The following is a 195,694-nucleotide window of genomic DNA, read 5'->3' on the forward strand; positions in this document are numbered from 1 at the left end:
GACCAAGCTCGAAAAGCCCGGAAGCCTGCAGAGACCCCGGACCAAACTCGCGGTCAGGACCAACTCGCTTTGAGCCTTGTTACAGAGCAGACCACCTCATCGGGGCGGATCGTTCGGAACGAACGTGGTGCTGATCGGCGGAGTCTTCGCCATCCTTCTCGGCAAATGAGGCAGTCCCGCCACCTTGGCCGAGCTACTACTCTAGGACTGCGTCCTCGATGCGCTACTCCGCTTCATCGTCCCTCGGACGGCTGGGCGCAAAACAGCATCTACATGGCCAACCTGCGCCCCAAGACCCAGCTCGCCAGCGCCATGCTCATGGTTCATCGGAGGCGCAGCGCTGGAACGGTGGGCGGCATCAAGGTCACCGCCTTCTCCATTCCAGGCTCCGTCGTCTGGGCCGAGATCCCGGGGCCTTCGGATGTCAGGGTGATCAGTTGTCGCATCAGCCCTGGGACGCACCGCTAAGCCCTCGCGGTCGTCCTGCTCGCCGCAGACCTCGTGAGGCGCTTGACGCTTGACCTGCTGTCACTCATATTTTGCTCCTTGGCCCGAGTCCTCTGCGGAGTGGTTGTGGCTTCGCCGCCGTGGACCTGTCGACCGGGGTTGCCCCGATCTCCTGCCCTTGGGACGGGTCAGGCTGATCGGGCTGATGCATGTAGGCCGAGTGGCCGCTATCACCACAGCCCCGGGACCCGCAGGTCCGTCTATGCCGCGATCCGGAGGAGCGTAGGACTGCTGGGTAACTTTCTTGTCCCGATCATCGGCAACGTGATGTAATCGGTCTTGGCCATTCCGGTGGCACGACAACCAAGTCGCCGGCCCAATCGGAACACGCTGTGCTCCGCATCGACGAGAATGCCACGCCAGTGCAGTCTTGGAACAACCCGCTCGCCCATGTCGCCCAGGTGGACGATCCTCAATCAGCAATCCTGATAAAGTTGGGCGTGCACGAGTACCAGCAAGTGGTGGTCGGCATCGACCGCAAGCACAGCGTGCCTGACCTTTAGGCCAAGGCGATCATCCAAAATCACGGCCGGACCCCGGAACGGACGAACACAGATCAGGTCGTCTTCCCCGGCGCGACCATGGGGGAACGGGTCGCCCATCTCGTAGCAGACTGGATGATGGACTACGTGGGGTTCGAGACGGCTTCGCGATCGTCACGACGCGGGAAGCCGTCGGTCGCACGCTCGCCGAATCCACTCTGCGAACACATTCTGGATCACCATCGTCGGCGTGAAGCGGCCCGGTATCGACTTCGCTTACCACCGTCCCTAGCGTTGATCCCAAAAGGCGTCCTACTCCAAATCTCAGGGGCAACCAAAGCCGTGGCGCAGTTCGCCGCTATAAGCGAGGCGAGCGGCCCTGCCTTCGCTGACGCCGACTGGCTGGCACAGGACGCGGCCCTGCCCTTCTACGGCATCGACCCTGTGCTCGGGACTCCATGCCTCGGCCGGAGGCGGTAGCGCCCCGGGGGAAAGCCGAAAGAAGGACGCCTCAGGCGGGCTGGAGATTGGCCAACGGCGCCTCGATGGTGCAGACGAGCCCGCCTGCGCGGAAGTCCAGCAGGACCGGCCCGCCCAGTTCGGCCGACAGACCCCTCTGGATGAGCCGGGACCCGAATCCCGTCCGGGCGGGCGGCGCGACGGCCGTTCCTCCCCGCTCCTCCCAGGAGAGCCGGAACAGCGGCTCCGAGCCGGCCGAGACGGTCCAGCCCAGCGAGACCCGTCCCGCCGGGCTGGCGAGCGATCCATACTTGGTGGCGTTGGTGGCCAATTCGTGCAGCGCCAAGGTCAGGTTGACCGCTGCTTGCGGTCGCAGCCGCAGGTCCGGACCCGACAGATCGAAGCGCCCCAGGCGGTCGAAGGGGTCCAGCGCTGTTTCGACCAAGCTTTGCAGCCTAGCCGCTTCCCAGCTCTCGCGGGTGAGAAGGTCGTGGGCGCCGGCCAGCGCGAGGAGACGTCCCTCGAAGGCGGCCCGCGCGTTCGCCGGCACGTCGGGGCCGCGCAGGGATTGGCTCGCGATGGACTGGACCACGGCCAAGGTGTTCTTCACCCGGTGGTTCAGCTCGTGAATCAGGAGCTCACGCTGGCGCTCCTCGGCCTTGCGGCAGGTGATGTCGGAGAAGGCCACCGCAAGGCCGCTGCCCTCCTTGGGCGCGACCCTCATCTCGATGACCCGGTCCGGGAAGCTGACCGAGGGCGCCTCGAAGGTGACGGGCACGCCGGTGGCCATGACGCGCTGCTGGTTCTGGTCGAAGATCGAGCCCACATGGGCCGGGAAGGCCTCCCAGATCACCAAGCCCAGCACCTCGTCGCGGCGACGACCGAAATAGCGCTCGGCCGCTCGGTTGAAGACGGTGATGCGCCAGTTCCTGTCGACCGCATAGAAGCAGTCCGACACGCTGTCGAGCACGGCGCGCAGATGACGCTCTCGCTGGACGAGGAGGTCGGCCTGGCGCCGGCTTTCGGTGATGTCCTGCACAAGGGCGAAGAAGCCCGCCACCTGCCCGTCCCGGTCCAGATGAGGCACATAGTGCGCGCGGAAATCGTGCAGCTCTCCGCCGGCATGCGGCACCTGGGACTCGTAGGAGGTGGACCGGCCCGCAAGAACAGCCTCGATATGCGGCTGGGCGTCGGCGAAGGCTTCGGGACCGATGACCTCGGGGAGGAAGCGTCCCTTGATGTCGTCGCGCCGACGTCCGAACGCCTCCTCGTAAGCCCGGTTCACGAAGCGGTAGCGCAGGTCGCGGCCCACTTCGGAGATGAAGACGGGCAGCGCGTCGGTGACGACCTCCAGCCGGCGATCCGCGGCGCCTCGGACCGTCGCAGCCTCCGCCTCGATGCGGGTCCGAAGCTCGGCCTCCTGCGCGGCCGCCCGGCCCGCATGGCGCGCAGCCAGCACCAGGACGGCGCACGCCGCCGCATGGACGGCGAGTCCCGTCCACAGCGGCCCGCTTCCCGGCCCGAACAGCGCGGGCGCCGGATGCCAGGCCACGGCCAGCACGGCCGAGAGCGCCGCGCCGAGAAGGGCCGAGGTGGTGCCCACCAGAGCGGCCAGGACCGCAACGGCGGGCAGGAACGCCGCAAAGGCCGGACCGGCCTCGGCCGCGAACGGGAGAAGAAGGGTCAGGACGGGTAGCACGACCGCGGCAGCGTAACCCAGGAGGGTCAAGCCCTGCGCCTGCGGAGGCCGGTCGGACGACGAGGCGAGGTCGCGGGTCAGGCTACGCATGACGTGGAGATGTCTCCTGGGACCGCGAAGGCATCGGGACGGCCCCCAGATTAATCTTGGCAGGTCCGGCAGCCGACTTCCAGCGTCCGACGAGGCCGCAGACGATCTGCCGTCGCATTCAGCCGCCGCGCGACGATTCTGCACAAGACATGAGGGCCCAGCGCCATGGGTCGGCGGACGGGTCCGGCCAGCGCAGCGGCCCTCTGGCAGCGCGCGGCATCGCAGCCTAGCTGAAGGTGTCCCGCAGGAGTCGCCCATGACCGCTCCCCTCGTCATCTTCGGCCACCACGACACGGCCACCGTCGCGCAGATGGAGACCTGCCTTGCCACGGGGTCGGCCGCCACGGGGGTGCTCTGCGCCGACGGGCACCTCGGCTACAACCATCCGATCGGCGGCGTGGTGGGCTACGAGGACCACGTCTCGATCAGCGGCGTGGGCTACGACATCGCCTGCGGCAACAAGGCCGTCCGCCTCGACATGCGCGCCAGCGAGATCGAGCCACGGGTCGACACGATCCTGCAGGACATCGCGCGCAATGTCAGCTTCGGCCTGGGTCGCGCGAACGCGGCGCGCGTGGAGCACCCTCTGTTCGAGTCGGATCTATGGCAGGCAGCGGGCGTCGCGGACCTCAAGGGGATGGCACAGGGACAGCTGGGCACCGTGGGCGGCGGCAACCACTACGTGGACCTGTTCCGCGACGACGAGGGCTGGGTCTGGATCGGCGTGCATTTCGGGTCGCGCGGCCTGGGCCACAGGATCACGACCAAGTACCTGCAGGCTGCCAGCGCCTCCGGAGACATGCTGGCCCCGCCCGCGCTTCTTTCCACGGACACGGCGGCGGGCCAAGGCTATCTTGCCGGAATCGAACTGGGCGGCCTCTATGCCTATGCAGGTCGCGACTGGGTGACCGAGAGGGTGAGGCGCCTCATCGGAGGAACGGTCACCGACGAGGTCCACAACCACCACAACTACGTCTGGAGAGAACGGCATGGCGACCGGGACCTCTGGGTCGTGCGCAAGGGCGCGACGCCGGCCTTCCCCGGCCAGCGCGGCTTCGTGGGCGGCAGCATGGGCGACGACGCCGTGATCCTGCGGGGCGTCGAGTCGCCCCGAAGCCGGACCGCTCTCTACTCCACTGTTCATGGCGCAGGACGCGTCATGTCGCGCAGCGAGGCCAAGGGCAAGCGGGACCGCAAGTCGGGCCGCGTGATCCGCCCGCCGGCCGTGGACGCGGACGAGATGCGCGCCTGGCTTTCGCGCAAGGGCGTGCGCGTCCTGGGCGGCGACCTCGACGAGGCTCCGCAGGCCTATCGCCGCCTTCCCGAGGTCCTGGCCGAGCACGCCGGCACGGTGGAGATCGAGCGCGTCCTTCACCCCATGGGGGTGGTGATGGCCGGTCCGGGCGACGTCGACCCCTACAAGGATTGAGGCGGCGCCCCGGCCAGGAGCACCTCGCAAGAGCCGAGCACCACCTCCTCGGGCAGCGGCTTGGTGGCCCGCGCGGCCCAGAGCGGATCGCGCGCGGCTTCCATCTCGGCGACGCCCAGGATCGCCCCGATGGCGAAGGGCGGCACCAGCGCGACCGGCGCCAGGGTCGCGTTGGCGAGGACCGCCCCCTCGTCCCAGGCCAGCCCGCGCAGCCCCGGCACGGGATCGACCTCCACGACACGGTCGAGAGCCGCATGGAGGCTCGCCAGGGCATGGAACAGCGGCCGCGCCTCGCCATCCGATCCGACGAGCCCGAACGGCCCGGCCGGCGCCGCGAGTGCGACGGCCTCGGCGCCCGCTCCCGCCGCGGCGGCGCAGGCAGCCACGGCATAAGCCGCAGCGATCAGGCCCTTCTGACGGGGGTCGATGCCATTCGCACGGTCGCCGGGCGGGGGTCGGAGCCCGATCGAGACCAGCCCCAGCCGCAGCGCCCGCGCGCCTGCGGCCGAGCGCGCGTCGGCAAAGACCTGCGGCAGGACCTCCAAGGCTTCCAGCACCGCTGCCTCGCCCGCCCCCGGCCCTACCGCCGAGGCCCCCAGCGTCACGTAATGCCCCGGCGCCTCCGCCGACGGAACCCGGTCTCCCGCGAAGTTCGTCAGGGCGCCGATCCCCACCCGCGCCTCGGGAAAGGCGGCCGCCACCGCTTCGGCGCAGGCCTGGAGTGAAGGTCCGCCCCCCGGCCGGCCATGGAGCTGCGCCTCGGGCAAGGCCGCGACGTGCCGTGGGAACAGCCCCATCCGCGCGAGCCGCAAGGCAAGGGCGTCGAGCGTGGACCCGCAGTCCGTACCCTCGGGCAGGACCACCTCAAGGTCGAGCAGCCCCCCTTCGGCCAGCGTTCGGCAGGCGTCCTCCAGCGTGGCCTCGTCCTCGTCCGTGGCGCGCAGCCGCAGCAGCAGGCCCCGCGCCGGAAAGGGCCCGCCGGGGCGCAGCCAGCCCGGCTCGGCCGCGAGCAGCAGGTCGGGCATCCGCGTGGCCTGCGGCGTCTCGGGCGCGGTGGCTGCCTCGCCCAGACGCAGGATGGGGGTCCCGGTCATGTGGGCCGCTCGAGGATAAGGGTGGGGATGCTCACGCCGCTTCTCCTTCGCCGCCAGCATAGGGCCCGCTGCCGCGGCGCGGCAAGCCGGCTCAGAGCCAGCCGCGCCACTTGAAGTAGGCCCAGCTCAGGACGCCCGACAGGACCATCAGGACCAAGGCCAGAGGATATCCGTAGCGCCAGTCGAGCTCGGGCATGTTGTGGAAGTTCATGCCGTAGACCGTGCCGATCAGAGTGGGCGGCAGGAACAGCGTCGCCACGACCGACACGATTCGCACCGTCTGGTTCTGGCTCAGGTTCACCATCCCGAGCGTGGTGTCGGTCGCGAGCCCCACCCGCCCCGACAGGAAGTCCACGTGGACCTCCAGCGCCTGCATGTCGCGCATCAGCGTCTTCACGAAGGTCTTGAGCCCGTGCTCGTTCTGCTCGGCCCGCCAGAGCCCGAAGACGGACAACATCCGCTCCATGGTCAGGAGTCCCAGCCGCACGCGCGCGAGCACCTCGCCCTCGCGGCCCACGGCCCGCAGGGCCTCCTCCAGCTCGGCCGAGGTCAGCGGCTCGCTCGACCCCGCGTAGACGCGCGCGGCGATGGCGTCGAGCGACCGGCCCGCCGCCTCCAGAAGGTCGGCGAAGCGCGACACGATCTCCTCCACTAGTCCCAGGAACAGCCGCAGATGCGTCCCGCAGCCGGTCGAGGAACGGTCGGCGCGGGCGGGGAAGGTGTCGAAGGGCCTCGGGGCGTGGTGGCGCACCGTCACGAGGCGGTCGGGCGTCAGGATGAAGGTGACGGGACCCGAGAGCTGCTTGCCGTCGGGGCTGTGGCCCGGAAGGATCACCGTCATGAAGTCGGCCCCGTCCTCGCGGTAGAGGCGATTCGAAATCTCGATCTCCTCCATGTCCGCGAGCGTGGGGATCTCGATTCCGAGCTCGGCCCGGATGCGACTCGCCTGCTCGGGCTGGGGGCGGTAGAGGTCGATCCAGATGGCCTCCTGCAGGTCGGCCGACGGCAGCATCCGTTCAAGGCGACGATCCGCGAGGCGGTAAGGGATGAGCATGGGCGCGGGCTCCGGGCGCGGGGGCCGGACCTCCATAGCGGGCGGCGGGGAGCGGTTCCACCCCACGGCGGAAACGGCGGGGCGCGCGCCTACTCGGCTGCGGCCCGGCGCTCCTCGGCCCAGGCCCAGGGACGGGTGTAGGCGCCCAGAGCGCGCACGACCTCCTCGTCGGCCACCGTCCCGGTTCGGCGGACCTGCGCCACGAGACCCAGGCGGCGGTCCTCGACCACCTCGGCCACCTCGGCCGCCACGTCGGCCCCGGCCAGGGCCTCGTTGTAGACGCGCTGGATGGCGCGCTTGCGCAGGTCGGGCTTGAAGATCTTGCCCACGGCGGTCTTGGGCAACTCGGGCAGGATCTCCACGTGCTTGGGGATGGCGGCGCGCTCGCGCACGTGGGCGCGGGCGTGCTCCAGAAGTTCCGCCTCGGTGACGGCGGCGCCCTGGATCAGCTCGACATAGGCGCAGGGCACCTCGCCCGCATGGGCGTCGGGCTGACCGATGGCGCCGGCGATGGCCACGGCCGGATGGCCGCAGAGCGCCTCCTCGATCTCGGCGGGGTCAATATTGTGGCCACCGCGGATGATGATGTCCTTGGCGCGTCCCGTGATCCAGACATAGCCGTCCGGGTCCCGTCGCCCGAGGTCGCCCGTTCGCAGCCAGGTGGGCGTGCCTTCCTCGTCGGGGTAGAAGAGCGCGCCGTTCTTGTCGGTTTCGGTATAGGTGTGCCCGCCCCAGACGCCGGGACTGGCCACGCAGATCTCGCCCACCACGTCGGTCTCGCAGTCCATCTGAGTATGCGGGTCGATGATGCGGACCCGCGTATAGGGGAAGGGCACGCCGATGGAGCCGATCTTCTTCTCGCCCTGCGGCGGGTTGATCGACACGAGGCAGGTGGCCTCGGTCAGCCCATAGCCTTCGCAGATCGTGACGCCGGCTGCCGCCTCGAAGCGGCGATAGAGTTCGACCGGCAGGGGCGCCGAGCCGCAGAAGGCGAGTTGCAGCGAGGAGATGTCGGCGTTCACCGGGCGCTGCATCAGCGCCGAGATGGCCGTGGGGACGGTGATGAGGAAGGTGACACGATAGCGCTCGATCAGCTTCCAGAAGTTGTCGAAGACTCCTTCGCCGCGGTAGCCCTGAGGAGTGGGCAGGACGATGTGCGCACCCGAGGCGATGGAGGCCCCCATGCAGACCACCGCCGCGAAGACGTGGAACATCGGCAGCGGGCAGATCATGGTGTCGTTCTCGGTGAACAGGAGCTTGTTCGCCACCCAGCCGTTGTAGATGAGCCCCCGGTAGCGGTGCTGCGCGAGCTTGGGGAGGCCCGTGGTCCCCCCGGTGTGGAAATAGGCTGCCACCCGGTCGCGCCCGCCGTCCTGGAACTGCAGCGCCTTGGGCTGGCGCGACATCTCCTTGTGGAAGTCGAGCACCTGCGCCTGATGGCGCACCGGGTTCTTCGGCCGGATCAGCGGCACGATCAGCCGCTTGACTCCGGTGAGATAGCGCAGGAGGTCCACCTCCAGCACGGTCTGGATGTTGGGCGCGAGCGCCACGGCGGCGGCGGCCTTCTGCGCCACCTCGGATTTCGGGAAGGCGCGCAGCGTCACCAGCACCTTGGCGTTGGTCTCGCGCAGGATGCCGGCGATCTGTTCGGCGTCGAGGAGCGGGTTGATCGGGTTCACGATTCCCGCCACCTGCCCGCCCAGATAGGTCGTGACCACCTCGGTGCAGTTGGGCAGAAGATAGGCCACCACGTCCCCCTCGCCCACGCCGAGGCTGCGGAAGAGGTTCGCCGCCTGCGCCACGCGGTCCTGAAGCTGCGCCCAGGTCAGCGTTTCGGCCGACGCCTTGGGGTCGGACAGGAGCTGGAAGCTTACGGCCGGGCGGTTCGGCACGCGCGCCGCGGTGCGGCCCAGGATGCCCCAGGTGGTGCGGGGCAGGTCGCGGTCGTCCCAGGGCCCCTCGGCCTCGATGGCGGCGCTGTCGGCGGGACCGGCGAAGCCCATGCGCGTTTCCTCCCCAGGATGGCGGGCCGCCGTGGGCCGGCGATCCCTTGACCTTAGCACTAGAATGGAAACGGGAGGTTAACCACGCAACCCCGACGCGGGGTCATTCCGCCGCCGCAAGCCCTTCGGTGAACTGGAGCCGCGCGAGCCGCGCGTAGAGCCCGCCCTGCGCCACCAGCGCGTCATGCGTCCCCTCGGCCACGACGCGCCCTTCGTCCAGCACGATGATCCGGTCGGCCCGCTTCACGGTCGCCAGCCGGTGCGCCACGATGATGGTGGTGCGCGTCCGCGCCAGATGCTCCACCGCCTCCTGCACCGCGCGCTCGCTTTCCGCGTCAAGAGCCGAGGTCGCCTCGTCCAAGAGCAGCAGCGGCGCGTCGCGCAGGATGGCGCGGGCTATGGCGATGCGCTGCTTCTGCCCGCCGGACAGCATCACTCCGCGCTCGCCCACATAGGTGTCGTAGCCGTCGGGCAGCTTCGACAGGAAGTCGTGCGCGGCCGAGGCGCGGGCAGCGGCCTCGACCTCGGCGTCCGTGGCCTCGGGACGGCCGAAGCGGATGTTGGCACGGGCCGTGTCGGCGAAGATCACCGGGTCCTGCGGCACCAGCGCGATCTGACGGCGCAGGTCGGCGCGCGCCAGGTCGCGCAGGGCGACGCCGCCCACCGCCACGCGGCCCTCCTGCGGATCCCAGAACCGCTGGAGAAGCTGGATGACCGTGGTCTTGCCCGAGCCCGAGGGACCCACCAGCGCCACGGTCTCGCCCGGCCGCACGGTCAGGTCCACGGCGCGAAGCGCGCTGCGGTCGGGGCGCGTGGGGTAATGGAAGGTCACGCCCTCGAAGCGGATGTCCGCCATGGCCAAGCTGGGCGCGGGCACCGGAGCCACAGGGTCGCGCACCGTGTCGGCGAGCGTCAGCAGCTCGACCAGCCGCTCGGTGGCGCCGGCGGCGCGCTGGACCTCGCTCCAGACCTCGGTGAGCGCGCCCGCCGCGCCCGCCACCATCACCGCGTAGATGATGAACTGCACGAGTTGGCCCACCGACATCGCGCCCGCGTCCACGTCGCGCGCGCCCACCCACAGGACGCCCACCACGCCCGAGAAGATCAGGAAGATGACGATGGCCGTCATCACCGCCCGCACGCCGATCCGCGCGCGGGCGGAATCGAAGCTCCTCTCGGTTAGGTCGCGGAAGCGCGCGCGCACCGGACCCTCGGCCGTGAAGGCCTGCACGGTCTGCGAGGAAAGGAGCGACTCGGAGGCCGCCCCCGAGGAGGCCGCGATCCAGTCCTGGTTCTCGCGCGACAAGGTCCGCAGCCGCCGTCCCAGCACCACGATGGGCACGATGATGGCCGGCACGATCAGCAGCACGAGCCCCGTGAGCTTGGCCGAGGTCCAGAGCAGGAGCGCGATGCCCCCGACCAGGATCAGGAAGTTCCGCAGCGCCACCGAGACCGAGGAGCCCAGCACCGACAGGATGAGCGTCGTGTCGGTGGTGATGCGGGACAGGACCTCGCCGGTCATGAGCCTTTCGTAGACGGCCGGGCTCATGGCGATCATGCGGTCGAAGACGGCGGTGCGGATGTCGGCCACGACCCGTTCGCCCAGCCGGGTCACGAGGTAGTAGCGCAGCGCCGTCCCTGCCGCGAGCAGCAGGACGATCCCGATGGCCGCGCCGAAGTACTGGTCCAGAACCTGCGTCTCGGCCACGCCGAAGTGGTCCACGATACGCCGCGCCGCGATGGGCAGGACCAGCGACACCCCCGCCGTCAGCACCAGCGCGGCGAAGGCCAGGATCATCAGCCCGGAATAGGGCCGCAGGAAGGGCCAGAGCGCGACTAGCGCGCCCACGCGGCGGGAGGAGGGACGGTCCTCGGTGGAGGAACGGGGGGCTCGGGCCATGCGGTGCGGTCTCCTGGTCGGGGTGGGGATAGCGGCGCCCCGCCCGCGCGGCAAGGCTGGACCCCTGCGGCCCAAGGTCCTAACCTTTTGCGCGGGGAGGAACGCCATGGCCCGACGCCCGCTCGACGACGCGCCCGAGGTCGAGGTCCTGTCGCGGTCCGAACTGCGCGCCTGGCTGGCCGCGAACCACCGCCAGCCCGGCGGGGTGTGGCTGGTGACGCACAAGCGGTCTGGGGGCGACCGCTATCTGCCTTACGAGGACATCGTGCAGGAATGCCTCGCCCATGGCTGGATCGACTCGCTGGCGCGCGCCAGGGACGAGCATCGCTCGATGCTGTGGATCAGCCCCCGCAAGCCCGGCTCGAACTGGAGCCGCGTGAACAAGGCCCATGTGGAGCGGCTGGAGGCCCAAGACCTGATGGCCGAGGCTGGCCGCGCCGCCGTGGAGCGGGCCAAGGCCGACGGGACCTGGACCGCGCTCGACGGCGTGGAGGCGCTGGACGTGCCGCCCGACCTCGCGGCGGCGCTGGAGGGGGACCTGCGCGTCGTCTGGGACGGCTGGCCGCGCTCGGTGAGGCGGGGCGCCCTGGAGATCCTGCTGAACGCGAAGCGGCCTGCCACGCGGGCGGCCAAGGTCGCGGCCATCGCGGAGGCGGCGACGAAGGGCGAGCGCCCGTTCCAGTGGGGCCGTGCCTAGCTGCCCGCCAGCACGGGCAGATCGACCGTGGTTTCCCCGCCGCCGGTGTTGAAGGTGACGGTCACCTCCTCGCCCACCGCCTGCGCGTCGAGGATGGCGAGGAGGTCGTCCAGCGACTCGACCGCCTGCCCGTCCACCTCTGTCACCACGTGGCCCGGCCGGATGCGCCCGTCGCGCAGGAACTCGGCCGGGGTCACTCCGGCCTGCTCGGCCGCCGAGCCGCGCGGCACGTCGAGCACGATCGCTCCCGCCAGCCCCTGCCGATTGATGGCCGCGTTCAGGCGCGCGTCGAACAGGAGCCCCAGCGTGGGCGGGACGTAGCGCCCCGTGCGGATCAGCTCGGGCACGACGCGGCCCACGGTGGCGGCAGGCACCGCGAAGCCGATCCCCGCGCTGCCCCCCGAGGGCGAGTAGATCGCCGTGTTGACCCCGATGATCCGCCCCGCGCTGTCGAGGAGCGGCCCGCCCGAGTTGCCCGGATTGATGGCGGCGTCCGTCTGGATCAGTCCCCGGATCGTGCGCCCGTCTTCGCCCGGCAGTTCCCGGTCCAGCGCCGAGACGATCCCCGTGGTCAGCGTCCAGTCGAGCCCGAAGGGGTTGCCGATGGCCAGGACGAAGGCACCCACCTCGGGCGGCTCGGGCGGGGCGAGCGTGAGCGGCGCCGGCAGGCCCTCATCCTCGATGCGCAGCACCGCGAGGTCGTGGCTGGCGTCACGCCCCACGAGTCGCGCGGGCAGCACCCGCCCGTCAGCGAGCGTCACCGTCGCGGCCGTCGCGCCCTCGATCACGTGGGCGTTGGTGACGACGTGACCCTCGCCGTCCCAGATGAAGCCCGAGCCCGTGCCCAGCGGCACCTCGGAGGAGACGCGCCCGAAGAGGTCGCGCCGCGCGGCCGAGGTCGAGATCGCCACCACGCTGTCGCGCGCGGACCGGAACAGAGCGATGGTGGCCGCCTCGTCCGAGCCCTCGGGCGCCACCGAGAGCTGCGCCGGGGCCACGGCGGCGACCGGGGCCGCAGCCTCGCGCGCGGGCAGCCAGCCCGAGACGCCGATCCCGAGCCCGACCCCCAGGCCGACGAGGAGCGCCACCATCGCCCCCAGGATCACGGATCGGATCACGCGCACCTCCCATCGTCGCGCGCAGCCGGCCGGCCCTCTGGAAGGGGGCTTGACCCGCGCCATGTTGCCCCGTGCAAACTAGACATCGCCCCGGCGGGCTCAAGTCGGTCCGCCCCTGTCGCTTCAGGAGACCTGCCTTGCTTCGATCCTTCGTCCTCGCCCTGACCCTGGCCGCCCCGGTCGCCGCCTCGGCGCAGTCCTGCGGCAACGATGCGGGGGGCTTCGAGGCCTGGAAGCAGCAGTTCGCGCAGGTCGCCGCGGCGAACGGGGTGGGCGAGCGGGGCCTGTCGGCGCTGTCGAACGCCAGCTACGCCACCCGTACCATCCAGGCCGACCGCAACCAGAAGAGCTTCCGCTACCCGCTCGACGAGTTCCTTCGCCTGCGCGGCGCCGATGCCATCGTGTCCCAAGGCCAGCGGATGCTGGAGCGCGACCGCCCCTTCTACGACTCGATTGAGGCCGCCTATGGCGTGCCGGCCGGCATCCTGATCGCCATCCACGGGATGGAGACGGGCTTCGGAAACTTCATGGGTGACGCCAACGTCATCTCGGCCATCACCACGCTGGCCTACGACTGCCGGCGGGGGCCGCAGTTCTTCCAGGAACACGCGCTCGCCGCGCTCCTGCTCGTGGACCGGGGCGCGATCTCGCCCGAGTCCGTGGGCGCCATGCACGGCGAGCTGGGGCACACCCAGTTCCTGCCGGCCAACATCCTGCGCTACGGGCAGGACGGCAACGGCGATGGAGTGGTGGACCTGACGCGGCTGGAGGACGCCCTGGCCTCGACCGCCAACTTCCTGCGCGGCCATGGCTGGCAGCCGGGCGCGGGCTACCAGGAAGGCGAGCCCAACTTCGCGGTGCTGGGCCAGTGGAACGCCGCCACCGTCTACCAGCAGGCGCTCGCCATCATGGGGCCGCAGATCGAGCCCGGCGCCTGATCCGACGGGAACCGTGCTGGCCCCGCGGCCTTGTGCCCCCTGGGGCCGCTGATCCGGCGGCCCCGCCAGCACGAACGGAACGGAGGCCACCATGAACCGCAGCCGACTCTTCGCCATCCTTGCGGGGGTGGTCGTGATCGCGGCCCTCATCTTCATCTTCCTGGGCACGGGCGGACCCGAGCAGATGGAGCCGGGCCTGGGCGACCCCGTGGCCGAGGACGCCACCTCCACCGCACCGGCCGGCACCGGCGACACCCCGGCCAGCACCGAGACGCCGGAGGCGGCCGAGGGAGAGGCCGACGACGCGATCACCGCGAACGACTGAGCCCCCGACCTTGCGAGCGGCCCGCCCGCTCGATATCCCGTGATCGCCCCAGGGACGGAGGAACACAATGACGGCCAGGGAACTCGTCGAGGCCTATTACGCGGCCTTCAACCGCGACGACGCCGAGGGGATGCTCGCCTGCCTTTCCGAGGACGTGGCGCACCACGTCAACCAGGGCGGCATCCGCGAAGGGCGCGAGACCTTCCGCGCCTTCCTCGCCCACATGGACCGCTGCTACGAGGAGCGGCTGGAGGACGTGGTGGTAATGGCCTCGGACGACGGCACCCGCGCCGCGGCCGAGTTCACCGTCCACGGCCTCTACAAGGCCACCGACGAGGGCCTGCCGCCGGCGCGCGGCCAGACCTACGTCCTCCCCGCCGGCGCCTTCTTCGCGATCCGCGACGGCAAGATCGCCCGCGTGACGACCTATTACAACCTCGCGGACTGGACCGCGCAGGTCGGCGCATGACCCTGCGCATCGCGCCCCTGTCGCGCGAGGAACTGGCCGCCCGCCTGCCGGACCTCGCGCGGCTGCGCATCGCGGTCTTCGCCGACTGGCCATATCTTTATGACGGCGACGAGGCCTACGAGGCGCGCTACCTGCAAGCCTACCTCGACAGCCCCGATTCCATCGTCGTCGGCGCCTTCGACGGTGAACGGCTGGTCGGCGCGGCCACCGGCACGCCGATGGAGGATCACGCCGAGGAATTCGCGCAGGCGCTCGCCGGCCGGGACCTGCCGCTCCGGGACATCTTCTACTGCGCGGAATCGGTGCTCCTGCCCGCCTACCGGGGCCGGGGCGTCGGCCACCGCTTCTTCGACCTGCGCGAGGAGCACGCCCGGCGCCTCGACCGCCACTGGTCGGTCTTCTGCGCCGTGGTACGCCCGCAGGACCACCCCGCCCGTCCGCCCGGCTACTGGCCGCTCGACGGCTTCTGGGCGGCCCGCGGCTACGCCCCGCTGCCCGGCGCCGTGGCCCGCTTCCGCTGGCGCGACCACGGCGAGGCCGGGGACAGCGAGAAGCCGCTCCAGGTCTGGATCCGGGACCTCGCCGCGACTGCCTGAGGGCGGGTTTTCCCGCCTGTCCCGCCGGGGCCGGAAATGGCACCAAGGTCCGGCGCCCGGACCTTCAGGAGAGACAATGCCCCTGCCCCGCCTCGCCGTCTCCGCCCTGGCCCTCCTCGCCGCCGAACCTGCGCTCGCGCAGGAGGCTCCCGTCCGCGCCGTCACCCTCTTCGAGGCGGGCCTCGCCGAGATCACGCGCGAGACGGGCGCGGCGCGCGAGATCACGCTGTCGGTTCCGCTCCGGGACGTGAACGACATTCTCAAGTCGCTCCTCGTGCGCGGGCGGGGCATCGAAGGCGCGCGGCTCGCGCTCGACGGGGCGACGCCGGTCGAGGACGCCTTCGCCTCGCTCCCCTTCCCGCCCGCGGCCGCCACCAACCTGGAGATGCTGCTCGAAACCGTCCCCGGCCTGCGCCTGCGCGTCTCGGACCGCGCCTATCCGCAGGGGCAGGAGGGCACGCTGATGGGGTTCATGGAGGACTGCGACGACCAGGGCTGCGAGACGGTCCTGTCTCTCCTGGGCGACGACGGCGTCGTGACCTTCCATCCGCTGACGGGCGACTACCGCATCGCGATCCTCGACCCCGAGATCGTGGCCGCCCTGGGCCAGGGCCTTCGGGCGCTGCGGTCCGAGGCCTCGGGGACCGTGCGGGAGATCGCGGTCGAGATCGAAGGCGAGGCGGTCGCGGACGGCGCGATCAGCTACGTCATCGCCGCACCCGCCTGGAAGACCTCCTACCGCGCGCTGACGGGCGAGGGCGGCACGGTGGACCTCCAGGCCTGGGCGGTGATCGAGAACGCGACCGGCGAGCCCTGGGACGACGTGGCGCTCACGCTCTCGTCCGGCTCGCCCCGGACGCTGACGGCCGACCTCCACGGCCGCGACTGGCGCTACCGCGAGACCGTCGAAACGGACGAAGCCGTCGCCTTCGAGCCGGTCACCGTGGTGGAGCCCGAGGCGCCGCGCGCCTCCTTGGGCATGGGGGCCGATGTCGCCGAGTCCTTCGCCGCCCCCGCGCCCGCGCCCGTCACGGCCAGCGCCGCGCAAGAGGAAGGCGTGCTCGACTCGCGCTTCCGCTTCCCCGATCCCGTGGACCTCGCGGCGGGCGAGATGGCCTCCCTGCCCTTCCTGACCGGCTCGCTCGACGCGCGGCACCTGTCGCTCTACGAGGGCCGGCTCCAGACCCGGACCGGCAATCCCGACCTTGTGCTGGAGGTGACGAACGACCTCGACGTGCGCCTGCCCGCCGGGATCATGACCGTCTCGGACGAGGCCGGGGGCTACGTGGGCGACGCGGACTTCCCGCTCGTGGGCCCGGGCGAGACGCGCGCCGTGCCCTTCGGCCTCGACCGCAGCCTGCGCGTCGAGGAGACGGTGGGCTTCGCCTCCCGCCGGACCTCGGTCCGCGCCGCCGAGGGCGTGCTGCGCGTGACCGTCGAGGATGTGCGGGACGCAACCTATGCCGTCACCTCGCCCGGCGGCGAGGCGCACGGACTGGTCATCGACCATCCCCTCACCCCGGACTGGACAGCGACCGTGGTCGAAGGACCAAAGGGGATCGAGCGGCAGGACGAGGCGGGGCGGCGGTTCCTGCGCGCCACTCTGACCGTCCCCGCGCAGGGCGCCGCGCGGCTCGTCGTCCGCGACGTACATCCCTACGAGCAGGTGCTGGTGCTGGGCGACCTCCCCGAGGACGAGCTGCTCGTCTGGGCCGCCGAGGCCAGCGACGCGGCCACCCGCGCCTATCTGGAGGAGGCCGCCGCCCTCATGCGAGCCGCGAGCCGGTCGCGGGACGCCCTGGACGACGCCGAGCGGGCGCACGCGGACCTCGCGGACGAGCAGGCCCGCGTCCGGCAGAACCTCGGGGCGGTGCCCAGCCCCTCCGAGGCCCACGACCGCTACCTGGCCGACCTCCTGGCGATCGAGGACCGCTTGGCCGCGGCCACCGACGTCCGCGCTGCCCGGCGGGAAGATCTGGCGACGGCCCAGGCGGCGCTCGCCGCGCACCTGGGCGAGGGCTGACGGTGGTCAGGGCATCCGCGTCGGGTCGCTGAGCGGGGCCGCCAGCTCGCGCGCGACGCGGGCCCCGTCGCGCTCGGTCCCCTGCACCTCGCGCTCGACCATCCGGCGCACGGCCGGCGGTCCGTCCCCGCGATGAAGGCCACGCAGCCGCTGGAAGGCCGCCGCGTCCTCCTTCGTGGGCCGGTTGTTGAGCCGCACGTAGTCGTGCCAGGTCGCCGCCTCGTACCGCTCGACCCAGAGCCCGGGATCGGCGAGGTCGCGCAGAAGCATCCAGTTGTGCGCCCCGTCGCGGCGGCGCGTGCGGCGCCGCTCGGCCATGGCGTCCAGGAACGCGGCCTCGTCGGCCTCGGCGATCCGCCACTCGACGGCGACTACGACGGGCCCCGTGCGCCCGTCCACCGGAACCGCCGTGGGCGGGGCGGTCCACTGGCGCAGCGGCCCCAGGTCCCGCCCCTCGGCATCCGCCAGCGGCAGCACGAGCCCGATCGCCGCGCAGGCCGCCAGCACCGCCCCGGCCCCCATCAGGGCCGCCGGGACGGCGACGTTCTCGGCCACCGTGCCCCAGAGCCAGCTCCCCCCCGCCATGCCGCCGAAGGCCGCCATCTGGTAGAGCGCGAGGCTCCGCGCCACGACCCAGCGCGGCGTAGACATCTGCACCGTGACGTTGAAGCTCGACAGCGCCAGCACCCAGCCCGCCCCGGCGAAGGGCAGGGCCCCGAGCGTGAGCGGCAGGCTCCGGCTCAGCCCCACGACCGCCGCCGCGAGCGCGAAGACGAGCGCCGCGACCCGCACCAGCCCCTCGGTCGAGAGCCGCGCCCGCAGCGCCGTGCTGGCCAGCGCGCCGCCCACCGCCCCCGCCCCGAAGGCCCCGAGCAGGAGGCCGAAAGTCAGCGGCCCCCCGCCCACCTGCTCGCGCGCGACGAGAGGCATGAGCGCCGAGACCGCGCTGGCCCCCACTCCGAAGACGACGGCGCGCAGGAGGACCACCCGCAGCGCGGGCGAGAGCGCGACGTAGCGCAGCCCCGTCAGCATCGCCGCGCCCAAGGACTCGCGCGGGAGAGTCTGGGCTGGCACCTCGGGTCGCCAGCGCAGCAGGACGAGGATCAACCCTAGGTAGCTCACCGCGTTGACGGCGAAGGCCGCCGCCGCCCCGGCCGCCGCGACCACCGCGCCGCCCAGCGCCGGCCCCAGCGCGCGGGCGATGTTGAAGCCCATGCTGTTGAGCGCCACGGCCGCCGGCAGGTCCGTGCGCGGCACCATGTCGCCCACGGAGGCCTGCCACGCGGGCCCGTTCATCGCCGTTCCGCAGCCGATCAGGAAGGTGAACAGCAGCAGCAGCCAGGGCGAGATCCAGCCCGCCCAAGTGACGAGAGCCAGCGCCACCGACACCGCCAGCATGAAGCCCTGCGCCGCCAGCATCACCCGCCGCCGGTCCATGCTGTCGGCGACCGCCCCGGCCACCAGCGCGAGCAGCATGATGGGCAGCGTCACCGAGGCCTGCACCAGCGCCACCATGGCCTCCGAAGGCGCGATGGAGGTCATCATCCAGGACGCGCCCACAGACTGGATCAGCCCGCCGAAGTTCGAGGCAAGGCTCGCGATCCAGATCGCCCGGAACACGGGATGGGCGAGCGGCCCCAGCGCGCTGCGCCGCTCGGGCGCCGTCTCAGCCATGGCCTTGTCCCCCCGCCGCGCCGGACGCGCGATCTCCGTGCCGGGCGCCCCGCCCGCGCTCCCCTGGTGTGGTGTCCGTCATGCTGTCCCGCGATCTAGGCGCGCGGGCGCGGAAGTCAGTCCCTGCCTGCATGGCGGACCTGCCGGAACACAGCCGGACGGGCCGCGTTTCGGCCAACGCGCGCCACCCCCGGCCCAGACAATGGAGACCTTCCATGCGCAAGCTCTTCGGTTCCGTCGCCGTCGCGGCAACCCTGGCCCTCGGCGCCCAGGCCCAGGAGGCCGAGCCCCTCCGCGTCGGCATGTCGGGGGGCTACTACCCCTTCACCTTCGTCGAGCAGGACCAGCTCCAGGGCTTCGAGGTGGACGTGATGAACGCCGTGGGAGAGCGGATCGGCCGCCCCGTCGAATTCGTCACCATGTCCTTCTCGGGCCTGATCGGCGCGCTCGAATCGGGCCGCATCGACACGGTCGCGAACCAGATCACCATCACGCCCGAACGCGAGGCGGCCTTCCTCTTCAGCCAGCCCTACGTGATCGACGGCGCGCAGGTGGTCACCCAAGCCGAGAACACGGAGGTCAATGGCGTCGAGGACCTGCGCGGCCAGTCGGTCGCCGTGAACCTCGGCTCGAACTTCGAGCAGCTCCTGCGCGAGCTGCCCTATGCCTCCGAGATCGACATCCGCACCTACGAGAGCAACATCGAGCAGGACACGGCCCTGGGCCGCGTCGACGCCTTCGTCATGGACCGCGTCTCCTCGGCGGTGGTGATCCGCGACAGCGGCCTGCCGCTGCGGCTCGCGGGCGAGCCGTTCAGCGAGATCCGCAATGCCCTGCCCTTCCGCGACGACGAGGAGGGCCAGGCGCTGCGCGACGAGGTGGACGCGGCGCTGACGACCCTGCTCGAGGACGGAACGCTCAGCGGGATCTCCGAGAAATGGCTGGGCCTCGACGTGACCCCGGCGGCCGCCGAAGCCGCTGCGCCCGAAGCCGCCGAGGCCCAAGCGACGGACACGGCGCCGGCCGAGGCCGCCGCTCCGGCGGCCGAGTGACCTCATGGGGGCGCTCGACCTGGACTACATGCTGGGTCTCGTGCCCGTCCTCCTGCGCTACCTGCCGCTGACGCTGGGCATGGCGGCGGCGGCCATGGTGCTGGCGCTGATCCTCGCGGTGATCCTGGCGGTGGTGCGCGTGCTGCGCCTGCCGCTGCTCGATCCGCTGGTGCAGCTCTTCGTCAGCTTCTTTCGGGGCACGCCGCTCCTCGTGCAGCTCTTCCTCTTCTACTACGGCCTGCCGCAGCTCGTCCCCGCCTTCGCCGCCATCACCGGCGTGCAGGCGGCGATCGCGGGCCTCACGCTCCACTTCGCGGCCTACATGGCCGAATCCCTGCGCGGCGCGATCCTGGGCGTGGACCGCAGCCAGTGGGAGGCGACGCAGGCCATCGGCATGACGCAGGGCCAGGCGCTGCGGCGCATCATCCTGCCGCAGGCCGCGCGCATCGCGGCGCCCTCGCTCCTCAACTCGTTCATCGACATGATCAAGGGCACCTCGCTCGCCTTCACGCTGGGCGTGACCGAGATGATGGGCGCCGCGCAGAAGGAGGCCGCCGGCAGCTTCCGCTACTTCGAAGCCTTCCTCCTCGTGGCTGTCATCTACTGGGTCGTGACCGAGGCGCTGGCCGCGCTCCAGCGCCGGCTGGAGATCCGCCTCAACCGGGCCTTCGCGCGATGATCGAGATCCGGGGCCTCACCAAGCGCTTCGGGTCGCTCCCGGTGCTGTCGGGCATCGACCTCGACATCGCGCCGGGCGAGCGCATCGTGGTCATCGGCCCCTCGGGCACCGGCAAGTCCACGCTCCTGCGCTGCATCAACTTCCTCGACCGCCCCGACGCGGGCACGATCCGCATCGGCGATCTTCAGGTGGACGCAGCAAAGGCGAGCCGGGCCGAGATCCTGGCCCTGCGCCGCCGCACCGGCTTCGTGTTCCAGACCTACGCGCTCTTCGCCAACCGCACGGCGCAGGGCAACATCGCCGAGGCGCTGCTCACCGTCCGCCGCCTGCCCCGCGCCGAGGCCCTGGCCCGCGCCGACGCGATCCTCCGGGACATCGGCCTGTCGGACAAGGCCGACGCCTATCCCGCCGCGCTGTCGGGCGGGCAGCAGCAGCGGGTGGGGATCGGCCGGGCGCTCGCGCTCGATGCGCCCCTCCTCCTCTTCGACGAGCCCACCTCGGCGCTCGACCCCGAATGGGTGGGCGAGGTGCTGGACCTCATGCGCCGCATCGCCGAGGCGCGCCAGACCATGCTGATCGTGACCCACGAGATGCAGTTCGCCCGAGAGATCGCCGACCGCGTCCTGTTCATGGAAGGAGGCCGCATCGTCGAGCAGGGCCCGCCCTCCCGGATCTTCGACGCTCCCCAGGACCCCCGCACGCGCGAGTTCCTTCGCCGCGTGCGCTAGGACGCTGCGGAAATCGCGGATCGCGTCTAGTCCATAGGTCGCATGTAGCCATCGGGAGTGGTAGCCTAGGCTGGCGCCACAGGGGCTGTCCCTGAGAGCACGGCGACCCGGCAGACCGGGCGCCAACGGAGGAGAGATCGAATGGCCTGGAAGACCCCGACCGTCGTCGAAGTGCCCGTGGGCATGGAAATCAACATGTACGCCTGCGCGAAGCAGAAATGACTCCGGGCCTGCCGCGACGGATCGCCTGATGCCGCAAGTCATCGTCCTGGGCGTCGCGGCAGGCGGCGGCGTGCCGCAGTGGAACTGCAACTGCGGAATCTGCCAGCAGGCGCGCCGCGACCCCTCGCTCCAGAGCGGGCAGGCCTCGCTCGCCGTCAGCGCCGACGGGCGGCACTGGTTCCTCGTGAACGCCTCGCCCGACCTGCGCGCCCAGGTCGTCGCCACGCCCGCGCTGCATCCCGACCCCGTTCATCTGCGCCACACGCCCATCGCCGGGGTGATCCTCACCAACGCCGAGGTGGACGCCGTGGCGGGGCTGCTGTCGATGCGCGAGGGCTCGCCCTTCGGGATCTGGGCACCGCCCAAGGTGCTCGACACGCTGGCCGCCAACCCGATCTTCGGCGTGCTGCCCCCCGACCGGGTGCCGCGCCGCGCGCTGGACATGGATGCGCCTATCGAGCTTCCCCTGCCCGACGGCACCCCCTCGGGCCTTTCCGTCGAGGCCTTCGACGTGCCCGGCAAGGTGGCCTGGTATCTCGAAGGACAGGCCGAGGCGGGCGGCGACACGGTCGGCCTCACCTTTCGCGCCGGCGGCCGCACGGTCCATGTCGTGACCGCCTGCGCCCAGGTGACGCCCGGACTGGCCGAGCGGCTGCGCGGCGCCGACACGGTGTTCTTCGACGGCACGCTCTGGACCGACGACGAGATGATCCGCGCGGGCCTGGGCGCCAAGACCGGCCAGCGCATGGGCCACGTCTCCATGTCCGGCCCCGACGGCTCCATCGCCGCTCTCGCTTCGCTTGATGTCGGCCGCAAGGTCTTCGTCCACGTCAACAACTCGAACCCGGTCCTGCGGCCGGGCTCGCCCGAGCGGCAGGCCGCCGAGGCCGCCGGCTGGACCATCCCCCAGGCAGGGAGCGCCTTCCCATGACCCACCAAACGCCCATCCTGGCCGAGCCCGACGAGCCGCTCGACAGCGCCGACGCGATGGAACGGCGGCTGCGCTGGATCGGAGCCACGCGCTACCATTCGCTGCACCCGTTCCACCGGCTCCTGCACGGGGGCCAGCTGACCAAGGGGCAAGTGCAGGCCTGGGCGCTCAACCGCTACTATTACCAAAGCTCCATCCCCATAAAGGACGCCGTGGTCCTGTCGCGCTTCCGCGACCGCCAGCTCCGGCTCGAATGGCGCCACCGGATCGAGGACCACGACGGCCACTTCGACACCGAAGGCGGCATCGAGCGCTGGCTGAAGCTCACCGACGGCCTGGGCCTCGACCGCGACTACGTGGAGTCCACCAAGGGCATCCTCGCCGCCACCCGCTTCGCCGTGGACGCCTATGTTCACTTCGTCCGCGACCGCACGCCCCTGGAGGCCATCGCCTCCTCGCTGACCGAGCTCTTCGCGCCCTCGCTCCACGAGGAGCGGATCTCGGGGATGCTCAAGCACTACGACTTCATCGACCCCTCGATCATGACCTACTTCCAGCGCCGGCTCGACCAGGCGCCGCGCGACGCCGACTTCGCCCTGCGTTATGTGCGCGAGCACGCCCGCACCCCCGAGGAGCGTCAGGCGGTCTGCGACGCGCTCACCTTCAAGACCGACTGCCTCTGGGTGCAGCAGGACGCGCTCTACCACGCCTACGTGAACGGCCACGTGCCGCCGGGCGCCTTCCGCCCGGAGCAGCCCTGATGCGCCCCACGGTCGCGGCCGACTCCGTGCCGCGCCTGCCGCGGCACGTGAAGCTGCGCCACGACAAGGCGCGCGACCGCTGGCTGATCCTGGTGCCCGAGCGGGTGCTGGTTCCCGACGACACCGCCGTGGCCGTGCTGTCCCGCGTCGATGGCGCCCGCAGCGTGCGCGACATCGCCACCGACCTCGCCCAGACCTACCAGGCCCCCGTCGACGTGATCCTGGCCGACAGCGTCGCGCTGCTCCAGGACCTTGCCGACAAGGGCTTTCTCGCCGTCACGGAGGCCCCCCATGCCTGAGGACCACGCCGCCGACATCCAGCTCGTGACCCGCGCGGGCGAGGAGCAAGCCCGCCCCTACGGCCTGCCGCTCGCCGTGCTGGCCGAGATCACGCACCGCTGCCCGCTCCAGTGCCCCTACTGCTCCAACCCGCTGGCCATGGAGCCCGCCGCGAACGAGCTCTCCACCGCCGACTGGCTGCGGGTCATCGACGAGCTGGCCGATCTGGGCGTCCTGCAGATCCACTTCTCGGGGGGAGAGCCTACGGCCCGCCGCGACCTCGTCCAGATGGTCTCGCGCGCGACGGAGGTGGGGCTCTACACTAATCTCATCACCTCGGCCGTGGGCCTCACGCGCGACAAGCTGTCGGCGCTGGCCGACGCCGGGCTCTGCCACGTTCAGATCAGCGTGCAGGGGGCCGAGCCCGCCTTGGCCGACCGCGTGGGCGGCTACAAGGGCGGCCATGCCCGCAAGCTGGAGGCCGCGCGCTGGACGCGCGAGTTGGACCTGCCGCTCACCGTTAACGCGGTGATGCACCGCCAGAACCTCCTCCAACTTCCCCAGATCATCGACATGGCGGTGGAAATGGGCGCGTCGCGGCTGGAGGTCGCCAATGTTCAGTACTATGGCTGGGCGCTCAAGAACCGCCGCGCCCTGATGCCAAGCCCCGCGCAGGTCGAGGCTTGCACCGCGACCGTCGAGGCCGCCCGCGCCCGCCTGCACGGCGTCATGGAGATCGACTACGTCATCCCCGACTACTACGCCGAACGCCCCAAGCAGTGCATGGGCGGCTGGGGCCGGCAGTTCTTCAACATCTCGCCTTCCGGCAAGGTCCTGCCCTGCCACGCGGCCGAGACGATCACCGGGCTCGACTTCGACTCGGTGCGCGACCGGACGCTCGCCTGGATCTGGGACAACTCCCCGGCCCTCAACGCCTATCGCGGCACCGCCTGGATGCCCGAGCCCTGCCGTTCCTGCGAATGGAAGGAGGCCGACTTCGGCGGCTGCCGCTGCCAGGCCTTCGCGCTGACGGGCTCGGCGGGCAACACCGACCCGGCCTGCGCCCGATCGCCCCTGCACGCCCGAGTCTTCGCCCTGGCCGAATCCGAGGCCGAAGCCGACCACACCCGCTTCATCTACCGCAATCTCTCGGGCGGGACCGAGGAGGCCGGGCCCGCCTGATGGAGGGCGAGGCGGGCTTCCACCTCGACGTGGGCGACGGGCACCAGGTCTGGGTCCGGCCCTGGGGCGAGCCCGGGGGCCATCCGGTCCTGTTCCTGCACGGGGGGCCCGGCAGCGGCTGCAACCCCAGCCAGCAGCGCCTCTTCGACCCCGCGCGCCACCGGGTCGCCTTCGTGGACCAGCGTGGCGCGGGTCGCAGCCTTCCGCCCCGTGCGCGCCACGCCAACACCACGGCGCATCTGCTGGCCGACCTCGAACGGGTGCGCGAGCATCTGGGGGTCGAGCGCTGGCTCGTCGTGGGCGGCTCCTGGGGCGCGACGCTGGCGCTCGCCTATGCCCAGGCGCATCCCGAGCGCGTCACGGGCCTCGTCCTGCGCGCCACCTTCCTCGGCACGCGGGCCGAGCTCGACTGGGCCTTCGGCACCGGCCTCTCGACCTTCCATCCCGTGCTCTTCGACGAGCTGCTGGCCGTCCTGCCGCCCGACGAACGCGCCGATCCCCTGCCCGCCCTCTGGGCGCGCATCCTCGACACCGACCCGCAGGTCCATGTCCCAGCGGCCCTCGCCTGGTTCCACGTCGAACGGGCGCTCTCCGAACTCGTCCCGCCCCGGACCTCGCTGCCCTCCCCGCTCGACGGCCCCCTTCCCGCGACGCCCTTCATGGAGGCGCACTACTTCCAGCACGGCTGCTTCCTGCCCGAAGGCGCGCTCCTCGACGGCGCCAGCCGGATGGGGGATCTACCGGGAATTCTCGTGCAGGCTCGCTACGACCTCCTCTGCCCGCCCGTGACCGCCCACCGGGTCGCCGCGCGCTGGCCCGGGGCGCGGGTCGTCACCGTCGAGGCTGCCGGCCATTCCGCCACCCACCCCGAGGTCGAGGCCGCGGTGCGCGAGGCCGTCGCCGCCCTCACGCCAGGCTGAGGAACCCGGGCCGCTCGGCCAGCGCCGCCTCCAGCGCCGCCCGCGAGCCCAACACCGCCACGGGTCCTTCGGGCAAGCCTGCGTCGAGCGCGTCGGCCAGTTCGTGCAGGTCGCGAAGCTCCGCCCCCAGCACCTCCTCCAGCTCCGCCTGCCGCCGCTCGTCGGTCCAGCCGGTCCCTTCGCGCTGAAGGACCTCCAGCATCAGCGCCTCGGCTGGCATCGGCCGGTCAAGCGCCGCCACTGCTCCGATCCGACAGCGCTCCAGAAGCGAATCGGAAGCTTCCCGCCGCAACCAGCCCCCGCTCTCGGCCATGGCGTCGAGCGTGCCCAGCAGATGCGGGTCCCGCGCCGTCAGCAGGCTCGCCACCCCGGTCGCGGCGTCCAGCACCGCCGTCGCCCCATAGGCACCCCCGGCGACGCGCAGCCGATCCCAGAGCCATCCCGTCGCCAGCGCCCGCATGCCCACCGCCGTTGCCCCTGACACCTCCAGCCCCGCCGCGCGCAGGTCGGCCGCCCGACCCACCGCCTGCACCGGCGAGGCGACGACGTGCCCCTCGCGACACGGCCCCGGCACGGGCACCACACCCAAAGCACCTTGGGCTGGGTCCGCGACAGCGATGGCCGACAGCAGCGCCTTTGCCAAAGACAGGTCTTCCGTCCCTGTCAGGCCCACTGTCAGGCGGGCCGGCGCGCGCAGATGCCGGAGCAGCTCGCTCAGGTCCGCTGCGAGCGCCTCCTCGTCGTCCCCGAGGCCGCGCAGGACCGCCAGTTGCCCCAGCCCGTCCAGCCGGTCGGCCATGGCCCCTGCCGGCCCGCTCCCCGCCCGCAGGCGCAGGTCCACGACCTGATGCCCCGCCCCGAGCAGCCGCGCCTCCTGCCGGGCAATCTCCTCTGCGACGAGCCTCGGCAAGGCTCCCGATTCCGGGGGGCGCTCCACCACCATCTCTGCCATGCGGGAGGCCAACTCGCCCGCCCGCTCCGCTAGCGCCTTGCCCCGCAGGGTCAGGCCCGCCGCGGCCCCATGCGGCCCGGACCGGCTCCAGACGGCGAAGGACAGCCCGTCGCCCGACCCACCCCCGGTCAGCCAGCGGCCCAGAAAAGGCGTGAGACCCAAAAGCCGGGGCGGCAGCCGCCCCAGATCCAGCGACAGGTCGAGACGCACGACCCTCGGCTCGCCCAGATCCAGGCACAGCACCGCCCCCTCCCGCACCACCGGCACCCGAGCAACCTCGCGGGGCAGATCCGCGCGGGACAGCATGGGCAGGCCCGGCCCCGCCCCATCCGGCGCCGTCCCGGCCTGCACCGTCGCCTGCCGAATCGGCCGCCTCCGTCCGTCCACCGACAGCCGCGCCGCCAGATCCGCCAGCCACCCCGCGTCCCCGGCGTCGGACATCGCGGGCCGCAGAATGGTCACGCGACTCGGGTTCTCCAGCAGGACCCCCCGCACAAGATCGCGGAACGGCCCCGGCCCGCCCTCCAGCCGCGCCCGCAGCGCGGCGAGCGCCGGCCCGTGATCCAGCAATTCCAGCGGATCACCCCCGTGCCGCCAGCCGTTCAGGACACGCTCCAGGACCACCAGCCCACGGGGGCGCGGCCCGTCGGCGCTCTCCCGCAGCGCCAAGTCCAGCCGGTCGCAGGCGCGCGACAGCCGGCCGCCCGGCACTCCGTCCCGCACGACCCTGTCCAATGCTTCCAACACGACCGCCTCCAGCCGCCCGGCCCGCTCGGCGGTCGTCTCCCGCACTCCGACCCGGAACAGCGTCCGGCGGAAGGGCTCCAGCACCGGGGCGCCCCAAAGGCAAAGCCCCGCCTCCCGCAGCGCCTCGGCCAGCGGGGCGCCCGGCATCTCCACCAGCGCCAAGGCCAGCAGCGCCGGATCGAGCGGCCCCATCCCCTCCGGCAGACGCCAGCCCAGCGCGGCCTGGACGGGGGCCTCGGGCACGGCCCACGGCTTCGGGCAGGGCTCATGCACCTCCGAGGCGATCTCGATCGGCGGCGCCGGCGCCCGCCGCCCGAATCCCGCCAGATGCCGGTCGACGCCGTCCAGCCGCGCCACCACGTCCCCGTCGCCCCACAGGAAGATCCGCGCGTTCGACGGGTAGTAATGCCCCCGGTGGAACCGCACGAGCGCCCGATGGGTCAGGTCGGGGATGCGCTCCGGCCGTCCGCCATGGGACCGCGCGTAGACCGTCCCCGGCAGCAGCGCCGCCCGCAACTCCTCGGCCAAGGCATTGACCGGCGCCGCATAATGCCCCCGCATTTCATTCAGGACGATCCCGCCCAGCCGAGCCTCGCCCCCCGGCCCCCCTGGCACGATATTCCAGGCCTCCTCCTCGAAATGCTCGTGCCGCAGCAGCGGCCGCAGCACCGCATCCAGCGTCACGTCCACGAGGTTACGCAGGTCGGCCGCGCTCTGGCTCGCCAGATGAAAGGTCGTCCGGTCCGGCCCCGTAGTGGCGTTCAGGTAGGTCTGCATCGACCCCTGCAAGAGCCCCGCGAAGGGCCGCGCCAGCGGAAACCCCTGCGAGCCGCGGAACACGAGATGCTCCAACACATGCGCCACGCCCGTGTCGTCCCCGGGCAATGTGGCGAAGGTGATGGCGAAGACGTTGTTGCGGTCCGCGTTCTCCACGGCGGCGATCTCGGCCCCGGTCCGGCGGTGCACGAAGCGCCAGCCTGTCCCGCCGAGGTCCTGCAGGTCCCGTCGGCCCGTGCACGCAAAGGACGAATGGTCAGGCAGCCTCGGGCCTCCCCCTCAGGACTCGCCCCTACCCTGCCAGAGGACGGGGCCGCCGGCACCCCTGCCTTGGTCGGGGTCGGACTGGTGCCCGCGACAGGAGTCGAACCTGCACGCCCTCACGGACAAGCGATTTTAAGTCGCCGGTGTCTACCGTTCCACCACGCGGGCCCGCTGCCCTCCTACCGGCTCCGCGTCTCGGGCGAAAGGGTCAGGGCCCCTCCTCCTTCACCGTCTCCATCGCCACGTAGGTCGAGGTCGCCGACACGAAGGGCAGCGTCGAGATGCGCTCGGCCAGCATGGCGCGATAGGCGGGCATCCCGCTCGTGCGCACCTTCAGGAGATAGTCGAAGCTTCCCGCGATCATGTGGCAGGCCTCGATCTCGGGCGTGTCCCGCACGGCGGCGTTGAAGCGGGCCAGCGCCGTCTCGCGCGTGTCCGACAACTTCACCTCGACGAAGGCCACGTGGTCGCGCCCCATCGTGGCCGGGTCGATCAGCGCACGATAGCCCCGGATCACGCCCCGCGCCTCCAACCGCCGCAGCCGCGCCTGCACGGGCGACTTGGACAGGCCCACGCGGCTCGCCAGGTCCGCGATGCTGATGCGCCCTTCCGTGGCCACCACGTCGAGGATCTTGCGGTCGAACGAGTCGAGAGCAGGACGTTCGCTCATCCGGAGCAATCCTTAAAAGTCCGTTGCACTTCCGAACGCTCCCATAGCGGGCGCAACACCCGCAGGCGATGCCTTATATTGAGTGGGACGCCTGCTTCGGGACCCCTCGCCATGACCCACCACGCCCCGCTCTCCGTGCCTGACCTCGCCGCCCTGCGCGCCGAGATCGACAACGGCACCCTCGCGCCCGAAGGCCCGCTCCTCGACCGGCTCAAGGCGCAGGCGGCGCTGTCGCCCGCCGACCGCGCCGCCATCGGAACCCGCGCGGCCGACCTCGTGCGCCAGATCCGCGCGCAGGGAAGTCCGGGCCTCATGGAGGTCTTCCTCGCCGAATACGGCCTTTCGACCGACGAAGGCGTGGCGCTCATGTGCCTGGCCGAGGCGCTGCTGCGCGTCCCCGACGCCCCCACCATCGACGCGCTCATCGAGGACAAGATCGCCCCCGCCGAATGGGGCAAGCACCTGGGCCACTCCGCCTCCTCCCTCGTGAACGCCTCCACCTGGGCGCTGATGCTGACGGGCAAGGTTCTGGACGACGCGCCTCCGGGCGTCGCGGGCCGCCTGCGCTCGGCCGTGCGCCGCCTGGGCGAGCCCGTCATCCGCGCCGCCGTGGGCCGCGCCATGAAGGAGATGGGCCGCCAGTTCGTGCTGGGCGAGACCATCGACGCCGCCCGCGCCCGCGCCGCCGCGCAGGAGGCCAAGGGCGTCACCTACTCCTACGACATGCTGGGCGAGGCCGCGCGCACCGAAGCCGACGCCCGTGCCTATCACCTGTCCTACTCGCGCGCGATCAGCGCCATCGCGCAGGATTGCACGCGCGGCTCCGTCGCCGCGAATCCCGGCATCTCGGTCAAGCTCTCCGCTCTCCACCCCCGCTACGAGGAAGCGCAGCGTGATCGCGTGATGGAGGAACTGGTTCCCCGCCTGGGCTCGCTGTGCCATCTCGCCAAGGCCGCCGGCATGGGCCTCAACATCGACGCGGAAGAAGCCGACCGCCTGTCGCTCTCGCTCGACGTGATCGAGGCCGTTCTGGGCGACCCGGGCCTCAAGGGCTGGGACGGCTTCGGCGTGGTGGTGCAGGCCTATGGCCGCCGCGCAGGCGACGTGATCGACTGGCTCCACGCACTGGCCCGGCGCCTCGACCGCCGCATCATGGTGCGACTTGTGAAGGGTGCCTATTGGGACGCGGAAATCAAACGCGCACAGGTCGAGGGACTTTCGGACTTCCCCGTCTTCACCTCCAAGAGCTCGACGGACGTGAGCTATGTCGCCAACGCGCGCAGGCTCCTGCTCCTCACGGACCGTATCTATCCGCAGTTCGCCACCCACAACGCTCACACCGTCGCCGCCATCCTGCACATGGCCCGCGACATGGGCATTGCCGCGTCCTCCTACGAGTTCCAGCGCCTGCACGGCATGGGCGAGGCGCTGCACGACATCAACCGCGCCGCCGAAGGCACCGGCCTGCGCATCTACGCCCCCGTGGGTGCGCATCGCGACCTCCTCGCCTACCTCGTCCGCCGGCTCCTGGAGAACGGCGCGAACTCCTCCTTCGTGAACCAGATCGTCAACGCGCAGGTCCCGCCCGAGGAGGTGGTCCGCGACCCCTTCGACGTGGTGCCCACCCGCCGCGTCCCGACCGGGGCCGAGCTGTTCCGGCCCGCGCGGCCCAACTCGCGCGGACGCGACCTCTCAGACCGTCCGACGCTCGCGCTTTTGGAGGAGGCCCGCGCTCCTTTCCGCGACGCGACCTGGGACGCCGCGCCGCTCCTCGCCGCGGGCGAGGCGACCGGCCCCGTCCGCGACCTGCATGAGCCCGCCACGGGCCGTCGCGTGGGCACCGTGCAAGAAGCTGACGCAGCTACCGTCGCCCGCGCCATCAAGGCCACGCGTCCTTGGAAAGCTCCTCTCGCCGAGCGCGCCGCGATCCTGAACCGCGCCGCCGACCTCTTCGAGGCGAACGAGGGCGAGGTGCTGGCTCTCCTCGCCCGCGAGGCCGGCAAGACGATGAACGACGGCATCGGTGAGCTTCGCGAGGCCGTGGACTTCCTGCGCTACTACGCCTCGCAGGCACAGGGCCCCGAGGGCAACGGCCGTTGGGCGTGCGTCAGCCCTTGGAACTTCCCGCTCGCCATCTTCACCGGCCAGGTCGCGGCGGCGCTCGTGATGGGCAACGCGGTGCTGGCCAAGCCCGCCCCGCAGACGCCGCTTATCGCCTTCCGCGCCGTGCAGTGGCTCCACGAGGCGGGCGTCCCGCGAGAGGCGCTCCAGCTCCTCCCTGGCGGGGCCGAGACCGGCGCGGCGCTGACCTCGGACCCGCGCCTGTCGGGAGTGGCCTTCACCGGCTCCACCGCCACCGCCCAGCGCATCCGGCAGGCGATGGCCCAGGGCCCGGCGGGCCGACCGCTCATCGCCGAGACCGGCGGCATCAACGCCATGGTCGTGGACTCCACCGCGCTCCCGGAACAGGCGGTGCGGGACATCATCACCTCCGCCTTCCGCTCCGCCGGCCAGCGCTGCTCGGCGCTGCGCTGCCTCTACCTGCAGGAGGAGGTGGCCGAGCCCATCCTCCACATGCTCAAGGGCGCCATGGCCGAGCTGCGCCCCGGCAATCCATGGGACCTAGCGACCGACCTTGGCCCCGTCATCGACGCACAGGCCCGCGACGGCATCCAAGGCCACATCCAGAAGGCCCGCGCCGAAGGCCGCGTGATCGCCGAAATCCCCGTGCCTTCGTCGGGAATCTTTGTCGCGCCGACCGTCATCAAGGTGGCCAGCATCGCGGACATCGAGCGCGAGGTCTTCGGCCCCGTTCTCCACGTGGCGACCTACAAGGCCGCCGACCTCGACCGCGTGCTGGACTCGGTGAACGCGACCGGCATGGGCCTGACCTTCGGCTTCCATTCCCGCATCGACGACCGCGTGCAGCGGATCGTGGAGCGGGTCCACGCGGGCAACCTCTACATCAACCGCAACCAGATCGGTGCGGTGGTGGGCAGCCAGCCCTTCGGGGGCGAGGGCCTGTCGGGCACCGGCCCCAAGGCGGGCGGCCCGAGCTACCTCCCCCGCTTCGGTGCGCTGGTCCGGGAGGCATCGAACGGCACCTGGACCTCGGCCGAGGGCCCCACCGCCCTTGCCGCCCGTCTGCGCGAGGCCGCCACGATGACCCTGCCCGCCCCGCCCCCCAAGGACATGCCCGGCCCCACGGGCGAGTCGAACCGCCTGAGCCAGCAGGCCCGCGCTCCCTTCCTCTGCCTGGGTCCCGGCTCCGAGGCCGCCCAGGCACAGGCCGAAGCCATCCGCGCCCTCGGCGGCCGGGCCGTCGCGGCGCAAGGCGCGGTCGACCCCGGAGCCCTCACCCGACTCGCCCCCCTGGGCGGCGCCGTCTGGTGGGGGGACGAGGCAGCAGCCCAAGCCATCGAACAGGCGCTCGCCGCCCGCGACGGTGCGCTCCTGCCGCTCCTCACCGGCCACCCCGAGGCCGGGCAGGTGCTCCACGAGCGCCACGTCTGCATCGACACCACGGCCGCCGGCGGCAACGCGACGCTGCTGGCCGGGACCGCGGCCGGCTCGGGCCTGTGAGAAAAGGAAACGGGGGCACTTCAGCCCCCGCATCTCCCAACCGAGGGCTCGCGCTTCGGGGTCGCCTTACAGCTCCTCGCGTCCTGCGACGTGCCGCATGGCTTCCCCGATCTCGCGCACCAGCGTCCCAGCCATGCTCCGCATCCCCAGGACCTCGTAGGCCTGCGGCCCCGTCCGCAGCAGCGTTGCGCTCATGTGGTTGAGCAGCGTCCGCGCTGTCGCCCCTTCCGGGAAGGCCACGTCCCGCAGGTCGAGCGGCACCAGCCGCGCCAGCACGTCGCGCGCGGCCAGGCCCTCCAGTGCCACGGCCACGATCCCGTCGCCCTGCTCCACCACGGCAGCGAGCCCCGACAGATCAGGCGGCACCCCTCCGACCAGCAGCGCCCGCCCCGGCCCGGCCCAAAGGAGCCGCACATCATCCGCCGACACGACCCGGTCCGGCGCGGGAAGAGCGACGCCCAGCTTCTCGGCCAACGCCCCGGCCCGTCCGGCAAAGGGCGCGATGGACCAGACCGGCCCCAGGACGACCTCCGACAGCGTCGCGCCCCCGACCGAGAGCGGCAGCCCCAGCCCCTGCGCGGGACTCGCCTCCAGCAGCCTAACCACGCATCCGCCCTCCCTCGGGGTCGAGGAACACCGGCTCCGTTACCTCGACCAGCGTCTCCACGGCCCGCATCGCGTCCACGAGCCGCACCACTTCGCCGTGCCGCGCCCGGCCGCCTTTCAGGAACCCAAGCCCCAGCGCCGTCTCGAAGGTTGGCGACCAGCAGGCCGAGGTGACGTAGCCCTGCCCGTTCTCGCGCATCGCCGCCGCGTCGCGCCCGTAGAGATGCGCCCCGGCGGTGATCTGCCCTGTCCGCACCAAGGGCCGGAGCCCCACGAGCTGCTCGCGGTTCTCGTCCAGAAGCCCCGGCCGGCGGGACGAGGCCCAGCCCACGCAGTCCTTTCCCTTGGCGACCATCCGCTCCATCCCGATGTCGAAGGCCGTGGTCCGCCCGTGGATCTCGGCATGGGTGATGAACCCCTTCTCGATCCGCAGAACATTGAGCGCCTCGAGCCCATAGGCCCCGCCGCCCAAGCTTTCGGCCTGCGCGACCAGCAGCCGCCAGAGCGAGGCGCCGTAGCGCGCCGGCACGGCGATCTCATAGGCCCGCTCGCCCGAGAAGCTGATGCGGAACACGCGCCCCGGCACGCCCAGCACGGCGGCCTCCGCGCAACCCATGTAGGGGAGCCGCTCGTCTGACAGGTCCGCCTCCACGACGGCCTGCACCATCTCGCGCGACCAAGGCCCGGCGATCGATACCTGCGCCCACTGCTCCGTCACAGACACGCATTGCACGTCGAAATCGGGCCGCAGCACCTGCGCCACGAAGTCGAGATGCCGCATAACCTGCGCGGCCGCGGCCGTCGTGGTGGTCACGACGTAGTGCTGAAGCCCCAGCCGCGCGCAGGTGCCGTCGTCCATGACGAAGCCATCCTCGCGCAGCATGAGCCCGTAGCGCACCTTCCCCACCGGCAGCGTCGACATCGTGTTGGAGTAGACGAAATCGAGGAAGGCCGCCGCGTCCGGCCCCTGCACGTCGATCTTGCCCAGCGTGGAAACGTCGCAGACACCCACGCTGTGTCGGACCATCGCCACCTCGCGGTCGCAGGCCTGCCGCCAACTCAGCTCCCCCGGCCGGGGGAAGTACGACGGCCGATACCAGAGCCCCGCCTCGATCATCGGCGCACCGCGCTGCAGGGCCGCCTGATGCGAGGTGGTCAGCCGCTGCGGCGCGAAGCCCACCCCCTGCCCTCCCGCGCCCATGGCCGAGATCGACACGGGCGTATAGGGCGGGCGGAACGTCGTCGTCCCGGTGGAGGCGACGGGGCTGCCCAGAGCCTCAGCCAGCACGGCCAAGGCCGGCACGTTTGACGTTTTACCCTGGTCCGTTGCCATCCCCAGCGTCGTGTAGCGCTTCATGTGCTCCACGCTTTGGAACCCTTCCTGCGCCGACAGCCGGATGTCCTTGACAGTGACATCGTTCTGGAAGTCCACGAACTGCCGACCGCCCGACGCCAGAACGAAGGGCCCGACCGTGCCGGCTTCGCCCTCAGCCTCCGGCACCTCCACCGGCGGCACCGCAAGCCCCAGCGCCTCCAGCGATTCGCCCGCCGCCCGCAGACCGTCGCGCAGGCACCCGGCGGTCGAAAAGACCCCGTTCGCCGCCCCGCACGCCACCAGCCCCGGCACGGCCCCCTCGCGCGGCAGGAAAGCTTGCAGCCGCTCGTCCCAGGCCGGCTTGCCGCCCAGATGGCAGGTCAGGTGCACCGCGGGCGACCAGCCGCCCGAGACCGCGAGACCGTCCACCTCGAACTCGCGCCGCCCCCCGACGCCCTCGACGGTGACCGCCGCAAGCCCGAGCCGCCCTCGCGTCCCGACCACCCGCGCGCCGGTCATCACGGGGAAGCCCGCCTCCTCGATCCGTGCCTCGCCGCGCGTGTCGATCAGGGCCGCGACCTTCAGCCCCGCCGCCGCGAGGTCCCGCGCCGTGCGGTGTGCGTCGTCGTTGTTGCCGTAGACGGCGATGCGCGGCCCCGGAACCACGCCCCAGCGGTTGAGGTAGGTCCGCACCGATCCCGCCAGCATCACGCCTGGCCGGTCGTTGTCGGGGAAGGCCAGCGGCCGCTCGATGGCTCCAGCCGCCAGCACCGCCCGCTTCGCCACGATGCGCCAGAAGCACTCGACGGGCCGATGCGCCACGGGGGCGCGATGTAGGCCCACCCGCTCCAGAGCCCCATAGGTGCCGCCGTCGTAAGCGCCCGTCACGGTCGTTCGCGGCAGGAGCCGGACGTTGGGCATCTCGCGCAGTTCGGCGACCACGCCGTCGGCCCACAGATGCGGGGCGCGCCCCTCGACCGGATCGACCTCCGCCAGGAGCCGCCCACCCATCCGCGCCCCCTCGTCCGCGAGGATTACGTCCGCGCCCGCCCGCGCCGCCACCAGCGCCGCCATCAGCCCTGCCGGCCCCGCCCCGATCACAAGGAGGTCGCAGTGGGCCCAGGCCTTCTCGAACGGCGCATCGTCCGCGTGCCCCGAGAGCCGCCCGAGCCCCGCCGCTCGCCGGATGACAGGCTCGTAGAGGCGTTCCCACAAGGTGCGGGGCCACATGAAGGTCTTGTAATAGAACCCCGCCCCCAGGAACGGGTCGAGCAGATCATTCACGCCCATCGCGTCAATGGCGAGCGAAGGCCAGGCGTTCTGGCTGCGGGCGCTCATCCCGTCCCAGATCTCCTGCACCGTGGCGCGGGTGTTGGGCACGCCTTCCACCGTCACGAGCGCGTTGGGCTCCTCGCTCCCCGCGCTCAGCACGCCCCGGGGGCGATGATACTTGAAAGACCGCGCGACCAGCCGCACCCCCTCGCCCATCAGCGCCGAGGCCAGCGTGTCGCCGTCCCGCCCCGCATGGCCTTTTCCGTCAAAGGTGAAGGGCACCAGCCGGGCATCCTGCGTGAGTCCCCTGCCCGGAACCCTCATCGCGCCGCCTCCCGGGCGAGCGTCACGCCGTGGACGGCGTGCGTGACCGTGTCCCTTTCCACCACCACCCAGGCGCCGCAGGGGTCGTGGTGCCAGATCTCGTGCAGCCGTCCCGCCGGGTTGTCGCGCAGGTGCACGTAGTCGTGCCACGCCAGGGGCCCGGCGTCGCGCCCGGGCCGGCGCAGCGAGGTGTCGTCCCCCTGCACCGTGAACTCGCGGCGATCCCTATCGCCGCAGAACGGACAGGCGACCCTCATGCGCACACCCCCCTCAACTTGGTCCAAATACGCATTCCGACCCTGGCCCCCCGCGCGCCTAGTGCAGCGAATGCTGCGCGCCCGTCCCTTCCTCGTCCATGATCCCGCGGCCCGTGGCGAAGCGGTCCAGCCTGAACCGCGCCGCGACCGCGTGCGGCTGCCCCGTCGCCATCAGGTGCGCCATGCACCATCCCGATGCCGGCACCGCCTTGAAGCCCCCGTAGTTCCAGCCGCAGTTCAGGAACAGCCCGTCGATGTGGGTCCGGTCGATGATGGGGGAGCCGTCCGGGCTCATGTCCATGATCCCGCCCCAGGACCGCAGCACCCGCGCACGCCCGATCATCGGCATCAGCGTCATGCCGGCCTCCATGACGTGCTCGACCATCGGCAGGTTGCCTCGCGCGGCGTAGCTCGCGTAGAAGTCGAGGTCGCCGCCGAAGACAAGCCCGCCCTTGTCCGACTGCGAGATGTAGAAGTGCCCCATGCCGAAGCTGATGACGTGATGGATCACCGGCTTCAGCCCCTCGGTCACGAAGGCCTGCAGGATGTGGCTCTCGATGGGCAGGCGCATCCCGGCCATGGCGGCGACCTGGCTCGACCGCCCGGCGACCACGATTCCCACCTTGGGCGCCCGGATAGGCCCCCGCGTGGTCTGCACGCCGACGACGCGGCTGCCTTCGACGTCGATCCCCGTGACCTCGCAGTTCTGGATCAGGTCCACGCCCCGCCGGTCCGCGCCCCGGGCATAGCCCCAGGCCACCGCGTCGTGCCGCGCCGTGCCGCCTCGCGGATGCAGGAGCCCCCCGTGAATGGGAAACCGCGCGTTGTCGAAGTCGAGATAGGGCAGATGCTCCCGCACCCCCTCGCGGTCCAGCAGGATCGCGTCGTCCCCTTGCGCCGCCATCGCGTTGCCGCGCCGCACGAAGGCGTCCCGCTGCCCGTCCGAATGGAACAGGTTGATGAGCCCGCGCTGCGAATGCATGACGTTGTAGTTGAGTTCCGCCTCCAGCCCTTCCCATAGCTTGAGGGAGTGCGAGTAGAATTCGGAGTTCCCCGGCAGGAAGTAGTTGGCCCGCACGATGGTCGTGTTGCGCCCGACGTTGCCGCCACCGAGATACCCCTTCTCCAGCACCGCGACGTTGGTGATGCCGTGATTGCGCGCGAGATAGTAGGCGGTCGAAAGCCCGTGCCCGCCGCCGCCGATCACGATCGCGTCGTAGTCGGGCCTAGGCACTGGGTCGCGCCAAGCCCGCGTCCAGCCCGCGTTCCCCCGCAGCCCCTCGCGGATCAGGCGTAATCCCGAATAGCGCATCGACTGCCCCCCTCTGCGGTTCGTTTGACCCGACCCTCCCGTCAAAGGCAACGCCCGGACCGACAGGCCCGGGCACCCTGATGTCGCATCCGGCTTCCTCAGCGGGCGAGTCGGAAGGTCACCAACTCTGGCGTGGCGCCCGGCGGGGGCGGACAGGGCACGAAATCGCCGTTGCTCGTCCCGTCGATTGCGCCGCCCGAAATGATCGAGACGCCTCGTCCCGAATTGTCCTTTGCGCCGAACTGGGCAGCGAAGTGGACCGGGCCCAGGGTTCGAATCGTCCCACCCCGGAAGGTCAGCTTCGCGGCCGCCTTCACGCCGCCGCGGGTCAGCAGCATGGCCCCGCCATTCCCGTCGCAGTCCCCGTCCTGCCCGATCTCCGGGCCGCTGTTCCCGCCCCCGCTCATGTGGAAGGCGCTATCGCTTTCGTTCGTAGAATAGACGATGACGTCCTCGAGGTTCACGTCGCCATCGAGGTTCACCTCGCAGTCGGTGACAAGGACGACGCCCCGAAACGTGGTCGCGCCTCCACCGGCCGACATTTTGATGCCCCCGCCACTGCCGCCGCCGCCGCCGTTGCCGCCGCCGCCGTTGCTGCCGCCGCCGTTGCTGCCACTGCCGTTGCTGCCGCCGCCGTTGCTGGCACTGCCGCTGTCGCTGGCACCGCTGCCATTGTTGCCGTTGCCGCCACTATTGCCGCTGCCGTTACCGGCAGAAGGCGTCGCGTCCTCCTTGCCGGTGTCCTTTTCGTTCTTGGCGAAGCGCTTGCCCCGCGCGGTGGGGGACTCGGAGCCTGCCTTCAGGGCTGGTTCCGCCCCGCGCCCCAGCGATCCGGTGCTCTCGGCCCCCGTGCTGGCGCCGCAGGAGACGTGGTAAATCCTGCCCGGCGAGAGGTCCGCCGGCGTGAGGGAGGACGAAGTGATCGTCTCGATCACGCTGGAGGTGATGAAGGACGGGTCTGAACCACCGAGGATCTCCTGAACGTCGCCGTAAAGGTCTTGGGCCGTCTCCACGCTGGTCCCAGTCCGTCTCAACGGGTTCAGCAGCTCGTCGAGATCATAGGAGGCGTTGCGGCGCGCATCCCAGAGGCCGGGATTGTGCTTGTCCCAGTCCGACTTGGTGTCGCCGCCGCCCGAGGGGTTCATGCGCGAGATGTCGGGCATGGCGAAAATGGCCCCCTCCTCGACCTCGTTGCCGTGCCGGACCTGCACGACGTCATCGGAATAGAAGCAAAAGTCCGCCGCAACCTTGTTGTTCGACCGGACCTCGACCTCGCCCATCGCGAAGATGCCCTGCAGTTCGGCGCAGGGGTCGCCGATGGCGGTGAACACTGATTCGGCCCGCACGTCCATCTCGCGCACGCCCACGATGCGGAACAGGAAGGTCGCCACCGGATTGCCCGAGCTCTGCGCGCGCTCGACGCGGACCCGCACGGCGTCGGTGCTGTCGACGACGGGCGTGAAGGCCGCCGTGGCCGCGTCGTAGGTACCGAAGGTGATGTCGGAGGCATCGATGACGCCGCCGAAGGTCTCAGGCGGCAGCGAATGCCGCAGGATCGCGATGGCGCGCTGCTTGGCCTGGGACTCGCTCAGATCCTCTTGCCACCGCGTGTAGAGCGCGGCGTGGGCGGCGGCGTCGGAGGCGGCCTGCAACTGCGCACGGGCGGCGTAGACATGCGTCACGTCCAGCGCGACCGCCCCAATGGCGCAGCAGGTGGCGAAGGTGAACAGGCCGTAGATCGCCATGCTGCCCTGTTCGTCGCGGGCGAAGCGGCGCAGCCGGTCGGACAGGAGGCGGCGCAAGGATGCCATCGGCGTCACTCCACGTAATGCTGGGCGCTGAGATTGATGGTCCAGTTGGCCGGCACGCCCAGCGAGTTGAAGCGCACGACGTCCCGCACCGGAATCGCCATGTCGGTCTGCACCAGCATCCCGTCCTGCACGAGTTGCGTGCGCACCGTCGCCCCCGGGCTGAAGCTGCGGAAGCGTTCCTTGATCCAAGCGGCCACGTCGTCGGTGTCCTCCAGGCGCTGCGTCGAGTAGGCGCGGTTGGCGTCCTGGATGATGCGGAAGGCCTGGGCCTTGGCGAAGAAAGCCAGCGAGGCGTCGGCGATCAGCAGCATGAGCCAGAAGATCACGGGGAACCACAGCACCGTCTCGATGGTGACGGAGCCCTCCTCCTCCCGCGCGAAGCGCCTGAGGAACCTGCACGGACGTGAACGCATCAGCGGCTCTCCTTGTCACCCCGGCCCGAGGGCAGTTTGCACTCCCCGTGGTTTCCGCCGAATTAATGCCGAGGAAATGGACAATCGTGCGGCGGCGGCATGAAGCTTCGGCGGCTCCATGCGGCCGAAAGCGGCTCGCCGGCGCCTCCCAAAAGGCGCTGGGGCGCTGGCGCGACCTTCGTGGCCGATGACCACCAAGGACCTGATGCCGCCGCGCAAGGGGCCGACACGGCGTCGCGCCCCGGGATCGGCTGATCGGCTAGAGCACGAGGCGGGCGTAGGGGACCGAGATGTTCAGCTCCATCCCACGGCCGCCGCACGAGGCCATGACCATATTGGCCGTCCCGGAGATCTCCCCCGCGGACACGATGGAGATCCCCCTGACCCCATTGCCGTTCGCGGTGAAGTTTACATCCTTCAAGGTGATGAACTGCCCGCCGTAGATCCCCATGTCGGACGCGAACTTGATCCCGCCCATGGTCAGGACCTGAGAGCCGCCGCCCGGGGCGCAGACGTCCGACGGCGTATATTCTCCGATGCGCGCGCCGTTGCTCGCGTTGACCGAGTCCGCCTGGGTGTTCGTCGTGGCCAGGATGGAGCTTTCAACCGACGTGCCCGAACCCAGGCTGATCTGGCAATCGGTCACGATGACGACGTTCCGGAGCTTGAGGGCCCCGTTCTTGCCGATGTCGAGGGTCTGGTTGGACGAGCATCCGAAGTAGGTGTAGACGCCCGAGTCCAGCGCCTTGGTGATCTGCCGGCTGGGCAGGGACGTCGGCGTGCGATTGGTCGTGATCGCGGGATTGATGAACTTGGCCTCGCCTTTCCGGAGGCTCTGGATGATCTCGGGCAGACGGGTCAGCAGCGGCAGGGCGTACTGGTCGGCGCCGAGCGCTTCGGGCAGGCACTCGTTGCCGCTCTGATAGCCGATGTTGCTCAGCCGCGGCGCCGTGATCCTTACCGATCCGCATCCCGAGGCGCGTCGAGGGAAGAACCCGTTCGACCCGATGTCGATGACCCCGTTGGAGTGCATGCAGAAGCCGGGCAGGAACTCGTTGTTCGACGTGATGTCGACGCTGACGTTGGACACGAAGCCTTCGATGAGGCAGGCCTTGTTCTCGCCCATCACAACCGCGACGCGGGTGGCGTCGAAGCTCTCCAGGCCCACCAGCGTCAGGAACGAGGTGCTGACCGCGTTCAGGCTCGACTCCGACTGGCGCACCGTGACGCGCACGGCGCCCGAGGCCCCTGCCTGCGGCGTGAAGGTCTGCGTTTCGGGATCCCAGTTGCCCCAGACCACGTCCGACGCGGCCAGGGCGCGACCGAACCGGGAAGGAGGCATGTTCGCCTGCGCGCTGCTCACCGCCGCGGCGGTCGACACCCGCTCCGAGGCGAAGCCGCGGGCCAGCATCGCCGCAAAGGCCGCGCTGTCGGCGGCGGCCTGCATCTGCACGGCCCGCGCCTGCAGGCGCGATGTATCGATGGCCAGGCCTGCCATCACCATGAGCGTGACGGTCATGAACAGGCCCAGGAAGGTCATGCCGCCGTCCTCGGAACGGAGGAAGCAGCGCAGGCCGGAGGGACGCTTCATCTCAGAACTCCCGGATCTGCTGGGCCGAGACGGTCACTCTCAGCCACGACGTGTTGGGCAGCATGCGGAACGGGCTCAGGTCCGTGGCCGGCATGTCGACGGTGCTCGTGATGGTCCGGGTGGCGCAGTTGACCTTCGCGGTGCTCGTCGCCCTGGGGCTGATTCCGCTGATCGCCGAGACGATGTAGGCCTGCGTGGCCGTGGCATCCGCGGTCTGCCCCGGATTGCAGACCATGGTGCCGTCCAGGCGGCCCAGCGCATAGCCCCGGTTCGCGTCCTGCACGATCCGCATGACCTTGGTCTGTGCGGTCGTGATCAGCGTCACCTGGACGCTGAGCACCAGGACCATGAAGAACAGGGGAATCCAGAGCACGGCCTCGATCGAGGCCGATCCCGATTCGTCCCGGGCAAAGGCCCTGAAACGGCGGGTCAACTGAGCGAACACGAGTCATCCTCCTCGGGACCGGGCTGGGCCGCCATTGAGGCCCTTCGGTGTCGAGGTTTCAGCATGACTACGGAAAATGGCATTTCTTCGGCGCGAGACGGGCGAGCCGACCCCGCGCCGCCTGCTAAAGGCCTTTGGCGCGATAGCTTTCGGCCACGCGCCCGATGGCGACCACATAGGCGGCGGTGCGCAGGTCCCCGAGCTCGGGCCGGCTGTGCCAGACCTCGCGCATGGACTGGTAGGCGGTGCGCATCGTGTCGTCGAGGCCCGAGCGCACCAGCGTCAGCTCGTCCGCTCCGCGCATGTACTGGCGCTTGAAGTCGGGGTTCAGCGTCCAGCCCAGCCCCTGGTCCTCGGACAACCGCTCCAGCTCCCGCACGAGCAGCATGTGCTCGGCCTCCTCGGCGCGCCGTTGCATCCGGCCGAAGCGGATGTGGCTGAGGTTCTTGACCCACTCGAAGTAGCTCACCGTCACGCCGCCCGCGTTGGCGTACATGTCGGGGATGACCACCGTGCCCTTGTCGCGCAGGATCTCGTCGGCGCCGGCGGTGACGGGGCCGTTGGCGGCTTCGATCACCAGGGGCGCGCGGATGCGCCCGGCGTTGCCCTTGTGGATCACCCCCTCCAGCGCGGCGGGGATGAGGATGTCGCACTCGGCCTCCAGGAGCGCCGCGCCCTCGGCGTGGAACTTGGTGCCCGGCGCGCCCTCCAGCGTCCCGTTCTTCATCATCCACTGCTTGGCCTGCTCGACGTCGATGCCCGTGTCGCACGAGATGGCGCCGTCGCGCTCGACGATGCCGACGACCAGCGCCCCGTCCTCCTCGGACAGGAACTTGGCGGCATGGTAGCCCACGTTACCCAGGCCCTGCACCACGACCCGCTTGCCCTCCAGGCCGCCCGACAGCCGGGCGCGGGCCACGTCCTCGGGGTGGCGGAAGAACTCGCGCAGCGCGTACTGGATGCCGCGTCCCGTGGCCTCCACCCGGCCGTGGATGCCACCCGAGGAGAGCGGCTTGCCGGTCACGCAGGCATTCGCGTTGATGTCGGTCGTGGCCATCCGCCGGTACTGGTCGGCGATCCAGGCCATCTCGCGCTCGCCGGTGCCCATGTCGGGGGCAGGCACGTTCTGCGCCGGGTGGATGAGGTCGCGCTTCACCAGCTCGTAGGTGAAGCGGCGGGTGATCTGCTCCAGTTCGTGAACGTCCCAGGCGCGGGGATCGATGCGAAGCCCTCCCTTCGATCCGCCGAAGGGCACCTCCACCAGCGCGCATTTGTAGGTCATGAGCGCGGCGAGCGCCTCGACCTCGTCCTGGTCGACGGCCATGGCGTAGCGGATGCCGCCCTTCACGGGCTCCATGTGCTCGGAATGGACGCTGCGGTAGCCGGTGAAGGTGTGGATCGCGCCGCGCAGCCGCACGCCGAAGCGCACCGTGTAGGTGGCGTTGCAGACCCGGATCTTCTCCTCGAGCCCCGGCGAGAGGTCCATGAAGCGAACCGCGCGCGTGAACATGAGATCCACCGAGTCGCGGAAGCTGGGCTCGGCGGCAGGCATGGCGGCGTCCTTCACGGGGCTCTCCTCGGCTGTCCTCCGACCTGTTGTAGCGCGTGATTCGTTAAAATCCCGTGCAGGCCACGCCAGCGTTTCGGAGTCTCGCCCATTCGAAAGATAGTTGCCTCATCGTTCGTGGAAATTCGCCATTATGGCTAATTTATGGCTTTCCTTAGATGTTTTCGTCAGGATCAAGGTAGGCCCGGTTGCGTCGCAGGACTCGGGCCCGTCACCCGGAGATCCTCATGCGCCACGCCGCCCGACACCTGACCGCCTGCCTCCGCGACGAAGACGGAGCCGTCTCGATGCCCTGGCTCTATGCCGGCCTTCTCGTCCTCGCCCTCGGCGCCATCGCCGGCGAGACCGACCACTCGTGGGAACGGGTGGGCTACGGCAACCTGGGGCCGCTCAGCTTCTGGCTCCCCTGACGCATGTTAAGATATTGGTAATCCTAATTTAACCCGCCCTTAGGCGGCGGGACCCATTCCTGAGGGCAGGCGGGCGCACAGGCCCGCGACTCGAAGGATGACGCCCATGCTCCCGCTCCCCCCCGCCCTCCTTGACGAGGACGGCTCCGCCCATGGCCCCGCCGTGCTCCTCCTCACGCTTCTGGCGGTCCTGCTCGCCCAGTCCACGACCGCCCAGGTGCAGGGCTTCATGGATCGCGCCTGGGACCGGATGGAGGAGCAGCTCGTCCATCTTCCCCCGCCCGCGGGTTTCGCCGGCCAGCGACCCGGCCTATGATCGGGCGATGCGCTCCCTCCTGCCTCTCCTCCTCTTGGCCGCCTGCGCCGAGTTCCCCGTGCTGGACGCCCGCATTCCCGCGGCCGAGCGCGCGGCGCCCCCGCCGCCCCTCGTGCCCCTGGACGGGGTCCTGGCGCAGGCCGAGGCGGTGCCCCCTTCGGCCCCCGCGGGCGACCTCGCCGCCCGCGCCCAGGCGGTCTCGGCCCGCGCGTCGGCCCTGCCCGCGCCGGCCGCCTCCAACGCGCGGCTCGCCGACCTCGCCGTCCGCGCCCAGGCGCTGCGCGAGGGAGGCCTTTCGGAGGCGGAGCGCGCCCGCCTGGGTGCCTCCGGCCCTTCGTTGCCATGACGAAACGGACGGGGTAACGCTCCCGCGCGTTTCCCGTCCGAAAGGTGTCCTCCCATGACCGCTCCCCTCCGCATCGGCATCGCCGGCCTCGGCACCGTGGGGGCGGGGGTGGTCCGCATCCTCCAGACGCACCGCGACCTTGTGGCCGCCCGCGCGGGGCGTCCCATCGAGATCGTCGCCGTCTCGGCCCGCGACCGGGGCCGCGACCGGGGCGTGCCGCTCGACGCCTATGCCTGGGAGGCCGACCCCGTGGCGCTCGCCCGCCGCCCGGACCTCGACGTCTTCGTGGAGCTGATGGGCGGCCACGAGGGCGCGGCCAAGGACGCGATCGAAGCCGCGCTGACCCAGGGCCGCGACGTGGTGACGGCCAACAAGGCGCTCCTCGCCCACCATGGCCAGGCGTTCGCGCGGACGGCCGAAGCCTCGGGCCGTGTCCTGCGCTTCGAGGCCGCCGTCGCGGGCGGCATCCCCGTCATCAAGGCCCTGACCGAGGGGCTCGCGGGCAACCAGATGACCCGCGTCATGGGCGTGATGAACGGCACCTGCAACTACATCCTGACCCGGATGGAATCGGCGGGCCTTCCTTATTCCGAAGTCTTCGAGGAAGCCCGCGCCCTGGGCTACCTCGAGGCCGACCCCCGGCTCGACGTGGACGGCATCGACGCGGGCCACAAGCTGTCGCTCCTCGCGGCCATCGCCTTCGGCACGCAGGTCGCCTTCGACGCCGTGGAGCTGGAAGGCATCGGCTCGGTGACGATCGAGGACATCCGCCATGCCGCCGACATGGGCTTCCGGATCAAGCTTCTGGGCGTCGCGCAGATGACCGGCCGGGGGCTGGAGCAGCGGATGCAGCCCTGCCTCGTGCCGGCGACCTCGCCGCTGGGGCAGCTTCAGGGCGGCACCAACATGGTGGTGCTGGAAGGCGACGCCGTGGGCCAGGTCGTCCTGCGCGGCCCCGGCGCGGGGGCTGGCCCCACGGCCAGCGCCGTGCTGTCGGACCTCGTGGACATCGCGCGGGGCAATCGCCTGCCGACCTTCGGCCAGCCCGCCGCGACGCTGCGGCAGGCGCGGCCCGCCAAGGCGGCGGTCCCGGCGCCCTACTACCTGCGGCTCCAGCTCGTGGACAAGCCGGGCGCGCTGGCCAAGGTCGCGCGCGTCCTGGGCGATTCCGGCATCTCCATCGACCGAATGCGGCAGTACGGGCACGAAGACGCGACCGCCCCCGTCCTGATCGTCACCCACAAGACGACCCGCGCCGCGCTCGACGAGGCGATGGCCGCCTTCCCCGAAACCGGCGTGCTGGCGGGCGATCCGGTGGCGCTGCGCATCGAGCAGGTCTGAAGGCTTCAGCCGTCTTTGAGTCGCGCGACCTCGGCCTCCAGCTCGGCGATGCGCGACTCCAGCCGCTCCATCGCCGGGGCGATCTCCTCGGCGGTCCAGCGCGGGACGATCCCCTGCGGGCAGTTCCAGTCGAAGGCCCCGACGGCGATCACCAGCACCCGCTCGACCCGCGCGCGCCAGCGCGGGTCTTCCACGGCCGCCATCACCTCGGCCACTTCGTCGGGCTCGCCCACCCGCACCCGGCCCAGAAGCTTGAGCCTCGCGCGCCGCGGATAGTCGACGGCGAACAGCGCCACGCGGTCGTCGCCGGCGAAATTGCCCAGCGAGATGTACTGCCGGTTCCCCCGGAGGTCGGCAAAGGCGATGCGGTCCGGCCCCAGCACGCGCAGGAACCCCGGCGGCCCACCCCGGTGCTGGACATAGGGCCAGCCCGAGGCTCCCACGCTGGCGATATAGACACTGTCGCGCTGGCGCAGGAAGGCGATCTCCTCCGGGCCCAGCCGGTCCGGCTCCTCGATCTCACCTGCCTCCGGCACGCCCAGCGCGGCCGGGCTGCGCTCGCGCGCCTGCGCCGCCCGGACCTCCGGAGTGAAGAGCAGCGCCTGATAGCGTCGCGTCATGGTCGACCTCCCCCTGTCATCCTGCCCCATCCAGGCCCCCGCGCAGCCCCGACCTTGGCATGATCCGGCCCGTTAGCGCTCCCAGTCCTTCACGCGGGCGCGACCGCAGGCTACCCCTGCGCGCGACCCGATCCCAGAAGGACCCTTCCATGGCCGACCAGCCCGAATTCCACGACCGCATGCTGTCCCTGGGCCTCGCCCGGGTCTCCGAGGCCGCCGCCATCGCCTGCGCCGACCACATCGGCCGGGGCAACGAGAAGGCCGCCGACCAGGCCGCCGTCGACGGGATGCGCCGCCAGCTCAACATGCTCGACATCAAGGGCGTCGTCGTGATCGGCGAGGGCGAGCGCGACGAGGCGCCGATGCTCTACATCGGCGAGGAGGTGGGCACCGGCCAGGGCCCCGCCGTGGACATCGCGCTCGACCCGCTGGAGGGGACCACGCTCACCGCCCGCGACATGCCCAATGCGCTCGCCGTGGTCGCCATGGCCCCGCGCGGCACGCTCCTGCACGCCCCCGACGTGTACATGGAGAAGCTCGCCGTTGGGCCGGGCTACAAGCGCGGCGTGGTCACGCTCACCATGACCCCGTCCGAACGCGTCTCGGCGCTCGCATCCTCCAAGGGCGTCTCGACCCGCGACATCACCGTCTGCATCCTCGACCGGGAGCGTCACGCCGAGATGATCGCCGAGGTGCGCTCCACGGGCGCCAAGGTGCGGCTGATCACCGACGGCGACGTGGCGGGCGTCATGCACTGCGCCGAGCCGCGCACCGGCATCGACATGTACATGGGCTCGGGCGGCGCGCCCGAGGGAGTGCTGGCGGCGGCGGCGCTCAAGTGCATGGGCGGGCAGATCTACGGCAAGCTCCTGTTCCGCAACGACGACGAGAAGGCGCGGGCGACCAAGGCCGGCATCACCAACTTCGACCGCGTCTACACCCGCGACGACATGGTAACGGGCGACGTGATCTTCGCGGCGACCGGCGTGACGGACGGCTCGCTCCTCACGGGGATCAAGCGCACGCCCGAATCGATCACCGTGGAAACGGTGCTGATGCGCTCCAAGACCGGGTCGGTCCGCCGGATGAGCTACACCAACCCGATCCGCTGAGGGCTGGCGTGGCCGGGGGGCGCCGCCCCCCGCGCGTGCCGCGCTGCCCCCGGGATATTTGGGACCGAAGGAAGCAGTAATCCTTTCTTAATCTCGTTGTGCCAAGGTGGGCGCGCGGTACAGGCGGGGACGCCGATGACCGCACCGAAGGAAGGGCCGCTCCCGTCTCCAGGGCGAGGAGCGACCTGATCCGTGCCTTCCGTCGGTTCCAAACAACCCGGGGAAGTCGCCATCGGCGACGGGGGGTAGCGCCCCTCCTGCGACGGCTCACCGCCAGGGCACCCGTCACCGGCCCCTTGCCATCGATGGCACAGCCGGGCGACACCTCCCCCATGCCCGCCTTCCTCGACGTTTCCGATTCGCTCACCGGCCGCCGCTGGATCGGCCCCAGCCTCGAGGAGGACCGCCTGGCCGAGGCCATGGCCCGCGACGCCCGCCTCGACCGGGCCGTGGCCCTCACCCTCGTGCGGCGCGGCGTCGGGCCCGACCAGGCCCAGGGCTTCCTCGACCCCAAGCTCCGCGACCTGCTGCCCGACCCGCTCACGCTGCGCGACATGGCCCTGGCCGCGGACCGTCTCCTCCAGGCCGTTGACCGGCGCGAGCGCGTGGCCATCTTCGCCGACTACGACGTGGACGGCGGCGCCTCGGCGGCGCTCCTCCTCGTCTGGCTGCGCCACTTCGGCCTGCGCGCCACGCTCTACATCCCCGACCGCATCGAGGAGGGCTATGGGCCCAACGAGCCCGCCATGGCCCGCCTTGCCAGCGCCCACGACCTGATCCTCTGCGTCGACTGCGGCACGCTCTCGCACGGGCCGATCGACGCGGCGGCAGGCTGCGACGTAGTCGTGCTAGACCACCACCTGGGGGGCGAGACGCTGCCCGCCTGCCTCGCCGTGGTGAATCCCAACCGGCAGGACGAAACGGGCGACCTCGGCCACCTCTGCGCGGCCGGCGTCGTCTTCCTCCTCCTCGTCGAGGCCAACCGCCGCCTCAAGGCGGACGGCCGGCAGGGCCCCGACCTCATGGCGCTCCTCGATCTCGTGGCTTTGGCCACGGTGGCCGACGTGGCCCCGCTCACCGGCGTCAACCGCGCGCTCGTGCGACAGGGCCTCGTCGTCATGGGCCAGCGCAAGCGCCCCGGAATCGCCGCGCTCTCCGACATCGCGGGCCTCAGCACCGCGCCCACCTGCCACCACCTGGGCTATGTTCTGGGGCCCCGCGTCAACGCCGGGGGCCGCGTGGGCAAGGCCGACCTCGGCGCCCGCCTCCTCGCCACCGACGACCCGCACGAGGCGCAGGCCTTGGCCGAACTCCTTCACGCCCACAATGCCGAGCGGCGCGAGATCGAGGCCGGCGTCCAGGCCGCCGCCCTCGCCCAGGCCGAGTCGCGCGCCGATGGTCCCCTCGCCTGGGCCGCGGGCGAGGGCTGGCATCCCGGCGTCGTCGGCATCGTTGCCGCGCGCCTCAAGGAAGCGCTGAACCGTCCCTCCGTGGTGATCGCGCTCGATGGCGGCATCGGCAAGGGCTCGGCCCGCTCCGTGCCCGGCGTGGACATCGGCGCCGCGATCCAGCGCGTGGCCGCCGAAGGGCTCCTGCTGCGCGGCGGCGGCCACCGCATGGCCGCGGGCCTTACGGTCGAGCAGGACAAGCTCGCCCCCGCGATGGCGCGGTTGGCCGAACTCCTCGCGCGCCAGGGCGCCGGCGCCACCGGCCCGCGCGACCTGTCGCTGGACGGGCTGCTGATGCCCAAGGCCGCGCAGCCCCCCCTCGTCGAGACCATCGAGCGCGCGGGCCCCTTCGGCGCGGCCGCCCCTTCGCCGCGCTTCGCCTTCTCGGACCTTGCGGTCTCCATGCAGCGCATCGTCGGCAACGGGCATCTCAAGCTGGCCTTCACCGACGGGATGGGCGGGCGGCTCGATGCCATCGCCTTCGGCGCGGCCGAGGGTCCGCTGGCCAAGCTCCATCCCGGCGCGGGGCGCTTCCACGTCGCCGGAAGGCTCGAGATCAACACGTGGCAGGGCCGCCGCAACGTCCAGCTTCTCCTTGAGGACGCGGCCCCCGCCGGGCGGCGCTGACGCAAGGAAAGCGCGCGGGGCCCCTTGCCCTCCCCCGCGCCTTTGTCTAGAGAGCCCCTACCTGCCGCGGCCCGTTCGTCTATCGGTTAGGACACCAGGTTTTCAACCTGGGAAGAGGGGTTCGACTCCCCTACGGGCTGCCAGTAATCTCATGACACAGGCCGAAATGGCACGCACCGCAGCATTGATTGCGTAACCGCTTGGCAATCGTCGCACAGGTGTGGTCCAAACGGATCGAGGCCCCGCCTGACGCCCGTGTCGGGATCTGGCCGCCCGAGGCAGTCAAACGAGAACGCGAGCAGAATGGCTTTCTTCCGGATCTACGACGCGGCCGGCGTCGGCCTGAACAGTGACATCGAATCGATCTTTCCGTCCGGCGACGACTTCGACGTCACCGGCATGGACTACGACCTGCTGTCGGACGACCGCGCCCGATTCAGCGGCATGCTGGACAACGGCCTGTCGTTCCGGGCCATCGTGTCGGATATCCGCGCCGAGCCGGCCCTGCGCTCGATGGATTTCCTGAGCAACGGCGCGATGGTCATGACTCTGTCGCAGCTCCGGATACCGGTCGACGACGACTCCGGGTTCGATCGCATCCTCGCCGGCGCGGACGAGATGATCGGCAACCGCTACGCCGACGTGCTCGAAGGCGAAGGCGGCAACGACATCCTGCGGGGCGGTGGCGGCAACGACCGGCTGCGCGGCGGGGACGGCAACGACCTGCTTCAGGGCGGCGCGGGGGCGGACAAGCTCAACGGCGGCGTCGGAAAGGACCGCCTCGACGTGGGCCTCGACGCCCAGGCGGACACCATCGTCTTCTCCGGCGCCCGGCACAGCGCCGTGGGACGGGGCCGCGACGTCGTGGTGAACTTCGACAGAGGCGAGGACCACGTCGATCTGCGCGCCCTCGACGCCCGCAGCGACACCTTGGGCGACGACGCCTTTCTCTGGGGCGGCCAGACCCGGGCCGACCGCAGCCTCTGGTGGGTCGCGACCGACAGCGGCGTGATCCTCAAGGGCGACCTGGGCGGCGACGGCGACAGTCGGGCCGACTTCGAGATCATGCTCAACGGCATCGACGCGCTCTCGAAGGGCGACATCCTTCTCTGACGCCTCGGGCGGCGCGACTCTTCCGCCACGTCGCCCCGGCGCGGTCCCTCCGAGGCCCCTTGCCCTCCTCCGCGCCTTTGTCTAGAGAGCCTCCACCTGCCGCGGCCCGTTCGTCTATCGGTTAGGACACCAGGTTTTCAACCTGGGAAGAGGGGTTCGACTCCCCTACGGGCTGCCAGGCTTTCCGCGAGACATCTTCTTTGCCGCAGGCTGCCGGATCGCGTCCAGCGATCGGGCGTCGGACTGCTCGCCCAGCCGGCCCACAAGGAGCAGAGGGATCGGCCGGGGCCGGAAGACCAGTCCAAGGGCAGGGCGCACAGGGGCCAGCAGGGCACCTTCGAATCGATGGGGCGGACGGGCTGCTCCTTGGATGGCAGGGCGCAAGTTGCAAGCCGCTCAAGATATCTCCATGCGGCCCAGCCTCCGGGCGGCCTGCCCACGCCGATGGCAGCGTGGCCCGCTCCGCTTGCCCTTTTGGTCGGCTTTTCCGGCCTCCCCTTGCGCGTCCCTTCCGCGCGCCTGATCTCTCGATGGCAAGGGGGGGGGGCGACTGGCGCCCCGCCAAGGGTCGCCCAGCAGGGGACGGACAGGCATGAAGCTGTTTCAACGCACCGGAGCCCTCGGCGGCGACGACGCCGCGACGGGCCACAGCTACGGCGCCCGCGGCGGCGGCCTGCGGCGTCCGCCCGTCGCCCCGCCCGAGCCGGACGCCGCCTGGGCGCCCAGGCCGGAGGTCGCCCCTTCTCCCGATCCGGTCCACGCCGCTGCGCCCGACCACGCCCCGGACCCGGCGCAGGCCATGGCCGACCGGCTGCCCGAGCTTGCGGACCTGCCGGGCCTCGTTTCCGCCTGCCTCGCGGACCGCGACAGCGGCCTGCCGCTCGGCGCGCTGGGTGACCGGCTCGACCCCGAGGCTGTCGCCGCCAGCGCGGCCCAGACCCTGCGCACCGCTCTCCGCGTGGCCGAAGGGCTCGACACCGACGACCGGCCCGAGGAGATCCTGGCGACCTTCGGCAGCCAGATCCACCTCTTGCGCCCGCTCGATGCCGCGCCCGGGGTGCTGCTGCACCTGGTGCTCGACCGGGCGCGGACGAACCTCGGCATGGTCCGGCTACGCCTGCGCGCCCTCGACCCCTCCGCCTGAGGCCAGGGGCCCGAATGCGCGTCGCGGTGATCGGAACCGGCCCGACCGGGCGTCTCGCGGCGCTCGAACTGGCCGAGGCCGGGCACCACGTGGACCTCTTCCCCGGCGATTCCGCGCCGCCTGCCGCGCTGGGCCAGATCCATCTGGGCTTCGCCGGCCCATCGGGCAGCGAGGTGCGAGCCCTGCCCGCCGCCGCCGCGCTCGGCCCCCTGCTGGACCGCTGGCTCGGGCCCGGCTTCCTCGACCGCCACGGCGCGACCGGCTGTTTCCTCTACCTCCTGCCGCCCGATGGTCCCGCACCCGAGACGGTCCGCGCCCGCTTCGCCGCCGTATCGCGCGCCGCCGCCGACCTTTCGCTCCCCGTCGAGCTGCGTGGCTGGCGCGAGCTCACCGCACCCGAGCGCGACCGCCTGCCCCTCGGCCCGACGGTCGCCGCCTTCGCCACGCGCGAGGGCGCCTTCGACCCCGGTGCGCTCGACCTCGCCCTGGCCGAGGCGACCGCCTCCGCTCCGCGCCTGCAGCGGCGTCCCGACGCCGTCACCGCCATCTCCATCGATCCTCGGGGCCTGCGCGTCGTCACAACCGAAGGGGACGCCCTGTACGACGCTGTCCTCCACCTGCGCCCTGTCGCGCCCGGCCTCGCGTGGCACGGCCTCGAAGCCCGCAGCCCCCGGATCGGCGCGGCCCTGCCCACGCTCCGCATCCTGGGGCTCGGGGGATCGGTCGCCTTCCCCGGCACGGCCCGGCTCGCCGCCCCGTCCGAGGCGCTCCTCCTCCTCCGCGACCGTCTCGCCCCCGACGCGACCTGGGCTCCCCTGCCCGGCCCCCTCGCCGCCGACGGCCCCGAGGGTGGCCGCCTTCGCTCGCGCGGGGCTTACCACGAGGTCGAGGAGGGCGCTCCCTCGCTCTCGGCCTGGGCCGCCCACCGGGCCTGCGCGCGTATCCTGGGCGACGGAGACGCATAAACTTCCGTTGGAAAACAGACTGTTTCCTTGGGGTCACGGGGTCCGACCCCGAACCCGGCCCGGTCGGAGCACGTTGGGGACGGGCCAAGGCGGGATGATCCCCGCCGACACAAACGGAGCCTTTCATGAGCAAGCGTACCCTTCCCGCCCTCGCGGCGGCCGCCCTTCTCGTGGCCTCGCCCGCCCTCGCCCAGGTCGCGGCGACCGCCGCCACCGACCTCAACCTCCGCTCCGGCCCCGGGCCCGAGCAGGAGATCGTGGGTGTCATCCCGGCGGGCGGCGCGGTCACCGTCGAAGGCTGCATGGACGCCGCGAACTGGTGCCGGGTGGACCACGAGGGCACCCTCGGCTGGGCCTACGGCGACTACCTGACGACGACCCTGGCCGACCAGCCCGACCCCGTGCCGCTCTACGAGAACCGCGGCACGCTGGAGGTCGCGACCGTGACCTACGAGGGCGGCGAGGACGAGGCCGCGGGCGCGGGTGCCATCGGCGGGGCGGCGCTAGGTGCGGCGCTGGTCGGCGGGCCGGCGGCGCTGGTGGCAGGCGCGGCCCTGGGTGCGGTGACCGGCGCGGCCATCGCCCCCGAGGACACGGCCGTCACCTATGTCCGCGAGAACCCGCCCGAGCCGGTGTATCTCGACGGCGAGGTGATCGTCGGCGCGGGCATCCCCGAGGGCGTGGAACTCACCCCCGTCCCCGAGACCGACTACGGCGCGCTCACGGTGAACGGCGTGCCGGTGCTGGTGAACGCCGACCGCCAGATCGTCTACATCCTGCGCTGAGGCGCGACATCCTGCGCCCAGACGCGTCGGGGGCCCTCCGGGGCCCCCGTTCACATCGCGTCGCGGTAGAGCGCGAGCGTATTCGCCAGCGTCATCGGAAGGGGGTTGCCGCCCGCGCTCGGGTCCTCGACAGCCTGCGCCGCGAGGTCCGGCAGCCGCGCCTCCTCGACGCCCATCGCCGCGAGGCCTTCAGGGAAGCCGAACATCCCGTTCAGTTCCTCCACGCGCGCGAGGAACCCGTCGAAGCCCCCCGCGATCCCCAGATAGGCCGCCGCCTGTCCCAGCCTGCCCTCGACGGCCGGCCGGTTGAAGCACAGCACGGCGGGCATGACCACCGCGTTCGTGGTCCCGTGGTGCGTGTCGTAGTTCGCCCCCACCGGATGCGACAGCGCGTGGACCGCGCCCAGCCCCTTCTGGAAGGCCACCGCCCCCATCGATCCCGCCGCCAGCATCTGCGCCCGCGCCTCGAGGTCGCCGCCGTCCCGGAACGCCCGCGGCAGGAACTCGTGGACGAGCCGCATCCCCTCCAGCGCGATCCCCGCGCTCATGGGGTGGAAGAAGGGCGAGCAATAGGCCTCCAGGCAATGCGCGAAGGCGTCCATCCCCGTCCCGGCGGTCAGTTTGGGCGGCAGCCCCATCGTCAGCTCGGGATCGCTCACCACCACGCGCGGCAGCACCTTGGGGTGGAAGATGATCTTCTTCACATGCGACTGCGAGTTGGTGATGACGCTCGCGCGCCCGACCTCGGACCCCGTCCCGGCCGTGGTCGGCACCGCCACGATGGGCGCGATGCCCTCCGCGTCCGCGCGGGTCCACCAGTCGCCGATGTCCTCGAAGTCCCAGAGCGGGCGCGTCTGCCCCGCCATGAAGGCGACCATCTTGCCCAGGTCGATCCCGGACCCGCCGCCGAAGGCCACGACCCCGTCATGCCCGCCCTCGCGATAGGCCCGCAGCCCGTCGTCGAGGTTGCGGTCCGTGGGGTTCGGGTCCACCTCCGCGAAGATCGCGCGCCCCAGCCCCGCCTGCTCCAGCAGGTCGAGTGCCGTCTCGGTGATCGCCATGCCTTTCAGCCCGCGGTCGGTGACGAGGAGCGGCCGCCGGATGCCCGCCTCGGCGCAGGCCTGCGCGAGTTCCCGGATGCGCCCCGCGCCGAAGAGGACGCGGGTGGGATAGGACCAGTTGGCCGTGAGGTTCATGCCGTCACCATCTCGGGGCCTCAGCCCTTCGCCTTGCGGAAGTGGTAGGAGCGCGCGCGCGTCACGCTGTGGAAGCCGAGCTGCGACAGCGCCGTGCCGCGCCCGGTGTCCTTGGTCCCCGTCCAGGTCAGCGCCGGGTCGAGGTAGTCCGCCCGGTTCATGAACACGGTCCCCGTGTCGATCAGCCGCCCCAGCCGCGCCGCCCGCTCCGCGTCCTGCGTCCAGAGCGAGGCGGTGAGCCCGTAGGGCGAATCGTTCATGAGCGCGATCGCCTCCTCGTCCCCGCTCACCGGCATGATGCCGACCACGGGGCCGAAGCTTTCCTCGCGCATCACGCGCATGGAATGGTCCACGTTCACCAGGATCTGGGGGGCCAGATAGGTCCCGCCGTCATCTTCGGGGAAGGCGCCCTTCCCGACCAGCGGTGTCGCTCCGGCGGCGATGGCCTCCTGCGTCTGCGCCCGCACGGTATCGGCAAAGCGCCGGTTCGCCATCGGTCCGATGGAGGTGCTCACCTCCAGCGGATCGCCCAGGCGAAGCTGCGAGGTCCAGGCCACCGCCCGGTCGACGAAGCCCTCATACAGGCTCCGGTGCACATAGATCCGCTCGATCCCGCAGCAGCACTGGCCCGCGTTGAACATCGCCCCGTCCATGAGCACGTCCACCGCCCAGTCGAGGTCCGCGTCCTCCATGACGTAGCCCGGGTCCTTGCCGCCCAGTTCCAGCCCCAGCGGCGTGAAGGTCCCGGCCGCCGCCCGCTCAATGGCCGCGCCACCGGCGACCGAACCCGTGAAGTTCACGAAGCCGAACGACCGCGCCTTGATGAGTCCTTCCGTCCCCGCGTGGTCCAGCACGACGTTCTGGAACACGCCCTCCGGCAGCACGCCGTCGAAGGCCTCCTGCCACCGCTCACCCACCAGCAGCGTCTGCGACGCCGACTTGTGGACCACGGCGTTCCCCGCGATCAGCGCCGGAACGATGGTGTTGCAGGACGTCAGATACGGGTAGTTCCAAGGCGCGATGACGAAGACGACGCCGACCGGGGCCCGCTCGATGCGCCGCTCGAAGCGCTCGCTCTCCTCGGCCACCATGGGCGCGAGCGCCTGCGCCGCGATCCCGCTCATGTAGGCGGTGCGCTCGTTGAGGCCCCCGAACTCGCCGCCGTAACGCACGGGCCGGCCCATCTGCCACGCGAGTTCCTCGACGATGCGGTCCTTGTCCCCATTCAGCCGCCGCACGCCCTCCTGCACCAGCGCAATGCGCTCCTCCAGGGGCCGGGCGGCCCATTCGACCTGCGCCATCTTTGCGCGGGCGACGACGGCCAGCGCCGCCTCGGGGGTCAGCGCCGAGCGTTCGGCATAGACCTCGCCGTTCACCGGCGAGACGCATCGGATGGTGCTCGTCATCTCAGTCCCTCGCAGCACGGGCGGCCCGGCGCGGGCCCTGTTCCCTTCGATCTATCATTTCCGGTCTGGCGGCGGCCAGTGGCCCCGCCCCCGTCACAGCCGCTCGAAGCCGCGGAGGCGCTCGACATCCGTCACCAGCCGGTCGGACTCGGCGATCTCCCACCGTGCGGCATGGACGTAGTGGTCCACCACGTCGTCGCCCATCGCGGAGCGCAGCATCCCGGAGGCGTTCAGCGCCACCGCCGCGTCGCGCAGGGTCCGGGGGACCTCGCGCACGTCCTGGGCGGCGTACATGTCGCCCGTCATCTCGGGTTCCAGCTCCATCCCCTTCTCGATCCCGTCGAGCCCCGCCGCGAGCTGCGCCGCGAGCGCCAGATACGGGTTCAGGTCCGCGCCGCCCACCCGGCACTCGACGCGCACGGCCTTGGTGTCCTCGCCCACGACGCGGTAGCCTGCGGTGCGGTTATCCCGGCTCCAGACCGCCTTGGTCGGCGCAAAGAGCCCCACGGTGAAGCGCTTGTAGCTGTTGACGTTGGGCGCAAGGAAATAGGTCACGTCCGCCGCATGGGCCAGAAGTCCCGCGAGATAGCTGCGCATGAGCGCGCTCATCCCGTGGGGGGCGCCCGGATCATGGAAGGCGTTCCGGCCGTCCTTCCACAGCGACTGGTGGATGTGCGACGACGACCCCGCACGGTTCGTGTCGTACTTCGCCATGAAGGTGACCGACCGCCCCTGCTGCTGCGCGATCTCCTTCGTCACCATCTTCACGATGGAATGGGTGTCGGCGGCATCGATCGCATCCGAATAACGGATGTTGATCTCCTCCTGCCCCGCCTCGGCCTCGCCCTTGGTGTTCTCGACCGGGATGCCGGCAGCAAAGAGCACATTGCGCAGCGGCCGCATCACCGCCTCTTCCTTGGAGGTGCCGAAGATGCCGTAGTCGTTGTTGTAGCGCACGACCGGTGTCATCCGGCGGTAGCCGGAATCCCAAAGCTGCTCGAACGACTCCTCGAACAGGAAGAACTCCAGCTCCGTCGCCATCATCGGCTCCAGCCCCAGGGCCCGCGCCCGCTCGACCTGCCGCCGCAGCACGTGGCGCGGCGCGTGGGCGACAGGCACCCCGTGGTGGTCGAGGAAGTCCGCCATCACCATCGCCGTCCCCGGCAGCCAGGGCGCGCGGCGCAGCGTCGTCAGATCCGGCTTGTGGATGTAGTCGCCGTAGCCCTTCTCCCAAGAGGCCGACCTGTAGCCCGGCACCGTCCACATCTCGGCATCGAGCGCGAGGAGATAGTTGCACCCATGCGTTCCCTCGTGCCCCGCCGTCAGGAAATGCTGGGCGTGGAAGCGCTTGCCCATCAGCCGCCCCTGCATGTCGCAGACACAGGTCAGCACGGTGTCGATCTCCCCCGACGCGACGGCGTCGCGCAGGGTCTCCAGGGTCAGGTTGGCGGGCATTCGAGGATCGGACCTTCCGGGGGCGGCGGCGGCCCGGCGGCGGCACCGCCGGGCGCGGGTTTCAGTGAGCGATCATGACGTGGCGCACGGCGGTGTAGTCCTCCAGCGCATAGAGCGACATGTCCTTGCCATAGCCCGACTGCTTCAGGCCGCCATGCGGCATCTCGTTGACCAGCATGAAGTGCGTGTTGATCCAGGTGCAGCCGTACTGGAGCCGCGCCGCCACCTGCATGGCCTGTCCCACGTCGCGCGTCCACACGCTCGACGCCAGCCCATAGGGCGAGTCGTTGGCCCAGGCGATGGCCTGCTCCGCCTCCTCGAAGCGGGTGACGCTCACCACTGGCCCGAAGACCTCGCGCTGCACGATCTCGTCCTCCTGCTTCGCCCCGGCGATGACGGTGGGCCTGTAGTAGAAGCCCGGCCCCTCGGGCATCTCGCCGCCCGTCACGATCTCCATGTGCCCCTGCTCGCTGGCGCGGCTCACGAAGCTCGCCACCCGGTCGCGCTGGCGGAGCGAGATGAGCGGCGGCATCTCGTTCACGGTGTCGTCCTGCGCCCCGAAGGTGATCGAGGCCGCGGCGCCGGCCAGTTCGGCCACCAGCCGATCGTGGATCTTGGGCGCGGCATAGACCCGGCAGGCCGCCGTGCAGTCCTGCCCGGCGTTGTAGAAGGAGAACGCCCGCAGGCCCTGCACCACGCGGTCGAGGTCCGCGTCGTCGAAGACGATCACGGGCGCCTTGCCGCCCAGCTCCAGATGCGTGCGCTTCACCGTCTTGCTGGCCGCTTGCAGCACCTTCTTGCCCGTCGCCACGTCGCCGGTGATCGACACCATGTTCACGTCCGCGTGGTTGATGAGCGCGTTGCCCACCGTGCCGCCCTGCCCCGTGACGATGTTCACGACGCCCTCGGGCAGGATGTCCGCCAGCACCTTGGCCATCTTCAGCGCCGTCAGCGGCGTCTGCTCGCTGGGCTTCATCACGACGCAGTTGCCGCCCGCCAGCGCCGGGGCGAGCTTCCACGCCATCATCATCAGCGGATAGTTCCAGGGCGCGATCGAAGCCACGACCCCGATGGAATCGCGCCGGATCATGGAGGTGTGCCCCTCCATGTACTCCCCCGCCAGCGCCCCGTGCATGTTCCGCGCCGCCCCTGCGAAGAAGCGGTAGCAGTCCACGATGGCGGGAATCTCGTCGTTCAGGGCCGCGTTGATCGGCTTCCCGGTGTTCATCGACTCAAGCCGCGCGAACTCCTCGGCCTCCGCCTCGATCCGGTCGGCGATCTTCAGCAGCAGGTTGGACCTCTGCGCGGGCGTGGTCCGCGACCAGGTGCGGAACGCGGCCCGCGCCGCCGCCACCGCGCGGTCGATCTGGTCCGGCCCGGCCTCGGGCAGCTTCAGGATCGTCTCGCCCGTCCGGGGATTGAGGATCGTCTCCTCGCCTTCGGTCCCCGCCTCGAAGGCCGACCCGATCAGCATCTGGGTGTCGAACTGCAACGTCATGGGAATCTCCTCATTTCCCGCTGCCCGCCACGGTGTCCGTTCCGCGGGTCAGGTAATAGGCGCCAAGGATCGGCAGGAAGGTGACGAGCACGACGACCATCGCCACCACGTTGGTCACGGGCCGCTCGCGCGGGCGCACCAGCTCCTCGAGCATCCAGATCGGCAGCGTCTGCTGCTGCCCGGCGGTGAAGGTGGTGACGATCACCTCGTCGAAGCTCAGGGCGAAGGCCAGCATCCCGCCCGCCAGCAGCGCCGTCGCGATGTTGGGCAGGATGACGAAGCGTAACGTCTGCCAGTAGGTCGCGCCCAGGTCCATGCTGGCCTCGATCAGGTTCCCCGACACTCGCCGGAAGCGCGCGACCGCGTTGTTGTAGACCACCACGATGCAGAAGGTCGCGTGCCCCAGCACGATGGTCCAGAAGCTGAACGGGATGTCGGCCAGGTTGAACGCGCTCCGCAGCGAGATCCCGGTGATGATCCCCGGAAGGGCGATGGGCAGCACGACCAGCAGCGACACGACCTCGCGCCCGAAGAACCGCGTGCGCGCCACGGCGGCCGCGCAGAGCGTCCCCAGCACCAGCGCCACGACGGTCGAGATCGCGGCCACCCGCAGCGACAGCCCCAGCGCCGCCCAGATGTCCGGCCGCTCCCAGGCCGCTCCGAACCAGCGCAGCGTCAGCCCCGGCGGCGGCCAGGTGAAGGACGAATCCTCCGTGCTGAACGCATAGACGAAGATCAGGAGGATCGGCAGGTGCAGGAACAGAAGCCCCGCCCCCGCCGCGACCTTGAGCCATAGGGGGGCCTCAGAGCGCATCGAAGGCCCCCATCCGCCGGGCGACGTACAGGTAGACCCCCATGATGAGGATCGGCACGACCGCGAAGGCCGCCGCCAGCGGGATGTTCCCCGCCGTCCCCTGGTACTGGTAGACCGCGAGCCCGATGAACCGCGCGCTTGTCCCGATAATCTGCGGGATGATGTAGTCGCCCAAGGTCAGGCTGAACGTGAAGATCGACCCCGCCACCACCCCCGGCAGCGCCAGTGGCCAGAGCACCGTGCGGAACGTCTGCGCCGGCGTCGCGCCCAGGTCCCCCGCCGCCTCGACCAGCGAGGGCGGCACCCGCTCCAGCGCCGCCTGAATCGGCAGGATCATGAAGGGCAGCCACACATAGACGAAGACGAGGAAGGTGCCCGTGGGGCTCACCGACAGCGAGTTCCCCCCGATCCCCGGCACGGCCAGGAAGGCGTTGAGCAGCCACCCGAGCCCCACGGACTCGAACCCCCAGCCCACGATCCCCTCCTTCGCGAGGATCAGCTTCCAGGCGTAGACCTTGACGAGGTAGCTCGACCACAGGGGCAGCATGATCCCGAGGTAGAACACAGCCTTCCAGCGCCCCCGCGCGTAGCGCGCGGCGTAATAGGCTATCGGAAAGGCGATCGCGACGCTGGCCACCGTCACCGCCGCCGCCATCGCCACCGTGCGCCAGATGATGTCGAGATTGGCGGGCCGCAGCAGCTCGCCATAGGTCCGCAGAGTCAGCGTCCGGTCGATCCGCCCCGAGAACTCGTCGATGGAGAAGAACGACTGCGCCAGCAGCGCGAAGAGGCTGCCCAGGTAGACGACCCCCAGCCACAGCAGCGGTGGCCCCAGCAGCAGTGCCAGAAGCACCCGCGGCCGGCGCCAGAGCGCGTCCGACAGCCGCCCGCCCGGCCCCTCGCGCGCGGGGCGCGGCGGCGTCTCGGCCAGCGCGGTCATGCCGCGCCCATCACGTGCAGCGCGGCGGGCTCCCAGGTCAGCCCCACGCGGGCGCCGGGCTGCGGCACGGGCTCGCCGCCCGGCAGCAGCACGGCGATGTCGGCACGGTCCTCGGGCGCGGGTCCCGTTCCCAGGTCCACCACCAGCCGCGTCGAGGCTCCCAAGTAGCGCGCACCCTGCACCGTTCCGATGATCGGCGCCCCCTCGGGCGGGCGAAGCCGCAGCGCCTCGGGGCGCAGGCTCGCCCATTTCGGCGGCCCGCCGAACAGCGCCGTCAGCGCGGGCGGCAGCACGTTGGAGCTCCCCACGAAATCCGCCACGAAGCGTGTGCGGGGGCGTCCGTAGACCTCGGCCGGGGTCCCCACCTGCTGGATGCGCCCCTCGTTGAACACGGCCACGCGGTCGGCCATCGACAGCGCCTCGCCCTGGTCATGGGTCACGAAGACGAAGGTGATCCCCACCTTGCGCTGGAGCGCCTTCAGCTCGTCCTGCATCTGCTCGCGCAGCTTGAGGTCCAGCGCCCCCAGCGGCTCGTCCAGAAGCAGCACGCGCGGCCGGTTCACCAGGGCGCGGGCCAGCGCCACCCGCTGCCGCTGCCCGCCCGACAGCTCGGACGGGCGGCGGCTCCCGTAGCCCGGCAGCGCCATCATCGCCAGCGCCTCCTCGGCCCGTCGTCGCCGCTCGGCCTTGGGCACCCCGGCGATCATCAGCCCGTAGGCCACGTTGTCCACGACGCTCAGGTGCGGGAACAGCGCATAGTCCTGAAACACCGTGTTCACCGCCCGCCGGTACGGCGGCAGGCCCGCGACGCTCTCCCCGAACAGCCGGATGTCCCCGGCCGTGGGCGTCTCGAATCCCGCGATCAGCCGCAGGCAGGTGGTCTTCCCCGACCCCGAGGGCCCCAGCATGGCGAAGAACTCGCCCTCGGCGATGTCGAGGTCCACGCCGTCCACGGCCCGGACTTCCCCGAAGTGGCGCGACACGCCGCGAAAGCTGACAGCAGGGTTCATCACTTGCCTCATGTCGCGGGGCCCGCACCCCGCCCTTCGGGGCGGCCGGACGGCCGCCCGCAGTCCGTCCGCACAGGATCGTGACCCGCCCCCAGCGAGGCGGGCCGCGCCTTGCCGCCATTTCGGTGCCAGACTAGATCGCCGGCCATTGTGTACGCATGGTCAACGATCACCGGGAGCCCGAAAGGGCCTCCCGGGCCTCGTCACCGCCCGCCGATCACGCCGATGTAGTCACTCACCCAGCGGTAGTAGGGCACGCAGGCGTCCTCCCCTTGGCTGCAATCCGCGACGGGCGTCTGCCAGAACCGGATCTTGTCGAAGTCGTCGAAGCCGTTCTGCGTGCAGATCTCGGGCGTCAGCATCCCGCGCCCGTCCGTGCAGGCCGCGGGCACCGAGGGATTGGCCCCGAACCACACCGCGAGGTCCGACTGGAGGTTCGAGGACAGCTGGTGCTCGAACCACATATAGGCGCAGTTCGGGTGCTCGCTGTCCACGTGCAGCATGGTCGTGTCGGCCCAGCCCGTCGCCCCTTCCTCGGGGATCGTGCTGGCCACCGGCGCGCCCCCGGCCTTGAGCAGGTTCACCTGGAACGGCCAGGACCCGCTCGCCACGACGCCCTCGTTCTTGAAGTCGTCGATCTGGATGAAGGCGTCGTGCCAGTAGCGCCCCACGAGCTGCCGCTGCCCGCGCAGCAGCTCCAGCGCGGCGTTGTACTGCTCCTCGTTGAGCTCGTAGGGCGAGGTGATCCCCAGCTCGGGCTGGTGGTGCATCAGGTACTGCGCGGCGTCGGCGATGTGGATGGGCCCGTCATAGGCCTGCACCCGCCCGGCGTTCGACTGCCCGTCGGGAAGCTGCTGCTCCTCGAAGACCACGTTCCACGAAGTCGGCGGCTCCTGGAAGACCTCGGTGTTGTACATCAGGACGTTGGGCCCCCACATGTAGGGCACGCCGTAATGCACGCCGTCCACCGTGTACCAGGGCGCGTCCTGCAGGCGCGGGTCGATCTGGTCCCAGGACGGGATCAGGTCCGTGTTGATGGGCTGCACCCGCTCCCCGGCGATCAGCCGCAGGCTCGCGTCGCCCGAGGCGGTCACGAGGTCGAAGCCCCCCTCGTTCATCAGCGCCACCATCTCGTCCGAGGTGTTGGCGGTCTTGACCGTGACCATGCAGCCGGTCTTTTCCTCGAACTCCGTCACCCAGTCAAAGGCCGGATCGGTCTCGCCCCGCTCGACGTAGCCGGCCCAGGCGACGATCGACAGCGCGCCCTCGCCTTCCCCGATCTCGGTCATCTGCGCCTGCGCGGCGGTCGCCGCGAGCATCGACAGGCAGGCCAGGGCGGAAGCACCCCGCTTCAGCATGGTCATCGTCGTCTCCCTGTTGTGGCGGCCCGGCGCAAAGGTCCCGGCCCGCTCGGCTTTTGGCCAGAGAGTGCCGCGCCCCGCGACGTTTCGCAAATTCAATCGGGAGAATGGACCTATCGGAGTTTCCGAAACCTTAACGCCCCGCCATCCCGGCCCGTCGCCGCGCCGAGAGCCCGTCATGCCCGCCCAGCGGCTGCTGCGGCGCATCGGTCCAGCGCCGCTCCTCCGGCCCCGGCCGGTCAGGGTGCAGGGGATAGATGACCCGGTTGGCTGGCTTGGACGCCTCGCCCACCACCAGCAGGCGCACCTCCTCCTCCGTGTCGTTCAGGAAGGTGTGCGCCACCCCCGTCCCCGCCGGCAGGCCCACGGCATCGCCCGGCCGCAGCCGGTGCAGCACCCCGTCGAGCCAGACGTCCGGCGTGCCTTCCAGCACGAAGACGAACTCCTCCTCGTCGCTCTCGGCGTGGGGAAACGAGGTCCGCCGCCCCGGCGGCAGCCGCTCGTGGTGGATGCCGATCCGCGTGAGCCCCAGCCGCCGCCCGAGCGGCGCGCCGATGCTCATCAGCTCGTCGTCGCCCGGGTAATGCGACTCGTCGGGCTCCTCCATCTCGGTCCAGTGGGCGATGCAGCCGGGTCGCGCGTCGGTCATGGCGGGTCCTCCCCCGCGCGTTCTAGCCCGCCGTGCCGCCGCGTCAGCGCCCCCGCTGCCCCTGGCTCAGCGCGATGAAGTCGTGCGCCGCCGCGCTCAGCGGCGCGCCCCGCCGCCACACGATCCCCACCTGCACGACGGGCAGCGCGCCGCCCACGTCGCGGCTCTCGATCCGGTCGCCCTCCAGGGACCAGGGCCGGTAGATCAGGTCCGGCAGCAGCGCCACCCCCGCCCCCGTGGCGACAAGGCTCCGCACCGCCTCCACGCTGCGGGTGCGGAAGGCCACGCGCGGGCGCGGGGACAGCGCCGACAGCATCCGCCCCGTCTCCTCCTCCATCTCGTCTACCATCAGCGCGATCAGCGGCTCGGGCGCGAGATCCCCAAGCTGGATCGCGTCCTGCCCGGACAGCCGGTGCCCCGCCGGCAGCCACAGCCGGAAGGGCGAGACCTCGATGATCTCCACCATCAGCGCCGCGCGGTGGCGCAGGCTGCCCGTCACCATCACGGCGGCGTCCAGCTCGCCCCCGATCAGCAGGTGCTCCAGGTAGTCGCCCGAATCCTCGATGGCCGTGACCGTGACCTCCGGGTTCGCCCGCCGGAACCGCGCCAGCAGGTCGCTCATGACATATCCCGCCATGAGCGAGGTCACGCCCAGGTGCAGCTCGCCCGTCAGCGCCTCCCGCTCGGCCATCAGCGCCCGGCGCGAGGCCGAGACCTGCGCCAGGATCGTCCGCGCGTGCCGCAGGAACAGGTGCCCCCGCTGCGTGACCGACAGCCCGCGCGCGTGCCGGTCGAACAGCCGCACCCCCAGGTCCGCCTCCAGCTCCCGCACCGACTCGGACACCGCCGACTGCGAGATCGACAGCCGCTGGGCCGCCCCGCTCACCGATCCGTTCTCGGCGACCGCAACGAAGGTGCGGAGCTGGCGCAGCGTGAAGGACATGGCGATAACAAACTCCGGCCATGCTGCGACCGCAAGAAGCAGTTGACCCCCGGCGTGTCATGGGCCACGCAGGGCCGGATTGAGTGCCGGAGGCAGGTGAGCCATGAAGATTGCGATGATCGGGACGGGCTATGTGGGCCTTGTGTCGGGGGTATGCTTCTCCGACTTCGGCCACGAGGTCGTCTGCGTCGACAAGCACGAAGGCAAGATCGCGGGCCTCCGCGAAGGCCGCATCCCCATCTACGAGCCCGGCCTCGACGCCCTTCTCGCCCGCAACGTGGCCGAGGGGCGCCTGTCGTTCACGACCGACCTGCGCGAGGCCGTGGACGGCGCCGACGCGGTCTTCATCGCCGTGGGCACGCCCTCGCGGCGCGGCGACGGCCACGCGGACCTGTCCTATGTCTATGCGGCGGCCAAGGAGATCGCCGAGGCCGCGACCGCGCCCACCACGGTCGTCACGAAATCGACCGTCCCCGTCGGCACCAACCGCGAGGTCGCCCGCATCCTGCGCGAGACGCGCCCCGACATGACCTTCGCCGTCGCCTCCAACCCCGAGTTCCTGCGCGAAGGGGCGGCCATCGAGGACTTCATGAAGCCCGACCGCGTGGTGGTGGGCCTCGACGGCCATTCCGACCTCGCGCGCGCCACCATGGCGGACATCTACAAGCCGCTGTTCCTGCGCGAATTCCCGATCGTCTACACCGACCTCGAATCGGCCGAGATGATCAAGTACGCCGCCAACGCCTTCCTCGCGATCAAGATCACCTTCATCAACGAGGTCGCCGCCCTCTGCGAGAAGGTGGGCGCCGACGTGAAGGCCGTCTCCAAGGGCATCGGCCTTGACGGCCGCATCGGCTCCAAGTTCCTGCACGCCGGCCCCGGCTACGGCGGCTCGTGCTTCCCCAAGGACACCAACGCCTTCGCCCAGACGGGCCAAGACTTCGGTCAGCCGCTGCGGCTGGTGGAATCCACCATCACCGTCAACGACGCCGTCAAGGCGCGCATGGTGGACAAGATCCTCGCGCTCGCGGGCGGCAGCCTTCAGGGCAAGTCGGTCGCGGTCCTGGGCGTGACCTTCAAGCCCAACACCGACGACATGCGCGACGCCCCCTCGCTCGCCATCGTCCCCGCGCTCCAGGCGGCGGGCGCCACGATCCGCGCCGTAGACCCCCAGGGCCGGCGCGAGGGCGAGCATCTCCTGCCTGGCGTGCAATGGTCCGAGGACCCCTACTCCGCCGCCGAGGGCGCGCACATGGTCGTGGTCCTGACCGAATGGAACCAGTTCCGCGCCCTCGACCTCAAGCGCCTCGCGGGCGGCATGGCCGAGCCGCGCATGGCCGACCTGCGCAACGTCTACGGCCCGGACGAGGCTCGCGCCGCAGGCTTCCTGGCCTACGACGCCGTGGGCCGCCAGGGATTCGGCCCCGTGGCCCAGGCGACGCGCGCCGTCGCCGAATAGGGCCGCGCCCGTCTTCCCTGCTCCTTCGCGCGCCCGGCGGCTCCCTCCGCCGGGCGTTCTCGTTTCGTCGCCAAACGCGCCATACTTGTGTCAAATGCATGACACGCATGACGAACGAAGCCAGCAGCCTGCATCATCTGCTCAGAAATCAATCAGATACGCCCAGCCAGGCAGCCTACGACATCGCGACTTATGCCGCCAATGCATATCCGCCCTGACCACTCGTCCATTGTGCAGGTGCAGAAAAACCGGCAAAAGGGTTCTCGGAACGAACGGCAAGCCATCCTCCTCCCGGTGAGCCGTAAACTGACAGGTTAGGCCGTCTCTCCTCCCTGATGACGGCATGAACCATAAGGCGGCGCCCTCCTCCTCCCTGGGCTGCCGCCTTTTTTTCTTTCTCAGATCGCCAGCCCGATCTTGCCGAAATGCGCGCCGTCCCGCTCGTGGGCGAAGGCCGCGGCCGCCTCCTCCAGCGGGAAGACCCGATCCACCACGGGCCGCAGCGCCAGCGTGTCCAGCGCACGCACGAAGTCCCCCTGCATCGCCCGGCTTCCCACGATCAGCCCCTGCAGCCGCTGCTGCCGCCGCATGAGGAGCCCCGTGGGCACCTCGCCCCCACGCCCGGCCAGCACTCCGATCAGCGCGATGTGACCGCCCACGCGGCAGGCCTCGATCGACTGCGGCAGCGTCCCCGCGCCGCCCACCTCGATCACGTGGTCCGCGCCGCGTCCTTCCGTCATCTCCAGCACCCGGCCCGCCCACTCGGGCACGGCGCGGTAGTTGATCCCGTGCGCGGCCCCCAGCTCCCGCGCCCGCTCCAGCTTCGCGTCGGACGAGGAGGTGACGATCACCCGGGCGCCCATCGCCCGCGCGATCTGGAGCGCCCAGATCGACACGCCCCCCGTCCCCAGCGCCAGCACCGTGTCCCCGGCCTTCAGCCCGCCGTCCACCACCAGAGCCCGCCAGGCGGTCAGCCCCGCCGTGGTGATGGTCGCGGCCTCGACCGCGCTCCAGCCCTGCGGTGCCCGCGTGAACCAGCCCGCGGGCGTGACCACGGCCTCGCGCGCGTAGCCATCGATCCCGTCGCCCGGCACGCGGTCGAAATGGTCCACCATACCGGTCGTCCCGTCCGCCCAGTCGGGGAAGAAGCAGGACACGACCGTGTCGCCCGGCGCGAACTCGGTCACGCCCTCGCCCACCGCCTCGACCTCCCCGGCCCCGTCCGACAGCGGGATCAGCCCGTCGCGCAGGCCCGGGCGCCCGCCAGATACCACGCCCAGGTCATGGAAATTGAGCGAGCTGCCCCGCAGCCTCACCCGGATCTCGCCCGGCCCCGGCGCGCCGGGGTCCTCCGCCTCGACCATCTCCAGCGCATCGAGCCCGCCCGGTGCCCTCAGCCGCAACACCTTCATCCCGCGCCCTCCCTTGTCCGCGCCCGAGGTTCGCGCCCGGCGGCCCCGAGCGCAAGCCGCGCCGCCAGAACGGCGGACGGCGGCCCAAGAGCCGCCGCACGAGGATCAGGTCGGACAGGTGTCGCTCAGGCCACGCGCTTGGCCCGGCGCCGCGCCATCAGGCCCAGACCGGCCAGCCCGCCCGCGAGCAGCGGCAGCGAGGCCGGCACCGGCACGGGCGCAACGTCGCCCATGGATTCGTTCAGGTAGATGTCATCGACCAGGAAGTGATTGCCGAAGCCAAGAACCAGTTGGTCGATCGCACCGTCCTGCGCGCCGAAGGCTTGGTAGCTGCCGTTCAGGGCTGTCTCGACGCTCCAGACCTGAACGCCATCGAGCAGGCCGGTGAGTTGACCGAACAGAGAAGGCTCCCCACCCGATTCGGGCACGGTGCTCCAAGCCTTGGCCCAAAGCCCGCCAAAGGTGAAGTCGCTGCCATCGGCCGCCGTGATGACACCCTGACCACCGATGTTGTTGAGGATTGCGAAGTCGCCGCTCTTGGCTCCGTAATTCCACCAATTGGGCGTAGCGACCAGATCGATCCAGTCCAGCGTGGAATTGAAGCTGAATCCCAGATAGGTCGGCATGTCGTCGAAGGTATTCTGAACGCTCCCGCCCGGAACATCCTCAAACGTCAGCACCGCCGCGTTCGCGCCCGAAGCACAAGTCAGGCAGACCGCCGCTGCAGCCAAAAGCTTCTTCATCACGTCACCCTATGCAAACACAATACAGGGCTCCGCACAGTGGGCTGCCCTTGCCCACAAACCTCGTCCCCGCTCCCCCGACGGCGCAAGCGTTCACTTCTTAACACACTGTTTACAATCAGGTCGCAACCCGCGCCGGAGGTGTTGCGCGAACCGGGCCCCCACCGTTCGGTGCTCCAAGGTTTCGTTAACCTCGCCCTGCGACGCTCCCCTCATGTCCCTGACAGGAGGCCCCGCATGGACCCCGCGCTCGCGCTGACGCTGCCCCGCACGCATTCCACCCGCATCGCGCGGCTCTGGAGCCTGCGCGACCGGCTCGTGACCTACCTGCCCGGCCGTCCCGACGCCGTGCCGCTGGCCGAGCGGGCGCTCCTGCGGCTGGCCGAGGTCGTGGCCTCCCCCACCCGCGGCGATGCGGAGGAGGCCACGGCGCGGGTCGCCATGGACGACGTCCTCGACACCTGTCTCGCGCTCTACGGAACCCTCGGCCCCTCAGGCCGCAACCAGCCCGCGCCCCTTGAGCAGCGCCTCGACCCCCGGCATCCGGCCCCGGAACCGGGTGTAGAGCGCATCCGCCTCCTCCGACCCGCCCGCCGACAGGATGTTACGCTCCAGGCTCGCGGCCAGCTCCGCGTCGAAGGGATCGCCCTTCTCGACGAAGGCCGCGAAGGCGTCGGCGTCCATGACCTCGGACCACATGTAGCTGTAGTAGCCCGCCGAGTAGCCGTCGCCCGAGAAGACATGGGCGAAGTGCGGCGTCGCATGCCGCATCCGGATCGCGCGCGGCATGCCGAGGGATTCCAGCACCTCGGCCTGCCGCTGCATCGGGTCGGCGGGCGCGGGCCCGTCGTGGAAGGCCATGTCCACCAGCGCGCTCGCCACGTATTCCACGGTCTGGAACCCCATGTCGTACGTGGCCGCCGCAAGCAGGCGCTCGCGCAGGTCGCGCGGCATCGGCTCGCCCGTCTCCGCATGCGTCGCGAAGTCCTCAAGGACTTCCGGGACCTCGAGCCAATGCTCGTAGAGCTGCGAGGGCAGCTCCACGAAGTCGCGCGCCACGCGAGTGCCCGAGATCGACTCGAAGGTCACGTCCGACAGCATCTGGTGCAGCGCGTGCCCGAACTCGTGGAACAGCGTCCGCGCGTCGTCCCAGGACAGCAGGCTCGGCCCCGCCTCGCTCTTGGCGAAGTTGCAGACGTTGGTCACGATCGGTCGCACCTCGCCGTCCAGCCGGCTCTGCGACCGCATCGCCCCGCACCAGGCGCCCGAGCGTTTGCCGTCCCGCGCGAAGAAGTCGCCCACGAAGGTCGCCATGTGCCGCCCGTCGCGCGTGACCTCCCAGACCCGCACGTCCGGGTGGTAGCGCGGGGCGTCCTCGATCTCGCGGAACTCCAGCCGGAACAGGCGGGAGGCCACGGCGAAGCTCGCCTCGATCATCCGGTCGAGCTGGAAGAAGGGCTTCAGCGCCGCCTCGTCGAGGTCGTGCTCGGCCGCGCGCCGCTTCTCGCTGTAGTAGCGCCAGTCCCAGGGCTCCAGCGGCCCCGGATGCCCGTCCGCGCGCAGCATCCCTTCCAGCACGGCGGCGTCCCGCTCCGCCGCCGCCCGCGCGGGCGTCCAGACCTGCATCAGCAGGTCCTTCACTCGGGCGGGCTCGCGCGCCATCTCGGTCTCCAGCTTCCAGTCCGCGAAGCTGCCAAAGCCCAGGAGCCGCGCCCGCTCCTCGCGCAAAGCCAGCATCTCGGCCGCGATGGCGCGGTTGTCGGTAGCCCCGCCATTCGCGCCCCGCGCCACCCAGGCCTCGTAGGCCTTCCGCCGCAGGTCCCGGCGGGGCGAGAACTGGAGAAAGGGCACGATCAGGCTGCGCGACAGCGTCACCACCGGCCCGCCCTGCCCCTTGGACTCGCCCGCCGCGCGGGCCGCCTGAAGCACGAAGTCCGGCAGCCCCTCGGCGTCGGCCTCGGACAGGGGCATGAACCACTCCCGCTCGTCCGCGAGAACGTTCTGGGTGAACTGGGTGCCCAGCACCGCGAGCCGGGCCTTCACGTCCTTCATCCGCTGGACCGCCTCCCCCTCCAGCCGCGCCCCGCTGCGGACGAAGCCGCGATGGGTGAGATAGAGGACGCGCATCTCCTCGCGGGACAGCCCGAGCGAGTCGCGCCGCTCCCACAGGTCGTCGATCCGCGCGAAGAGCGCCGTATTCGCCGTGATCTCGGACGAGTAGGCCGAGAGCTTGGGTGCGAAGTCCCGCTCCAACGCCTGCCGGGCGTCGTTGCTGGCCGCCCCCGCGACCGCGTGGAAGGCGCCGAGCACCCGGCCCAGCCGCTCGTCGGCCCGTTCCAGCGCGGCGATGGTGTTGGCGAAGGTCGGCGCCTCCGGGTCCCCGGCGATGGCCGCGATGCCCGCGCGGGCTTCCTCCAGCGCGACGTCGACGGCGGGGCCCCAGTCCTCGTCGCGGATCGCGTCAAAGGGCGGCAGGCCGAAGGGCGTGGTCCAGTCGGACAGAAGGGCGTTCATGGCGATGCTCCGCAGGTGTCCCGCCCAAGCTATGCACCCGTCGCGATGGACGCCACCCTACCCCCGCGCCCGCAATCGCACCTCCAGCCGCCGCAGCAGCAACGACAGCCCGATGGTCATCGTCAGGTAGATGAGCGCCACGACGTTGTAGGTCTCGAAGTAGCGGAAGTTTCCCGCCGCCGTGACCTTGCCCAGTTGCGTGACATCCGTGACGCCGAGAACGGAGACGAGCGAGGAGTCCTTGACCATCGCCACGAAGTCGTTGCCCAGCGCCGGGAAGATGGTGCGGAAGGCCTGCGGGAAGACGATCAGCCGGAATCGGTGCCAGCGCCCGAGCCCCAGCGAGGCCGCCGCCTCCACCTGGCCCCGGTCCACCGACAGGAGCCCCGCCCGGAAGATCTCCGCGAGGAAGGCCGAATAGGCCAGCGTCAGCGCGATCACCGCCCGCCACAGGAGCGAGAAGTCCCGCGGCCGCACCGGGTCGAGTCCCAGGAGCCCCCGCACGAAGTTCCAGACGTCCACGAGCGCCGGGGCCAGCACGAAGGCCACGTAGAGCAGGAGCACGATGATCGGCACGCCCCGCATCACCTCGACGTAGAGGCGCGCGACCTGCCGCAGGACCAGGCTCCGCGACAGCCCCATGAGCGCGAGCCCCAGGCCGATCAGGCAGGCTGCGACATAGGCGGTCACGGCGACCATGACCGTGACCCAGATCCCCTGCGCGAGCTTCTCCAGCACGCCGCTGTAGACCTCGGAGGAGAGCACTTCCCAGAACATCCAAAGGCCCGTCGCCAGGACGACGACGAGCCACCAGGGAAAGTCCTTCTCGGGCGAAGGGGGCGTCAACGCGGGGGCTTACTGCCCCATGGCGTAGTCGACGAACCACTTCTGGTTCAGCGCGTCGAGCGTGCCGTCCGCGCGCATCGCTTCGATGGCGGCATTGATGGGCTCCACGAGATCGGAACCCTTCGGGAAGATGAAGCCGAAGTCCTCGGTCCCCATGGGCTCGCCAATGATCTTGAGGCCGCCGTCCGAGGCCGCGACATAGCCGTTGGCGCCCGTGGAGTCGGACAGGACCATGTCCACGTCGCCCGTCCGCAGCGCCTCGAGCCCCGCGCCGAAGGTCTCGAACTTGATGATGCGCTCATTGGCCTCGTTCCCGTCCAGCACCTCGTAGACGGTGACGTAGAAGGGCGTGGTGCCGGGCTGGGCCGCCGCCAGAAGCTCGGGATCGGCGGCGAAGGAGGCAGCGTCGGTGAAGCGCTCCTCGTCGCCGCGCACCAGCATGACCATCTGGCTGGTCATGTAGGGCGCGGAGAAGTCCACGACCTCCTTGCGGTCGTCGCGGATGGTGATCCCGGTCATGCCGATGTCGTACTGCCCTTCGGAGACAGCAGGGATCATGGCGTCCCACGAGATGTTCTCGTAGACCACCGTGGCGTTCAGCCGCTCGGCGATCTCGGCCATGGCATCGTACTCCCACCCGACCGCATCGCCTTCGGCGTCGATGAACTGGAGCGGCGGATAAGCGTTCTCGGTGACGACGGTGATCTCGCGCCCGCCCAGGTCGGGGAGGTCCTGCGCGAAAGCCGGAGCCGCCGCGAGAGCGAGCGCGGCAAGGGCGAGGTGGCGGACGGTCATGGGGCGGCTCCCTGTGCGGTGCGTTCCGCCGGAGATTGGCCCCGCGGCCCCGTCATTGCAAGGCGGGCCGGCTCAGCCGCCGGCGCTGCGCCGCAGGCCCTGGACGAAGCGCCGGGCGACCTCGCGCACGGCCTCGTCGTCCTTGGTGTCGTCGTCGGCGTGGTCGCCCAGATGCTCGATGCTGCCCTCAAGGTGCTCGAAAAGCCCGGGGAACTGCTTCTCGACGTAGATCAGCGTCCAGAACAGCATGTGCTCGGTCGCCAGCTCGCGGTGGCGGGCCTCGGCGCCGGACGCCATGAGCGAGGCGCCGAGCGAGGAACGGGTGTCGGGTGCTTGTGCCATGGCGGGGGAGCTAGAGGCCGCCCCCGCCCCTTCAAGGGGGCATCAGCCCCGTCCGGCGCCCTTGCCGCCGCAGACCGGGCAATCGGCCCGCGCCTCCAGCGTCACGACCCGCGCCTCGGCGTGCAGCCCGTCGAAAAGGAGCATTCGCCCCCGCAGCGTCTCACCCGCGCGCGCGAGGTGCTTGACCGCCTCCAGCGCCATGAGGCTCCCCATTACGCCCGGCAGCGGCCCCGCCACGCCCGCCTCGGCGCAAGAGGGCGAGAGGCCGGGCGCGGGCGCCTCGGGGAACAGGCAGGCGTAGCAGGGTCCGCCCAGCTCGGGGTCGTAGAGGCTGATCTGCCCCTCCCACTGGGTCAGCGCGGCGGCGATCAGCGGCTTGCCGGCCCGCACCGTCGCCCGGTTCAAGAGGTCGCGCGTCGGCCAGTTGTCAGAGCCGTCGAGGATAAGGTCGTAGCCCGTCAGCAGTTCGTCGATGATGTCGGGGGTGAGGCGGCGCGAATAGGTCCGCACGGAGATATGCGGATTGAGCGAGGCCACCGCGTCGCCGGCCGACTGCGCCTTGGGACGGCCGAGGTCGGCCTCGCCGTGGATCACCTGCCGCTGGAGATTGGAGGCCTCCACGTCGTCGCCGTCGATGACGCCCAGATGCCCAATCCCGGCCGCGCCTAGATAGAGGAGCGCCGGGCTCCCCAAGCCCCCGGCGCCCACGACCAGAACGCGCGCGTCCCGCAGCGCCCGCTGCCCCGGCCCGCCGATCTCGCGCAGGGTGATGTGCCGGGCGTAGCGGCCGAGTTCCGCCTCGGAGAAGGTGCCGGGCGGGGCGGGCGGCGGCGCGGCGGGGGTCTGGCGGCGCGTCGCCTCGGCCCGGACCCGGCCGAGAAGTTGCGTATAGCCCCAGGCCAGCGCCACCAGCACGACGAGCAGCACCCAGAAGGCAGGCTCTCGCCCCGTAGCCTCGCGCAGCGGATGTCCGTCGGGCAGGACCACGTGCAGGGCCACGACGGCCGTGAGGAGGAGGCCGAGCATCAGGAGCCGCGCCTGCCGAGGCGCGCCCATAGCCCAACCCATCCCCCAGATGGCCGCCATCATGGCTCCGACAACGATCACGGACCGCGCCCCGTCGAGCCGAAGCCGCCAGCCCCGCGCGCCGTGTCGTCCAGCGCATCGGCCAGCATGAACTTTGCCTGTGCGACCGGCGCCACCACCAATTGCGCGATCCGTTCGCCGTGACCGATCGTCACCGGCCCGGACCCGGCGTTGAGCAGCAGCACCATCACCTCGCCCCGGTAGTCGGCGTCGATGGTGCCGGGTGCATTGGGCAGCAGGACTCCGCGCCGCCCGAGGCTCGACCGGGCGCGCACCTGCCCCTCGAACCCTTCGGGGATGGCGATCCGAAGACCGGTGGACACCGCGACCACCACCCCGGGCGCAAGGCCGAGCCCGCCGTCGCGCGTCTCGACCGGCAGATGAGCGCAGAGATCGGCCCCGGCCGCGCCGTCCGTCTTGTAGGCGGGCAACGGCAAGTTCCGGTCCGCGCACTCGGCCCAGGCCACCTGCACCACGGGCGTCATGCCAGCGCCCGCGCGATGCGATCGGCGAGCCTCGCCGCCACCGCGTCCTTGCCCATCCGCTCCCAGCTCTCCTCGCCGTCCGCGGTGATGAGCGTCACGGCGTTCTCGGCGCCTCCCATGATCCCGGTCGCCGGCGATACATCATTGGCCAAGATCCAGTCGCAGCCCTTGCGCCGCCGCTTGGCCCGCGCGTGCTCCAGGACGTTCTCCGTCTCGGCCGCGAAGCCTATCACCAGGCGCGGACGCCCCAGGCTCAGTCCCGCGACGGCGGCCAGGATGTCCGGGTTCTGCACGAAGGTCAGGGTCGGCGGACCGTCCTCTCCCTTCTTGAGCTTCTGGTCCGAAGCCGCAGCCACCCGCCAGTCGGCGACGGCGGCAGCCATGATGGCGGCATCGGCCGGCAGCGCGGCCCGCACGGCGTCCAGCATCTCGGCGGCGGTCTCCACGCGGATCACCTCGACGCCGGCCGGGGGCGGGACGCTTGCCGGCCCGGTCACGAACGTCACGCGGGCGCCCTGCGCCGCCAACGCCGCGCCGATGGCCGTGCCCTGCGCCCCCGACGAGCGGTTGGCGATGTAGCGCACCGGGTCGATGGGCTCCTGCGTGGGGCCCGACGTCACCAGTATGTGCCGCCCCGCCAAGGCCCGCGACGCGGGCGCGAGTGCGGCTTCGATCGCCGCGACGATCTCCAGCGGCTCGGCCATGCGGCCGTAGCCGAACTCGCCGCAGGCCATCGGCCCTTCGTTCGGCCCGACGAACAGGACGCCGTCGCGCCGCAGCATCTCGACGTTGCGCCTCACCGCAGGATGTTCCCACATGCGGACGTTCATCGCCGGAGCCAGCAGGACCCGCTTGTCGGTGGCCAGGAGCAGCGTCGCGGCAAGGTCGGGTGCGAAGCCGTTCGCCGCTCGGGCGATCAGGTCGGCCGTGGCCGGTGCCACCACGACCAGATCCGCCGCCCGACTCAGCTCGATGTGACCCATCTTCGCCTCGGCCGTGAGGTCGAAAAGCGTCCGATGGACCTCTTCCCCCGCCAGCGCGGAGACGGAAAGAGGCGTCACGAACTCCGCTCCCGAGCCGGTCAGCACCGGCGTCACCTGGACGCCGCGCTCCTTGAGCCGCCGGATGAGGTCCAGCGCCTTGTAGGCGGCGATGCCGCCGCCGATGACGAGAAGGATATGGCGTCCCGCGAGCATGGGCGGACATTTGGCGGGACGGCAGGCAGAGTCAACGGAGGGGCCGAGGCCCGAAGGCCCGGCCCCTGCCCGTGAATCCCCAAGACCGTCAGTTGAAGAAGTGCAGCACCTCGCGCGACTGGGTCTCCAGGCATCGGCGCATCTTGCCGAAGGCCGCGGCCTCGAGCTGGCGCACCCTTTCCTTGGACAGGCCCAATTCATCGCCGAGCGATTCGAGCGTCCGTGGCTCGTCGCGCAGCTTGCGCTCGCGAACGATGAAGCGCTCGCGGTCGTTGAGCGCCGACAGCGCGGTCAGGAGCCACTGGCGCAGCGTGTCGGTGTCGTGGTTCACCTCGACCCGCTCGGCAGCCTGCGGGCCGTCATCCTCCAGAGCCTCGATCCATTCGCGGCCTTCCTCCTCGGCCGACTGCGTGGCGTTCAGCGAATAGTCCGAGCCCGAAAGCCGCCCTTCCATCATCTCCACGTCGGCGAGCGGCACGCCCACCTCCTTGGCGATCATGGCGCGCACCTCGTGGGGGGCGAGGGTGAGGCCCTCGGCCTGGGCCTCGCGCTCGATGCGGGCCTGCACGCGGCGCATGTTGAAGAAGAGCGACTTCTGCGACGAGGTCGAGCCCGTCCGCACCATCGACCAATTGCGCATCACGTAATCCTGGATCGACGCCTTGATCCACCACACCGCATAGGTCGAGAAACGCACCCCCCGGTCGGGGTCGAACTTGTCCGCGGCCTTCATGAGGCCGAGGCTGGCCTCCTGAATGAGGTCGTTCATCGGCGCGCCGTAGCGGCGGAACTTGCCCGCCATCGAGATCGCCAGCCGCATGTAGGCCGTGATGAGACGGTGCAGCGCCCTCTCGTCGCGGTGGTCGCGCCAGGCGTAGGCGAGCCGCAGCTCCGTGTCCGCGTCGAGGAGCTCCGCCTTCATCGCCGTGCGCGACAGGTGCTGGTCCGCGTAGCCGTCCAATGCCATATTGCCTCGGGTCCCTTATTCTTGGCCCTCGGGGCTGTTCCCCGTCGCCCATTGCCCATACGTGGCGAAAACGTGTCCAGACGGAGAGAAGTTCCCACCGTGAACTTGCCAAAGCTCACTTTGGTCCTAGGAGGCGCCGCCTCCGGAAAGTCATTCTGGGCCGAGCAACTGGTCGGCCGCGCCGGACGGCCCAAGGCCTACATCGCCACGGCCCAGGCCTGGGATGCTGAAATGCAAGCGAAAATCGCCCGACACCGCGAGATGCGCGGACCCCTCTGGCGAACGATAGAAGCGCCACGCGATGTGGCCAGCACACTCGGCGGAATCTTGCCGACAGAAACAGCGCTTCTCGACTGCGCCACATTGTGGCTGACGAACACGATGCTGGCCGAGGCCGACCTGCCGACCGAGGAGGAGCGGCTGCTGGCGGCGTTGGGGGCTTGCCCGGCGCCCGTCGTCGTGGTCTCGAACGAGCTGGGCTTGGGCCTCGTGCCAGAGACGGCCTTGGGCCGGCGATTCCGCGATGCGCAGGGACGGCTCAACCAGCGGCTCGCGACACAGGCCGACCTTGTTGTCTTCGTGGCGGCCGGGCTGCCGCTGGTACTCAAGGGGGTGCTGCCGTGAGGCGGCTCTGGCTCGTGCGGCATGGCCCGACGGGAGCCAAGGGGATGTGCGGCTGGACCGACCTGCCGGCCGACCTGTCGGATGTGGCGCGGCTCAACCGGCTGTCGCTCGCCCTGCCCTGGGTCCCGGTCGTCTCCTCCGACCTGCGACGTGCGGTGACGACGGCCGATGCCTTGGCCGAGGACCGCCCGCGCCTGCCCCATGACCCCGCCCTGCGTGAGATGCATTTCGGCGCCTGGGAGATGCGGACCCACCTGGAGGTGGAGGCCGAGGCGCCGGTCTTGGCCCGCGCGCTCTGGGCCGAGCCTGGCGACCACGCCCCGCCCGGCGGCGAGAGTTGGAACGCGCTGCGCCGGCGCATCGGGTCGGCGCTCGACCGGCTGCAGGCGGCGCATCCCGAGTTGATCGTGGTCTGTCATTTCGGCCCCATCCTGGCGACGCTCCAGCGCGCACGCGGGATCTCGGCCCTGGAGGTATTCGCCCAGCGGATCGAGCCCCTGTCTCTGACCGTCCTGACTCGGGACGAGTCGGGCTGGCGCGTGGAGGCCGTCGATCACCGCCCGTGATGGGCGACCCCGGCAAACGTCGCTTTTCCCTCGGCTTACGCTTCTCTAACCTTGGCACGACCAAGAGAGGGGAGGCCGTCATGACCTATGACCTTGCCATCGGGGACCGAGCCTATTCGAGTTGGTCCTTGCGCGGCTGGCTTCTTCTCGACGCCTTCGGGCTAGCGGTGCGGACCCACTCGGCACGCCTCTACAGCGACGACCTCGCGAACGTGCTGCGCGACTTCGCCCCCGCCCGCACCGTGCCGGCGCTGCGCCTTCCTGACGGGACGGTGGTGATGGAAAGCCTCGCCATCGCCGAGGAACTGGCCTCGCGCCACCCCGAGGCGGGGCTCTGGCCCCAGGACCCACGCGCCCGCGCCGTCGCCCGCTCGCTCGCGGCCGAGATGCACGCGGGCTTCTTGCAGCTGCGCGGCCAGTGCCCGATGAACCTGCGTGCCGCCTACCGGGACTGGCCCCTGACCTCAGGCCTTCGCGCCGACCTCGACCGCCTGGAGGAGATCTGGTCCTGGGCGCGCGCGACCCTTGGGGGCGAAGGGCCTTGGCTCTGCGGTTCCTACTCGGCGGCCGACGCCTTCTTCGCGCCCGTGGCAAGCCGGATCGCCACCTACGACCTGCCGGTCTCCGACACCGCCCGCGCCTATGTCGCCGCGCATCTGGCGCATCCCTCGTTCCGCCGCTGGCGCGCCATGGCTTTGGTGGACGGACCCGACCAGCCGGTCTACGCCCGCGAGCAGCCCCGCCGCCCCTGGCCGGGCCCCGAGCCCCTGCCTGCCCGCGCCATTCATGAGGGGACACCCGAGAACGCGGCCTGCCTCTACTCCGGCCGACCGGTCACCCATCTTCTGGAGGCCGGGGGCCGCATCTTCGGCTTCTGCAACGCCTTCTGCCGCGACAAGACCGTGGCCGACCCGCTGGCCTGGGGGTCTTTCGTCTCGGCCTGGGGCGTCCGTTAACCCTTCGCTAACCATTCGCGCCCATCCTGGCGCGGGAACAGGGGAGCGGATGGCATGGTCGCGCTGGCCTATACGGTGGCGTTCGAAGGCGTGGAGGCGCGGCTGGTCGAGGTGCAGTGCGCCGTCGCGCCGGGTATGCCGGCCTTCGGAATCGTCGGCCTGCCCGATAAGGCCGTTTCTGAAGCGCGTGAACGGGTGCGCGCCGCCCTGACCGAAATGGCCATCGCGCTGCCCTCCAAGCGGATCACGGTGAACCTCTCGCCGGCCGACCTGCCCAAGGAGGGTTCGCATTTCGACCTTCCCATCGCGCTGGCGCTGCTCGCGGCGCTCGACGTTCTTCCGCGCGAGGACGTGGCTCGGACCGTCGCCTTGGGCGAGCTCTCGCTCGGCGGCCAGCTCGTGCCGGTCTTGGGCGCCCTTCCCGCCGCCATGGCCGCGGCCGAGGAAGGGCGCACGCTGCTCTGCCCCCAAGCCTCGGGCGCCGAGGCTGCCTGGGTGGGCGCCGTGGAGGTGATCGGCGCGGGGTCGCTCGCCGAGGTCGTCCGGCATTTCACCGGCGACGCCCCCATCTCGCCATCGCAGCCCGGCGAAGTCGTCGAGGCTCCCTTTTCCCGCGACCTGCGCGACGTGAAGGGTCAGGAAAGGGCCAAGCGCGCCCTAGAGATCGCCGCGGCGGGGCGGCACCACCTGCTGCTCGTGGGATCGCCCGGGTCGGGCAAGTCGATGCTGGCGGCGCGGCTCCCCGGCATCCTGCCGCCGCTCGCCCCGGTCGAGGCGCTGGAAACATCGATGATCCACTCCCTTGCCGGACTCCTGACCGAAGGAGGCATCAGCCGGACGCGTCCTTTCCGCGAACCCCACCACACCGCAAGCATGGCCGCCATCATCGGGGGTGGGCGGGGGGCGAAGCCGGGCGAGGTCAGCCTCGCCCACAACGGCGTGCTCTTCCTCGACGAGTTCCCCGAGTTTCCCAAATCGGTGCTGGAAACGCTGCGCCAACCCATCGAGACCGGTGAGGTCGTGGTCGCCCGCGCCAACGCCCATGTGCGCTATCCCTGCCGGTTTCTTCTGGTGGCGGCTGCCAATCCCTGCCGCTGCGGGCACCTGGGCGATGCGGGCCGCTCCTGCGCGAAGGCGCCCCTGTGTGGCGAGGATTACATGGGCCGCATCTCGGGGCCGCTGATGGACCGCTTCGACCTGCGGGTCGAGGTGCCGCCCGTCGCCTTCCAGGATCTCGACCTGCCCGCCTCGGGCGAATCCTCCCAAGAGGTCGGCGCACGCATCGCCCGCGCCCGCGCCTTGCAGGCTCGCCGTTTTGCCGGCCAGGTCAGGGTGCGGCTCAACGCCGATGCCGAAGGACGCCTTCTGGAGGAGATTGCCGAGCCCTGCGCCGAGGGGCGCGACCTTCTGGGCAGGGTGGCCGAGCGGATCGGATTGTCGGCGCGGGGCTACCACCGCGTGCTGCGAGTCGCACGCACGATCGCCGACCTCGACGGCGCAGAGCGAGTCCGCCGCCCCCATGTGGCCGAAGCCGTCGGTTACCGCCTCGCCTTCTCGCGAGAGGTCTGACAGCCCACCTGCCAGGAACTGAAAAACGGCGGACCCCGCAGGTGTCCGCCGTTCATGACGTCACAGGTCGTGCGATCTCAGGCGGCTTCGGCCTGCGGCACCTGCGCGACGGCGGCCGCGCGCATCAGATCGTAGAGTTCGAGCATGTCGGCCACGGCCTGCTTTTCGTCCTCGGCCAGTTCGACCTCGCAGAAGTAGGGGTCGCCCTTGTAGCGCAGCGTCACATCGCGCGCGCCTGCCATCGAACGCAGCACCTCGACTTGATAGAACGTAGCCTGCTCGTCCCGCCACTCCCAGCCAAGGGCGTCGGCATCGATCTTGTAGGCCCCTTCGGTCAACGTCTCGGTCATCCCGTCGTAGATGACCTCGATGCCCTGCACCGCGATCCGGGATTCGCCCAGCCAGTTGGTGCGCAGACGGAACCAGGGCTGCCCGTCCTCCTTGCAGCCGATGTAGAGCCAGATGGGCAGCCGCACGTCGTCGAAGCGCGGATTGTAGGGGTGGTTATACCAGACGGTGCCGGGCTCGAAGCGGTCCTCGTCGCGGGTGAGTTGCGCCAACAGGTCCTTGCGCCGGTCCTCCAGCGCGCCCTGGAAGCGCAGGACGCGCGCGGCATAGTCGGCGTTGGCCGGGTCGAGCATCGCAAGCAGACGATAGCCCCCCAGGCCAGCCCGAACCTCGCGCTCGGGAAGCGCGCGCAGCCTGTCGAGCGCCGGGCCCTCGACCACGGCGGCCAGCTCCGCAAGCCCGAGGCCCCGGCCGGCATGGCCCTGGACGCAAGCCAGTGCCCGATCCCACTGCAAGGCGCCGACCAGCGAAAGCAGCTCGGCCCGCTGCTCCTCGGTCAGGCCCGAGGTCGTCGCCTCGGCCAGGGCCACGGGGGCGATCGGGCGCGGAGCCTTCGGCTTTCCGCCCGCAGGGGCGACGCGGCGAACCTTGACGGTCGCGCGCGGCTCCTCGACGACCCCAGCCGGCTCCGACATGGGGACGAACGGGACCACCACCGTTTCATCCAAAGGCAGGGGCTTCAGGGCCACCATCTGCGCCGGCACGATCTCGATGGGACCGTCGGGCAGCAGCGCCACGTCGGGCCGCAGGGGCTCGGGCCGCTTGCGGCCCTTGGGGGCCTTGCGGCGCCGGGCGATCTGGACCGACCCATATAGGGCCCCGGATGCGGCGAGGGCGCTGACGGCACCTGCGACGCCCATGGCGGTATCGATCTGAAACATGCGGTTCACTCCCCGGCCTGCCATGGCCGGGTGGGGCTCACCCCGGCCATCCTCTTGGGGTGATGGTCAACGCCAAACCGCGCAACAATGCGGCGGTGGCGTGGATTTTTCAGGGGGCTTCCCGGCCGCTCCGGCGACGCTCCACTGCACTCCACACCAAAGCTGCCGCATTTGTGCCATCGAAACGCTCCAGCTCTTGGATCCCCGTCGGAGAGGTGACGTTGATCTCGGTCAGCCAGTCGCCGATCACGTCGATGCCGACGAAGACCAGCCCCTTCTCGCGCAGGGTGGGTCCGATGCGGGCGCAGATCTCGCGGTCGCGGTCGGTGACGGCAACGGGCTCGGGCCGCCCGCCCACGTGCATGTTGGAGCGCGTCTCTCCCTTGGCGGGCACGCGATTGATGGCACCCACGCATTCGCCGTCCACGAGGATCACCCGCTTGTCGCCGTTCTTCACCTCGGGGAGGTACTTCTGCACGATCAACGGCTCGCGCGAGAAGCCGGTGAAGAGTTCGAAAAGCGAGGCGAGGTTGCCGTCGTCCATCGAGAGCTTGAACACCCCCGCGCCCCCGTTGCCGTACAGCGGCTTGAGGATGATGTCGCCGTGCCGCTCACGAAATGCGCGCAGGGTGGGGAGGTCGCGCGCGATGGCGGTCGGCGGCGTGAGGTCGGGGAAGCGCAGCACGAGGAGCTTCTCGGGCGAGTTGCGCACCCAGTTGGGGTCGTTCACCACCAGCGTCCGGGGATGGATCATCTCCAGCAGGTGCGTGGTGGTGATGTAGTTCATGTCGAAGGGCGGGTCCTGTCGCAGCCAGACCACGTCGAAGCTCGACAGGTCCACTTCGATCTCCGAACCCAGCGTGAAGTGGTCGCCCTGCACCCGTCGCACCGAAAGCGGCCAGCCCCGGGCCATGACGCGCCCCTCCTGGTAGGAGAGCCGGTCGGGCGTGTAGTAGAAGAGCTCGTGCCCCCGCTCCTGCGCCTCGAGCGCGATGCGGAAGGTGGAGTCGGCGTTGATGTTGACCGCTCCGATGGGGTCCATCTGGAACGCGACCTTGAGACCCATGCGGCCCTCCCTTGCTGGCCTCCGCTTCATGGCGCAGCCATCGAAGCACGGCAAGGCGCAGCAGGGCCAGCCAGCGGGGCGCGGCGGGACGGCCCCGTCGGAACGGAGGATCGGGGCGCCGACTTGGCCCCGCGAACGGGATCAGTAATCCTCGCCGAAGGCGTTTTCGATCACCCTGACCCGCCCCATCGCGTCCACGAGCGCGAGGTCGAAGCGCAGATCGGTCAGCGCGCCCCGGGGTTCGCCCGCGCAGAAGGCCTGGGCGGCGGCGCAGAGGCGGTCCATCTGGCGCCGGCCCAGCCGATGCGCGGCGGCGTCGAAGTTCCGGGCCTTTTTCACCTCCACCACGACCACGGTCGCAGCCTCGCGGAGGATCAGGTCGACCTCGCCCCAAGGGCTGCGCCAGCGCCGTGCGACGACAGCACCACCCCGGGCCTCGTACCAACGGGCGACGGCCTCCTCGGCCATCGCGCCGCTCCGCCAGGCTAGCCCGCCGCGCTCGGCTCGCTGCGCCGCCGTAGGGATGGTCGCTCCACCTGCCATCTCAATCCTCTCTCATCCCTAGCGCAAGCTGATAGACCCTCTGCCGCGGCAGCCCCAGTGCCCCGGCCACCGCCGTTGCCGCGTCCTTCATCCGCATCGTCCGCATCGCCTCGGCCAGACGGGCGCGGATGTCCTCTTCCGTCACCTCGCGCGCCCCGCCCCGGCCGACCACGACGACCACCTCGCCCCGCACCTCGTCGTCGAGGCCCGCGAGCAACGCGCCGAGCGTCCCCCGCCGCACCTCCTCGAATCGCTTGGTGAGCTCGCGGCAGATCGCGGCCTCGCGTTCTCCCAAGACTGCCACGAGATCGGTTAACAAGGCGTGAATGCGCTTGGGGGACTCGTAGAGCACCAGCGTCGCGGGCACCGGGGCCAGTTCCGCAATGGCGGCGCGGCGGGCGGATTCGGTCGTGGGCAGGAAGCCGACGAAGAGGAAACGGTCGGCCGGCAGCCCCGCCACCGCGAGCGCAGCCAGCAGCGCTGAAGGACCGGGCGCCGCCGTCACCGGCAATCCCCGCGCGATGGCGGCGCGGGCGAGCGTGAAGCCCGGGTCCGAGACGAGCGGGGTTCCCGCCTCAGAGACGTAGACCACCGAGGCGCCTCCCGCGATTGCCTCCACGAGACCTTCGATCACGCCTTCCCCCGAATGATCGTGGCAGGCCACGAGCCGCCGTCCGTTCAGGGGCACGCCGTGGATGTCCATGAGCTTGCGGGCCGAGCGCGTGTCCTCGGCCGCGATCATGTCGGCGTCCCGCAGAAGGTCGAGCGTCCGCAACGTGATGTCGCGCGCCGCGCCGATGGGCGTCGCGGCAAGGTAGAGCCCGGCGGAAAGTGGCACCTTTGCGTCGTTCACGGCTGGACCCCCCCTGCCCCGTGCCTATGATGCGGCCCCAGAAGGCGGGCCGCCGTCCCGCCCAGCCATGAAATGCCAGGGGAGTTCCGCCATGTTCGCAAGGGTTCTCAGCCGCCGCAAGCTGCTCGGGCAGGCCGCCCTGGGCGCCCTGGCCCTGGCCACCGCCTGCGCGCCGGTGGCTGGCCCCGTCCCCGGCGGCGCCGAGGCCCCGGCTGTCGAGCCCGGCGCGCCCGTGCCTGTGGCGCTACTGGTTCCGGCCGGCTCGCCCACCGAATCCGATAACTTCGTGGCCCAGAACCTCGAGAACGCGGCCCGCCTCGCGATCGGGGACCTCAGCGGGGTCGAGATCGACCTGCGGGTCTACGCGACGGGCGGCGATCCGCAGCAGGCGGCGGCCGTGGCCCAGACCGCCGTGGCCGAAGGCGCGGCCATCATCCTGGGCCCGCTGCGCGCCGAGGAAGCGAACGCCGTGGGCGTGGCCGTCGCGGACAGCGGCGTCAACGTGCTGGCCTTCTCCAACAACCCCACCATCGCGGGCGGCAACGTCTTCGTCTTGGGGCCCACCTTCCGCAACAGCGCCGAGCGGCTGATCCGCTACGGGCGTGGCCAGGGGATCGACCGTTACCTCGTGGCCCACGGCAACGACCTGGGCGGCACGCTCGGGCGGGACGCGATCCAGGCCGCGGCGGCGGCGAACGGAGCGACGGTGACGGGCGTGCAGACTTATCCGCTCTCGCAGCAGGGCATCCAGCAGGCCGCCTCCGGGATCGCCGCCGCGGCGACCTCGACCGGGGCCCAGGCGATCTTCACCACGGCCGATTCCACCGTCGACCTGCCCTTCCTCGCCGCGGCGCTGCCCGAGGCGGGGCTTCCGGCCGGCACCGTGCGGATGGTGGGACTCACGCGGTGGGACGTGACGCCCCAGGTGCTGACGCAGCCCGCGCTGCAGGAGGGTATCTTCGCCATCCCCGACACCACCCTGAGCGAGGCCTTCGAATCGCGCTACGAGGCCGCATACGGCGGGACGCCCCTGCCCATCGCGGCGCTGGCCTATGACGGGATCGCCGCCATCGGCGCGCTCGCGCAACGGGGGGGCGGGGCGGCGCTGTCGCGCTCGGCTCTCCTCCAGGGGCAAGGCTTCCAGGGCACGGCGGGGATCTTCCGCTTCCTGCCCGACGGCACCAACCAGCGCGGCCTCGCTGTCGCCACGGTGCGCAACAACCAAGTGGTGATCCTTGACCCCGCTCCCCGCAGCTTCGCCGGCGCCGGCGCCTGACATTTCCGTTCCGAGCCTGACCGTCCCGCCGGACGGCCTGATCTGTCCGGCCTCAGCCATCTGGGACGCCCCCCGGATGGAGGCCCGGCTGGCCGAGGCGTTGGCCCCCCTCGCCCAGCCCGAGGCCGACCCCAAGGCCGTCCGGCGCGAGGTCGTGCGGCTCCTGTCGGAGGCGCGCAAGGAGGGCATGGCCGCGATCCGCGCGGCCTTCGAGGCCCGGCCGTCCTCCGGCCGCGAGACCACCCGTTCGATCGCCTGGCTCACCGACGGCGTGGTGACGTCGGCCTGCGCGGCGGCCCGCGCGCTCGATCCCCTTTCGCCCGGCGAGGAGCGGCTCGCCCTTCTGGCGGTGGGTGGCTACGGCCGGGGCGAGATGGCGCCGCAGTCCGACGTGGACCTGATGGTGCTGCTGCCCGGCGCGCTGACGCCTGCCAAGAAGACGCTGGTCGAGGGGCTCCTGTATCTCCTCTGGGACCTCAAGCTGAAGGTCGGCCACGCCACGCGCTCCATCAAGGAAGCCTTGGCGCTGGCGAGCGAGGACACGACGATCCGCACGAGCCTGCTGGAGATGCGCCACCTCACGGGGGACGAGTCGCTCACCGCCAGCCTGCGGGAGCGGTTCTGGCGGGAGCTCGTGCGCGTCACCGGGCCCGACTACCTCCAGGCCAAGCTGGAGGAGCGCGCCCAGCGCCACGCCCGCCAGGGCGGCCAGCGCTACGTGGTCGAGCCCAACGTGAAGGAAGGCAAGGGCGGCCTGCGCGACCTCCATTCGTTGTTCTGGATCGGGAAATACGTCAACGGCGTCGAGACCACCGACGAACTGGTGACCCGCGGCGTCTTCACCCCCGAGGAGTTCGCCACCTTCCGCCGGGCCGAGGATTTCCTCTGGGCCGTGCGCTGCCACATGCATTTCCTCACTGGGCGCCCCGTGGACCAGCTCACCTTCGACCTCCAGGTCGAGGTCGCGACCCGCATGGGCTACGAGGGCGGTGACGGCCGCCGCGCGGTAGAGCGCTTCATGCAGGACTACTTCCGCCACGCGACGCAGGTGGGCGAGCTCACGCGGATCTTCCTGGTGTCGCTGGAAGCGGGCCACCTGAAGCCCGAGCCGATGCTCATGCGGCTCTTCGCGCGCCGGCCCAAGGCGCGGGTGCCCTACGCCATCAAGCAGAACCGCCTGACGGTCGCGGACGACCGGACCTTCCTGGCCGATCCGCTGAACCTCCTGCGCATCTTCGAGGAAGCGCTGCGCACGGGAACGCTGCTGCATCCCGACGCGATGCGGCTCCTGGCGGCGAACCTGCACCTGATCGACGACCGCCTGCGCGCCGACCCGCGGGCCAACGCGATCTTCCTCGACCTGCTGCTGCGCCACGGCAACCCCGAGCGGGCGCTGCGCCGGATGAACGAGCTGGGCGTCCTTGCCGCCTTCATCCCCGAGTTCGAGCCCGTCGTCGCGCTCATGCAGTTCAACATGTACCACCACTTCACGGTGGACGAGCATACCATCCAGTGCATCAGCCACCTCGCCCGCATCGAGAAGGGCGAGTTGGTCGAGGAGCTGCCGGTGGCGAGCGGCATCCTCACGGCGGGCGTGAACCGGCGGGTGCTCTATGTGGCGCTTCTCCTTCATGACATCGGCAAGGGGCGGCCGGGGGACCATTCGGTCGTGGGGGCCGAGATCGCGGGCCCGCTGGCGCGACGGCTGGGCCTGGGCGCGGGCGAGACGGACACGGTGGTCTGGCTCGTGCGCAACCACCTGCTGATGTCCGACGTGGCGCAGAAGCGCGACATCGCCGAGCCGCGGACAGTGCGCGACTTCGTGGCCCGCGTGGGCACCAAGGAACGGCTCGACCTTCTGACGGTGCTGACCGTCTGCGACATCCGGGGCGTCGGGCCCGGCACCTGGAACAACTGGAAGGCCATGCTGCTGCGCGCGCTCTACACCGCGGCGGATGCGGCGGTGCTGGCGCAGCAGGCGCAGGTCCCGGCCGAGGTCGCCCGCTCCCCGCGCGAGGAGGAGGCCCGCCGGGCGCTCGCCTCCGCCCTGCCCGGCTGGACGCGCGCCGAGGTCGAGGCGGAGCTCGGGCGCCACTACGGCCCCTACTGGCTGGGCCTGCCGACCGAGCTGCACGCCGTCTTCGCGCATCTGCTGCACGGGATCGGCACCGACGCCTTCCACATCGACATCAAGCCCGACGAAGGGCGCGACGCCACCCGCGTGGCCTTTGCCATGACCGACCATCCGGGGCTCTTCTCGCGGCTTACCGGCGCCCTGGCGCTCGTGGGCGCGAACATCCGCGACGCGCGCACCTACACCTCGAAGGACGGCTACGCGACGGCCGCCTTCTGGATCCAGGACGGCGAGGGCAAGCCCTTCGAGGAGGCGCGATTGCCGCGCCTGCGCCAGATGATCGAGCGCACGCTCAAGGGCGAGGTCGTCGCGCGCGAGGCGTTCAAGACCCGCGACAAGCTCAAGAAGCGCGAGGCCGCCTTCGAGGTGCCCACCAGCATCGCCTTCGACAACACCGGGTCCGACATCTACACGATCATCGAGGTGGACACCCGCGACCGGCCCGGCCTTCTGTACGATCTCACGCGGACGCTGGCGGCGAACAACGTCTACATCGCCTCGGCGGTGATCGCGACCTATGGCGAGCAGGCGGTCGACACCTTCTACGTCAAGGATATGTTCGGCCTGAAGTTCCACGCCGAAGGACGCCAGCGCGCGCTGGAGCGCAAGCTGCGCGAGGCGATCGAGCAGGGCGCGGCGCGCGCGCGGGCCTGAGGGCCGGACGCGCGCGGCCCGTCCCCGGAGGGACGGCAGGGCGGCGGAACGGGTGATGCGGTCGCGTGTCATGGCGGCAGGATCGCCCGGACCGGTTAACGGACCCTTGCACCACCGCGCGGTGGTCCGGGGATCGGCGCAACACCCCCCGCGCCGGGCCCATCCTGCAAGGTCGGCCCCCGGCCCAGGGACGCCGAGCCCTCTGGGCACCCGCCTTCGCTGGGGCTAGAGGAACGGCAACGCCCGCCCCGGCGGGCCGGAGGGACAGACATCATGGCCAAGCCGATCCGCCTCGTCCGGGGCGTCCTGACCGTCGGGTCCTGGACGCTGCTGTCCCGCGTCGCGGGCTTCACGCGGGACGTGATGATGGCGGCCTACCTGGGCGCGGGCCCGGCGGCCGAGGCCTTCCTCGTGGCCTTCAGCCTCCCCAACATGTTCCGGCGCTTCTTCGCGGAAGGGGCGTTCAACATGGCCTTCGTGCCGATCTTCGCCAAGAAGCTGGAAGGCGGCGAGGACGCCCGCGGCTTCGCCCGCGACGCCTTCAACGGGCTGGCCACGGTCCTGATCCTCTTCTCGCTCCTCGGCACGCTGCTGATGCCCTGGCTCGTCTGGGCCATGGCGGCGGGCTTCGCGGGGGACGAGCGCTTCGACCTGGCGGTGCTCTATGGGCGCATCGCCTTCTGCTACATCCTGTTCATCAGCCTCGTGGCGCTGCTGTCGGGCGTGCTCAACGCCTTCGGCCGGTTCACCGAAGCCGGCGTGGTCCCGGTGCTGATGAACCTCATGTTCATCGCCGCGATGCTGCTGGCCGACGCGGCCGGGTGGGACATGGGGCTCACGCTCGCCTGGACGGTGCCGGTCACGGGGATCGCGCAGCTCGCCCTGACCTGGGTGGCTGCGCGGCGCGCGGGCTACGCGCCCCGGCTCCAGCGCCCGCATCTCTCGCCCGACCTCAAGCGCCTGGCCCGCATCGCCGGGCCCGCGATGCTGGCGGGCGGGGTGGTGCAGGTCAACCTGCTCGTCGGCCGGCAGGTGGCGAGCTTCTTCGAGGGCGCGGTGGCCTGGCTGTCCTACGCCGACCGGCTCTACCAGCTGCCCCTGGGCGTGGTGGGCATCGCCATCGGCACGGTGCTGCTGCCGGACCTGTCGCGCCGCCTGCGCGCGGACGACCACGAAGGGGGGCGCCACGCCTTCAACCGCGCGGCCGAGATCGCGCTGGCGCTGACCGTCCCGGCGGCCGTGGCGCTGGTGGTGCTGGCCTACCCGCTGATCTCGGTCCTGTTCGAGCGCGGCGCCTTCGACCGCGAGGACACGATCGCCACCGCCTGGGTCCTGGCCGTCTATGGCGCGGGCCTGCCGGCCTTCGTGCTCCACAAGGTGCTCCAGCCGCTGTTCTACGCCCGCGAGGACACGCGGAGGCCCTTCCATTACGCGGTCTGGGCCATGGTGGTGAACGCCGCCGTGGCCGTGGGCCTTTCCCCCTTCATCGGCTTCCTCGCCGCCGCGCTGGGAACGACCGTCGCGGGCTGGACGATGGTCTGGCAACTCTGGCGCGGCGCGCGCTCCATGGGCGACGCGAGCCGGATGGACGACCGCCTGCGCGCCCGGCTGCCGCGCATCGCGGGGGCCTCGGTGGCGATGGGGGCGGTCCTGTGGCTGGGGGCGGAGGCGCTCGACGCGGCGCTGCACGCGCCGGGGCTGCGCTACCTTGCGCTGGCGGGGCTCTGCGCCTTGGGGATCGCGGCCTATTTCGGCACCGGCTTCGCCATCGGCGCCTTCCGCGCCGCCGACCTGCGCGGGGCGCTGCGCCGCTAGCGGGCCCGCAGCCGCGCCCGGAGCGCCCGAAGGCCGCCGGGCGCCACCGCCACCGCCGCGAGGCCCCCCGCGACGAAGCCCGCCACGTCGCCCACCCATTGCGGGCTGCCCCCGAACAGCGCCGCGAAGACTAGCTGGATCGCCAGGAGCATCCCGATCATGCGGAAGGCCATGAGCCGGTTCTCTCCCACCTGCCCGAGCCGCAGCCAAGTCAGGTAGGTGAAGGCCCCGATCAGGCCGTAGATGCCCGGATAGGCCCCGAAGAGCGGCTGCGCCCCGTCGAGGAGCAGCCCGAAGCCCAGCGCCCCCCCGACCGTCCCGGCCACGAAGACCGCGAGCGCCGCCGCCTGCCCCATCCCCTCGGCCACGAACTTGCCCAGCGCCAGCAGCAGCGCCCCGGCGAAGAGCGCGTGCATGACGCTGCCGTGGACGAAGGGATAGGCTACGAAGCGCAGGAGCAGGGGGCCATCCCAGCGCCCCATGAGGGCATAGTCGACCACGGCCGGCGAGACGGCGAAGCGCTCGATCAGCGCCACGCGCCAGCCTACGGCGCCGGGCCCGCCCGCAAGTCCCGCGCCTCCCAGCGACAGCGCCGCCTCGGTCAGCCCGAGCACCAGCACCAGCGCCACCACCGCGGGCGGCACGGGGTTGACCGGGCTCTGCCCCGGCACGGGCTCGGGCAGCGGGCGCTGGAAGGATCGGGCCATGGCGGGTCTCCGTGGGGCGGGGCTCGGTTGACGTGGGTCGGGGGCCCCGATAATCGAGCCCGACCCCATAGGCCAGCGGACATCCCCCCATGAGCGAGCCCACGCGCGAGAGCCGTTTCACCCCCCGCGTCTTCTCGGGGATCAAGCCCTCGGGCGGGCTCACGCTCGGGAACTACCTGGGCGCGATCAAGCGCTTCGTGCAGACGCAGGACGAAGGCTCCTTCGAGACGATCTACTGCGTCGTGGACCTCCATGCGATCACCGTCTGGCAGGACCCGGCCGAGCTGCGCGCCGCCACGCGCGAGGTCGCGGCGGGGTTCCTGGCCTCGGGCATCGACCCGGAGCGGTCGATCCTGTTCAACCAGTCCCAGGTGAGCCAGCACGCCGAGCTGGGCTGGATCTTCAACTGCGTGGCCCGCGTGGGCTGGATGGACCGCATGACGCAGTTCAAGGAGAAGGCCGGCAGGAACGCCGAAAAGCAGTCGCTCGGCCTTTACGCCTATCCGTCGCTGATGGCGGCGGACATCCTGCTCTACCACGCGACCCACGTCCCCGTGGGCGAGGACCAGAAGCAGCATGTGGAGCTGACGCGCGACATCGCGGCCAAGTTCAACCACGACTTCGGCGTGGACTTCTTCCCGCTCACCCATCCGGTGATCGAGGGGCCCGCGATGCGGGTGATGAACCTGCGCGACGGCACCAAGAAGATGTCCAAGTCCGGCGAATCGGACATGGAGCGCATCAACATGACCGACGACGCGGACCTGATCGCGAAGAAGCTCCAGAAGGCGCGCACCGACCCCGCGCCGCTGCCCGAGACGGTCGAAGGACTGGAGGGGCGGCCCGAGGCGAAGAACCTCGTGGACATCTACGCGGCGCTCGCGGACCTGTCGCCCGCCGAGGTGCTGGCGCAGTATCCCGGCGCGGGCTGGGGGCGGTTCAAGCCGGCGCTGGCCGAACTGGCGGTCGAGAAGCTGTCGCCCATCTCGGCCGAGATGAAGCGCCTGACCGCAGACCCCGCCGAGATCGACCGCCTGCTCGCCCGCGGGGCCGAGCGCGCGCGCGCCATCGCGCAGCCGATCCTTCAGCGCACCTACGACATCGTGGGCCTCGTGAGGGCCTGAGGCCCTTCGCGGGCCGGCGGCACAGGGGGGTGACGATGACGCCCCCCGCCTGCGCCCGTCGCGCCGGCCCCGGTTGCAAGGGGGCGGGCCTTCGGCCAGATTGGCCGCGCAGCCGGGGGGAGGGCGCGTGCGCAAGTTTCTGGTGGTTCTCGACGACACGCGCGAATGCCTCAACGCAATGCGCTTCGCCGCGATGCGCGCGGCGCGCACGGGGGGCGGCGTGCAGGTGCTGTCCATCGTCGACCCGGCCGACTTCGGCGCCTGGGTGGGCGTGGGCGACATCATGCGCGAGGAAGCGCGCGAGCGCATCGCCGTCCACTTCGAGGTCTTCGCCAAGTGGATGCGCGACCGGCAGGGCGTCGACCCCGAGCTGGTGATCCGCGAGGGCGAGGCCGTGCCCGAGATCATGGCCCAGATCCGCGAGGACCCGGAGATCGCCGTGCTGGTCCTGGGCGCGGGCACCGACAGCAAGGGGCCGGGCCCGCTCGTGACCGCGCTCAGCAAGCAGGCGGGCACCCTGACCGTGCCCATCACCATCGTGCCGGGGGATCTGTCCAAGGAGCGCCTGGAGGCGATCACCTGAGCCATGGACGGCCGTCTCGCCTTCGGGGCCGTCCTGGCGATCCCCCTCCTTTACGGCCTTCTCCACCTCCTGACGGGCTGGCTGCCGCCCCTGGTGGGCGCGGGCCTCGGGCTTGTGGCCTACTGGGCGACCCTGGGCGCGGTGCTGGCGCGGCAGGACCGGGACGGGCTGCTGGCGCTCGCGCAGGCCCGTTCGCCGGGGCGGCTCGCGGCGGTGCTCCTCGCGCTGCCGGTGATCGCGCTGGGGGCCGTCACCATGCGCCTCCTGGGGACGGTCGTGCTGCCGGCCCATCTGCTGCTGGCCGCGGGGCTGGCCGCCATCCTTCACGCGGTGCTCGAGGAGCTGTTCTGGCGCGGCGCGCTGTGGCCCCGCCCCGATCCGGGGCCGGCGGCGCTGGCGCTGGGGCTCTACTGGGCATTCCATCTCGCCTGGCTCGGGGCGCAGGGCGTTTCGACCGGGCTCGCGCCCCATCTGGCGGTCATGGCGCCCCTGGCGCTGGGCGGGGTCTGGACGGCGGCGCGGCTCCTCAGCGGGACGCTCGGGGTCTCGATCCTGGCCCATGCCGGGCTCAACCTTTTCCTCTTCACGGGCCTCCTCGCGCAGTCGGGCGCCGCCGGCTGAAGGGACCGGCCCTACGTGAAAAATTCACGGAGCCGTTCCCGCGCCCAAGGAAACCTTTCCCAACTACGGCGCGTTGCCTGCCGGACCGCACAAGAGGCGGACCCTTTCACGAGGACCACGACATGAACAAGCTTGCCATTCTGGCAGCGGCCGCCCTGATCGGCTCGGCCGGCCTTGCCACCGCCCAGGAAACCCTCGCCACCGCCGACGCCTTCGGGATCATCCCCGTCCAGGACAGCAACAACGTCATCGAGATCCCGTTGGTGACGGCCACCGCCGATGGCGAGGTGCAGATCCGCCGCATCGCCGGCACCAACGAGGGCGAGGTGCTGGGCTCGATCCCCGTGACGGCGGGCGCCAACGAGAACGTGCGCATCACGCTCCTGACCCCGCCCAACGCCGACTCGGTGCTGGCCGTTCTGGTCGAAGGCGGCGCCGACGTGGCCGAGCAGGAGATCGAGATGAGCCCGCCCGGCAATCCCGGCGGCGACGGTGACGGCGGCGACGGCGACGGCCAGGCCGACAACTGATCGAACGCGCAATCCAAGTCAGGGCGTCGGCCAGTCCGGCGCCCTTTCGCATGGGCCGGTCCGGCCCGGCACGGCCAGATTAGAACCATTCCAAATCCTTGACGTCCGGGGTCCGAGGGCGCATATCGGGGTCCTCACGGAGGCCCGCCCCATGTTCATCCAGACCGAATCGACGCCCAATCCGGCCACGCTCAAGTTCCTGCCCGGCGAGACGGTGCTGGGCACCGGCACCGCCGACCTGCCCGACGCCGAGTCCGCGCAGAAGTCGCCGCTCGGGCGCCGCATCTTCGCGATCGAGGGCGTGACGGGCGTGTTCCTGGGCTCGGATTTCGTGACCGTCACCAAGGCGGCCGAGGTGGACTGGACCCACATCAAGCCCGCGATCCTGGGCGCGATCATGGACCATTTCCAATCCGGCCAGCCGGTGCTGGACGGCCCGGCGCCCGCCGCCTCGGGCCATGCGGCCCATGACGGCGCCGACGCCGCCATTGTCGAGCAGATCAAGGAGCTTCTGGACACCCGCGTCCGGCCCGCGGTCGCGCAGGACGGCGGCGACATCACCTTCCACGGCTTCGAGCGCGGCGTGGTCTACCTGCACATGCAGGGGGCCTGCGCGGGCTGCCCCTCCTCGACGCTCACGCTCAAGATGGGGATCGAGAACCTCCTGCGGCACTACATTCCCGAGGTGACCGAGGTCCGCCCTGTCGCGGCCTGAGCCCCTCGTCCTTGCCTTCGACACCTCGGCCGCGCATTGCGCGGCCGCGCTGCTGTCGGAAGACCGGGTCCTCGCGAGCCGCGCGGAGGCCATGTCTACCGGACAGGCCGAGCGGCTCCTGCCGCTTCTGGAGGAGATCCTGCGCGAGGGCGGCGTCACCTGGCGCGACCTTTCGGCCCTGGGCGTCGGCACCGGGCCCGGCAACTTCACGGGCGTCCGCATCGGCGTGGCGCTCGCGCGCGGCCTGGCGCTGGGGCTTAAGGTTCCCGCCATCGGCGTCACCGTCTTCGAGGCTCTGGCCTGGGGCCGTGACGCGGCGCTCGTGGCCCGCGACGCGCGGCTCGGGCAGGTCCATCTCCAGGCCTTCGGGCCGGCGGCCTTCGCCCCGCTCACGCAGGGAATGGACGCCTCTCTGCCCTCCCTGCCCCCCGGCACGCCCGTGATCGGCGACTTCGCCGAGACGCTGGCCGCGCGTTGCGGCGGCGTCGCCTCCCCTCCCCTCGTTCCCTTGGCCGAGGGCGTCGCCCGCCTTGCCGCGAGCCGCCTGGGTCAGGACAACCCGCGGCCCGCGCCGCTCTATCTGCGCGCGCCCGACGCCGCGCCCCCGCGCGATCCCGCCCCCTCGATCCTGCCCGGATGACGCCCGAGGCCCTGGCCCGGCTGCACGCCGCCGCCTTCGACAGCGACCGGCCCTGGTCGGCGGCGGAGTTCGCGTCGCTGCTGGGCCTCCCCGGTACGGTCCTGCTGGGCGACGACCGCGCCTTTCTCCTGGGCCGCGTGACGCTGGACGAGGCCGAGGTCCTGACCGTCGCCACCGATCCCGCGCACCGGCGGCGGGGGCTGGCCGCCGCCCTCCTCGCCCGCTTCGAGGCCGAAGCCCGGACGCGGGGTGCCGAGAGGGCCTTCCTGGAGGTGGCCGAGGACAACGCGCCCGCCCGCGCGCTCTATGCGAATCGGGGCTATGCGCAGGTTGGCCGCCGTCCCGGATATTATCCCCGAAACGGTGCCGTTCCGGCCGCCGCATTGGTTCTGTCCCGCCCGCTCCGGTGACGCACCGTCGCGGAAAAGGCACGGAAAAGCCAGTTGACCCTTTCGACGGGCCGATGCTTGATCGCGCATGGCCTGGGGCCACTGCGGCCCCCAAGACAGGACTGGGAGACGCATGACGAAACTTTCGACCTTCCTTGGCGCCTCGGCGCTGGCGCTTCTGGCCGGCGGCGCGATGGCGCAGGACGCCGGCCCGGCGGTGATTTTCGACCTGGGCGGCAAGTTCGACAAGTCCTTCAACGAGAGCGCCTTCAACGGCGCCCAGCGCTGGGCGGAAGAAACCGGCGAAAGCTACGCCGAGTTCGAGCTGACCGCCGAGCCCCAGCGCGAGCAGGCCATCCGCCGCTTCGCGGAGCAGGGCCACAGCCCCATCATCATGGTGGGCTTCATGTCCGCCACGCCCCTGAACGAGATCGCCCCCGACTACCCCGAGACCAAGTTCGTCATCGTCGACGCCGTGGTCGAGCAGCCCAACGTCCGCTCGGTGGTGTTCAACGAGCACGAGGGCTCCTACCTCGTAGGCCTGATGGCCGGCATGGCGTCGGAGTCCGGCACCGTGGGCTTCGTGGGCGGCATGGACATCCCGCTCATCCGCAAGTTCGGCTGCGGCTACGCGCAGGGCGTGAAGGCGGCGAACCCCGACGCCACCATCGTCACCAACTTCACCGGCACGACGCCCGCTGCCTGGAACGACCCGGCCCGCGCCTCGGAGCTGACGTTGGCCCAGATCAGCCAGGGCGTGGACGTGGTCTATGCCGCGGCCGGCGGCAGCGGCCTGGGCGTGCTGCAGACGGCGGCCGACAACGATATCCTGTCGATCGGCGTCGACTCGAACCAGAACTACCTCCACCCGGGCGAGGTGCTGACCTCGATGGTCAAGCGCGTCGACAACGCCGTCCACGAGGCCATGACGGCCGGCGCCGAGGTCGAGGTGGGCGTGCAGGTGATGGGCGTGGGCAACGAGGGCGTGGGCTACGCGCTCGACGAGCACAACCAGCCCCTCGTCACCGAGGAGATCAAGGCCGCCGTCGACCAGGCCGCCGCGCAGATCGCGAGCGGCGAACTCACGGTCCACGACTACATGACGGACGAGAGCTGCCCCGCGCTGACCTTCTGATCCGCGCGCGCTGACATCGGGGGGCCGCGGCCGGGCATCCGGGTCGCGGCCCCCTTCCGCAATCGGAAGGACCCGCCCATGGCCCTCGACACGGTTCCCGCCGCCACCGCCGTCCCCGCCATCGAGCTGCGCGGCATCTCCAAGGCCTTCGGCCCCGTGCAAGCCAACAAGGACATCACCCTGCGGGTGATGCCGGGCACCATCCACGGCATCATCGGCGAGAACGGGGCGGGCAAGTCCACCCTGATGTCGATCCTCTACGGCTTCTACCACGCCGATTCGGGCGAGATCCTGGTCGCGGGCCGCCCGACCCGCATCCCCGATTCCCAGGCCGCCATCCGCGCCGGGATCGGCATGGTGTTCCAGCACTTCAAGCTCGTGGAGAACTTCACGGTGCTGGAGAACATCGTCCTGGGGGCCGAGGATTCGGGTCTCCTGCGCCCCTCGCTCGCCCGCGCCCGGCGCGAGCTTAGGAGCCTCGCCGAGGAATACGAGCTGGAGGTCGACCCCGACGCCGTGATCGAGGAGATCGGCGTGGGCTTCCAGCAGCGGGTGGAGATCCTCAAGGCCCTCTACCGCAAGGCCGACATCCTGATCCTCGACGAGCCCACGGGCGTGCTGACCCCGCCCGAGGCCGACCACCTGTTCCGCATCCTTCGCAACCTGCGCGAGCAGGGCAAGACCATCATCCTGATCACCCACAAGCTGCGCGAGATCATGGAGATCACCGACACGGTGTCCGTGATGCGCCGGGGCGAGATGACGGCGACCGTCAGGACCGCCGAGACGAGCCCCGTCCAGCTCGCCGAGCTGATGGTGGGCCGCAAGGTGCTGCTGAACGTCGACAAGGTCCCCGCCACCCCGCGAGAGCCGGTGCTGGAGGTCGAGAACCTCCGCGTCGTGGACGCCAAGGGCGTGGAGCGGCTCAAGGGCGTCTCGCTCACCGTCCGCGCCGGAGAGATCCTGGGCATCGCCGGCGTCGCCGGCAACGGCCAGTCCGAGCTGCTGGAGGTGCTGGGCGGCACCATGCGCGCCACGGGGACCGTCCGCATGAAGGGCCGCCCCCTCGACCTCACGGGCCGCGAGGACGCGCGCGACCGGCGCGACGCCGGCATCGGCCACATCCCCGAGGACCGTCAGGCGCAGGGCCTCATCCTCGATTTCGCCGCATGGGAGAACATCGCGCTGGGCTACCACGCCCGCGACGCCTATTCGAAGGGCGCGATGATGGACCAGGCCGCCATGAAGGCCGACACGGCCGACAAGATGGCCCGCTTCGACGTGCGCCCGCCCGACCCGATGCTGGCCGCCAAGAACTTCTCGGGCGGCAACCAGCAGAAGATCGTCGTCGCGCGCGAGATCGAGTCCGGCCCCGACCTCCTGCTGATCGGCCAGCCCACGCGCGGCGTGGACATCGGCGCCATCGAGTTCATCCACAAGCAGATCGTGGCCCTGCGGGACGCGGGCAAGGCGATCCTGCTGGTGAGCGTGGAACTCGACGAGATCCTGTCGCTGTCGGACCGCATCGCGGTGATGTTCGACGGCCGCATCATGGGCGAGCGGCTGGCCACCCAGACCAACGCCAACGAGCTCGGCCTCCTGATGGCCGGCGTGACCGAGGGGGCCCGCTGATGGACCGCATGCCGCGCTGGGCCGACGTCATCCTGATCCCGCTGATCTCGCTGCTGCTGGCCGCGATCATCTCGGCGGGGGTGCTCCTGGCCATCGGTCAGAACCCCTGGGAGGCGCTGCGGATCATGGTCTCGGGCTCCGTGGGCTCGACCTACGCCTGGGGCTACACGCTCTACTACGCGACGAACTTCATGTTCACGGGCCTTGCCGTGGCCGTGGCCAGCCATGCGCGGCTCTTCAACATCGGAGGCGAGGGGCAGGCCGCGATCGGGGGCCTGGGCGTGGCGCTCGTCGCGCTCTACCTGCCCTGGCCGCACTGGAGCCTCGCGCTGATCGGCGCGGTCGTCGCCTCCGCGCTCTTCGGGGCGGCCTGGGCGGCGATCCCGGCGGTCCTGCAGGCCAAGCGCGGCAGCCACATCGTCATCACGACGATCATGTTCAACTTCATCGCCGCGGCGCTGCTCAACTACCTGCTCGTGGGGCCGCTCAAGCCCACGGGCACCATGGAGACGGCGACCGCCCCCTTCCCCGAGGCGACCCACGTCCCCTCCTTCCGGGACATGTTCTCCTTCGGCGAGACGATCCTGTTCCGCGGCACGCCCGCGAACGTCACCTTCTTCGTAGCGGTGGCCTTGTGCGTGCTGGTCTGGCTGCTGATCTGGAAGACGCGCCTGGGCTACGAGATCCGGGCCTTCGGCTTTTCGGAGGGAGCCGCGCGCTACGCGGGCATCGGCTCGACCAAGATCATCGTCGTGACCATGCTCATCTCGGGCGCGCTCGCGGGGATGATGGCGATCAACAACACCCTGGGCGAGGCCGAGCGGCTGATCCTCAACGCCGTCGAGGGCGCGGGCTTCATCGGCATCGCCGTGGCGCTCATGGGCCGGTCGCATCCGTTGGGCGTGTTCCTGGCCGCGATCCTGTTCGGCATCCTTTACCAAGGCGGCAGCGAGCTGGGCCTGATGCTGGGCATCCCGCGCGAGATGATCGTGGTCATCCAGGCGCTCGTCATCCTGTTCACCGGCGCGCTCGACAACATGGTGCGGATGCCGGTGGAGCGGCTCTTCGCTCGCCGCCGCGCACGGGCCCCGCTCTCGCCACCGGGGCCGACGCGTCACCCGCCGGGCCGCGACGCGGCCCCCACCTCCACCACCCCGGCCGCGGAGTAAGGCATGGACTGGCTCGCCCTTCTCCAGATCCTCGACTCCACGCTGCGGCTCGCCACGCCGCTGCTGCTCGCGTGCCTCGCGGGCCTCTTCTCGGAACGCGCGGGCATCTTCGACATCGGGCTCGAAGGCAAGATGCTGGTCTCGGCCTTCCTTGCGGCCGCGATCGCCGCCGTGACCGGCTCGGTCTGGCTGGGCCTTCTCGTGGGGACGCTGGGCTCGCTCCTCTTCGCGGCCATCCACGGGCTCGCCTCCATCACCTTCCGGGGCAACCAGCTCATTTCGGGCGTGGCGATCAACTTCCTGGCCGCCGGCCTCACCGTGGTCGTGGGCCAGTACTGGTTCGCGGAAGGCGGCCGCACCCCGCAACTGGGCCAGGGCCAGCGCTTCGAGCAGCTCACCCTGCCCTTCGCCGCCGAGATGCGCGATATCCCGGTCCTCGGCACTCTCTACGCCGAGGTGATCTCGGGCCACTCGATCCTGACCTACATGGCGCTCCTCGCGGTGCCGCTGTCGTGGTGGCTGCTCTACCGCACGCGCTTCGGCCTGCGCCTGCGCGCGGTGGGCGAGAACCCGGCCGCCGTGGACACCGCGGGCATCTCGGTGCGCCGCCTGCGCTTCGCCGCCGTGGGCATCGCGGGCCTCCTCTGCGCGCTGGCGGGCGCCCAGCTGTCCACGGCGGAACCGGCCGCGGGCTTCATCCGCGACATGACGGCGGGGCGGGGCTACATCGCGCTCGCGGCGCTGATCTTCGCCAAGTGGCGCCCCTGGACGGCGCTGGGGGCCTGCCTGCTCTTCGGCTTCCTCCAGGCGGTGGCGCTGCGGCCCGCGCTCTTCGAGCAGACGCTCGGCTTCCGCATCCAGGGCCAGCTTCTCGACGCCCTGCCCTACATCCTGACCGTGGTCATCCTCGCGGGCTTCGTGGGCCGCGCCATCCCCCCCCGCGCGGGCGGCGAGCCCTACGTCAAGGAACGCTGACGGCCCCATCCGGCCGCGCCACGACCGCCGAGCCGCCCGTTCCTCGGGCGGCCCGCGTGGCGTTTCGGACACGAAAAAGCCCGACAACACCCGAATGCCTCGCATTTTTCATGATTTGGCTCGATGACGCCCGACATGATGAACCAGCGCCGCGCGCGCGCCTCCGAGTCGGGGCAGCCACGCCGCGACGCAGGCCCGTCCGTGCCCCAGTCGGGGCGAAGGCCGGACCCAGGAAAGGCCGGGCCGCCCCAGAACGGGTGGCCGTCGCAGAAGGTGACAGACGTGAACTCCAAGGAGATCGCCGCCCAGATCCAGTCCCGCGCGGGCGCCGAGCCCATCCGGCTGGGCCTCGTGCTGGGCTCGGGGCTCGGGCACATCGCCATGCAGGTTAACGGCGTGGGCATCCCCTATTCGGACCTCGAAGGCTTCCCCGCCGGGGGCGTGTCGGGCCACAACCCCTTCCTCGTGGTCGGAGAGTTCGAAGGCGTCCGCGTCGCCGTCCTGGGCGGCCGGGCCCACTACTACGAATCGGGCGATCCCGCCGCCATGCGCCGCCCGCTGGAGGTCCTGCGCCACCTGGGCACCGAGGAGGTGATCCTCACCAACGCCGCCGGCTCGCTGCGCTCGGACATGCCCACGGGCTCGGTCATGCTGCTGTCGGACCACATCAACTTCTCGGGGCTGAACCCGCTCATCGGCGAGCCCACCGACGCCCGCTTCGTGCCGATGACGCACGCCCACAACCCTGCGATCCGCACCCGCCTGCGCGAGGCGGCGGTGGCCGAGATGGTCCACCTGCACGAAGGCGTCTACGCCTGGTATTCGGGCCCTTCCTTCGAGACCCCGGCCGAGATCCGCGCCATCCGCACCCTGGGCGCCGACGCCGTGGGGATGTCCACGGTGCCCGAGGTGATCCTGTCCTGCTTCCTGGGCATAAAGGTCGCGGCGCTGTCGGTCATCACCAACATGGCGGCGGGCATGTCCTCCGAATCGATCAGCCACGACCACACCAAGGCCATGGCGCCCATAGGCGCGGCCAAGCTGGAGAAGGTCCTGCGCCGGATGCTGCGCGACATGGCCTGACGCCCGCCGGGCGCGGTCCCGGCGCGTTTCGGTTGCCCCGGCCGGACTTTTTTGGGCCCGGCTCGCCCAAGCGTCATTGGCATTCGGCGCCCCTGCCTGTTCACTGGTCCGCAGTCGCAGGGACGCCCATGCAGCTCTACCTCCCCATCGCCGAGGTCTCGGTCAACGCCTTCCTCCTCCTGGGCCTCGGGGGGCTCGTGGGGCTGCTGTCGGGGCTCTTCGGGGTGGGCGGGGGCTTCCTCATCACGCCGCTGCTGTTCCTGGTCGGCATCCCCCCGGCGGTGGCAGTGGCGACCTCGGCCAACCAGATCGTCGCCTCCTCCTTCTCCGCGCTGCTCGCGCATCTGCGCCGCCGCACGGTGGACATGTGGATGGGGACGGTCCTGCTCATGGGCGGCCTGCTGGGCTCGGCGCTGGGGGTGATGGTCTTCAACCTGCTCAAGGCCATGGGCCAGGTCGACCTGCTGGTGCGCCTCTGCTACGTGGCCTTCCTCGGGACCGTGGGCGGCCTCATGCTGTGGGAATCGCTGCGGGCAAGCCTCCGCCAGCGGCAGGGCGCGGCGCCGCAGAGGCGGCGGCACAACTGGGTCCACGCCCTGCCCTTCAAGTCGCGCTTCCGGGTCTCGGGCCTCTACATCTCGGTGATTCCGCCCCTGGGCGTCGGCGTCTTCGTCGGGCTACTCTCGGCCATCATGGGCGTGGGCGGCGGCTTCATCCTCGTTCCGGCGATGATCTACCTCCTGGGCATGCCCACCAAGGTCGTCGTTGGCACCTCGACCTTCCAGGTGATCTTCCTCACCGCCTTCACGACCATGCTGCACGCGGTGACCAACCAGACGGTGGACGTGGTGCTGGCGCTGCTCCTCATCCTGGGCGGCGTGATCGGCGCACAGGTGGGCGCGCAGCTCGGCACCCGGCTCAAGCCCGAGCACCTGCGCCTTCTCCTGGCGCTCCTGGTGCTGACGGTCTGCGGGCAGATCGCGATCTCGCTCCTGCTGCGCCCCACCGAGCTCTTCTCGGTCGAGCCGGTCGGATGAGGGCGCTCCTTCTCGCCCTCCTGCTCCTCCTCGCCGCGCCGCTCGGCGCCGAGGAGATCGTTGGCGGCCTTTCGGACGAGGAGGTGGCGATCACCACCGACTTCGACGGCTCGGACATCCTGATCTTCGGCGCCGTCAAGCGCACGGGCGCCGCCCCCGCCGCCGCGCCGCTGGAGGTCATCGTCACCGTCTCGGGCCCGCTGCGTCCCCTGACCGTGCGCGAGGCGGGACGGCGGATGGGCATCTGGGTCAACACGGCCGGCGTCAAGGTCAACTCCGCGCCCACCTTCTACGCCGTCGCCACCACCAGCCGGCTGGACGAGATCCTTCTCGACACCGAGGACCTGCGCCATTCCATCTCGATCTCGCGCGCGATCCGCGCCATCGGCAACGAGGTGGGCAACCGCGACGACTTCCTCGACGCCCTGATCCGCATCCGCGCCCGCGAGGGCGTCTACCAGCGGCTCGACGGCGCGGTGGACTTCGCACAGCAGACGCTCTTCCGTACCGAGATCGCCCTGCCCGCCAACCTGACCGAGGGCGACTACGCCACGCGCATCTTCCTCACGCGCGAAGGGCAGGTCGTGGACAGCTACGAGACCATGATCGAGGTCCGCAAGGTCGGGCTCGAACGCTGGCTTTACGCGCTCGCGCAGGAGCAGCCCTTCCTCTACGGCCTCCTGGCCCTCGCCATCGCGATCGCCGCCGGCTGGGGCGCGTCGGCCGGCTTCCGGGCCCTGCGGGGATGAGCGGTCCCCCGCCCCTGGTCCGCGCCCTGATCCGGGCGGGCGTGTCGTCCTTCCAGTCCCTTCGCCGCGCCGTCTGGTTCGTCACCCGGCCCGAGGCGCGGGGCGTCCATGCCGTCCCCCTCACTCCCGAGGGGCACGTCGTCCTCCTCCGCCTCACCTATGCCAAGGGCTGGCGCCTGCCCGGCGGCGGCCTCAAGCGCGGCGAGAACCCCCGCGAGGCCATCCTGCGCGAATTGCGTGAGGAGATCGGCCTGCAAACCCATATGGCGCTCGATGATCTGGGCGAGTTCCACCACCGCCCCGACTTCCGGCGCGGCGTGGCCGAGGTCTTTCTCGTGCGTGGCGCGACCTACGCGCCCCCCGCCTGGTCCCTGGAGGTCGAGGAGGTGCGCGCCTTCCCGCCCGAGGCGCTGCCCCCCGATCTGCCCGCCGTCACGGCCCACCAGCTCCGCATGGCGGGCCTGCTGCCGTGACGGGGCGGCGCCTCTGGCCCCCCGGGGCGCGGACGGCTAGGTAGGCGGGCATGGCCGACCTCCCCGCCCTGTCCCCCGACCAGTCCGACGCCTGGGCTTCCGTCTCCGCGCTGCTCGCCCAGGCCGGGGTCGGGCTCGACGACGGCGACCTCGCCCCCGCGAACCCCGACCGCGCGCCCTCCGTGCTGGCCATCACCGGCAAGGCGGGCTCGGGCAAGACGCTGCTCCTCGCGGCGCTGACCAAGGCCCTCCGCAAGGCCGGCGTGGACATCGTCTCGCCCGACTGGGAGGGCAAGCGCAAGAAGGACCGCCGCACGCTCGCGATCCTCGCGCCCACCAACAAGGCGGCCTCGGTCCTGCGCGCCAAGGGCGTGCCCGCGACCACGATCCACCGCATACTGTACACGCCGGTCTATGATCCGGAGTTCGAGAAGGTCGCGGAATGGCTGTCCGGCCAGGGCGACCGTCCGGCGGCGGGGCAGCTCACCGACATCCAGCTCGACCGCGCGAAGGAATCCTACGGCCTGCACGGCTCGGTGCCTGCGGCGCTGGCGGCGGCGGGCTTGCGCGGCTCGGACTTCATCACCGGCTGGAAGCGGCGCGAGGAGCCGCTGGACCTCGGCTTCATCGACGAATCCTCCATGCTCGACGAACGCCAGTTCGATGACCTGCGCGAGATCTTCCCGACCCTCGTCCTCTTCGGCGATCCCGCGCAGTTGCCCCCCGTGCAGGGCCAGGGCGGCGGAATGGTCTTCGAGCGGCTGCCCAGGGACAAGGTGAAGGCCCTCACCCGCGTCCATCGGCAGGCGACGGACTCGCCCATCCTCGACCTCGCTCACGCGCTGGCCGATCCGGCGCTGGAGTTCGACGCCTTCGAGGACATGGTGCAGGAGGCCGCCCGCCGCGACGAGCGCGTGCATGTCTCGGGGCGCGTCGACAGCGACCTGATGGCCCGCTCGCCGGTGCTGGTCTGGCGCAACGCCACGCGGATCAAGCTCATTCACGCCTTCCGCACCGCCCATGGGGCGCCGGAAACGGAGCTCCTGCCCGGCGAGCCGCTGATCTGCGACGGGATCGAACTGCCACTCAAGCACCGCAAGAAGCGGCTGGACCTGGAGGCGCGCGGCCTCATCAAGGGCGCGCAGGTGATCTATCTGGGCCCCGGCAAGCGCCCCGGCTTCTCCCGCCTCCACGTCATCGGCGCCGAGGAGCCGCAGGTCTCCGCCGCCTCCATCGTCAAGATCGAGAAGGAAGGCGAGGAGGAGCCCTTCATCCCCTACGCCGCGCAGATGGGCGCGACCTTCCTCCACGGCGCGGCCGTCACGATCCACAAGGCGCAGGGGTCCCAGTGGGACACCGTGCAGGTCTTCGCCCCCGACATCTTCGTCGCCGCCAAGGTGGGCCGGGTCGAGGCCGGCCAGCCACTCTGGAAGCGCCTGGCCTATGTCGCCATCACCCGCGCAAGCCACGAGCTGCGCTGGATCGTCGCCAACCGCCTCGCGCGGCCCCAGGCGCCGCTCGGCATCGAGGACCTGAAGGCGCCCCCGTCCGCGCTGGCGCTCGCGGCCGAGGACTAGGCTACAACTGCCCCAGCTTGATCTCGGGCGAATAGGTGCCGGGGACCTCCTTGGTCACCGCCTGCCCGCAGCGCATGATGCCCCGGTGGGCATCGAAGGCGTAGGTCGGCTCGCCGTAGAGTTCCCAGCCCTTCGACAGGGCTTCGGACACCTTGTGGCAGAAGGCCGAGGTGTCGTCCTCGGAAAGAAAGCGGTAAAGGCGCATCGCATCACGTCCCGAAGGGCCAGGGCCCGATCCAGCCGTGGACGTAGCCCACCACGGCGACCAGCGCCAGCGTCGCCAGCACGGCGGCCGCTTCCTTGCCGAGGGGCGGCCGGGGCGGCGGCGTCCAGCCGGGCACCGCGCGGTTGATGAGAAGGATCTCGGCCACCGCCCAGGTCAGGAGCCCTCCGAAGAGCACGATGGAGGCGAGGTCGCCGTTCACCAGCAGATGCGCCACGGCCCAGAGGATGACGCCCGTGAGCTGCGGGTGCCGGTTCACCCGCGCGCCCCAGACCCCCATCCCCGAGGCCACGAAGAAGTAGAAGCCCAGCACGACGAGCAGGTTGTTGAGGTGCGTGAGCCAGGGTGCGGGCTGCCAGACCTGCGGCGCGTCCGCCCAGGCGCCGTAGCCCCGTGCGATCAGCCAGATCCCCCCGATCGCCAGCACCGCCACGATCCCCTTGCCCGGATCGCCCAACCCGTTGCGGGAGGCGGGAAACAGCCGCTTCCACAGATGCGGCAGGCTGAAGGCCAGAAGGCCCAAGGGAAGCTGGAACACGTGTGCCGCTCCTTGCGATGCGCGGAAAACCTCGCGCGGGCCCGGCGAGGGTGCAACGATTCGCTGACGCGCGCGTTGGCGGATCAGCACCGCAGGTTCCCGTCAACCCATTTTTCAGGATGGCGTGGCATCCTCGCCGCGACGCACCCCCTCGCCCGTCCTCCCCGACGGCTCCAGACACAAGGTGACGATCATGATCCGTATGACGACCACCGCCCTCGCGCTCGGCCTCGCCGCCGGGGCCGCCCAGGCCCAGGACCACCGCTGCTTCGAGCACGAGCAGATGGCCCGCCACCTGGCCGAGAACTGGGGCGAAAGCCGCCAGTCCATCGCGCTCGACGCCGCCAACTCGATGGTGGAGCTTTACGCCTCGCCCGAGACGGGCACCTGGACGCTGACCGTCACCACGCCCGACGGCCCCACCTGCATGATCGCCTCGGGCCACGCCTTCGAGCTCACCAGCGAAACGCTGCCCGTGCTCGACGAAGGCGCATAACGGCGTTTTGTGGACAGTCCTGTGACGCGGGCTTGACAAAGATCCCGGAACCCGGTCGCGCCGTTCCAAGTTATCCACATCAGAACGGCCCCGACCACGACGGGGCCAGACAACAAGGGCGGTCAGGCGGGCCGCCCCAGCCGAGGCAGGAGACCAGGGATGGACCTTCCGATCTTCGCCGTGGCCGCGCTGGGCCTCGCGGCCCTGTCCGCGACCGGGACCATGACCGACCACACCCCCGCGCACAAGGCCGAGGGACCGGCCGCGCTGGTGGGTGAGCGTCTTTACGCCACCGAGGACCGGGTCGCCAACTGGGGCGCCCCCGTCCGGCCCGAGGCGCTGGGCCTGGAGGACCTGGGCACCGTGACCCGCGTCGTCACCGGCCCCCGGGGCGAGGCCGAGGCCATCGTCGTCGCGGTGGGCGGGCTCTGGGGCCTCGGCGCCCAGGAGGTCGAGCTCGGGATGGAGCGCGTCCACCTCCTGCGCGCGACCGGCGGCGGCCCGCGCCTCGTGGTGGACCTGAGCGCCGAGGGCGCCCAGCCCGCTCCCGAGGACGAGGCCCTCGACCTTTAGCGATATCAGCCGCCTGCGGGGCCGCCGCGCCCTTGCGCGGTCCCATGGCCTTGGCTAACCCCTCCCGCGACCCATTCGCGCGAAGGAACACCGCCATGGCCAGACCCAAGATCGCCCTCATCGGTGCCGGACAGATCGGCGGCACCCTCGCGCATCTCGTCGCGCTCAAGGAACTGGGCGACGTCGTCCTTTTCGACATCGCCGAGGGCACGCCCCAGGGCAAGGCGCTCGACATCGCCCAGTCCGGCCCCTCGGCCCGCTTCGACGCCAGCCTCAAGGGCGCCAACTCCTACGAGGACATCGCCGGCGCCGACGTCTGCATCGTGACCGCGGGCGTCCCCCGCAAGCCGGGCATGAGCCGGGACGACCTCCTGGGCATCAACCTCAAGGTCATGAAGGCGGTGGGCGAAGGCATCAAAGCCCATGCGCCGAACGCCTTCGTCATCTGCATCACCAACCCGCTCGACGCGATGGTCTGGGCGCTCCAGCAGTTCTCGGGCCTGCCCGCGCACATGGTCTGCGGCATGGCCGGCGTGCTCGACTCCGCGCGCTTCCGCCACTTCCTGTCCACAGAATTCGGCGTCTCCATGAAGGACGTGACCGCCTTCGTGCTGGGCGGCCATGGCGACACGATGGTGCCGCTCGTGCGCTACTCGACCGTGGCGGGCATTCCGCTGCCGGACCTCGTGAAGATGGGCTGGACCACGCAGGAGAAGATGGACTCCATCGTCCAGCGCACCCGTGACGGCGGCGCCGAGATCGTGGGCCTGCTCAAGACCGGCTCCGCCTTCTACGCCCCCGCCCAGTCCGCGATCGAGATGGCCGAAGCCTTCCTCAAGGACCAGAAGCGCGTCCTGCCCTGCGCCGCCTACCTCGACGGCCAGTACGGCGTCAGTGACATGTACGTGGGCGTCCCCACGATCATCGGCGCGGGCGGCATCGAGCGCGTGGTCGAGATCTCGCTCGACGGCGACGAGCAGGCGATGTTCCAGAAGTCCGTGGACGCCGTGAAGGGCCTCGTGGACGCCTGCAAGGGCATCGACACCTCGCTCGCGGCCTGAGACGGGCCGGTTTTCCCGACTACCTGACGGCCGGGATCGCGGATTAGGCTCCGAGGGCAGCAGCCCCCGGAGCCTTTTCACATGCGCCACCTCCTCGCCCCCGCCCTCCTCGCCCTCGCCACGGCCGCGCAGGCGGACGTGTCCGACGACATCGCCGCGCGGGGCCTGCGCGCCACCGAGACGGCGCTCGCGGCCCTGCCCTCGCCCACGCCGTCGGACCGCTTCGCCCTGGGCGGCGTCCGCTTCCTCGCGGGCGTCGAGCGCGCCCTCCAGCTCCGCTGGCGCGTGGGGCTTTCCGAGGGCATGGCCCAGGCCTCGGGCCTTCCCGTCCTGCGCCTGCCCATCCCCGAGAACCCGCGCCCCGACCCCTTCGAGCCCGCGATGATCGAGGCCCACTTTGAGGGGATCGAGGCCGACATGGCCGGCGCGCTCGATGCGCTGGAGACGATCCGGGACGCCGACGACGTGGGCCTGGAGATCGACACCGCCGACCTGTGGTTCGACATCGACGCGAACGGCACCCGCTCCCCCGGCGAGGGCCTGGGCGAGGTCGCGGGCTGGACCCTGTCGGGCGGCTTCGCCGAGGCCGCGCTGCCTTCCACGACCATCCGCTTCGATACCGCCGACGCGGCCTGGCTGTCCGCCTACGCCCATCTCCTGTCGGGCCTCTCGAACGGCATCCTGGCAGTCGGACCTTCCGAGGGCATCGCCCGCGTCCTCGACGCCCGCGCCGCCTTCGACCGGCTGGGTCGCCCCAAGAGCCCCGACGATTTCAGCTTCGAGGCCATGGGCGGCGAATGGGTCGATCTCGCCGCCATGTGGATCATGGCCATCGAGGGCCAGCCCGACGCGAGCCGCACCCAGGCGCTGCGCCGCCACCTCCTCGCCTGCATCGAGCAGAACCGCCGTTTCTGGACCCTGGCCCCGCGCGAGGCGGACAACGACCGCGAATGGATTCCCAACAAGAACCAGACCTCGGCCACGGGCCTGCCCTTCCCGGAAGGCATCGGCTCCCGCTGGCTCGCCGTCCTCCACGACGCCGACCGCATCCTGAAGGGCGAGCTGCTGATCCCCTACTGGCGCGTGGGCTCCCACGCCGGGCTCGACCTCGCCGCCCTTCTGGAGTCCCCGCCCGTTCTCGACGTCGCGGGCCTGATCCAGGGCGCGGCGCTGGTGCCCTACCTGCGCGAGGGGCCAGTAGCCAGCACTCAGAGCCTGCAGCTCTTCACTGCGCTGGTGCAGGGTGATTCGGCGCTTTACGTGGCGATGCTGAACTGAGCGGGCCCGCAACCTGCGATCACGGCCCGAAAGGCTGTGATCACAACGGTCGGTTTTTAGCGCTCCCACCGCATTTCCTTATGTTCCCGTTCATATCTCTGTGGTTGAAGGACCGCGACGACCAACACGGGACCCTGCCATGAACATCCACGAGTATCAGGCCAAGGAGCTGCTCCGCGCTGCCGGGGCCCCTGTCGGCGACGGCCGAGTCGTGCTGCGCGCCGAAGAGGCCAAGACCGCCGCGGGCCAGATCGATGGCCCGATCTGGGTCGTGAAGGCGCAGATCCACGCCGGTGGCCGCGGCAAGGGCCACTTCAAGGAGGCCGACGCCGGCGAGAAGGGCGGCGTCCGCCTCGCCCGCTCCGTCGAGGAGGCCGAGATGGAGGCCCGCCGGATGCTGGGCCGCACCCTCGTGACGATCCAGACGGGCGAGGCCGGCAAGCAGGTCAACCGCGTCTACATCGAGGACGGCGCCGACATCGCGCGCGAGCTGTACCTCGCGATCCTCGTCGACCGCGGCACCTCGCGCATCAGCTTCGTCTGCTCGACCGAGGGCGGCATGGACATCGAGGAGGTGGCGCACAGCACCCCCGAGAAGATCCTGACCCTGACCATCGACCCCGCGACGGGCTACCAGCCCTATCACGGCCGCCGCATCGCCTATGCGCTGAAGCTCGAGGGCGCGCAGGTCAAGCAGTGCGTCTCGCTCATGGGCACGCTCTACAAGCTCTTCGTCTCCAAGGACATGGAGATGCTGGAGATCAACCCGCTGATCGTGACCAAGGACGGGAAGCTGCACTGCCTCGACGCCAAGGTGGGCTTCGACAACAACGCGCTCTACCGCCACCCCGATATCGCCGCGCTGGCCGACGAGACCGAGGTCGACCCCAAGGAGCTCGCCGCGCAGAAGTTCGACCTGAACTATATCGCGCTCGACGGCGACATCGGCTGCATGGTGAACGGCGCGGGCCTTGCCATGGCGACGATGGACATCATCAAGCTCTACGGCGCGGAACCGGCCAACTTCCTCGACGTGGGCGGCGGCGCCACCAAGGAGAAGGTGACCGAGGCCTTCAAGATCATCACCTCCGACCCGAACGTGAAGGGCATCCTGGTCAACATCTTCGGCGGCATCATGCGCTGCGACATCATCGCCGAGGGCATCCTCGCCGCGGTGAAGGAGGTCGGCCTCCAGGTCCCGCTCGTGGTGCGCCTCGAAGGCACGAACGTCGATCTCGGCAAGCAGATCATCCGCGACTCCGGGCTCAACGTGATCCCGGCGGACGATCTTTCGGATGCGGCCCAAAAGGTCGTCAAGGCAGTCAGGGGCTAAGCGGATGTCCATCCTCGTCAACCAATCCACCAAGGTCATCTGCCAGGGCTTCACCGGCTCCCAGGGCACCTTCCACTCCGAGCAGGCCATCGCCTACGGCACCAAGATGGTCGGCGGCGTCACGCCCGGCAAAGGCGGCTCCGAGCATCTCGGCCTGCCCGTCTTCGACTCGGTCCACGAGGCCGTGGCGCAGACCGGCGCCGACGCGTCCGTGATCTACGTGCCGCCGCCCTTCGCGGCCGACTCGATCCTCGAAGCCATCGACGCGCAGATCCCGCTGGTGGTCTGCATCACCGAAGGCATCCCCGTCCTCGACATGATGCGCGTCAAGCGGGCGCTCCAGGGCTCCTCGACCCGCCTCATCGGGCCGAACTGCCCCGGCATCCTGACGCCCGGAGAATGCAAGATCGGCATCATGCCGGGCTCGATCTTCTCCAAGGGCTCGGTGGGCGTGGTCTCCCGCTCCGGGACGCTCACCTACGAGGCGGTCAAGCAGACCTCCGACGTGGGCCTCGGCCAGTCGACCGCCGTCGGCATCGGCGGCGACCCGATCAAGGGCATGGAGCACATCGACGTGCTGGAGATGTTCCTGGCCGACGAGGCCACCCAGTCGATCATCATGATCGGCGAGATCGGGGGCTCCGCCGAGGAGGAGGCCGCCCAGTTCCTCGCCGACGAGAGGAAGCGCGGCCGCTGGAAGCCCACCGCGGGCTTCATCGCGGGCCGGACGGCGCCCAAGGGCCGCCGCATGGGCCACGCGGGCGCGATCGTCTCGGGCGGCAAGGGCGACGCGGAATCGAAGATCGAGGCCATGAAGTCCGCCGGCATCGTCGTCGCCGACAGCCCCGCGGGGCTCGGCGAAGCCGTGCTCAAGGCGATCGGCTGACCCAAGGCGGGGGGTGTTGCGCGAAACCGTGATGACCGTTCGGTGCCCTCACCCTCCGTTAACCTCCTATCTGTAGGCTTCTCCCTGTCCGAGCAGCCGCCCTGTCCGGTAAGCCCTCCAAGGTGATCCCATGACCGACCAGCCCTCCAACGACCAGTTCCGCGCCTCGTCCTTCCTGCAGGGGGGCAACGCCGCCTACATCGAGGGGCTGCACGAGGCTTACGGCCGCGACCCCGCAAGCGTGGACCAGTCCTGGCGCGACTTCTTCGCGGCGCTCGCCGAGCCGGCCTCGCCCCAGCCCTCCTGGGCGCGCGCGGACTGGCCGCCCATGCCCACGGACGAGCTGACCTCGGCCCTCACCGGCCAGTGGCCGGCGGCCGAGGCGAAGTCCGCGGGCGACAAGGTCAAGGCCAAGGCCGCCGAGAAGGGCGTCCAGATCACCGACGCGCAGGTGCGCCAGGCGGTGCTCGACTCGCTCCGGGCGCTCATGCTGATCCGCGCCTACCGGATCCGGGGCCACCTGATCGCCAACCTCGACCCGCTGGGCCTGCGCTCCGAGACGCCGCATCCCGAGCTCGACCCCGCCTCCTACGGCTTCGGCCCGGCGGACATGAGCCGCCCGATCTTCATCGACAACGTGCTGGGCCTTGAGGTCGCGACCATGTCGCAGATCCTCGACCTCGTGCGGCGCACCTACTGCGGCACCTTCGCCATGCAGTACATGCACATCTCGAACCCCGCCGAGGCCGCCTGGCTCAAGGAGCGGATCGAGGGCTACGGCAAGGAGATCTCCTTCACCCAGAACGGGCGCAAGGCGATCCTGAACAAGCTCGTCGAGGCCGAGGGCTTCGAAAAGTTCCTCCACGTCAAGTACACCGGCACCAAGCGCTTCGGCCTCGACGGCGGCGAGGCGCTGATCCCGGCGATGGAGCAGATCATCAAGCGCGGCGGCGCGCTGGGCGTGCAGGAGATCGTCATCGGCATGCCCCACCGGGGCCGGCTGAACATCCTCGCCAACGTGATGAGCAAGCCCTACCGGGCCATCTTCCACGAGTTCCAGGGCGGCTCCTACAAGCCCGACGACGTGGACGGCTCGGGCGACGTGAAGTACCACCTCGGCGCCTCCTCGGACCGCGAGTTCGACGGCAACAAGGTCCACCTGTCGCTGACGGCCAATCCCTCGCACCTCGAGGCGGTGAACCCCGTGGTGATCGGCAAGGTCCGCGCCAAGCAGGACCAGCTCCACGACGCCGACCGCACCAGGGTCCTGCCGATCCTGCTCCATGGCGACGCGGCCTTCGCGGGCCAGGGCGTGGTGGCGGAATGCTTCGGGCTGTCGGGCCTCAAGGGGCACCGCACCGGCGGCACCATCCACATCGTGGTGAACAACCAGATCGGCTTCACCACCGCGCCGCACTTCTCGCGCAGCAGCCCCTACCCCACCGACATCGCCCTGATGGTCGAGGCGCCGATCTTCCACGTGAACGGCGACGACCCCGAGGCGGTGGTCCACGCGGCCAAGGTGGCGGTCGAGTTCCGGCAGAAGTTCCACAAGGACGTGGTCCTCGACATGTTCTGCTACCGGCGCTTCGGCCACAACGAGGGCGACGAGCCCATGTTCACCAATCCGGCGATGTACAACCGGATCAAGAAGCAGAAGACGACGCTGACGCTCTACACCGAGCGGCTGGTGAAGGACGGCCTCATCCCCGAGGGCGAGGTCGAGGAGATGAAGGCCCAGTTCCAGGCCCGCCTGAACGAGGAGTTCGAGGCCGGCAAGGTCTTCCGCCCGAACAAGGCGGACTGGCTCGACGGCCGCTGGTCGCATCTCGACCGCCAGAACGACAAGGACTACGAGCGCGGCGACACCGCCATCACGTCCGAGACGCTGCAGCAGGTGGGCGCGGCCCTGACCCGCATCCCCGAGGGCTTCGCCATCCACAAGACGGTGGAACGCCAGCTCGACGCCAAGAAGCAGATGTTCGCCTCCGGCGAGGGCTTCGACTGGGCGACCGCCGAGGCGCTGGCCTTCGGCAGCCTGCTCACCGAGGGCTACCCGGTCCGCCTGTCGGGCCAGGACTCGACGCGCGGCACGTTCAGCCAGCGCCATTCGGCCTTCATCAACCAGACCACGGAGGAGCGGCACTACCCGCTCAACCACATCCGCGACGGCCAGGCCCGCTACGAGGTCATCGACTCGATGCTCTCGGAATACGCGGTGCTGGGCTTCGAATACGGCTACTCGCTCTCGGAGCCCAACGCGCTGGTGATGTGGGAGGCGCAGTTCGGCGACTTCGCCAACGGCGCGCAGATCATGTTCGACCAGTTCATCAGCAGCGGCGAATCCAAGTGGCTGCGGATGTCGGGCCTGGTGATGCTCCTGCCCCACGGCTTCGAGGGCCAGGGGCCCGAGCACTCCTCGGCGCGCCTCGAACGCTTCCTCCAGATGTGCGGCAGCGACAACTGGATCGTGGCGAACTGCACGACGCCCGCGAACTACTTCCACATCCTGCGGCGCCAGCTTCACCGCAACTTCCGCAAGCCGCTGGTGCTGATGACGCCCAAGTCGCTGCTGCGCCACAAGCTCGCGGTCAGCCGGGCCGAGGACTTCACCACGGGCTCGTCCTTCCACCGGGTCGTCTGGGATGACGCGCAGAAGGGCAACTCCAAGGCGCAGCTCCGGCCGGACGACCAGATCCGCCGCGTCGTCCTTTGCTCGGGCAAGGTCTACTACGACCTTCTGGAGGAGCGCGACGCCCGCGGCCTCGACGACATCTACCTCCTGCGGGTCGAGCAGTTCTATCCGTTCCCGGCCCAGAGCCTCGTCCAGGAGCTGTCGCGCTTCAAGGACGCCGAGGTGGTCTGGTGCCAGGAGGAACCCAAGAACCAGGGCGCCTGGACCTTCATCGAGCCCAACATCGAATGGGTCCTCGGCCGGATCGGCGCGCGTCACGGCCGGCCCGTCTATGTCGGCCGCGCGGCCTCGGCGAGCCCCGCGACCGGCCTCGCCTCCTCGCACAAGGCCCAGCAACAGGCGCTCGTGGACGAAGCGCTGACCATCGAAGGAAAGTAAGAGCAAATGGCCATCGAAGTCCGCGTGCCCTCCCTGGGCGAAAGCGTCACCGAGGCGACCGTCGCCACCTGGTTCAAGAAGCCGGGCGACACCGTCGCCGCCGACGAGATGCTCTGCGAGCTCGAGACCGACAAGGTGACGGTCGAGGTCCCGGCGCCTTCCGCCGGCACCCTGGGCGAGATCCTCGCCGCCGAGGGCTCGACCGTCGGGCCCAACGCGCTGCTCGCCACGATCGCGGAAGGGGCCGGCGCCGCGGCTCCGGCCAGGGCCGCCGAGCCGGCCGGCGTCGCCACCGCGCCGCAGGACAGCCCTGCGACGCACGCCGCCCCCGTGGGCGCCCCCTCGGGCCCGGCGAACTACGGCCCCGAGCCCACGACCCCGGCGAGCATCCCCCGCGCCGACGCCGAGGACGCGCCGTCGGCCAAGAAGCTGATGGCCGACAACAACGTCGCGCGTGACGCCGTGCAGGGCACGGGCCGCGACGGCCGCGTGATGAAGGAGGACGTGCTGCGCCTCCTCGACCAGCCCAAGGCGCCCAGCCAGCCCGCGCCCGCCGCCCCGGCCGCGCCCCGCGCGCCGACGGCCGCCCATGACGTGGGCCGCGAGGAGCGGGTCAAGATGACCCGCCTGCGCCAGACCATCGCCCGCCGCCTCAAGGAGGCGCAGAACACCGCGGCGATGCTCACCACCTACAACGAGGCCGACATGTCGGCCATCATGGCGCTCCGGAACGAGTACAAGGACGCCTTCGAGAAGAAGCACAAGACCAAGCTGGGCTTCATGTCCTTCTTCGTGAAGGCCTGCGTCCACGCCCTGCAGGAGGTGCCCGAGGTCAACGCCGAGATCGACGGCGACGAGATCGTCTACAAGCGCTACGTCCACATGGGCGTGGCCGTGGGCACGCCCACGGGCCTCGTCGTCCCGGTGGTGCGCGACGCGCAGAACAAGGGCTTCGCCGCCATCGAGAAGGAGATCGCCGAGCTGGGCCTGCGCGCCCGCGACGGCAAGCTATCGATGGCCGACATGCAGGGCGGGTCGTTCACCATCTCGAACGGCGGCGTCTACGGCTCGCTGATGTCCTCGCCGATCCTCAACCCGCCGCAATCGGGCATCCTGGGGATGCACAAGATCCAGGACCGCCCGGTGGTCGTGGGCGGGCAGATCGTCATCCGCCCGATGATGTATCTCGCGCTCAGCTACGACCACCGCATCGTGGACGGCAAGGGCGCCGTGACCTTCCTCGTGCGCGTCAAGGAGGCGCTCGAGGACCCGCGCCGGCTGCTGATGGATCTCTGACGGGTCAGGCTGGATGCGCACCCTACAATCCCTGTAGGGTGCGCTTCAGCGCGCCATTGTCAGGATTTCCGCCATGATGCAGCTCCTCTGCCAGCTCGACACCAACGACTTCCCCGGCTGGAAGCGCGACTTCGACTCCGAGGCCACCGAGCGGATGGAGGCCGGGCTCACCCTCCTCCAGATGTGGCGCGACGCCGACTCGCGCTCGCGCGTGATCCTGCTGTTCGAGGCCAACGACCGTCCCCGGGCCGAGCAGTGGCTCCGCAAGGAGCAGGGCTTCGGCGGCCCCATGACCGCCACCTTCCTGGAGTTCGCATGACCGCCGAGCTTGTCGCCCTCGTCATCGCCGCCTTCATCCAGTTCCTGCACATCGGCGTCTCCGGCTACTTCATGAACCGGACGCCCGAGGGGCAGGCCTGGAACATGTCCCCCCGCGACACGCCCCGCGACCCCGGCATCAAGGGCGGGCGGGCGCAGCGGGCGGGCGACAACCACCAGACCGCGCTCCTCCTCTTCGCCGTGGCGATCCTGACGCTGGCCGTCTCCGGCCAGTTCAACGGCTGGACCGCGTTCCTCGCCTGGCTCTACGTGATCGCCCGGCTCCTCTACATCCCCGCCTATGTCCAGGGCTGGTCGCCGCTCCGGTCGATCATCTGGATGCTGGGCTCCGCCGCGACGGCGCTCCTGCTGCTCGCCGCCCTCTTCTGACGTTTCGGAGACTGTTCATGGCCACCTACGACCTCATCGTGATCGGCGCGGGCCCCGGCGGCTACGTCTGCGCCATCCGCGCGGCGCAACTCGGGATGAAGGTGGCCGTGGCCGAGGGGCGTGCCACCCTGGGCGGCACCTGCCTGAACGTGGGCTGCATCCCGTCCAAGGCGCTGCTGCACGCCACGCACGAGCTGCACGAGGCCAACCACAACTTCGCCAAGATGGGCCTGATCGCCGAGACCAAGGTCGATTGGGCCCGCATGGTCGCCTACAAGGACGAAGTGATCGGCCAGAACACCGGCGGGATCGAGTTCCTGTTCAAGAAGAACAAGATCGACTGGCTCAAGGGCTATGCCTCCATCCCTGCCGCGGGCCGGGTCGCCGTCAACGGCGACACGCACGAGGCCAAGGCCATCGTCGTGGCCTCCGGCTCGCAGGCCTCCACGCTGCCGGGCGTCACCATCGACGAGGAGGTGGTCGTCACCTCCACCGGCGCGCTCTCGCTCAAGGCGATCCCCGAGCGGCTCGTGGTCATCGGCGCGGGCGTCATCGGGCTGGAGATGGGCTCGGTCTACGCGCGCCTCGGGAGCAAGGTCACGGTCGTCGAGTACCTCGACCAGATCACCCCCGGCATGGACGGCGAGGTGTCCAAGCAGTTCCAGCGCATCCTCGCCAAGCAGGGGATCACCTTCGTCCTGGGCACCGCCGTGCAGGGCGTGGAGCGCACCAACGCCGGCGCGGTGGTGGTCCACAGGTCCCGCAAGACCGAAACCGAGGAGCGGCTGGAGGCCGACGTCGTCCTCGTCGCCACGGGCCGCAAGCCCTATGTCGACGGGCTCGGGCTCGACGCGCTGGGCGTGCAGATGACGCCGCGCGGCCAGATCGCGACCGACGCGCGCTTCGCGACCAGCATCCCCGGCGTCTACGCCATCGGCGACGTGCGCGAAGGCCCCATGCTCGCCCACAAGGCCGAGGACGAGGGCGTCGCCGTGGCCGAAATCCTGGCCGGCCAGCACGGCCACGTGAACTACGGCGTGATCCCCTCGGTCATCTACACCACGCCCGAGGTGGCCTCGGTCGGCCTCACCGAGGAGCAGCTCAAGGCCGAGGGCCGCGCGTACAAGGTCGGCAAGTTCCCCTTCCTGGGCAACGGCCGCGCCAAGGCGGTCTTCCAGGGCGAAGGCTTCGTGAAGATCCTGGCCGACAAGGCGACCGACCGCATCCTGGGCGCCCACCTGATCGGCCCCATGGCCGGCGACCTGATCCACGAGGTCGCCGTCGCCATGGAGTTCGGCGCCGCGGCCGAGGACCTCGCCCGCACCTGCCACGCGCACCCGACGTTCTCCGAGGCCGTGCGCGAGGCCGCGCTCGCCTGCGGCGACGGCGCGATCCACGCCTGACCCGTCCGATCCTCAGGGCGGCGCGGTCCCAGGGACCCCATCACGCAGGGCGGGCTTCGGCCCGCCCTGCGCGTTCGTGGGTGTTGCGCGGATCGGGGATGGACCGTTCGGTGGTGTCAGACTTCGTTAACCTTCGCCTGCGACCTTTCTCCTTGCGACGGGGGCCGGAACACAGGCTCCGCCCCGCGCCCCCGGAGGCCGGCTCGCCAGAGCCGATGGAACCGTCCCCTCGGGTGCCGTGCTCTTTGGGAACCGGGACGGGGTTCGCTGGTGCCATGCCAGCCGCCGCGCGTCGAGGACGCGCCCCCTGCGCCCCGGGTCCGGCCCCCTGGCGCAGCGTCGGAGGCCGTCCCGAGGACAAGGGAAACGCTCCGACCCCTTCCCGCCGGCCGCGACCCGAGGCACAAGGACCCGGACCCATCACGGAATATCCCATGCCCCTGGTCCTGATCCTGAACGGCCCGAACCTCAACCTCCTCGGCCAGCGCCAGCCCGAGATCTACGGGCGCGAGACGCTGGACGACGTGGCCCGCGACTGCGCCGCGCTGGGGGCGGAACTGGGCCTCGACACCGACCTGCGCCAGTCCAACCACGAAGGCCAGATCATCGACTGGATCCACGAGGCACGCCGGACCGCGCAGGGCATCATCATCAACCCCGGCGCCTTCACGCATACTTCGGTGGCGATCCTCGACGCCCTCCACGCCTTCGACGGCCCCGTGATCGAGGTCCACATCTCCAACGTCCACAAGCGCGAAAGCTTCCGGCACCACTCCTACGTGAGCCTTCGCGCCGATGGCGTGATCGTCGGCTGCGGCGTGCAGGGCTACCAGCTCGCCCTGCGCCGCCTCGCCGCGCTGATCGCCTGACCTACTCGGCCGCCTGCGCGAGGCCGCCCCGCAGCGGCCTTTGGGCCACCCGCCAGTCCGGGTCGGACCACGGCTCCCGCTCGTCGCGCGGCAGCGCCTGACGGCCCAGGATATGGTCGGCGGCCTTCTCGCCCGTCATGATCGACGGCGCGTTCAGGTTGCCGTTCGTCACGCGCGGGAAGATCGAGGAGTCCGCCACCCGCAGCCCCTCGACCCCGATCACCCGGCATGCCGGGTCCACGACCGCCATCGGATCGTCGGCCGCGCCCATCCGGCAGGTCCCGCAGGGATGGTAGGCGCTCTCGACATGCTCGCGGATCGCCTCGTCGAGCTGCTCGTCCGTCACCACGTCCGGTCCCGGGCTGATCTCGTGCCCTCGGAACGGTGCGAAGGCTTCCTGCGAGAAGATCTCGCGCGTGAGCCGGATGCAGGCCCGGAAGTCGCGCCAGTCCTCCTCCGTGCTCATGTAGTTGAACAGGATCTTGGGCGCCGCCGCCGGATCGGGCGACCGCAGCGTGACGGCCCCGCGCGACGGCGACCGCATCGGCCCCACATGCGCCTGGAACCCGTGCCCCTCGGCGGCCGCCTGCCCGTCGTAGCGGACGGCGATAGGCAGGAAATGGAACTGGACGTCCGGGTAGTCCACGCCCGCGCGCGACCGGATGAAGGCCCCCATCTCGAACTGGTTCGAGGCCCCGAGCCCCTGCCCCGTGAACAGCCAGTGCGCCCCGATCAGCGCCTTGCCCCAGAGATTCCAGTAGCGATAGAGCGACACCGGCTGCGTCGCGGCCTGCTGGACGTACATCTCCAGATGGTCCTGAAGGTTCTGCCCCACGCCGGGCCGGTGGGCCGTGACCGAAAGGCCCATCTCCTGCAGGTGCTCGCCCGGCCCGATGCCCGACTGCATCAGCAGCTTGGGCGAATTGATCGAGGACGAGGTGACGATCACCTCGCGCCGCGCCTTGACGACCTGCACGCCGTTGAAGCTGTCGATCTCGACCCCCGTCGCGCGGCCCTCCTCGATCAGGACCTTCCGCGCGATCCCCGGCACGAGGTCGCAGTTCACCCGACGCAGCGCGGGACGCAGGTAGGCGAAGGCCGCCGACCAGCGCCGCCCCTGCCAGATGGTGGCCTCCATGGGGCCGAAGCCCTCCTGCTGGCGGCCGTTCGGGTCCTCGGTCACCGGATAGCCCGCCTGCGCCCCCGCCCGCAGGAAGGCCTGCGCTAGCGGGTTGGCGGCCGGACCCCGCGTCACGTGCAGCGGCCCGTCCTGGCCGCGCCAGGACGCCTCGCCGCTGCGCCCGTGCCAGTGCTCCATGCGCCGGAAGTAGGGCAGCACGTCGGCATAGGCCCAGCCCGTGGCCCCGCTCTCGGCCCAGTGGTCGTAGTCCCTGGCGTGCCCGCGCACGTAGACCATGCCGTTGATCGACGACGACCCGCCGATCACCCGCCCGCGCGGCGTGGCAAGCTGCCGCCCGCCCAGATGCGGCTCGGGCTCGGTCCGGAAGCCCCAGTCGTAGCGGGCCATGTTCATCGGATAGCTCAGCGCGGCGGGCATCCGGATGAAGGGTCCCCAGTCGGACCCCCCCGCCTCGATCACCAGCACCGAGCGCCCGGCCTCGGACAGCCGGTAGGCGATGGCGCATCCGGCGCTCCCGGCGCCCACGACGACGTAATCGGCTTCCATCATGGCTCTGCCCTCCTCAGAAGGGGGCCCATGCCGGGCCCATCCCGACATAGACGGACTTGAGTTGGCTGTAGTGCTCGATGGCCGCCTGCCCGTTCTCGCGGCCGATCCCCGAGCGCTTCATGCCCCCGAAGGGCGCCTCGACCGGGGTCAGGTTATAGGCGTTAATGAAGCAGGTCCCCGCCTCGAACCCCGCCGCCACCCGGTGCCCGCGCGAAAGGTCCCGCGTGAACACCCCGGCAGCCAGCCCGAATTCGGTGGCGTTGGCCCGCGCCAGCACCTCCTCCTCCGTGTCGAAGTCGAGCACCGACATGACGGGCCCGAAGATCTCGTCCCGCGCGATGGTCATCCCGTCGGTCACGTCGGCGAAGACCGTAGGCTCGATCCAGAACCCGGGCCGGTCGGGCCGCCGTCCGCCAGCGACCAGCCGCGCGCCCTCGGCGATACCCTTCTCGATGAAGCCCTCGACGATCCCGCGCTGCCGCTCGCTCACCATCGGGCCGAAGTTGGTGGCCTCGTCCAGCGGATCGCCCATGACGACGCCCTTCAGCCGCTCGGTCAGACGCGCCAGGAACGCCTCTTTGATTCCCCGCTGCACGAAGACCCGCGTCCCGTTCGAGCAGACCTGCCCCGAGGAGTAGAAGTTCCCCAGGATCGCCCCCGACACGGCGCTGTCCAGGTCCGCGTCCTCGAACACGATCAGGGGGGACTTGCCCCCCAGCTCCAGCGTGACGTGTTTGAGGCCCTTGGCCGCCGCCTCATAGACCTTGGTCCCCGTGGGCACCGACCCGGTGATCGACACCTTGGCCACGCGCGGGTCCGCGATCAGGGCCGAGCCCACGGCCCCCATCCCCTGCACGACGTTGTAGAGTCCCGCAGGCGCCCCGGCCTCCATCAGGATCTCCGCGAGCTTCAAGGCCCCCAGCGGCGTCGTCTCGGACGGCTTGAACACCATCGCGTTCCCGCAGGCGAGCGCCGGGGCCCCCTTCCAGGCCGCGATCTGGGTCGGGTAGTTCCAGGCCCCGATGCCGACGCAGACGCCCAGGGGCTCGCGCCGGGTGTAGACGAAGTCCTGCCCAAGCTGGATGTGCTCGCCCGACAGCGTCGCGGCCAACCCGCCGAAATACTCCAGCGCATCGGCCCCGCTCAGGGCGTCCGCGACCAGCGTCTCGGACAGCGGCTTGCCGGTGTCATGGGTCTCGATCACCGAAAGGTCGCGGTTCCGCTCCCGGATCAGGTCGGCGGCCCGGCGCAGCACCCGTCCCCGCTCCACGCCCCGCAACGCGGCCCATTCCTTCTGCGCCCGCGCCGCCGAGGCCAGCGCCTCCTCGATCACGGCCGGAGTGGCGGCGTGAACGGTGGCGATCACCTCGCCGGTCGCCGGATAGACGACGGGGATCGCCTCCCCGGCGGTGTCCTCGCGGTACTGGCCATTCACGAAATGGCTGGCGGTCGGCTGGATGTTCATCCTCATTCCCCTCTCGGGAAGCGCTGGTTCTCCTCCAGCACGTTCAGGTCCATGTGGTTGCGCATGTACCGCTCGGAGGCGCGCTGGAGCGGCTGGAAATCCCAGGGGAAATAGGCCCCGTTGCGCAGCGCCTCGTAGACGACCCAGCGTCGCGCCTGACTCTCGCGCACCTCGGCGTCGAAGGCCGACAGGTCCCACCGCGCGTCGGCCAGCGCCCGCAGCCGTTCCAGCACCCCGGCGTGCTCCGGCGCGCCAGCAAGGTTCCGCAACTCCTGCGGGTCGGCCTCCAGGTCGAACAGCATCTCCGGGTCGGCCGGGCAGCGCACGTATTTCCAGCGGCCGTCGCGCAGGGCGACCATGGGGGTGATGGTCCCCTCCGCCGCATACTCCATCGGCACCGGCCCCCGCGCATGGCCCCGCGCCACGGGCACCAGCGACACCCCGTCCGTCCAGGGCATCACCTCCTCCATCGACACCCCCGCGAAGTCGCAGAGCGTCGGGCAGAGGTCGATGGTGGAGACGGGCGTGTCCACCCGCCCCGGCTCCAGCCCGGGCGCCGCGATCATCAGCGGCACGGCGGCCGAGCCCTCGAAGAAGTTCATCTTGAACCACAGGCCGCGCTCGCCCAGCATGTCGCCGTGGTCCGACAGGAAGACGACGACCGCCTCCTGCCGCGTGGCCTCCAGCACGGTCAGGATCTCGCCGATCTTCTCGTCCACGTAGGTGATGTTGGCGAAGTAGCCCCGCCGCGCGCGGCGCACCATCTCGGGCGTGATCTCGGACTTGCGCCAGTCGCAGGCGTCCATCAGCCGCCGGGAATGCGGGTCCATCTCGTCATAGGGGATGGGCGTCACCTCGGGGTCGAGGTGCGCGCAGTCCTCGTAGAGGTCCCAGTACCTCCGCCGCGCCACGTAGGGGTCGTGCGGATGCGTGAAGCTCACCGTCAGGCACCAGGGCCGCGCATCGTGCCCGCGACCGAGGTCATAGAGCTTCTGCACGGCGTGGTGGGCCACTTCGTCGTCGTATTCATACTGGTTGGTGATCTCGGCTACGCCCGCGCCCGAGACCGAACCGAGGTTGTGGTACCACCAGTCGATCCGCTCGCCGGGCTTGCGGTAGTCCGGCGTCCAGCCGAAGTCGGCCGGGTAGATGTCGGTCGTCAGCCGCTGCTCCAGCCCATGGAGCTGGTCCGGCCCCACGAAGTGCATCTTGCCCGACAGCGCCGTCTGGTAGCCCGCCCGCCGCAGATGATGCGCGAAGGTCGGCACCGACGAGGTGAACTCGGCGGCGTTGTCATAGACCCGCGTGCGCTGGGGCAACTGCCCCGCCATGAACGACGCCCGCGCCGGCGCGCAGAGCGGGGAGCCCGTATAGGCGTTGGAGAACCGCACCGACCGCTCGGCCAGCCGACGCAGGTTCGGCGCGTGGAGCCACTCGGCCGGGCCGTCGCGCCACAGGGTGCCGGTCAGCTGGTCGACCATCAGGATCAGGATGTTGGGCCGGCTCATGCCGCCACCTCGCGGGACAGATAGTTGAGAACGAGCTGCGCCGCGGCCTGCCGGTCGGGCGAGGTGCCCGCCAGGGCCTGCCGCAGGTAGACCCCGTCGATGAGAGCCCCCAGCCCCTCGGCCACCTGATCCGCCCGATCGCCCACCATGGGGCGCAGCGAATGCACGAGGTTCGACTTCAGCCGCCGCCGGTAGAGCGACAGGAGCCGCCGCGCCTCGGGCATGGTCTGGGCCAGGACGTAGAAGTTGAGCCAGGCCGCGATGACCTCGCGCCGGAAGGACCCGGCCGAGAAGCTCGCCCGCACGATGGCCTCGACCCGCTCGCGCGGGGAATCGGCGGTGGCCAGCGCCCCCCGCACCTCGGCGCCGAAGACGGTCAGGACATGGCGCATGGCGGCGACGAAGATCGCCTCCTTGGAGCCGAAGTAATGATGCGCGAGCGCGGACGACACCCCCGCCTTGCCGGCGATCTGTGCGACCGTCACCTCCAGGGACCCTGCCCGCGCGACCTCCTGGATCGTTGCCTTGACGATCGCTGCCCGTCGGATAGGCTCCGCTGAATGTCGCGGCATGGCTTTCCTCGAAAAAGTCTTGCCACGCCGCAATATCGAGTGATTGATTGACTCGTCAATCAAGAAACGGCGGAACCAAACCGCCCGTCCATAGGGAGACTGCCACATGAACCTTCGCTCGACGCTGAGCGCCCTCGCGCTGCTCGCGGCCGCGACCCCGGCCCTTTCGCAGGAGGCCTGCACCGCGGTCAGCCTGTCCGACGTGGGCTGGACCGACATCACCGCCACCACTTCGGCCGCCAAGCAGGTGCTCGAGGCACTGGGCTACGACGTGAACGTGCAGGTCCTCTCGGTCCCCGTGACCTTCCAGGCCCTGTCCTCAGGCGATCTCGACGTGTTCCTGGGCAACTGGATGCCCTCGCAGCAGAGCGCCATCCAGCCCTACCTGGACGACGGCTCCATCGAGACGGTCGGCATCAACCTCGAAGGCACCAAGTACAACCTCGCGGTGCCCACCTACCTCCACGAGCAGGGCCTCCAGACCTACGAGGACCTGGCCGAGTTCCGCGAGCAGCTGAACGGCGAGATCTACGGCATCGAGCCCGGCAACGAGGCCAACAGCTACCTCATCGGCCTGACCGAAGCCGGCGGTGCGCTCGAAGGCTTCGAGATCGTCGAATCCTCCGAGCAGGGGATGCTCGCCCAGGTCCGCCGCGCCGTGGACAACGAGGAGCCCGTGGTCTTCCTCGCCTGGGCGCCGCACCCGATGAACTCCAACTTCGACATCCAGTACGTCGAGGGCGGCCAGGACTTCTTCGGCGGCGAGGGCAACGTCTACACCGTGACGCGCCAGGGCTTCGCCGAGGACTGCCCGAACGTGGCCACGCTTCTCCAGAACATGAAGTTCACCCTGCCCATGGAGAACGAGATGATGGGCCTCATCCTCGACGACGGCATGGACCCCGACACGGCCGTGAAGCAGTGGCTGACCGAGCATCCCGAGACCTTCGACGCCTGGCTTGCGGGCGTGACGACGGTGGACGGCGGCGAGGGCCTGCCCGCCGTCAAGTCGGCCATGGGCCTCTGAGGCCGGGCGGCCCCCGGACCTGATCCCGGGGGCCGGCCGCGCAGGTCGCGCGCATGGAGTGGCTCACCCAGAAGATCCCCGTCGGGCGGCTGGCCGCCGACCTGTTCGATTGGCTCCAGGACAACGGGCAGGTCGTCTTCGACGGCATCGCCGACGTCATGAGCGGCCTCATCGACGCTATCCTGTGGGTGCTGCAGACGCCGCACCCCCTGTTCATCATCGCGGTCTTCGTGGCCCTGACCTGGCTCCTCCAGCGGTCGTGGAAGACCTGCCTCCTCGTGCTGGTGGGCTTCCTCTTCATCCTCAACCAGGGCTACTGGGAGGAGACGACCGAAAGCCTGACGCTGGTGCTCACCGCCTGCGCGGTCTGCATGGGGATCGGCGTGCCCATCGGCATCGCGGCGGCGCACCGGCCTCGGCTTCACCAGGCCATGGCGCCGGTGCTGGACCTGATGCAGACGCTGCCCACCTTCGTCTACCTGATCCCGGCCATCGTCTTCTTCGGCCTGGGCATGGTGCCGGGGCTCATTGCCACCGTCATCTTCGTCCTGCCCGCCCCCATCCGCCTCGCGCATCTGGGCATCTCCTCGACCCCCCCCGCGCTCCTCGAGGCCGCGCAGGCCTTCGGCGCCACCCCGCGCCAGACGCTCTGGAAGGTGGAGCTGCCCTACGCGCTCCCGCAGATCATGACCGGGCTGAACCAGGCGATCATGCTGTCGCTGTCGATGGTGGTGATCGCGGCGCTGGTGGGCGCCAACGGGCTCGGCGTGCCGGTGGTGCGGGCACTCAACTCCGTCAACACCGCGCTGGGCTTCGAGTCCGGCTTCATCATCGTCGTGGTCGCCATCATCCTCGACCGCATGCTTCGGGTGAGCCGACCGCAATGACCGCCGTCCACTTCGACCACGTGAACATCGTCTTCGGCGACCGTCCCGACCGGGCGCTGCCCCTGATGGACGAAGGCCTCAGCCGCTCCGAGATCCAGGACCGCACCGGCCAGATCCTGGGCGTCCACGACTGCACGCTGAAGGTGGCCGAGGGCGAGATCCTCGTCCTCATGGGCCTCTCGGGCTCGGGCAAGTCCACGCTCCTGCGGGCCGTCAACGGCCTCAACCCGGTGGTGCGGGGCGAGGTGAGGGTCCGCACCGACGGCGACATGGTCTCGGTCACCAAGGCCGACCCCGCCACGCTGCGCCGCATCCGCCAGCGCACCGTGGCCATGGTCTTCCAGCAGTTCGGCCTCCTGCCCTGGCGCACGGTGCGCGACAACGTCGGACTGGGGCTGGAGCTGCGCGGCCAGTCCAAGGCCGAGCGCGCCGCCCGCGTCGAGGAGGAGTTGAGGCTCGTCAACCTCCTTGAGCGCGCCGACGCGCTGGTGGGCCAGCTTTCGGGCGGGATGCAGCAGCGCGTGGGGCTCGCCCGCGCCTTCGCCACCGACGCGCCGGTGCTGCTGATGGACGAGCCCTTCTCGGCGCTCGACCCCCTGATCCGCAACCGCCTTCAGGACGAGCTCCTGGCGTTGCAGGCCAAGCGCAACCGCACGATCATCTTCGTCAGCCACGACCTCGACGAAGCCTTCAAGCTCGGCAACCGCATCGCCATCATGGAGGGCGGGCGCATCGTGCAGTGCGGCACCCCGCGCGAGATCTTCCGCGCCCCGGCCACGCCCTACGTCGCCGAGTTCGTGGCGCACATGAACCCGCTCGGGGTCCTTCGCGCCCGTGACGTGATGGTGGCGCCCAACGGACAGGCGCCGCATGGCGAGATCGCCGCCGACGCCGACATCCGCAACGTGATGGCCCAGCTCCGCGGCGGCCCCCTCGCCGTGCGCGAGAACGGGCAGACCCTCGGCCACATCACGTCCGACGGCGTGCTGGCGCGGCTCCTCGACCCGAGGGCGTGAGGGGGCCTACCCCTCCGCCGCCATCATCCGCCGCGCAACCGCCTCGCGCCACGAGATGAAGCTCACCGCCGCCATGATGATCGCGCCACCCGCGATCACCCAGGCGTCCACCGGCTCGCCAAAGGCCGCGGCCCCCAGCAGGACCGACCACAGGAGCTGAAGGAAGGTCGCGGGCTGCGTGGCCCCGGCCGGCGCGATGGCAAAGGCCCGCGTCATCGCATAGTGCCCCCCCGTGGCGAAGCATGCCGTGGCGAAGAACCAGCCGATCTCGACCGGACCCACCGGCACCCAGACCGCCCAGGCAAAGGGCAGAAGGCCCAGCGTCACCGTGGCCGACAGCATCCCCACCACCACCGCGGCCGGCACCTGCCCCGACAGCCGCTTGGCCACCAGATAGCCCGCAGCGAGGAAGAGCGACGCCCCCAGCATGGCGACATGCCCCGGCTCGACCGCCCGCAGCCCCGGCCGCAGGATCACCAGCGCGCCCAGCAGCGCCGCCGCCACCGCGATCAGCCGCCGCGCCTCCCAGCGCTCGCCCAGGAACAGGCAGGCCCCCAGCGTGACATAGATCGGGTTGAGGTAGTTCATCGCCGTGACCTCCGCGAGCGGGATGCGCGTCATGGCGAAGAACCACAACAGCACGCCCAGCGTGTGCACGGCCCCGCGCGCCGCAAAGAGCCGCGCCTCCCCGGCCGAGAGCCCCCGCCGCCACAGCGGCCAGAGCATCGGCACCGCGAAGGGCAGCCCCAGGGCAAAGCGCAGGAAGGCGGACTGCGCGGCGGGCACGCCCGCGCCCACAAGCTTCACGGTGGCCGTCATGCCCACGAAGAAGAGCCCCGCCAGCACCATCCAGAGGATGCCGGCGAGGGGCCGGGCCGCGACGGCGGCGCCCGGCGCGACGGCGGTCACGACGCCGCGTAGGCGGCCATGGCCTCGTCCGAGGTCTCCATGTTGGTGGTGACCGACTGCACGTCGTCATCGTCCTCCAGCACCTCGATCAGCCGCATGAGCTTCTCGAAGGTCTCGCCCTCGACGGGCGTGGTCAGCTTCGGTCGCCAGACGAACTTCGCGGTCTCGGACTCGCCCAAGCTGCCCTCCAGCGCGGCCGAGACGGTGCCGAGGTCGTCCTCGCCGGTGGTGATCCAGTGGCCCTCGTCGTCGGACTCCACGTCCTCCGCGCCCGCATCCAGCGCCGCCATCATGACGGTGTCGGCGTCGCCCGCCGCGAGCTTGTAGAAGATCTCACCCTTGCGCTCGAACTGGAAGGCGACCGAGTTGGTCTCCCCGAGGTTGCCGCCGTTCTTGCCGAAGGTGGAGCGCACGTTCGACGCGGTGCGGTTCCGGTTGTCGGTCAGCGCCTCGACGATGACCGCCACGCCGCCGGGGCCATAGCCCTCGTAGCGGATGTTCTCATAGGTGTCGGCGTCGCCGCCCTGCGACTTCTTGATCGCGCGGTCGATCACATCGCGCGGCATCGAACTCGAGCGCGCCTCCTTGACCGCCAGACGCAGGCGCGGGTTCTTGTCGGGGTCCGGGTCCCCCATCTTCGCCGCGACGGTGATCTCCTTGGCAAGCTTGGAGAAGAGCTTGGAGCGGATCGCGTCCTGCTTGCCCTTGCGGTGCTGGATGTTGGCCCATTTGGAATGGCCGGCCATGGGCGTGGTCTCCCGAGAAATCCGAAGGCTGTTGACCGCGTTCCTCTACCGGGACCGCCCCCGCGCCGCAAGACCGGGGGGTGTTGCGCGACTCGGGGGAGGACCGTTCGGAGCCCCAAGGTTTCGTTAACCTTCGGCGGGCATCCTGGTCCCGAGCATCAGGAGATCCCATGTCCGCAGGCACCCCCAGCCCCCTCGCCCCGCACGGCCGCCCGGCCAGGGCGGCGCCTGCGTCACAGGTCCCAGAACAGCGGGATCGTCAGGCTCGCCACGATCCCCGCCAGGATGTTGAGCGGGATGCCCACCTTCAGGAAGTCGCTGAACCTGTAGCCGCCCGGTCCATAGACCAGCAGGTTGCACTGGTAGCCGATGGGCGTGGCGAAGCCGAAGGAGGCCCCCAGCATCACCGCGATCAGGACCGGGCGCGGATCGAGCCCCAGCGTCTGCGCGAGCCCGATGGCGACCGGAGTCACCACCACGGCGACCGCGTTGTTGCTCAGGAGCTCGGTCAGCAGCGAGCAGAGCGCATAAATGGCGAAGATGGTCAGCACCGGAGGCCAGCCGGCCATGACCGGCGCGATGCCATCCACGATCAGCTCGACCGCGCCCGACCGCTCCAGCGCCTCGCCCACCGCCAGCATCGCGAAGAGCATGGCCAGGAGCCGCCCGTCGATGAAGCCGAAGGCCTCGTCCGAGTCGATGCAGCGCGTGACCAGCACCACCGCGACGCCCAGAAGCGCCAGGATCTCGATGGGCGCGACCTCGAAGGCCGACAGCCCCACCACCGCCGCCATGGTGGCGATCACGATGGGGGCGTGGCCCCGGCGATAGGCGCGGCTCGCGGGATGCGCGATGTCCACAAGGTTCTGGTCCTGCGCCAGCCGCTGGATGTCCTCGGCCGTCCCTTCCAGAAGCAGCGTGTCGCCCGGCCGGACCACCACGTCGTCGAGGTTCGTGCCGAAGTTCTTGTCGCGCCGGTGGACGGCCAGCGGATAGACGCCGTAGCGGCGGCGCAGCCGCAGGTCGCCCAGGCGGCGTCCCACCATCCGGCAGTCGGCGGCGATCAGCGCCTCGACGGTCGTGGTCGGCACCGAGGAGAGCTGGTCCACGCGCCGCAGGGACTTGTCCTGCTGGAGCGAGAGCAGCTCGGTCATCGCCGTCCGCAGCACGATCCGGTCCCCGGCCTGAAGCGTGACGTGCTCGAAATCGCGTCGGAGCGAGGCGTCGCCCCGGATCACGTCCACGAGCCGCACCCCCTCGCGCTTGAAGAGCTGGACCCCCAGCACCTCGCGCCCGATCAGGTTGCTGCTCTCGGGGATGACGACCTCGGTGAAGAAGCGCATCTTCGAGCGGTCGGTCACGAAATCCGCCATGCTCTTGCGGTCGGGCAGCAGCCGCGGCCCCAGCAGCGCGAGGTAGAGCGCCCCCGCGACGGCCACGGGCAGGCCCACGGAGGTCATCTCGAAGATGTGGAAGGGCTCGAGCCCCGCGTCCCGCGCCACCCCCGCCACCACGAGGTTCGTCGAGGTGCCCAGGAGCGTCATGCACCCCCCCAGCAGCGTGAGGTAGCTGAGCGGGATCAGAAGCTTGGAGGGCGCGAGCTTCATCTGCCGGGCGAGCTGGATGAAGACCGGCAACATCACCACGACGATGGGCGTGTTGTTGATGAAGGCCGACCCGAGAACGATGCCCGCGCAGATGAGCCCGAGGGTGAGCCGCGGCCGCGCCTCCACGTGCCGCGACGCGAGGGCGCCGATGAAGCTCAGGCCCCCCGTCCGCACCAGCGCCCCCACGAGGATGAGCATGGCCACGATGGTCCAGGGCGCGCTGTTCGAGAACACGTCGAGCGCGCCGTCCATGGGCAGGATGCCGGTCACCAGCAGCGCGGCGGCGCCCACGATGGCGACGACCTCCACGGGATAGCGCTCCCGCATGAAGGCCACGAACATCAGCAGCATGACGACGATGGCCGCCCAGGGCTGCATCTCCGCCGGGATGGCAAGGCCGAACATGGTCAGGAACTCCCGCGCCGCGACGTCATGCCGTCAGGGCCGCGCCTCGGGCAGACGGCCCCCCAGGCGCACCGGCACGGCGCGCGTGGCGCGGCCCGTGCGGTCCTCGGTCTCGACGTAAAGGCCCGCCAGCGTGGCCTCGCCCAGCGCCGGGGTGAAGCGGTCGCGCCCCATGCCGGTGATGAAGCGGCGCATGGGCTCGTCCTTCTGCATCCCGATGATCGAGTCGTAGTCGCCGCACATGCCCGCGTCCGACTGGTAGGCGGTGCCACCCGAATGGATCACCACGTCGGCGGTGGGGACATGTGTATGGGTGCCGACGACGACGCTCGCCCGCCCGTCGCAGAAATGGCCCATGGCCATCTTCTCCGAGGTGGCCTCGGCGTGCATGTCGATCAGGGACGCCTGCACCAGCCCGCCGCGCGGATGCGCCCGCAGCACGCCATCCACGGCCGAGAAGGGGTCGTCGAAGGGCCGCTTCATGAACACCTGCCCCAAGACCTGCGCCACCAGCACCTTGCGCCCGCCCGGCGCGTCATAGACCCGGTGCCCGCGCCCCGGCGCGCTCTTGGCGAAGTTCAGGGGACGGACGATCTGCGGCTCCTGCTCGATGAACGGGACCATCTCCTTCTGGTCGAAGGCATGGTCGCCGAGCGTGAGCACGTCGGCCCCCGCGTTCAGCAGCACCCGCGCGTGCTCGGGCGTGAGGCCCATGCCGCCCGAGCAGTTCTCGGCATTGACGACCACGAAGTCGAGCCGCCACTCCTTGCGCAGGGCCGGCAGCCGCTCGGCCACGGCAGCGCGGCCGGCTCGGCCCATCACATCGCCCAGGAACAGAAGTCTCATGCCCCCCGTCTAGGGGGGCGGAACGGTGCTGACAAGCCGGAGCCGATGGATCGTCCGCCCTCAGGGCCGGATGATCTCGCTCTCGGTCACGATGACATCGAGCGGCGCGTCGGTTTCCTCCAGGGGCAGGCCCTCGTCCTCCTGGGCGGCCCAGGCGAAGCCGATCGCGGTCATAGGCCCCTGCGCGCGCAGGGCGGCCAGGGTCCGGTCGTAGAAGCCGCCGCCATAGCCCAGCCGCCCGCCCTGGCGGTCGAAGGCGACGAGAGGGACGATCAGCACCTCGGGCGCAACCTCCTCGCCCGAGGCCGGGATCTGCGTCCCGAAGCCGCCGTCGAGCATCTCGCAGCCCGGGGTCCAGCGGCGGAAGGTGAGAGGCAGGCCGATGCGCGGCGTGACGGGCACGCCCACCGGCCCGTGCCGGACGGCCTCGACCATGGCGGGCAGCGGGTCGATCTCGGTCCGCATGGGCAGGTAGCCGGCCAGGGGACGGCCCCGATGGGCCTCCAGCACCTGCATCAGGAGCCCCGCCTGCGCCGGGTGGCCCTGTCCCCAGGCATCCTTGCGGCGGGCAAAGGCGCGGGCGCGGGCATCGGCCTTGATGGAGGAAAGGTCGGTCACAGCAGCACCACCGTCGCAAGCCCAAGGAAGGAGAAGAAGCCGACAACGTCCGTGACCGTCGTCACGAAGGTGCCCGAGGCCAGGGCCGGGTCCACCCCGATCCGTTCGAGGAGGAGAGGCACGAAGACGCCCGCCAGCGCCGCCGCGAGCAGGTTGATGACCAGCGCCGCCGCGATCACGCCCCCCAGCGCCCAGGACCCGAACAGCAGCACCGTCAGCCCGCCCAGGACCAGGGCCAGGATGAGCCCGTTGAGAAGGCCCACCGCCGCCTCTCGCCGGATCACCCGCCAGGCGTTCGAGCGGGTGAGGTCGCGCGTGGCCAGCGCCCTGACCGCCACGGTCAGCGACTGCGTGCCGGCGTTGCCCCCCATGGAGGCCACGATCGGCATGAGCGCCGCCAGCGCCACCAGCGCCTGGATCGTCCCTTCGAAGCGCGAGATGACGAAGGCCGCGAGCCCCGCCGTCCCGAGGTTGACCACCAGCCAGGGCAGCCGTCCGCGGATGGTGTCGAGCACGCTGTCCGACAGCGCCCCTTCGCCCACGCCCGCGAGGCGCAGGATGTCCTCCTCGTGCTCCTCGTCCAGCACCGTCATGGCGTCGTCGATGGTGATGACGCCCACCAGCCGGTCGTCGTCGTCCACCACGGGGGCCGAGATCAGATGATACTTCTCGAAGGCCCGCGCGACGTCGCCCTGCTCGTCCTCGACATGAAAGGTGCGGAAGCTGTCCTCGCTGATGTCGCGCATCCGCGCGTCGCGGCGCGAGCTCAGGATGCGGCCCAGCGTCACGTAGCCCACGGGCTTCAGTCGCGGGTCCACCAACACGACGTGGTAGAACTGGTCGGGCAGCGTGATGCCCGACCGCAGAAAGTCGATCGCGTCCCCTACGGTCCAATGCGAGGGCGCGCGCACCACCTCGGACTGCATGAGACGGCCGGCGGAGTATTCGGGATAGGCGAGGGCCTTCTCGACCGCGATCCGGTCGGCGGCCGGCAGCGCCGCCAGAACCTCGGCCTGCCCCTCGGCGTCGAGATCCTCTACGAGGTCCACGACGTCGTCGGTCTCCAGGTCCTGCACCGCGAGCGCGAGCTCGCCGGGGCTCAGCGCCTCGATCACCTCTTCGCGCAGCGATTCGTCGAGTTCCGACAGGATTTCGCCGTCGACCCCGCCCTTCCAGAGCGCCAGAAGCGCCCGGCGCTCGTTCGGGGCGATCTGCTCCAGAAGGTCGGCGATATCGGCGGCGTGGAGCGGATCGAGCAGGGCGTCCAGCGCCAGCGGGTCACGCGCCGCAACGGCGTCCAGCACCTCGTCGACGAGGCGGGGCGCGAGGCCGAACTCGTCCTCCTCGTCCTCGGGCACGCGGGGGGTCACGCCGGATCGATCGTCCATCCGTTCCTCCCTGCGCTGGCCGGCCTCGTGGCGGACCCTAGCGATTTTCGGTGCGGGGGCAACCGGGAGCAGCCCGTTTGCAACCCGCCGGACGCCCTCCTAGGGTGGCGCCATGACCACGCAGCTCCTTCTCGGCCAGACCCTGTCCTTCACCGGCGACCCTTTCCTCCAGCCCTGGACGGACTGCGTGAGCCATCACGAGCGCGGGGGCGTGCTGATCGCGGATGGGCGCATCGCGGTGGTGGGCGACAGGGCGTCGCTGCAAGCGGCGCACCCGCAGGCCACCGTCACGGACTATGGGCGCGACCTGATCCTGCCGGGCTTCGTGGACGCCCACATGCACTACCCCCAGACACGGATCATCGCCTCCTGGGGCAAGCGACTGATCGACTGGCTCAACACCTATACCTTTCCCGAGGAGATGCGCTTCGCCGACCCGGCCTATGCCAAGGCGGTAGCCGAAGAGACGCTCGACCTCGCGCTCCGGCACGGGACGACGACGCTCTGCTCGTTCGGCACGATCCACGAGGGCTCGGCCGACGCGCTGTTCTCAGCGGCCGAGGCGCGCGGGATGCGGATCGTGGCAGGACGCACCTGCATGGACCGCGACACGGCGCCGCCCGGCCTCCGCGACACCGCGCAGTCGGCCTACGACGAGAGCGCGCGCCTGATCGAGCGCTGGCACGGCCGGGGGCGGGCGACCTATGCCATCACACCCCGCTTCTCGCCCACCTCGACCGAGGCGCAACTGGAGGCGCTGGGCGCGCTCTGGGCCGCGAACCCTACCTGCCTCATGCAGACACACCTGAGCGAGCAGGTGGACGAGATCGCCTGGATGCGCGACCTCTATCCGCAGGCGCGCGACTATCTCGACACCTACGAGTCCTTCGGCCTTCTCGGCCCGCGCGGGCTCTATGGCCACGCGATCCATCTGGAGCCGCGCGAGATCGACCGACTGCAGGAGGTGGGCGCGGCGGTGGTCCATTGCCCGACCTCGAACACCTTCATCGGCTCGGGGCTGTTCGACCTCGTTGGCCTCAAGCGCCGCGGCCTCTCGGTGGGCCTGGCTACCGACACCGGGGGTGGGTCGTCCTTCTCGATGCTGCGGACGATGGCCGCGGCCTACGAGATCTCGCAGCTTCGCGGAACAGCGGTCCATCCGGCGCAACTCCTGTGGCTCGCGACCGAGGGCTCGGCGCGGGCGCTGCATCTGGATGGCTTGGTGGGACGCCTGGGGCCGGGGGCCGAGGCCGACCTGGTCGTGCTGGACCTTGCCTCCACCCCGGCGATCGCCCAGCGGGCGGCACGGGCCGAAGGGCTGTGGGACACGGTCTTCCCCACGATCATGATGGGCGACGACCGCGCGGTGCGCGCGACCTGGGTCGCCGGCCGTTCAGCGCCGCGGCCAGCCTGACGCCTTCAGCAGCCGTCGGCGAACATCAGGACCCACATGCCGCCCGCCTGCCCCAGGCCATAGACCCCGTAGTTCGGTCCCAGCATGTTGGCCCGGTGCCCGGCCGAAGCCGACCAGCCCGCGAAGGTATCGCCTGCGCTGTCCTGTCCCCAGGCGATGTTCTCGGCGAAATAGCCCCTGCCCCGGCAACCCGCCCGCCGAGCACGGTCCACCACCGTCGAGCCATCGGGTCCGGTATGGGAATGGCTCCCGGTGCGGGCCATCTCCTCGGCATAGGCCTGGGCGGCGGCCTGCAGGATGCGGTCCTCGCGCAACGCGCCCAGCCCGTTCTGGGCCCGCATCGCGTTGAGCGCATCGCCAAAGCTCATCCGCGACGAGTTCGAATCCGACGAAGCGGAACCGCCTTCGGTCGAACCCGCGGCGGCTGGCCATGGGCCAGAGAGCAGAAGGCCGAAGGCCAGCAGCGTCGCCAGGAAGGCGGAAGGAAGTCGCATCGGTGTCGCTCGGGCATGGGATCAGACAGCCCCACTGTCCCGATTCAACCTGGCATTGCAGTGGCCGAGTTGCGTCACCTTTCAGGAACGGCATCACATCGCTCAACAGTCGGCGAGGTTCCGCGCCAGCCGTCTCTGCCTCTCCAACACTGTCGGCAGATCGACGCTCACCAGATGGCCTCCGGCCACGATGCGGCGGCCCTCGACCCAGAGATCGCGAACGCGGCTCGGCCCGGCAAGAAGAAGCGCAGCCGGATCCCAGCTTCCCGCCGCCTCGACACCCCGAAGGTCCCAAAGCGCAAGGTCCGCGCGCGCGCCGACGGCGATCCGCCCGCAGTCGGGACGGCCCAGCACCTCCGCCCCGCCCCGCGTCGCGATCCAAAGAGCCTCGCGCGCGCTCATGGCGTCGGCACCCTGTGCCACGCGCTGGAGAAGCATCGCCTGCCGCGCCTCCAGCATCAGGTTCCCCGCGTCATTGCTGGCCGAGCCGTCGACGCCCAGCCCGACCGGCACGCCTGCGTCCCGCATGGCCCGGAGCGGCGCGATCCCCGATCCCAACCGGCAGTTCGAGCAGGGGCAATGCGCGACCCCCGTCCGGCTCCGGGCGAAGAGCCCGATCTCGGCCTCGTCGAGCCTGACGCAATGGGCATGCCAGACGTCGGGTCCGGTCCAACCCAGATCCTCGGCATACTGGCCGGGGCGGCAGCCAAAGCGCTCCAGCGAATAAGCGACGTCCTCGTCGTTCTCGGCGAGGTGGGTGTGCAGCATGACCCCCTTGTCGCGGGCGAGGAGCGCCGCCTCGCGCATCAGGTCCCGGCTGACCGAGAAGGGCGAGCAGGGCGCGACGCCGACCCGCACCATCGCACCCTCGTCCGAGTCATGAAACGTGTCGATCACTCGGAGGCAGTCCTCCAGGATCGCCGCTTCGGCCTCGACCAGCGAATCGGGCGGCAGGCCGCCCGCGCTCTCGCCGATGCTCATCGCGCCGCGGGTCGGATGAAAGCGCAGGCCGACCTCCTGCGCCGCGGCGATCGTGTCGTCCAGACGCGCCCCGTTCGGGAACAGATAAAGATGGTCCGAGGTCAGCGTGCAGCCGGAGAGCGCCAGTTCCGCGAGACCTACTTGAACCGAGACGAACATCTCCTCGGGCCCGAACCGGGCCCAAATTGGGTAGAGCCGGCGCAGCCAGCCGAAAAGGAGTGCGTCCTGCGCCCCCGGTACGGCGCGGGTCAGCGTCTGGTAGAGGTGGTGGTGAGTGTTCACGAACCCCGGCGTGAGCAGGCATCCCGCGGCCTCGACCACCTCCGCTCCCGGCGCGTTCAGCCTTGGACCCACATCGGCGATCACCCCGCCTCGCACCAGAACGTCGCAGCCGGCAATCTCGCGCGAGGCGTCGTCCATCGTCAGGCACAGGTCGGCGTTGCGGATCAGCAGGTCGGGCATGGTGGCGTCCTCCGGGATTGCGGCCCCTGCCTGCCCCATCGGCCCGCTTCTGTCACGCCGACAGTCGCTTCCAGCACGGCATCCTGCCTATCCGGCCAGCAGCTCCATGGCCGCCGCATGGATCGCCGGGTTCGCCGCGGCGAGAAGGCGCCCGCCACCATGCGCGGGCCCTCCGTCCCAAGCCGTCGCCAGCCCGCCGGCCGCCGTCACCACAGCGATGGGGGCCTGCACGTCATAGGGCTGCAACCCCGCTTCGATGACCAGATCCACCTGCCCTGCCGCCAGCAGCGCATAGGCGTAACAATCCATCCCGTAGCGCACGAGTCGCGCGCAGTCGGCCACACGCCGGAAGGCGGCGCGCTCGGCCTCGGTGCCGATTTCGGGAAAGGTCGTGAGGATCGTCGCCTCTTCCAGCCCTCGCACGGGCCCTACCCGCAGATCGGATCGCCCCCGCGGCCCCTGCACGAACGCCCGCCCGAAGCCGCCTTCGAATCGTTCGCCGATATAGGGCTGGTCGATGAGACCGAAGAGCGGCCCCCATTCATCGGCGACCGAGATGAGAACCCCCCAGGTGGGCGTGCCGCTGATGTAGCCGCGCGTGCCATCGATAGGGTCCAGAACCCAGGTCAGGCCGCTGGTGCCAGTCTTCGGCCCGTATTCCTCGCCCAGGATGGCGTCCTCGGGACGCTCGCGGGCCAGGACCTCGCGCATGGACCGCTCGGCCGCCCGGTCGGCTTCGGTCACCGGATCGAAGCGCCCCCCGGCATTGGATCCCTTGTCGTCCGATGCGATGCCGGTGCGGAAATGGCGCAGCGTCACGGGCCGGGCTGCATCAGCCAAGGCATGCGCCGTTCGGATCAGCTCCGCCTGCGTCTCGGATGTCAGGGTCTGGCGCATGGGGCTTGCTCCGCGTCCGCGATCGCCCGGAAGGTGATCGGGCGGAGGGACGCGGTCAAGTCAGGCGGCATCGCTCAGGACGCGGGCCAGGTCGAAGAGACGGCGACGCTGCGCCTCGGGGATTGCGTAGTAGGACCGCAGAAGTTCCAGCGCCTCGCGATCCGACAGGATGTCGTCGGGCATCGCGGGCCCTCCGGCCAGCTCGGGCCGGGCCTGACCATCCATGCCCTCGAAGAAGAAGGACACGGGAACACCAAGCGCCCCGGCGATGTCCCACAGCCGCGAGGCGCTGACACGGTTGGCCCCGGTCTCGTACTTTTGGATCTGCTGGAACTTGATGCCAACCTTGTCCGCCAGCTGCTGCTGGGTCGTTCCCAACGTCCAGCGGCGATGCCGGATACGCTTGCCGACATGCACATCGACCGGATGCTTCATAGTGACCTTCCTTGTCATGCATTCTTGTTCTGCCGGGGGCGACCGGTCAGCCCGAACGGCAGCGCCCGAATATAGTTCTGTACGCGCCCGCAGCAGAACACGGATAGGTTGAACAAGTCACCTTTACCTTTTGGTCAGGTCGGGCACCGGCAAACATTCGCGATCAGGCCAGGGTTTCGGCGAAGGTTTCGACACCCGGACGAGCCTTGGAACCGGATGATGATCGAAGCTCCCGCCGGATCAACTCGACGAGATCCTCCTGTGCCGCGATACGGGCCGGCTCCCTCGCATAAAGGTTAATGTGGACCGACCACAGATCTGGCAGGAGCCCGCCGTGCGCGACACGCTCCAAGTGCGGCGCCTGCGCGCCGTCGATCTGGACGAAGACGGCCAGATCGGCGCTCACAATGGCCTCGTTGGTGCGGGTGGACGACCCCTCGACCGCTGCCTCCCAAGGGATGCCCTCCCGGTCGAGCCGCCGCTGGACCCCCTTGCGGAAGATGCATTGAGATTCGAGCGCAAGGCGCAGCGGGCGGCCTCGCCAGGCCTGGCCCCCCGGAGCCCCGATCCAAGTCAGCGAACGTTCGCCCAGGCACTCGGCAGCAGGAGCGTCCTCGGTGGTCAGGATCACGTCGATCTCGCCTTTCGCGAACTCCTCCTGGAGACGGAGCGTGAACGAGGACAGCAGGTTCACTTTCACCTTCGGATACTCGGCCGCGAAGCGCTGCAGCACCCGAGGGATCGCCGGGTAGACGATGTCGTGGGGCACGCCGAGCGTGATCTCGCCTTCCAGATCGGAGCGTGTGAGCCGCCCCCAAGCTTCGTCGTTGAGCGCGAGCATCCGCCGCGCGTAGCTGAGAAGTTGCTCGCCCATGGGGGTCAGGGCCACGCCCCGGCCGGAACGGTCGATCAGGGCGAGCCCCGTCGAGTCCTCCAGCCGCTTCAGTTGCATCGACACCGCCGATTGCGTGAGGTTCAGGAGCCCCGCCGCCCGGGTCACCCCGCCGGTATCGGCCACGGTGACGAAAGAGCGCAGGGCCGTCAGGTCCAAGTTCCGAGGCATATCTCGATCCTTGATATCAGAGACATCAAACATTCATTTCACTTATGGACTAGCCAGTATGATATATCAAGCACCGGAATGCCTACACCTCCTTTCATCACTATCATTGACCGCACATCGATCAGCGGAGAGACTGCCATGACCAGCTTATCCATCTTTGCCGATACTATCTCGCGCCGCCCGATCATCAGCCTGTCACGGCTGCTGACCCGCCTCGCGCTCCAGCGGTCCCGGCGGAACCTGGGCTGTCTCGACGACCATCTCCTGCGCGACATCGGGCTCGACCGGACCGAGGCACGACGGGAGGCCGATCAGCCCATATGGAATGCGCCGCATCACTGGCTGCGCTAGGCGGCTGCAACGGGACGGACCGTCTTGAATTGAACTCTGGCTCCCCCAATATGCTGGCCCAAGGGTACTGCCGTTCAAAGCGGTGCCGTTGAATGCAACTCAGGGGGGGTCAAATGGCTGACTACACCACGATCCGCGCGACGACGGCCGGCGCCCGGGCCGCGCGGATCGACGAAGGGCTGCGCGCCCACATGAACAAGGTCTACGGCACGATGTCCGTGGGCATGCTGGTGACAGGTGCCGTCGCCTGGGCCGTGGGCTCGTCGCCCGTGCTCCTGTCGGCGTTCCGCGATCCGGCGACGCTGCAGCCCAACATCCTGGGCTGGATTGCCATGTTCGCGCCGCTCGCTTTCGTGTTCGTGATCGGCGGCATGGTGAACCGCGTTTCGGCGGCCGGCCTGCAGGGGCTTTTTTACGTCTTCGCCGCGTTGATGGGGCTGTCGATCGCCTGGATCTTCGCGGCCTTCACCGGCGTCTCCATCGCGCAGACGTTCCTCGTGACGGCTATTGCCTTCGCGGGCCTGTCGCTATGGGGCTACACCACCAAGCGCGACATCTCGGGCTGGGGCTCGTTCCTCATCATGGGCCTGATCGGGCTCATCGCGGCCTCGATCATCAACATCTTCCTGGGCTCGCCCGCCATCGCCTTTGCGGTGTCGATCATCGGCCTGCTGATCTTTGCCGGCCTGACCGCCTATGACACGCAGCGCATCAAGGTCGACTACGTGCAGCACGCGACCTATGGCGACGCGGAATGGCTTGGCAAGTCGGCGATCCTCGGCGCGTTGAACCTGTACATGAACTTCATCAACATCTTCATGTTCCTGCTCCAGTTCATGGGCAGCCAGCGCGAGTGATGCGCGCGACATGACGACGACAGGGGGCCGGCGGCGACGCCGGCCCTTTTCGCATTCAGAGATCGCACTCCATCTCGACGGCCGCGAATGGGGCGCCTCCGAAGGCGAGCGTCACCCGAGGCCCCTCGCGAAAGCCCAGGGCCGCATAGAAGGGAACGGCCGTGAGCGTGGACAGACAGGAGAGCCGCTCCATTCCGGCCCCCTTGGCCTCTTCGAGCACCCGTCCCATGATGGCTCGTCCGACGCCTCGGCGCGCCGCACGGGCGTCGGTCGCCACGTGCCGGACATGACCCAGCCCAGATACCGTCGCGCCGCCTCCAGGCGGCTCAATAGACCAGCCACCCGACCCGAGGAGATGGCGGCCCTCTTCGGCCAGGAAGTAGCGGCCGAAACGGAAGAGCGCCGGCTGAGCCCGCGCCATGCGAGGCAACGCGAGCACCAGGGTCGAGGGCGGATAGTCCGCCCGCAGGAGCGGCCCATAGGATCGCGCCAGAAGCGCGTCGACGGCACTGATGTCCTCGGGCGTCGCGCGGCGGATCGTCAGCATGAGGCACCTCGGAACGAAAAGGGGCCGCGTGGTTCGCACGCGGCCCCGTCGAGTCGATCCGTGGAAGGCGGATTACTTGATCTTGCCTTCCTTGTACTCGACGTGCTTGCGCACGACGGGGTCGTACTTCCGCACAGTCATCTTCTCGGTCATGGTACGGGCGTTCTTCTTGGTGACGTAGAAGTGCCCGGTCCCGGCCGTCGAGTTGAGGCGGATCTTGATGGTGGTCGGCTTGGCCATGGTTATGCTCCCGTCGCGGGAGCGGGCCCGCGTGAATCTCGGATGAAGCCTGCCTTTTAGCCACGGGCCGCGCGTAGTCAACCCGAAAGCGGCAGGGGCGAGGATGCGCGGATGGCCTGTAAGCCGGATTCTGTCCGGAGGATCGCTCCCCCTGGATGACCATTCCTCTTGGCCCGCCGTTGCCGACGCGCCTCTAGCTGCCAACCCGGACCCCTGGGCGGAAGCGCGCCTGCCGTTGCCGGCGCGGGGTCCCTATTTGGCATTGCTCCCGGTGGGGCTTGCCGTGCCGGTCCGGTTGCCCGTCCCGCGGTGGGCTCTTACCCCACCGTTTCACCTTTTCCCGCCGGATGCTCCTTTGGCGAACCTCCGGTCCGACGGGTAGTCTGTTCTCTGTGGCGCTTTCCCTCGGGTTTCCCCGGCCGGGCGTTACCCGGCACCGTGCTTTCCGGAGTCCGGACTTTCCTCGTGGACCTTGCGGCCCCCGCGGTCATCCGGCCATCCGCGCGAGGGCCCCTCTAGGCTTCGCCCGCCCGGCGGTCAACGGGAAAGCGGCGTGACAGGTCCAGCGCAGCTCCTGCGTCCCGAGGTGAGGCCGGGCCCGAGGCCCAGGGCCGGAAGCGCCACCGGAAGGCCGTCAGCAACACATCGACCGGCAGGGCCGGATCGTAGCCGAAGGAGCGCAACGAGGGCGAGAGCTCGGCCTCCTCGGCCTCGGCCTCCTCGGGCCAGACCGACAGCCCAGCGCGGGCCAGGCGGCGCCAATCGAACCGGGGACCGGGATCTAGCTTGCGGGCCGGCGCCATGTCGGAATGGCCGATCACCCGTTCCGGAGGAATCGTCCAGCGGGACAGAAGCCCGTCCAGCAGATGCTCCAAGGCCCGCATCTGCGGCTGCGCATAGGGATGCGTCCCCCGATTCGACAGTTCGATGCCGATGGAGCGGGAGTTGATGTCCCGGACCTCGCCCCAGCGTCCCGCCCCTGCATGCCAGGCTCGCCGCTCCTCGGGTACAAGCGCGATCACTTCGCCGTCCTCGGCGATAAGATAATGCGCCGAGACCTCGGCCACGGGGTCGCAGAGACGCGCCAAGGCCTCGCGAGTCGAGGCCATGGCGGTGTAGTGCAGCACCACGAGGTCGGGCCGGGCGTCGCCTCGCCGCTCGCCGTGGTTGGGCGAGAGACTCAGTTCCGGCCCACCGCCGCGCGGAAGGGCGCCGGATCCCAGGCGCAGGCGAAGCCGTCCCCATCGGGATCGAGCCCACGCGCATCACGCTCGGGTCCGCCACGGGCCAGGAAGTCGCGCTGTGCGTCGTCCGGGGTCGCGTAGTCGGCGCAGTTGCGCAGCATGCGGTTCTCGCTCGAGAACAGGATGAAGCGCGAGTACCACTCCTGCCCCTTGGCGTTGGGCACGTTGAGCGCGTACTCGACGATGTTCGGGCCGGCGTTCGCGGGCGGCGGCGGCAGCGCCTGCGGCTGGACCACCTGATATTGCGCCGCCTGCGCCGCGCGGCGGGCGGCGTCGGACTCGATGGTCTCGCGTGAGGAGACGGCTTCGAAGTCCTGCTCGTCCGAGATACCGCCCGTCGAGGACGGAACCGTGGGATTCGCCACCGGCAGAGCCCCGACAAGCGTCGGCGCGGCGTTGCTGGGCGAAGCCTCGACGCCCGAGGCGCGCAGGGTGTTCACGTCGCCCGCGACGCCGCTCGACGCTACTGTGACAAGACCTCCGGGCGAGGAAGGCAGGGCCGCGCCCGGGGCGCCGAGCGGGGCGGAGGCCACGGGGACCACGCCAATCCCGGCCGCGGCAAGCGACGTGCTCGGGATGGCGCCGGCGGACGCGGGCGCCATGGGGGTGGCGAAGCCATAGGGCGAGGTCGGCACGGCTCCTGAAGACACGAAGCCGCCCATGGGCTGGCCGGTCAGGGAGGCCTCGCGCTGCGCGGCGTACTGGTCATAGGACCCGAAGCCCACGCCCGGATCCGGGGCCGGCGCCGCGCAGGCCGCGACAAGGGCCACGGGGCCGAGGACCAGGAAGGCGCGCATGTGTCTCTCCACGTCGTTCACCACCACTTACCGGGCTTCGCCTTGAAGCCCACTGCACGTTCCAGTGAATAGGCCAGGTTCAGGAGGTCGCCCTCCTCCCACGGCCGGCCGATGAGTTGCAACCCGAGCGGCAGACCCTGCCCGTCGAGCCCGGCCGGCACCGAGATGCCCGGCAGCCCCGCAAGGTTCACCGTCACGGTGAACACGTCGTTCAGATACATCTGCACCGGGTCGGCGCTCGCCATCTCGCCCAGACCGAAGGCGGAGGACGGGGTGGCGGGGGTCAGGATCGCGTCGATGCCCTCCGCGAAGGCCCGCTCGAAGTCGCGCTTAATGAGCGTGCGCACCTTGCGGGCGCGGTTGTAGTAGGCGTCGTAGTAGCCGGCCGAAAGGACGTAGGTGCCGACCATGACGCGGCGCTGCACCTCGGAGCCGAAGCCTTCGGCGCGGGTCTTCTCGTACATCTCGGTGATGCCGTCGCCCTGCGACAGCTTCGCGCGGCGGCCGAAGCGGACGCCGTCGTAGCGGGCGAGGTTCGAGGAGGCCTCGGCGGGCGCGATCACGTAATAGGCGGGCAGCGCATATTTCGTGTGCGGCAGCGAGATGTCGCGGATCTCGGCCCCGGCGTCGCGCAGCATCTCGGCGCCGCGATGCCAGAGCGTCTCGATCTCCCCAAGCATGCCGTCCATGCGGTATTCGCGGGGCAGGCCGATGACCTTGCCGCGGATGTCGGCTGTCAGCATCGACTCGAAGTCCGGCACGGGCAGGTCGGCCGAGGTCGAGTCCTTGGGGTCATGCCCGCACATCGCGCGCAGCATGATGGCCGCGTCGCGCACGTCCTTGGTCATTGGGCCCGCCTGGTCGAGCGAGGAAGCGAAGGCGATGATGCCCCAACGCGACACGCGGCCATAGGTCGGCTTGATGCCCACGATGCCGGTGAAGGCCGCGGGCTGCCGGATCGAGCCGCCGGTGTCGGTGCCCGTGGCCGCCGCGCAGAGGTCCGCAGCCACCGCGGCCGCCGAGCCGCCCGAAGAGCCGCCGGGGGTCAGCGAAGTCGCGTCGCCCGCGCGTCGCCAGGGGTTCACGGCGTTGCCGTAGACGCTGGTCTCGTTGGACGAGCCCATCGCGAACTCATCCATGTTGAGCTTGCCCAGCATAACCGCACCCTGCTTGTGCAGTTGCTCGGTCACGGTGGAGTCGTAGGGCGGCCGGAACCCGTCGAGGATGCGCGAGGCGGCCTGAGAGGGCACGCCCGTCGTGCAGAACAGGTCCTTGATGCCCAGCGGCACGCCGCAGAGGTCCGGCGCCATGCCCATCTTCAGTCGGGTCTGCGCGAACTCGGCCTGCCGGCGGGCGATCTCGGGCGTCTTGTGGACGAAGGCGTTGAGGGCGTCCGCCGCCTCGATCGCGCCAAGATAGGCGTCGGTCAGTTCGGGCGCGGTGAAGTCCTTGGCGCGCAGGCCGTCGCGGGCCTGGGCAAGCGTCAGTTTCGTCAGGTCCGTCATTCGACCACCTTGGGAACGGCGAAGAAGCCCTCGCGCGCGTCGGGGGCGTTGAGCAGAACCTCGGCCTGCCGGTTGCCGTCGGTGACGACGTCCTGGCGGCGCTTGAGGCGCATCGGGGTGACGGAGGTCATGGGCTCCACGCCCGCCACGTCGACCTCGTTCAGCTGCTCGATAAAGCCCAGGATCGCGTCGAACTCGCGCGCGAGGGCGGGCAGGCGCTCCTCCTCGACGCGGATGCGGGCGAGGCGCGCCACTTTCCGGGCGGTGTCGGTGTCGATGGCCATCGAGGGTCCCCTGGGGTTTGCGGGGTGTTAGCGCCGGAGCGCCTCCCCCGCAAGGGCGCGACGGTGCCGGCCCAGGACCTCGATCATCCAACCCAGCATGACCGCGTTGAGGATGTGCCACAGGAAATGCGTGCCGAGCGGGACGGCGTGCAGACGGCCTCGTCGAGCGAGCGGAAGGTCAGCGAGACCGCCAGGATCGCGACTCCGGTCGCGAAGCCCCGCGCCGTGGCGGGGCTTCGCCGGCGCAGGAGCCAGGCGTGCAGAAGGATCAAGGTCGGCACCGGCCAGTAGAAGGACGAGGCCGCGAAGAAGGGCAGCGAGCCGAAGACGGGGGTGAGGACCGCGAGCCAGGGTATCGTCAGCCCCGCGAAGAGAAGCGAGGCCCAGACACCCTGCCCCCAGATCCGCCGGTGGGCGGCGAAGACGTAAAGGAGGATGTAGCCCAGGATCGGCAGGGTGTCCGCCGCGGCGGCCCAGGGGGTCGCGAAGGTGTGGAACAGGAAGCTGCCGAGGCCGATCGCCCCCAACATCGCCGACAACGCCCGGCACAGAGGCTCGTCCGGCCAGCGGCGCCACGCGAGGGCCGCGACCAGGAGAAAGGCTGCGTTGGTGAGCGCGTTCACCGGCTCGGCCCAGAACCCGGGCCCCAGCCGCTCGCAATAGGCGTCGATCCGGTCCATGCGCGCCAGCCTAGCCCGAGGCCACGCCGGGCGTCAGGTCTTTCGCGCGCCCCATCAACTTGACCCAAATACGCATTCCAGCCGTTGGATCAGGTGTTCCGCTTGGAGTCGGGCGCGAATGCCCTACCCTGCGGCTGACCCCCATGGCGAGCCCCGCATGTTCCCCATCCGTGACCACAACCCGTCCCAAGGCACGCCCTTCGTCACCTACGTGCTGATCCTCATCAACGTGGCGATCCACTTCTGGCAGGTGTCGAGCATCCAGAGCGAGGTGCAACTCTACCGGCTCTACGACGCCTATGCGATGATCCCGGCCGAGATCAGCGCGGGGCAGGATCTGCTGACGCTCGTCACCTCGACCTTCCTGCACGGGGGCTGGATGCACCTGATCGGGAACATGCTGTTCCTCTGGATCTTCGGCGACAACCTCGAGGAAGCGCTAGGGCGGGCGGGCTTTCTGGCCTTCTATCTCTTGGGTGGGATCGGGGCGGGGCTCTGCCAGTGGGCGGGGGGACCGCAATCGCCCATCCCGACCGTGGGAGCCTCGGGCGCCATCGCGGCGGTGATGGGGGGCTACCTGCTCCTGTTCCCCAAGGCCAAGGTGGACGTGCTGATCTTCATCATCATCCTGATCCGGATCATCCCGATCCCGGCCTGGATCATGCTGGCGCTGTGGTTCGTGCTACAGGTCTTCGGCGGCTTCGCGGCCGATCCGCTGACCGGGGGCGTCGCCTACTGGGCCCATGCGGGGGGCTTCGCCATCGGCTTCGTGATGATGGTGCCCGCCTGGCTGAAGCGCGGGGGCGCGGCGTGGTGGAGCCGCACCGACGGCCATCCGCCGCACCCCGACGCCCAGTGGGGGGCGCTCACGCCGTCGCGGGTGCCGGAGGTCAGGCGCCGCCGCTAGGGGCGGGCGCGGACGACCTCGGCGAACTTCTCGAAGATCGCGGGGTTGGCGGCGATGAGGTCGCCATGCTCCAGCGGCTTGTGGCCGTCGCGGATCGGGCCCACGAAGCCGCCGGCCTCGGCCACGATCAGCATCCCCGCCGCGATGTCCCAGGGAAAGGTCTCGCGCTCCCAGTAGCCGTCGATGCGGCCCGCCGCGACATAGGCGAGGTCGAGCGAGGCCGAGCCCAGCCGCCGCACGCCCGCGCATTCCGGCATGAGCCGGGCGAGGTCCTGCAGCATCGCGGGCAGGGTCCGCTTGGCGCCAAAGGGGATGCCGGTGCCGAAGAGGCAGTCGATGAGCCGCGAGCGGGCCGAGACGCGGATGCGGGTGTCGTTGAGCCAGGCGCCCTCGCCCTTCTCGGCCCAGAAGGTCTCGTCCTTCACGGGGTCGTGGACGACGCCGGCGACGATGTTGCCCTTGTGTTCGAGCGCGATGGAGATCGCCCAGTGCGGCAGGCCGTGGAGGTAGTTCGTGGTTCCGTCGAGCGGATCGACGATCCAGCGGCGCGTCGGGTCCTCGCCCGCCTTGGCGCCGCCTTCCTCGCCCAGGAAGCCGTAGGTGGGCCGCGCCTCCATCAGCATCTCGCGCACCGTCTGCTCGGCCTGGCGGTCGGCGCGGGACACGAAGTCGCCGGGCCCCTTCTGCGAGACCTGGAGCTGCTCGACCTCGGCGAAGTCCTTGAGGAGGCCCCGACCGGCCTTGCGCGCGGCCTTGATCATCACGTTCATGTTCGCGCTGCCGGCCATTCCCACTCTCTCCTTGCAGGTCAAGGCGCGCATATAGACCGGAGAACGTCCCCGTCACAAGGTCAGCCGCGCTGGAGCCGCACGGCCTCCTGCCGGGCGAGGCGGATCAGGTGGGCGACGAACGGGCGGGTCGCGTCCGCCGACCGGGTGGCCGCGTAAAGGCGCTTGACGATGGGCCGCCCGCTCCGGGTCAGAGGGCGCGTGACGATATCCATGTCGGCCCGCGCGGTGGAGCGCACGACCCAGTCGGGAAGCACCGCGATCCCGCGCCCTGAGGCGACAAGAAGGAGGATCATGGCGGTCAGCTCGACCGGCCGGAGGGCGGCGGGCTCCACGCGCTCGGGCGTGAGGAGCTCGGTGAAGACGTCGAGCCGGGTGCGGTCCACGGGATAGGTGATGAGCGTCTCGGGCGCGAAGTCGCGGGCCTCGATGGCGGGCTTGGCGGCGAGCGGGTGGCCGGCGGCGACCACCAGGACGGGCTCGTAGTCGAAGAGCGGATTGAAGAGAACGCCCGGCAGGTCCTCGGGGTCGGAGGAGACGACGAGGTCCACCTCCTCTCGCCGCAGCGCCGGCATGGCGTCGAAGGCGAGGCCCGGGCGGATGTCGATGTCGACCTCGGGCCAGGCCTTGCGGAACTGGTTCATCACCGGGAGGAGCCATTCGAAGCAGGCGTGGCATTCGATGGCGACGTGCATCCGGCCCGCCCGCCCGGCCTCCAGGTTCGCGAACTCCGCCTCGAGCGCGGCGACCTGCGGCAGGATCGCTTGCGCGGCGGCGAGAAGGCGCTGGCCCGCGGGCGAGAGGCGCAGGGGACGGGTCGCGCGGACGAACAGTTCCACGCCCGCCTGCTCCTCGATGCCGCGGATCTGGTGCGAGAGCGCCGACTGCGTGAGGCCCAGCAGGTCGGCCGCCCCGGCGAGGCTGCCCGTTTCGTGGATCGCCTGGATCGTGCGGAGGTGGCGGAACTCGATATGCAAACGGAACTCATGTTGATGCTGAAGATTATGAATTTGTCTCATAACCGCCCGCCGCCTACAACAAGCGTCAACAGCGCAGGGAGCCGCCATGCCGACCGTCAGCTTCGAATTCTTCCCGCCCAAGTCCCTGGAAGGGTCGTTCCGCCTCTGGGACTGCTGCAACGTGCTGGGGCCGATGGGGCCGGAGTTCGTGTCCGTCACCTACGGCGCGGGCGGGACCACGCGGGAGCTGACGCACGAGGCTGTGGGGACGATCCACAAGCACTACGGTCTGACGGTCGCGGCGCATCTGACCTGCGTGGACGCGAGCCGCGAAGAGACGCTGGCCATCGCGGACGCCTATGCCGCCGTGGGCGTGACCGAGATCGTGGCGCTGCGGGGCGATCCGCCCAAGGGAGCGGAGAGGTTCTCGGCGCATCCGCAGGGGTTCGCCTCGTCGGTGGAGCTGGTCGAGGCGCTGGCGCGCACGGGCAAGTTCACCATCCGCGTGGGCGCCTACCCGGAGAAGCACCCGGAGGCGGCGGACGCCAGGGCCGACATCGAGTTCCTGAAGCGCAAGATCGACGCGGGCGCCACATCGGCCATCACGCAGTTCTTCTTCCAGCCCGAGACGTTCTTCCGCTTCCGTGACGCCTGCGCCAAGGCCGGGATCACGGCGCCGATCCTGCCGGGCATCCTGCCGGTAGAAAGCTGGGCGGGGGTGAAGCGGCTGGCGGGGCGCTGCGGGACGCATATCCCCGAGACCACGGCCCATGCCTTCGAGAACGCGGAGCGGGACGGGACGACGGAGCTGCTGGCGGTGGCTGTGGCGACCTCGCTCTGCGACCGGCTGATCCAGGGCGGCGCGGAGCACCTGCACTTCTACACGCTGAACAAGCCGGGCCTGACGCGGGACGTGTGCCTGGCGCTGGGGATCGCGCCCAAGGCGCGGCTGCAGGCAGTGGCCTGACGGAGGGGGGCGAAGGCGCGCGGACGCGCCTTCGCCAAGGCGGCTGGTCAGCCGCCGCTGCTTTCGGTGCCGGTGGCCGCCGGGTCGGTGGTGCCGGTGGCGCCCATGCCGCCCTGGGCCTGCATCATGGCGTCCATCACCATCATGCTGGGATCGCTGGAGCAGGCCGCCGCGATCTGGGTCATCATGTCGGTGGAGCCTGCCGCCCCGGCCGAGGTGTCGGCCGAGGTCATCTCGGTGTCGGTGACGGCGCCCGTGTCGGTGCCGGCGGCGGCGCCCGCATCCGCGGTGGCCGTGTCGGTGCCGGCCGCAGCCGTGTCGGTGCCGGTCGCGGCGGTGTCGGAGCCGGCGGCGGCCCCGGCGTCAGCGGTCGCCGTGTCGGTGCCCGCGGTCGCCGTGTCGGTGGTGGCGCCGGCCGCGGCCGTGTCGGTGCCGGTGGCCGCGCCGCCGGTCATGCCGCCCGAGGCCATCATCGAGTCGATGGCGCTTTGCTGCCCCGCGCTGTCCATGGCGGTGAAGTCGGCACAGGTCATCGTCGTCATGTCGGTGCTGGCGTCCTGCGCGAAGGCGGGGAGCGCGAGCGCAGTGGTGGCCAGGAACGTTCCGATCAGAATCTTCATCTTGGTCCTCCCGAGACTGCCGCGAAGGGCGGCTGCGGGACGAACACCCCAGCGGAAGATTTGTTCTCTCATCGTCGCATAAATCGGCACGATGCCGCCGATTGAAGCTGAAATTCAGAACAGCAGGAGCCTCATCAGGAGCCTGCCCGGATTGATCCTTTGCCCAGAGACCACGTGCCGGGAGGGGGTCTCCGGGGTCCGGGCCGTCACCCCGCGAACAGTCGCGCGACGGTCGTGCCCGGTGGCCGCGCCAGGGTTGCCAGGCCCACGGCGCGGGGGGCGCGTCCACGACGCGCGGCGGCTGGCCGGGGCGTTCAGGGGAACGCTGTGCCAGTGGGGCGCGGCGCCTGGCCGGACGGGAGCACCGGGATCCCCCCCCGGAGGTGCTGCCCCTCGTCCCGCCCCCCAAAGAGCGTCTCGCCCGGGGACGCCGGTCCCGGACCAGGAGGGGCTGGCGGCGAGCCGTCGCGGGCCGCCCGCCCTCCCGCGGCGGCCCGGAGGGGAGCGGCCTTCCCACGCCCCCGCCGCCCTGCCCCCGGTCCGGGTGGTCCCCGGGGCGGGCCAAGGGCCGGCGAGGGTGCCGCTCCTGATCTCGTCGCAGGCAGGATGGGCGGCAAAGGTTAAGGGGTCGTTACAGCACCGAACGGTCCTCCCCCGGTCCGCGCAACACCCCTGGGAGCGTGGGGCCTACTCGTAGTCCGCGTGGGCCGCGCGCATGGCGTCCATGGCGAGCGTCGTGCTCGCGTTGGCGCAGGAGCTGCGGAGCGCGGACAGCTTGGGATCGGTGGCGACAGGCTGGGCGGCGGCGTCGGCGGCGGGGTCCGACGCGGCCTCGGCGGTCGCGGCGGCGCCGTCGAGGTCGTTGGCGGCCGCGGCGGTCGGCGCGTCGGTCGGGGCGTCGGCGGTCTCGCCTTCGGCCATGGGCAGGGGCTCGCCGTTCATCACGGCGCGCATGTCGAGCATGGCCTGCATCTGCGCGGCCTCGTCGAGGCCCGAGAACTCGGCGCAGGTCAGGGTGGCGTAGGCGGTCGTGGCATCGGTCCCGGCCTCCTGGGCCTGGGCCGGAAGCGCGGCGGCGAGCGCCGCGACGATGAACTGTCTCATGGTCTCCTCCCGTGACGGCCGCAGGGCGCGGCCTGCCCCGGGGCAGCTAGCGGGCCACGGGAGGATGCCAACGGGGGCCGGCGCAGGCCCCCGGGCAGGTCAGGCCAGCTCCGAGAGCCGGGCCAGCGCGGCGCGGAGCTGGGCCTCCTCGGCCTCGCGGGCGGCGAGGTTCTCGCGCGCCTCCTCGACCACCTCCTCGGCCGCCGACTGCACGAAGCGCGGGTTCGACAGGCGGCCCCGCAGCGCGGCGGCCTCCTTGGCGGCCTTGTCGGCGCCCTTGGTCATGCGCGCGATCTCGGCCTGGATGTCGATCAGGCCCTCCAGCGGCAGCGCGAAGGTCGCGCCGGGCGTGGCGACCGTGATCGAACCGCGCGGGGCCGCGCCCTCGGTGGGCGCCTCGATCCGGGCGAGGCGATAGATCAGCGCGCCGTTGCGGGCGAGCGCCTGCCGGGCGGGCACGTCGGCCTCGGTCATCACCACGGGGACGGTGAGGCCGGCGGGGACGTTGAGCTGCGCGCGGGCGGAGCGGACGCCCTCGATGAGGGCGATGGTCCAGCGCATCTCGGCTTCGGACCCGGCATCCACGAGGTCGATGGCCCGGTAGGTCGGCCAGTCGGCGTGGACGAGCATCTTCGCGCGGGCCGCGGTGGTGCCCCAGAGCTCCTCGGTGATGAAGGGCATGAAGGGGTGCATCAGGATCAGGCACTGGTCGAGGACCCAGGCCATGACCTGCTGGGTTTCCCGCTTCAGGCCTTCGTCGCTGCCGGACAGGAGCGGTTTGGAGAACTCCACGTACCAGTCGCAGACCACGCCCCAGACGAAGGCGTGGAGCGCCTGAGCGGCCCCGTCGAAGCGGAACGAGTCGAGCGCGGCGTCCACTTCCTCGCGGATGCGGGCGGTTTCCCCGATGATCCAGCGGTTCACGGGGGCGGTGGCGGCGGGGATGCCCTCGGCGCGCGGGGCCTGGAACACGCCGTTCATCTCCGCGAAGCGGTGGGCGTTCCAGAGCTTGGTGCCGAAGTTGCGGTAGCCCGCGATCCGCGCGGTCGAGAGCTTGAGGTCGCGGCCCATCGCGGCCATCGCCGCGAGCGTGAAGCGCACGGCGTCGGCGCCGTATTCGGCGATGAGGTCCAGGGGGTCGAGGACGTTGCCCAGCGACTTGGACATCTTCTTGCCCTTCTCGTCCCGGACGAGGGCGTGGACGTAGACGGTCCTGAAGGGCACCTCGTTCACCAGGGCGAGCTGCATCATCATCATGCGGGCGACCCAGAAGAAGATGATGTCGAAGCCGGTCACGAGGACGGAGGTCGGGAAGTACCTTTGCAGTTCGGGCGTGTCCTCGGGCCAGCCGAGGGTGCCGAGCGGCCAGAGGCCGGAGGAGAACCAGGTGTCGAGAACGTCGGGGTCGCGCCAGACGGGATAGACGAGCCGGGTCGGGTCCTGCGAGAGATTGTGGTCCGCGAGGCCCTGCGCGAAGGCCTGGGCGGCGGCGTGGCGGTCCTCCACCTCGACCACGCGGGCGTGGTTGAGCGGCGCGGGCAGCCCGGCGAGATCGCCCATGAAGGCGTCGCGGACGCCTTCGTAATCGACGGCGCAATGGTGGCGGGGCTCCTCGCCCACGAAGTCGCGCTGCGTGAGGAGGGTCAGGATCTCCACCTCGTCGAGCGCGTCGTCGCCCTCGTCGTCGGTGAACTGGCCCGCGTGCAGGTCGAGCCCATACCAGACCGGGATCTGGTGGCCCCACCAGAGCTGGCGCGAGATGCACCAGGGCTCGATGTTCTCCAGCCAGTGGAAGTAGACCTTGGCGTCGCGCTCGGGGAGGATCCGGGTGCGTCCGTCGCGCACGGCGTCGAGGGCGGGGCCGACGATCCGGGCGGTGTCCACGAACCACTGGTCGGTCAGCATGGGCTCGATGACCACGTTGGAGCGGTCGCCGAAGGGCTGCATGATCTTCTTGGCCTCGACGAAGGGCACCGGCCCTTCGGCGCTGTCGGTCATGACCGAGAGGCCCTCGGCTTCGATCTGGGAGACGACGAGACGGCGGGCCTCCAGCCGGTCGAGTCCGCGCATGTCCTCGGGGACGAGGTTGATCTGGGAGACGTCGCCCGCCTCGCGCTCGCCCCGCGCGATCTGCCCGGCGAGGGTGGCGGATTCCTCGTAGGACAGGCCGTCGGAGCGCATCCGGGCCTTGGTGTCCATCAGCGCGTAGAGCGGGATGCCGTTGCGCTGGGCAACCCCGTAGTCGTTGAAGTCGTGCGCGCCGGTGATCTTGACCGCGCCCGAGCCGAAGGTCGGATCGGGATACTCGTCGGCGATGATCGGGATGAGGCGGCGGTGCTCTTTGGGCCCGACCGGGATCTCGCAGAGTTGGCCGACGATGGGGGCGTAGCGGGCGTCGGAGGGGTGGACCGCGACGGCACCGTCGCCCAGCATCGTCTCGGGGCGCGTGGTGGCGATGGAGATGTAGTCGCGGACCTCGCGGAAGGTGACGTTCCCGTCGGCGTCCTTCTCGACGTAGTCGTAGGTCGCGCCGTTCGCGAGCGGGTACTTGAAGTGCCACATGTGGCCCGCGACCTCGCGGTTCTCCACCTCGAGGTCGGAGATCGCGGTCTCGAAATGCGGGTCCCAGTTCACGAGGCGCTTGCCCCGGTAGATCAGGCCCTCGTCGTACATCTTCACGAAGACCCCGAGCACCGCGCGCTGGAAGTGCGGGTCCATCGTGAAGGCCTCGCGCGAGTAGTCGCAGGAGGCGCCGAGGCGCCTGAGCTGGCCGATGATCGTGCCGCCGGACTGGGCCTTCCATTCCCAGACCTTTTCCAGGAACTTCTCGCGGCCCATCTCGCGGCGGCCGACATTGCCTTGCTTCGCCAGCTCGCGCTCGACCACCATCTGCGTGGCGATGCCCGCGTGGTCGAGGCCGGGTTGCCAGAGGACGTCGTCGCCCTTCATGCGGTGCCAGCGCGTCAGGATGTCTTGGAGCGTGTTGTTGAAGGCGTGGCCCATGTGCAGCGAGCCCGTCACGTTGGGCGGCGGGATCACGATGGAAAACGGCGTGCCGCCCGGCCTGGCGTTCGCGCCCGCCTTGAAGGCGCCGGAGTCCTCCCACGCCTTCGCGATGCGCGCCTCGGCCTCGGCCGCCCCGAAGTTCTTGTCCATCGCGTCACCCTCCATCATCCGGGGTCGGGGATTAGCGAAAGCCGGGCGCGGGGAAAAGGGCGCAAGGCGCGGGCGACAGGGAACTCGGGCCCGGCACGAAGTCGTTGCGATTCGGCAACCGGGGCGTGCTAGCATCGAGCCATGCACCCCGGCGGAGGACGCCCGTGGATCGCAAGGAGGCCAGCGCGGGACGGGAAACGGAGGCGGCCGTGGACCGCCTGCTGGGCCTGTTCGACCGCCGCCCCCGGATCAAGGAGCGCCGCGCCCGCCACCGGGGGCCCGCGACCCATGTGGTGATCCTCGACGGGACCATGTCCTCGCTGGCGCCGGGGCACGAATCGAACGCGGGGCTGACCTACAAGCTGCTGCGCGAGGTGGGCGCGCGGGCGAACCTGACGCTGTACTACGAGGCCGGGGTCCAGTGGCGCGACTGGAACGGCACGCTGCACGTCATGATGGGCAAGGGCATCAACCGGCAGATCGCGCGCGCCTATGGCTGGGTCGCCTCGCGCTACCGGCCCGGGGACGAGATCATCCTGGTGGGCTATTCCCGCGGGGCCTATGCCTGCCGGAGCCTTGCCGGGATCATCGATCAGGTGGGCCTCCTGCGCGCGGACGCGGCCACGGCGCGCAACGTGCGGACGGCCTTCCGCCACTACCGGCTGGGCGCGCGGAGCGGGACGGTGGAGGCCTTCCGGCGGGTCCACTGCCACGACCGCGTGGAGATCGCGGCGCTGGGCTGCTGGGACACCGTCAAGGCGCTGGGCGTGCGGCTGCCGGTCCTGTGGCGCTGGGCCGAGGCGGCGACGGCCTTCCACAACCACGACGTGGGCCCGCATATCCGCCGCGCCTTTCACGCGCTGGCGCTGCACGAGACGCGGGCGGCTTTCGCGCCGGTGCTCTGGACCTCGCCCGCCGAGCGGCCGGGAGTCGTCGAGCAGGTCTGGTTCCCCGGCAGCCACGGCGACGTGGGCGGGCAGGTCTGCGGCCGGGCCGAGTGCCGCCCGCTGGCCAACATCCCGCTGGTCTGGATGCTGGCGCGGCTGGAGCGGGAGGGCCTGCCGCTGCCCGAGGGCTGGTCCGCGCGTTTTCCCTGCGACACCGGCGCGCCCTCGATCGGAACCTGGTGCGGCTGGGCCAAGATCTTCCTGTCCCGCAGGCGGCGGATCGTGGGGCGGGACCCGTCCGAGCGCCTCCATGCGAGCGCCGAGCCGATGCGGAAGCGGCGGTGGCGGCACGTGCCGGCGGAGTGAGGGGGCAGGGCTCGGAGATGTCCCGTCCCCCCGCGGGATAGGTAGGGCCGGGCAAGGGAGCGGGGCGGGCCTTGCTCCGGGGCGGCCGTCCCGCCACTCTGGGCCCCATGACCGATCCGCGCCTCACGCCGCTTGCCGCCGCCCTGCCCGCGACCGTTCCCTTCACCGGCCCGGAGGCGCTGGAGCGGCGGCTCGGGCGGCCCTTCGCCGCGCGGCTGGGGGCCAACGAGAGCGGATGGGGGCCGTCGCCCCGCGCCGTCGAGGCCATGTCGCGGGCCGCGCGGGACGCCTGGATGTACGGCGACCCGGAGGTGAATGACCTGCGCGCGGCCATCGCGGCGCATCACGGCTGCGATCGGGCGCATGTGGTCGTGGGCGAGGGCATCGACGGGCTTCTGGGGCTGCTGGTGCGGCTGACCGTCGGGCCGGGGACGGCGGTGGCGACCTCGGTCGGCGCCTATCCGACCTTCAACTTCCATGTGGCGGGATTCGGAGGACGGCTCCTGACCGTGCCCTACCGGGACGACGCGGCGAACCCGGAGGCGCTGATGGGTCTGGCGCAGGAGGCGGGCGCGCGGCTGGTCTACATCGCGAACCCGGACAACCCGATGGGCGGGATGCATGGGCCGGAAACGATCCGGCGGATGGTCGAGGCGGTGCCGGACGGCGCGCTGCTGGTGCTGGACGAGGCCTATGCCGAGTTGGCCCCCGAGGGCAGCCTGCCGGAGATCGATCCTGCCGACCCGCGGGTGATCCGGTTCCGCACCTTCTCCAAGGCGCATGGGCTGGCGGGGCTGCGGGTGGGCTATGCGGTCGGGCCCGCGCCGCTGGTGGCGGCCTTCGACCGGGTGCGCAACCACTTTGGCCTGGGGCGGGTCGCGCAGGCGGGGGCGCTGGCGGCGATCGGGGACCGGGACTGGCCGCGCGAGGTCGCGGGGCGGGTGGCGGCGGCGCGGGAGGAGATCGGGCGCGCTGCGCGGGCGGCGGGGCTGAGGCCCCTGCCCTCCTGCACGAACTTCGTGGCGATCGACTGCGGGCGCGACGGGGCCTTCGCGCGGAGGGTGCTGGAGGGGCTGCTGGCGCGCGGGGTCTTCGTGCGGATGCCGGGGGTGGCGCCGCTGGACCGCTGCATCCGGGTGACGGCGGGACCGGAGACGGCGGTGGCCGCCTTCGCCACCGCCCTGCCCGAAGCGCTGGAGGAGGCGGGGCCGTCGGACTAGGTTCGGGGCATCAGCAGCCGGAAGGAGGCCAAGATGATCCGTTCCACCACGTCCCTGATCCTTGCCCTGTCGCTCGCAGCCGGGGCGGCCTGGGCCCAGGAGGCGACCGAGGGCGAGACGAGCGGCGGCGCGGCCGCGCAGGCCACCGAGGACGCCGCAACGGCGGGCGCCGAGGCGATGATGGAGGGCCATGACATGGCCGGGATGGGCCACGGCATGATGATGTCGGACGACCCGGCGATGCAGGACCTCATGGCGCCGATGCACGACATGATGATCGGCATGCCCATGCAGTCCACGGGCGATCTCGACGCCGACTTCCTCCTCATGATGATCCCGCACCACCAGAGCGCCATCGACATGGCCCGCGTCGTGCTGGAGCAGGGCGACGATGAGGAGACCCGCGCCATGGCGCAGGCGATCGTCGACGCGCAGGAGGCCGAGATCGCCGAGATGCAGGCCATGCTGGAGCGGCTGGGCCAGGGCGGCGCGGCGGCCCCGGCCGAAGGCGAAGCGGCGCCGGCCGAGGGTGAGGCCGCGACGGAGTAGGCCGGGCTCAGGCCCCGGCCACGACCCGGGCGGCGGCGTCGAGCGCGCCGTCGCCGTGGGGGATGGCCAGCGCCTTGAGCCCCGCGTCGAGCGAGGCCAGCGCCCCCAGCACCATATGGGCGTTGACATGACCCATGTGGCCGATGCGGAAGAAGGCCGAGGCGGGCTCGCGCCCCAGGCCGATGCCGAGCGTGACGCCGGTGGTCGCCTTGGTCCAGCGGCGCAGGGCGTCGGCCTGCCCCTCCCCCAGTCCCAGCGCGGTGATGGCGTGGGAGCGCGCCTGCGGGTCGGGGACGTTGAGGCGGAGGGGACCGCCCTGCCCCCAGGCCTCGGCGGCGGCCCAGACAGCGCGGGCGAGCGTCGCGTGGCGCGCCCAGACGTTGGTCAAGCCCTCCTCTTCGATCATGTCGAGAGCCTCGCGCAGGCCGTAGAGCGCCTGGGCCGGCGCGGTGCCGAACCAGTGGCGCCAGAAGGCGTCGGGGTCGGCGCGGCCCACCCAGTCCCAGTAGGGGGTGACGAGGCTGGCTCGGGCGCGCGCCTGCGCCGCTCGGTCGTTGAACCACAGGAAGGCGAGGCCGGGCGGGCACATCAGGCCCTTCTGCGAGGCGGCGAGCGTCACGTCGGCGCCCCACGCATCCATCTCGAAGCGGTCGCAACCCAGGGAAGCCACGCAGTCGGCCATGAGGAGGGCCGGATGCCCCGCGGCGTCGAGCGCGGCGCGCGCCCCGGCGATGTCGCTGCGGACGGAGGTCGAAGTGTCGACGTGGACGGCCAAGACCGCCTTGATGCGGCGGTCGCGGTCGGCGCGCAGGGCCGCCTCGATCCGGGCGGGGTCGAAGGGGGCGGAAGGGCCGAAGTCGATGGTCTCGACCTCCAGCCCCAGACCCTGCGCCACGCCCGCCCAGCCGCGCCCGAAATGGCCGCAAAGGGGCACGAGGACCCGGTCGCCACGCGAGAGGACGTTGACGAGCGAGGCCTCCCAGGCGGCGTGGCCGTTGCCGATGTAGATCGCCGCCTTGTGGCGCGTCGCCGCGACGGCGCGCAGGGACGGGATCAGGGTGGCGGTGAGGTCCACGATCTCGCCTTCGTAAATGTCGGGCGAAGCGCGGTGCATGGCGCGCAGCACCCGGTCGGGCACCACCGAGGGGCCGGGGATGGCGAGGTAGGAGCGGCCTTGGGCGAGCATGGAACCTCCGGTGGTGCGGACCGCCCAGACCTAGCCGGGGCGGTGCGGCGGCGCCAGCGTCGCTTGTGGCGCGGCGCCGCCCGGCCTAGATGGCGCGGACAGGGACGAAGCGAGGGCGACGTGGGCCGGATCGAGAGATTGCTGCGCGGCGCGCCGGACGCGGCGCTGGTCGGCGTCCGACGGGACGCCCACGCGGCCCCGTGCGCTGCAACGCTGCGGCAACTTCCTGAGGTCTTTCGCAGGCTGGAGCGGCCCTTCCTGCTCCACTGCAAGTCGGGGGCCGACCGCTCGGGGCTCGCGAGAGCGCTCTGTGTCCTCCACGAAGGGGCGGCGGTTGCCCAGGCGCGCCGGCACCTGTCGCTGCGCTACCTGCATATGTGCCGCGCCTCGGCGGGCGTGCTGGGGCGCGTGCTGGACCACCGCTCGCGGTGGCTCGAACAGGGGCCGTCAGGGATCGAGAATTGGGTCCGTTCGGGCTACGACCCCGAAGCCGCCCAGGCGGGGTTCGAACGGTGAGCGGGACGCGCGGCGACTGGCGCTGGCTCTGGCGCGGCTACCTGCGGCCCCATTGGCCCTGGCTGGCGCTGGCCATCGTCCTGATGGCGGTGGAGGGCGCGTCGCTGGGGCTCTTCGCCCGCTTCATCGAGCCCATGTTCGACCGCGTCTTCGTGGCGCGCGAGGAAGGCGCGATCTGGACGGTGGGTCTGGCCATCGCCGGGATCTTCGTGCTGCGGGCCTTCACGGCGGCCGGGCACCGGGTGATCCTGGCGCGCGTGAACGAGCGCGCCTCGGCCGTGCTGCGCCGGGATCTCCTGGGGCACCTGATGGCGCTGGATGCCGACTTCCACCAGGCGCATCCGCCCGGCGTTCTGATCGAGCGCGTGCAGGGCGACGTGCAGGCGCTGGGCGGGGTCTGGACCACGCTGGTGACGGGGCTGGCGCGGGACGCGGTGTCGCTCCTGTCGCTGCTGATCGTGGCGCTGACGGTGGATTGGGAATGGACGGTGGTGGCGCTGGTGGGGTTTCCGCTTTTGGTGCTGCCCTCGGTGCTGCTTCAGCGCTCGGTGCGACGGCGCGCGGGGGCGGCGCGCGAGGCGGCGGCGGACATGGCCACCCGGCTCGACGAGGTGTTCCACGGGCTCGCCGCCATCAAGCTCAACGGGCTCGAGGGCTATCAGGCGCGGCGATTCGACGGCCTTCTCGCGCGGCGGGTCCGGGCGGAGGTGCGGGGCGCCGCGGCGCGGGCGACCATGCCCGCGCTCGTGGACATCATGTCGGGCGCGGCCTTCCTGGCGGTGCTGGTCTGGGGCGGCTCCGAGATCGTCGCGGGCGAGCGCACGGTGGGCGAGTTCATGGCCTTCTTCACCGCCATGTCGCTGGCCTTCGATCCGCTGCGGCGGCTGGCCAACCTGTCGGGGACCTGGAGCCAGGCGCAGGCCAGCGTGGAGCGGCTGCGCGGCGTTCTGGAAATCCGGCCGCGGCTCGTATCGCCCGCCCGGCCCGTGGCGCCGCCTCAGGGCGCGCCCGCGGTCGAGCTGCGCGACGTGCATCTGAGCTATGGCGGGCATCCGGTGCTGCGGGGACTGACCTTCACCGCCGAGGCCGGGCGGACCACGGCGCTGGTGGGCGCATCCGGCGCAGGCAAGAGCACGGTGTTCAACCTGCTCACCCGGCTCGTGGACCCCCAGCGGGGCGAGGTGCGGGTGGGCGGCGTGGACGTCGCGGCCATGGACCTGAGGGAGCTGCGGAGGCTGTTCAGCGTGGTGTCGCAGGACGCGCTGCTGTTCGACGAGACGGTGCGGGACAACATCCTGCTGGGGCGCGAGGGCGTGAGCGAGGCGCGGCTGCACGCCGCCCTGGACGCCGCGCACGTGGCCGACTTCCTTCCCTCGCTGGCCCGGGGGCTCGACAGCCCGGCGGGGCCGCGCGGCTCGGCGCTGTCGGGCGGTCAGCGGCAGCGGGTCGCCATTGCGCGGGCGCTGCTGCGCGACACTCCGGTGCTGCTTCTGGACGAGGCGACCTCGGCGCTCGACACCCGGTCGGAGGCGCTGGTCCAGGACGCGCTGGAGCGGCTGTCGGCCGGGCGCACGACCCTGGTGATCGCGCACCGTCTGTCCACCGTGCGCGACGCCGACAAGATCGTGGTGATCGACCGGGGCCAGATGGCCGACGAGGGCACGCACGAGGAGCTTCTGGCGCGCGGGGGGCTTTACGCGGAGCTTCACCGTCTCCAGTTCGGGGAGACGGAGGACGGGCCGTCCGCCTCCGTGGGATCGTAGGGGAGACGGGCGCATGGACGGACGGGCGGTCATCGAGGTGACGGGCGCGGATCGGGAGGAATTCCTGCAGGGGCTCGTGACCAACAACCTGCGGGGGCTGAAGGACGGGCTCGTCTATGCGGCGCTGTTGACGCCGCAGGGCAAGTACCTTGCCGACTTCCTCCTGAAGGCGGACGGGGACCGCATCCTGCTCGATGTGGCCGAGGGGCTGGCGGGGGGGCTTCTGCAGCGGCTGTCCATGTACCGGCTGCGGGCCGACGTGCGGCTGGCGCCCACGGACCTGAGGGTGCGGCGCGGCACCGGCCCTGCGCCCGAGGGCGCCCTGCCCGATCCGCGCCATTCGGCCCTGGGCTGGCGGCTCTATGGGGCCGAGGGGGGCGATGACGGGACGGACTGGGACGCGGTCCGGGTGGCCGGGGTGATTCCCGAGACCGGGATCGAGCTGACGCCCGAGACCTACATCCTGGAGGCCGGGTTCGAGCGGCTCCACGGCGTGGACTTCCGCAAGGGCTGCTACGTGGGCCAGGAGGTCACGGCCCGGATGAAGCACAAGACCGAGTTGCGGAAGGGCCTGACCGGCGTCGCGGTGGAGGGCGAGGCGCCGGTGGGCACGCCCGTCCTGACGGCGGACGGGCGCGAGGCCGGGGTGCTTTACACGCAGAGCGGCGGGCGCGGGATCGCCCACCTGCGCTTCGACCGGGCCGAGGGTCCGCTGACGGCGGGCGCGGCGAGGGTCCGCGTGGACGGTCAGAACACCAGATAGGGCTCGACCGGCCCCAGGTAGCCCGCCAGCACCACCATTGCGCCGCCGTCGAGGTGGATGTGGGTGCCCTTATCGAACTGCAGGATCTCCACGTCGGCCATGCCGCCCGCGGCCTCGATCTCGATGCGATCGCCCCGGCGGCCGTTGAAGTCGAAGATGGTGTCCTCGCCGAAGGTGCCGGTGCGGAAGACAAAGCGGTCGGCCCCGCCGCCGCCCCAGGCGTGGTCATCGCCCCCCGACAGCACGAAGCGGTCGCGCCCGCTCAGCCCGAAGAAATCGTTGTTGCGCCGATCGTCGATCATGGTGTCGCGCCCTTCGGTCCCGACCGCGCCCTCGATTCCGACGAGCCGGTCGCGCGACCCGAACTCGTCGATGGCGAAGCCTTGGGCGAGGTTGGTGGTCGTGCGGGTTCCGGCCCCGGTGCGCCCGAGATACTCGACCATGTCGAACCCGTCCCTGCCTTCGATCCGATCCCGGCCCGCCCCGCCCCAGAAGCCTTGGTCGCCACCGGAGCCCCGCAGGGTGTCGGCCAGGAACGTACCCCCGATCGCCTCGATCGCGGACACGATGTCGACCCGGCCGTCGGGGCCACGCACGGTCCCGAGCCGCAGGTCGGCCACGATGCCCCTGGCGTCGGCCGGGTCCCGCCAAAGCCAAGGCTCGTAGCTCAGATAGTCCCAGCCGGTGCCGCCCACGTAGCGGTCCGCCCCGCCCAGGTCGTAGATGGTGTCGTTGCCGCTCTGGGCGGAGACCGTATCGGCGAACTGGCTGGTCACGAGGTTGTCGCGGGTCTCATACTGGTCGTTGGACTGCCGTCCGCCAATCATGGTCAGGCCGGGCCGGGCGAGGCGCTGATAAAGGCCAGCGCCGCTGTTCTCCTCGACCATAAGCTGAAAGAGCGACGCGTCGAATGACAGCCCGCGGAGCTCGGCCGCGCGATGGCCGTCGTCGTCGCGGTACTCGAGCTTCGTGATCCGGTCGCCCGACAGGGTCACGACGATGTCGGTGGCCTGCACCCCGGAGTCGAGCTGCCCGTTCTCGGCCGCGTCATATCTCATGCGCCACCGGGTCGGGCTCAGCTTGACAATGTCGTAGTCGGCCAGTTCATCCCATGCCCATATGGCACTGGCATGGGCTGCGTAGATCTGAAAGGTGGGCACGTCCTGTCTCCTCCGCCAATGCCCATTTCTTGGGCGTCGACAGAGTAGCACGTCGCAACTTCGACATTACTGTCGCAGATCAAGGCGCAATCATGCACCCGTGATCGGGGCGCGTCAGGTCAGGAACGCGAAGCGGCGGGCGAGGTCGTCCCAGGCGGCCTGCGAACCCGCGGCGAGGAGCACCCCGTCGATCCGGTTCGCGTCGTAGGGCTGCCCGTCAAGGAAGCGGGCGACCCCGCCCGCCTGCTCGACCGCGAGGACGCCGGCGGCGTGGTCCCAGGGATGCGGCGTGGGGCCGGACAGGCAGAACTCGGCGTTACCTTGCGCGACCATGCGGTATTCGTGCAGTGCGCAGCGCAGGCCGGTGATGCGCAGGAAGTCGGGGAAGACCTTCACGATCCGTTCGCGCGAGTCGCGCGGGAACAGGCCGAGCGGCATGTAGCCGGTGAGGTTCTCGGCGTTCGCCTCGACCGAGGTCGCGAGCGGGCGGACGACGCCCCGGGCGGTTTCGAAGCGCGTGGGCTCGCCCGGCGCCGCCTCGATCCAGTCGTCCATGACGGGATCGTAGAGCAGGCCCCAGACGGGGATGCCCCGGCGCAGGACGGCGAGGAGCACGCCGAAGACGGCGAGCCCCTTGGCGAAGTTCCATGTGCCGTCCACCGGGTCGATGACGACGCAGAGTTCGGCCGTGCTCATCTGCGCGCGCAGGGACTTGTCGGCGCTGACGGATTCCTCGCCCAAGACCACCGCCTCGGGCCAGGCGGCGCGGACGACGGCGGCGATCTGCGCCTCGGCCTCGGTGTCGGCCAGCGTCACGAGATCGGCGGGGCCGGTCTTGGTGGAGATGTCGGCAGGGTCGAGCGCGCGGAAGCGCGGCATGATGCGGTCGCGCGCGGCGTCGCGCACGGCCCGCAGGAGAAGGTCGCGCTGGGCGGCGGTGATGGGTTCAGGCACGCTCGGAATACTCCATCGACTCGGTGTTGACGACGACGCGCTCGCCCTCGCCGATGAAGGGCGGCACGAGGATGCGCAGGCCGTTGTCGAGGATCGCGGGCTTGAAGCTGTTGGCGGCGGTCTGGCCGCGCTGCACGGGATCCGTCGAGGCGATGGTGCAGGTGACCTTGGGGGGAAGGGCCACGTTCAGCGCCTCCTCGCCCACGTATTCGATGCGGACGGTCATGCCGTCCTGAAGGAAGGGCCGGCGTTCGCCCAGGAGGTCGGCCGCAAGCTCGATCTGCTCGAAGGTGGTGCTGTCCATGAAGGTCAACATCCCGTCCGTCTCGTAGAGGAACTGCTGGTCCTTCTTCTCCAGCTCGACGGTCTCGACCTTGTCGGCCGAGCGGAAGCGCTCGTTGAGCTTGCGGCCGTCGCGCAGGTTCTTGAGCTCCACCTGCGCGAAGGCCCCGCCCTTGCCGGGCTTGACGTGGTCGACCTTCACCGCCGCCCAGAGCCCGCCGTCGTGGTCGAGGATGGCGCCGGGACGGATCTCGTTGCCGTTGATACGGGGCATGGGCGAAACTCCGCTGACATGGGCGTGAGCGCGGTTGATCGCCGCGCCAGCGGTCCCATATCGCCGGGCGGCCCGCGTGGCAAGGCAAGCTCCTGCCCGCGTCAATGAACCCTTAAGCCATGCGTGAGTAGCATGGCAGTCATGTCGAGAAAGCACCCCTCCCCCAGACCCAGATGGGTAGTTTGCCCCGGGCGCACCGGGACGCAAGAGCCAATAACAAAAAAGGAAGCGAAATGAAGGATTTCATCGACAGCACCGCCTACAACAACGAGCAGGGCAACCGCGCGCGCAAGCTGTTCGCGGCGGTCGTGCTGGCGGCGCTGGACGACGCCATCGCCGACGACAAGAAGTTCGGCAACGGTCCCGAGCAGATCGCCCGCTGGGCGCGGTCCAAGGACGGGCGCGAAGTCCTCACCTGCGCCGGCATCGACCCGAACGAGCGGGTCGTCCAGGGTCTGATGGATTTCGTGGGCAAGGGCGTGCGGACCTCCGTGGCTCTGTCGCGCGAGGAAAGCGAGCGTCGCCACGCCGCCGAGGAAGAAGCCAAGGCCGCCTGATAAGGCATTCTCATTTCACTTCTATGACGCGGGCCCCAGGGTCCGCGTTTTTTGTTGGACAGGGTTTGCTGGACGGGGGAGGTCCATGGCCAAGGCCATCATGATCCAGGGCGCGGGCTCGAACGTGGGCAAGTCGCTGCTGGTCGCCGGGATTGCGCGGGCGTTCCGGCAGCGCGGGCTGCGCGTCGCGCCCTTCAAGCCGCAGAACATGTCGAACAACGCGGCCGTGACGGTGGATGGCGGCGAGATCGGCCGGGCGCAGGCGCTGCAGGCGCGCGCGGCGGGGCTGGAGCCCCACACCGACATGAATCCGGTGCTGCTAAAGCCCGAGACCGAGACCGGCGCGCAGGTGGTCGTGCAGGGCCGGCGCGTGGCGAGCGTCCGGGCACGAGATTATGCGAAGCTGAAGCCGTCCCTCATGGCCCCGGTGCTGGAAAGCTTCGGGCGGCTGGGCTCCGGGGCGGACCTCGTGGTCGTCGAGGGCGCGGGCAGCCCCGCCGAGGTCAACCTGCGGGCGGGCGACATCGCCAACATGGGATTCGCGCGCGCGGCGAATGTGCCCGTGGTGCTGGTGGGCGACATCGACCGGGGTGGCGTGATCGCGCAGCTCGTGGGCACGCGGGAAGTGCTCGACCCCGAGGACGCGGCGATGATCCGCGGCTTTGCCGTGAACAAGTTCCGGGGGGACCCGAGCCTCTTCGACGACGGGTTCCGGCTCATCGCGGAGCGGACGGGCTGGGCGGGGCTGGGCGTCGTCCCGTGGTTCGAGGAGGCCTGGCGGCTGCCGGCCGAGGACGTGCTGGACCTCGCCGGGCGCGGCAGCCGGGGATCGGTCAAGGTCGCGGTGCCGCAGCTGCGGCGGATCGCCAACTTCGACGACCTCGACCCCTTGTCGGCCACGCCGGGGGTGGGCGTCGAGATCGTGCCGCCGGGCCGCGCCCTGCCGGGCGACGCGGACCTCGTGATCCTGCCGGGGTCGAAGTCCACCATCGCCGACCTCGCCTTCCTGCGGGCGCAGGGTTGGGACATCGACCTCCTGGCCCATCGGCGGCGCGGCGGGCGCGTGCTGGGGATCTGCGGCGGCTTCCAGATGCTGGGCCGTCGAATCGAGGACCCCGAGGGACTGGAAGGGCCGCCCGGCGGCGTGGAGGGGCTGGGCCTCTTGGACGTCACGACCGTGATGGGGCGCGAGAAGCGGCTGGCCCGCGTGGCGGGGACGCACCGGGCCACGGGAATGGCCGTGGCGGGCTACGAGATCCACCTGGGCCGCACGGAGGGGCCGGACCTCGCCCGGCCCTGGCTGGAGATCGACGGCCGCCCTGAGGGTGCGGAGAGCGCCGACGGGCGCGTCCGGGGCACCTATCTTCATGGGCTCTTCGGCGCGGACGCTTTCCGTGCGGCGATGCTCTCGGAGCTGGGCGCGGCCCCTGCCCCCTTCGACTGGGAAGGCGAGGTCGAGGCCACGCTCGATCGCCTGGCCGCGCATGTGGCGCGGCACCTCGACCTCGACGCGCTCTGGCGGCTGGCGGCCTGAGCCCTCTCAGGCGCCGTCGCGGGCGGCGCCGAGGGCCTGTAGCACCTCGCGCCGGACGAGCTTGCGAAGGTTGCGCGTCATCCGCTCGCCCAACTCGCCCTGAAGCTCCTCGCGGACCACCTGGGCGATGAGGGCGCGCAGCGCGGCCTCGTCGGCGGGCTGCGCGAGGGGCCGGGTCGGCGGCTCGACCGGCGGCATGGGCGGGTGCAGGCCGGCGCTGACGATGACAGCGGGCGCATCGACGCTGGACGAAGAAGGAGCGTCGGGCACCGGCGGAGGCACGAGCCGCGCGATGACGCTTGGCGCGGACAATGTCGAGGGCGGCGGCGTGGGCGGGGCGTCGGGGGTCGGCGGCACCGGGGCGGCTTCGGCCTGGGCTGCGGGCGGCACCGGGGCGGCTTCGGGCGAGGCCGGTGTGACGGGGCGACTCGGCGGGACCACGGGCGAGCGCAGGACCAGCGGCTCGGGAGCGGCCGCGGGCTCGGCCACACGGAGGTCGTCGCCCAGAACGAAGGGCGCAGGCGCGGGGCCGGGGCGGTTGTCGTCGATCAGGCGACGGATGGCCGAGAGGACGTCCTGGGCCTCGGCGTCATGGGGAGCTTGCGTCATGGAACTTCCGTTCGCCGGGTGGAGCGGATCTTGGCCGGTCCGCGCCGTCCGGCCCGTCGCGGGGGTCAGTCCCCCGCGCCGATCGACTGGAGCACGCGGTCGAGCGCCCGGCCCTGCTCGGAGCCGCGGGCGGGGGCGTCGTCCACGAGGTTGTAATAGGCGGTGGGGTCGTAGACCGCCACGGCGAGCCCGAGGTTCTCCACCGTGAGCAGGCCTGCGGCCGAGAGCACCTGATAGCTGGCCAGCACCTCGTCGATCTCGGCCCCCGCGAGGTTGGTGCGGGCGTCGAGGAGGTCCTGCTCGGCCTCCAGCACGTCGAGCGTGGTGCGCGCGCCCAGGGTCGCCTCCTCGCGCACGCCCTCGAAGGCGGACTGCGCGGCGCGGACCTGCTCCTGGAAGGCGACGAGGGTGGCGCGGGCAACCTCCAGGTTGGAATAGGCGATGCTGACGCTCTGCACGATGTTGCGCGAGGTTTCGATGAGCTGGGCGCGGCTGGCGTCGCGGTCGGCCTGGGCCTGGCGGATCTGCGAGGCGCGGGCCCCGCCCGAGTAGATCTCGCCGCCGGCGCTGAGGCCGATGGAGGCGCCCAGCGTGCTGCTGCCGCCATCCAGGCTGTTGTTGATCGAGGGCCGCGCCTCGAGCTGCACCTGCGGCCGCAGGCTGGCCTCGGTGGACAGGATGGCGATCTCGTTGGCGGCGACCTGGTGCTGGGCCTGGCGCAGCGCCGGATGCGTGCGCAGGGCGATCTGCACGGCCTCGTCCAGCGTGGCGGGCACACGGGCGGGGGCGGCGGGCTGGAGCTGGCCGGGCGCGCGGCCCACGGCGGCGCGGAACGCCGCGACAGCCTGCGCGAGCCCGCCTTGGTCGGCCACGAGTTCGCTGCGCGCGGCGGCGAGCTGCGCCTCGGCGAGCGCCACGTCCGTGCGGGTGATCTCGCCCACCTCGAAGCGGTCGCGCGCGGCCTGCAGCTCCTGCCCGATGACGCGGACGTTGCTTTCGCGCAGGCTCACGAAGGCCGAGCGGCGGCGCACCTCCTGGTAGGCGGTGACGATCTGCTCGAGAACCTGGCGCTCGGTGTCGCGCAGCCCCTCGCGGGTGGCGAGTACCACCTCCTTCTGGAGGTCGATCGTCAAGCGGCGCTGGCCGCCGTCATAGAGCGTCAGCGAAGCCAGGAGCGACAGGGAGGCGCTGTCCGAAACGGTCGAGGTGTCGCCGGTCAGGTTCAGCCCGTCCTCGTTGCGGGTGAAGCTGCGGGCGAGCTCGGCCTGCCAGCTCAGGACCGGGCGCAGGCTGGCAACGGCCTGGGCCACGTCCTCGTCCGCGGCGCGCAGCACGGCGCGGTTCTGCTCGATGAGGCCGGAGCTCTCGTAGCCGAAGGCCAGCGTGTCGGCCAGCGTCTCGGCCCGGACCGCCGTGGATCCGAGCAGGAGAGCCATCAGGGCCCCGCGGATGATGTGTCGCATGTCGCTCCCTCCGCTCGTCCCGTTTGTGCCCCGCGCGCCGTCAGAGGACGAAGGCCGAGGCGCGACCGAAGCCGGGCAGCACGGGGGCCCCGGCATTGAAGGCGTAACGCCAGTGGACCTGGCCGCCTTCCTTGCGACCGATCCGGGCGGTGCCCAGGTTCTCTTCAGCGAAAAGGGCGGCGATGCGCCCGTCTTCGGCAAGCTGCGCGAGGAGCGCATCGGGAATCACCTCGACCGCGCCCTCGATCAGGATCACGTCGTATGGCGCCCCCGCGGGCGCCCCTTCGGCCAGGGGACCGACCTGGACGCGGGCCCGGGAGGCCCCCTGCCCGGCCAGCGCCGTCGAGGCGGCCTGCGCCAGGGCGGGGTCCTCCTCCAGGGCGATGACCTCGCCGCCCATCCGCGCGATCACGGCGGCGCCGTAGCCCAGGCCCGTGGCCAGGTCGAGCACGCGCTCGCCGGGGCGGATGTCGAGAGCTTCGAGGAACTTGCCCAGCGTCCGCGGCTCGAGCACCACGCGGCCGGGGGCGACAAGGAGGTTTTCGCCCAGGTAAGCGGCCTCGCGGCGCGATTCGGGCACGAACTCCTCGCGCGGGACGTGCAGCATGGCCTCGATAATCGGGAAGCGGGTCACCTCGGACGGGCGGACCTGCGTGTCCACCATCATCGTGCGGCGGGTCTGGAAATCGGACAAGGGGGGAACGCTCCGGTGTCTCGGCTTGCGAGGAGTGATGGCACAGGGGCGCGGCCGGGGCAATCGGGGCCGCGCGCGCCTGCCCTTTAGGCCCGCGGACGCGTGGCGTCCATGTCATGCCCGAAGATCATTATGGATTTACGGCCCCGGCGGGAGAACCACGTCCCTGCGGCGGCGAGTTGGTGGAGAGCTTGTGCCGCGGATTGCAAGCCCGTGCCGACCGGGTCGACTTTGGCACTCGTCTCCCTCACGCCCTAAGCCAAGGCGGGCCATGCCAATCACCGGCAGTTTCCGGAGATCACGCGGATTGGAGGGCGCCTCTAGGCCAAGGGGCGCGTCACGGTGCAGGATCCTGTCCGTCAGACGCCAAGGTCTGCATCTGTAACGCGATTGAGAGCCGCTTCTCGGCCCGCAGCACGGCCGGATCGGGCGCCTTGGTGACTCCTGAAGGATCAAGTCCAGATTGGCTACCAAAGCCAAGCGCTCGGCCGGATGGTCTGTTCTTCAAGGAGTAATGGAGGCGAGTACCGGAATCGAACCGGTCTACACGGATTTGCAATCCGCTGCGTAACCTCTCCGCCAACTCGCCGTCGCCCTGCGGGGATTAAGGGTTAGGGTAGTACTGGTCAAGTGGCGATCCATCCGGGAGCCTGGTTGTCGTTACGTGCTCGCTCTGTTCAACGCGGCATCACGCGCGCTTAGCACTCTTGCATGATCTGCCGCAGCACAGCCGCGCGTTTGCTGACCGTTGCCTTGAACTGCAGCCCGCTTCACTTCGGTCAGGATGCGCGATCCGGACGAGTGATGGGCACGCAGGTGGAGCACGTCGTTCGACACCCTGCGGACCGACGAGCGAAGCCTTCGCCCTACCCGTCGTGGCAGACCCGGCGCGCTCGGTTGGTGCGGTTATGGCGCCGGACGCTCTGGCCGATTGGCTCATAGCCATCGCACGCGATCGCGTGGGCGCTGGCCGGCCGGTGCCTGCATACCCGGAAGCCCGAGCGGTTCCTCTCCAGCGACGGACCCAGCCGGGAGACCGAGCAGATCGCGTGGCCGGCCGATCTGGCTTCGGGGAACACCAGGTTTCGAGGCGAACGCACGCGCCTGGACCGTGGCATTCTGGAGAACGCCATCGTCCTCCTCACGGTGGTGCTGGCGTGAGATAGCCCACGCAGACAACTCGCCTTGCGCACCCAGGAGCGCCGGTGCAGACGCGGCCGGGTCGAACGGCTCATGCGCGCCACCGCCGTATCCGGGCGCTCGCAGCGTGACACTGCCGGCCCTGCGCAATCAACCGCCGCCATCCTCTGTTGAGCGCCGACCCTGCTCGACCGACGGTTCCAAAGCGCCCCGGTTTGGGCGAGGCTGGACGGCCGACATCACGTGCCTCGCAACTGGCGAGGGTTGCCTCCACTTCGCCACCGTGTCCAGCGAGCGGGCAAGCTCGCCCGGGTCATCGGTATCCATATTGACGATGAAGCGGATGGCCTCGTAGGCCGGGGTCTCGTCGCGCCGCGCGTCGAGAACTCGCTCCTGCGCGCGGCTGGTGCTGAACTGCGGCGCCCGGAAGTCGAGGAGGATGACCTCGCCTTTGGCCATGACCTACTCCGCAGGTTGGGGGCGTAGAACTGCCGCTTCGTCTCGGAGGCGGCCGGCAGGGCAAGCGGCAGGAGGGTGCGAGGGCGCTGTAGGCAAAAGCGAGGACGACCGCCGCCACGCCCAGCACGAAGGTGGACATGACGGCGCCGGCGCGCCCGAGGTTCTGCCCTTGGGCGGCAAGCACGATGGCCGCGCCGAGCGTCGGGCCGATGCGGGGATTCCAGACCGCACCCAGAAGCACGCCGCCATCCCGGCGAGCGCCGGTTCCACGCATCTACCCAGCGCAGGCAGGAGGAGCGCGAGTCCGACGGTTATCAAGACAAGCGCCACCGAGGCCCAGGACGACGACGAAAGCGCTTTGCCGGCCGCGAGCACGAGGGGTAGCACCGGCAGGATGCAAGGACAGATCAGGATCTGGAGCCCGCGCTGCGCTCCAAGGATCGGGTCCGCGCTCCTGCGGTGACCGCCGGCGATCTCATGCGGCCATCCAGCCCCAGGAGCGCGTCGAGCGACAGGGCGCCGGGCCCGAAGCGGATGAGGGCAAGGAGGCAAGCCGCCCAGAGGCCATGCGTCATCCAGGCCTCGGGATAGACGAAGGTCTGGATCACCAGCGTCATCGTCAGGAGCCCTAAGGCCGAGAGCCGTGTCATCAGCCCCAGCACGAGCGCCACCGACAGCAGGTGCTCGGCCAACGTGGCAAGGACAGCGGCGACGGCCGAAGGGATCAGAGGCAGGGCGTACTCGTGCTCGAAGAGGTACCAGGTCGACTCGGCGATCTGCCAGCCGTCCACCTTGGTGCGGGCCGAGGCCCAGAACACCGCCGCAGGGAACAGCCGCAGTGCAAGGCCGACCGCCGCATAGGGCAGCCGGTCACCCCAGTTGTTGAACCGGCGGAGGAACTCGAGAGGGTCGCGGGACGCAGGGGTCATCAAGGATGATCCTTCATGGGCGGCAGGGCGGGCGCAACGAGCACCCCGGCGCTAACGAGCCGCGCCAGCAGCGGCGCGGGATCGTGGCCGGGCTCGACGCTTGCGGCGGCTGCGAAGGCGAGGAGCGTGTCGCCGTCACGCAACTGGGAAAGGAACGCCGCGTCTCCGGGCGAAATGGCCTGGGCGATCACGTCGAGGCGGCGGTCGCGCAGGACCAGGGCCGTCTCGGGGTTCACGGCGGCGACCGGCCGCGCCGGCGCGCCAGGCCGGTTGGCGCGCCAGATCGACACGATGGCGTAGCACGACGCGACGACCTGCACGGAGGGATGAAGCCCGAGCCGCGCCGTGTCGGGCTCCTGCGCGAGGCGGACAAGGTCGGCGGGGGAGAGGGGCTCGGCGTCGCCGGCGTGGTAGGCGAGGCCGAGGGCGGTTTCGAGCCGCGCCACATCGGGGAGGTAGGGGAGCGCGGTCGCTGGGGGGAATGCCTCAAGGAACTGGGGAAAGGCTCCGCCCCAGGCGAGCAGGACCGGAGATTCCGGCGGATGCGCCTGGGCGAAGGCGCGGGCCATCGCCGAGAAGAACCGCTCCCCCACCAGCCGCCGCACCACGGGGAAGCGGGTGGCCAGCGCCTCCGAGAGGCCATGTGCGACGTTGTTCCGATGGACGGCGAAGCGGCGGGCGGCCTCGGCGGGGTCGCGCGCGGTCACGCCCGGGGGCAGCGCCCCGGTCCAGACGCCGGATCGAAAGGCCGCGACGAGATCAGGATGCGAAGGCAAGTAGGCCTCCCCGCGCGCGGTCGAGCGCCGCGCGCGCGCGCTCGGCCTCGCGCAGCAGCGTTGCGAAGGACGGCACGTCGTTGTCCCATTCGATCAGCGTGGGCCTGGGCCCTGTCCGCTCCAGTATGAAAGCGAAGAGATCCCAGACCGGATCGGCGACGGGGGTGCCATGAGCATCAATGAGGAGCGGCCCGGAGGGCAGCGCCTCCTCGAAGAAGCCGCCCAGGTGGATCTCGCCCACCGCATGGAGCGGGAAGGCGTCGAGGTAGGCGTGCGGGTCGGTCCGATGGTTCGTGGCCGAGACGAAGACGTTGTTGACGTCGAGGAGGAGCCCGCAGCTCGTGCGGCGCGCGACTTCGGCCAGGAACTCGGTCTCGGGAATCGTGGACTGGGCGAAGAGGACGTAGGTCGAGGGGTTCTCGAGGAGCATCCGCCGTCCGAGCGCGGCCTGCACCTCGTCCACGTGGTCGCAGACGATCCCCAGCGTCTCCTCCGTATAGGGGAGCGGCAACAGATCGTTCAGGAAGGTACCCTCGTGGCTGGACCAGGCGAGGTGCTCGGAGAAGCTGTCGGGCTCGTAACGGTCGCAGAGCCGCCGCAGCCGCGCGAGGTGGGCGGCGTCGAGCCGCCCCGGCCCGCCGATCGACAGGCCCACGCCGTGGATCGACATGGCGCAATCGTCGCGCAGCGCGGCGAGTTGCGCGTGCGGTCGTCCGCCTTCGCCCATGTAGTTCTCAGCGTGGACCTCCCAGAAGCCCAGGGCGGGCCGGCTGCTGACGATGTCGGCGAAGTGCTCGGCCTTGAAGCCCAGGCCGGGGGCGTCGGGAAGCGGCATGGCGGGTCCTGTGCGGAAAAGGAGGGGGCGGCCCCGGGGACCGCCCCTGAGGCTTCAGGCCGAGGGCAGGTCGCGGTCGAGGGCCTCGAGGCTGCCCATACGGGCCGTGCCGTCGGCCTGCGCGGGTAGCTCGATGGTGGCGCAGGTCCCGGCGGGCACGAGGGTCCAGGCGTTGCCCTGGTAGTCCACCACAGACGTGCCGGCGCAGGTCGTGCCGGGGCCCGCGGCGCAGTCGTTCTCGCCGGCGAGCGACACGCCGAAACACTTTTCCATCTCGGCCTCCTCCTGGGCCTGGGCGGCGGAAGCGGCCATCGCAAGGGCCGTGGCAAGCGTGGCGGTGAGCTGGAGGGTGGTCGTCATTCGGGTCATCACGGTCTCCCTGAGGGATGGAAAGGACCTGTCGCGGTCCTCGGCAGGGCTTTTCGAGGAGCGTCCGGCTTCCGTTACGCTGGTCACGACAGCGTGATGCCCGGATCATGGAAGCGCAGAAGGGTGGTTGCCGCCTGTAACATCGGGCCTGTTCCGGCCGAAGGGACTGGCATGATGCGGGACACAGAGAGCGATTGGGCCGCCCTCCTGCGGGCGGCGAAGGCGGGGGACGGGCGCGCCTACGCCCGCTTCCTGCGCGAGGTCGCCCCTGTCCTGAGGGGCATCGTCCGGGCCCGCGGCCAAGCGCTGCCGGTCCATCACCACGAGGACATCGTGCAAGAGGTTCTTCTCGCCATTCACGCCAAGCGCCATACCTGGGACGCGGGTCGCCCGCTGCGCCCTTGGCTTTTCGCCATCGCGCGCCACAAGGTGGCCGACGCCTTCCGGGCTCGCGGCGCCCGGCTCCATCTTGACATCGCGGACCGCGCCGAGGTGCTCCCCGCCGAGCCGGGACCTGACCCGGACGCGGCGCGCGACGCCGCACGCCTGCTCGGGCGGCTCGATCCGCGCGCCGCCGAGATCGTCCGCTCGGCCCATCTCCACGACGAAGCGCCCGCCGAGATCGGGCGGCGGCTGTCCATGTCGGAGGGGGCGGTCCGAGTGGCGCTCCACCGGGCTCTCAAGCGCCTCGGCGCAATGACCCAGGGATCGCCGCGATGAGAACCGAGGACCTGATCGAGCGCCTCGCCCGGGAGGAGGAATCCGCCGTGTCGGTCCGATCGGGCGTCGTGGCCGCCTGGACGCCGGCGTTTCTCGCCACGCTGGTCATCATGCTTGTCGGCTGGGGCCTGCGGTCCGGGCTCGGGCTGGCGCTCGCCGACCCGCTCGTGTTGGCTAAAATCGCCCTGCCCATGCTCGCGGCTGCGATGGCGCTGGCCGGCGGCTTGGAGCTGTCGCGCCCCGAGGGCCACGCCACGCGGGCGTTGCCGGGACTTGGAGCCCTTGGCGTCGCATGGCTGGGCCTGCTGACCCTCGACCTCGCCATTACCCCGCCCGAGACCTGGGACGAAGCCCTGCGCGGCCAGACGCGGCTCGCCTGCCTGCTCTCGATCCTGGCGCTGGCCGTGCTGCCGACCGCCGCCCTGCTCGCCGCCCTGCGCCGCGGCGCCAGTCCCCGCCCTGCGCTCTCCGGCGCCCTTGCCGGTCTGGCCGGCGGGGCGGGCGCGGCCGCAATCTACGCCTTTCACTGCCCCGAGGACGCCCCGCTGTTCTACGTCACTTGGTATGGCACGGGGATCGTGATCGCTTCCGCGGCGGGCGCCGTCCTAGGATCGCGCTGGCTACGCTGGTGATGGCGTATCAGGTCGGTCCACCGACAGAGCCATATGACCTAGGTCTTCTGTCCCTAGATGGCTGGGCCTCAACCGTCCGCCGATAGTCTCCGGGAGGCGGCGTACGGCTTGATCGCCGTCGAGGTCCGGCAGCGGGTTCAGGATCTCTATGGCAAGCACCGCCCACGCGTCGCTCGACCGCGATGTTCCTTCGGGCCGGTTCGCCGTCTCGGGCTCCCAATTCTCCTTCCTCGACATGGTCGACGCAGTCAGGGCCGCCCACCGACCAGTCGCTTCAGCTCGAGTCGCTAGGTCCGGTCGAGGAACCGCGCCGGTAGATGGAGGACACCACCGCCCGTAACTCCAGCCCCTACGAGCGCTACCAGCCCTTCATGCTGACCATGCCGCCGCTGCACAACATCCAGAGCGACCGTCACGATGGGCTGCGGCACGAGCCCTTTCACGATTTCGCGCCATGCGCGTTTCAGGAGGTCTGGCACGACCCACCGCATCCTCGTCGCCAGCTCCCAAGGCGGGGTTGCCCTGCGAAAGCTTCTGCGCTGCCCTGGCCCGTGTGGGGCCGCCGTTTGTCTGGGATTTGGTTGCGGGGGCAGGGTTTGAACTCTGGCGAACGGAACCGATGGTCTGGTCAGGCTGCGTGCGCCGGCTCGGCCGCTGGTCACGTCCGACCCATCAGATGTGATCTGGTCCCTGCGAGCGAAACCTGTAGCCCACCCCTGGCTCGGTGAAGATGTAGCGCGGGTCCGACGCGTCGTCGCCGATCTTGGCCCGAAGCTGCCGCACATAGACACGAAGGTACTGGCTGTCCTCGGCATGAGCCGGGCCCCACAGCGTCCGCAGGATCTGTCCCTGGGTGACCAGCCGCCCGGCATGGCTCGCGAGGAGCCAAAGGAGGTCGAACTCCCGCCGAGTGAGCCTGACCGGCTCGCTGGCTTTGGTCACCGTATGCGCGGCCGCGTCGATCCGCAGGTCTCCGATCTCCAGCACCGAGGGGCTTGGGGAGGGCTCGCCCCTGTCCCGCAGCAACGCACGCAGGCGGGCCAAGAACTCCCTGGTGCCGAAGGGCTTGGTGACGTAATCCTGCGCGCCTGCGTCCAGCGCCGCGACCTTTCCGCCCTCGTCCGAGCGGACCGATAGGACCAGAACGGGCATCTGCGACCATTCGCGGATCCCTCTCAGCACGGCCAGGCCATCAGCATCCGGGAGCCCGAGGTCGAGGATCACGGCCGCGGGCTGCTCGTGGGCGGCGGCGCGGATGCCGTCGCGGGCGGTGCCGGCCTCCACCACCTCGTAGCCCTCGGACTCCAGCGCGATGCGCAGGAAGCGACGGATCGGCGCCTCGTCGTCCACGATCAGAATGCGCGCAGCTGAGGTCACGAGGTCAGGTCTTCCTGAAATGTTGGCAGAGCCAGCACCATGCGCGTGCCCGTCCCGTCCTCCCGCACGGCCTCGGCGTGGATCGTGCCACCCTGGGCCTCGATGAACCCTCGGGCGATGGCGAGGCCCAGGCCTGTCCCGGCCCGGTGGCGGTCGCTGTCCTCGAGCCGCACGAACATCCCGAAGACGCGCTCGCGTTGCTCGGGCGGGATGCCGGGCCCGTCGTCGCTGACCGACAGCTCGACTTCGGAACCCAGCGTTCGCGCGGCGATCCGGATGGGGCGTCCCTCGGGTCCGTACTTGGCGGCGTTGTCGAGAAGGTTCACCAGCACCTGCTCCGTCAGGGTGAGATCGACATCCACCATCGGCAGGTCCGCAGGCAGGTCGACCTCTATGGGGTACCGCTCCAGAGCCCGCCGGAGCCGATGCCGAGCCTGCCCGACGAGATCGGCCACGTCGACCGCAATCGGTCTTGGCCGCAGGGCCCCGTGCTCAAGTCGCGTCATGTCGAGGAGGTTCTGGACGTAGCGATCGAGCCGCTGCCCTTCCTCGCGGATTGTCTCCGCCAAAGTGAGCCGCGCCTCCGGCGCGAGGGAGCCCGCGTCCTCGGCGAGGCTGTCGGCCGCTCCGATGATGGTGACGAGCGGCGTCCGCAGGTCGTGGCTCACCGAGGACAGGAGCGCGGTCCGGAGCCGCTCGGTCTCGGAGGCCAGCTGCGTCCTCGAGAGCTCCTCGGCGAGCCGCACCCGTTCGAGCGCCAGGGCGACCTGGTCGGCCAGGGAATCGATCAGCGGCCGGTCGAGAAGCGCAAGCCGCGCATCGTCCCCTAGCCGCAGGCCCAGGACCGCAAGGCGGCGGTCGCCTGCGCGGACAGGTAGGAAGTACCAGTCGGCCGTGGGCAGTGTCCCGGTCCCTCTTCCTGTGGCCTCGCCCTTGTCCCAGGCGAAGCGCGCGGCGGTCATGTCGCGGGTCTCGATGCGATCCTCGGGCGGGAAGCCTCCCACGACCGCGAGACCCCCGTCGTCGTCCGGAGCCAGGAGCAGCGTGTCGCAGCCGAGCGTCCCGGCCACATTGCTGACAATCGCCCAGACCACGTCGTCACGCGTGGCCCCCGAGGCCACGCGGCGGCCGAAGTCGTGGAGCTTGCCCAGCCGGTCCACGATCGCTCGTTGCGCCTGCACCCGGGCGCGAAGTTGGGCAGCGAGGTTTCCAGTGACGGTCGAGGCCACCAGGAAGAGAAGAAGGGTAAGAAGCTCTCCCCGTTCGGCGACCGTGAAGGTGTGGCGCGGCTCGACGAAGAAGAAGTTGTGGGCCAGGAAGCCCAGGGCGGCGGCCAGGACCGCAGGTCCGATGCCCCGGATTGCCGCCACCGCAACCACCGCCGTCATGTAGATGAGCGACAAGCTCGGTGCGGGGATCAGGGTGTCGATCGCCCAGGCGGCCGACGTGGCCAACGCGATCGCGAGCGGGGCCGCGGCATAGACGCCAAGGCCTTCGCGGGTCCGCCTCGGCGGCCACTCGGTCCGTCGACCCGGCCTGGGTGCGCTGCCCGATGCGATGGTGATCTCGAAGTCGCGCCCTTGCCTTAGCAGGTCGCGCGCGAGGGTCCCGGCTCCAGCCCAGCGGCCCAGCCGTTCCAACCACGTCTGTGCCCCTGGGCGGCCGAGGACGATCCGGCGCACGTTGTGACGGCGGGCAAAGCTCAGCACCTCGGCGACGGCATCGTGTTCGGCCTCGATCGTGGCCAGCTCGGCCCCCAGGCGCTCGGCGAGCCGGAGGAAGTCGGCAATGCGGTCCTTGGCCTCGGAGGTCAGGCGCTCGGCTTGCGAGGACAGGACCGAGAGGGCGATCCACTCGGTCCGGGCGCGGTCGGCGGAGCGCTTGGCCACGCGGATCGCATCGCGCGTCACGGGATCCTCGGTCACCACGACGAGAAGACGATCCTGCGCGGGCCAAGGGCCGGGGATCGCGTGCGCGGCCATGTGCTCGCGCAGTTCCGCGTCCACCCGGTCGGCGGCGGCCCGCAAGGACAGCTCCCGCAGGGCCACCAGGTTGCCTTTCGCGAAGAAGGCCCGCACGGCGCGCGCCGCTTGGTCCTGCACGTAGACCTTCCCCGCGTGCAGGCGCTGAAGCAGCTCCTCGGGTGGCAGGTCGATGAGCTCGATCTCGTCGGCCTCGTCCAGCATGCGGTCGGGCACGGTCTCGCGCACGCGGATGCCGGTGATGCGGGCCACTGTCTCGTTCAGCGTCTCGACGTGCTGGACGTTCAGTGTCGTGTAGACGTCGATCCCGGCCGCCAGCACCTCCTCGACATCCTGCCAGCGCTTCTCGTGGCGGCTGCCCTCGACGTTCGTGTGGGCGAGCTCGTCGATCAGCGCGAGGTCGGGGCGTCGGGCGAGCAGCCCGTCGAGATCCATCTCGGTCAGGATGCGGCCCTTGTAGACCAATGGCCGGCGCGGCAGCACGGGCAGGTCACGGAGCATCGCCTCGGTCTCGTGGCGACCATGGGTCTCGACCACGGCCGCCGCCACATCCACGCCCTCGCGCTGACGCGCCTGTGCTGCCTCCAGCATGGCGTAGGTCTTGCCGACGCCCGGGGCCGCACCCAGGAACACCTTGAGCCGTCCCCGCCCCTCCCGCGCCGCGGAGGCGAGGAGCGCGTCGGGTTCGGGGCGCAGCATAGGGTCGGCCATGGCCGGACCTTAGTTCGAGGCCAGGCCGGCGGCGAGCGGGAAGGCTTGGTCGAGCGCCAGGTTCGTCAGGAGAACGTTGACGCGCGGCTCGCCGTAGAGGCCGAGCCAGCGGCCCTCGACGTGATCCGCGATCAGCGCCCGCACGTCCGTCGGGTCGGCGCGTCGGGCTGCGGCGATCCGCTCCGCCTGACCCAGCGCGTTCGCGGGCGAGACATCGGGATCGAGGCCGGAGCCGGACGTGGTGACCGCGTCGATAGGCACCTCGTCCGGGTTCAGGCCGTTCTCGGCGGCGAAGGCCTCCCGCCGGGCCTGCACATCGGCCACAAGCTGCGCCGAGGTCGGCCCGAGGTTCGTGGCCCCGGTCCCGGCCGCATTCCAGTCCGAGGCCGACGCACGCGGATGGAGGTAGGCCGTGCCCACGAATGACTGGCCGATGAGCGAGGAGCCGATGACGACACCGTCGCGCTCGAGGAGCGAGCCGCGGGCGGCGGACGGGGCGACTGCCCCCATGATCCCGGTCAGGGTAAGGGGATAGATGAGGCCAGTCAGGAGCGTGAAGAAGACCATCATCATGATGGCTGGACGGAGTTGGGCGAGCATGGTGGCCTCTCAGGCGAGGTGGAGGGCGACAAGGACGAGGTCGATGGCCTTGATGCCAACGAAGGGCACGACCAGGCCTCCGAGCCCGTAGACGAGCATGTTGCGCCGCAGGAGCGCGGCGGCCGACGCGGGCCGGTAGCTCACGCCCCGGAGCGCGAGCGGCACGAGCGCGACGAGGATGAGCGCGTTGAAGATGACCGCCGACAGCACCGCCGACTGGGGGCTCGCAAGCCGCATCACGTTGAGCGCGCCCAGGCCCGGATAGGCCGCGACGAAGATCGCGGGCAGGATGGCGAAGTACTTGGCCACGTCGTTGGCGATGGAGAAGGTGGTGAGCGCGCCGCGCGAGATCAGGAGCTCCTTGCCGACCATCACCACCTCGATGAGCTTGGTGGGGTCGCTGTCGAGGTCGATGAGGTTCCCGGCCTCCTTGGCGGCGGGCGTCCCGGAGTTCATCGCCACGCCCACATCGGCCTGCGCGAGCGCGGGCGCGTCGTTCGATCCGTCGCCGCACATGGCGACCAGCCGGCCGCCGGCCTGCTCCTTGCGGATCAGCTCGAGCTTCATCTCGGGCGTCGCCTCGGCCAGGTAGTCGTCCACCCCGGCCTCGGCGGCGATGGCGGCGGCGGTGAGCGGGTTGTCCCCCGTGATCATCACCGTGCGGATGCCCATGGCGCGGAGTTCCGCGAAGCGCTCGCGCATGCCGGGCTTGAGCACGTCCTTGAGATGCACCGCGCCCAGGATCGCCGCGCCATCCGCCACCAGCAGCGGCGTGCCGCCCGATCGGGCGATGGCCTCCACTTGGCCCGCGAGCGCAGGAGCAGGCGCCTGGCCGGTAAAGCGGACCACCGCATCCGCCGCGCCCTTTCGGACCTGCCGCCCATCCGCGAGGTCAATCCCTGAGAGGCGCGTCTGCGCCGTGAACGGGACCGGCACCCCGCCTGCGGTCGCGGCGAGGTCGCGGCCCAGCAGCTCGCGGGCCTTCTCCACGAGGCTCTTGCCCTCGGGCGTCTCGTCGGCGAGCGAGGCGAGGAGCGCGGCCTCCGCAAGGCGGCGCAGATCGACGCCCGGAGCGGGGATAAGTGCGTCGGCCATGCGGTTGCCGAAGGTGATCGTCCCTGTCTTGTCGAGGAGCAGCGTGTCCACGTCGCCTGCGGCCTCTACCGCGCGGCCCGACTTGGCGATGATGTTGGCCTTCACCAGCCGGTCCATGCCGGCGATGCCGATGGCCGACAGAAGCCCGCCGATGGTCGTCGGGATCAGCGTGACGAAGAGCGCGCCCAGGATCACCACGGGAATCGTCAGCCCCGCGTAGCTCGCAAAGGGCTGGAGCGTCACCACCACGACGAGGAAGATGAGCGTGAGACCCGCCAGCAGGATGTTGAGGGCGACCTCGTTGGGGGTCTTCTGCCGCTCGGCTCCTTCCACGAGCGCGATCATGCGGTCGAGGAAGCTCTTGCCCGGCTCGGCGGTGACGCGGATCACCAGCCAGTCGGAGACCACGCGCGTGCCGCCCGTGACCGAGGAGCGGTCGCCGCCCGACTCGCGGATGACGGGGGCGGACTCGCCGGTGATGGCGCTCTCGTCCACGCTCGCCACCCCGCGCGCCACCTCTCCGTCCGTGGGGATGAGGCTGCCCGCCGGGACGAACAGGAGGTCGCCCTGCCGGAGCCGCGACGATGGCTTGGGCGTCCCGAGGCGCGGGTCGTCGTCGGCGCCGTCGAGGACGTTCACCATCGTCTCGGCCTTGGTGGCGCGCAACGTGTCGGCGCGGGCGCGGCCCCGGCCCTCGGCCAGCGCCTCGGCGAAGTTGGCGAAGAGGACGCAGAGCCAGAGCCAGGCCGAGAGGTGGAGGGCGACCCAGCCGCCTTGCGTCCCAGCCGCAATGTCACGGAGCGAGAGGATGGTGGTGAGGAGCGCCACGACAGCGGTGACGAAGATGACCGGATTGCGAGACAGGGCGCGCGGGTCCAGCTTGGCGAAAGTGGCGCGGAGGGAACTGGTATAGAGGCCATCGAGGGCCGGCGAGACTAGGGGATTCTTGAACATGGCTTTCGTGCCTTGAGAGTGATGGCGCCGGTCAGAAGGTCTGGCCGGCGAGGCGCACGGTCTCCTCGGCGATGGGGCCGAGGGCGAGCACGGGGAAGAAGGTGAGGGCGCCGAGGATCACCACGCTCAGCACGAGGAGCGTCACGAAGAGCGGCCCGTGCGTCGGGAACGTGCCGGCGGTGGCGGCGGCCTTGGGCTTGCGGATCAGGCTCCCGGCGATGGCCAGCATCGGCACGATGAAGGCGAAGCGCGTGAGGATCATGATGATCCCGAGCGCGGTGGTGTGCCAGGGCAGCGCCGCCCCGAAGCCGCCGAAGGCCGAGCCGTTGTTCCCCGCCGCCGAGGTGTAGGCGTAGAGGAGCTCGGAGAAGCCGTGAGGTCCTGCCTCCTGCACAGCGGTCACGGCCTGCGGGGCGACGACCGCGACGGCGCCGCCGATCAGGAGGCCCACTGGCGTGGCCAGGAAAGCGAGGACCGCCAGCGTGACCTCGCGCCGTTCGATCTTGCGGCCGAGGTACTCTGGGGTACGGCCGACCATGAGGCCCGCGAGGAACACCGCGAGCACCACGTAGAGGAGCATCCCGTAGAGACCCGAGCCCACGCCGCCGAAGATCACCTCGCCGGTGGCCATGTTCGCCATCTGCACAAGTCCGGATAGCGGCATGAAGCTGTCGTGCATGGCGTTGACCGAGCCGTTCGACGCCGCCGTGGTCAGGACCGACCACATGGCCGAGAGCGTCGCGTCGAAGCGCTGCTCCTTGCCCTCCATGTTGGTGCCCGGCCCGAGGAGCGGATTGCCGGCCGCTTCGTAGAGCTGGACCACCAAGAGGCCGGTCACGAGCAGGACGCCCATGGCGGCGAAGATGGCCCAGCCCTGCCGCCGGTCCCCAACCATCCGGCCGAACAGGAACGGGAAGGCTACGGGAATGAGCAGGATCGACAGGGCCTGCACCATGTTCGACAGGATCGTCGGGTTCTCGAACGGATGCGCCGAGTTCACGCCGAAGAAGCCGCCGCCGTTGGTGCCGAGTTGCTTGATGGCGATCTGGCTGGCCGCCGGGCCCCGCGCGATCACCTGGGTCGCCCCCTCCAGGCCGGTGGCGGTGACGTGGCCCAGGAGCGTCTGCGGCACGCCCTGGAGGACTAGCACGAGGGCCACGATGATCGAGAGAGGCAGCAGCACGTAGAGGATGGAGCGGGTCAGGTCGACCCAGAAGTTGCCCAACGTCCAGCCCTTCGGCCGCGCAAAGCCCCGGATCACCGCCACAGCCACGGCCATGCCGGTCGCGGCGGAGACGAAGTTCTGGACCGTCAGGCCGAGCATCTGGCTGAAATAGCTGGCCTGCGCCTCGCCCGAGTAGGCCTGCCAGTTCGTGTTCGACACGAAGCTCGTGGCCGTGTTGAAGGCCAGGTCCGGCGACATCGGACCGAGGCCGTCAGGGTTGAAGGGCAGCACGTGCTGGAGCCGCAGGATCGCGTAAAGGATGGCAAAGCCCACCGCATTACAAGCGAGGCACGCCAAGGCGTAGGCGCCCCAGGACTGCTCCCGGTCGGGGTCGATGCCGGAGAGGCGGTAGATGCCACGCTCGATGGGCGCGAGGACGGGCGAGAACCAGGTCCGCCCGCCCTCGTAGACGCGGATCATGTAGTCGGCGAGCAGCCAGCCCCCGCCCGTCAGGGTGCCCAGGAAGAGGATGTAGCCGAGAAGGTCGCGCATCGAGTCCTCCTCAGAACCGGTCGGGGCGCAGCAGCGCCACGACGAGGTAGATGAGGAGCCCCGCCGCCGTGGCGAGGCCGAAGACGAGGTCGAGCATGGCCGTCACCCCCGCTCGAGGACGCGCACGAGCGCGGCAAAGAGGAGGAAGCCCCCTATGCCGAGGGCCAGAAAGAGAAGGTCGAGCATGATGATCTCCGAAAGTCGTCGCTAGCGGAGATGGGTTCGGGCGCCGTAAGGGCGCCATGTGGAACCTGGGCGCCACGCGTAAAGCAAGCGTAAAGCGCCGGTGACTCTCTGGCCGAGGGAGAGCAGCGTTGTGGCACACTGATCGAGCGTAGCGCCCAAGCTTCTCCGATCGTTACGCCCGCAATTCATGGCTGTCGGACCGCAACCCCGCATCAGCGTCCTGCCGAGATCGCTGTCGTACATCCAACCACTGGGCCTTAAGCGAACGATCCGGTTGTCGCACCAACGAGGGCTCAGCGGACCTGAGGATCAGTTCAACTCGGACCTGATCTCACGTGATGGGTATCGAACCGCCGCGACACACTGTGACGGAGGTTCTAATGGTTGCGGGGGCCCGAAACCACCGAGAGTTGATGCAGGCTATACGGCGTCGCGCAATGTTACGTGCTCATCCGACGCAGCAGCGATCCACAGACCGCATCTACAAGGTAGTGCAAGCTCAACGTGATCAGAACGAGCACGATGAGGGCGGCGAACATCAGGTCGATCCTGGCGCGTCCGTTGGCGAGCAGCATGAGATAGCCCAGCCCCTGGGCAGCGCCGACCCATTCACCGATCACCGCACCGATGGGCGCGTAGACGGCCGCGAGCCTCAGGCCCGAGGCGAGGCCGGGCAGCGCCGCTGGAATGCGGAGATGCAAGAGAACCGCAGCGGGCCGCGCTCCCATGACCCGGGCCAGGCCGACCCAGTCGGCCGGCGTGCGGACCAGGGCGTCAAAGAAGGCCGAGGTCACGGGGAAGTAGATGATCAGAAGCGCCATGGCGACCTTGGACCAGAAGCCATAGCCCAACCACAGGGTCAGGAGGGGAGCTAAGGCGAAGACGGGGATCGCCTGGCTCAGCACCAGCATGGGGCGCAGGGCCGACCGGGCCAGGGGCGAGGCGGCGAGCAGGATGGCCGAGAGCCCACCCAGGATCGCGCCGAGCACGAGTCCGGTCAGAATCTCCGCCAGCGTGACGACTGCATGGCCGGCAATCAGGAGAACGTTGGCCCAAAGAGCCTGAGCCACCCGTATCGGTCCGGGCAGGATGAACGGCGGCAGGTCGCCAAGCGCGATCAGGGCCTGCCAGGCCAGCAATCCCGCGACCGCCCCGGCCAGACCGTTGAGCCATCGCCTCATCACACCTCCAGCAGCCGACGTAGAAGCCGTCCCTGGAAGACGAGCGTGTCCGGCGCGTCAAAAGCGCGCGGCGGACTGGTCGCGGGCGGCTCCACGCGTGAGAGGCCGGAGCGCGTCAGGAGCAGGACCTCCTGCCCCAGGCGCGCCGCTTCGGCCGGATCGTGGGTGACTTGAAGGACGGTCCGTCCAGCGAGCACCTTGGCGGCGAGATCCTGCATGCGGGCGCGCGTGCCGGCGTCTAGGGCCGAGAACGGCTCGTCGAGGAGCACCACGGGCCGGTCCTCCATGAGCGTCCGCGCGAGCGCCACGCGCTGGCGCTGACCGCCGGACAGGGTTGCCGGCCGAGCCTTCGCAAGGTCCGCCAGCCCCACCCGGTCCAGCACCTGTCGCGCGCGCATCATATCCGCCCGCTCTCCCCGCAGCCGGGCACCCAGGGTCACGTTGTCCAAGACGTTCAACCACGGCAGGAGAAGGTCGCTCTGGGCCATCAGAGCGACCCGCCCGGCCAGGGGCGCGTCGTCCCCGGCCCGCTGGTCGCCCTCAAGACTGACATGATCGCCCACACCCGCCAGGAGCGCGAGCAGCGTGGACTTGCCCACGCCGGACGGACCCAGCAGGCAGGTCCAGCACCCGCCCCTGACCTCCAGAGCAACCGGTCCGACGATGGTGGCCGACCCGATCTTCACCCGCCCCGACAGGAGAAGAGAGGGAGCCGGCTGTCCCGGGAAGCATGAGCCCGGCTCCTCGTCCCGCGTTCGGGCGAATGCTCTCCGGCTCCACGCGGTCACCGCGCCTCCAGATCGACGGCGAGGGTTCCAACTGGCTGCTCCTTGTTGATCAGGCCCGCATCGCGGAGGAACTCGGCGAACCGGATGTAGCGGTCCTCGTCCAGCTTGCCCGGATGGGCGGCGAACATCGGGACCGTGTCGGCCCAGGCGCGCCAGTTCAGCTCGTCGGCGAGCTCGGCCGAGCTGCCTGCGAAGACGGCCCAACTCTCCTCCGAGTGAGCCTGGATGAACTGCACGGCCCTCTCGGTGGCAGAGAGGAAGCGGCGCACCACCTCAGGGTCCAGCCGTTCGGGGTTGGCCACATAGATCAGCTCGTCATAGGCGGGCACGCCCTCGTCCTCGGGATTGAAGCACCGGCCTGCGATGCCTTCGATCTCCATCTGATTCAGCTCGAAGTTGCGAAAGGCGCCGATCACGGCGTCCACCTGCCCCGACATGACCGAGGGTGAGAGAGACCAGCCGACATTGACGAGTTCCACGTCATCGAGGGTCAGGCCGTTGTGCCGGAGCATCTGCGCCAGCAGAGCCTCCTGCACGCCAGGAACCGCGAAGCCGACCTGTCGGCCCTGGAGGTCCGCGACGTCCTGCACGGGGCCGTCCCGCAGGGCCAGCAGACAGGTCAGGGGTGCGTCGATTAACGTGCCCACGCGGACCAGCGGCATCCCCTCGGCCACCTGGAGATGAAGCTGCGGCTGGTAGGACACGGCGAGGTCGGCTCGTCCCGCCGCGACCATCTTGGGCGGATCGGCGGGATCGGCGGGGGCGATCACCTCGACCTCCAGCCCGGCCTCGGCGAAGTAGCCCTTCTCCTGCGCAATCACGATGGGGCCGTGGTCGGGGTTCACGAACCAGTCCAGCATCAGCGTCAGCCTGTCCTGCGCGAAAGCGGGTGAGGCCGCGGTGAGCGCCAGCGTGACCAGAATGGATCTCATGTCAGTCCTCCGGGTCGCCCAATGCGACCAATGCGATCTCTCCGTCCCAGACCTCCGCCAGCCGCTCCGCGGCCTGCCAGGCGCGGAGGCCCGAACGGCAGCAGAGAACGGCCCGCTGGCCCGGCTCAGGCCCGGGCCCATGAGGGCCGAAGGCGGCCACCGGCAGGCGGAGCGCGTCCGGCCGGACCAGGGGGGCCTCGTGCTCGCCCCGCAGGTCCACGACGAAGTCGGCGGGGCTAATGGCGTCTGGGGCGATGAAGGTGGAACGGCGTTCAGGCTCGGGGGCGCCGTCAAAGCGGAAGCCGCCGAAGCGGAAGCCCCGCGCGTCGAAGGTGACGAGCTGACCTAGGGGCGACGCGTGCAGTCGCGCCAGAAGGGCCAAGGCCATCTGCGCTTGGATGGTACCAATCACACCCACGACCGGGCCCAGCACGCCCTCCTCGGCGCAGGTGCCGGCGCGCCCTGGAAGGTCGGGGAACACCGCCCGGAGACTTGGGGCATCCCCGCAGAACGCGCCGACATAGCCTTCGACGCCGATGACCGAAGCGCTGACGAGAGGGATGCCCTGGTCGCGGCAGGTGTCGGAAAGGATGTAGCTCGCGGCAAAGCTGTCGGCGCAGTCGAGCACGAGGTCCACCCCGGCACAGAGAGCAACGGCGTTGCCGGGATCGAGGCGGCACTGGACAGGCTCGACCCGGCAGTCGGGATTGAGCTCTGCAAGACGCGCCGCTGCGGCGTGGACCTTGGGCCGCCCCACATCGGACTCGGTGAACAGCGTCTGCCGGTGGAGGTTCGACAGGTCTACCCGGTCGGGATCGACTAGCCGGATCTGCCCCACCCCGGCCCCGGCCAGATACGGGAGGACGGGAGCGGCGAGCCCCCCGGCCCCGACCACGAGCACCCTTGCGGCTCGGAAGCGCTCCTGCCCCTCGGACCCCAGTTCAGGCACAGCGATCTGGCGAGCGTAGCGGCTCATCGGGTGGCCTCGATCCAGGCGCGGACGCGGGCTTCGGGGTCGGCGTGGAGCGTGATGTCCGTGACCGCCGAGACGATGTTGGCCCCCGCCGCGAAGGCCCCTGGGGCGCGCTCGATGTTCATCCCACCGATGGCGACCAGGGGGATGTTGCCGACGAGGCGCTTCCATTCGGTCACGCGCTCCAGGCCCTGCCGCTCCCACCTCATCTTCTTGAGGATGGTCGGGTAGACCGGCCCCAGCGCCACGTAGTCGGGCGCGAGCGACAGGGCGCGGTCCAGCTCCGCATGATCGTGCGTGCTGATCCCCAGCCGCAGTCCGGCCCGCCGGATCGCAGCCAGATCGGCGGTGTCGAGGTCTTCCTGGCCCAGATGGACCCAGTCGCAGCCCGCCTCGATGGCGAGCCGCCAGTGGTCGTTCACGACCAGCACCGAATTGTGACTCCGGCAGAGGGCCTGCGCTTGTTCGACGGCCTGACGCAGCTCGGACTCGGGTCGGTCCTTGATGCGGAGCTGCACGAGGCGCACGCTCAAGGGCAGCGTCCGCTGGAGCCATTCGACACTGTCGAAGATGGGATAGAAGCGGTCGAGCGTCATGCGAGGAACGCCCGGCCAAGAACAGGCGTGGAGGGCGCAGCCATGTCGCGTGGCTCCATCGGATCGGCCTCAAAGGCCAGCCGCCCGGCCTCGACCGCCCGGGCGAAGCCCTCGGCCATCGCCGCCGGATCGCCAGCCTTGGCCACGGCGGTGTTCAGGAGCACGGCATCGAAGCCCATCTCCATGGCCTCCGCCGCCTGGCTGGGCCGCCCCAGGCCCGCGTCGATCATCAGCGGCACATCCGGAAACTGCGCCCGCAGCGTCCTCAGGCCGTAGCGGTTCACGAGCCCCAGCCCCGTGCCGATCGGCGCCCCCCAGGGCATCAGGACGCGGCATCCGACCGAGAGCAGGCGGTCGGCGAGCACCACATCCTCGGTGGTATAGGGGAAGACCTCGAAGCCCTCCTCGCACAGGATGCGCGCGGCCTCCACGAGGCCGAAGGGATCGGGCTGGAGCGTGTCGGCGTGGCCGATCACCTCGAGCTTGATCCAGGGCGTGTCGAAGAGCTCGCGCGCCATCTGCGCCGTCGTCACCGCCTCGCGGACGGAATGGCATCCCGCGGTGTTGGGGAGCACGCGGACGCCCAGGTCGCGCACGAGGTCCCAGAAAGCGGCTCCCGCCCGCTCGCCCCCGGCCTCGCGCCGGACCGAGACGGTGGCGATCCCGGCCCCCGAGCGCCGGAAGGCCTCGGCCAGGACCCTGGGCGACGGATACTGGGCGGTGCCCAGCATCAGGCGGGAGGTTACCTCGACGTCGTAGAACATCGGCATCGCTCAGCCCCCCTGCCGAGGCGTGACGACTTCGAGCCGGTCACCCGGCCCGAGGACCGCGCTCGAACGGGCGGACGCGGGCACGAAGCGCTCATTGACGGCGGTCGCGACCTTCCCGTCGCCGTAGCCCAGCTCGCGCAGGACTCCGGGCAGATCCTTGGCCGTCACCTCGGTGGCGGTGCCGTTAACCGTGATCTTCATCCATCAGCTCCGGTCGGGTGTTGTTGCAGAGGAGGTCGGCCACCATCCGCGCCAGCACGGGCGCCATCAGGAAGCCATGACGGAAGAGCCCGTTGACATGGATCACTTCGCCCCGCCGCCTAAGGCGGGGCAGGTTGTCGGGAAAGGCGGGCCGCGCGTCGACGCCGATCTCCAGGATCTCGGCCTCGCTGAAGGCCGGATGTAGCGCATAGGCGGCGCTCAGGAGCTCCAGAGCCGAACGGACGGTGGGCCGCTCCCGCTCACCGCTCTCGATCTGCGTGGCCCCCAGCATGTAGACGCCGTCCCCGCGCGGCACGACATAGAGCGGATAGCGCGGGTGCAACAGCCGGACAGGGCGCGTGAGGTGCAGGTCGGGCGCGCGCAGGACCAGCATCTCGCCCTTCACGCCCCGCAGGTCGGGCAGCGCGTCGCGGGCAGCCAAGCCCCGGCAATCGATGATCTGTCCGACGACCTGGCCGTTGTCTGTCGCAAACGTCACGCCCAATTCGGGCAGCCGGTCGCGCAGGTGACCCAAGGCGCGGCGCGGATCGAGATGCGCCTCTTCCGGAAAGAACAGCGCGCGATCGAACCGGCCGTCGAAGTCGGGCTCCAGCGCCGCGAGGTCGGTGCGATCGAGCATGCGGTGCCCCGAAGTGCGGCGGGCGAAGCGGTCGAGTTCCTGCCGGTCGCGCCCGAGCGTCACGACCAGCGTCCCCGCCCGGGTGACTGGAACCCCCTGCCCTTCCCACCAATCGGCCGCCGCCTGACCCAGGCGCACGACCGGCTCCTCGGCCGTCTCGCCTTCGCAGTAGGGCGCCAGCATCCCGCCCGCCCACCAGGAGCAGGCGTGCGGGCCTGGTCGCTCCTCCCGGTCGATGACCGTCACCGCGACGCCGCGCGAAGCGAGTTCCGTGGCTGTGCAAAGGCCCGCCACGCCGGCCCCGATAACCCTTACGCGAAGGCTCATGCCCAGACCTCGTGGAAGTGGTGGACCGGGCCATGACCCGAGCCGATGCCGAGCCGGTCCGCCGCGCGGATCGCGCCCTGGAGCCAGCGATGGGCCCGGTGGATCGCCGCAGGGAGCTCGGCCCCCTTGGCCAGCTCCGCCGCGATGGCCGAGGACAGGGAACAGCCCGTCCCATGCGTGTTGCGTGTCACAATGCGCGGCGCCGTGAACTCGATGACGTCGTCAGGGGTCACGAGGCGGTCCACGCAGAGCGGACCCTCAGCATGCCCGCCCTTCATCAGCACCGCCTTCGCACCGAGGTCGAGCAGCGCCCGTGCCTGGGCCAGTACCTCGGCTCCCGTCGTGGCGGGGTCCCGGCCCAGCATCCGCGCCGCCTCGGGCAGGTTGGGCGTGAGAAGGTCGGCGCATGGGAGAAGGTCTCGCACGAGCACCGCGACTGCACCCGGGGCGAGCAGGACATCACCGGACTTGGCCACCATCACAGGATCCAGGACGACCGGCCCATCGAAGGCCCTTAGTCCATCACGGACGGCCTTGATGACGGCCGGCGAGGCGAGCATCCCAACCTTCACGACGCCGATGGCAATGTCGCCCAGCACGGCGGCGATCTGAGCCCGGATCATGCCGGCCGAGACCTCCTCGACCGCGGACACACCGCAGGTGTTCTGCGCCGTGATCGCCGTGATGACGCTCGCGCCATAGACGCCGAGCGCCGAAAACGTCTTGAGGTCGGCCTGGATGCCCGCGCCCCCTCCGCTGTCGGAGCCGGCGATCGTCAAGGCGGCTGGTGCGCCCATTATTCTCCTCCTTCCACGGCGGACGGAAGGAGGACGGGACTGCGGGCGGGTTCCGCCCTGCCACATCATGCTCCGTTCCCTACGCCGGCATTGCCCGGATCAGGTTCGATGGGTTGGCGCGAAGCCTCTCAGCCCGGATGGGCACCCCAACGGATTCGTAGAGAGGCTAGTCGGCTCCCATGGAGCACGCAAGATCCAGGGATAGGCGTTGTCAGGAAACGATCCACGGCATAGTGCGGATCGTCCGGTAGACGGACGAACACGCGCATGACGGACAGCAGCTCTGATCCCTTCTTCCGCCAGCACATGCTGCCAGTACAAAGCCGGTCCGCCTGAATCCTTTGGCCATTGGCGGTTCTGAACCAACATGAACCGATGTGAGGGGGGTTCGAATCTGGTTGCGGGGGCAGGATTTGGACTCTGGCGAACGGCAGGATCGTTCTAAAGTCGAAGGCCATAATCCCGCTGACACATTAATTGCGAGAGATGGTGGCCCGAGTATCATGGGAATGACTGAACGCTACTCATGATGTCTCCCCCCTATCAGCGACGAGGCACCAAGACCCGCGATCCTCAACGCGTCAGGCCAGGTCCGGCAGCACCGTCTCGACCATCCAGTGCGCGGCGCTGGACGGCCCCACCGCAGCCGGCAGCACCGCCGAGACAGGGAACGAGGGCAGCTCCACCGGCGGACGCAGAACCGTAAGCCCGAAGGCCGCGGCATGGACCCGTGCGAGGCGGGAGGGTAGCGTCACGACCGCATCGCTCGCCGCGACGGCAGCCAAAGCTGTGAGGAAGTAGGGCACCGCCGCCACAACCCTCCTCTCCCGTCCGAGCGCGGCCAGCGCCTTGTCGACGACGCCGCTGGGCTCGCCATCGAGCGAGACGACGATGTGGCGGGCCGCGACAAAGGCGTCGAGGTCAGGGGTGCCTTGGACCAGTGGGTGATCTGCCCGGGCGACGAGGCTGTAGTTCTCCTCGAACAGGGGGTGTCGCCGCACCGTCGAGGGCAGCGCGAAGAAGCGCCCCACCGCGAGGTCGATCTCGCCCGCGACCAGGGCCTCGACTGCTCGGTCGCGCAAGTGCGGCCGGAACACCATCCGCAGCCCCGGCGCCTCCTGCCCCAGCCGCGCGATCAGCGGCGCAGCCATCAGCGCACAATGGTAGTCCGCGCCGGCGATCCGCAGGGTGCCCTCGGCCGTCGCCGGATCGAAGCGCGACGCGGCGAACAGGCCCCCAGCCAGCCCCAGGATCTCGTCCAGTGCCGGGGCAAGCGCGAGGGCTCGCGCCGTGGGCTCCAGCCCGTGAGGGCGTCGAAGGAACAGCGGGTCTCCCAGGAGGTCCCGCAGCCGTCCAAGGGCATGGCTCACGGTAGACTGCGTCATGTGAAGCTCCCCCGCGGTGGCCGTCGATTTGCGTGTCCGCAGGAGACTCGCGAGCACAAGGAGGAGGGTGAAGTCGAGCCGGCGGATATCGCGTTCGACCATATCAGTCCTGAACAGTCTTCATTGGAACCGAAGTCACTCTGTCCCTAGCTTCCCTCCGTGGCAAGCACGGAGGCAGCCGATGCGCATCGCGGTGATCGGACGGGGCAAGGTCGGCCAGGCCCTCGGCGAGGGCTGGCGGCGCGCGGGGCATGACGTGATCTACGGCACCCGCGAGCCCCGGGGCGATCGCGAAGCCCCGATCGCCGCGGCCATGGCGCAGGCCGATGTCGTCGCCCTCGCCGTGCCCTGGGGTGCCGTGCGGGAGGTGCTGGCCGCCGCCGGCGACCTTTCGGGCAAGGTGATGATCGACTGCACCAACCCGCTTGCGATGGCCGGAGGGCGGCTGGGCCTCGCGCCGCCCACCGGTAGCTCGGGGGCCGAGGAGGTCGCGGCCCTCGCCCCCGGTGCCCACGTGGTCAAGACCCTGAACCAGACCGGGGCCGAGAACATGGCCGACCCCCACCGCTACGCCGCGCCGCCTGTCATGTTCGCGGCGGCCGGCGACGCAGAGGCCAAGAGCACCGCCCTCGGCCTCGTCGCGGACCTGGGCTTCGAGGCGCTCGACGCCGGGCCGCTTGCCAAGGCCGCCCTGCTCGAAGCGTTCGCGATGCTCTGGATCGACCAGGCCTTCAGCCACGGCCAGGGCCGCGATTTCGCCTTCGCCCGCCTCCGGACGCGCTGATCCCCCAACCTCAAGGAGCCAAGATGAGCCTTCGCAACCCCAATCCTGTCAACGCCAATGCCCCGAAGCGGGTCGCCATTGTCATCTCCAACCCTGCGACCTCCACCACCACCGGCTGGCCCGTGGGCTTCTGGTGGAGCGAGCTGACCCACCCGTGGTTCGCTTTCAACGCGAAGGGCTACGAGGTCGAGGTCTTCTCGCCCAGGGGAGGCCGGTGCGAAGCCGACGCCATGAGCGACCCGCGCGATGTCTCCGGCTACTCGGAAACCGACCTCATCTCGGCGGGCTTCTTAGCGACCCCGAAGCTCGTCACCCTCATCGAGAGCACGAAGCCCGTTTCAGAGCTGAACGTCGCTGACTTCGACGCCATCGTCGTCGCGGGTGGCCAAGCCCCGATGTTCACCTTCGAGCAGGAGACGGCGCTCCAGCGCAAGTTCGTGGAGTTCTACGAGGCCGGCAAGGTCGCCGCCGCACTCTGCCACGGCACCGCGATCCTGCGCTACGCCCGCCTGTCGGACGGTACGCCGCTCGCCCGCGGCAAGACTGTCACCGGCTTCGCCAACGTCGAGGAGGACTTCGCCGACAACGCCGTCTGGGACATGCAACTCCTGTCCCGCGACAAGCACGTCATGCCCTGGCGGATCGAGGACGAGCTCAAGAAGCTCGGCGCCAACTACGTCCAAGCGGGGCTCTGGAAGGGTTTCGCCATCCGCGACGGCAACCTTGTCACGGGCCAGCAGAACTTCTCGGGCGCGGAGACGGCCGAGGCCGTGATCCGGGCGTTCGGCGAGTGAGGGGGGGGCAACCATGCGGACAGTTCTGCTTGCGGCCGCGGCCAGCGCCTTGGTGACCGGGTCAGCGCAGGCCGAGACCTTCGTGATCGTTCACGGTGCCTTCCAGACGGCCGCGGCCTGGGATCAGGTGGCCGAAGCGCTGCGGGCCGGGGGCGACGAGGTGACCCTCGTCGACCTCCCCGGCCGTGACGGCACGATGGCGGATGGCAGCGACATCCATGCCCTCACCCTCGGGGCTTATCGCGACGCCACGCTGGCCGCGATGGGCGACCAGTCCGACGTCGTCCTCGTCGGCCACAGCTTCGGCGGGTTCAGCATCTCGGCCGTGGCCGAAGCGGCGCCGGACCGGATCCGCAAGCTCATCTACGTCGCCGCGTATGTGCCCAACTCGGGCGAGTCGCTCCAGTCCCTCTCGGGCACCGACAAGGGGACGAAGTTCACGGGCGAGAACTTCGTGCTCGCGCAGGATTACTCCGCCGCCGAGGTGCTGCCTCGGGACCGGGCGCTGATATTCGCCAACGACGTGGAGAGCGAGGCCGCGCAGGCCATCGCCGATGCGCTGGTCAAGGAGCCCCTGGCCCCTCTGGGGGAGCCGATCACCCTGACGGAGGCCAACTTCGGCCGGGTGCCAAAGGCCTATGTCGAGACCCTGCGGGACAACGCGGTCAGCCCCGCGCTCCAGGCCCGCATGATTGAGCGCGCCGGGATCGGCGAGGTCCGCGAGATCGACACCGGCCACGCGCCGATGGCCACCGAACCGGAGGAACTGGCGGCGATCCTGCACGACCTCGCCGGAGGCTGACTCCGTGGCCGTCCTGTTCCGCACCGGGCATTCGGAGGTCACCCGGATCGAGGCGTTTACCGACGGGGTGATGGCCATCGTCATCACACTCCTCATGCTCGAGGTGAAGCTGCCCGAGATGGACCTAGAGGGGGACACCGCGATCTGGTGGGCGCTGACGGAGCGGCTGCCCATCATCTTCGCCTGGATCCTGAGCCTCGCCTTCGTGCTGGTGTTCTGGGTGGCGCACCACGGCCTTATGCGCCAGCTCCGTCACGCCGACCGGGGCTTCCTTTGGCTCAACGGGCTCTTCCTGCTGGCCATCTCCTTTGTGCCCTTCCCGACCGGCCTCTTCGGCGAGTTTCCGGGCTCTGTGCCCGCGACGTTCCTGCTCAGCCTCGCCATGCTCCTCGCCGCCACGAGCTTCAGCCTGATGCACTGGTACGCGAGCAGGCCGGGCGACCTGCTCGCGCCGGAAGTGCCCTTGTCGGCTCGCCGCAAGTCGCTGCGGCGCAGCCTGCTCGCGCCGGCGCTCGCCACGGCAATCCTCGTGGCCGTGCCGGTGCTCTTCTTCGTGCCTCTGGGCGGCCCGACCCCCAAGCCCTCCGACTGACCCTGCCAAGGACCGATCCTTCATGACCGAGCCGACCCCACCCCTGCTTGCGGGCCACTGCCACTGCGGCGCCGTCGCGTTCACCCTCCCCGACCAGTCCGCCGGGGTCCTCGCGTGCCACTGCGAGGATTGCCGCCGGAGGCACGGCAACTTTAGCGCGTTCCTTGCGACCCCGATCGGCGAGGTCACGTTGCAAGGGGATTGAGGGGCGGCTCAGCGCGCTCCTCGAGCTCGGCGGCGCCCGAGCGGTCGAGCTCTCGTCCGCTGATCACCCGGCGATCGAGGCGACCACGGTCGGGCCGCTCGGCTCTGACGGGAGGGATGGGACCCTCGCAGAGGAAGAAGATCCCGAAGACGATCCCGACGGCGGCCTCCCGACACTGGGGACCGGACGGCGCAAGCCTTGGGCGACGAGCACCAGCACGGACCGGCAGATCCGGCCCGGGGCTGCCGCGCCGAGCGTCGGCGGAAGCCTGGTTGCTGCAACTCAGGACTGGAGCCACGGGGTAGCGGAGCTGGCCCTGAACAACACGGGGTCCAACAACGACGAAGCCCCCGTGCCTTGCGGCGACGGGGGCTTCGGGTCGTCTGGTCTAAGGACGAGCCAGGGCGGGTTCTCACCTGCGCTGGTTCGTTCGCTTCAGTTGGTTGCGGGGGCAGGATTTGAACCTGCGGCCTTCAGGTTATGAGCCTGACGAGCTACCGGGCTGCTCCAC

At 70.6% G+C, this 195,694-nt stretch carries 187 protein-coding genes, 4 tRNA genes, 1 other RNA gene, 1 pseudogene and 1 riboswitch; of the genes and pseudogenes, 89 read left to right on the plus strand and 104 right to left on the minus strand.

Annotation, left to right across the window (positions count from 1 at the left end):
* Window positions 1–779: 779 nt before the first annotated feature.
* Window positions 780–1,010, plus strand: coding sequence for a hypothetical protein (locus FHG71_RS23465; protein WP_342777508.1), 231 nt, complete (start codon window positions 780–782; stop codon window positions 1,008–1,010).
* Window positions 1,011–1,500: 490 nt separating this feature from the next.
* Here the strand turns inward: FHG71_RS23465 and FHG71_RS06470 are convergent, their stop codons facing one another.
* Window positions 1,501–3,237: a sensor histidine kinase gene (locus tag FHG71_RS06470; RefSeq protein WP_176559314.1), complete on the minus strand. Its 1,737-nt coding sequence runs from the start codon at window positions 3,235–3,237 to the stop codon at window positions 1,501–1,503.
* A gap of 256 nt (window positions 3,238–3,493) precedes the next feature.
* Between FHG71_RS06470 and FHG71_RS06475 the strand changes: the two genes are divergently transcribed.
* Window positions 3,494–4,666, plus strand: coding sequence for an RtcB family protein (locus FHG71_RS06475; RefSeq protein ID WP_139080822.1), 1,173 nt, complete (start codon window positions 3,494–3,496; stop codon window positions 4,664–4,666).
* Here the strand turns inward: FHG71_RS06475 and FHG71_RS06480 are convergent.
* The 4 genes from FHG71_RS06480 to FHG71_RS06495 all read right to left on the minus strand — a co-directional run bounded on the left by FHG71_RS06480 (window position 4,654) and on the right by FHG71_RS06495 (window position 10,717).
* Window positions 4,654–5,760 carry a D-apionate lactonase family protein gene (locus tag FHG71_RS06480; protein WP_139080823.1) on the minus strand — a complete coding sequence of 369 codons (1,107 nt, stop codon included), beginning with the start codon at window positions 5,758–5,760 and terminating at the stop codon, window positions 4,654–4,656. The two genes, FHG71_RS06475 and FHG71_RS06480, sit on opposite strands and share 13 nt — an antisense overlap.
* A gap of 91 nt (window positions 5,761–5,851) precedes the next feature.
* Window positions 5,852–6,814, minus strand: a complete 963-nt coding sequence (locus FHG71_RS06485; RefSeq protein WP_139080824.1) for a magnesium transporter CorA family protein — start codon at window positions 6,812–6,814, stop codon at window positions 5,852–5,854.
* 89 nt (window positions 6,815–6,903) lie between these two features.
* Window positions 6,904–8,817, minus strand: coding sequence for an acyl-CoA synthetase (locus FHG71_RS06490; RefSeq protein WP_139080825.1), 1,914 nt, complete (start codon window positions 8,815–8,817; stop codon window positions 6,904–6,906).
* Between the two features lie 103 nt (window positions 8,818–8,920).
* Window positions 8,921–10,717, minus strand: a complete 1,797-nt coding sequence (locus FHG71_RS06495; protein ID WP_139080826.1) for an ABC transporter transmembrane domain-containing protein — start codon at window positions 10,715–10,717, stop codon at window positions 8,921–8,923.
* A gap of 106 nt (window positions 10,718–10,823) precedes the next feature.
* Here FHG71_RS06495 and FHG71_RS06500 point away from each other — a divergent pair, with 106 nt between their 5' ends.
* Window positions 10,824–11,414, plus strand: coding sequence for a YdeI/OmpD-associated family protein (locus tag FHG71_RS06500; protein ID WP_139080827.1), 591 nt, complete (start codon window positions 10,824–10,826; stop codon window positions 11,412–11,414).
* Here FHG71_RS06500 and FHG71_RS06505 read toward each other — a convergent pair.
* Window positions 11,411–12,532, minus strand: coding sequence for a S1C family serine protease (locus tag FHG71_RS06505; RefSeq protein WP_246045366.1), 1,122 nt, complete (start codon window positions 12,530–12,532; stop codon window positions 11,411–11,413). The genes FHG71_RS06500 and FHG71_RS06505 overlap by 4 nt on opposite strands.
* Before the next feature lie 137 nt (window positions 12,533–12,669).
* Here FHG71_RS06505 and FHG71_RS06510 point away from each other — a divergent pair, with 137 nt between their 5' ends.
* The 5 genes from FHG71_RS06510 (at window position 12,670) to FHG71_RS06530 (ending at window position 16,883) form a co-directional block, all read left to right on the plus strand.
* A complete protein-coding gene (locus FHG71_RS06510; protein ID WP_139080828.1) occupies window positions 12,670–13,470 on the plus strand; it encodes a lytic murein transglycosylase in 801 nt (266 codons plus the stop codon).
* A gap of 91 nt (window positions 13,471–13,561) precedes the next feature.
* On the plus strand, window positions 13,562–13,795 hold the full coding sequence (locus tag FHG71_RS06515) for a hypothetical protein (RefSeq protein WP_139080829.1): 234 nt from the start codon (window positions 13,562–13,564) through the stop codon (window positions 13,793–13,795).
* A gap of 67 nt (window positions 13,796–13,862) precedes the next feature.
* Window positions 13,863–14,264 carry a ketosteroid isomerase-related protein gene (locus FHG71_RS06520; protein ID WP_139080830.1) on the plus strand — a complete coding sequence of 134 codons (402 nt, stop codon included), beginning with the start codon at window positions 13,863–13,865 and terminating at the stop codon, window positions 14,262–14,264.
* The gene (locus FHG71_RS06525) at window positions 14,261–14,860 is read left to right on the plus strand and encodes a GNAT family N-acetyltransferase (protein ID WP_139080831.1); all 600 of its coding nucleotides are present in this window, start codon (window positions 14,261–14,263) and stop codon (window positions 14,858–14,860) included. The genes FHG71_RS06520 and FHG71_RS06525 overlap by 4 nt, the downstream gene beginning before the upstream one ends.
* A gap of 76 nt (window positions 14,861–14,936) precedes the next feature.
* A complete protein-coding gene (locus tag FHG71_RS06530; protein ID WP_139080832.1) occupies window positions 14,937–16,883 on the plus strand; it encodes a DUF4139 domain-containing protein in 1,947 nt (648 codons plus the stop codon).
* A 6-nt stretch (window positions 16,884–16,889) separates the two neighbouring features.
* Here FHG71_RS06530 and FHG71_RS06535 read toward each other — a convergent pair whose 3' ends face one another.
* Window positions 16,890–18,557 carry an MFS transporter gene (locus tag FHG71_RS06535; RefSeq protein WP_139080833.1) on the minus strand — a complete coding sequence of 556 codons (1,668 nt, stop codon included), beginning with the start codon at window positions 18,555–18,557 and terminating at the stop codon, window positions 16,890–16,892.
* Window positions 18,558–18,772: 215 nt separating this feature from the next.
* On the opposite strand from FHG71_RS06535, the gene FHG71_RS06540 reads away from it, so the two are divergent.
* From FHG71_RS06540 to pip, 9 genes are all read left to right on the plus strand, one after another.
* Complete coding sequence (locus FHG71_RS06540; protein ID WP_139080834.1) at window positions 18,773–19,609, plus strand: amino acid ABC transporter substrate-binding protein; 837 nt, start codon at window positions 18,773–18,775, stop codon at window positions 19,607–19,609.
* A 4-nt stretch (window positions 19,610–19,613) separates the two neighbouring features.
* Window positions 19,614–20,288 carry an amino acid ABC transporter permease gene (locus FHG71_RS06545; RefSeq protein ID WP_139080835.1) on the plus strand — a complete coding sequence of 225 codons (675 nt, stop codon included), beginning with the start codon at window positions 19,614–19,616 and terminating at the stop codon, window positions 20,286–20,288.
* Window positions 20,285–21,016, plus strand: coding sequence for an amino acid ABC transporter ATP-binding protein (locus tag FHG71_RS06550; RefSeq protein ID WP_139080836.1), 732 nt, complete (start codon window positions 20,285–20,287; stop codon window positions 21,014–21,016). Before FHG71_RS06545 ends, FHG71_RS06550 begins: the two co-directional genes overlap by 4 nt.
* A gap of 141 nt (window positions 21,017–21,157) precedes the next feature.
* Entirely contained in the window at window positions 21,158–21,238 is an 81-nt protein-coding gene (gene pqqA, locus FHG71_RS06555; protein WP_139080989.1) for a pyrroloquinoline quinone precursor peptide PqqA, read from the plus strand.
* A 28-nt stretch (window positions 21,239–21,266) separates the two neighbouring features.
* Entirely contained in the window at window positions 21,267–22,169 is a 903-nt protein-coding gene (pqqB, locus tag FHG71_RS06560) for a pyrroloquinoline quinone biosynthesis protein PqqB (RefSeq protein ID WP_139080837.1), read from the plus strand.
* A complete protein-coding gene (gene pqqC, locus FHG71_RS06565) occupies window positions 22,166–22,930 on the plus strand; it encodes a pyrroloquinoline-quinone synthase PqqC (protein ID WP_139080838.1) in 765 nt (254 codons plus the stop codon). The genes pqqB and pqqC overlap by 4 nt, the downstream gene beginning before the upstream one ends.
* On the plus strand, window positions 22,930–23,229 hold the full coding sequence (pqqD, locus tag FHG71_RS06570) for a pyrroloquinoline quinone biosynthesis peptide chaperone PqqD (RefSeq protein WP_139080839.1): 300 nt from the start codon (window positions 22,930–22,932) through the stop codon (window positions 23,227–23,229). The genes pqqC and pqqD overlap by 1 nt, the downstream gene beginning before the upstream one ends.
* Window positions 23,222–24,391 carry a pyrroloquinoline quinone biosynthesis protein PqqE gene (gene pqqE / locus FHG71_RS06575; RefSeq protein ID WP_139080840.1) on the plus strand — a complete coding sequence of 390 codons (1,170 nt, stop codon included), beginning with the start codon at window positions 23,222–23,224 and terminating at the stop codon, window positions 24,389–24,391. The genes pqqD and pqqE overlap by 8 nt, the downstream gene beginning before the upstream one ends.
* Window positions 24,391–25,311 carry a prolyl aminopeptidase gene (pip, locus tag FHG71_RS06580; RefSeq protein ID WP_139080841.1) on the plus strand — a complete coding sequence of 307 codons (921 nt, stop codon included), beginning with the start codon at window positions 24,391–24,393 and terminating at the stop codon, window positions 25,309–25,311. The genes pqqE and pip overlap by 1 nt, the downstream gene beginning before the upstream one ends.
* Here the strand turns inward: pip and FHG71_RS06585 are convergent.
* From FHG71_RS06585 to FHG71_RS06595, 3 genes are all read right to left on the minus strand, one after another.
* Window positions 25,298–27,976, minus strand: coding sequence for an insulinase family protein (locus FHG71_RS06585; RefSeq protein WP_139080842.1), 2,679 nt, complete (start codon window positions 27,974–27,976; stop codon window positions 25,298–25,300). The genes pip and FHG71_RS06585 overlap by 14 nt on opposite strands.
* A 157-nt stretch (window positions 27,977–28,133) precedes the next feature.
* A tRNA-Leu gene (locus FHG71_RS06590) sits at window positions 28,134–28,219 on the minus strand.
* A 40-nt stretch (window positions 28,220–28,259) separates the two neighbouring features.
* Window positions 28,260–28,721 carry an Lrp/AsnC family transcriptional regulator gene (locus tag FHG71_RS06595; RefSeq protein WP_139080843.1) on the minus strand — a complete coding sequence of 154 codons (462 nt, stop codon included), beginning with the start codon at window positions 28,719–28,721 and terminating at the stop codon, window positions 28,260–28,262.
* Between the two features lie 111 nt (window positions 28,722–28,832).
* Between FHG71_RS06595 and putA the strand changes: the two genes are divergently transcribed.
* A complete protein-coding gene (putA, locus tag FHG71_RS06600) occupies window positions 28,833–32,303 on the plus strand; it encodes a bifunctional proline dehydrogenase/L-glutamate gamma-semialdehyde dehydrogenase PutA (RefSeq protein ID WP_139080844.1) in 3,471 nt (1,156 codons plus the stop codon).
* 66 nt (window positions 32,304–32,369) lie between these two features.
* Here the strand turns inward: putA and FHG71_RS06605 are convergent, their stop codons facing one another.
* The 9 genes from FHG71_RS06605 to FHG71_RS06645 all read right to left on the minus strand — a co-directional run bounded on the left by FHG71_RS06605 (window position 32,370) and on the right by FHG71_RS06645 (window position 43,201).
* Window positions 32,370–32,909, minus strand: a complete 540-nt coding sequence (locus FHG71_RS06605; protein WP_139080845.1) for a sarcosine oxidase subunit gamma — start codon at window positions 32,907–32,909, stop codon at window positions 32,370–32,372.
* Window positions 32,902–35,820: a sarcosine oxidase subunit alpha family protein gene (locus FHG71_RS06610; RefSeq protein WP_139080846.1), complete on the minus strand. Its 2,919-nt coding sequence runs from the start codon at window positions 35,818–35,820 to the stop codon at window positions 32,902–32,904. The genes FHG71_RS06605 and FHG71_RS06610 overlap by 8 nt, the downstream gene beginning before the upstream one ends.
* A complete protein-coding gene (locus tag FHG71_RS06615; RefSeq protein ID WP_139080847.1) occupies window positions 35,817–36,077 on the minus strand; it encodes a sarcosine oxidase subunit delta in 261 nt (86 codons plus the stop codon). The genes FHG71_RS06610 and FHG71_RS06615 overlap by 4 nt, the downstream gene beginning before the upstream one ends.
* Before the next feature lie 58 nt (window positions 36,078–36,135).
* Window positions 36,136–37,389, minus strand: coding sequence for a sarcosine oxidase subunit beta family protein (locus tag FHG71_RS06620; protein ID WP_139080848.1), 1,254 nt, complete (start codon window positions 37,387–37,389; stop codon window positions 36,136–36,138).
* A 98-nt stretch (window positions 37,390–37,487) separates the two neighbouring features.
* Complete coding sequence (locus tag FHG71_RS06625; RefSeq protein ID WP_139080849.1) at window positions 37,488–39,200, minus strand: pilus assembly protein TadG-related protein; 1,713 nt, start codon at window positions 39,198–39,200, stop codon at window positions 37,488–37,490.
* A 5-nt stretch (window positions 39,201–39,205) separates the two neighbouring features.
* The gene (locus FHG71_RS06630) at window positions 39,206–39,613 is read right to left on the minus strand and encodes a TadE/TadG family type IV pilus assembly protein (RefSeq protein ID WP_139080850.1); all 408 of its coding nucleotides are present in this window, start codon (window positions 39,611–39,613) and stop codon (window positions 39,206–39,208) included.
* A 259-nt stretch (window positions 39,614–39,872) separates the two neighbouring features.
* On the minus strand, window positions 39,873–41,204 hold the full coding sequence (locus FHG71_RS06635) for a pilus assembly protein TadG-related protein (protein ID WP_139080851.1): 1,332 nt from the start codon (window positions 41,202–41,204) through the stop codon (window positions 39,873–39,875).
* A gap of 1 nt (window position 41,205) precedes the next feature.
* On the minus strand, window positions 41,206–41,649 hold the full coding sequence (locus FHG71_RS06640) for a TadE/TadG family type IV pilus assembly protein (RefSeq protein ID WP_139080852.1): 444 nt from the start codon (window positions 41,647–41,649) through the stop codon (window positions 41,206–41,208).
* 124 nt (window positions 41,650–41,773) lie between these two features.
* Window positions 41,774–43,201 carry a Glu/Leu/Phe/Val family dehydrogenase gene (locus tag FHG71_RS06645; RefSeq protein WP_139080990.1) on the minus strand — a complete coding sequence of 476 codons (1,428 nt, stop codon included), beginning with the start codon at window positions 43,199–43,201 and terminating at the stop codon, window positions 41,774–41,776.
* Window positions 43,202–43,443: 242 nt separating this feature from the next.
* Between FHG71_RS06645 and FHG71_RS06650 the strand changes: the two genes are divergently transcribed.
* From FHG71_RS06650 to FHG71_RS06665, 4 genes are all read left to right on the plus strand, one after another.
* Window positions 43,444–43,626: a hypothetical protein gene (locus FHG71_RS06650; protein ID WP_139080853.1), complete on the plus strand. Its 183-nt coding sequence runs from the start codon at window positions 43,444–43,446 to the stop codon at window positions 43,624–43,626.
* A gap of 106 nt (window positions 43,627–43,732) precedes the next feature.
* On the plus strand, window positions 43,733–43,942 hold the full coding sequence (locus FHG71_RS06655; RefSeq protein ID WP_139080854.1) for a hypothetical protein: 210 nt from the start codon (window positions 43,733–43,735) through the stop codon (window positions 43,940–43,942).
* A 7-nt stretch (window positions 43,943–43,949) separates the two neighbouring features.
* The gene (locus FHG71_RS06660; protein WP_176559315.1) at window positions 43,950–44,288 is read left to right on the plus strand and encodes a hypothetical protein; all 339 of its coding nucleotides are present in this window, start codon (window positions 43,950–43,952) and stop codon (window positions 44,286–44,288) included.
* Between the two features lie 54 nt (window positions 44,289–44,342).
* On the plus strand, window positions 44,343–45,629 hold the full coding sequence (locus FHG71_RS06665) for a homoserine dehydrogenase (RefSeq protein WP_139080855.1): 1,287 nt from the start codon (window positions 44,343–44,345) through the stop codon (window positions 45,627–45,629).
* Between the two features lie 5 nt (window positions 45,630–45,634).
* Here the strand turns inward: FHG71_RS06665 and FHG71_RS06670 are convergent, their stop codons facing one another.
* Window positions 45,635–46,249 (minus strand): pyridoxamine 5'-phosphate oxidase family protein, encoded by a 615-nt coding sequence (locus tag FHG71_RS06670; protein WP_139080856.1) that lies wholly within the window; start codon window positions 46,247–46,249, stop codon window positions 45,635–45,637.
* Between the two features lie 149 nt (window positions 46,250–46,398).
* On the opposite strand from FHG71_RS06670, the gene glpX reads away from it, so the two are divergent.
* From glpX to FHG71_RS06710, 8 genes are all read left to right on the plus strand, one after another.
* Window positions 46,399–47,361 carry a class II fructose-bisphosphatase gene (gene glpX / locus FHG71_RS06675; RefSeq protein ID WP_139080857.1) on the plus strand — a complete coding sequence of 321 codons (963 nt, stop codon included), beginning with the start codon at window positions 46,399–46,401 and terminating at the stop codon, window positions 47,359–47,361.
* Between the two features lie 332 nt (window positions 47,362–47,693).
* Complete coding sequence (recJ, locus tag FHG71_RS06680; protein ID WP_139080858.1) at window positions 47,694–49,436, plus strand: single-stranded-DNA-specific exonuclease RecJ; 1,743 nt, start codon at window positions 47,694–47,696, stop codon at window positions 49,434–49,436.
* 68 nt (window positions 49,437–49,504) lie between these two features.
* Window positions 49,505–49,579 (plus strand) — tRNA-Glu (locus FHG71_RS06685).
* Between the two features lie 160 nt (window positions 49,580–49,739).
* Window positions 49,740–50,549, plus strand: a complete 810-nt coding sequence (locus tag FHG71_RS06690) for a calcium-binding protein (RefSeq protein ID WP_139080859.1) — start codon at window positions 49,740–49,742, stop codon at window positions 50,547–50,549.
* A gap of 103 nt (window positions 50,550–50,652) precedes the next feature.
* Window positions 50,653–50,727, plus strand: a tRNA-Glu gene (locus FHG71_RS06695).
* A gap of 414 nt (window positions 50,728–51,141) precedes the next feature.
* A complete protein-coding gene (locus tag FHG71_RS06700) occupies window positions 51,142–51,693 on the plus strand; it encodes a roadblock/LC7 domain-containing protein (protein ID WP_139080860.1) in 552 nt (183 codons plus the stop codon).
* Window positions 51,694–51,707: 14 nt separating this feature from the next.
* A complete protein-coding gene (locus FHG71_RS06705; RefSeq protein WP_139080861.1) occupies window positions 51,708–52,658 on the plus strand; it encodes an FAD-dependent oxidoreductase in 951 nt (316 codons plus the stop codon).
* A 125-nt stretch (window positions 52,659–52,783) separates the two neighbouring features.
* A complete protein-coding gene (locus FHG71_RS06710; protein ID WP_139080862.1) occupies window positions 52,784–53,443 on the plus strand; it encodes an SH3 domain-containing protein in 660 nt (219 codons plus the stop codon).
* 50 nt (window positions 53,444–53,493) lie between these two features.
* On the opposite strand, the gene FHG71_RS06715 is transcribed toward FHG71_RS06710, so the two are convergent.
* The 10 genes from FHG71_RS06715 to FHG71_RS06760 all read right to left on the minus strand — a co-directional run bounded on the left by FHG71_RS06715 (window position 53,494) and on the right by FHG71_RS06760 (window position 64,715).
* Window positions 53,494–54,639 carry an iron-containing alcohol dehydrogenase gene (locus FHG71_RS06715; protein ID WP_139080863.1) on the minus strand — a complete coding sequence of 382 codons (1,146 nt, stop codon included), beginning with the start codon at window positions 54,637–54,639 and terminating at the stop codon, window positions 53,494–53,496.
* Window positions 54,640–54,659: 20 nt separating this feature from the next.
* Window positions 54,660–56,045 carry an aldehyde dehydrogenase family protein gene (locus FHG71_RS06720; protein ID WP_139080864.1) on the minus strand — a complete coding sequence of 462 codons (1,386 nt, stop codon included), beginning with the start codon at window positions 56,043–56,045 and terminating at the stop codon, window positions 54,660–54,662.
* 93 nt (window positions 56,046–56,138) lie between these two features.
* Window positions 56,139–57,500, minus strand: coding sequence for a glutamine synthetase family protein (locus tag FHG71_RS06725; protein ID WP_139080865.1), 1,362 nt, complete (start codon window positions 57,498–57,500; stop codon window positions 56,139–56,141).
* A 61-nt stretch (window positions 57,501–57,561) separates the two neighbouring features.
* Complete coding sequence (locus FHG71_RS06730) at window positions 57,562–58,998, minus strand: gamma-aminobutyraldehyde dehydrogenase (protein WP_139080866.1); 1,437 nt, start codon at window positions 58,996–58,998, stop codon at window positions 57,562–57,564.
* 10 nt (window positions 58,999–59,008) lie between these two features.
* Window positions 59,009–59,812, minus strand: coding sequence for an ABC transporter permease (locus FHG71_RS06735; RefSeq protein WP_139080867.1), 804 nt, complete (start codon window positions 59,810–59,812; stop codon window positions 59,009–59,011).
* On the minus strand, window positions 59,802–60,752 hold the full coding sequence (locus tag FHG71_RS06740) for an ABC transporter permease (RefSeq protein ID WP_139080868.1): 951 nt from the start codon (window positions 60,750–60,752) through the stop codon (window positions 59,802–59,804). The genes FHG71_RS06735 and FHG71_RS06740 overlap by 11 nt, the downstream gene beginning before the upstream one ends.
* Window positions 60,749–61,762 carry an ABC transporter ATP-binding protein gene (locus tag FHG71_RS06745; protein ID WP_139080869.1) on the minus strand — a complete coding sequence of 338 codons (1,014 nt, stop codon included), beginning with the start codon at window positions 61,760–61,762 and terminating at the stop codon, window positions 60,749–60,751. Before FHG71_RS06745 ends, FHG71_RS06740 begins: the two co-directional genes overlap by 4 nt.
* Before the next feature lie 203 nt (window positions 61,763–61,965).
* Window positions 61,966–63,126, minus strand: a complete 1,161-nt coding sequence (locus FHG71_RS06750; RefSeq protein WP_139080870.1) for an ABC transporter substrate-binding protein — start codon at window positions 63,124–63,126, stop codon at window positions 61,966–61,968.
* 130 nt (window positions 63,127–63,256) lie between these two features.
* Window positions 63,257–63,772 carry a cupin domain-containing protein gene (locus FHG71_RS06755; RefSeq protein ID WP_139080871.1) on the minus strand — a complete coding sequence of 172 codons (516 nt, stop codon included), beginning with the start codon at window positions 63,770–63,772 and terminating at the stop codon, window positions 63,257–63,259.
* Between the two features lie 43 nt (window positions 63,773–63,815).
* Window positions 63,816–64,715 carry a LysR substrate-binding domain-containing protein gene (locus tag FHG71_RS06760; RefSeq protein ID WP_139080872.1) on the minus strand — a complete coding sequence of 300 codons (900 nt, stop codon included), beginning with the start codon at window positions 64,713–64,715 and terminating at the stop codon, window positions 63,816–63,818.
* A 103-nt stretch (window positions 64,716–64,818) separates the two neighbouring features.
* Here FHG71_RS06760 and FHG71_RS06765 point away from each other — a divergent pair, with 103 nt between their 5' ends.
* Window positions 64,819–66,174: a UDP-glucose dehydrogenase family protein gene (locus FHG71_RS06765; protein ID WP_139080873.1), complete on the plus strand. Its 1,356-nt coding sequence runs from the start codon at window positions 64,819–64,821 to the stop codon at window positions 66,172–66,174.
* Window positions 66,175–66,572: 398 nt separating this feature from the next.
* On the opposite strand, the gene FHG71_RS06770 is transcribed toward FHG71_RS06765, so the two are convergent.
* The 10 genes from FHG71_RS06770 to FHG71_RS06815 form a co-directional block, all read right to left on the minus strand.
* Window positions 66,573–67,586, minus strand: coding sequence for a zinc-dependent alcohol dehydrogenase family protein (locus FHG71_RS06770; RefSeq protein WP_139080874.1), 1,014 nt, complete (start codon window positions 67,584–67,586; stop codon window positions 66,573–66,575).
* Window positions 67,587–67,711: 125 nt separating this feature from the next.
* Window positions 67,712–68,329, minus strand: coding sequence for a VPLPA-CTERM sorting domain-containing protein (locus FHG71_RS06775; protein ID WP_139080875.1), 618 nt, complete (start codon window positions 68,327–68,329; stop codon window positions 67,712–67,714).
* Between the two features lie 492 nt (window positions 68,330–68,821).
* Entirely contained in the window at window positions 68,822–70,843 is a 2,022-nt protein-coding gene (locus FHG71_RS06780; RefSeq protein WP_139080876.1) for a M3 family metallopeptidase, read from the minus strand.
* A gap of 57 nt (window positions 70,844–70,900) precedes the next feature.
* Window positions 70,901–71,689, minus strand: coding sequence for an amino acid ABC transporter permease (locus tag FHG71_RS06785; protein WP_246045367.1), 789 nt, complete (start codon window positions 71,687–71,689; stop codon window positions 70,901–70,903).
* A 9-nt stretch (window positions 71,690–71,698) separates the two neighbouring features.
* Window positions 71,699–72,484: a transporter substrate-binding domain-containing protein gene (locus tag FHG71_RS06790; protein WP_139080877.1), complete on the minus strand. Its 786-nt coding sequence runs from the start codon at window positions 72,482–72,484 to the stop codon at window positions 71,699–71,701.
* Window positions 72,485–72,556: 72 nt separating this feature from the next.
* Window positions 72,557–72,826, minus strand: coding sequence for a hypothetical protein (locus tag FHG71_RS06795; RefSeq protein WP_218014046.1), 270 nt, complete (start codon window positions 72,824–72,826; stop codon window positions 72,557–72,559).
* A 42-nt stretch (window positions 72,827–72,868) separates the two neighbouring features.
* Entirely contained in the window at window positions 72,869–73,933 is a 1,065-nt protein-coding gene (locus FHG71_RS06800) for a HesA/MoeB/ThiF family protein (protein ID WP_139080878.1), read from the minus strand.
* Window positions 73,930–74,397: a dUTP diphosphatase gene (gene dut, locus FHG71_RS06805; protein WP_139080879.1), complete on the minus strand. Its 468-nt coding sequence runs from the start codon at window positions 74,395–74,397 to the stop codon at window positions 73,930–73,932. The genes FHG71_RS06800 and dut overlap by 4 nt, the downstream gene beginning before the upstream one ends.
* Window positions 74,394–75,593: a bifunctional phosphopantothenoylcysteine decarboxylase/phosphopantothenate--cysteine ligase CoaBC gene (coaBC, locus tag FHG71_RS06810; RefSeq protein ID WP_139080880.1), complete on the minus strand. Its 1,200-nt coding sequence runs from the start codon at window positions 75,591–75,593 to the stop codon at window positions 74,394–74,396. The genes dut and coaBC overlap by 4 nt, the downstream gene beginning before the upstream one ends.
* A gap of 88 nt (window positions 75,594–75,681) precedes the next feature.
* Window positions 75,682–76,515 (minus strand): RNA polymerase factor sigma-32, encoded by an 834-nt coding sequence (locus FHG71_RS06815; RefSeq protein ID WP_425467336.1) that lies wholly within the window; start codon window positions 76,513–76,515, stop codon window positions 75,682–75,684.
* Window positions 76,516–76,659: 144 nt separating this feature from the next.
* Here FHG71_RS06815 and cobU point away from each other — a divergent pair, with 144 nt between their 5' ends.
* The 4 genes from cobU to FHG71_RS06835 all read left to right on the plus strand — a co-directional run bounded on the left by cobU (window position 76,660) and on the right by FHG71_RS06835 (window position 80,275).
* Window positions 76,660–77,184, plus strand: a complete 525-nt coding sequence (cobU, locus tag FHG71_RS06820) for a bifunctional adenosylcobinamide kinase/adenosylcobinamide-phosphate guanylyltransferase (RefSeq protein WP_139080882.1) — start codon at window positions 76,660–76,662, stop codon at window positions 77,182–77,184.
* Window positions 77,181–77,750 carry a histidine phosphatase family protein gene (locus FHG71_RS06825; RefSeq protein WP_139080883.1) on the plus strand — a complete coding sequence of 190 codons (570 nt, stop codon included), beginning with the start codon at window positions 77,181–77,183 and terminating at the stop codon, window positions 77,748–77,750. The genes cobU and FHG71_RS06825 overlap by 4 nt, the downstream gene beginning before the upstream one ends.
* 80 nt (window positions 77,751–77,830) lie before the next feature.
* Complete coding sequence (locus FHG71_RS06830; RefSeq protein WP_139080884.1) at window positions 77,831–78,706, plus strand: glutathione S-transferase; 876 nt, start codon at window positions 77,831–77,833, stop codon at window positions 78,704–78,706.
* 54 nt (window positions 78,707–78,760) lie between these two features.
* Complete coding sequence (locus FHG71_RS06835; protein ID WP_139080885.1) at window positions 78,761–80,275, plus strand: YifB family Mg chelatase-like AAA ATPase; 1,515 nt, start codon at window positions 78,761–78,763, stop codon at window positions 80,273–80,275.
* A gap of 77 nt (window positions 80,276–80,352) precedes the next feature.
* Here FHG71_RS06835 and FHG71_RS06840 read toward each other — a convergent pair whose 3' ends face one another.
* The 4 genes from FHG71_RS06840 to rsmI all read right to left on the minus strand — a co-directional run bounded on the left by FHG71_RS06840 (window position 80,353) and on the right by rsmI (window position 83,966).
* Window positions 80,353–81,504, minus strand: a complete 1,152-nt coding sequence (locus FHG71_RS06840; protein ID WP_139080886.1) for a hypothetical protein — start codon at window positions 81,502–81,504, stop codon at window positions 80,353–80,355.
* A gap of 109 nt (window positions 81,505–81,613) precedes the next feature.
* On the minus strand, window positions 81,614–82,570 hold the full coding sequence (gene gshB / locus FHG71_RS06845) for a glutathione synthase (protein ID WP_139080887.1): 957 nt from the start codon (window positions 82,568–82,570) through the stop codon (window positions 81,614–81,616).
* A 141-nt stretch (window positions 82,571–82,711) separates the two neighbouring features.
* Entirely contained in the window at window positions 82,712–83,038 is a 327-nt protein-coding gene (locus tag FHG71_RS06850; protein WP_425467337.1) for a YraN family protein, read from the minus strand.
* Between the two features lie 76 nt (window positions 83,039–83,114).
* A complete protein-coding gene (rsmI, locus tag FHG71_RS06855; protein ID WP_139080889.1) occupies window positions 83,115–83,966 on the minus strand; it encodes a 16S rRNA (cytidine(1402)-2'-O)-methyltransferase in 852 nt (283 codons plus the stop codon).
* 91 nt (window positions 83,967–84,057) lie between these two features.
* Between rsmI and FHG71_RS06860 the strand changes: the two genes are divergently transcribed.
* The 3 genes from FHG71_RS06860 (at window position 84,058) to murJ (ending at window position 89,845) form a co-directional block, all read left to right on the plus strand.
* Complete coding sequence (locus FHG71_RS06860; RefSeq protein ID WP_139080890.1) at window positions 84,058–85,242, plus strand: penicillin-binding protein activator; 1,185 nt, start codon at window positions 84,058–84,060, stop codon at window positions 85,240–85,242.
* Entirely contained in the window at window positions 85,202–88,030 is a 2,829-nt protein-coding gene (locus tag FHG71_RS06865; protein WP_176559316.1) for a [protein-PII] uridylyltransferase, read from the plus strand. The genes FHG71_RS06860 and FHG71_RS06865 overlap by 41 nt, the downstream gene beginning before the upstream one ends.
* 273 nt (window positions 88,031–88,303) lie before the next feature.
* Window positions 88,304–89,845, plus strand: coding sequence for a murein biosynthesis integral membrane protein MurJ (murJ, locus tag FHG71_RS06870; protein WP_139080891.1), 1,542 nt, complete (start codon window positions 88,304–88,306; stop codon window positions 89,843–89,845).
* On the opposite strand, the gene FHG71_RS06875 is transcribed toward murJ, so the two are convergent.
* A complete protein-coding gene (locus tag FHG71_RS06875) occupies window positions 89,842–90,552 on the minus strand; it encodes a rhomboid family intramembrane serine protease (protein ID WP_139080892.1) in 711 nt (236 codons plus the stop codon). The genes murJ and FHG71_RS06875 overlap by 4 nt on opposite strands.
* A gap of 89 nt (window positions 90,553–90,641) precedes the next feature.
* Between FHG71_RS06875 and trpS the strand changes: the two genes are divergently transcribed.
* The 16 genes from trpS to FHG71_RS06955 all read left to right on the plus strand — a co-directional run bounded on the left by trpS (window position 90,642) and on the right by FHG71_RS06955 (window position 104,984).
* Complete coding sequence (trpS, locus tag FHG71_RS06880) at window positions 90,642–91,676, plus strand: tryptophan--tRNA ligase (protein ID WP_139080893.1); 1,035 nt, start codon at window positions 90,642–90,644, stop codon at window positions 91,674–91,676.
* A gap of 127 nt (window positions 91,677–91,803) precedes the next feature.
* On the plus strand, window positions 91,804–92,259 hold the full coding sequence (locus FHG71_RS06885) for a universal stress protein (RefSeq protein ID WP_139080894.1): 456 nt from the start codon (window positions 91,804–91,806) through the stop codon (window positions 92,257–92,259).
* Between the two features lie 3 nt (window positions 92,260–92,262).
* The gene (locus tag FHG71_RS06890) at window positions 92,263–92,880 is read left to right on the plus strand and encodes a CPBP family glutamic-type intramembrane protease (RefSeq protein ID WP_139080895.1); all 618 of its coding nucleotides are present in this window, start codon (window positions 92,263–92,265) and stop codon (window positions 92,878–92,880) included.
* 122 nt (window positions 92,881–93,002) lie between these two features.
* Window positions 93,003–93,410 (plus strand): hypothetical protein, encoded by a 408-nt coding sequence (locus tag FHG71_RS06895; RefSeq protein WP_139080896.1) that lies wholly within the window; start codon window positions 93,003–93,005, stop codon window positions 93,408–93,410.
* Between the two features lie 151 nt (window positions 93,411–93,561).
* The gene (locus FHG71_RS06900; protein WP_139080897.1) at window positions 93,562–94,125 is read left to right on the plus strand and encodes a NifU family protein; all 564 of its coding nucleotides are present in this window, start codon (window positions 93,562–93,564) and stop codon (window positions 94,123–94,125) included.
* Window positions 94,112–94,765, plus strand: a complete 654-nt coding sequence (tsaB, locus tag FHG71_RS06905; protein ID WP_139080898.1) for a tRNA (adenosine(37)-N6)-threonylcarbamoyltransferase complex dimerization subunit type 1 TsaB — start codon at window positions 94,112–94,114, stop codon at window positions 94,763–94,765. Before FHG71_RS06900 ends, tsaB begins: the two co-directional genes overlap by 14 nt.
* Window positions 94,762–95,175 carry a GNAT family N-acetyltransferase gene (locus FHG71_RS06910; protein WP_139080899.1) on the plus strand — a complete coding sequence of 138 codons (414 nt, stop codon included), beginning with the start codon at window positions 94,762–94,764 and terminating at the stop codon, window positions 95,173–95,175. Before tsaB ends, FHG71_RS06910 begins: the two co-directional genes overlap by 4 nt.
* Before the next feature lie 112 nt (window positions 95,176–95,287).
* Entirely contained in the window at window positions 95,288–96,289 is a 1,002-nt protein-coding gene (locus FHG71_RS06915; RefSeq protein ID WP_139080900.1) for a BMP family lipoprotein, read from the plus strand.
* A 78-nt stretch (window positions 96,290–96,367) separates the two neighbouring features.
* Window positions 96,368–97,921: an ABC transporter ATP-binding protein gene (locus FHG71_RS06920; RefSeq protein ID WP_139080901.1), complete on the plus strand. Its 1,554-nt coding sequence runs from the start codon at window positions 96,368–96,370 to the stop codon at window positions 97,919–97,921.
* A complete protein-coding gene (locus tag FHG71_RS06925; protein ID WP_139080902.1) occupies window positions 97,921–99,090 on the plus strand; it encodes an ABC transporter permease in 1,170 nt (389 codons plus the stop codon). Before FHG71_RS06920 ends, FHG71_RS06925 begins: the two co-directional genes overlap by 1 nt.
* A gap of 3 nt (window positions 99,091–99,093) precedes the next feature.
* Window positions 99,094–100,065 carry an ABC transporter permease gene (locus FHG71_RS06930; protein WP_139080903.1) on the plus strand — a complete coding sequence of 324 codons (972 nt, stop codon included), beginning with the start codon at window positions 99,094–99,096 and terminating at the stop codon, window positions 100,063–100,065.
* Between the two features lie 282 nt (window positions 100,066–100,347).
* Window positions 100,348–101,148, plus strand: coding sequence for a purine-nucleoside phosphorylase (locus FHG71_RS06935; RefSeq protein ID WP_176559317.1), 801 nt, complete (start codon window positions 100,348–100,350; stop codon window positions 101,146–101,148).
* 128 nt (window positions 101,149–101,276) lie between these two features.
* Window positions 101,277–102,185, plus strand: coding sequence for a sulfite exporter TauE/SafE family protein (locus tag FHG71_RS06940; RefSeq protein ID WP_139080904.1), 909 nt, complete (start codon window positions 101,277–101,279; stop codon window positions 102,183–102,185).
* Entirely contained in the window at window positions 102,182–102,934 is a 753-nt protein-coding gene (locus FHG71_RS06945; RefSeq protein ID WP_139080905.1) for a TIGR02186 family protein, read from the plus strand. The genes FHG71_RS06940 and FHG71_RS06945 overlap by 4 nt, the downstream gene beginning before the upstream one ends.
* A complete protein-coding gene (locus FHG71_RS06950; protein WP_139080906.1) occupies window positions 102,931–103,407 on the plus strand; it encodes an NUDIX domain-containing protein in 477 nt (158 codons plus the stop codon). The genes FHG71_RS06945 and FHG71_RS06950 overlap by 4 nt, the downstream gene beginning before the upstream one ends.
* A 50-nt stretch (window positions 103,408–103,457) precedes the next feature.
* The gene (locus tag FHG71_RS06955; protein ID WP_139080907.1) at window positions 103,458–104,984 is read left to right on the plus strand and encodes an AAA family ATPase; all 1,527 of its coding nucleotides are present in this window, start codon (window positions 103,458–103,460) and stop codon (window positions 104,982–104,984) included.
* Between the two features lies 1 nt (window position 104,985).
* On the opposite strand, the gene FHG71_RS06960 is transcribed toward FHG71_RS06955, so the two are convergent.
* Both FHG71_RS06960 and FHG71_RS06965 read right to left on the minus strand, forming a co-directional pair.
* Window positions 104,986–105,189, minus strand: coding sequence for a DUF1737 domain-containing protein (locus tag FHG71_RS06960; RefSeq protein WP_139080908.1), 204 nt, complete (start codon window positions 105,187–105,189; stop codon window positions 104,986–104,988).
* A gap of 4 nt (window positions 105,190–105,193) precedes the next feature.
* A complete protein-coding gene (locus FHG71_RS06965; RefSeq protein WP_139080909.1) occupies window positions 105,194–105,745 on the minus strand; it encodes an NnrU family protein in 552 nt (183 codons plus the stop codon).
* Window positions 105,746–105,938: 193 nt separating this feature from the next.
* Between FHG71_RS06965 and FHG71_RS06970 the strand changes: the two genes are divergently transcribed.
* The 12 genes from FHG71_RS06970 to aroQ all read left to right on the plus strand — a co-directional run bounded on the left by FHG71_RS06970 (window position 105,939) and on the right by aroQ (window position 118,721).
* Entirely contained in the window at window positions 105,939–106,241 is a 303-nt protein-coding gene (locus FHG71_RS06970) for a hypothetical protein (RefSeq protein ID WP_139080910.1), read from the plus strand.
* 159 nt (window positions 106,242–106,400) lie between these two features.
* Entirely contained in the window at window positions 106,401–106,814 is a 414-nt protein-coding gene (locus FHG71_RS06975; RefSeq protein WP_139080911.1) for a hypothetical protein, read from the plus strand.
* 95 nt (window positions 106,815–106,909) lie between these two features.
* Window positions 106,910–107,875 (plus strand): malate dehydrogenase, encoded by a 966-nt coding sequence (mdh, locus tag FHG71_RS06980; protein ID WP_139080912.1) that lies wholly within the window; start codon window positions 106,910–106,912, stop codon window positions 107,873–107,875.
* A gap of 81 nt (window positions 107,876–107,956) precedes the next feature.
* Entirely contained in the window at window positions 107,957–109,153 is a 1,197-nt protein-coding gene (locus FHG71_RS06985; RefSeq protein WP_139080913.1) for a hypothetical protein, read from the plus strand.
* 139 nt (window positions 109,154–109,292) lie between these two features.
* Window positions 109,293–110,486, plus strand: coding sequence for an ADP-forming succinate--CoA ligase subunit beta (gene sucC, locus FHG71_RS06990; protein ID WP_139080914.1), 1,194 nt, complete (start codon window positions 109,293–109,295; stop codon window positions 110,484–110,486).
* 4 nt (window positions 110,487–110,490) lie between these two features.
* Complete coding sequence (gene sucD / locus FHG71_RS06995) at window positions 110,491–111,372, plus strand: succinate--CoA ligase subunit alpha (protein WP_139080915.1); 882 nt, start codon at window positions 110,491–110,493, stop codon at window positions 111,370–111,372.
* A gap of 130 nt (window positions 111,373–111,502) precedes the next feature.
* Window positions 111,503–114,445, plus strand: coding sequence for a 2-oxoglutarate dehydrogenase E1 component (locus tag FHG71_RS07000; RefSeq protein WP_139080916.1), 2,943 nt, complete (start codon window positions 111,503–111,505; stop codon window positions 114,443–114,445).
* A gap of 6 nt (window positions 114,446–114,451) precedes the next feature.
* A complete protein-coding gene (gene odhB, locus FHG71_RS07005; RefSeq protein ID WP_139080917.1) occupies window positions 114,452–115,741 on the plus strand; it encodes a 2-oxoglutarate dehydrogenase complex dihydrolipoyllysine-residue succinyltransferase in 1,290 nt (429 codons plus the stop codon).
* Window positions 115,742–115,814: 73 nt separating this feature from the next.
* Window positions 115,815–116,060: a hypothetical protein gene (locus tag FHG71_RS07010; RefSeq protein WP_246045369.1), complete on the plus strand. Its 246-nt coding sequence runs from the start codon at window positions 115,815–115,817 to the stop codon at window positions 116,058–116,060.
* On the plus strand, window positions 116,057–116,449 hold the full coding sequence (locus tag FHG71_RS07015; RefSeq protein ID WP_139080918.1) for an MAPEG family protein: 393 nt from the start codon (window positions 116,057–116,059) through the stop codon (window positions 116,447–116,449). Before FHG71_RS07010 ends, FHG71_RS07015 begins: the two co-directional genes overlap by 4 nt.
* Before the next feature lie 17 nt (window positions 116,450–116,466).
* A complete protein-coding gene (lpdA, locus tag FHG71_RS07020; RefSeq protein WP_139080919.1) occupies window positions 116,467–117,852 on the plus strand; it encodes a dihydrolipoyl dehydrogenase in 1,386 nt (461 codons plus the stop codon).
* A 434-nt stretch (window positions 117,853–118,286) separates the two neighbouring features.
* The gene (gene aroQ, locus FHG71_RS07025) at window positions 118,287–118,721 is read left to right on the plus strand and encodes a type II 3-dehydroquinate dehydratase (RefSeq protein ID WP_139080920.1); all 435 of its coding nucleotides are present in this window, start codon (window positions 118,287–118,289) and stop codon (window positions 118,719–118,721) included.
* A gap of 1 nt (window position 118,722) precedes the next feature.
* On the opposite strand, the gene betA is transcribed toward aroQ, so the two are convergent.
* From betA to betI, 4 genes are read right to left on the minus strand one after another with little or no spacing between them, the layout of a single operon-like run.
* The gene (gene betA / locus FHG71_RS07030) at window positions 118,723–120,408 is read right to left on the minus strand and encodes a choline dehydrogenase (RefSeq protein ID WP_139080996.1); all 1,686 of its coding nucleotides are present in this window, start codon (window positions 120,406–120,408) and stop codon (window positions 118,723–118,725) included.
* A gap of 16 nt (window positions 120,409–120,424) precedes the next feature.
* Entirely contained in the window at window positions 120,425–121,882 is a 1,458-nt protein-coding gene (betB, locus tag FHG71_RS07035) for a betaine-aldehyde dehydrogenase (RefSeq protein ID WP_139080921.1), read from the minus strand.
* On the minus strand, window positions 121,879–123,384 hold the full coding sequence (gene betC, locus FHG71_RS07040) for a choline-sulfatase (protein WP_139080922.1): 1,506 nt from the start codon (window positions 123,382–123,384) through the stop codon (window positions 121,879–121,881). The genes betB and betC overlap by 4 nt, the downstream gene beginning before the upstream one ends.
* Window positions 123,381–123,956: a choline-binding transcriptional repressor BetI gene (betI, locus tag FHG71_RS07045; protein WP_139080923.1), complete on the minus strand. Its 576-nt coding sequence runs from the start codon at window positions 123,954–123,956 to the stop codon at window positions 123,381–123,383. The genes betC and betI overlap by 4 nt, the downstream gene beginning before the upstream one ends.
* A gap of 106 nt (window positions 123,957–124,062) precedes the next feature.
* Here betI and choX point away from each other — a divergent pair, with 106 nt between their 5' ends.
* Genes choX through choV form a run of 3 tightly spaced genes read left to right on the plus strand, consistent with a single transcriptional unit; the run spans window position 124,063 to window position 126,886 of the window.
* Window positions 124,063–124,983, plus strand: coding sequence for a choline ABC transporter substrate-binding protein (gene choX / locus FHG71_RS07050; RefSeq protein ID WP_139080924.1), 921 nt, complete (start codon window positions 124,063–124,065; stop codon window positions 124,981–124,983).
* A gap of 53 nt (window positions 124,984–125,036) precedes the next feature.
* Window positions 125,037–125,870: a choline ABC transporter permease subunit gene (choW, locus tag FHG71_RS07055; RefSeq protein WP_139080925.1), complete on the plus strand. Its 834-nt coding sequence runs from the start codon at window positions 125,037–125,039 to the stop codon at window positions 125,868–125,870.
* Window positions 125,867–126,886: a choline ABC transporter ATP-binding protein gene (choV, locus tag FHG71_RS07060; RefSeq protein ID WP_139080926.1), complete on the plus strand. Its 1,020-nt coding sequence runs from the start codon at window positions 125,867–125,869 to the stop codon at window positions 126,884–126,886. The genes choW and choV overlap by 4 nt, the downstream gene beginning before the upstream one ends.
* Before the next feature lie 6 nt (window positions 126,887–126,892).
* Here the strand turns inward: choV and FHG71_RS07065 are convergent, their stop codons facing one another.
* From FHG71_RS07065 to mgtE, 6 genes are all read right to left on the minus strand, one after another.
* The gene (locus tag FHG71_RS07065; protein WP_281281956.1) at window positions 126,893–127,795 is read right to left on the minus strand and encodes a DMT family transporter; all 903 of its coding nucleotides are present in this window, start codon (window positions 127,793–127,795) and stop codon (window positions 126,893–126,895) included.
* Window positions 127,792–128,541 carry a YebC/PmpR family DNA-binding transcriptional regulator gene (locus FHG71_RS07070; RefSeq protein WP_139080927.1) on the minus strand — a complete coding sequence of 250 codons (750 nt, stop codon included), beginning with the start codon at window positions 128,539–128,541 and terminating at the stop codon, window positions 127,792–127,794. Before FHG71_RS07070 ends, FHG71_RS07065 begins: the two co-directional genes overlap by 4 nt.
* Before the next feature lie 233 nt (window positions 128,542–128,774).
* Complete coding sequence (locus FHG71_RS07075) at window positions 128,775–130,553, minus strand: SLC13 family permease (protein ID WP_139080928.1); 1,779 nt, start codon at window positions 130,551–130,553, stop codon at window positions 128,775–128,777.
* 33 nt (window positions 130,554–130,586) lie between these two features.
* The gene (locus FHG71_RS07080) at window positions 130,587–131,399 is read right to left on the minus strand and encodes a TIGR00282 family metallophosphoesterase (RefSeq protein WP_139080929.1); all 813 of its coding nucleotides are present in this window, start codon (window positions 131,397–131,399) and stop codon (window positions 130,587–130,589) included.
* A 60-nt stretch (window positions 131,400–131,459) separates the two neighbouring features.
* A complete protein-coding gene (locus tag FHG71_RS07085; RefSeq protein ID WP_139080930.1) occupies window positions 131,460–132,017 on the minus strand; it encodes a 5-formyltetrahydrofolate cyclo-ligase in 558 nt (185 codons plus the stop codon).
* Window positions 132,014–133,405: a magnesium transporter gene (gene mgtE / locus FHG71_RS07090; protein WP_139080931.1), complete on the minus strand. Its 1,392-nt coding sequence runs from the start codon at window positions 133,403–133,405 to the stop codon at window positions 132,014–132,016. Before mgtE ends, FHG71_RS07085 begins: the two co-directional genes overlap by 4 nt.
* A 112-nt stretch (window positions 133,406–133,517) precedes the next feature.
* On the opposite strand from mgtE, the gene guaD reads away from it, so the two are divergent.
* On the plus strand, window positions 133,518–134,819 hold the full coding sequence (gene guaD, locus FHG71_RS07095; RefSeq protein ID WP_139080932.1) for a guanine deaminase: 1,302 nt from the start codon (window positions 133,518–133,520) through the stop codon (window positions 134,817–134,819).
* A 5-nt stretch (window positions 134,820–134,824) separates the two neighbouring features.
* On the opposite strand, the gene FHG71_RS07100 is transcribed toward guaD, so the two are convergent.
* From FHG71_RS07100 to FHG71_RS07120, 5 genes are all read right to left on the minus strand, one after another.
* Complete coding sequence (locus FHG71_RS07100) at window positions 134,825–135,313, minus strand: CAP domain-containing protein (protein WP_139080933.1); 489 nt, start codon at window positions 135,311–135,313, stop codon at window positions 134,825–134,827.
* Between the two features lie 102 nt (window positions 135,314–135,415).
* The gene (locus FHG71_RS07105) at window positions 135,416–136,756 is read right to left on the minus strand and encodes an 8-oxoguanine deaminase (RefSeq protein WP_139080934.1); all 1,341 of its coding nucleotides are present in this window, start codon (window positions 136,754–136,756) and stop codon (window positions 135,416–135,418) included.
* Window positions 136,757–136,843: 87 nt separating this feature from the next.
* The gene (locus FHG71_RS07110; protein WP_139080935.1) at window positions 136,844–137,653 is read right to left on the minus strand and encodes an inositol monophosphatase family protein; all 810 of its coding nucleotides are present in this window, start codon (window positions 137,651–137,653) and stop codon (window positions 136,844–136,846) included.
* 60 nt (window positions 137,654–137,713) lie between these two features.
* The gene (locus FHG71_RS07115) at window positions 137,714–138,088 is read right to left on the minus strand and encodes a helix-turn-helix domain-containing protein (protein WP_139080936.1); all 375 of its coding nucleotides are present in this window, start codon (window positions 138,086–138,088) and stop codon (window positions 137,714–137,716) included.
* Window positions 138,089–138,251: 163 nt separating this feature from the next.
* Window positions 138,252–139,151, minus strand: a complete 900-nt coding sequence (locus FHG71_RS07120) for a LysR family transcriptional regulator (protein WP_139080937.1) — start codon at window positions 139,149–139,151, stop codon at window positions 138,252–138,254.
* 138 nt (window positions 139,152–139,289) lie between these two features.
* Between FHG71_RS07120 and FHG71_RS07125 the strand changes: the two genes are divergently transcribed.
* Together FHG71_RS07125 and FHG71_RS07130 are read left to right on the plus strand one after the other, a co-directional pair.
* On the plus strand, window positions 139,290–139,502 hold the full coding sequence (locus FHG71_RS07125; protein ID WP_139080938.1) for a DUF1127 domain-containing protein: 213 nt from the start codon (window positions 139,290–139,292) through the stop codon (window positions 139,500–139,502).
* A gap of 113 nt (window positions 139,503–139,615) precedes the next feature.
* Window positions 139,616–140,359: a Bax inhibitor-1/YccA family protein gene (locus FHG71_RS07130; RefSeq protein WP_139080939.1), complete on the plus strand. Its 744-nt coding sequence runs from the start codon at window positions 139,616–139,618 to the stop codon at window positions 140,357–140,359.
* Between the two features lie 55 nt (window positions 140,360–140,414).
* On the opposite strand, the gene FHG71_RS07135 is transcribed toward FHG71_RS07130, so the two are convergent.
* From FHG71_RS07135 to FHG71_RS07170, 8 genes and pseudogenes are all read right to left on the minus strand, one after another.
* Complete coding sequence (locus FHG71_RS07135; RefSeq protein WP_139080940.1) at window positions 140,415–140,906, minus strand: GNAT family N-acetyltransferase; 492 nt, start codon at window positions 140,904–140,906, stop codon at window positions 140,415–140,417.
* Window positions 140,907–140,978: 72 nt separating this feature from the next.
* Complete coding sequence (gene rpmG, locus FHG71_RS07140) at window positions 140,979–141,146, minus strand: 50S ribosomal protein L33 (protein ID WP_007799108.1); 168 nt, start codon at window positions 141,144–141,146, stop codon at window positions 140,979–140,981.
* A gap of 103 nt (window positions 141,147–141,249) precedes the next feature.
* Window positions 141,250–141,649, minus strand: an RNA gene (rnpB, locus tag FHG71_RS07145) — RNase P RNA component class A.
* A gap of 12 nt (window positions 141,650–141,661) precedes the next feature.
* Window positions 141,662–142,330, minus strand: a complete 669-nt coding sequence (locus FHG71_RS07150; RefSeq protein WP_139080941.1) for an N-acetylmuramoyl-L-alanine amidase — start codon at window positions 142,328–142,330, stop codon at window positions 141,662–141,664.
* The gene (locus FHG71_RS07155; RefSeq protein ID WP_139080942.1) at window positions 142,327–143,187 is read right to left on the minus strand and encodes a hypothetical protein; all 861 of its coding nucleotides are present in this window, start codon (window positions 143,185–143,187) and stop codon (window positions 142,327–142,329) included. Before FHG71_RS07155 ends, FHG71_RS07150 begins: the two co-directional genes overlap by 4 nt.
* A gap of 17 nt (window positions 143,188–143,204) precedes the next feature.
* On the minus strand, window positions 143,205–144,692 hold the full coding sequence (gatA, locus tag FHG71_RS07160) for an Asp-tRNA(Asn)/Glu-tRNA(Gln) amidotransferase subunit GatA (RefSeq protein WP_139080943.1): 1,488 nt from the start codon (window positions 144,690–144,692) through the stop codon (window positions 143,205–143,207).
* Window positions 144,689–144,976 (minus strand): Asp-tRNA(Asn)/Glu-tRNA(Gln) amidotransferase subunit GatC, encoded by a 288-nt coding sequence (gene gatC, locus FHG71_RS07165; RefSeq protein WP_139080944.1) that lies wholly within the window; start codon window positions 144,974–144,976, stop codon window positions 144,689–144,691. Before gatC ends, gatA begins: the two co-directional genes overlap by 4 nt.
* Before the next feature lie 27 nt (window positions 144,977–145,003).
* A pseudogene (locus FHG71_RS07170) lies at window positions 145,004–145,656 on the minus strand (ceramidase domain-containing protein).
* A 157-nt stretch (window positions 145,657–145,813) separates the two neighbouring features.
* On the opposite strand from FHG71_RS07170, the gene FHG71_RS07175 reads away from it, so the two are divergent.
* The gene (locus FHG71_RS07175; protein ID WP_139080945.1) at window positions 145,814–146,563 is read left to right on the plus strand and encodes a rhomboid family intramembrane serine protease; all 750 of its coding nucleotides are present in this window, start codon (window positions 145,814–145,816) and stop codon (window positions 146,561–146,563) included.
* Here FHG71_RS07175 and FHG71_RS07180 read toward each other — a convergent pair.
* A complete protein-coding gene (locus FHG71_RS07180) occupies window positions 146,560–147,351 on the minus strand; it encodes an inositol monophosphatase family protein (RefSeq protein WP_139080946.1) in 792 nt (263 codons plus the stop codon). The two genes, FHG71_RS07175 and FHG71_RS07180, sit on opposite strands and share 4 nt — an antisense overlap.
* Window positions 147,352–147,413: 62 nt before the next feature.
* Window positions 147,414–148,328: a LysR family transcriptional regulator gene (locus FHG71_RS07185; RefSeq protein ID WP_218014047.1), complete on the minus strand. Its 915-nt coding sequence runs from the start codon at window positions 148,326–148,328 to the stop codon at window positions 147,414–147,416.
* An 88-nt stretch (window positions 148,329–148,416) separates the two neighbouring features.
* On the opposite strand from FHG71_RS07185, the gene metF reads away from it, so the two are divergent.
* Window positions 148,417–149,277, plus strand: coding sequence for a methylenetetrahydrofolate reductase [NAD(P)H] (gene metF / locus FHG71_RS07190; protein WP_139080948.1), 861 nt, complete (start codon window positions 148,417–148,419; stop codon window positions 149,275–149,277).
* A 47-nt stretch (window positions 149,278–149,324) separates the two neighbouring features.
* Here the strand turns inward: metF and FHG71_RS07195 are convergent, their stop codons facing one another.
* The 3 genes from FHG71_RS07195 to FHG71_RS07205 all read right to left on the minus strand — a co-directional run bounded on the left by FHG71_RS07195 (window position 149,325) and on the right by FHG71_RS07205 (window position 154,157).
* Window positions 149,325–149,897 carry a hypothetical protein gene (locus FHG71_RS07195; RefSeq protein ID WP_176559318.1) on the minus strand — a complete coding sequence of 191 codons (573 nt, stop codon included), beginning with the start codon at window positions 149,895–149,897 and terminating at the stop codon, window positions 149,325–149,327.
* A 687-nt stretch (window positions 149,898–150,584) separates the two neighbouring features.
* Window positions 150,585–151,001 carry a hypothetical protein gene (locus FHG71_RS07200; protein ID WP_139080950.1) on the minus strand — a complete coding sequence of 139 codons (417 nt, stop codon included), beginning with the start codon at window positions 150,999–151,001 and terminating at the stop codon, window positions 150,585–150,587.
* 99 nt (window positions 151,002–151,100) lie between these two features.
* Entirely contained in the window at window positions 151,101–154,157 is a 3,057-nt protein-coding gene (locus FHG71_RS07205) for a valine--tRNA ligase (protein WP_246045370.1), read from the minus strand.
* Window positions 154,158–154,321: 164 nt separating this feature from the next.
* On the opposite strand from FHG71_RS07205, the gene FHG71_RS07210 reads away from it, so the two are divergent.
* From FHG71_RS07210 to FHG71_RS07220, 3 genes are all read left to right on the plus strand, one after another.
* Window positions 154,322–155,410 (plus strand): DUF2235 domain-containing protein, encoded by a 1,089-nt coding sequence (locus FHG71_RS07210; protein WP_425467335.1) that lies wholly within the window; start codon window positions 154,322–154,324, stop codon window positions 155,408–155,410.
* A gap of 107 nt (window positions 155,411–155,517) precedes the next feature.
* The gene (locus tag FHG71_RS07215; protein WP_139080952.1) at window positions 155,518–156,630 is read left to right on the plus strand and encodes a pyridoxal phosphate-dependent aminotransferase; all 1,113 of its coding nucleotides are present in this window, start codon (window positions 155,518–155,520) and stop codon (window positions 156,628–156,630) included.
* A 33-nt stretch (window positions 156,631–156,663) separates the two neighbouring features.
* Window positions 156,664–157,179, plus strand: a complete 516-nt coding sequence (locus tag FHG71_RS07220; RefSeq protein WP_139080953.1) for a DUF305 domain-containing protein — start codon at window positions 156,664–156,666, stop codon at window positions 157,177–157,179.
* A gap of 7 nt (window positions 157,180–157,186) precedes the next feature.
* Here the strand turns inward: FHG71_RS07220 and FHG71_RS07225 are convergent, their stop codons facing one another.
* A complete protein-coding gene (locus tag FHG71_RS07225) occupies window positions 157,187–158,365 on the minus strand; it encodes a pyridoxal-phosphate-dependent aminotransferase family protein (protein ID WP_139080954.1) in 1,179 nt (392 codons plus the stop codon).
* A gap of 120 nt (window positions 158,366–158,485) precedes the next feature.
* Between FHG71_RS07225 and FHG71_RS07230 the strand changes: the two genes are divergently transcribed.
* The 3 genes from FHG71_RS07230 to ygfZ are packed head-to-tail and all read left to right on the plus strand — an operon-like array spanning window position 158,486 to window position 161,407.
* On the plus strand, window positions 158,486–158,881 hold the full coding sequence (locus FHG71_RS07230; RefSeq protein ID WP_139080955.1) for a protein-tyrosine phosphatase family protein: 396 nt from the start codon (window positions 158,486–158,488) through the stop codon (window positions 158,879–158,881).
* A complete protein-coding gene (locus tag FHG71_RS07235; protein ID WP_246045371.1) occupies window positions 158,878–160,644 on the plus strand; it encodes an ABC transporter ATP-binding protein in 1,767 nt (588 codons plus the stop codon). The genes FHG71_RS07230 and FHG71_RS07235 overlap by 4 nt, the downstream gene beginning before the upstream one ends.
* A 13-nt stretch (window positions 160,645–160,657) precedes the next feature.
* A complete protein-coding gene (ygfZ, locus tag FHG71_RS07240) occupies window positions 160,658–161,407 on the plus strand; it encodes a CAF17-like 4Fe-4S cluster assembly/insertion protein YgfZ (RefSeq protein ID WP_139080956.1) in 750 nt (249 codons plus the stop codon).
* On the opposite strand, the gene FHG71_RS07245 is transcribed toward ygfZ, so the two are convergent.
* From FHG71_RS07245 to efp, 3 genes are all read right to left on the minus strand, one after another.
* Entirely contained in the window at window positions 161,392–162,567 is a 1,176-nt protein-coding gene (locus FHG71_RS07245; protein ID WP_139080957.1) for a calcium-binding protein, read from the minus strand. The genes ygfZ and FHG71_RS07245 overlap by 16 nt on opposite strands.
* A gap of 114 nt (window positions 162,568–162,681) precedes the next feature.
* Window positions 162,682–163,521 carry an inositol monophosphatase family protein gene (locus tag FHG71_RS07250; protein ID WP_139080958.1) on the minus strand — a complete coding sequence of 280 codons (840 nt, stop codon included), beginning with the start codon at window positions 163,519–163,521 and terminating at the stop codon, window positions 162,682–162,684.
* Complete coding sequence (gene efp, locus FHG71_RS07255) at window positions 163,514–164,077, minus strand: elongation factor P (protein WP_139080959.1); 564 nt, start codon at window positions 164,075–164,077, stop codon at window positions 163,514–163,516. The genes FHG71_RS07250 and efp overlap by 8 nt, the downstream gene beginning before the upstream one ends.
* Window positions 164,078–164,310: 233 nt before the next feature.
* On the opposite strand from efp, the gene FHG71_RS07260 reads away from it, so the two are divergent.
* Window positions 164,311–164,634, plus strand: coding sequence for a DUF6280 family protein (locus FHG71_RS07260; protein ID WP_139080960.1), 324 nt, complete (start codon window positions 164,311–164,313; stop codon window positions 164,632–164,634).
* A gap of 85 nt (window positions 164,635–164,719) precedes the next feature.
* Entirely contained in the window at window positions 164,720–166,168 is a 1,449-nt protein-coding gene (locus FHG71_RS07265) for a cobyric acid synthase (RefSeq protein WP_139080961.1), read from the plus strand.
* Window positions 166,169–166,174: 6 nt separating this feature from the next.
* Here FHG71_RS07265 and FHG71_RS07270 read toward each other — a convergent pair whose 3' ends face one another.
* The 9 genes from FHG71_RS07270 to FHG71_RS07310 form a co-directional block, all read right to left on the minus strand.
* Window positions 166,175–166,777: a hypothetical protein gene (locus FHG71_RS07270; protein WP_139080962.1), complete on the minus strand. Its 603-nt coding sequence runs from the start codon at window positions 166,775–166,777 to the stop codon at window positions 166,175–166,177.
* Between the two features lie 65 nt (window positions 166,778–166,842).
* Complete coding sequence (locus FHG71_RS07275) at window positions 166,843–168,240, minus strand: TolC family outer membrane protein (RefSeq protein ID WP_246045372.1); 1,398 nt, start codon at window positions 168,238–168,240, stop codon at window positions 166,843–166,845.
* 40 nt (window positions 168,241–168,280) lie between these two features.
* The gene (locus FHG71_RS07280; RefSeq protein ID WP_139080963.1) at window positions 168,281–168,934 is read right to left on the minus strand and encodes a protein-L-isoaspartate O-methyltransferase family protein; all 654 of its coding nucleotides are present in this window, start codon (window positions 168,932–168,934) and stop codon (window positions 168,281–168,283) included.
* A 515-nt stretch (window positions 168,935–169,449) separates the two neighbouring features.
* A tRNA-Cys gene (locus FHG71_RS07285) sits at window positions 169,450–169,523 on the minus strand.
* Window positions 169,524–170,224: 701 nt separating this feature from the next.
* Window positions 170,225–170,533, minus strand: coding sequence for a hypothetical protein (locus FHG71_RS23470; protein ID WP_176559319.1), 309 nt, complete (start codon window positions 170,531–170,533; stop codon window positions 170,225–170,227).
* 407 nt (window positions 170,534–170,940) lie between these two features.
* Window positions 170,941–171,462, minus strand: a complete 522-nt coding sequence (locus FHG71_RS07295) for a DoxX family protein (RefSeq protein ID WP_139080964.1) — start codon at window positions 171,460–171,462, stop codon at window positions 170,941–170,943.
* Complete coding sequence (locus FHG71_RS07300) at window positions 171,462–172,238, minus strand: HvfC/BufC N-terminal domain-containing protein (protein WP_139080965.1); 777 nt, start codon at window positions 172,236–172,238, stop codon at window positions 171,462–171,464. Before FHG71_RS07300 ends, FHG71_RS07295 begins: the two co-directional genes overlap by 1 nt.
* A complete protein-coding gene (gene bufB, locus FHG71_RS07305; protein WP_139080966.1) occupies window positions 172,222–173,073 on the minus strand; it encodes an MNIO family bufferin maturase in 852 nt (283 codons plus the stop codon). The genes FHG71_RS07300 and bufB overlap by 17 nt, the downstream gene beginning before the upstream one ends.
* 54 nt (window positions 173,074–173,127) lie before the next feature.
* Window positions 173,128–173,442: a BufA1 family periplasmic bufferin-type metallophore gene (locus FHG71_RS07310; RefSeq protein ID WP_139080967.1), complete on the minus strand. Its 315-nt coding sequence runs from the start codon at window positions 173,440–173,442 to the stop codon at window positions 173,128–173,130.
* A 171-nt stretch (window positions 173,443–173,613) separates the two neighbouring features.
* On the opposite strand from FHG71_RS07310, the gene FHG71_RS07315 reads away from it, so the two are divergent.
* Together FHG71_RS07315 and FHG71_RS07320 are read left to right on the plus strand one after the other, a co-directional pair.
* Window positions 173,614–174,162 (plus strand): sigma-70 family RNA polymerase sigma factor, encoded by a 549-nt coding sequence (locus FHG71_RS07315; protein WP_246045373.1) that lies wholly within the window; start codon window positions 173,614–173,616, stop codon window positions 174,160–174,162.
* Complete coding sequence (locus FHG71_RS07320; RefSeq protein ID WP_139080968.1) at window positions 174,159–174,794, plus strand: NrsF family protein; 636 nt, start codon at window positions 174,159–174,161, stop codon at window positions 174,792–174,794. Before FHG71_RS07315 ends, FHG71_RS07320 begins: the two co-directional genes overlap by 4 nt.
* 672 nt (window positions 174,795–175,466) lie before the next feature.
* Here FHG71_RS07320 and FHG71_RS07325 read toward each other — a convergent pair.
* The 16 genes from FHG71_RS07325 to FHG71_RS07400 form a co-directional block, all read right to left on the minus strand.
* On the minus strand, window positions 175,467–176,171 hold the full coding sequence (locus FHG71_RS07325; protein ID WP_139080969.1) for a response regulator: 705 nt from the start codon (window positions 176,169–176,171) through the stop codon (window positions 175,467–175,469).
* On the minus strand, window positions 176,168–178,864 hold the full coding sequence (locus FHG71_RS07330) for a sensor histidine kinase (RefSeq protein ID WP_139080970.1): 2,697 nt from the start codon (window positions 178,862–178,864) through the stop codon (window positions 176,168–176,170). The genes FHG71_RS07325 and FHG71_RS07330 overlap by 4 nt, the downstream gene beginning before the upstream one ends.
* 9 nt (window positions 178,865–178,873) lie before the next feature.
* The gene (gene kdpC, locus FHG71_RS07335) at window positions 178,874–179,464 is read right to left on the minus strand and encodes a potassium-transporting ATPase subunit KdpC (RefSeq protein ID WP_139080971.1); all 591 of its coding nucleotides are present in this window, start codon (window positions 179,462–179,464) and stop codon (window positions 178,874–178,876) included.
* 9 nt (window positions 179,465–179,473) lie between these two features.
* Window positions 179,474–181,513, minus strand: a complete 2,040-nt coding sequence (gene kdpB / locus FHG71_RS07340; protein ID WP_139080972.1) for a potassium-transporting ATPase subunit KdpB — start codon at window positions 181,511–181,513, stop codon at window positions 179,474–179,476.
* 31 nt (window positions 181,514–181,544) lie between these two features.
* Complete coding sequence (gene kdpA, locus FHG71_RS07345) at window positions 181,545–183,230, minus strand: potassium-transporting ATPase subunit KdpA (RefSeq protein WP_139080973.1); 1,686 nt, start codon at window positions 183,228–183,230, stop codon at window positions 181,545–181,547.
* A gap of 10 nt (window positions 183,231–183,240) precedes the next feature.
* Complete coding sequence (gene kdpF / locus FHG71_RS07350) at window positions 183,241–183,327, minus strand: K(+)-transporting ATPase subunit F (protein WP_139081002.1); 87 nt, start codon at window positions 183,325–183,327, stop codon at window positions 183,241–183,243.
* A 529-nt stretch (window positions 183,328–183,856) separates the two neighbouring features.
* A complete protein-coding gene (locus FHG71_RS07355; RefSeq protein ID WP_139080974.1) occupies window positions 183,857–184,597 on the minus strand; it encodes an ABC transporter permease in 741 nt (246 codons plus the stop codon).
* A complete protein-coding gene (locus FHG71_RS07360) occupies window positions 184,597–185,283 on the minus strand; it encodes an ABC transporter ATP-binding protein (protein ID WP_342777507.1) in 687 nt (228 codons plus the stop codon). Before FHG71_RS07360 ends, FHG71_RS07355 begins: the two co-directional genes overlap by 1 nt.
* Window positions 185,284–185,381: 98 nt before the next feature.
* On the minus strand, window positions 185,382–186,317 hold the full coding sequence (locus FHG71_RS07365) for an ABC transporter substrate-binding protein (RefSeq protein ID WP_139080976.1): 936 nt from the start codon (window positions 186,315–186,317) through the stop codon (window positions 185,382–185,384).
* A gap of 1 nt (window position 186,318) precedes the next feature.
* Window positions 186,319–187,293, minus strand: coding sequence for a HesA/MoeB/ThiF family protein (locus FHG71_RS07370; protein ID WP_139080977.1), 975 nt, complete (start codon window positions 187,291–187,293; stop codon window positions 186,319–186,321).
* Window positions 187,290–187,886, minus strand: a complete 597-nt coding sequence (locus FHG71_RS07375; protein ID WP_139080978.1) for a thiamine phosphate synthase — start codon at window positions 187,884–187,886, stop codon at window positions 187,290–187,292. Before FHG71_RS07375 ends, FHG71_RS07370 begins: the two co-directional genes overlap by 4 nt.
* A complete protein-coding gene (locus FHG71_RS07380) occupies window positions 187,883–188,656 on the minus strand; it encodes a thiazole synthase (RefSeq protein ID WP_139080979.1) in 774 nt (257 codons plus the stop codon). Before FHG71_RS07380 ends, FHG71_RS07375 begins: the two co-directional genes overlap by 4 nt.
* A 3-nt stretch (window positions 188,657–188,659) precedes the next feature.
* On the minus strand, window positions 188,660–188,857 hold the full coding sequence (thiS, locus tag FHG71_RS07385; protein WP_139080980.1) for a sulfur carrier protein ThiS: 198 nt from the start codon (window positions 188,855–188,857) through the stop codon (window positions 188,660–188,662).
* A complete protein-coding gene (gene thiO / locus FHG71_RS07390; protein WP_139080981.1) occupies window positions 188,841–189,824 on the minus strand; it encodes a glycine oxidase ThiO in 984 nt (327 codons plus the stop codon). The genes thiS and thiO overlap by 17 nt, the downstream gene beginning before the upstream one ends.
* Window positions 189,821–190,621, minus strand: coding sequence for a bifunctional hydroxymethylpyrimidine kinase/phosphomethylpyrimidine kinase (thiD, locus tag FHG71_RS07395; RefSeq protein ID WP_139080982.1), 801 nt, complete (start codon window positions 190,619–190,621; stop codon window positions 189,821–189,823). Before thiD ends, thiO begins: the two co-directional genes overlap by 4 nt.
* 59 nt (window positions 190,622–190,680) lie before the next feature.
* Window positions 190,681–190,780, minus strand: a riboswitch (TPP riboswitch).
* Window positions 190,781–191,202: 422 nt separating this feature from the next.
* The gene (locus FHG71_RS07400) at window positions 191,203–192,108 is read right to left on the minus strand and encodes a LysR family transcriptional regulator (RefSeq protein WP_139080983.1); all 906 of its coding nucleotides are present in this window, start codon (window positions 192,106–192,108) and stop codon (window positions 191,203–191,205) included.
* A 79-nt stretch (window positions 192,109–192,187) separates the two neighbouring features.
* On the opposite strand from FHG71_RS07400, the gene FHG71_RS07405 reads away from it, so the two are divergent.
* Genes FHG71_RS07405 through FHG71_RS24865 form a run of 5 tightly spaced genes read left to right on the plus strand, consistent with a single transcriptional unit; the run spans window position 192,188 to window position 195,183 of the window.
* Window positions 192,188–192,790: an NADPH-dependent F420 reductase gene (locus FHG71_RS07405; protein WP_139080984.1), complete on the plus strand. Its 603-nt coding sequence runs from the start codon at window positions 192,188–192,190 to the stop codon at window positions 192,788–192,790.
* Between the two features lie 23 nt (window positions 192,791–192,813).
* Window positions 192,814–193,584: a type 1 glutamine amidotransferase domain-containing protein gene (locus FHG71_RS07410; RefSeq protein WP_139080985.1), complete on the plus strand. Its 771-nt coding sequence runs from the start codon at window positions 192,814–192,816 to the stop codon at window positions 193,582–193,584.
* A 13-nt stretch (window positions 193,585–193,597) separates the two neighbouring features.
* On the plus strand, window positions 193,598–194,386 hold the full coding sequence (locus tag FHG71_RS07415) for an alpha/beta fold hydrolase (RefSeq protein WP_139080986.1): 789 nt from the start codon (window positions 193,598–193,600) through the stop codon (window positions 194,384–194,386).
* Window positions 194,387–194,390: 4 nt separating this feature from the next.
* Window positions 194,391–194,978, plus strand: a complete 588-nt coding sequence (locus FHG71_RS07420; RefSeq protein ID WP_139080987.1) for a TMEM175 family protein — start codon at window positions 194,391–194,393, stop codon at window positions 194,976–194,978.
* 22 nt (window positions 194,979–195,000) lie between these two features.
* Window positions 195,001–195,183 (plus strand): GFA family protein, encoded by a 183-nt coding sequence (locus tag FHG71_RS24865; RefSeq protein ID WP_484335639.1) that lies wholly within the window; start codon window positions 195,001–195,003, stop codon window positions 195,181–195,183.
* Window positions 195,184–195,694: the final 511 nt, after the last annotated feature.

The organism is Rubellimicrobium roseum, assembly GCF_006152145.1.
Classification (GTDB): Bacteria; Pseudomonadota; Alphaproteobacteria; order Rhodobacterales; family Rhodobacteraceae; genus Rubellimicrobium; species Rubellimicrobium roseum.

Excerpts from the sequence above, each read along its gene's own strand:
- thiS (WP_139080980.1), bottom strand. The coding sequence starts at position 188,857 with ATGAAGATCACGGTTAACGGCACCGCCACCGAGGTGACGGCCAAGGAT.
- FHG71_RS06540 (WP_139080834.1), top strand. The coding sequence starts at position 18,773 with ATGCGCAAGCTCTTCGGTTCCGTCGCCGTCGCGGCAACCCTGGCCCTC.
- pqqB (WP_139080837.1), top strand. The coding sequence starts at position 21,267 with ATGCCGCAAGTCATCGTCCTGGGCGTCGCGGCAGGCGGCGGCGTGCCG.
- betI (WP_139080923.1), bottom strand. The coding sequence starts at position 123,956 with ATGCCGCGACATTCAGCGGAGCCTATCCGACGGGCAGCGATCGTCAAG.
- FHG71_RS06925 (WP_139080902.1), top strand. The coding sequence starts at position 97,921 with ATGGACCGCATGCCGCGCTGGGCCGACGTCATCCTGATCCCGCTGATC.
- FHG71_RS06950 (WP_139080906.1), top strand. The coding sequence starts at position 102,931 with ATGAGCGGTCCCCCGCCCCTGGTCCGCGCCCTGATCCGGGCGGGCGTG.
- FHG71_RS07155 (WP_139080942.1), bottom strand. The coding sequence starts at position 143,187 with ATGCGCGCCTTCCTGGTCCTCGGCCCCGTGGCCCTTGTCGCGGCCTGC.
- betC (WP_139080922.1), bottom strand. The coding sequence starts at position 123,384 with ATGAGCCGGCCCAACATCCTGATCCTGATGGTCGACCAGCTGACCGGC.
- pip (WP_139080841.1), top strand. The coding sequence starts at position 24,391 with ATGGAGGGCGAGGCGGGCTTCCACCTCGACGTGGGCGACGGGCACCAG.
- murJ (WP_139080891.1), top strand. The coding sequence starts at position 88,304 with ATGGCCAAGCCGATCCGCCTCGTCCGGGGCGTCCTGACCGTCGGGTCC.
- lpdA (WP_139080919.1), top strand. The coding sequence starts at position 116,467 with ATGGCCACCTACGACCTCATCGTGATCGGCGCGGGCCCCGGCGGCTAC.
- FHG71_RS06470 (WP_176559314.1), bottom strand. The coding sequence starts at position 3,237 with ATGCGTAGCCTGACCCGCGACCTCGCCTCGTCGTCCGACCGGCCTCCG.
- FHG71_RS07405 (WP_139080984.1), top strand. The coding sequence starts at position 192,188 with ATGCGCATCGCGGTGATCGGACGGGGCAAGGTCGGCCAGGCCCTCGGC.
- FHG71_RS06665 (WP_139080855.1), top strand. The coding sequence starts at position 44,343 with ATGACCGCTCCCCTCCGCATCGGCATCGCCGGCCTCGGCACCGTGGGG.
- FHG71_RS07265 (WP_139080961.1), top strand. The coding sequence starts at position 164,720 with ATGGCCAAGGCCATCATGATCCAGGGCGCGGGCTCGAACGTGGGCAAG.
- FHG71_RS06725 (WP_139080865.1), bottom strand. The coding sequence starts at position 57,500 with ATGCCCGCCAACCTGACCCTGGAGACCCTGCGCGACGCCGTCGCGTCG.
- FHG71_RS07070 (WP_139080927.1), bottom strand. The coding sequence starts at position 128,541 with ATGGCCGGCCATTCCAAATGGGCCAACATCCAGCACCGCAAGGGCAAG.
- kdpB (WP_139080972.1), bottom strand. The coding sequence starts at position 181,513 with ATGTTCAAGAATCCCCTAGTCTCGCCGGCCCTCGATGGCCTCTATACC.
- ygfZ (WP_139080956.1), top strand. The coding sequence starts at position 160,658 with ATGGACGGACGGGCGGTCATCGAGGTGACGGGCGCGGATCGGGAGGAA.
- dut (WP_139080879.1), bottom strand. The coding sequence starts at position 74,397 with ATGACGCCCGTGGTGCAGGTGGCCTGGGCCGAGTGCGCGGACCGGAAC.
- FHG71_RS07415 (WP_139080986.1), top strand. The coding sequence starts at position 193,598 with ATGCGGACAGTTCTGCTTGCGGCCGCGGCCAGCGCCTTGGTGACCGGG.
- recJ (WP_139080858.1), top strand. The coding sequence starts at position 47,694 with ATGCCCGCCTTCCTCGACGTTTCCGATTCGCTCACCGGCCGCCGCTGG.
- FHG71_RS06775 (WP_139080875.1), bottom strand. The coding sequence starts at position 68,329 with ATGAAGAAGCTTTTGGCTGCAGCGGCGGTCTGCCTGACTTGTGCTTCG.
- FHG71_RS07365 (WP_139080976.1), bottom strand. The coding sequence starts at position 186,317 with ATGAGATCCATTCTGGTCACGCTGGCGCTCACCGCGGCCTCACCCGCT.
- FHG71_RS06530 (WP_139080832.1), top strand. The coding sequence starts at position 14,937 with ATGCCCCTGCCCCGCCTCGCCGTCTCCGCCCTGGCCCTCCTCGCCGCC.
- FHG71_RS06755 (WP_139080871.1), bottom strand. The coding sequence starts at position 63,772 with ATGACCGACGCGCGACCCGGCTGCATCGCCCACTGGACCGAGATGGAG.
- FHG71_RS06630 (WP_139080850.1), bottom strand. The coding sequence starts at position 39,613 with ATGCGTTCACGTCCGTGCAGGTTCCTCAGGCGCTTCGCGCGGGAGGAG.
- FHG71_RS06975 (WP_139080911.1), top strand. The coding sequence starts at position 106,401 with ATGGACCTTCCGATCTTCGCCGTGGCCGCGCTGGGCCTCGCGGCCCTG.
- FHG71_RS06550 (WP_139080836.1), top strand. The coding sequence starts at position 20,285 with ATGATCGAGATCCGGGGCCTCACCAAGCGCTTCGGGTCGCTCCCGGTG.
- FHG71_RS06760 (WP_139080872.1), bottom strand. The coding sequence starts at position 64,715 with ATGTCCTTCACGCTGCGCCAGCTCCGCACCTTCGTTGCGGTCGCCGAG.
- thiO (WP_139080981.1), bottom strand. The coding sequence starts at position 189,824 with ATGAGCCTTCGCGTAAGGGTTATCGGGGCCGGCGTGGCGGGCCTTTGC.
- FHG71_RS06985 (WP_139080913.1), top strand. The coding sequence starts at position 107,957 with ATGCGCCACCTCCTCGCCCCCGCCCTCCTCGCCCTCGCCACGGCCGCG.
- FHG71_RS06650 (WP_139080853.1), top strand. The coding sequence starts at position 43,444 with ATGCGCCACGCCGCCCGACACCTGACCGCCTGCCTCCGCGACGAAGAC.
- FHG71_RS07100 (WP_139080933.1), bottom strand. The coding sequence starts at position 135,313 with ATGCGACTTCCTTCCGCCTTCCTGGCGACGCTGCTGGCCTTCGGCCTT.
- FHG71_RS07175 (WP_139080945.1), top strand. The coding sequence starts at position 145,814 with ATGTTCCCCATCCGTGACCACAACCCGTCCCAAGGCACGCCCTTCGTC.
- FHG71_RS06940 (WP_139080904.1), top strand. The coding sequence starts at position 101,277 with ATGCAGCTCTACCTCCCCATCGCCGAGGTCTCGGTCAACGCCTTCCTC.
- choV (WP_139080926.1), top strand. The coding sequence starts at position 125,867 with ATGACCGCCGTCCACTTCGACCACGTGAACATCGTCTTCGGCGACCGT.
- kdpF (WP_139081002.1), bottom strand. The coding sequence starts at position 183,327 with ATGCTCGACCTCGTCTTCGGCCTCGCCACGGCGGCGGGGCTCCTCATC.
- mgtE (WP_139080931.1), bottom strand. The coding sequence starts at position 133,405 with ATGGACGATCGATCCGGCGTGACCCCCCGCGTGCCCGAGGACGAGGAG.
- FHG71_RS06615 (WP_139080847.1), bottom strand. The coding sequence starts at position 36,077 with ATGAGGGTCGCCTGTCCGTTCTGCGGCGATAGGGATCGCCGCGAGTTC.
- bufB (WP_139080966.1), bottom strand. The coding sequence starts at position 173,073 with ATGCCGCTTCCCGACGCCCCCGGCCTGGGCTTCAAGGCCGAGCACTTC.
- FHG71_RS07135 (WP_139080940.1), bottom strand. The coding sequence starts at position 140,906 with ATGCTGACGATCCGCCGCGCGACGCCCGAGGACATCAGTGCCGTCGAC.
- FHG71_RS07215 (WP_139080952.1), top strand. The coding sequence starts at position 155,518 with ATGACCGATCCGCGCCTCACGCCGCTTGCCGCCGCCCTGCCCGCGACC.
- FHG71_RS07105 (WP_139080934.1), bottom strand. The coding sequence starts at position 136,756 with ATGCCCGACCTGCTGATCCGCAACGCCGACCTGTGCCTGACGATGGAC.
- FHG71_RS07260 (WP_139080960.1), top strand. The coding sequence starts at position 164,311 with ATGAAGGATTTCATCGACAGCACCGCCTACAACAACGAGCAGGGCAAC.
- FHG71_RS07080 (WP_139080929.1), bottom strand. The coding sequence starts at position 131,399 with ATGAGACTTCTGTTCCTGGGCGATGTGATGGGCCGAGCCGGCCGCGCT.
- FHG71_RS07315 (WP_246045373.1), top strand. The coding sequence starts at position 173,614 with ATGATGCGGGACACAGAGAGCGATTGGGCCGCCCTCCTGCGGGCGGCG.
- FHG71_RS06660 (WP_176559315.1), top strand. The coding sequence starts at position 43,950 with ATGCGCTCCCTCCTGCCTCTCCTCCTCTTGGCCGCCTGCGCCGAGTTC.
- FHG71_RS06715 (WP_139080863.1), bottom strand. The coding sequence starts at position 54,639 with ATGAACCTCACGGCCAACTGGTCCTATCCCACCCGCGTCCTCTTCGGC.
- FHG71_RS06750 (WP_139080870.1), bottom strand. The coding sequence starts at position 63,126 with ATGACCATGCTGAAGCGGGGTGCTTCCGCCCTGGCCTGCCTGTCGATG.
- FHG71_RS06610 (WP_139080846.1), bottom strand. The coding sequence starts at position 35,820 with ATGAGGGTTCCGGGCAGGGGACTCACGCAGGATGCCCGGCTGGTGCCC.
- aroQ (WP_139080920.1), top strand. The coding sequence starts at position 118,287 with ATGCCCCTGGTCCTGATCCTGAACGGCCCGAACCTCAACCTCCTCGGC.
- FHG71_RS07205 (WP_246045370.1), bottom strand. The coding sequence starts at position 154,157 with ATGGACAAGAACTTCGGGGCGGCCGAGGCCGAGGCGCGCATCGCGAAG.
- FHG71_RS07115 (WP_139080936.1), bottom strand. The coding sequence starts at position 138,088 with ATGAAGCATCCGGTCGATGTGCATGTCGGCAAGCGTATCCGGCATCGC.
- FHG71_RS06915 (WP_139080900.1), top strand. The coding sequence starts at position 95,288 with ATGACGAAACTTTCGACCTTCCTTGGCGCCTCGGCGCTGGCGCTTCTG.
- pqqD (WP_139080839.1), top strand. The coding sequence starts at position 22,930 with ATGCGCCCCACGGTCGCGGCCGACTCCGTGCCGCGCCTGCCGCGGCAC.
- FHG71_RS06840 (WP_139080886.1), bottom strand. The coding sequence starts at position 81,504 with ATGTTTCAGATCGATACCGCCATGGGCGTCGCAGGTGCCGTCAGCGCC.
- FHG71_RS06700 (WP_139080860.1), top strand. The coding sequence starts at position 51,142 with ATGAAGCTGTTTCAACGCACCGGAGCCCTCGGCGGCGACGACGCCGCG.
- odhB (WP_139080917.1), top strand. The coding sequence starts at position 114,452 with ATGGCCATCGAAGTCCGCGTGCCCTCCCTGGGCGAAAGCGTCACCGAG.
- pqqA (WP_139080989.1), top strand. The coding sequence starts at position 21,158 with ATGGCCTGGAAGACCCCGACCGTCGTCGAAGTGCCCGTGGGCATGGAA.
- FHG71_RS07220 (WP_139080953.1), top strand. The coding sequence starts at position 156,664 with ATGATCCGTTCCACCACGTCCCTGATCCTTGCCCTGTCGCTCGCAGCC.
- FHG71_RS06955 (WP_139080907.1), top strand. The coding sequence starts at position 103,458 with ATGGCCGACCTCCCCGCCCTGTCCCCCGACCAGTCCGACGCCTGGGCT.
- putA (WP_139080844.1), top strand. The coding sequence starts at position 28,833 with ATGACCCACCACGCCCCGCTCTCCGTGCCTGACCTCGCCGCCCTGCGC.
- FHG71_RS23470 (WP_176559319.1), bottom strand. The coding sequence starts at position 170,533 with ATGGCCAAAGGCGAGGTCATCCTCCTCGACTTCCGGGCGCCGCAGTTC.
- FHG71_RS06480 (WP_139080823.1), bottom strand. The coding sequence starts at position 5,760 with ATGACCGGGACCCCCATCCTGCGTCTGGGCGAGGCAGCCACCGCGCCC.
- FHG71_RS06830 (WP_139080884.1), top strand. The coding sequence starts at position 77,831 with ATGACCTATGACCTTGCCATCGGGGACCGAGCCTATTCGAGTTGGTCC.
- gatC (WP_139080944.1), bottom strand. The coding sequence starts at position 144,976 with ATGGCCATCGACACCGACACCGCCCGGAAAGTGGCGCGCCTCGCCCGC.
- FHG71_RS07380 (WP_139080979.1), bottom strand. The coding sequence starts at position 188,656 with ATGCCGATGTTCTACGACGTCGAGGTAACCTCCCGCCTGATGCTGGGC.
- FHG71_RS06780 (WP_139080876.1), bottom strand. The coding sequence starts at position 70,843 with ATGAACGCCCTTCTGTCCGACTGGACCACGCCCTTCGGCCTGCCGCCC.
- guaD (WP_139080932.1), top strand. The coding sequence starts at position 133,518 with ATGACCACGCAGCTCCTTCTCGGCCAGACCCTGTCCTTCACCGGCGAC.
- FHG71_RS07370 (WP_139080977.1), bottom strand. The coding sequence starts at position 187,293 with ATGAGCCGCTACGCTCGCCAGATCGCTGTGCCTGAACTGGGGTCCGAG.
- FHG71_RS06535 (WP_139080833.1), bottom strand. The coding sequence starts at position 18,557 with ATGGCTGAGACGGCGCCCGAGCGGCGCAGCGCGCTGGGGCCGCTCGCC.
- FHG71_RS07180 (WP_139080946.1), bottom strand. The coding sequence starts at position 147,351 with ATGGCCGGCAGCGCGAACATGAACGTGATGATCAAGGCCGCGCGCAAG.
- rpmG (WP_007799108.1), bottom strand. The coding sequence starts at position 141,146 with ATGGCCAAGCCGACCACCATCAAGATCCGCCTCAACTCGACGGCCGGG.
- FHG71_RS06960 (WP_139080908.1), bottom strand. The coding sequence starts at position 105,189 with ATGCGCCTTTACCGCTTTCTTTCCGAGGACGACACCTCGGCCTTCTGC.
- FHG71_RS06720 (WP_139080864.1), bottom strand. The coding sequence starts at position 56,045 with ATGACGAGCACCATCCGATGCGTCTCGCCGGTGAACGGCGAGGTCTAT.
- FHG71_RS07375 (WP_139080978.1), bottom strand. The coding sequence starts at position 187,886 with ATGACGCTCGACCGCTTCTATCCCATCTTCGACAGTGTCGAATGGCTC.
- FHG71_RS06645 (WP_139080990.1), bottom strand. The coding sequence starts at position 43,201 with ATGCCTGCCGCCGAGCCCAGCTTCCGCGACTCGGTGGATCTCATGTTC.
- FHG71_RS06515 (WP_139080829.1), top strand. The coding sequence starts at position 13,562 with ATGAACCGCAGCCGACTCTTCGCCATCCTTGCGGGGGTGGTCGTGATC.
- kdpC (WP_139080971.1), bottom strand. The coding sequence starts at position 179,464 with ATGCTCGCCCAACTCCGTCCAGCCATCATGATGATGGTCTTCTTCACG.
- FHG71_RS06625 (WP_139080849.1), bottom strand. The coding sequence starts at position 39,200 with ATGGCATCCTTGCGCCGCCTCCTGTCCGACCGGCTGCGCCGCTTCGCC.
- FHG71_RS06930 (WP_139080903.1), top strand. The coding sequence starts at position 99,094 with ATGGACTGGCTCGCCCTTCTCCAGATCCTCGACTCCACGCTGCGGCTC.
- FHG71_RS06900 (WP_139080897.1), top strand. The coding sequence starts at position 93,562 with ATGTTCATCCAGACCGAATCGACGCCCAATCCGGCCACGCTCAAGTTC.
- FHG71_RS06860 (WP_139080890.1), top strand. The coding sequence starts at position 84,058 with ATGTTCGCAAGGGTTCTCAGCCGCCGCAAGCTGCTCGGGCAGGCCGCC.
- FHG71_RS06910 (WP_139080899.1), top strand. The coding sequence starts at position 94,762 with ATGACGCCCGAGGCCCTGGCCCGGCTGCACGCCGCCGCCTTCGACAGC.
- FHG71_RS07015 (WP_139080918.1), top strand. The coding sequence starts at position 116,057 with ATGACCGCCGAGCTTGTCGCCCTCGTCATCGCCGCCTTCATCCAGTTC.
- pqqC (WP_139080838.1), top strand. The coding sequence starts at position 22,166 with ATGACCCACCAAACGCCCATCCTGGCCGAGCCCGACGAGCCGCTCGAC.
- FHG71_RS07320 (WP_139080968.1), top strand. The coding sequence starts at position 174,159 with ATGAGAACCGAGGACCTGATCGAGCGCCTCGCCCGGGAGGAGGAATCC.
- FHG71_RS06850 (WP_425467337.1), bottom strand. The coding sequence starts at position 83,038 with ATGGCCGAGGAGGCCGTCGCCCGTTGGTACGAGGCCCGGGGTGGTGCT.
- thiD (WP_139080982.1), bottom strand. The coding sequence starts at position 190,621 with ATGGGCGCACCAGCCGCCTTGACGATCGCCGGCTCCGACAGCGGAGGG.
- FHG71_RS07270 (WP_139080962.1), bottom strand. The coding sequence starts at position 166,777 with ATGACGCAAGCTCCCCATGACGCCGAGGCCCAGGACGTCCTCTCGGCC.
- FHG71_RS07275 (WP_246045372.1), bottom strand. The coding sequence starts at position 168,240 with ATGCGACACATCATCCGCGGGGCCCTGATGGCTCTCCTGCTCGGATCC.
- FHG71_RS06710 (WP_139080862.1), top strand. The coding sequence starts at position 52,784 with ATGAGCAAGCGTACCCTTCCCGCCCTCGCGGCGGCCGCCCTTCTCGTG.
- FHG71_RS06745 (WP_139080869.1), bottom strand. The coding sequence starts at position 61,762 with ATGAACCCTGCTGTCAGCTTTCGCGGCGTGTCGCGCCACTTCGGGGAA.
- FHG71_RS06490 (WP_139080825.1), bottom strand. The coding sequence starts at position 8,817 with ATGGGCTTCGCCGGTCCCGCCGACAGCGCCGCCATCGAGGCCGAGGGG.
- sucD (WP_139080915.1), top strand. The coding sequence starts at position 110,491 with ATGTCCATCCTCGTCAACCAATCCACCAAGGTCATCTGCCAGGGCTTC.
- FHG71_RS07000 (WP_139080916.1), top strand. The coding sequence starts at position 111,503 with ATGACCGACCAGCCCTCCAACGACCAGTTCCGCGCCTCGTCCTTCCTG.
- FHG71_RS06920 (WP_139080901.1), top strand. The coding sequence starts at position 96,368 with ATGGCCCTCGACACGGTTCCCGCCGCCACCGCCGTCCCCGCCATCGAG.
- gatA (WP_139080943.1), bottom strand. The coding sequence starts at position 144,692 with ATGACGGACCTGACGAAACTGACGCTTGCCCAGGCCCGCGACGGCCTG.
- FHG71_RS07400 (WP_139080983.1), bottom strand. The coding sequence starts at position 192,108 with ATGGTCGAACGCGATATCCGCCGGCTCGACTTCACCCTCCTCCTTGTG.
- pqqE (WP_139080840.1), top strand. The coding sequence starts at position 23,222 with ATGCCTGAGGACCACGCCGCCGACATCCAGCTCGTGACCCGCGCGGGC.
- choW (WP_139080925.1), top strand. The coding sequence starts at position 125,037 with ATGGAGTGGCTCACCCAGAAGATCCCCGTCGGGCGGCTGGCCGCCGAC.
- FHG71_RS07355 (WP_139080974.1), bottom strand. The coding sequence starts at position 184,597 with ATGAGGCGATGGCTCAACGGTCTGGCCGGGGCGGTCGCGGGATTGCTG.
- FHG71_RS06635 (WP_139080851.1), bottom strand. The coding sequence starts at position 41,204 with ATGAAGCGTCCCTCCGGCCTGCGCTGCTTCCTCCGTTCCGAGGACGGC.
- FHG71_RS07330 (WP_139080970.1), bottom strand. The coding sequence starts at position 178,864 with ATGGCCGACCCTATGCTGCGCCCCGAACCCGACGCGCTCCTCGCCTCC.
- metF (WP_139080948.1), top strand. The coding sequence starts at position 148,417 with ATGCCGACCGTCAGCTTCGAATTCTTCCCGCCCAAGTCCCTGGAAGGG.
- FHG71_RS06835 (WP_139080885.1), top strand. The coding sequence starts at position 78,761 with ATGGTCGCGCTGGCCTATACGGTGGCGTTCGAAGGCGTGGAGGCGCGG.
- FHG71_RS07120 (WP_139080937.1), bottom strand. The coding sequence starts at position 139,151 with ATGCCTCGGAACTTGGACCTGACGGCCCTGCGCTCTTTCGTCACCGTG.
- FHG71_RS06735 (WP_139080867.1), bottom strand. The coding sequence starts at position 59,812 with ATGCGCTCTGAGGCCCCCCTATGGCTCAAGGTCGCGGCGGGGGCGGGG.
- FHG71_RS06890 (WP_139080895.1), top strand. The coding sequence starts at position 92,263 with ATGGACGGCCGTCTCGCCTTCGGGGCCGTCCTGGCGATCCCCCTCCTT.
- FHG71_RS06875 (WP_139080892.1), bottom strand. The coding sequence starts at position 90,552 with ATGGCCCGATCCTTCCAGCGCCCGCTGCCCGAGCCCGTGCCGGGGCAG.
- FHG71_RS07075 (WP_139080928.1), bottom strand. The coding sequence starts at position 130,553 with ATGTTCGGCCTTGCCATCCCGGCGGAGATGCAGCCCTGGGCGGCCATC.
- FHG71_RS06500 (WP_139080827.1), top strand. The coding sequence starts at position 10,824 with ATGGCCCGACGCCCGCTCGACGACGCGCCCGAGGTCGAGGTCCTGTCG.
- betA (WP_139080996.1), bottom strand. The coding sequence starts at position 120,408 with ATGGAAGCCGATTACGTCGTCGTGGGCGCCGGGAGCGCCGGATGCGCC.
- glpX (WP_139080857.1), top strand. The coding sequence starts at position 46,399 with ATGGCCGACCAGCCCGAATTCCACGACCGCATGCTGTCCCTGGGCCTC.
- FHG71_RS06945 (WP_139080905.1), top strand. The coding sequence starts at position 102,182 with ATGAGGGCGCTCCTTCTCGCCCTCCTGCTCCTCCTCGCCGCGCCGCTC.
- FHG71_RS07310 (WP_139080967.1), bottom strand. The coding sequence starts at position 173,442 with ATGACCCGAATGACGACCACCCTCCAGCTCACCGCCACGCTTGCCACG.
- mdh (WP_139080912.1), top strand. The coding sequence starts at position 106,910 with ATGGCCAGACCCAAGATCGCCCTCATCGGTGCCGGACAGATCGGCGGC.
- FHG71_RS06670 (WP_139080856.1), bottom strand. The coding sequence starts at position 46,249 with ATGACGCGACGCTATCAGGCGCTGCTCTTCACTCCGGAGGTCCGGGCG.
- FHG71_RS06525 (WP_139080831.1), top strand. The coding sequence starts at position 14,261 with ATGACCCTGCGCATCGCGCCCCTGTCGCGCGAGGAACTGGCCGCCCGC.
- FHG71_RS06970 (WP_139080910.1), top strand. The coding sequence starts at position 105,939 with ATGATCCGTATGACGACCACCGCCCTCGCGCTCGGCCTCGCCGCCGGG.
- gshB (WP_139080887.1), bottom strand. The coding sequence starts at position 82,570 with ATGGGTCTCAAGGTCGCGTTCCAGATGGACCCCATCGGAGCGGTCAAC.
- choX (WP_139080924.1), top strand. The coding sequence starts at position 124,063 with ATGAACCTTCGCTCGACGCTGAGCGCCCTCGCGCTGCTCGCGGCCGCG.
- FHG71_RS06730 (WP_139080866.1), bottom strand. The coding sequence starts at position 58,998 with ATGACGTTGCAGTTCGACACCCAGATGCTGATCGGGTCGGCCTTCGAG.
- FHG71_RS06790 (WP_139080877.1), bottom strand. The coding sequence starts at position 72,484 with ATGACCGTCCGCCACCTCGCCCTTGCCGCGCTCGCTCTCGCGGCGGCT.
- FHG71_RS07295 (WP_139080964.1), bottom strand. The coding sequence starts at position 171,462 with ATGACCCCTGCGTCCCGCGACCCTCTCGAGTTCCTCCGCCGGTTCAAC.
- FHG71_RS06520 (WP_139080830.1), top strand. The coding sequence starts at position 13,863 with ATGACGGCCAGGGAACTCGTCGAGGCCTATTACGCGGCCTTCAACCGC.
- FHG71_RS06475 (WP_139080822.1), top strand. The coding sequence starts at position 3,494 with ATGACCGCTCCCCTCGTCATCTTCGGCCACCACGACACGGCCACCGTC.
- FHG71_RS07130 (WP_139080939.1), top strand. The coding sequence starts at position 139,616 with ATGGCTGACTACACCACGATCCGCGCGACGACGGCCGGCGCCCGGGCC.
- FHG71_RS06705 (WP_139080861.1), top strand. The coding sequence starts at position 51,708 with ATGCGCGTCGCGGTGATCGGAACCGGCCCGACCGGGCGTCTCGCGGCG.
- FHG71_RS06795 (WP_218014046.1), bottom strand. The coding sequence starts at position 72,826 with ATGGCACAAGCACCCGACACCCGTTCCTCGCTCGGCGCCTCGCTCATG.
- FHG71_RS06620 (WP_139080848.1), bottom strand. The coding sequence starts at position 37,389 with ATGCGCTATTCGGGATTACGCCTGATCCGCGAGGGGCTGCGGGGGAAC.
- FHG71_RS06495 (WP_139080826.1), bottom strand. The coding sequence starts at position 10,717 with ATGGCCCGAGCCCCCCGTTCCTCCACCGAGGACCGTCCCTCCTCCCGC.
- FHG71_RS07200 (WP_139080950.1), bottom strand. The coding sequence starts at position 151,001 with ATGAGACAGTTCATCGTCGCGGCGCTCGCCGCCGCGCTTCCGGCCCAG.
- FHG71_RS07195 (WP_176559318.1), bottom strand. The coding sequence starts at position 149,897 with ATGAAGATTCTGATCGGAACGTTCCTGGCCACCACTGCGCTCGCGCTC.
- FHG71_RS06655 (WP_139080854.1), top strand. The coding sequence starts at position 43,733 with ATGCTCCCGCTCCCCCCCGCCCTCCTTGACGAGGACGGCTCCGCCCAT.
- FHG71_RS06690 (WP_139080859.1), top strand. The coding sequence starts at position 49,740 with ATGGCTTTCTTCCGGATCTACGACGCGGCCGGCGTCGGCCTGAACAGT.
- FHG71_RS06815 (WP_425467336.1), bottom strand. The coding sequence starts at position 76,515 with ATGAAGGCGGAGCTCCTCGACGCGGACACGGAGCTGCGGCTCGCCTAC.
- FHG71_RS06595 (WP_139080843.1), bottom strand. The coding sequence starts at position 28,721 with ATGAGCGAACGTCCTGCTCTCGACTCGTTCGACCGCAAGATCCTCGAC.
- FHG71_RS06770 (WP_139080874.1), bottom strand. The coding sequence starts at position 67,586 with ATGAAGGTGTTGCGGCTGAGGGCACCGGGCGGGCTCGATGCGCTGGAG.
- efp (WP_139080959.1), bottom strand. The coding sequence starts at position 164,077 with ATGCCCCGTATCAACGGCAACGAGATCCGTCCCGGCGCCATCCTCGAC.
- trpS (WP_139080893.1), top strand. The coding sequence starts at position 90,642 with ATGAGCGAGCCCACGCGCGAGAGCCGTTTCACCCCCCGCGTCTTCTCG.
- FHG71_RS07225 (WP_139080954.1), bottom strand. The coding sequence starts at position 158,365 with ATGCTCGCCCAAGGCCGCTCCTACCTCGCCATCCCCGGCCCCTCGGTG.
- FHG71_RS07125 (WP_139080938.1), top strand. The coding sequence starts at position 139,290 with ATGACCAGCTTATCCATCTTTGCCGATACTATCTCGCGCCGCCCGATC.
- FHG71_RS06765 (WP_139080873.1), top strand. The coding sequence starts at position 64,819 with ATGAAGATTGCGATGATCGGGACGGGCTATGTGGGCCTTGTGTCGGGG.
- kdpA (WP_139080973.1), bottom strand. The coding sequence starts at position 183,230 with ATGCGCGACCTTCTCGGCTACATCCTCTTCCTGGGCACCCTGACGGGC.
- FHG71_RS06485 (WP_139080824.1), bottom strand. The coding sequence starts at position 6,814 with ATGCTCATCCCTTACCGCCTCGCGGATCGTCGCCTTGAACGGATGCTG.
- FHG71_RS07110 (WP_139080935.1), bottom strand. The coding sequence starts at position 137,653 with ATGCGCCAGACCCTGACATCCGAGACGCAGGCGGAGCTGATCCGAACG.
- FHG71_RS24865 (WP_484335639.1), top strand. The coding sequence starts at position 195,001 with ATGACCGAGCCGACCCCACCCCTGCTTGCGGGCCACTGCCACTGCGGC.
- FHG71_RS06545 (WP_139080835.1), top strand. The coding sequence starts at position 19,614 with ATGGGGGCGCTCGACCTGGACTACATGCTGGGTCTCGTGCCCGTCCTC.
- betB (WP_139080921.1), bottom strand. The coding sequence starts at position 121,882 with ATGAGGATGAACATCCAGCCGACCGCCAGCCATTTCGTGAATGGCCAG.
- FHG71_RS07010 (WP_246045369.1), top strand. The coding sequence starts at position 115,815 with ATGATGCAGCTCCTCTGCCAGCTCGACACCAACGACTTCCCCGGCTGG.
- sucC (WP_139080914.1), top strand. The coding sequence starts at position 109,293 with ATGAACATCCACGAGTATCAGGCCAAGGAGCTGCTCCGCGCTGCCGGG.
- FHG71_RS06740 (WP_139080868.1), bottom strand. The coding sequence starts at position 60,752 with ATGACCGCGCTGGCCGAGACGCCGCCGCGCCCCGCGCGCGAGGGGCCG.
- FHG71_RS07410 (WP_139080985.1), top strand. The coding sequence starts at position 192,814 with ATGAGCCTTCGCAACCCCAATCCTGTCAACGCCAATGCCCCGAAGCGG.
- FHG71_RS06895 (WP_139080896.1), top strand. The coding sequence starts at position 93,003 with ATGAACAAGCTTGCCATTCTGGCAGCGGCCGCCCTGATCGGCTCGGCC.
- coaBC (WP_139080880.1), bottom strand. The coding sequence starts at position 75,593 with ATGCTCGCGGGACGCCATATCCTTCTCGTCATCGGCGGCGGCATCGCC.